The sequence below is a fragment of the Chitinophaga varians genome, assembly GCF_012641275.1.
Classification (GTDB): Bacteria; Bacteroidota; Bacteroidia; order Chitinophagales; family Chitinophagaceae; genus Chitinophaga; species Chitinophaga varians_A.
The window spans coordinates 1,787,812-2,018,497 of sequence record NZ_JABAIA010000001.1 but is presented as its reverse complement, the minus strand read 5'-3'; the positions used below and the strand labels follow the sequence as shown (position 1 = coordinate 2,018,497).

Sequence of the window (230,686 nt, the reverse complement as noted above, 5' to 3'; positions counted from 1 at the left end):
GGACTATGCCTTTGATCAATAAAAACTGCCCGGCCGTATAACAGCCAGGCAGTGATATCATTTTCAAAAGAAACCTCTTAAAAAATCTTACTGGCCATAGAACCGTGTCATTTTCTGTTCGAGTATGGAAAGCGGCACGCAGCCATCTTTCAGCAGTTCGTCATGGAAAGCAGGAAGACTGAATTTATCGCCCAGTGCTTTGGTATATTTCTCCCGCAGTTCTCTTATTTTGAGCTCTCCTATTTTGTAAGACAGTGCCTGGCCGGGGATGACCATGTAACGCTCTACTTCCGCAGTAGCGTCGTGTTCAGACACCGGTTCATTGTCCATCATATATTTAATGGCCTGTTCACGGGTCCAGCCTTTATGATGCATGCCAACGTCTACGACTAAACGAATAGCACGATGGATTTCATCAGTCAGCCGGCCGAAGTACATATACGGATCGGTATACAGTCCCAGTTCCTTACCGAGGCTTTCGCAGTAGAGAGCATATCCTTCGCCGAAGGCACCCACCCAGTTGAAGCGGCGGAACCTGGGCAGGGAATCGTTTTCCTGTTGCAGGGAGGACTGGAAGTGGTGACCAGGAATGGCTTCATGCAGGAAGAGGCTTTCCATGCCGGGGTAAGGGAATTCAGCTGCATTCAGGATAGGAACGTAGAAGATACCGGGACGGGAACCGTCCGGATTGCCGGGCTGGTATTCAGCGGAGGCTGATGCAGCGCGGAAGGCTTCTGTTTGCCTGATCTCGAATTTGGATTTAGGCAGATGACCATACATTTTTCTGACGCCGGGCATGATTTTGTTTTCGATCGCTTTAAAGGAATCGAGGATGGCGCCGGGTGTTTTGAAAATGCGCAGTTTTTTGTCGTTGCGTACTTCCGCGAAGAAAGCCGTCAGATCTCCTTTGAAGCCGGTGCTGTTTTTTACTTCTTCCATTTCCTGGCGGATACGGGCCACTTCGCGTTCGCCGATGGCATAGATTTCATCCGGTGTCTGGTTGGTGGAAGTCCAGTATCTGACGAGGAACCCGTAATATTTCTTTCCGTCAGGAATACCTCCGATACCGCTGGTTTTGCGGGCTTTGGGCAGATATTCTGTTTGCATGAAGGTATACAGCTTTCCGTATGCCGGGAGGATGTATTTTTCGATGGCTGCCGTGTAATCGGCTGTCAACTGCTGTTTAGCGGCAGCATCCAGTGAATCGGGCAGTGTTTTAAGAGGTGTGTAGAAAACGTTGGCCGTATCTTTTTTAGCCAGGTCTTTCAGTTGCGGCAGTGTTTTGATCACCAGTTTTTCCGGTAATACATAACCGGTAGCGATGCCTTGGCGCATATTGGAGATGGCGGTGTCTGCCCACACAGAAAAACCTTCCATCCGATGCATGAAATTTTCGTAGTCTTTTTTTGTTTTGAAAGGTTGGGCGGAGGAGCCGGAGCCTAGCTGAGCGAGCGTGATAGGCAGGCAGGTGAACTGTTGCACCGGCATCAGGTAGTCGTGGTATGTAAGCATTTCCCGGTTGAGCGAAAGCTCCCTTTCCAGCATGTCATAAGTGATGCGGTCGTTGCCGGACAATCCCGTGGTGTCGATATTTTTGAGGGACTGCTGGTAGGCGGCCAGGAAAGAATCGGCATGTTGCCGGAAGGCAGCTCCGATATCTGTCGGCAGCTGGTCGTTGTATTTGTTTTCACCGTTGAAAGTGGCTTGAAGCGGCTGCAGGGCCATATTACCATCGTAATAGCGCTCCACCAGCTGGTGCAGGGAGTCCCGCGAGGCTTGTTGGCCGTTGTGGGAACTTTTCTGCTGGCAGGAGGTGGCGGCCAGCACACTGCCCACTAACAATAAAGAGGCGTATTTCATGTTGAGTATGGATTAAGTAAACAATTTAATCAAATCCCAACAACAAAAAAGCATTCCGAAGAATCGGAATGCTTATTTAGAACAGTGAACAATGAAAAAAAAGATAAAAAATATTTTATTTCAATACTTTAATTCGAATGCTTTTGAAAGACACCTCGTTACCATGGTCTTGTAACAGAATGTGTCCTACCGGCCATAACCCAAAATTCTTCCAGTTTTTGTATTTGCTGATCGCCACCAGGTCTTTGAAGGCTTGGGAGCCCCGTTCATATTCCAATACTTTAAAACCGTTCAGCCAGTGCTCTACGTGGTTATTTGGATACACAATAATACGACCTTTGTTCCAATCTCCAATAGGTAGCAGGGCACGTTTTTCCTGTTTTCTTGTCATGAGATCGTAAAGTGACGCCAGGGTACGGTTTCCGTCGCGTCCCAGCTTGGCGTCCGGGTGTTTTTCATCATCCAGTACCTGGTACTCCAGCCCAATGGCAGATTTTCCACCGGTTTCATATGATTCATTTACGAAATATTTCACCCCGCTGTTGGCTCCTGGCGTGAGTTTGAACATAAACTCCATTTCAAAGGCGCCGTATTCTTTTTCTGTGACGATGTCGCCGCCGCTGCCTTCTTCATCCCCGTTGGAATGCATAATGGTCAGCATGCCGTCCTGGATATGCCAGCCGGAAGTGGGGAAATCCTTTCTGTAAGCGCCTCTCCAGCCTTTGGAGGTCTTACCGTCCCACAGCAGCTGGTATCCGTTCTTTTTCTGCTGACCGGAAATAGTGTTGTCCACATTATTCACCACATAGATATTATCATAGGGAGAATACTGGGAAGCTGCCGGTTTGTCTATGATCCGGATATTTTTCCAGTAAATATGTTTGTTTTCGTCAGCGGCATTTTTGCCGATGCCATGCACCTGCAATGCGATAAAACCTTTAGGCAGCGCGGTATCCACCAGATGTGCGGTAGGAACGCCGTTCACCCAGGTACGGATTTCATTGCCCCTGCATTCAATACGGTATTTATTCCAGTCGGTAGGTTTGAATGCATTTTGCCCCGCAGGATTCAACTCCATAGGGTATTGCCAGCCTCTCCGGCCTTCTTCGTACACACCACCGCTCCACTTGCGGTCAGACGGGTCTATCTCCATCTGGTAGCCAAATACACGGCCATTCTGATAGTCGTCGCGGCTCTGGCTGCGAAATTGTATACCGGAGTTAAAAGGAGCGCCCAGTTTAAATTCCAGCTCCAGGATGAAATCTCCGTAGTCCTTATCGGTGGCCAGGAAGGAGTTGGGGGTGCCGGTCACTGTTGTACCGACTATCTGTCCGTCCTCTACATTATATACCGCCTTGCCTCCCAGCTGTTTCCAGCCTTTCAGGTCTTTGCCATTAAAAAGCGTTTGCCACTGGCCCTTTTGGGCAAACAGGCTGCCGTACATAAAAAGCAGGCTGCCGCATAGTAAAATCGTCTTTTTCATAACTTGTTATACTGGAATGAAGGTGTCAAATTAGGCAATGAAAATGATTTTTACAACCGATTGCAAAGAAAAAAACTTTTCAAGACGGAAAATAATAGGGCTGGGTTGACCAAGGTAGATGCCAGCCAACCATAAACGCTTACTTTTTAGTTGCCGATCTACTGAAGATATTACAGTCTCTTACCTGAATTTCTTTTGGGAAATCTCGCTGAATGCCCTGCTTACAAAGATGATAATTTCCCATTAACGATAGTATAGTTAACCATATTGCCGAAAAACGCTACCAGTCAACCAGCTCAATTCAACTTCAGAAAAATGTTCTCCGGAAAAATAACCTGATCATCTCCCGGAAATCTTCTTAAAAAAACTTCTGTATAAAAGCCTCATCCAAAAGATGTTAAAAAATATTGTCAAAATTGCCCAGTCCCCAAAACCGCGATAATCCCTTTGCTGCCCCCACTTTTACCTCCTGGCCCGCAAAAAAATTGCATTCCTAAAATTGCAATCGTTTGCATCTCTGCAAATTATTATTATTTTGGGCTGGATAAGTTAGTACCCAATTCCATTTTTTGAAAAACTGATAACGTTATGAATAGGATTTCACGCTTATGTTTTGCAGCGTTATGCCTGCTGCTATGCCATCAGCTTGCTCAAGCACAATCCAAACAGGTGGAGGGAAATGTTGTAGCAAAAGATAAGACTCCCCTGGTAGGCGTTACGGTAGCTGTTAAAGGCGGTACTTCCGGCACGCAGACCGACGCTAATGGACACTTTAAATTACAGGTTGCCAATTCCTCCAATGCTGTACTGGTTTTTTCCTTCATCGGCTACACCCGGCATGAAGAACCCGTCTCCGGACGCGGCGTCATCAGCATCACCCTGGAGGAAGACCAGAAAAAACTGGAAGAAATTGTTGTTGTTGGCTATGGTCAACAAAAGAAAAAAGATGTGACCGGCTCCATCGCTTCTGTCAGCAGTAAAGCCATCCAGGAAGTACCGGTGACCAACGCGCAACAGGCGCTGCAAGGCCGTACGCCTGGTGTGGACGTCATCAGCAACAGCGCCAAACCCGGCGACGAGCCCACGGTCCGCATCCGCGGTACCCGCTCCCTCTCCGCCGGCAACGATCCGCTTTATGTAATTGACGGTATCCCGTACTCCGGCAGTTTGAATGATATCGGTCCGGGCACCATCCAGTCCATGGAGATCCTGAAAGATGCCTCTGCAACGGCTATCTACGGTTCCCGCGGCGCCAACGGCGTAGTGCTGATCACCACTACCCGCGGTAAAACCAGTCGCCCGATTGTGACCTATTCCGGCTCCTATGGCATGGTGAAAAACCTCGGACAAACAGACCTGATGAACGGCGCCCAGTTCGCCGAAATGCGCCGCGAAGCCTACCGCACCATCGGTAAGTACAATGACAACAACCGCGACTCCTCCGACAGAGCCATCTTTGTTCCGCAGGAATATGCAGGCATTCAGAAAGGCACCAACACCGACTGGCAAAAACTGCTCCTGTCTACCGGATACCAAACCAACCACTCCCTCGGCGTAAACGGCGGCACGGAAAAAACAAAATATGCGGTCGGCCTCGGCTACTTCAAAGACCAGGGCGTGTTGAAACTGCAAAGCTATGAACGCTATAATATCAATATCAGCCTCGATCAGATGATCGGTTCCCGCGTAAAAGTAGGCGCCACCATGCTCGCTTCCTATAGCAACCGCAAAGGCGAAACTTACAATGGCATCAACAACGCCATCCGTATGCTGCCCATCTCATCTCCCTATGATGATAACGGCAACCTGATCACCTTCCCGAACAATGACAGTAACCTGCCCAACCCGTTGCTGGACTACGTGCCGGGCGCCCGCACGGAGAACCGCAAACGTTTCCGTCTTTTTACCAGTCTTTATGGCGAAGTGGAAATAATCGACGGCCTTAAGTACAGGCTGAACGTTGGACCGGATATCTCGCAATACAACTACGGCCTGTTCCAGGGTAAGAACACGTTCGATCTCCTGATCGGCGGCGGCGATGCCACCGCTTCCAAAACCAGCGGAGAAACGATTGCATACACCGTGGAAAACGTAGTCACCTACAATAAAACTTTCAACAAAAAACATAATATCGGCTTCACCGGTCTGTACAGCGTACAAAGACAAAGAGGCGACAGCACCACGGCCAACGTACGCGGCGTGCTCGTGGAAGCTCAGGAATACTACAACCTCGGTCAGGCAATGAACGTTACCGGCGTTGGCAGCAGCCTCGGTACCTGGACCATCCTGTCTTATATGGGACGCCTCAACTACGGATATGATGACCGTTATCTCGTGACGCTGACAATGCGCGCTGACGGCTCCTCCCGCTTCGCTCCCGGTCATAAGTGGGGCTATTTCCCCTCCGTGGCCGCCGCCTGGAATATGAGCAACGAACAGTTCCTCAAAAACAGCCGTAACATCAGCCATATGAAACTGCGCGCCAGCTTCGGCCGTATAGGCAATACCGGTATAGATCCATATGCTACACAGGGTTTGCTGGCACGTATTCCCTACTCGTTCGGCGGAAAAGGCGTGCTCGGTTATACGCCGCAAATGCTGCGTAACCCCAATCTTACCTGGGAAACCACCACTTCCTTCGATGCCGGCCTTGACTTCGGCTTCTTTAAAGACCGCCTGACCGGTACGGTCGATTTCTATAAACAGAAAACCACAGACCTGCTCATGCCTTTCCTGCTGCCTTACAGCAACGGCTTCAACAGCGTCCTGCAAAACGTAGGCGCCACCAGCAATACCGGCTGGGAAGTAGCACTGTCCGGCATCATCATCGACAATCCGAAAGGATTTAACTGGAGCATGGACGTGAACTTCTCCCGCAACCGGTCTAAAATCCTGGAACTGATGGGTGGTAAGACAGAAGATATCGGCAACGGCTGGTTTGTAGGTCAGCCTACATACGTGTACTACGACTACAACAAAATCGGTATCTGGCAAACCAACGATAAAACCGATGGGCTGCTCTATAAACCCAAACCAGGTGAAATCAAAGTGGAAGACACCAATGGCGATAAAAAAATCGATGCCAGCGATCGTAAAATACTCGGTACACCGCAGCCCGACTGGACTGCCGGTATGACCCAACGGCTTTCCTATAAAAACTTTGAATTGTCTGTAGTAGCCTTTGCCCGTGTAGGCGGTATGATCAAAAGCGATTTCTATCAAAATACCAACACATTGTTCGGCCGTTTCAATAACCTGAACATCAACTACTGGACACCTACTAATCCGACCAACGATTTCCCACGGCCCAATGCCAACCAGGAGCGTCCGGTCAATTACCAGTCCCTCAGCTATTTTGATGGTTCTTTCTTTAAAATCAGGAACATCTCCCTCTCTTATGCGTTGCCGGAAGCTACCGTGAAACGTATGCAGATGCAGGACCTGCGCTTTAATGTGAGTGTAAAACAACCACTCATCCTGGCGCCTTACAGACAGAAATACAAGGGAGTAGATCCTGAAGACGTGAACGTAATTGGTATTGACGCACCCGCCACCTGGATGTTGCAGTTTGGTGTGAATGCACGGTTCTAATTTTTTTCAATCAAAAACATTCCAACATGAAAAATATTTTGTGGGCAATAGCATTAACAGCACTCGCCGGTACAGGGTGTAACAAAATGCTGGACGAAGATGTAGTCACCAATACAACCGATGATTTCTATAATACGCGGAATGGTTTCACCACCGCTGTCAACGCAGGTTACGCCGGCATGCGCATCTTTTATAGCACAGAAAGGGGCATGACCCTCACCGTTGCAGGAACAGATACCTACACCAACGGCTCTGACGGAAACTTTAAATTTGCCAACCAGTACACTTCCCAGCTGGACGCCCGCTACGATCACGTGAGGGAATTGTGGAATGGCCTGTACCAGTCCATCAACAACTGTAACGTGGTGGTAGACCGCGCAGATAAGGTAAGCGGCCTCGATTCTGCCGCTAAGTTCAAAGGGGTGGGTGAAGCCTTGTTTTGCCGGGCACATTATCACTTCCTGCTGATGCAGACTTTTGGTAACATACCCTTACGGCTACACGAAAATAAAGAGATCAATACAGCCGCTACCCGCGACAGTACCGCTAAAGTATACGATGCCATCATTGACGATCTGACGAAGGCCGCGCAATACCTGCCGCCAACGCAGAGCGACTGGGGCCGCGCTACCAAACCGGCGGCAGAACACCTGCTGGCCAGGGTGTATCTCACCCGCGCCACTTCGCCTGATGCGAAGCCGGACGATTATGCCAATGCAGATAAATACGCAGAAGGCGTCATCAAAAATTATGGCCTGAAGTTATTGGACGATCCCGGAAAAGTATGGGCACAGGGCAACGAAAACAATACAGAAACCATCTTCGCGGCACAGTACACCACTGACCCGCTGTATGCGTCGCCCGACAACAATGCCTGCCGCTTTTTCCTCATGCAGTACGATGTGCTGAACGGTATGCAGCGTGACCTGCCTAACGGTACGCCGTGGAAACGTTTCCGTCCTACCGCCTACCTGATCGATACGCTTTACAAGGAGCGGGTGTATGATACCCGTTATCAGAAATGGTTCACTACCGTTTGGTTTGTGAACAAACCTGTTACCACTCCCTGGGTGATGAATCTGGGTGACACGGCCGTATATATGCCAGGCCGCCCGGTTACGCCGGCGGAAGTGGCCAGCAAACACTATCTGCTGGTGGGTTCTGATAAGTATACCGAAAAGCTGTATCCGTCCCTGAACAAATTCGCAGACGCCCTGCGCCCCGATAACCAGGCTTCCGGTGTAAGGCCCTTTATTGCCTTCCGGTTGGCTGAGACCTACCTGATTGCTGCCGAAGCGCTCTATAAACTGGGGAATGCACAAGGTGCCGCTGATATGGTGAACGTAGTGCGGGTCAGAGCTGCCCGTCAGGGTACTACACCAGCTGAAACGCAGGCGAACCAGGAGGCGATGAAAATCAAAGCCGGCGATATCAATATCGACTTCCTGCTGGACGAAAGAGGCAGGGAGCTGGTTGGAGAGCAGCTGGCCTGGTTTGACCTGAAACGGACCGGTAAGCTCCTGGAGAGAGTACGTAAGCACAATCCGGAAGCATCGGCCAATATAGACCCCCATCATCTGCTGCGGCCTATCCCGCAGGAGCAGATCGACAGGTCGTCTACGCCGTTCCCGCAGAATCCGGGTTACTGATCGCCTTACCACTTCATGATTTCTTAACAGACGCTCCGGGCAAAACGTCCGGAGCGTCTGCGTTTATCCCGTTATTTTGTGTATATTGAAGGACTTAAAAAACATCACTATATGGCACAGAAGAAGATTTTATTGCTGACAGGAGATTTTGCGGAAGACTATGAAACCATGGTACCTTTTCAGATGCTGCAAATGATTGGGCACGAGGTGCATGCGGTATGTCCCGACAAGGCTGCCGGCGACAAGATAAAAACAGCCATCCACGATTTTGAAGGCGACCAGACCTATTCAGAAAAACCCGGTCATGGTTTTGTGCTCAATGCCTCCTTTGCTGATGTGTCGGGGGCAGACTATGACGCGCTGGTGATTGCCGGCGGCAGGGCGCCTGAGTACCTGCGGCTTAATAAAAACGTGCTGGAGCTGGTGCGGCATTTCTTTACAGAAGATAAACCGGTAGCTGCTGTTTGTCATGCTATCCAGATCCTGACCGCTGCAGATGTGGTACGGGGTAAAAAACTGACCGCTTACCCTGCTGTAGCGCCCGAAGTAACTGCGTCCGGCGGCACTTATGTGTCTGTTAATGTTACAGAAGCAGTCGTTGACGGTAAACTGGTGACGGCACCGGCATGGCCGGCCCACCCGCAATGGATCGCTGCGTTTCTCCAGGTACTGGGCACCACGATCACGTTATAATTTTATTATTTAATTATTTTAGTATTTATATAAGGTTGATAGTTAGCATTTAAAAGAAAGGTCTAATTATCTTCCCGATGGATTTTCAAATTATACCTTCATTGCTTACCTTTGCAGCCAAATTCAGGAAATCAACTGCCTGGATGCATGATCGTCAAAGTAATTTGTCATTCCGTAATTGATTAAAATATATGTCCGGACAGCTTAAAGAAGTTCGTAACCGAATCAAATCTATTCAATCTGGTCAGCAGATCACAAAAGCCATGAAAATGGTGAGTGCTGCGAAATTAAGACGTGCACAGGATGCTATTTTACTGATGCGTCCTTACGCCTTGAAACTCCAGGAGATGCTGCAGAATATTGTTTCCAACAGCGAAGGCAATATCGCCACTCCCCTGGCTGCACAACGTGAGGTTGAAAAAGTACTGATTGTGGTGATCACTTCAGACAGAGGTCTGTGCGGCGCCTTCAACTCCAACCTGATCAAAACTGCCAAACGTGTTATCCGCGAGAAATACCAGGAACAGTTTGAGCAGGGCAGAGTGGAAATACTGCCTATCGGCAAAAAAGGATACGAGCACTTCGCCCAGAATGGTTATAAAGTAATCGACAAGTACTGGCAGCTGTTCGGCAGCCTCACTTTCGAAAACGTGAAAGAAGCGGCTTCTGTAGCACTGAATGGTTTTATCGACGGTACTTACGACGCGGTGGAAATCATCTACAGCGAATTCAAAAACGCTGCTACCCAGGTATATGTTTCTGAACAGTTCCTGCCTATCGCGAAAGTGGAAAGCAAAGAAGACAACAACCTGAAAGCGGATTTCATCTTTGAACCACAGAAAGAAGTACTGATCGCTGAACTGATGCCGAAAATCCTGAACACCCAGTTCTTCAAAGCGGTACTGGACTCTCACGCTTCTGAGCATGGCGCTCGTATGACCGCTATGGACAAAGCCACTGAAAACGCCCAGGAACTGCTGCGTACACTGAAGATCTCTTACAACCGCGCCCGTCAGGCCGCCATCACCACCGAGCTGACTGAGATCGTGAGCGGTGCCGCTGCACTGGCAGGTTGATAACACTACGTCAATACTGAATATCGAAATATTTTCAGATTAGGGTCAAAGACTGTATTTTTAGTCTTTGACCTTTTTTTGTAATTCACACCTCTGATAGCAACATGGAAATATCACAGCTCATCCCACATGTGGAAGCACTAATTTTTGCAGCCGATCGGCCATTACCCCTGCTGGAAATAGTGGAGTTGCTCAATAACGCGCTGGCATTCCTGGAAGACCGCGCCACGCTGGAGCAGGTAGAAGCAGCCATGGAAGCCATCAGGGAGAAGTACAGCTCTGAGTTCTACGCCTTTGAAATCAGAAGCAGTGGCGGCGGGTACCAATTCATGACCAAAAAGGAATATTATCAGACCGTGGCACAGCTCAACGGTGATAAATTCCTGAAACGCCTGTCAACAGCTGCCCTCGAAACACTGGCTATCATCGCTTACCGCCAGCCTATCTCCAAAGGAGAAATTGAATACATCCGCGGCGTAAGTACGGACTATTCTATCCAGAAACTGCTGGAAAAAGAACTGATCGTTATCTCCGGCCGCAGTGAAGACCTGCCCGGTAAGCCGCTGCTATACACCGTTTCCCGTTCTTTTATGGACTATTTCGGTATCAATTCCGCTGCCGATCTGCCCAAACTGAAAGAACTTTTTGAGGAAGAACTCGTACAGCCTACGCTGATCAATGAAGATACAGCCACTATCGGTCGCGGTGATAACGCCCAGACACCCGAAAATTCACACTCCATGATGGTCTCCGAAGACGGGGAACTGCTGGACCCCGATCATGAACTTGACCGGCTGGAAACTCCCGAGGTGCCCGCCGCAGAAGATGAAGAGGCCGAGCCGGACGATGAAATCGTCGCCTTCAATACCTATCTCGCAGAAGAAGATACCACCGAAGAAGCTCCCGCCCCGGAAGATGCTGTAGCTCCTGAAACGCCCGATGTCCCCGAAGGTACCACCACGCCAGAATCAGCCACGGAAGAAGAGGAGGAAACGCCTGCCATCGAAGACGAAGCCGCCGGCGATCAGGGACCGGCAGAAGACGAGGACAGCGACAAAGACCCCGACAGTATCGTGGAAGAAGCCATGGAACTCCCTTCAGAAGATGATGAACCTGTATCAGAAGAACAGGAGGATGAGGATGAGGATGAGGATGAGGATGAGGATGAGGATGAGGATGAGGATGAGGATGAGGATGAGGATGAGGATGAGGATGAGGATGAGGATGAGGATGAGGATGAGGATGAGGATGAGGATGAGGATGAGGATGAGGATGAGGATGAAAACTCAACCAACGAAGATACAGATAAAAAAGACTAATATAACAGCCTGCTTTTTGCAGGCTTTTTTATGTGCTTCGCGCGATGTTTTGCCATGTTTTACCAAAATGTCTTGAGGCAAGTGGCATGCATGAAAAGTCAAATTTTTCGAAAAAACGTCGTTTTTTGGGCGGTTTTTGACATTTTTGTTCCTGAATTACCTATCTCTGCTGTTTTATGCCCTGGCACTTGTGGTTCTACAATTGGTTTTATGCCCTCTGGCCGGGGAATATCCTGATTCTGCGAGCTTTTAATGCGCTTCGCGCGATATAATTTCCCTGGGCTGTCAGGATGTTTTGCGCTGTGGTGATTGGAAGCCTGTATGGGTCGGCCTTTTTTTCGAAAAAAACGTGTTTTTTTGATGATTTTTGACACTTTCGTTCCTGAATTACTCACCTCTGCTGTTTTATGCCCCTACACTTCCGGTTCTATCAACTGGGTTTTTAATGCTTTCTGGCCGGGGAGCAGCCTGCTTCCTGCGAGTCTTTATGCGCTTCGCGCGATATAATCGCCTTGTGTTATCAGGATGCTTTGCAATGTGGTAATGGGAAGCTGGTATGGGAAGGTTGCTTTTTTCGGAAAAACGGTGTTTTTTGATGATTTTTGACATTTTTGCCCTTAAGTTGACCCTTCGTCCTTGTTTAGTCCGTTGTCGTTATGCCAGCGCCCGCCATATAGTAACGTGGACGGCCCTACGGATTTCCGACTCTCCTGGCAGCCCATATATGCAAGAAGCCATTTCATCTGAACAGCGATTCATCTACGACCACGGTCCATTTGTTATTGACATCAGTTCCCCTTCCGGGAAATAAAATAAAACAAGGGTGGAAAGAAACGTTTGAACCAGAGCAATATCCTTTCTTCCCTGGCAATCAGTACCTGTTTTTTTCGTTTACGCATACCTGTGATAATGCGGCGGGCACATTTGTCCACCGGAATACCATGTGCCTGGCCGGGGTCCATTTTGCCAAAGGGGGAGCCGTCGGCGGTGATGGCGGCATAGGTGATAGGTGTTTGGATACGGCCCGGACAAACAATAGTGGTATGCAACTGAGGAATGGGCTGTTCTGTCTGCAGCGTTTCAAAATAGCCTTGGAGCGCATGTTTGGCGGCATTGTAGCCGGAGCGCCAGGGATAGCCCATCAGACCGGCCATGCTGCTGACAACTACGATCTGGCCGTGTTGCTGCTGCTGAAAATAAGGCAGCAGGGCTTTGGTCAGCATTACAGGACCAAAAAAATTGACTTCCATTAATTGACGGATGGCGGATACCTGTGTATCGATCAGTTTGGAGCGTTGGGTCACGCCGGCATTGTTGATCAGTACATCTATCCGGCCATACAGCTGCCAGGCTTTTTTAGCGCCGGCATCGACCTGTTCGGGTTGGGTGATGTCCATGATCAGGATTTCACAGAAAGACGTGTATTGCAGGCATTCCTGCTGCACGGTGGCAAGCGTATCGGCATGCCTGGCGGCGAGGATGAGCCGCGCTTTTTCCTGCGCCAACAAAAGCGCCAGCTGCCGGCCTATACCGGAGCTGGCGCCTGTAATAAAGATCACCTGGTCTTGGTAGGACATAAGGTTGTATTATCCCTTCAGGGGAACCAGTTTAATATTTTTCCATTTCACCTTGATACCGCCGCCGGAGTGGATTTGCAGGGCGATCTGACCATCGATGGAACCGATTTTTTCGTCTTTCAGGGTGATCATTTCATGGCCATTGAGCCAGGTGGTCACCTGATCGCCGTCAACGCGGATTTTCATGGTGTTCCATTCGCCCATTTTCAGGTATTGTTCCTTATCAGCTTCCGGTTTGATCAGCCATCCGCGGCCATAGGACTCATAGATACCGCCGGTATGCATGTTTGGTGGCGCTACTTCGGCCTGCCAGCCGGCAATTTTGGTGCCTTCCAGGGAGGAGTGGAAGAACACGCCGCTGTTGCCATTGGCCTCCTGTTTGAACTGAACGGTCAGTTCGAAATTTTTATATTTTTTGTCGGTGGCAAGATAACCGTATTCTTTATCCGGGCCGCTTTCGCAGACTAATTCACCTTTTTCCACATACCATTTTTCAGTACCGTGTATTTTCCAGCCATCCAGGTTTTTACCATTGAACAGGGATTGGGCTTTTTGTGCAAAAGCGCTGCTGGTGCCCAGTACGAGGGCGGCACCCAATACGAATTTTAAAAAAGACCGCTTCATATAGATTATTGGATTTTTGAGATAAGTTTTAAACGTGGTTCCGTTGTTCACCGGATAAAAAAAGTCCCCCGGTGTTGGCCGGAGGACTCCAATATAATATCTAAATTCCAGATATCTAAATGAGAATGATTAGCGGGCGATGTTTACCGCACGTTTTTCGCGGATAACCGTCACCTTGATCTGACCAGGATATTGCATTTCGGTCTGGATTTTATTCGCGATTTCGAAGGACAGGCGGTCAGCGTCGTTGTCGGACACTTTATCACTTTCAACGATGATACGCAGTTCCCTGCCGGCCTGGATAGCGTAGGCTTTTTCCACGCCTTCGTGAGCGAGGGCCAGGTTTTCCAGGTCTTTGATACGTTGCAGGTAGCTCTGCATGATTTCGCGGCGGGCGCCGGGACGGGCGCCACTGATGGCGTCGCAGGCCTGTACGATCGGGGAAATCACGTATTGCATTTCCATTTCGTCGTGGTGCGCACCGATAGCGTTTACCACGGCGGCGTGTTCGCCGTATTTTTCAGCCAGTTTGGCGCCGAGGAGGGCGTGGCTCAGTTCAGTTTCTTCGTCCGGTACTTTACCGATATCATGCAGCAGGCCGGCGCGTTTGGCGAGCTTCGGGTTGAGGCCCAGTTCCGCAGCCATCACCGCACAGAGGTTAGCTGTTTCCTTGGAGTGCATCAGCAGGTTCTGACCATAGGAAGAGCGGAAACGCATTTTACCTACCAGTCGCACCAGTTCTTTATGCAGGCCATGGATACCCAGTTCGATTACGGTCCTTTCACCGATGTCCATTACCTGTTCTTCCAGTTGTTTCTTGGTTTTTTCTACCACTTCCTCGATACGGGCGGGGTGGATACGGCCGTCCTGTACCAGTCGCTGGAGGGACAGGCGGGCGATTTCACGGCGCAGCGGGTCGAAGGAAGAGAGTACGATGGCTTCAGGGGTGTCGTCCACGATGAGGTCAACGCCTGTAGCCGCCTCAATAGCGCGGATATTACGTCCTTCACGGCCGATGATCTGGCCTTTGATTTCATCACTTTCCAGGGTGAACACGGTGATGGTGTTCTCAATGGTCTGTTCAGCGGCTGTGCGCTGGATGGACTGTATAATAATTTTCTTGGCTTCTTTGTTGGCTTTCAGCTTGGCGTCCTCAATAATTTCCTGGATATGGGACAGCGCCTGGGAGCGGGCTTCCTCTTTCAGGCTTTCCACCAGCTGATGTTTGGCTTCTTCAGCAGTAAGGCCGGCCACTTTTTCAAGGCGGCGGATATGCTCTTCCTGGTGTTTTTCCAGTTCAGTACGCTTAATGGTCACCAGTTCCATCTGGCGGTTCAGCGTTTCCTTGATCGCTTCGTTTTCGTTGATGTGTTTCTGGAGCTGTTCGTTTTTCTGATTAAGGGACAGCTCTTTCTGTTTGATGCGGTTTTCGGACTCGGCTATTTTCTGGTTGCGCTGCATGACTTCTTTCTCATGCTCACTTTTCAATTGCAGGAACTTCTCTTTTGCTTCGAGTAACCTGTCTTTTTTCAGCGTTTCGGCGCTAAGTTGTGCATCTGCGACGATTTTTTTAGCCTGTTGCTCAGCTTCGTCAATTTTTTGCTGTGTGTTTTTGGCAAATATCACCTTACCTAGCACTATTCCTAAGATCAATGCCACTACTGCAGCTATTGTCGTATAAAGTGTAACATCCATATGAATTATTTATACTTGATTTATGTAGTATCCTCATACCCAAGTCACTGCTAAAACGCGACAGGGGCGAGAACTGACCCGCGAAAATACAAAAAAATAGCAGTAAAGCGCGTTTAATACGTGATAATTAGCGAATTAGCTAAGTCATTGTTTAGCAAGGGGTAAAGTGACCTCAGCCCAATGCCTGGTTGATGATTTCTTCCAGCTTTTCCAGTTTCTCCTGCAGAAAGGGAGCAGTAACGGCCTGTGCCTTGCCGCCGCTGGTGCCCGGGTGGGTAGCGTACATAATGAGGGCCATAGCAATATAGTCCTGCTGGTCTTTACCAGCATAGGCAGTCTTAAAATCAACGATTTTCTCATTCACTTCTTTCATAATACGGCGTACCTCTTCCTCCTCTTCCGGACGTATTTTGATCCGGTAAGAGCGGTCAGATACCACAATATTGATAGGAATGAGCTGTTCCATATGTTGAAATTATTTTATGTCAGCCGTTTAGCAAGGCGATACACCGGTCGATCTCTTTGATATACTCATTGATTTTGTTCCGGATTTCCTTTTTAAAGGCTGCGTCTTCTGTTGCTGTGGCGCCTCCCTGGGCGGTGGCTGCGATCTTTGACAGATGCAGTTTGTCCTCCATTGCCTGTATGGTCAGCTGTTGTTGTTGCAGTGCCTGTTGTTGGTGGTTGACTTCTTCTTTTAGCGATGCATTCTCCGACTGCACCTGGTGAAGTCTTTTCACCAGCAGTTGTAGCTTTTCTTCTACCCGTTGAATGTACTGCTCTAATACCATTTTAAACAATTGATATCATTTTCGATTTTTTGATTTACGGATTTCGGAATTTAAACGAATGTGACCAAATCCCTCAAATTCGTAAATCAAAAAATCGAAAATCGAAAATTATCTCCGTATTTCTGCTTGTAACTGTGTCTCGAAAGTTTTTACCAGCTTGTCCATCACCCCGTCAATTTCTTTGTCTGTCAGGGTTTTTTGGGTGTCCAGGAAGGTAAAGCTTACAGCGTACGATTTTTTATTGGCTCCCAGCTTCTCGCTTTCAAATACGTCGAAGAGGTTGATGTCCTTCAGCAGTGCTGATTTTACTGCACGGGCAGCGGCCTCTACGGCTGCAAACCGCACCTGTTTGTCCAGCACCAGCGCCAGGTCTCTCCTTACGGCAGGGAAGCGTGGAATTTCCTTGTAAAAGTTATCACTTTTTTGCAAGAGTCCGAGTATTTTATCCCAATTAAAAGTGGCATACCATACCGGCTGTTTAATATCGAACTGCTTCAGTTTCTGTGTGGTAACGCCTCCGAGGGTCACTACCACCTGATTTTTGACTTTAATGTCCCAGGCTGGCAGCAGACCGGCTTCGGTGCTTTCCACCCATTGGAACTGCTGGTAGCCCAGCTGTTTCAGTACATTTACCACAAAACCTTTCAGGTCGTAGAAATCCACGGGAGTGGATTTATGCATCCAGGTTTCTGCGGTACGTTTGCCGGTGAGGTATAACACGAGGTGATTGTTCTCGGCATATCCTTTCTCCAGTACTTTATAGGTTTTTCCGAATTCGAAGAAGAACAGGTCTTCGTTCTTACGGTTCAGGTTGTGGGAAATGCTTTCCAGGCCTGTTTCCAACATGGAAGGGCGCATTACGTCCAGTTCCACGGTGAGGCTGTTCATCATTTTCACGGTATGCTCCAGCACTTCCGGCGTATAGTATTTGCTGTTGGTGATGGAGTTGGTGAAAATTTCATGGAAACCGTTGCCGGCCAGGTAGTTGGCCACTTTTTCACGGATGCCTTCTTCATCCGGCTGTGAGGCCATGGAAGGGGCAATGGTGATGTGGGACGGGATTTCAATATTATCGAGACCGTCTATCCGCATAATTTCCTCTACGAGGTCCGCAGGAAGGCTGATGTCCGGTTTGCTGAAAGGTACGGCCACCCGCAGTTTTTCCGGGGTTTGCGCCATCACGTCCACTGTTTCGGAAATGAGTTCAAAACCAAGGCTGGTCAGAATGTTTTTGATTTTTTCCGGTGCATACCTGCTGCCACTGAGTTTGTGGATATAGGCGTAGGTGGTTTCCACCTGTGTTTTCACTTTAGGCAACGGATATACGTCCACGATATCGGAAGCCGCTTTACCGCCGGCCAGCTCACAAATCAGTGCGGCGGCGCGTTGCAGGGCAAATACCGTATTGGAGATGTCCACCCCTTTTTCAAAGCGGGTGGCGGCATCGGTGCGGAGACCATGCCGGAAGGAAGTGGTACGGATACCACCGGCAGTAAAGAAGGCGCTCTCCAGGAAGATATTTTGAGTGCTGTCGCTTACGCCGGAATGCAGTCCGCCGAAAACACCGGCAATGCACATGCCTTCGCCGGCGCCGTTACAGATCATCAGGTCGGTAGCGTCCAGTTTCCGCTCTTTTTCGTCGAGGGTAACAAATACGGTGTCCTGTGGCAGGTTCTTCACCACTACGGCATTGCCTTTAACGGCTGACGCGTCGAAAGCGTGCAGCGGTTGGCCGGTCTCATGCAGTACAAAGTTGGTGATGTCCACAATATTATTAATAGGGCGCACGCCGATGGCCTGCAGGTGGTTTTTCAGCCATTCCGGAGAAGGCGCCACGGTCACGCCGGTGATGCTGATGCCGCTGTAACGCGGGCAGGCATCGGTATTGTCGATGGTCACGCTGATCGGAAGAGGGGCCGCTGCGGCAGGCAGGGCTTTTATTTCCGGCAGTTGTACCTGGTATTTGCTGGTATGTTCCAGGTTATTGAGGAAAGCGCACACGTCTTTCGCTACGCCGATATGGCTCATAGCGTCCATACGGTTGGGCGTAAGACCTATCTCGTAGATCCAGTCCTGTACCGGTTTGAATATATCTGCGGCGGGTGTTCCGGGTTGCAGGGAGGCGTCCAGCACCATGATACCGGCGTGGCTGTTGCCCAGGCCAATTTCATCTTCAGCACAGATCATGCCCTGGCTTTCTTCGCCACGGATTTTTGCTTTTTTCATGGTGAGGGGCTCGCCATCCAGCGGATAGATAGTAGTGCCGATGGGGGCTACCACTACTTTCTGGCCCACGGCCACGTTGGGAGCGCCGCAAACAATGTGCAGCGGTTCACCGTTGCCGGTGTTTACAGTGGTCAGTTTCAGTTTGTCAGCATTGGGGTGCTTTTCGGCTGTCAGCACTTCACCCACTACCAAGCCGGCCAGACTGCCCTTTACCGCCTCGAACTTTTCAAGGCTCTCAACTTCCAGGCCTATTCTTGTCAGGATGGTGGACAGTTCCTCCGGTGTAGGTTTGACCGGCAAATACTCACAAAGCCAGTTGTATGAAATCGTCATTTGTCTGCTTGGTTTATAAAGAAGCGTAAAGTTAAAGAATTACAAATTACGAATTGCGAATTAGCGGTTTAGCCGGTGATTACCGGGAAAAATTGTCCCTGAGGAGGGATGGATAGCGGTTTTCCGGCGCCTGTTTTCCCGTATAGGCCTGCCTGGTCAACGTTCCCGGCGGCCTGGTAGCGGCGTTTCACGGCAATGTGAAAATCTTTTTTACACAATGTGTGTGAATAATCAGACCTTTGCATGTGGTTTTTCCGGTTTTTGGTGGATAACTGTTGTTGTCCGGTGGATAACCCGCTCATGGATGGTGGATAACCTGTGCGTGGGGTTTAATAAATTTAGTCGTCAAATAAAAAAGGTTAATTAAAAAAATGCCTTTACCTTAGTTTGTACGGCTCGAGAAAATTTACAATTTCTTAAAGCGGCAAATGTTGCCGGGATACAGGAATAATGCAAATAAATACCGGAAAGGCCCATTGACTGTAACCTTTTATTAACTTTTTTTAATACGCTGACCATAAATGGATCTCAATCTTAAGAAGGACCGCAATGTTCGCAGAAAGCCGGCCATTGAGGTATCATCCTTGGTGTATGGCAAGATACCACCACAGGCTAAAGAATTGGAAGAAGCTGTTTTGGGAGCCATCATGCTGGAAAAAGGTGCTTTTGATATTGTTGTGGAAATATTGAAAGGCGAGTGTTTTTATGTGGAGGCACACCAGCTGATATTCTCTGCCATGACCCGTCTGGCATCAAAATCGATGCCGGTGGACATTCTCACCGTAACAGAAGAGCTGAAGTCTATGGGCTCACTGGAAGCGGTAGGCGGCCCTTTTACCGTGATGAAACTCACCAATGCGGTAGTGTCTTCGGCCAACATCGAAGCGCACGCCCGTATTATCCTGCAGAAATTCATTCAGCGGGAGCTGATCCGCATTTCCGGAGAGATCCTTACCGAATCTTACGAAGATACGGCAGACGTGTTTGACCTGCTTGACAGTGCCGAATCCAAGCTTTTCGAGATCACCAATAATCACCTGCGTAAAAACTACGACTCCATCGACCGCGTTCTGGTAAACACCATGAAACGTATCGAGGACCTGCGTAATAAAGGCGATGATATTACCGGTGTGCCTTCCGGCTTCCCGTCGCTCGACAAAGTGACCTACGGCTGGCAGTCTACCGACCTTATCATCATTGCGGCCCGTCCTTCCGTAGGTAAGACCGCCTTCGCGCTGAACCTCGCCCGTAACGCAGCGCTTCACCCCCGCTTCCCGAAAGGGGCTGCGGTGTTCTCTTTGGAGATGTCCTCCGGCCAGATCGTACAACGTATCCTCTCGGCGGAATCGGAAATCAAACTGGAGAAAATATCCCGTGGTAAACTGGAAGAATATGAGATGAAGAAGCTGATGACCCACGGTATAGAACGCCTGGCAAAAGCACCCATCTTTATCGATGACACCCCGGCACTCAACATCTTTGAGCTAAGGGCCAAATGCCGGCGACTGGTACATAACCACGGCGTAGGCGTAATCATCATCGACTACCTGCAGCTGATGAGCGGCAGCGGCGATGGCAGAGGCTCCAACCGCGAACAGGAGATCAGTAAAATCTCCCGTGACCTGAAAGGCCTCGCGAAAGAGTTGATGGTACCGGTGATCGCCCTCTCCCAGTTGAGCCGTGATGTGGAAAAACGTAAAGACGGTAATAAAATGCCGCAGTTGAGTGACCTCCGTGAATCTGGTGCGATCGAACAGGATGCCGACATGGTAATGTTCCTGTACCGCCCTGAATACTATGAGATCAACGCCAACGAAATGGGTGAGTCCAATAAAGGTGAAACCCACGTTCGTATCGCGAAACACCGTAACGGTCAGCTGGATACCATCAAATTAAGGGCAGTACTGGAGTTCCAGCGCTTTGAAGATGATGGCAGCCTGGAAAACCCCGGTGGCGGCGGCAACCCTTTCACCGGCATCTCCCGTCCACAGGGTGGCGGCAATGATGAGGCGAAGCTGTACATACAGAAGGGCTCCAAAATGAATGACATGAACTTTGACGAAGGTTTTGAAGATGCACCGTTTTAGCACCTGTAACGATATTTGCTTTAAGGCCGGCATCACCAGATCGCCGGCCTTTTTGTTGGCACCGGATAAATTTATCACTATCAGAATAATTTACCCTGCTTAAATTTTACATTAATCAGATGAATCAATGAAACAGCTCTATTTAAAATACAGGCATTATTACAAGGACAATTTCCATTTAGCCTATCCTGTTGTTATTTCCCAGCTAGGGCACACATTGGTGGCGCTGTCAGACAGCATTATCATTGGCCACACCGGGAAAGTGCCGCTGGCAGCGGTATCGCTGGGCAACAGCCTGTTCAGTATTTTTATGGTGACAGGCATCGGCATGTCCTATGGCCTTACGCCGTTGATTGCACAGGAGAACGGCCGTGGCAACAAAAAAGCCATCGGCCACCTGTTGAGCCACAGCCTCATCATCAATATGGTAGTGGGTTTTCTGTTGTCAACAGTTATTTATTTCGGCAGCAGCCATCTTGAATTACTGAAACAGGAAGCCGATGTGGCGGCTCAGGCCCGCCCTTTCCTGCGTTACCTGGGTTTTTCCTTTATCCCGCTGATGTTGTTTTTGTCATTCAAACAGTTTGCGGAAGGACTGGGCTTTACCCGTCAGGCCATGAACATCAGTATTATCGGTAACGTCATCAATATCATCATCGGTATCACGCTGGTATACGGTCTCTTTGGTATGCCACGTATGGGCGTAGTGGGTGTGGGTATCGCCACTTTCACCGACCGCCTGATCATGGGCATTACCATGTCTTTTTATGTATTGAAGTCGCCCCGTTTCAAACCTTACCTGCAATCCTTCGGTTTCCGGCACCTGGAATGGACATCTGTCAAAAAAATCCTGGGCATCGGTACACCAGTGGCCCTGCAATATATTTTCGAGATCAGCGCTTTCAGCGGCGCTGCCGTGATCGTAGGCTGGATGGGCGCTGCCGAGCTGGCGGCGCACCAGATTGCGCTCAGCCTGGCAGCCATGACCTACATGATGGCCAGCGGCATCTCCGCGGCGGCCGGTATCAAGAGCGGCAACAACTTCGGAAAGAAAGATTATCACGCCCTGCGCCATTCCGCCATCGCCAGTTACCATATGGTGCTGGTGCTGATGGGCACCACCGCGCTGATGTTCATGTTATTTAAAAACCTGTTGCCTGCCATGTATATCAACGACCCGCAGGTGATAACCATTGCTGCCGGGTTGTTGGTGATTGCTGCTTTCTTCCAGTTATTTGACGGCACGCAGGTAGTGGGACTGGGCATTCTCCGTGGCCTCGGCGATGTGAAGATGCCTACGTTCATTACGTTGCTGGCTTACTGGGGTATTGGTATCCCATTGGGTTACGTACTGGGCATAAAAATGGGCTACGGCGTAGAAGGTGTATGGTGGGCGTTGTTACTGGGCCTGCTGACCGCTTCTGTATTGTTGTTTTTCCGTTTCCATATCAAAAGCCGCAAGCTCGTAGCGACCAGTTAGGATTTTAAAATCCCAAATGGTTTTATCTTTGCGCCCATGGACAAGCCTATCTTTTATGCGCCGGATATTGCTGCAGACGCGGCAGCTTATACAATGAATGAAGACACTTCCAAGTATTGTATACAGGTGCTCCGGCATGAAAACGGCGATGAGGTATTGTTGGCTGATGGCCGTGGGCACCGTTTTCATGCTGTGATCACGGATGACAACCGTAAGCGTTGCGGGGTACGGATCACCGGGTGTGATACGTTGCCGGCGCCGTCACCGGTACTTCGTATAGCCATTTCGTTTACTAAAAATACATCCCGGATCGAATGGTTTCTGGAAAAGGCCGCTGAAATAGGTATTCAGACGATCATTCCGCTGGTGAGCCACCGTACGGAGAAAGAGAAGATCAAAGCGGAGAGGCTGCAAAACATCCTGGTATCGGCCATGTTGCAATCGCAGCAGTTTTACCTGCCGGAGCTGCTGGAGCCGCAGCCGTTTGAGAAGGTGGTAACCACCAATACTGACCCGCAGCGGCTGATCGCTCACTGTTTGCCCGGACAAAAAAGGGAGCTGGTACATCATTTTCAACCCGGAAAAGATACCATTATCCTGATCGGGCCGGAGGGCGACTTTACGCCGGAAGAGATACAACTGGCGCTGGACAAGGGTTTTGAGCCGGTGTCGCTGGGGAGGAACCGGCTGCGGACAGAGACTGCGGGAATGGTATCTGTAACGATGATGAATATGCTGAATACCGGTTCTCCGGAATAACAAATCAGCTATACTGATAAAAAAGGAAAGCCCGGAACATTGTTCCGGGCTTTCCTTTTTTATCAGGCAGATGTTTGATTAGTGTTGTTTGTCCCCCGGTTTGAGGGTAGGCTCTTTTAGTTCCACCGGATGGCCGTGTCCTTTCCGTACGCGCATATTCAGCATTTCCACGCCAAAGGAGAAAGCCATGGCAAAGTAGACATAGTTCTTCAGGTGCAGGTCGTGTGCTTTCTCTGCGTCCCAGCCTTCTACAATAAGGATGGCGCCTACCATCACGAGGAAGGAAAGGGCCAGCATTTTAAGGGTGGGATGTTTGTGGATAAAGTCACTGATGCGGGGTGCGAACAGGAACATGACGATCATGGCGATCACCACCGCGATGATCATGATGGGCACTTGTTTGGCCAGGCCTACCGCGGTGATGATACTGTCGAAGGAGAACACCGTATCGATGACAATGATCTGGCCTACCACGTTGAGCATGGAGACGGCGGGTTTGTTGCCGTTGACGGCTGGTCCGGTGGTTTCTTCCTCGCCTTCCAGTTTGTGGTGGATTTCGAGGGTGGTTTTGATGAGCAGGAAAAGGCCGCCACCGAGCATGATGAGGTCGCGCAGGCTGAAACCGTGGCTGCCGATGTGGAACAGCGGGTTTACGGCCCTGACGATGTAGCCGATGCAAAGGAGGAGGATAATGCGTACAGCGATGCCGGTGAGCATCCAGATGCGGCGGGCCGCAGGACGTTTTTCTGCTGGCAGACGGTTCATGACAATGGAAACGAAGATCACATTGTCGATGCCCAATACCACTTCCATGAGCACCAGCGTCAAAAGGCTGATGATCGATTCAGCCGTCAGAAATTGTTCCATATAGGTTGTATTTGAGATGCTGCCTTATCTGCGCAGGCCGGCACATATTTTCTTCACGATGGTAGGGCCTTCGTAGATGAAGCCGGTATACACTTGTACCAGGGACGCGCCGGCGTCCAGTTTCTCCTGTGCATCCGCCGCGGTGAATATACCGCCGGCCGCGATGATGGGAATAGTGCCGTGGCTGCGCTGGTGTATATATTTAATAACGGCGGTAGCTTTCTCCCTTACCGGAAGCCCGCTAAGTCCGCCTGCCCCCATTTCCGCGATGGTGGCCGCCGGAGTGGCCAGTCCTTCCCGGCTGATAGTGGTATTGGTAGCCACAATGCCTGCCAGTTTGGTTTCCTGTACAATCTCGATAATATCGTCCAGTTGTTCGTTGGTAAGGTCCGGTGCTATTTTTAACAGGATGGGTTTCGGTTTCAGCTTTTGCGCGTTAAGCAGTTGCAGATGGTGCAGCAGCTGTTTCAGTGGTTCTTTCTCCTGTAATGCCCGCAGGTTAGGGGTATTGGGAGAGCTGACGTTGACCACGAAGTAGTCGGCCACGTCATAAAGCGCATGGAAACATTTTTCGTAGTCGCTTACCGCTTCTTCGTTAGGGGTGTTTTTATTTTTACCGATGTTGCCACCGACAATAATATTTGATTTTTTGTGGCGCAGTCTTTTTGCAGCAGCTGCGGCGCCTTCGTTATTAAAGCCCATACGGTTGATCAGGGCCTGGTCTGCCGGAAGACGGAACAGTCGTGGCTGGTCGTTGCCTGGTTGTGCCAGCGGGGTCACCGTACCGATTTCTACAAAGCCGAACCCGAGGCAGGCCAGTTCATCGATATATTTGGCGTCTTTGTCAAATCCGGCGGCCAGTCCTACCGGATTGGAAAAGTGAAGGCCAAACAGTTCCCTTTCCAGCCCTTTTGTTTTAACGTCACAAAAGGCGCGCAGTACATTTTTGCCAAAAGGGAGCGCATAAATTATTTTCATTCCACGCATCACAGTGTGGTGGATCTTTTCCGGCTGAGCGCGGAAGAGGATTTTTTTGATTAGCTGATACATTGCGGGATCAAAGATAATTAGGATTTACATGATTTCTACTGATTTGCCAGGTGCATGTATGGTATTTATCTTTAAAAGATCGTTTTAAAAAATATAACAAAAAATTGGCATAATAAATCTTTCACTCGTCGGATTAGTCGACAGAAATCATTTAAATCCTGTTTATATTTGTGCCTCATCATGTTGGAACTCCAGTCATTCGAATCATTGTTCCGGGAAAATCATGCGCAATGCGTCGCCTTTGCCACACACTACATGGGAGATTCCCATGCGGCGGAGGAAGTCGTACAGCAAGTGTTTTTAAGGCTCTGGGAAAAGCGGGATAGTATCACTATTACCGGACCGGTGAAAGCGTACTTGTTTTCCGCCATCCGGAATACGGCGATCAGCCAGTGGCGCAAGGAAACTGTGAGGGTGGACCGGGAAACGCATTACAGCACGATACGGGACTCCGCCACCGAGGCCACTGACCAGGCCCGTGAGCTGGAGCGGCTGTACCAGCAGGCGTTGGACAGGCTGCCGGACAGGTGCAGGGAAGTATTTGTTCTGAGCCGCCAGCAACAGATGAAATATGCCGAAATTGCGGCGACGCTTGATATTTCAGTAAAGACAGTCGAGAACCATATGGGTAAGGCCCTTCGTATCCTGCACCAGGAGCTGAAGGAATACCTGCCTTTGTTAACTGGATTTTTATTTTAAAAATTATAGGGGGACGCATAGGGGAAACATAATTTTCCATGCGTCTACTTTTATGGACATCCGCGATAGCGGGACATGATAAAAAAACGTACAACTGCGCATGACATCAACCTATTTTGACGAGGCACTGTATACCTTGCTCTGCAAGTATCTGCTGAATGAAGCGGATACGGAGGAGCGTGCCTGGGTAGAGGCCTGGTTGCAGGAAGATACCGGTAACGCCAGGCTATTGGCGTCGCTGGGCAAAGTGTTGCAGACGGCCGCCGATCAGGCGGTAGCGGTGCCGGTGGAGACAGACCGCTCCTGGCAGCAGTTGTATGCGAAAATGAATGTGACGCCGGCAGCGGCGCCGTCCGCGAAGGAGCCGGTTAAGCCGGTGCGTAAATCCGGTTATATTTATACCCTGCTGAAAGTGGCGGCGGTATTATTAATAGCCCTGGGCGCCGGATGGTGGTTTCTGACCACCAAAAAGCCGGCCGCTGTGTACGCAGGGCCTGCCACCGCCCAGCTGCCCGATGGCAGCAGCGTTCAGCTGATGGAGGATTCCAGGCTGGAACTGGCGAAAGATTATAACAACAGCAACCGGACCGTCAGCCTGCAGGGCGTGGCCACCTTCGATGTGGCCGGTAATGCAGGACAGCCGTTTGTGGTAATGCTGGGACATACAGAGGTAAAGGTACTGGGTACCCGCTTTACCATACATTATGTGCCCGGTCAACAAGCAGTTTCTGTACATGTAGCCAGCGGTAAAGTAATGGTGATTGATCATGACAACGCAGACAGCGTAGTGCTTACACAAGGCATGCTGCTGCGGAATGACAGCCTCCGTCCGGCTTTCCGCATCGCCACACATGTCATTGATATAAAGAAAAAATCGCTTGCTTTTCATGATACCCCGCTGGAGGAAGTACTGCAAACCATCACAGAAGTGTATGACGTAAAAGTGGAACTGGAAAATACTTCCCTGTTGAAACTGACCGTCAGCACCAACTTTAATGGCGAAAGTATCGAAGATGTGATGAACGCATTGGCCATGACGCTCAATGCATCGTGGGAGAAAACAGGTGACAGACATTATAAATTGAAGTAGGCACCACCTATGGTTTTTAGCGAACTTGCCGGGAGACTTTCTGTAGCAGACCTCCCTGTGGGTTCGCTATTCAGCATTGTTAGCGGTGTGCTCCAATATCCCGATAACAAAGTCATTCATTAAAATTATGTCGTTAGCCGGCAAACTGCTGACGGGAATCATTTGTTTGTTTTTATGTTTTCCGTTAAAAGTTTCAGGGTGGGATTGGCAAACAAGAGTCACAGTGGTAGTAAAGGACCAGCCGCTGAGGGTGGTCTGTGAGATACTGGAGAAAGGATATGGCATCCATTTTTCATATAGCAGGGAACTTGTAGACTTGTCCCGTAAAGTTACGGTCACAGCATATCAACAGCGGCTTAAAAGCCTGCTGGAGGATCTTTTTGCGCCTGATGATATCCGTTTTACCCGCGTTGGCGACCAGCTGGTGCTGCAACAGGTGAAACGTACCACCCGCACCATCAGCGGATATGTGCAAGACGCCGTCAGCGGTGAAAAACTCCCCGGCGCCACCATCTATGCCCCCACGCTCAAACAGGGCACCACTACCAATCAATATGGTTTTTTCAGCCTGACGACCGTCAAGGACACCAACAGCCTGATTGTTTCTTACGTAGGTTATGAGCCGGCCCTGCTGCCGGTTGACGGGCAGGCCAACAGGATATTGCTGGTACCGCTGCAGCCATTGGCCAGTTTACAGGAAGTGGTGGTCAGCGGAACGGATAAGACCAAAATACAGGACCAGACCCAGATGAGCAAGGTACACCTGCCACTGGCCGCGGTACAGTCCATGCCCAAATTACTCGGAGAAGCAGACGTGATGCGCACCCTGCAATCCATGCCCGGCGTGGGCGGTGGTATGGACGGCGCCGGCGGCCTGCATGTAAGAGGCGGCAGCCCCGACCAGAACCTCATCCTGATGGACGGTACGCCCGTATTCAACTTCTCGCATTTCTTCGGGGTATATTCCCTGCTCAATGCGGAAGTGGTGAAGTCGGCGGACCTTTATAAAGGCGCTTTCCCTGCGCGTTTCGGCGGACGGCTGTCGTCTGTGGTGGATATCTCCCTGAAAGACGGGGATATGCGCCATTACCATGGAGATGTAGCGATCGGAATGATCTCCGCCAAGTTTAATGTGGAAGGGCCTATCGTCAAAGACAAAACTTCGTTTATTGTTTCTGCCCGTCGCTCTTACCCCGACCTGTTATACAATGCTACGCTCAGGACTGATGGAGAACTCGGCAGCGGGGGTGCTTTCTACGCATATTTCTATGACGTGAATGCTAAAATCAATCATATTTTTTCCCCGAAAGACAGGATCTACCTAAGCCTGTATAAGGGAGAAGATAACCTGTTGATCAAATCGGTGCCGGACAGCATTGTGCCGGATGCCGCCGGCCGGATGGCGGAGAGCAGCCGTTTCCAGCTGGGATGGGGCAATACCATCGGAGGGCTGCGCTGGAACCATATTTACAATACCCGCCTTTTTTCCAACGTCAGCCTCAATTACTCCCAATATGCCTTCCGGACGGAGTATCAGTTTAAATATCAGATGCCGGCCACCGGACAGGCTTCTGACCTGTACGGAAAATATTTTTCGCGGATGGAGAATATCGGGCTGAAAGCTGATTTTGATTTCCGCCCGAGACCCAGTCACGCTATCCGCTTCGGTGGCGCTCTCATCGCGCATTATTTCCGGCCAGGCCTGATGAATCTTTCCGATAAAGGCGCCACTGCCGTAACACCATTGGATACCGCTAAAAACTGGTTGAATATACGCGGCACTGAAATGTTGTTATACCTGGAAGACGACTGGCGGCTGGGCGAGAACCTGTATGCCAACCTGGGGGTACATGCGTCGGGGTTTGTGGTGGAAGGCCGCTTTTATCAGTCCCTACAGCCAAGACTGGGGCTGCGGTATATGTTACCGCGTAACTGGGCGGTAAAGGCCTCCTATACCCATATGAACCAGTATATCCATTTGTTGTCCAGTACAGGAACTTCGCTGCCAACGGATATCTGGGTACCCTCCACACAACGGGTGGCGCCTATGCTTTCGCGGCAGGTGGCGGCAGGCATCGCAAAAACCAGTATGAACAACGCCTTTGAATTCACCCTGGAGGGATATTACAAGACCATGTACAACATGATCGAATATTCAGACAACAGTACTGCGATTGCTCAACCCCTGGAACGGTGGGATGAGAACGTGGTAATAGGGAAAGGCTGGAGCTACGGCGGAGAGGCGATGATAAAAAAACAAAAGGGTTCCACCACCGGCTGGGTGGGCTACACCCTGGCGTGGAGCACACGGCAGTTCCCCGATATCAACAAGGGCCGCATTTTCCCTTATAAATACGATCACCGGCATGATGTGGAAATAGTCCTGACGCAACAAATCGGCAAACACTGGGAAGCATCGGCATCGTGGCACTATACCACCGGTGCGCCGCTTACACTGCCGGTGGCCAGCTACCATGGAGTAGGCACAGCGTCCCCCTGGGACCCCGGCAGCGGTGTGGACATCGGGATCGACCGGTACGACGGCCGCTATAATTACCGTGCTGCCGATGTACACCGGTTAGATGTAGGGATCACTTATACCAAGCAGAAAAAACGCTGGCGTAAAAGCTGGAACCTCAGCGTATATAATGTATATAATCAGAAGAACCCGTTCCTGTATTACATGAAACGGGACGAAGAAGAAAAACAGCGTTACCTGTCGAAGGTAACGGTGATGCCTATCCTGCCCAGCATTACCTATTCGATCAAATTTTAAAACCCAAGGCATGAGATCTTTTTTCGTATATGGTGTACTGTTCGTGACATTGCTGAGCGCCTGTGAAGAGCGGGTGAATATCCAGCTGAAATATGAAGGTGACAAGATTGTGATTAACAGTCTGCTGCAGCCGGACAGCGTGGCTTATGTCCGTATTACCCGCAGCGTGCCGGCCAATGTGTATGATGAAAGCGGTTTTACAGAAATTGGCAACGCACAGGTCACCCTGCTGCAGAACGGCATTGCTATGAGCGCACTGCAGCAACAAAGCATTAAAGGACGTACTTATTTTGTGTCCAAAGAAAAGATAGCTAACGGTAACAACTATACGATAAACGTATCCGCTGCGGGACTGACACCTGTCACTGCGCAGGACACCGTTCCTCCCGCCCCGGTGGTGTCTGACGGTACGGCGCGGCGCGGCAGCACGCGGATCGTCTTCACGCTAAAGGACCGGCCTGGCGCCGCAGACTATTACCGGCTGCGCGTATTTACGTATGGTACGGACAATCTGCCGGACACTACACGCAATTTCCGCCTGGACCCTGCCTTTAACAATAACCTGATTGACGTGATCGCCAATACGCACTATTCCAGCCTGGTCATGGATGATACACGCTTTGACGGCAAGACGGTCAACTTCGTGCTGGAAACAGAACAACCCATTAACGCCACTCGCCTGATGGTAGAAGTCAGCTCGCTTACCTGTAGCGGTTTTAAATATTTCAGGACACTAGATATGCAGACCCGGAACGGCGGCGTACTGATTACAGAACCTTTCGCGGTATACACCAATGTACATAACGGTTATGGCATCGTTGCCGGTATTAATTCCCAAAGACTGGTGTTCAGTACGGAATAAGATGTATCACTGATAATATGCTGCACCGTAAAGTGATAATAGGTTGCACTGCGAACTATTTTTTTCAGATCATTATAATTTTTCCTGATCCGATAAAGGCATTGTTTTTTTATGATGTAGGTTTGCTCATCAATAACTGATATTGTTGCACCCTATGAAACCCCTGCGCCCGCTGTGTTTACAGCGGGCGCTTTTTTGTGTAGATGCTAAAAGAATGTTAAGGAAACTTTCCTTTTTGCGTAAATCGTTTTCCTGATCCGTCAATATCAGTTGTATGCTCCGGTGTATTTTTGATTTACTAAAATGCTTCGGCGTATTTGCTATATACATTATAAAGAAAGGTGTCTGTTGTTTGTAACCTCATTTCAGTAAAGAGTGATGAATAAGTCCCTCCAGCGGCCGGTTCTCCGGCCGCTGGAGGCACTAACCGCAAAATAGCTTATGTGTAATTATCAGACTTTATATCATAGCAGCCATGGATATGTGATCCGTTGCCCCCATTGCAAAGGTATTCAGATGGCCTTTGGCACCAGCGTTGTTAACCTGGCCCCGGAAGAGTTTTTTTGTTTCGCTGATATGGTGGTCCGCCTTTCAGATAATATTGACCCGCTTTATCAGGAACATGAGAAAAGTGTTTGTCTGCCTTTGCCCGCAGACCATGTGATGATGTTGTTAACGCCCGCAGAAGTAAATGCGCTGGCCCGCATGGTCATGGAAGTGCAGGCGTTATTAGAGGCGTATGCTATTTTGGATGGCGCTTCCCAGTCCCAGGGCTGAAGCCCTGGGTGACGTTGAGGTTCGTTTTATTTGAAAATGGGCCGGTGGATGATGCAGCGTGATATCATCTCCCCAAATTCTTGTTGGTTATCTCCCAGAAATAACCGTCCTGTTTGAACTTTATTCGCTTCAGGGTGTTCTGATAGCTGCGCAGATCAGCTGTCCGGGCTGATATAGGTACTGCCAAACCAAAATCCTTTATCATGCCTTTACAAGAAATCCTGAAATATTCCATCACAAAAAGATCACTGTTTTTGCTGGCGGGCCTAATGTTTTATTGGGGCCACAGCGGTGCGCAGAAAAAAACTTCGCCTACGGAAAAGCGTATCCGCGAAGTGATGCAGCAGGCTTATAACCAGTTTAAGAGCAGCAGTGGCGGCGCCAATGCCAGCTACATTCCCTATCTGGCGAATATAGATCCAGAGCTGTTTGGGATTGCCATTTGTACGGCCGACGGGAAAGTGCTGGAGTTGGGCGATACCAAATATGAGTTCGGGATAGAATCTATTTCCAAAGTGTTTGTGCTGGCGCTGGCCATGCAGCAGCGGGGCGCCAAAGCCGTGGAAGACAGCATCGGGGTCAACGCCACTGGTATGCCTTTTAACTCGGTGATGGCCGTAGAGCTGGACCCGCATCGGGCAGTGAATCCGCTCGTGAATGCCGGCGCGATGGCCACCAACAGCTTTATCCGGGCGCCGAACAGTGCCGCCAAATGGGCCATGATAGACGATATGATGGCAAAGTTTGCCTCCCGGCGGTTGTCGGTCATCCAACAGTTATATGCCTCTGAAACCGCTACCAACCTTCATAACAGGGCTATTGCCTGGCTGCTGTATTCCTATGGCCGCTTTTATGGCGATGTCAGTGAATCGGTGGACTTATACACCCGTGCATGTTCTTATGGCTCCAGTACCCGTGACCTGGCCATTATGGCCGGCACCCTGGCCAATAACGGCGTTAACCCGGTCAGCCGTGAGAAAGTGATCGACGCGGTTTTGTGCCCGCGGATATTGGCCACGATGATCACAGAAGGCCTTTATGACAATACCGGTTCATGGGTGTATCATACAGGTCTGCCTGCCAAAAGCGGCGTGGGCGGCGGTATTATCGCCGTAGCGCCGGGTAAGATGGCCATTGCGGTATTTGCGCCGCCGCTGGACAAATCGGGGAATAGCGTGAAAGCGCAGAAGGCGCTGCAATATATTATTGATGAACTTAAACTGAATTTGTTCTCCCAGGGCTAAAGCCCTGGGCTACGTTGAGTTGCTGTTTATATGAACCGTGAATTATGTGCCGTGATATTGCTGTTCCTGCAATATGGACGTATACCGTATCGCGATCTGATCCCTAATCGTAGCCCAGGGCTTCAGCCCTGGGACGCCTGAGCAGCAAACGTCGTATTGCCGTTCCCGTGGCAGCTATGCCGGCAGCCACAGCGTGGAGTGCGACCGGCGTAAAGAATCGCTTTTTCCCTATAAAATGCCACTTTTTTCCGGTATATTTCTTGTGACCATTTTAAACTCCTGAACAAGTTTCAATCATCACATGTTGTATACTTATGGATGTAAAAGATTACTACAAGATACTTGGTGTAGAGAAGACAGCAACGGCGGAACAGATCAAAAAGGCATACCGGAAACTGGCGGTAAAATATCATCCTGACAAGAACCAGGGAGATAAGGCCGCTGAAGATAAATTCAAGGAGATAAACGAAGCGTATGAAGTCTTAAGTGACGAGGAGAAACGCAAAAAATACGATCAGTTCGGGGAAAACTACAAGTATTACGAGCAACACGGCGGCCGGCCGGAGGATTTTGATTGGTCGCAGTATGGCGGCGGCGGCAGACAAGGCGGTTACACCTATTCCGGCAATATGGAAGACATGTTTGGCGGAGAGGGTGGTTTTTCCGATTTTTTTGAACAGCTGTTTGGCAGCCGGTTTTCTGGAGGCGGCCGGCGGCAGCAACAAGGTCCGGGCCGTGGCCGTGATGTACAGGCCACCATGGAGGTGTCGCTGGAAGATGCCTATAATGGCGCCACCCGGCAGGTGGAGGTGAATGGCAGCCGGCTAAATATCAAGTTGAAGCCGGGGCTGCAGGAAGGACAGGTGATCCGTCTTAAGGGAAAGGGCTCACCGGGACGGCAGGGTGGCCAGCCGGGAGACCTGCTGATCACTATCCAGCTGAGCGCTCATCCACAATACGAACTCAAAGGACAGGATATTCATACCGAAGTGCCGTTACCCCTGTATACGGCCATCCTGGGTGGTAAACTGACCGTGCCTACCCCCGCCACTACCCTGAGCATGAATATCCCCGCCGGCACAGATAGCGGCAGGATATTCCGGTTAAAAGGCAAAGGCATGCCGGCATATGACCATAAAGGCACCGCCGGCGATCTGTACATTAAAGCGGTCGTGCATATTCCGAAAAACCTTTCCGACAAGGAAAAAGAACTGTTTCAGCAACTTTCACAACTAAATGAGAATGGTCATGCTTAAACTTTTTGATTACCTGGAAGAAGTGATTGCCACTGAGAGAATTTCACAACTGAGAAACCCGCCCCTGCTGTATACCGCCAGCGAGATCATGCAGGAGCTGGGATATAAAGACCCTGCTATGATACAGGAACCGCTTGACAGGGCCATGCATGCCTGTGCCTCTTTGCAGATACCTGTCAACTATAACTTTCACAAAATATTTTGCTTTAAGGACGGTGGTGAAATGGAAACAGACTGGCAACTGTCAGAGCTGGCCACCTATCTGCTGATGATCAACTGCAACCCGCTCAACCCGCTGGTGGCCAAAGCCCAGCTTATCTTTATGATGAAAGACCGCGTATGAGAGATGTCAACAGGACCGGTATTCTGATAGTGATCATCATGGGTACCACCATGGCGGGGATAGATTCGAGCATTGTCAATATATCCCTGCCCGTTATGAGTAAACAATTCAATTGTACGCTGAGCGAAATTGAATGGGTGATCACCGTCTACATGCTGAGTTTTTCTGTGCTTATGCCGCTCACCAACTGGTTAAAGAACAGAATCGGTTTTTTCAATCTTTATATCGGCGCTATTTCCCTCTTTACTTTGGGTTCGTTGTTATGTGCTTTGTCCACCACGTTGCCATCATTACTGGTAGGCCGTGTGGTACAGGCTTTAGGCGGCGGCGCCATGGCGCCCACTTCCATGGCCATCATCTCCTATGTGTTTCCGGCGAGGGTGCGGGGCGCTGTTTTAGGCTGGTGGGGCCTGGGCAACCTGGTGGGGCCGGCTATCGGACCTACGCTGGGTGGTATCCTGACAGAACAGTTCGGATGGCCTTCCATCTTCTACATCAACCTGCCCATAGGTGTTATCACCGTGATACTGTCTTTCAAATACCTGGACGTACTGCGCAGCCAGCCCAAATTAAAACTCCCTTTCGATCTGATGGGTTTTACTTTGCTGACTGTTTTCCTGGTGTGCCTGCAATATGGCGTGGCCCGTGCCGAGGTGCTGGGCATCAGTTCTCCCGAAATCCTTATTACGCTGGGCGTGGCGCTGGTGGCATTGATATGTTTTGTTTTGCTGGACCGCCGGCAGAAGGCGCCGATCATTGATCTGCAACTGTTCAGCAACTATTCATTTGTCAGTTGTATACTGGTCACTATTTCGCGTGCTGCTGCCTTGTTTGGCGGTTTGTTTCTCATGCCTTTTCTGTTGCAGGAGCAGATGGGTTTTTCAGAAGGCGTATCAGGGCTGCTGATATTGCCTAACTCGGCCTTTATGGCCGCCCTGATGCCATTTGCCGGTAAATGGTCCGATAAACACGGCTCCCGTGAAATATCCATGTTGGGTATAATGCTGCTGGCTGTTTCCATGTACCTGTTCTCTATACTGGACCGTGGCAGCGATATCTGGTCCGTTATTACAGCCATGACGGTGAGGGGCCTTGGCATGGGCCTGCTGCTGGCCCCGCTGAATGCTGCCACCCTCAGTTCGGTGAGGCCTGCTGAAGTCACGATGGCATCTTCTGTGAGCACACTGATGCAACAGGTGGGCGGTGCCATAGGTATTGCTGTGCTTGCTATTATTACCCAGACAACTTACAATAACCATGTGCTGGCCGGCGCCACCTCCATGCGGGCGCATCATCTGGCATTGCGCGAAGGGTTTAACATCTCCCTGATCATCCTGCTGGTGACCCTTGTACCTGCCTGGTTTCTGCCCCGCAGAAACGTAGTACTGAAAGATGTTGATGCACATATCGATACCTGATGTATATTGGCACATATTTATGAAGGAATAAAATGGAACCATACCATTACCTATGGCTATAAACAGCAAGAAACACATTTTAATGATCGATGATGACGAGGATGATTTTTTCCTGGTAAACGCATTGCTACAGGACATTTCGCCCGACGAATATGTTTTGCAGTGGGTGTCTTCCTACAGCGAAGCGCTGGGTATTATCGAAACCCGGTCGCACGATTTATATCTGGTGGACTATCGTTTGGGGGCGCATACGGGCATTGATGTGTTGCATCATTTCCGCAACCTGGGTTATAAAGCCCCGGTTATTCTTTTTACCGGTAAAGGAGATTACCATATCGATAAGGAAGCTATGCAGGCCGGCGCCGCGGACTATCTCGTGAAAAGCGAGATCACCGCTGTGGGACTGGAACGCGCTATCCGTTACACACTGGATAAATTCACCCACCTTAAAGCGATCGAAAAAAGCGAAAAACGCTACTTCAGTATTTTTGAAAAATCCAACGACGCCATTCTGCTGGCCGATTGCGAGCATCGTATTGTAGCCGCTAATCCGGCCGCCATCCGGTTGTTGCGTTATGAAGAGATCTCATTGTACAACAGTTACCTGGGCGCGCTGTTTGCCAATGAAAGCCAGATCAAGGCGTTTGTAGACCAGTTGTGCAGTGAAGACGGCGTGGTGCGGCAGGAGTTTGTGTTCCGCACGCATCAGGGGCAGCAGCTCGATGTAGTAGTGAATGCATCACTGCTTGATGAAAAAAAACAATTGTATCTCTGTATTATCCAGGATATCACGGAACGTAAAAGAAAAGAACAGGAAAAGCAGCAACAGGAGAAGTTTGCGATCACGGGGAGGATAGCCCGCCTGATTGCCCACGAGGTGCGTAATCCGCTGACTAATATTCTGCTGGCCGTATCTGAATTAAAAACGTCTGAGCTGCCTGAAACAGCTGATTCCCTGTTGTATCTCGATATTATGGAACGCAACTGTCACCGTATTAACCAGCTGGTGACAGAGCTGCTGGAATCTACCCGTATGTCGGAACTGAATATGTTGCCACAAGGCCTTAATGTGTTGCTGGAGAAAACCATACACCTGGCGGCAGACCGCCTGCAGCTCAATGATATCAAGATTGTCAGGAAATTACGCGAGCCCGATCGGCAAGTAATGGCTGATGAAGATAAGCTGATTATTGCGCTGCTGAACATCATCATCAATGGTGTGGAAGCGATGAAAGCGGGAGATGGCATACTCGAAGTGGAAACGTGGCATGAATCTGACCGGGTGTTTGTTCGTATAAGCGATACCGGTAGTGGCATCCCGCCGGAAAATCTGGCGAAGATGTTTGAGCCGTTTTTCACCAGTAAAACCAAAGGTACCGGCCTTGGGCTGACGGCTACCCAGAATATCATTCTTAATCATAAAGGAACGATACATGTGGACAGCCGTCCGGGTGAAGGCACGCAGTTTCTGATCAGTTTCCCGGTCGTGAAAGCTGCTATTGATCAGGATCAGCTTCTTTGATACCTGTTTGCGTGAAGATGATTTTTCGTTGTTTATAGAGATTTCCGATCGTCATCTTAAACGTTTTTTTGCTCATGCCGAAGAACTCCTGTATTTCTTCAGGGGTGGATTTATCATGATAGGGCAGATAACCGTTGTTTTCCTGTAGCAGGCGGAGTATCTTTTCCCCTTCATCTTCCACGCGTTTGTAACCGGCCTGGCCAAGCACCACATCGATTTTGTCTTCCCGGATGCCGCGGATAAAGCCTTTGAGCTTGTCTCCCACTTCCACGCTGCGGAACAGTTCGTTGTGGTGCAGGATACCGGTGTGCCGGTTGTTGATGATCACTACATAACCGATATCAGTACGGCGGTACACCACCAGGTCGACGGGGTCCATCTCCTTTACTGTCAGGTTTTCATTGCTGAGGAAACGGTCTATTTTTTCAGTCGCGGCAAGGCGGCCGGTCAGTTCATCGATATATATTCTCACGAGGTATTCCTGTCCGGGCACCATGCGGGTCAGTTGCTGGGACTGTGGCACGAACAGGTCTTTCATGAGGCCCCAATCCAGGAAAGCGCCCTGTTTGGTAACGCTGACCGCTTTCAGGTTCACGATATCCCCGGCGATGCCGTAGGGTTTCTGCGTAGTGGCGATCAGCCTGTTTTCCGAATCGTGGTACAGGAATACTTCCAGTTCATCGCCTATTTTGGTGCCTTTAGGCACAAACCGTGATGGCAGCAGTATTTCCTGGTCCACACCTTCCAGATATACGCCGAAATCAGCTTCTTTTTTAACCCTTAACAGGTTATACTCACCCACCTTTATCATATTGAGAAATTAAGTATGTGGCTGCAAGTTACTTATAGATTACGGATTGTGGGAATCATATTCTGCTTACTTTTGTATCATTGGCCGTGAAAGGCTGTTTTTATTGCCTGTAATTGTCGATCTAAACCAACCAACCATCTTATGACGATTTTATTATTTACATTGATCCTGCTCGCCGGGGCCTTTCTGGCGGGGCTATTGGGGTCACTTACCGGGCTGGGGGGCGGTGTGGTCATTATTCCGCTGCTGACGCTTGGTTTCCACGTTGACATCCGCTATGCGATTGGCACTGCCCTGATCGCGTCTATTGCCACCTCTTCCGGTTCTGCTTCTGCTTATGTAAAAGAAGGGATTACCAACATCCGGCTGGGCATGTTCCTGGAAATAGCCACTACCACAGGCGCTGTGGTGGGCGCGCTGATAGCGGTATTTATCCCTACCAATGTGGTGGCCGTTATCTTTGGCTGCGTGCTGATCTTTTCAGCATTGATGTCTTTCCGTAAAAAACCGGAAGCTGTTTCGGATGAAGATGTGAGTAAACTGGCGCGTGACCTGAAACTGAACGGGACCTACCCTTCCGGCGGCGAGATGGTTTCCTACAAAGTGCGCCATGTTCCGGGCGGCTATTTTATGATGACGTTTGCCGGCGTGATGTCAGGATTGCTGGGTATCGGCTCCGGCGCACTGAAAGTGCTGGCGATGGACAACATCATGCGTATCCCGTTTAAGGTGTCTACCACTACCTCTAACTTCATGATCGGGGTAACAGCGGCTGCCAGTGCGGTGGTATACCTGCAACGCGGTTATGTCAGTCCCGGCTTGTGTATGCCGGTCGTACTGGGCGTACTGCTGGGTGCCTTCGGCGGCTCACGGTTGCTGGTAAAAGTCAACACCAAATGGTTACGTATAGTCTTTGGCGTAGTGATCACCTTTTTGGCGCTTCAGATGATTTACAATGGTATCAACGGAAAACTGTAGCAGATGAAGCGTTTATTCTCAAAACATTTCTGGGCCGATAAGGACGTGCAGCAACTGATCGGTAAGCAGCTCCGGGTGGGCGTTATTACGTCCAGCATCATCGTGTTTCTCGGAGGAATGGTATATCTGTACCGTCATGGACATGAAGCGCCCGACTATGGCACTTTTGCCGGCGTGCGGCAGGGGCTGGACAATCTGCCGGGCATATTGCAGGGCATTATGCAGGGAAAAGGCATGAATGTGATCCAGCTGGGCATTGTACTGTTGATTGCCACGCCTATTGTCCGCATTGCACTTTCCGTTTTTGCTTTTTTACTGGAGAAGGATTATCTCTATGTGGTCATTACCCTGATTGTATTGGGTGTGATCACCTTCAGTATGGTAGGGGGATTGGAGCGATTGTGAAAAAAAATATTTTCGTATAATGGAAAGGGTTAGTGCGCAGCACTAACCCTTTTTTTGTGAATACAACTTTGATCCTGGTTACCAGCCGGTATTTTGCGGATAAGGCGTGCCGGTGGTAGTGGCATCTATCTGGTCCTGCGGAATAGGGCGCAGCCAGTGTTTAGGGGACTTGAAATTGATTCTGGCGTTATCGTCGCAGTGTTTCAGCAGCCGGGTCTGCAGGGTACCTGTCCTTACGAGGTCCAGCCAGCGCACGTTTTCGCCGGCCAGTTCGCGGGAACGTTCATCGAGGATAAAATCGATGTTCAGGTCTGCTGCGGTGATATCCATTTTCGTTTTATCACCGGTAGGATATGCAGCTCTTTCCCTGACAGCGTTCACATAGGGCACTGCTTCGGCAGTGCGGCCGCTCTGCATCAGCGCTTCAGCGGCTATCAGGTAGGTTTCCGCGAGGCGGTAAGCGATCAGCGGACGGATGGAGGGCGCGTTCATATCGGAGCGTTTGGTATCCACATATTTGGATAAAGCCGGCGACATCTTGATGGAGTATTTATTGGACGGTATCAGCGTGTAAGGCGAGGCGGCTATCTGCGCATCGGTGAATTTGCCCTGCGGCATATAGATACAGGTGTCTCCCAGTTTCATTTTGGGCTTACCGGGGGCAGCGCCTGCCGGAGCGCCCGCCGGCAGCGGGTTAGGCCATACCGGAATGCTGCTGGCATTGTTACAGAACCATACCGTCTGGAAACTTTTGTTGAAGCGCGTATCATTTTTCCTGTCTGCAAAAACAGTGTCTGTCAGCCATTTGGTGGGCACGGTGCGGATGTACGGACGGCCGTCTTTGATATTGCGGGCCATACCATCTATCTTCTCGTATTGTGGCACAAACAGGTGTACCAGCATATTGTCCGGCGTACGGCTGTCCTGGTTGGGAGATCCGTTGTAAGCCAGGCTGGCGGTATGTTGTACGGTCCAGAGTACTTCTGCGTTGGTTTCGTTGCCTTCTGCGAACACACTGCCGAAATCCGGCAGGAGGTTGAGCCCCAATGCCGGCGCGTTGGTCAGCAGGTCAACAGCAGTGGCCGCAGCGTCCTGGTAGTCGGTGGCTTTGGCGGCCTTGCTACCGGCGCGTGTCAGGTAAACTTTAGCCAGCACATGTTTGGCGGCGGCCGCATTAGCGCGACCGGCATCGATGCCTTTAGGGCCGGGCGCCAGGTCAGGAATGGCTTCTTTCAGATCGGTGATAATAGCATCGTATACTTTGGCCAGCGGGTCTCTGTTGGCTGAAGTCACCGGGCCGGAGATGAAGGAAGTGGTAAGGGTCACATCTCCCCAAAGCTGTACGAGCACAAAGTAATAGTTGGCCCGCAGGAACTTCGCTTCTGCAATAGCTTTTTTGCGGATATCATCAGTAATACCGGTTGCTTCGGGCGCATACTGTATGACTGCATTGCAGGTGTTGATGTATGTATAGATGTTGTTCCATTGTGATTTGAACTTGCCATCGCTGGGCAACAGGCCCGGGTCGTAGGTCATGAAGTTCTGGTTACCGTCATTGCCTCTTTTGAATTCATCGGTGCCGGGCGTGGTCATGGAGAAATAATCTTCGCAGCCCCAGATGGTGCGGGTGCCTGCGTAAGAGGCGTCCAGTGCGGCGTTTACGCCTTGTGACGTTTTATAGAAATCCGGTACGAGTACGGACCGGGGTGTTTCGTTCAACATTTTGCTGCAACTTCCCAGGAGAGAAGCGGCGGTGAATATACCGGCAGCGAACCATATCTTTTTCATCACACACAATTTTGAAGGTTTATAAAGTAAGGTTTATACCGAAGAGCATAGACCAGGTGGCCGGCGTGTCTGCATTGATATTGCCGGCAGATTCCGGATCTACGCCATGGTACTTGTTGCGGTATTCGGAGAAGAAGATGAACGGGTCCTGTGCGGTGACGTATACCCGCAGGGACCGTGCTTTCAGCTTCTGCACGAAAGAACCGGGCACGTTGTAGCCCAGGCTCAGCGTTCTGATTTTCAGATAGCTGCCGTCGAAGTATCCCAGTGTGGAGTTGTATTGGGTTTGTGTTCTGGACTGGTTGGGTTTCGGGAAATAGTTTTCGCTGTTGTAAGGGGTCCAGTAAGGCACATTCAGGTTGTTATAGTTGCCCTGGAAGGTATTGGCAAAACCGCCGCCATACAGCTTGCTGTTGAGCGTGCTGCCGATGCGGGCATACATCACCACCGTCAGATCGAAACCTTTATAGCTGAAGCGGTTGGTCATCCCGCCTTCCCATTTGGGCTGCGGTGAGCCTACGATGGTGCGGTCGGCATCACTGAAGGTACTGTCGTTGTTGACATCTTTCACGCGGATAGTGCCGATAACAGAAGAGTTGCCGGTTACTTTCTGACCGTACCGCAGTGCCAGGAGTGAATCCGGTTTGGTATTCTGCCAGATGCCGATGCGCTGGTAATCGTAGATGGCGCCGATAGGCTGACCAACAAACCAGCCATTGGAAATATCCTGCTGGATGCCGTTGTATAGTTCTGTGATTTTACCTCTGTTGATGAAGAAATTGAGGTCTGACGTCCAGGTGAAGTCACCGGCGCCTTTGCCTTGTATGTTCACGGTGGCGACGTGTACATCGATGCCCCTGTTTTGTGTTTTACCGACGTTCACGAGCACATCGCCGGGGATGCCGGAAGTGCCGGGCAGGTGCAGGGGCAGCAGCAGGTTGCTGGTTTGTGCGGAATATATTTCCGCACTACCGGTGATACGGTTGTTGAACAGGCCGAAATCTACCGCGAAGTTGGCCGTGGTGGTGTATTCCCACTGTAAAGCCGCGTTGGGGGCGGTATTGATAAACACACCGGTAACATTGGTAGAACCGTAGTTATAGTTGATGCCTTTCAATGCGCCCAGCGTCTGATAGGGGTTGATGGCGGTATTGCCTGTGCGGCCATAGCTGGCGCGGACTTTCAGGTTGCTGAACACGCGCGATTCCCGCATAAAGTCTTCGTTGCTGATGATCCATCCTGCCGCGGCAGAAGGGAATCCTTTGAACTTATTGCCGGGTGCAAGGCGGGAACTGCCATCGCTACGGGCGGTAAGGGTAAGCAGGTAACGGTCTTTGAAACTGTAGTTGAGGCGTCCCATGTAGGAAACGATGTCCCACTTGCTTTCAGAGCCACTGCCGGCGAGGTTGAGGCCATAGGTGGAGTTGAAGTATTGCAGGTCATCAGACAGCAGGGTGTTGTTATTGTAGTTGTTGGACTGACCGCGGGATTCCTGCAAGCTATACAGGCCGGTGAAATTTACGTGATGTTTACCGAACTGTTTATCATAGGTCAACAGGTTTTCGAGGGTATAGTTCACATCGGAGCCGTATTTGTTTTCGCTGGTATTGAGGCTGCCGAGGTTATTGGTGGTTTTGCTGCCGTAGAAATTGCCGTAGTTATCACTTTTGATTTCCGCGCCGCCATTGAAGCGGTATTTCAGTCCGGGCAGGATGTTCACGTCCAGATAGGCGGTGGTAAAGGTTCCGTTGCGTTTTCTTTTTTCCACGGTGGCGCCGGGGAGGAAATCGGCCAGCGGGTTCCAGATTTGTTTCTGGCTGCCGGAGAGGAAGTCATTGATCACAGCGCCGGTGCTGTCATATGCCGGTGCCATGGGGCTGGCCCTCAGTGCCTGTCCCATGGGGTTGACGCCTTCGCCGGTGGTAGTGGAGAAGTTGTTGAGGGAGCTGACGCCTATTTTAAAGATGCTGTTGATCTGATGGTCCACGCTTACTTTCACAGTGAAGCGTTCAAAGGCCTGGCCGGGGTATACGCCTGTTTCTTTGTAATAGCCGGCAGAGGCGGCGAACTGTGTTTTTTCATTGCCACCGGAGATGCCTACCTGGTGGTTGGTCATGATGCCTGTTTTGTAGATGAGGTCTTGCCAGTCGGTGCTGTTGCCTTTGGCGAGTTGTCTTCTTTCCTCTGCGTCGAAGCCATCGATGAGTATCTGCGGGTCATCGGGGCCGCTGTATTTCAGCGGAGGGTCCTGTGTGCCGTTCCAATAGGCCCATTTTTTCAGATCGGCATACTGTTGGGCGTTCATGAGGTCGTATTTGCCGGAGGGCTTTACGAAACCGGCATAGCCGCTGTAAGTGACAACCGCTTTGCCGCTGCGGCCGCGTTTGGTGGTGACGAGTATCACGCCGTTGGCGCCACGGGAGCCATATATCGCGGTAGAGGAAGCATCTTTAAGTACATCCACCGATGTGATGTCATCGGGGTTCAGGTCGTTGATATCACCGTTATACGGGATACCATCCACTACAAACAGCGGAGAGTTACCTGCTTTGAGCGAGCGGGTGCCACGAATGAGGATGGTGGGTTTAGCGCCTGGTTTGCTGTTGCCGCCGCTCTTCTGGATATCGATGCCGGCGCCTTGTCCTTTCAGGATGGAGGTCAGGTTGGCGGCGGGTATGTCGCGGAGCGACTGTGCGTTGATGGAGGTGATGGAGCCGGTCACGTCGGAACGTTTTTGCGTACCATAACCTACCACCACTACTTCGCTGAGTTCACCTTTATCTACTGCCAGGGAGATGCTGACGTTGTTCATGTCAGTGTTTTCCACTTTCAGTTCACGGGAGATGAATCCGGTGTAGGTAATTTTTATGAAAACGTTTGCAGGCACATTTAACAGAAACGTGCCATCTGCTTTGGTGGTAACGCCGCGGGTAGTGCCTTTTACCACGATGTTGGCTCCGGGCAGCGGTTCCCCGGTTTGGGATATCACGCGGCCTTTTACGCTGACGGTCTTGTCCTGTGCATATATCGGTAACGAATATACGCAGATGAACAATAACCAGCATGCCATGAGTGAAAGCAGGCGCAGGGCATGGGCCTGCCATCCTGAGATCTGGAATTTCATAACGCTTAGTTTTTGTTGATAAAATGGATTATAGGTTAGTTGGTAATGTCCTTGCCATAAAGTCTTAATGCCAGTTGGGCTTCAAAAAGGGATGCAGGGGCGACTGACTGTCCGGGCAGTTCATTGATGCCTGCATTATCCACGGTTACTTTGGAATCGGCCTGAAAGCCTTCCAGTATTGGTGCTGCGATGGTATAGTTCCGGCGGCGTTCCATGTCCCAGAAATTGTAATGCTGGTCTTTGGCGGAGCTATGGCGGAAGTTCCATAGCACCAGTTGTTTGCCATGATGAGGATGACCGGGCTCTGGTCCGCCGAGGTTATAAAACACGCCGCCGCGGATATCATCGAACAGCGTAGCATAGGGCTGTCCGGAGTGGCTGTCGAAATTCTGGTCGGTGCCCAGTGCGCACTGTGTGATGACCGTGCCGGCGGCGCTGTAGCCGGTACCGGGACCATGATGCTGTGCGCCGTTGAAATAACATTGTTTGATCAGCACACCGTAACCCGTACGTGCATGTACTGAGGCATGGCCCTTTTTCCCAATGAACGTTACGTTTTGCACGGTCACCTGGTATCCTGCGCGGATGTTGACACCTTCATTCCAGTCCTGGAATACGCAGTCGCGTATCCAGCTGTTTTTTACGTATTCCATGCCTATCGCTTCCCAGGCGTAATCGTGGATCTCGTTTTTGTGATGCACAAAATCTTCCGGGTAACTTTTCCAGTTACTGGAAAAACGGATGCCGGTGATACCACATTCTTCGATGCTGTTGTACGCCACCAGTTCAAACGGTTTGCCGTCAATGAGGTGGATGTCCAGGTGCAGCGGATTTTTGAAAGTGATGGTATTGCCGTTTATTTTTTCGATGGTATGTATTTCCTGTACCTGCATACCGCCATCGTCGCCAAAGAGACGTGTCCATTGGGCTTTAAGCGGTAGCGGGTCGAAGTACCATTTCGTATAGGCTTCACTGCGATGTTTGATGATAACGTCTTGTCCGGGTTGTAGCTGTGAAGCATCGGCGACTTGTACTGCGAAGGTTTCGCGGGAAGCGTTGGCCGTGATGGTGGTCAGTCGTTGCTGGCGGTTTGCTGCCGGTCGGAAAAGAAACTGCCGGTCGTTGATTCTTTTTTTGTCCTGGTAGATTTCCGTACCGCCTTCCTGGCTGCCGCTGCCTTGCAGAATGATGTTGCTGCTGGTAATGAGGATTTGTTTTTTATTGTCTTCATCAGGTGCCAGCAGGAATTTACCTTTCGGGAAAAAGACAATGCCACCGCCGGGATTGGCTGCCGCTGCGTCTACAGCGCGTTGTATGGCATCATCATCGTACTGGTCATCATTGGGGACCGCGCCAAATTGGGTCACGTCAAATTTCTTCTTGCCGGTCAGTTCCGGTAAAGGGCTCTCAGAAAAATGATAGCCGGCGTAGGAAAAATCTGGTAAAGTCGGTACCGTATTATTTTTCCGGGCGGCCACAAATTCTTTCCACAGGGGCGCGATGGGAGGGGCTGCAGCGACGGTGCCATCCACCGTAATATCACGGGCAACGCCTTCCAGTTGCAGTAGCTGGCCGTTTTCCGGGTGTTTGACCGCTTTCAGTTCCACGGTTTTGGAGTCCGCGATGCGCACCAGCGGTTCTTTGCCGGTATTGCCAGGCAGTGTCCAGTTGAGGAGCTGCACCTGTTCAATATCGCTGGCAATCACCGCTGGCCGCGCTTCGGGCTGATCGCAGGTATAGGTGATATTATGGAAACGAATATTTTTAGCGTGACGGATATACAGGGCATATGCCGGGATCTGTTTACCGAACATTTTTATTTCGGGATAATCGCGTTCCCTTTCTTCCAGTTTTACCCGGGCATCTGCGGCGGTGCCTTCGCCGGGAACATTGATGTGGATATTGTCGAGCGTGATGCCATCGATGTAATGTCCGGGAATACCGCTGATGAGCATGCCGGTCCAGGTGCCGTGTTTAACGGTCACGTTTTTGATGCTGATATGGCTGATACTGCCGACTTCCTGTTGCGCATCACCTTCGCGGAAAGTCTTCAACCGGGAACCCAGGCGGATGATGACAGGCATATTCACTTTGTCCATTTTCACATCGCTGATGTTGATATTGCGTAGCTGGGAACCATCTACGGAAAACAGTTTGATACCTCCTTCACGGGCAAATGCCACATCGATATGGCTGATCTGTATGTTTTCGAAGTTACCCGCCGATTCTGTACCGAATTTAATGGCGCCTTCGCCGGTGTTGATTTTGATGTTGCTGACAGTGACATCGCGGCAGGGATAGGGACTGGTGGTTTTAAAGCAGATGGCGTCGTCACCGCTGTCAATGTCACAATCGCGGATCACGACTTTCTCGCAGCAGTCAATATCGATGCCGTCATTATTGCCCAGTCCGCGGCTTCTGATGGTCACTTTCTCCGTTAATATATTCGTACAATGGAAGAAATGCATGGTCCAGGCGGTGGGGCCCTGGAGGTGAATATCGGACACATTGACCTGACGGCAACGGACAAAACGTACCAGGAAGGGCCGTCTGTCATGGCCGCCGGAGGCCCTTACCAGCTTACCCTGTCCATCGATGGTGCCTTTGCCTGTAATGCCTGTATTGTTGACATCTACCGCTCCGATGAGGGCATAACCCATTTGTTGACCGAGACCGTCTTTAAAGCCGTCTACGATCTGATAGTCTTTGATATCCGGACTGCCGAGCAGGGTGGCATTTTCTTCCACCAAGAGCAGCACGTTGTTTTTGAGCAGCAGGGTACCGGTAAGCCAGGTACCGGCGGGCACGCGTACCCTGCCACCGCCTTTGGCGGCGCAGGCGTCGATGGCCTGTTGTATGGCTGCGGTATTCAGTGTTTTGCCATCGCCCACAGCGCCGTAGCGTGTGATATCGACAACGGTATTTTTGTCCATGGGCACGCCCATGGAAGCTATCGACAGCCAACAGAAGAGCTGAAGTGACAGGAAGTATTTCATAACGCTGTGGAAATAGAGAGACGGGTGGCAACCGAATCTCATCAGTTGCCACCAGTTTTTTATAATGTTCCGGTTGTTTCTACTTTGATGACAGTAGCGATAGCATCGGGGGCCTGGGCGGGCACGCTGATGACGAGTCCTTCATCCGTGGTGGTGGCATTGAGTTTTTTACCGCCGGCCAGCAGTCGGGCGCTGTTGACTTTATTTTTCAGTCCGGGCACTACCAGTTTACCATCAGCCGGCCAGTTGAATACGTGGAGATAGAGGGTGGTGTTGCCGTCTTTTACTTTTTTTGTGCAGCGTCCCCAGGGCAGTGCGTTCAAAGGGCTGCCGTTGGTGGCATAGATAGCTTCACCGTTTACTTTCATCCACTGGCCGATGCCTTTTAGTCCGTCGATACTGGCTTGCGGGAATTGTCCCAGTTCGTCCGGACCTACATTCAGGAGGTAGTTACCGTTTTTAGAGGCGATGTCTACCAGGTTTCTGATCAGTGTTTCCGTGCTTTTCCATTTGTTGTCATAGCTTTTATATCCCCAGGTGCCGTTCATGGTCATACAGGTTTCCCAGTCGCGGCCATCCAGTTCAGCCTGTGTGGGAATTTTCTGTTCCGGTGTTTTATAATCGCCGGGGAAGTTGGGTCTTTTGAGCCTGTCGTTGGTGATGATATTAGGTTGAAGAGACAATACCGCCTGTAATTTCTTCGCGTATTCGTCGGTCATGTTGGTCGGTGTGTCCCACCATAACACTGCCACGTCGCCGTAATTAGAGAGCAGTTCTTTCACCTGTGGCACCGCAACCTTGTCGATGTATTCGCCCATGGTGGCGCTGGTTTGGGCCGGGTCCCAGTGGCCGGTGTTAGCTTGTGTATAGGCGTCAATTTTAGCGGAGTCAGGGTTGGCCCAGCCTTCGGAAGTGGCTTTGCGGGCAGCGGCGCCGCCGGGGTTGTTCCAGTCCTGTGCCTGGGAGTAATAGAAGCCCAGTTTAAGGCCATATTTTTTACAGGCCGCAGCCAGCGGATGGAGCACATCTTTGCCGTAGGGGGTGGCATCAACGATGTTCCATTTGCTGGCAGCTGATTTGAACATCGCGAAGCCGTCGTGGTGTTTCGCTGTGATGACGATATATTTCATGCCTGCGTCTTTCGCTGCTTTCACCCAGGCGTCTGCATCATATTTTACCGGGTTGAAGGATTTGGCCACCTGTTGATAGTCGGCCACCGATATTTTACCGCGGTTCATGATCCATTCGCCGCCGCGGCCTATCTGATGGCCCTGCCAGTTACCGGCCAGCCGGGCATATACGCCCCAGTGGATGAACATACCGAAACGGGCTTCCCGCCACCATTTCATATGCTCATCATGAGCGGTTTGTGCGAAGATGGATTGCGCAGCGCAGCAGCACGCAAGCAAGAAGAGGAATAGTTTTTTCATTACGTGTTGTTAGTTATTATAGGTGGTGAAAATATCGATTTTGGTGAATGGCCTGCCGTTGGTATTAAATGAATAATGGTTGATGTGCAAATGAATTGTCGCCTGGCTTATAGCATCCCTTTTCCCGTTTTTATTGCAATCGTTTGCATACTCTTGGCAAAAAATAAGCGCGAAGCGCTTTGTCTATTTTATAGTGTTTGTTTTACACTTAAATTTTGATGTTCTAAAGATCGGAAATAAATCAGCCGGCTAGTAAGCTGATTTTCACTTTTTGTCATGTTTTTTTCGCAATGTGGGGAGAGCTGGGAAAGAATAGGATCAGGAAGTGTTTCTGAACTTTTTAAATATAGATGAGCGTTCCTTAAGCACAACGGAGACGTAAGATGTTTAGATAGTCATTTCTTCTTTCGCAAAAAACTATTTTGAAATTTGCAATCGTTTGCATAATTTAGAACCACAGCCAGGATCTGAAACGCCAAAATTCACTTTGGAAACCATAGACCATTTGTAGCCTCGTACCTGACAAAATCCCGGAAACTACCTGTAGCCAAGTGTTGTTGAAAACCCGTTTCCACCGTACCCTTTTATTGATTGTTAAAAAACGCCGCTTTATGACATCCTCTTAATGCCATTTTCAACATGAGCAGGACCACGCCCGCCTGTTCCAGGGAAATTATGCTGAAGTGTATAACTGTTACGGATATACGCTAATTGGCAACCTATGTATTTATCACCCTCATTATCCACCTTAAAAGTTTTTTGATGATGAAAAAAAGATACGCTATACTCTTGTTATGGCTGTTATCCGTTACAACTGCCCTGTCGCAATCCCTGCCGGCCAATTTCCAGCGGGTGCAGGTGGTTAACGGTATCAGCAGCCCCACCTCCATGGCTTTCCTGCCCGACGGCCGCATCCTGGTATGTCAGGAAACCGGCCAGCTGCGCGTGGTGAAAAACGGCGCCCTGCTGTCAACACCGGCGATATCACTGTCGGTCAACAGCAGCGGGGAACGTGGCCTCATCGGCGTAGCCGTGGACCCCGCCTTCGCTACCAACCACTACATCTATCTGTATTACACAAACACCTCGGGGCCGCACAACCGCGTCAGCCGTTTCACCATGACCGGCGACGTGGCAGGCGCTGAAACTGCTATCCTGGACCTGCCCACGCTCAGCGCCATCTATCACAACGGCGGCGGCCTGTCTTTCGGCACCGACGGCAAACTGTACGTCTCCGTTGGGGATAACAAAGTAGGCAACAACGCCAGCAACCTCGACAGCTATATGGGCAAACTGCTGCGCATCAATACCGACGGCTCCGTACCCGCAGGCAACCCTTTCAGCGGCGGCGCGCAGCGCAGCCGCGTGTGGGCGTACGGGTTACGCAACCCCTTCACTAACGCCATAGACCCGGTGACAGGCAAAATCTTCATCAACGACGTAGGAGAATCTACCTGGGAAGAAATCAATGACGCTACCACCGGCGGCCGCAACTTCGGATGGCCTACGCAGGAAGGTAACTGCACCAGCGGTTGCACCGGCTTTACCAACCCCATCTACCGCTACAGCACCAACCGCGATGGTTCACCGCCAGACGGCCAGGGATGTGCCATCAACGGCGGTACCTTTTTTAATGGCGCCATCAGTAACTATCCCGCCACCTATAACGGCAAATATTTTTTCCTTGACTACTGCGGCGGCTGGATCAACTATCTCAACCCCGCTTCTCCCTCCCGCACCGCTTTCGCTACAGGCCTCGGTGGCGGCATGGTATACCTGAAACAAGGCCCCGATGGCAACCTGTACTATCTGAGCCGCGATAACAGCGCGTTGTATAAAATTGTGTATACCGGCACACAGGCGCCGGTGATCTCCACACAGCCGCAACCGGTAACGGTACCGCAGGGACAGACAGCTGTGTTCAGCGTGACAGCCGTGGCCAATCCGGCGCCGACCTATCAATGGCGCAAAAACGGCAGCAATATCAGCGGCGCTACGGCGGCCACTTATGCCATCGCCAACGCGCAACCGGCAGACACCGGCCTGTACAGCGTAGTGATCACCAACAGCGCCGGCAGCGTTACCAGCAACAACGCCAAACTGACGGTAACAGCACCTAATACCCTGCCGGTGGCCACTATCACCGCGCCGCTGAATAATGCGAAATTCCGTGCAGGCGACACCGTTAGCTTCGCCGGTACGGGTACTGATGCGGAAGACGGCACCCTGCCTGCCAGCGCCTTCCACTGGTGGGTGGATTTCCATCATGCTAACCACATACACCCCGGCCCGCAAGTGTCCGACAGCGTGAAAAGCGGCAAGTTCGTTATCTCGGCCGAAGGCCACACGGAAACAGATATATGGTACCGTATACTCCTCTCCGTTAGGGACAGCCGGGGCGAACTGGACACCACCTATGTGGAACTGTTCCCCGTGACTTCCAACCTGTCCCTGCAAACGCAGCCCGCGGGCCTGCAAATCAAGCTGAACGACATACCGTTTACCGCCCCGTACACCACCCCTGCTTTATCAGGCATGGTACGGCCTATGGAAGCGCCGTCACCACAGGTGCTCAATGGTGTCACCTATATCTTTGACCATTGGGCGCATGGAGGCAGCCGTGTGCAAAACATCACCATCACTGATAATGACACGACCTATACCGCCGTGTTCAAAGCCGCTCCGGCAGCTACTTTGCTGACACCTGTGCAGGACGCCTATGTGCGCGATGGCACCAACGCCAACACTACCTGGGGTATTTCCGATTCCACCTTCCTCATCACGAAGGTGTCACCGGCAGGACAGCTCAATAATGCACGGGAAGCCTATCTTACCTTCGACCTTACCAATACGGCCGGCAGCGTATCTGCTGTGGTATTGCGGTTGTACGGGCGTGTAGACGGCACCGTGGCCATGAGCGTACCGGTAGGCGTGTATCCGCTGAGCAACACCACCTGGTCTGAAAAAACAATCACGTGGACGAATAAACCGGCGTCCGGCAGCACGCTGTTGGCATCTACCGTGTTAACAAACGACAGTGCGCGGTATTATACCTGGGACGTGACCAGCTACGTACAAAGTGAACTGGCAGCCGGCAGGAAAAAAATCGCTTTCGTTTTGAAGAGCCAGCAGGCCCATGACCCGCGTATATTCCTCAATTCCAAAGAGGCCGCTGCCAATCCGCCGCAGCTCTCCGTGATCGGCGACAGCTCCGGCCCCGGCCCTGTTTGTGTTCCTGCACAAGCCAGCGCAGACGACGGCAACGTGGCGGCCAATGCCATCGACAACGACCTGAACACCCGCTGGTCAGCTTCCGGCGAACAGTCGATCCAGTTCTGCCTCGGTAGCAGCACCACCACCGTGAGTGGAGTAGATATTGCCTTCTACAAAGGCGATACCCGCCGCGCTTCGTTCGATATACAGGTAAGCATTGACGGTACCACCTGGACCAACGCCGCTACCGGTCTGCAAAGCAGTGGCACTTCCACCGCCTTCGAGTCCTTTACGTTTGCAGCGGTAACGGCCAGGCATGTACGAATTCTCGGCCATGGCAACAATGTAAACGCCTGGAACAGTTATTCGGAAGTGAAGTTCAAAACAGGTGCCGCCCTGGCCGCTAAAGAAACCAGCCTGGCGGTGATGAACACCTATCCCAACCCGGCCAGTTCCATGGTGACCGTCACCTTCAGGCTGCCGTCAGACGGACGTACCTCCCTGGGAGTGTATGATCTTGGCGGTAAACTGGTGCAGATGCCAATAAATGGCCAGTTGCAGGAAGGCACACATACGAGGACGCTCTCCGTTACAGGATTGCCGGCAGGTATGTACTTCCTCAAACTGGTACACAATGGAAAAGTGATCGTGAAACGTGTAGTGGTGGGCGTTAGTCAGACAAACAACCAATAAATACATAACGCTTAGAAACGACAAAGCCCCTGCGTTTCCGCAGGGGCTTTTGTATATAAAACAGGTTAAACGCTGATTAATCCTGGCCTACAGCCTGCATGGCTTTCAGTTCCAGTACTTCCGTGGTCCAGGTACGCAGCTCTTCGCACAGTTGCGGATTGTTGAGCAGGGACTGGCCATAGGAAGGGATCATTTTTTTCAGTTTCAGCTGCCATGCTTCTGTTTCCACGTAGTCTTTAAAACAACGTTTCAGCAGGTTGAGCATAATAGACACTGCGGTGGATGCTCCGGGAGAAGCGCCGAGCAGGGCGGCGATAGAACCGTCGGCCGCGCTGACAACTTCAGTACCGAATTCCAGGATGCCGCCATGTTCAGGATCTTTTTTGATCACCTGTACACGCTGACCGGCAATTTCCAGTTTCCAGTCCTCCATGCGGGCTTCCGGATAGTATTCGCGGAGCGCTTCCAGCCTGTCTTCCGGTTTCTGGCGTACCTGTGCGATGAGGTATTTCGTCAACGGAATATTATCAAGGCCGGCAGATACCATCGGGTGGATATTATCCAGACTGATAGATTTAGGCAAATCCAGGAAGGAGCCGTTTTTCAGGAATTTGGTGGAGAATCCGGCGTAGGGGCCGAACAGCAGGGCTCTTTCACCGTCGATCATGCGGGTATCGAGGTGGGGCACTGACATGGGAGGTGCGCCTACAGAGGCCTTACCATATACTTTCGCCTGATGTTGCGCAATGATGTCGGGGTTGGTGCAACGCAGCCACTGGCCGCTTACCGGGAAACCACCGAAGCCTTTGCCTTCAGGGATATCAGATTTTTCGAGGAGGGGGAGCGAACCACCGCCGGCGCCGATGAAAACGAAGTCGGTTTTAATGGTTTTCTTTTCGCGGGTTTCGCGGTTTTTCACCTTGATCTGCCAGCCGCCGTCATCGGCTCTTTTCATATCACGTACGTCGTGATTAAAATAGATGGTAACGCCATCCTGCTGTTCGAGGTGATTGAACAATGCACGGCTCAGGGCGCCGAAGTTCACGTCTGTGCCCATTTCCATGTGCGTGGCCGCCACTTTCTGGTTCGGGTCGCGACCCTCCATCACCAGCGGCATCCATGCCTGCAGTTGTTCTTTATCTTCGGAGTATTCCATCTTTTTAAAGAGATGGCACTGTTGCAAAGCTTTGTAACGCTTCTTCAGGTAGTCCACGTTCTCTTCTCCCCAAACAAAACTCATGTGGGGGATACTCTGGATAAACGCTTGCGGGTTGGAAATAATGTTGTTTTCTACCAGATAAGCCCAGAACTGCCGGGACACTTCAAACTGCTCGGCAATATTCACGGCTTTTTTAATTTCCACAGAGCCATCCTGCTTCTGCGGCGTGTAGTTCAGCTCACAAAAAGCAGAGTGACCGGTACCTGCATTGTTCCATGCATCGGAACTTTCTGCAGCTGCCATATCCAGTCGCTCATAAATTTCGATGGTCAATTCTGGCTGCAGCTCTTTGAGGAGTGTACCCAGGGTGGCGCTCATGATTCCTGCGCCGATTAAAACCACATCCGGACCTGTTTCAGACGTACGCTTGCTTCTAAACATAACCCCATTTTTATTCGAGGTGCAAAGTTACAATCAAAACATTTAGCGAGGGTAAGAAAATGAAGGATTCAGGGTAATATTAACAATCTGATTACAATTCTTTCTGAATAAATTGAAAGTTGCCCGGTGCTCATGGAAAAAATCTGATTGCAATCGATGGATGTTTTTGAATTAATATATTGATAATCAAATATTTATAATATAATATATGAGGAAATGTTACATATGATTATGGCTTTTGAATGATTGATATTATCTTGTATAAGCCTGATATTTTTTTAACGGACAAGGCTATATCACGCATCATTGTACTTTTCAAGGATTGCGTGGGCTCATAGTGAACATGATTTTTATAATGTCCGGCTGTTATTATTGACATTATTTATACATCGGTCACAGATTTTACCATTCTGTTAATATATAAACTGTAGCCATCGATTCCATCGGGGAAAAACTAATTTTAACACATGATGAACAGACGCGAATTCTTCCGCGGCGTATCGGCCGCTATCGTTATCCAGGCCTGCGGCAAGATCGTTACCGCCGCCACCGGCAAGGACTTTAAAAACAAGACCGTATTTCGTTTCGCCATCGGCTCCGACTGGCATTATGGCGAACCGAAAACGGAATGGGAACAATATTATAAGGACCTCGAGAAAGCGTTCCGTACGTACGAAAAAGATAACCCCTGCGCTTTCTTCGTACTGAACGGCGACGTGGTCCACAACGACCCCTCCTTCATGGTGCCCGCCGCGGCCATGTTTAAACAAATTCACCCTAAAGTGTATGCCACCCGCGGCAACCACGACCAGGTTACCCCGGAAGTATGGCAACAGGCATGGGGCTTCCCGCTCAATCATGACGTGGTATTTGGCGACAATGTGATCCTGCTGGGCGATACGGCGGATATCAAAGGGAATTATCTCAGTCCGGACGTGGCCTGGTTCCGTGAAAAACTGGAACAACATAAGAAAGCCGCCAACATCTTCATCTTCGTGCATATCACCCCGGTGAAATGGACCAAACACGGCATCGATGCGCCGGAATTCCAGGCGCTCATCAAACAATATCCCAATGTACGGGCCGTGTTTAACGGTCACGACCACCAGGAAGACAGTGTGAAAATGCTGGATGAAAAAATTCCCTTCCTGTGGGACGGGCACGTAGGCGGCAGCTGGGGCGTGGAATACCATGGCTTCCGGGTAGTGGAACTCAAACAGGACGGCAGCGTACTGTCATTTGTAATGAACCCTTATCAGAAACAGGGAGAGCAATCTTTTAAACGTACAGCAGTGCGTAAATAAGCCGTATCTTTCCATGCCAAAACGATAGCGAAAGATGACGACACTGGAAACAATAGAACAAGAACATCAATTTGAATACCCTGCGCTGTACAAACAACTGGACAGGGACGGTATGTTGTCCTGGGGCAAACTGGGCCCGGGATGGTATGCCACCGAGTTTCCCCGTGTAAAGGACAATCCGCCTTTTTTACTGTTTGCCAACGATTTTGAAATCATTGAACAGGAAGATATTTCCCGGGAAGTAGCAGAGGGTATGTTGTTTGCCGATAAAACCCACCGGTTTGTGCCATTGGGCTACACCGGCGCCGGTGACTGGTATGCCTTTTATTACAACCTGAAAGATGGTGATGATGTGCCCATCGTGTTAGTCTATCACGATTCCAATGAAGCGGTGATCATGGCTAAAAACCTGCAGGACTTCATTTTTGCGCGTTTGCTGGAAACGTTGACCGAACAAGACCCTGAATATCCGGGGCTGATCACGGAGGGAGACCAGGCCGTTAATGCAGGTAATTACCTGCGTACACATAGCCGTTATCTTTCACCGCGCCAGCAGGAGATTGCAGCCGGCATATATGCAAAAGGGGTGATCACGGAAGATGAGCTGCGTGACATCCTGGAAGCAGAGATCGGTTTTGACTGGCTGGACAGCAGCTTCCCCTATCAGACAAATGATTAAAATAACCAATCGCCGGCTTTGCGAAGGCAGGCCGGCGATCTGACTATTCCTTATAAAAATCTATCAGGGAACCGAAATAGGCTTCCTGCCAGCCGGTAGTAATGTCCTCAAAGGCTTCGTCCGGAATGTTGGTATGCCTTAATTCCACATCGGTGCCTTTTTTGCCCTGGTGCAAAATGATGGTGACAATGGAGGGCGCTTCTTCATCTTCCCCAAAATACCATTGTTGCACAATCTTCTTCCCCGGTTCAAATTCCAGGTTCTTACCCACAATGCTTTCCTCCCAGAGGGCAAATTCAGACCCCGGTTCAGTGGACATTTCCGCTACCTCACCTGTCCATAATTGTATGGTGGCCGGATTGGTCAGCGCGGCATACACTTCTTCCGGTTCTGCCGGAATGCTAAAGTATTTCTTGAAATCTTTCATATCAGTTTTCTGCTTGCCCAAAACTAGACCATTTTTGGATTTTGGCATTTTATTATTTGGCTATTCTGATTTAGGGATTTTTTTGATTTACGGATTTGCAGGTTGGAAGATTGAGCCATCTGGTTACGGGGTGGTTGATCTGATGATTTTGGGAATTCGTCGCATTTTCTCTTTCTCTTTAGCAGAATTTTTGAAGTTTTATTTAAAATTATTGGGTAACTTTTTAGACAAAAGTTTTACGATACGCTGTTATCAAATCCCCGAAATTCGTAGATCAGAAAATCCGTAAATCCAATAATCAAATATCCACATGACAAAAAATCCAAATGAGCCTGTATTTTTTGAGACAGGGGCCGCCTTCCGTAAATGGCTGGATAAAAATCATCATAAGGCAGACGAGTTGCTGGTTGGATATTACAAGACCGGTTCGGGAAAAAAATCGATGTCATGGTCGGAGTCAGTGGACGAAGCGATCTGTTACGGCTGGATAGACGGTGTCCGCAAATCCATCGACGCGGAGAGTTACACCATCCGCTTTACGCCCCGCAAGGCTAAAAGCATCTGGAGCGCCATTAATATCAAGAAGGTGGAGGATCTTACCCGCGAAGGCCGTATGATGCCGGCCGGCCTCGCCGCTTTCAACAAACGGGAACTGAAGCGTTCCGCCATTTATACTTATGAGCTGGAAGAGTCGGAGAAGCTCTCGAAGGAATATGAGCAACAGTTCCGCGCCAACGAAAAAGCCTGGGCCTTCTATCAGAGAATGGCGGCTTCCTATCGTAAGCACACCGCCCACTGGGTGATGACAGGCAAACAAGCCGCCACCCGGGAGAAACGGCTGGCCGAGCTGATACGGGACTGCGCAGAGGGAAAGAAAGTGAAAAAATATAACTATTAAGACTATACGAAACAATGGAAAAGTTAAAAGTAGCAACCGCCCAATTTGAGAACAAAAGTGGAGACAAGGCCTATAACCTCCAACAGATAAACGATATGGCCGCCCAGGCAGCCGCTCAGGGCGCCCAGGCCATTGCCTTTCACGAGTGCTCCGTGACCGGCTACACCTTTGCCCGCCATCTTTCCAAAGAGCAGATGCTGGACCTGGCTGAATTTATTCCGGACGGTCCCAGTATCCAACGGCTTACCGCTATTGCCCGTGAACACAATATCGCTGTTCTGGCGGGCCTCTTTGAAAAAGATGCTGCCGATAAACTGTACAAAGCCTACGTATGTGTCGATAAAAACGGACTGGTGGCCAAATACCGTAAGCTGCATCCATTTATCAATCCTCACCTGACGCCGGGCGATGAATATGTGGTGTTTGACCTGCTGGGCTGGAAATGCGGTATCCTGATCTGCTACGATAACAACGTGATCGAAAATGTAAGGGCCACCGCGTTGCTGGGGGCTGATATCATCTTTATGCCCCACGTGACCATGTGTACCCCTTCTTCCCGCCCTGGCGCCGGATTTGTAGACCCTGCCCTGTGGCTGAACCGCGAAGCCGACCCTACTTCCCTGCGGCTGGAATTTGACAGCCTCAAAGGCCGCGGCTGGCTCATGAAATGGTTGCCCGCCCGTGCGTATGACAACGCCGTATACGTAGTTTTCTCCAACCCTATCGGTATGGACGACGATCAGCTGAAAAACGGCTGCTCCATGATACTGGACCCGTTCGGTGATATCCTGGCCGAATGCCGCAAACTGGGCAACGATTTCGCCATCGCCACCCTGACGCCCGAAAAGCTGCAACAGGCCGGCGGCTACCGCTACCGGAAAGCCCGCCGCCCCGATCTCTACCGCAATGTTATTGGCCAGCAACATACTTCCGAACAGAAGGTGGTATGGCTGGACAATAAATAAGTTTTATTATTTTTAAAACTCCGGGTATAATAAGAGGCAGCCGGGTTTGCCAACGATGCATTCAATTCCACATAATGAAACCGAACTACTGAAACGTTTGGCCAACGGGGACGCGGTAGCTTACCGCGAACTGTTCGTGCGTCATTGGGATGCGGTGTATTCTTCCGCCCTGCTGCTCTCCCGTTCTCCCGATATCGCTGAAGATATTGCCCAGGAGATATTTGTGACCCTCTGGGAAAAACGTGCGCAGCTGGCACAGGTGGAGAAGCTGGACGCCTACTTCTTTATCATGGCCCGTAACCTGCTCTACAGCCGGCTGCGCAAATTAGCCTCCCAGGACGCCTACCGGCAGTACCTGCTGAACTACCAACACGAAACCTCTCACTCCGGCACAGAAGCCCGGGCAGAATTCCGGGAACTGGAAAATGCTATTCACGCCGCCATCCACCGCCTGCCTCCCCAGCAACAGAAAGCTTTTCGCATGAGCCGCTTTGAAGGCATGGGGCACGAAGAGATCGCCCGTGCGATGGGCCTCTCCCGCATCACGATAAAAAGTTATATCGTACAGGCACTGGCCACGCTCCGTAAGCTATTGGAGCATTATCCCGGTTTATTCTTCTTCATAATAGCTACCCTCGCCCGGCACTACTGAAAAATATTTTTCCGGCGGCACCTCCCTCTGTTCCGTTGACGCGTCTTTACCATACAACGTCGCATACCGGCTATGGAACAAACACCTTTATCAACCCTGATAACAAGATATCTTAACGAAGAGCTGAGCGAAGAAGAAACCGCACAGCTCTGGGAAACCCTGCGGGAAGGCCATGGGGAGGAGGCCTGGAAAGAAGCCCTGCTGGCCCTGTTGCAGGATAAGGACAAACACGGTCATGCCGATACGGAACGGATGGAACAAATCTATGACTCCATCCGCCCGGCAGATACGCCGGTTGTACCTGTGCGCCGCCGCTGGATATACCCCGCTGCGGCAGCCGTGATACTGGCCGTCCTCGTAGCATCGGCCGCCCTGTGGCGGTCGCGCGGGCCACAACCGCAGCTGGCAGGCCATCCTGCGGCAGCAGTGCACGAGGTGACACCGGGAAGCAATAAAGCCATGCTTACGCTCGCAGACGGCAGCACTATCACGCTCGACAGCGCCGGAAACGGCGCCCTGGCGCAACAAGGCAATGTGCAGGTAGTGCAGGTCAATAATGGCCAGCTGGCCTATCAGGCCAGCGGCAGTCACGCTGCCGGAGCGGTACAATACAATACCCTGGCCATTCCCCGCGGCGGACAGTTCCGCGTGACGCTGCCGGACGGTACCAACGTCTGGATCAACGCGGCTTCCAGCCTGCGTTATCCAACAGCCTTCACCAGCACAGACCGCACAGTGGAGCTTACTGGGGAAGCCTACTTTGAAGTGGCGAAAATGCCGGAAAAACCTTTCCACGTGAAAGTCCGCAATATGGACGTACAGGTGCTGGGAACACACTTTAACGTGATGGCCTATACGGAAGAAACTTCTATGCAGACCACCCTGCTGGAAGGCGCCGTGAAAGTACATACCGCCGGCGCGCAGACAGCCCTGCGGCCCGGTCAGCAGCTACGCATGGAACAGACAGGCCGGCTCTCCGTTGTCGATAATGTAAACACTGATGAAATCATCGCCTGGAAAAACGGCTACTTTCAGTTCAACCACGAAAAACTGCCGGGCGTCATGCGGCAGATAGCCCGCTGGTACGATGTGGACATTGCCTATGAAGGCAATATCCCCGACCGGGAATTCGGTGGTAAAATATCCCGCAACAGCAGCATAGAAGAAGTCCTGAGAATACTCGAGCTAAGCAAGGTCCATTTCAGAATAGAAAAAAAGAAGATCATCGTAATACCATGAAAACAACCGTTATGAAAAAAGATTAATTAACACAGCAGGGGCCCAAAAAAAACCGGAAGTGTTCCAGCACTCCCGGCAGTCGTTTGGGTAACCCATGAAAATCGTTCCACGACTCTCGCCTCCTGGTTTTAAACCGGGACAGGGCTTTTATTACCCAAACAATTCAAAAGTATGCAATTTAGTTCTATTTGCAGGCGACCGGCTTATCAACCACGGTGTATCGCCAAAATGCTTCTGGCCATGAAATTATCAGCCATCATCGTACTGTGTGCCTGTTTACAGGTCAGCGCAAAGGGATATTCCCAAAGCGTTTCCCTGTCCGAAAAAAATGTGCCGCTCGAAAAAGTTTTCCGCGCTATCGAAAAACAAACGGGCTACGTCTTTTTCTTCGATCACCGCCTGCTCGATAACACGCGGCGTGTAACCGTGGAAGTGACAGCTGTGCCGCTGGAAAAAGCGCTGGAGCTATGCCTCCGCCAGCAGTCCCTTTCCTGGAGCATCGTAGGCCGGAATATAGTGATAGAACCGTCGGAGAACGGGAAAAACGCGCCGCCGGCGACACCACCGCAAGAACAGCCGGTCACCGGCCGTGTGACCGCCGCCACAGGGGAGCCGCTGCCAGGCGCCACAGTAGTGGTCAAAGGCAGCAAGACCGGCACCCAGACGGACGCCGATGGGTTTTTTAAACTGACAGCTCCCCGTACAGCCGTTCTCGTTATCTCTTATATCGGCTATACGCCGCAGGAAGTTGCCGCCGCCGGTAAACAGCCGCTGCAGGTACGCCTGGAAGCGGAGGTGAACAAAGCCAACGAAGTAGTAGTGATCGGCTATGGCACCGCCAAAAAAAGTGATCTTACCGGCTCCGTATCACAGATCAAATCCGCAGACATCACCGCACAGCCCAATACCAATATTATGCAGGCATTGACCGGCCGCGCCCCGGGCGTACGCGTGATGCAGAACAACGGCGCCCCGGGAGGCGCTATCAGCGTACGTATCCGCGGTATCAATTCCATCATGGGCGGCAACGACCCGCTATATGTCATCGACGGGTTTCCCTACAACGGCAACCCCACCTTTTTGCAACCTGCCGATATCGCTTCCATGGAAATTCTCAAAGACGCTTCTTCTACGGCCATCTACGGCTCCCGCGGCGCAAACGGCATCGTGATCATCACCACCAAAGCAGGCAGGAAAAAAGAAGCCACCAACGTGGAAGTGAACGCAGGATATACCATTCAGTCCGTTTCAAAAAAGATGAAACTGATGAATGCACAACAATATGCTACCCTGTATAACGAACAGGCAGCCAACGATGGACAGGCAGCCTACTTCACCAAAGCACAGATAGATTCGTTCGGGCTGAACCCCGGCACCGACTGGCAGTCCCTCGTGATGCACAAAGCACCTATCTATAATACCAGCGCCACCGTCAGCGGCGGAACGGACAGGACACGCTTTTCCCTTTCCGGCGGCATGTTCCTGCAGGATGGTATTGTACGCAACAGTAACTACAAACGCTACTCTGTCCGCGGCAGCGTAGAACATGATATCAGTAAAATATTCAGCGTGTCCTATAATGCCACGCTAACGCGCATGGACACACGCAGCCAGAATTCCAGCCTTGGTAACCGCGGCAGTGACCTGATCTCCGCCATGCTGATGGCGCCACCCACGCTCACGCCCTATCTGCCTGATGGCAGCTACCGCCGCCTTACTACCGCCTATCCTTTTATCTCCAATGCCATCATCAACCCGATGGTGCCCATCAATGAGATAGCAGACCGCCTGAAAGGCGACCGCGTGTTTTCCAATGCCGCCCTTACCATCAAGCCATGGAAAGACTTGTCCCTCCGCATTTCCGGCGGTATAGACAACCTGAACGACAGGGCGGACTACTATGCCGATATTGAGCCCTCCACCAATTCCGTGGGTTCCGCAACAGTGAGGACCACGCAGTCCACCAGCCTGCTTAATGAAAACGTGTTGCACTACAACAAAAAGCTGGGCATCCATGGGATCAATGTGACTGCCGGTTTTACCTACCAGGATTATGTGCGCACCACCCTTGACGGCTCCGGGATCGGGTTCCTCAGTGACGTCACCAAAACCGGTTCGCTCGGAAGTGCCGGCACGCCCGGTATTCCGGCCAGCAGCTATGAAAAATGGGTATTGCTTTCTTACCTCGCCAGGGTGAACTATACTTTACTGGACAGGTATCTTTTTACCATAAGTGTGCGCCGGGATGGATCTTCCCGTTATTCCCCGGGCAATAAATGGAGCAACTTTCCTTCCGCCGCCATTGCATGGAGAGCCAGTGACGAACCTTTCCTGAAAGGGTCAAAAGTGGTATCTGACCTGAAAGTACGGGCCAGTTACGGCGCTACCGGCAGCACCGCGGTAAGCCCCTATCAGACGATGAACCAGTTACGGCCTGGTAACACTATCTTCGGCGATGCGCTGTACACCGCCTTTGCCCCCGGTACGGTGCTGCCTGGTAACCTTAAATGGGAAACTACCTACCAGGCAGATTTTGGTATAGATGCCGCTCTCTTTGATGACAGGGTGCGTGTTACGGCAGATTTCTATGATAAACGCACCAGGAACCTGCTGAATACCGTACAGCTGCCCGCTTCCATGGGATACCGCACTACGCTGCAAAACGTGGGGGAAATGGAAAACAAAGGCATGGAGTTCTCCGTGGACGTGGACGTGATGAAACAAGCCGTCACCTGGAACGTAAATGCCAACATATCCTTTAACCGCAACAAAATCGTGAAGCTGTACAATGGACAGGATATCTTCGGAAATACACTGTATACCGGTTCGCTGAACGATTACGTGAACCTGCTGCGCGAAGGGCAACCGTTTGGCATCTTTTACGGCTACGTGGAAACCGGTTACACCGCACAGGGAAATTTGCAGTATGCCGATCTCAATAAAGATGGAAAAATCAGCGCAGATGATAAAACCTACATCGGCAATCCCAATCCTGATTTTACTTACGGCATCAACTCCGTGACCAGCTACAAAGGATTGGAATTGTCCATCTTTATACAAGGCTCCAAAGGCAATGATATTTTTAACCTCAACAAAGCCGCCGCGCTGGACCTGGGGATGGGCCTGAACCTCCCTGCGGAAGTGGCTTACGACCACTGGACGCCTGAAAACACACAGGCGAAATATCCCAAGATCACCCGCACGCTGGCCGGTAATATGTCTACCCGTTTTGTGGAAGACGGTTCCTATCTGCGGTTTAAAAATATACAACTGGCCTATAACATCCCCCTGGAAAAAATGCACGTGAAATGGTTTAAAAAAGCACAGGTATATGTAAGCGGACAAAACCTGATCACGATCACCCGTTACTCGTGGTATGATCCGGAGGTGAATGCGTTTGGATCCCTGCTGGCGCCCGGTGCCATGAGTTCCGTTAACCAGGGAATTGATTACGCTACCTATCCTACCAACAAATCAGTAACGTTCGGTATCAGATGTGGTTTTTGATTTTCCAACATTCAAACTTTTTTATGAAATATAGTATCCTCGCCATATTGTCTGTATTGCTGTTTGCTTCCTGCGAAAAACTGCTGGAGGAAAAACCGCAGTCCATCGCAGCGGAACAGTTCTATAATAATACCGCCGAAGTGCAGGCGGGGCTGAATGCCATTTACACGCCCATCCGTGCAGGAGGCATCATGGGGGCGCTGTACCAGATACAGCAGGAGATTTACACGGAGTATATGTATGGCCGTGGCAGCCACGCTCCGCTGAATGATTATGCCGGGCTGGACAACACCAACATCACCCGCGTGGCCGATATGTGGGCTGCTTTTTATGAAGCCATCCGCAATGCCAATATTGTAATTCAGAAGGTACCGGCCGGTAAAAATATCGGAGATGCCGATAAAAGTAAATTCCTGGGAGAAGCCCGTTTTATGCGGGCCTTGCTATATTTTCACCTGGTGCGCAACTGGGCGGGCGTGCCCATTCGCAAGGAAAACAATATGGACTCCCTGAATGTGCCGAGGAGCAGCAAAGAAGCGGTATATCAGCTGATACTTGAAGACCTTTTGTTTGCCGAAGCCAACCTGCCGGACGCCGCGCGGCTGGTGGGCGCTCCATCCAAATGGGCCGCCAGGACGGTACTGGCGGATGTGTACATGAACCTGAACGACTATCAGAAGGCACGTGACAAGGCACTGGAGGTGATACAGTCCGGTAAGTTTTCACTGGTGAACGTGACCGTATCGGCCGACTTTGATAAGCTGTTTGGCCCGGATATCATCACCACGCCGGAAGAAATTTTTTACCTGAAATTCTCCCGCCAGCCTAACGGCCAGGGTTTCCAGTATCCGATGTACACACATTATCCGGGGGCGGGCTATTATCCTCCCGGCGGATATTATACTTTGTACAGTGATGCGGTAAATAATACTTTTGTGCGGAACTGGGACAAGAACGATCTGCGGTATGATTATAACTGGTATGTACAAACGTTTGGCCTTGGACCCAGTACTATTCTTAACAAGAAATTCAGCGACCGTACCACCACCACCGCAGCGGGAAATGATTATCCGATGTACCGTTATGCCGATTTGTTGTTATTTTACGCAGAATGCGACAGCCGTGTAAATAACGGTCCCACTACAGACGCATTGGAGAAACTGAATATGATACACCGCCGGGCCTACGGCAGGAACCCGCTGGTGGCAGACGCCTCGGTCGATTTCAAAATGACGGATTACGGCAGTTTACAGGCTTTTGTTGACCAGGTAGTGAAAGAGCGCGCCTATGAAGACTGCAGCGAAGGCAAGCACTGGCTGGACCTGAAGCGGCTGGGCATCGCCAAAGAGGTGATCAAAGCCATGAAGGGCATTACCATGGCCGATAAACATTTGCTGTGGCCTGTTCCTACGATAGAATACAACTATAATAAAGCAATTGATCCAATAAAAGACCAAAATCCCGGGTATTAAAATAACAACTATGATCAGACAAATTAAATTGTGGCTGCTGGCCATCTGTTGCCTGTTGACCATACCGGCTGCCTTACAGGCCGGGGCTCCTAAGGAAGTGGACATTTGTATATATGGCGGCACTTCCGCCGGTATTATGGCGGCTTATACCGCCAAAAAGCTGCACAAATCCGTATTGCTGATAGAGCCGGGCAAACACCTCGGCGGACTGACCACCGGCGGTCTTGGTTATACGGATATCGGCAACAAATACGCGATCACCGGACTGGCCCGCGATTTTTACCGTCGTATCGGCACACACTACGGAAAATTTGAGCAGTGGATTTTTGAGCCGCACGTAGCTTCACAGACATTTGACGGGTATATACAAAACGCAAAGCTGGAAATCTGGTCCGATCACCGGCTCACCAGTGTGCGCAAGGAAAACGGCTATATCCGTGAAATCACTGTGGAAGGCGCTTCCCCGGTGGTGGTAAGGGCCCGTATGTTCATCGATTGTTCTTACGAAGGGGACCTGATGGCCAAAGCTGGCGTTTCGTATACCGTTGGCCGTGAGGCCAACAGCCAGTATAATGAGACTTACAACGGGGTGCAGCTCCGCGAAAAGCACCAGTTCCCCGACGGGATAGATCCTTACAAGATACCGGGCAAACCGGAAAGCGGATTGTTATGGGGGATCAGTCCTGCCCCGCTGGCCGCACAAGGGGCAGGCGACAAGTGCGTGCAGGCGTACAATTTCCGTATCTGCCTGACGGACCGTCCGGACAATATGATTCCGATCACGCAGCCGGAAGGATATGATCCTTCCCGTTATGAGCTGCTGTTGCGCGTACTGGAAAAAGCGCCGGCAAAAAACCTGTGGGGTTTTCTGAAGTTTGACCTGATGCCTAACGGTAAGACAGACATCAACAACAACGGTGCGTTTTCCACGGATATGATCGGGATGAATTTCGATTATCCTGAGGCGGATGCTGCCAAACGGAAGGAGATCATCCGGGAGCATGAGCAGTACAACAAAGGACTGTTGTATTTCATTGGCCATGATCCGCGGATGCCGGAGCATTTGCGCAGGGAGATGTTGAAATGGGGATATCCTAAGGATGAATATGTCAGCAACGGGCATTGGTCGCCGCAGCTGTATGTGCGTGAGGTGCGCCGTATGGTGGGTGAATATGTAATGACGCAGGCCAACTGCCAGGGACGTGCCACCGTGACGGATGGCGTAGGCATGGCGGCCTATACGATGGATTCACATAACTGTCAGCGGCTGGTGGTGAATGGCATGGTGAAGAACGAGGGAGATGTGCAGATTGGTGGTTTTGGCCCGTATCCTATTTCTTACCGGGCGCTGGTGCCTAAAACCGGTGAATGTGCCAATCTGCTGGTGCCGGTATGTTTATCCGCCACTCATATCGCCTACGGTTCCATCCGGATGGAGCCGGTATTTATGGTACTGGCGCAATCCGCCGCTACCGCCGCGGCAGTGGCTATCGACAGCAAGGTGCCAGTGCAGCAGGTGGCCGTGAAGAAAGTGCAGCAAATGCTGGCGGCTAATCCGCTGGCCGATAACAGCACGCCGGAAATACTGGTGGACAACGACGATGCCGCCCATGTAACGCTGAAGGGCGACTGGAAAAAAGACTGGAAGGGCGCCTATGGCCCGTCGTTGTACCTGGATGACAGCCATGGGAGTGTGCCGAAATCTGCACGTTTCACCCCCGAAATACAGCAGGAAGCCGAATACCAGGTTTACAGCTATCTGCCTAAGCTGGCCAACCAGGCTACTGTTACCCATGTGCGGGTTTTTGACGGAAAACAGGTAAATCCGGTGAAGATAGAGACCCATGCCATTAAGGTGGAGGGGCAGACTTCCGGTGAATGGGTGCTGCTGGGAAGTTACCGTTTGCCGAAGGGGAAGAAAGCGTATGTGGAGATCAGTAATGAGCAGGCGGATGGCCCGGTGGTGGCGGATGCGCTGTTGTTTATCGCCCGTTGATCATTTGGTTGTTTTTTATTTTGTTATTGCGTTTTAGGGAGATGACCGTCTGGCTTTGCCAGGCGGTCTTTTTTTTGATAGGGTGGTTGGTATCGGGGGCATTTCCCCAAAAAAATATTTTTTTGAAAAATATTACGCGGTAGATCTGCGTTTTATGCAGAAATCTGCAAGAATCTGCATTTTTATATTTGTTTGAATGCGTTTTTTTGCCGAATTTAAAGCAGAATAAACTTCCGATGCTAAAAAAGGAACGCCAGGCATATATCTTACATCAGGTCAACCTACATAACAAGGTATTGTCGTCACATCTGAGCGAACAGATGGGGGTATCGGAGGATACGATCCGCCGGGACCTTGCGGAGCTGGCCAAAGAAGGGAAAATGCTGAAGGTGCATGGTGGCGCGTTGTCCAACTCGTTTCACCAGGGGGCGGTAGCACAAGACGTATATGCCATAGAAGAGAAGCGCATTATTGCCACGAAGGCGGTGGAGCTGATACGCGACGGTATGTTTGTGCTGACCACAGGGGGCACCACTATCCTGCAGCTGGCACGGATATTACCGCCCGAACTGAGGGCTACTTTCGTGACGGTAAGTTTACCGGCAGCTTTTGAATATGCCAATCATCCGAACATAGAAGTGATTGTCATCGGTGACAAGTTATCCAAGAACTCGAAAATAACGGTAGGCGGCGAGGCGATCGCCAAAATCAGGGATATCCGGGCGGACCTGTGTTTTATCGGGGTGAACGCCATTGATGTACAGGCGGGCCTTACCGACAATGACTGGGAGGTGGTGCAGGTAAAGAAGACGATGGTCAGCACTGCCAAAAAAGTAGTGGCCATGTGTATCTCCGAAAAGGTGAACACTGCCGAGCATTTGAAAGTATGTAATGTGGAAGATATCGATATATTGATTACCGAGTTGCAGCCAAAATCGAAGAAGTTGCAACCATACAGTAGTAAAGGAATTAAGATTTTATAACAATCATTTTTATTATTTAACACGTTTATCAACAAATAGCCCTCCCGGGCTGTTTTACAGGACAACCAACGTTTGAAGAGGCGTTGTGAAAAACGAATTTCGGGAATGGCCGGTGAGGCAGTATGATGCCGTTCGGGCCACTAATTTCAGAAGGCACAAAAAGAGGATTCAATAAGGCAATCAACCATTCAACAGTTGTTTTACGACTGTTTTAAGGGCTACGAACAACAGTAACCAACATTTAAAAATCACTTATGATCACGCGTGTATTTATGCGATTGACAGGGAGTGGCCGTGTGCTGCTTTTACTGTTGATGACCTGCCTGGCCGCCACCGTCAGCGCGCAGGTGAAAATATCCGGTAAAGTAACAGACGAAACCGGAACTCCCTTACCTGGAATTACCGTTACGCTCAAAAACACCAAACTAGGCGCCAATACTACGGTGGAAGGGCTTTACAGCTTCATGGCCAACGTACCTGCGGGCAACTATGTACTGGCTGTTACCGGTGTAGGTTTTACCACACAGGAAATACCGGTCACCATTGGCACTTCCAACATCACCAGGGATGTGAAGATGGGTGTTTCCGTATCCAAGCTGGATGAAATTGTGGTGACAGGTACCTCACAAGGTACCACCCGCCGCCAGTTGGGCAGCTACATCAGTTCCGTAAAAGCCGAAGACCTTAACAAAGGCGCCACCGGCAACGTGTTGGCAGCTTTGCAGGGTAAAACGGCCGGCGCCCAGATCACCCAGAACTCCGGCGACCCTTCCGGTGGTATCTCCGTAAAACTGAGAGGTATCAGTACTATCGGCGGTTCTACAGAGCCGTTGTACATCGTGGATGGTGTTATTGTGGACAATTCCACTACCCGCGTTACCAACGCTGATCCTAACTATGCCGGCGCCAACTTCGTTGGTAGCGTTGGCCAGAACCGTATGGCAGATATCAACCCCGACGATATAGAACGGGTGGAAGTGCTGAACGGCGCTGCTGCCGCCGCTATCTACGGTTCCCGCGCCAATTCCGGTGTGGTGCAGATCTTCACTAAGAGAGGCAGTGCCGGTGCTCCGGTGATCAACTTCTCCACAGGCATTTCCATCAATGAGCTGCGTAAGAAACTGGATGTGAACCGTGCTCCCACTAAGTTTGGCGGGAATCCGAACGATTCCACCCAGAATATCCTGACACCGGGCGTTGTCAGCACCTTCCCGGTACAACGCTACGACTACCAGGATTTTATTTTCCGCACAGGCGTAGGCACCGACAACAACGTTTCCATTGCCGGTGGAAAGGACAAAACGAAGTACTATGCCTCCGCCAGCTACTTCTACAATCAGGGTATCATCAAGAATACAGACTTTAACCGCATGAGCTTCCGCGTGAACCTCGATCAGGAGGTAACAAAATGGCTCACCATGAATGCTACCCTCAACTATGTTTACAGTAAGTCAAACGAAAAGCCTGACGGTAACACTTTTTATTCACCTATGAACTCCGTTACCATTTTGGGTAACTACTATAATATACAGCAAAGGGACGCGCTGGGCAACCTGATGAAAGTGGGTAACCTGGGCCGTGTGAACCCGGTATCTATCATTAATGATTTCCGTCAGCAACAGCAGGTTGGCCGTGTGATTGCCGGTTTGGGCTTTAAAGCGAATGCCACCAAAAACCTGACACTGGACTATCACGTGGGTATTGATAACTATTACCAGGACGGTACCACCTTCATTCCGCCATTCGCCTATAACGTAAGCACCGGCTTCTTCGGCGGCGGTACATCACTGGACCCCAGCCTGAACGGCTACGCCAGTGCAGGTACCAACACTTCCTTCCTGATCAACCACGACGCGAACGCCACTTACAACGCACGTATCAATGATAACCTCGAATCCGTGACACAGGTAGGCTACTCCGTGCAATACTCAAAGCAGCACTATTCCCTGCAACAGGGACGAGGCATGCCTCCCTTCGCACAGACAGCGGACAAAGCCACCACCGCCATTCCCGGCAGTGATCAGCGTTCCGAGTATTCTATCTCCGGGGAATTCATCCAGCAGAACTTCAAGTACCGCAATCAGTTGTTCCTGACCGGCGCCCTGCGTGTGGATGGTTCTTCTGTATTTGGTAAAAGTCAACGTAACCTGCTGTACACTAAACTGAGCGGCAGCTACGTATTGTCTGGCACTGATTTCTGGGCTAAATCTTCCGTTGCCAAATGGTGGACATTGTTCAAACTGCGCGCTGCCTATGGGGAATCCGGTAACATGACCGGTCTCACTGCTTATGCGCGTTACAATACTTATGCTCCGAATGCCTTCGTGGGTGCTTCCGGTTTCCAGGGTCCTTTGGTATACACAGACCCCAATGTGAAACCTGAAAAACAGAAAGAACTGGAAATCGGTACTGATCTGTCTTTCCTGGATGACCGCCTCGGCCTGAGTGTGAACTACTACCGTAAAAAAGTTCAGGACCTGCTGATTGACCGCGCAGTAGCCCCAACCACCGGTTATACTTCTATCCGGAGCAATATCGGTTCCCTGCAAAATAACGGTATAGAAGTAGTGTTAAACGCCGTACCGGTGAGGACTAAAAATTTCACCTGGAACCTTACCGCTATTTTCAACCGTAACCGCAATGAAGCCCTCAATATCGGGCAGTCGCTGGTATTGCTGAATACCGTGGGCGGCGCTCCCGTGGCCATTGCCGCAGGTTATCCCATCGGCTTCTTCTATGGTACTTTCTATGCCCGCGATGCCAACGGCAATATCCTGACTACGCCTGCCGGCATCCCGGTGACAGAAAGAGGTGTGCAGAAAGGCCCGTTCGATTACCAGGCACAGCGTGACCCTGCTACAGGGCTGCCGCTGGCTTCCGCTTCGGCACTCAACAAAAAAATCGGTGACCCTAATCCGGATTGGACCGGTACTTTTACCACTGATCTACAATACAAAAAACTAGGGCTGCATATACAACTGGATGCCGTACAGGGAGTGGATGTTTTTAACGCAGACTTCAGGACCCGCCAGGGCGTTGATAATGGTAAGATCGCAGAGCAGGAAGACCTGGGCAAGTTACCAAGAGGGTATATCGCCGGTGTATACAACATCCAGGAATTCAGGATAGACAACGGCAGCTTCGTGAAACTGCGCGAAGTGGCGCTCAGCTATAATTTCGGAAAATTAAACAACACCGTAAAGGACCTGACCGTTAGCGTGGGTGGCCGGAACCTCATTTCATGGGACAACTACAAGGGTTATGACCCGGAAGTGAATGCCGCAGGACAAAGCACTGTTTTACGTGGAATTGACTTCGGGGCCGTACCTGTTCCGCGTACTTATAACCTGAGCGTTCGCGCCAAATTCTAATCCTAAAAAGACAAATCATGAAACGAACTACCTTCTATACATACATGACCATGGCCACGTTCCTGTTGTCTGCGGCGGCCTGTAAAAAAGACTACCAGGACCCTTCCGGGCCTTCCCAGGACCAGGCCTTTAGCTCGCCGCAGGCCATTACAGATGCGGCAGTTGGGCTGCAGGCCAACTATGTCAAAGACAGGACTGGCCTCATTTATACCACTATTACCTCCGGAAGCCTGCTGAGCGGAGAAACGTTTGTCACCAATCCGGGCAACGCCGATGAAGGCCAGCTGGGCACCGGTGGCAATACGGTATTGAACAACAACGTGGTGGTGACCGGTATGTGGGCTTATACCAATAAGATCGTTTTTGATGCAGAGAGAGTACTGAAGGCGACTAACACCGTGATATCTGATAAAGGCTATGCCAGCGGCGTGATTGCCTATACGTCCATTTTTAAAGCGCTGGCGCTGGGCGTGCAAGCCAATTACTGGGAGCAGGTGCCGGACACCATCAGTAGCCCGGATGCGACTACCCGTGTGGGTTTCATCCCCGGGAAACAAGGTTACGCAAGAGCGGTACGTACGATCGACAATGCATTAAATACCATTGCCGCCAACCCGATCAGTTCTGCTATTACACCGTTTCTTCCTAAAGGCATCAATGTGGTCAATACCCTGTATGCCCTCAAGGCCCGTTACGCGTTGAGTGCCGGCGATTATGCCGCTGCGCTGGATGCTGCCAATAAAGTAGACCTTACCAGTGCAGGTATCAGTACTTTCAACTTCAATCCGCAGGTGGCCAATCCGATCTTTACCCTCGTATCTTCCACCAGTAATATTTACCAGGTGGTGGATTCCACGATGGGCCTGCCTGTAGCACTGGCGCCCACGCCAACTGACGCCAGGATACCGTTTTACATGACAAGGCAAGCCACCGGGCTGAAATTTGTGATGAGCGGCTTCTTTAAATCCAATATCCAGTCCATCCCGGTGTTCCTGCCCGGGGAAATTACGCTGATCAAAGCGGAATGTTATGCCCGTAACAACGACCTGGTAAACGGTCTCGCAGAGCTGAACAAGGTAGTGACCAAAAAGCCGTCTGACGATCCGTTTGGCATAGGTGCCAACCTGCCGCCGGTGGTTGTCGCCACCATCCCGGACCTGCTGACGCAGATTTACAAACACCGTCGCATTGAAATGTTCATGTCTGGCCAGGAAATTGAAGACCAGCGCCGATTTGGCCGTCCAACTACCGAAAGGAAAAGGAATTATTTCCCTTATCCTTTTGTGGAAAGGAACGATAACCCAAATACACCCGCCGATCCTACTTTTTAATGTAATAAGTTTTTTATCTTTATAACGGCAGCCGGTAACTATTCCGGCTGCCGTTCACATTTACATCCTGTACCCTAAATGTCCTATAGCCATGACTGAAATCGGCGTTGTTGCCCTGGTGACCGTTATCCTGAACCTCGTGGTGTCTTACAAGGGATTTAAAGACACCGTTTTTTTTGATAAATATGCTTTTATTGTGGATGAAATGCTGGTCCACAAGGAATATTACCGCCTTATTTCTTCCGGCTTTCTGCATGCGGACTGGATGCACCTGCTTTTTAACATGATGTCGCTCTGTTTTTTCAGCGCGGATGTGGAAGCGGTGTTAGGGATTAAAAACTTCATCATCATTTATATGAGCAGCCTGGTGGGTGGCAACCTGTTGTCGCTGTTTATTCACCGGCATCATGGAGATTATAGTGCAGTGGGGGCCTCCGGCGCCGTATGTGGTATTATCTTCGCATGTATCGCTTTGTTCCCTGAAATGGAAATCGGATTCTTCGGTATCCCGTTGTACATACCGGCATGGATATACGGTGTATTGTACATGTTGTTTACTATCTTTCGGATTAAAGACAAAAATGATAACGTAGGACATGAAGCCCACCTGGGCGGCGCTTTTATCGGGCTGGTTTTTGCCGTATGTATGGAGCCGCAGGCCGTCAGACAACATTATCTGCCGGTATTGGCGATACTGCTGCCCTGTATTATTTTCATGTACCTGCTGGTACGTAAGCCACACATGATGCTTACCGGTAATACCCCCGGCCCACAACGTTTCCTGAACCTGGAAGACCGGTATAACCAGCAAAAGGCCATACAGCAGCAGGAGATAGATGCCATACTTGAAAAGATCCACCGGCAGGGCATCAACAGCCTGTCTGCCGAAGAGAAACAGAAGCTGCAGAATTATGCCGACCGATAAATCTGAAACTATAGTGTTGTTAAAATATAACCCGCGAACATGAAATTATCCAGTACTGTACTGTGTCTGGCCATCCTGAGCCTGATGGCCTGCCGCAAAGATGAATCCGGAAACGGGCCGGCATTAAACTACAACGATGTAAACATCACCGCTATCTCTGATATCCCGCCTTTTATTTATGAAGGCGACCGGCTGGTGGCGATGGGCCATGAAAAATTTTCCTATGATGACAAAGGCCGCATTGTTGGCAGCCGTATCGAACACAAAGACACCGTCAATAATATTATTACCGGTTATATCTACAAAACGACTTTCACCTGGGCCAACGGCCTGTGTGCGGGTAGTATTGCCGACTCCCTGTACAGCTACATCAAAAGCATTGACGGCAGTATCAAAGATGAACGGTTTGCCAGCGGTACCATCCTCAGCAGCTATGATTACACCCTGCCCGCCGGCCGCCTGAATGGCATTACCTTTACGCCCGGCAAATGGAACACCGCCCTGTATACTTCCATCAAATTTGAATACGATGGCAAGGGCAACGTTATCCGGGCGGTTACCACGCAGCCTAACCTGTTCGGAAGGCCGGGAGTGCCGGACCTGGTGGTAACGGTCACCTACCAGTATGATAATCATCCCAACCCCTACTATGCCATGTATAAAAAATACGGTCTCATATTACCGGCCCTGCAGCGGTTTGCGGATTGTATTTCTCCCAACAACGTAATTAAAATGCAACTGAAGATTGATAATATGGTAGAGCTGGTGCAACAGTACGTGTATGAGTACAATGCGGCCGGTTATCCGGTAAAAATCACGACCAACGGCGGCAGTGTGACCGGGCAGACCACCTACATTTCTTACCGGTAAAGTCCGTGTTGTCTGCACATTTTGCCGTGTTGTCGCTTCTTTGGGGATAAACCGGTCCGGAGCAGCGTGCTTTGCAGTATATTTATATTGTACATGAAAGCATTCCTGACAGCAAAATATATCAACATAACACTGCATGCGCTTATCTGGGGCATGCTGTTGTTATTGCCTTATATCGTATCATCTCCCGAAAACCAGTACAGTATCGGCCCTATGCCCGGCGTTTTTTTTACTGTTGCCGGTGTGATACACATGGGTATTTTTTATGGTAATGCTTTTTACCTGTGCCCGCGGTTGCTCAACCGCCGCTACTGGTGGATGTATGTTCCCGCTGCCTTGTTGCTGTTGTTTGTTTCTTTCCAGCTGAAGTACCATATCATGGCTACCTGGTTTCCGGGGCTGTTGCACAACAAAGCTGCGTACCGCTTTGTTTTCGGGCCTTCTGTGGCGGTGCTGGTGATCAGCCTGTTGTACCGTAAGATACTGGACCGCATATACGAAGAGCGCCGGCAGAAAGAAAAGCAGGCAGAGCAACTGTCTACCGAATTAAAGTTTCTCCGCTCACAGATCAGTCCGCATTTTTTGTTTAACGTGTTGACCAACATGGTGTCGCTGGCCAGGAAAAAATCTGATCAGCTGGAGCCTTCGCTGATCATGCTGTCGGAGCTGATGCGGTATATGCTGTACAATACCGGTGGCGCCAAGGTGCCACTGCAAAAGGAAGTAGCGTATCTCGACAGTTACATTGCGCTGCAGCAGCTACGTTTTGGCAATGATGTGGACATTCGCAGGGAACTGCCGGCCACAGCGTCATTGAGCAATTATACGATAGAGCCGATGTTGCTGATACCCTTTGTGGAGAATGCTTTCAAACACGGTACCGGCGTAGAGCAGCCGGTTATCCGTATCCACCTGTCTGTTCAGGAAGATGTACTTACCTTTGAAGTGGAAAACCATTTTGATCCGGTACAGGACACCAGCAAAGACGACAGTTCGGGAATAGGCCTGGCCAATGTAAAATCCAGATTGGAACTGCTATATCACCGGCATTATACGCTGGCGGTAAGGAACGATGGCAACCGGTTTCTTGTACACCTAACGTTAACGCTTGTATGATACGTTGCATTGCAGTAGATGATGAGCACCTGGTGCGGGAGTTACTGGAAGACAGTATCCGGCAGGTACCTTTTTTGGAGCTGGTGGCCACCTGCAAAAATGCGATGGAAGCTATGGAAGTGATGCAGCGGGAACAGGTAGACCTGATGTTTCTCGATATACAAATGCCCCGCCTCAACGGTTTGCAGCTTTTACAATCGCTGCAACGCCCGCCGCTCGTTATTCTCGTGACGGCTTATGAAAAATACGCCCTGGAAGGATATAACTTCCAGGTAGTGGATTACCTGTTGAAACCCTTTAGCTTTGAGCGTTTCCTGAAAGCCTGCCAGCGTGCCGGCGACTTGTTCCGGCTGCAACAGCCACCAGCGCCCGCCCGTGCCATCACCGATTTTTTCGTGAACGTGGAATACGTACAGGTGAAAATTGTGGTGGCAGACATTGAATATATCGAAGGATTAAAAGACTATATCAAAATACACCTCTCTTCCGCTGCAAGGCCAATCCTTACCCGTATGACGATGAAAGCCGTCGCGGAGAAATTACCGGCAGAAGAATTTGTCCGCACCCACAAATCCTATCTGGTGGCGGTGAAGAAGATAACCTCCGTAAAACGCGATTTGGTATGTATCGGTGAAAAAGAAATACCTGTCAGCGATTTCTTCAAAGAAAATGTTACCCGCTTAGTGCAAGGACCTCAAAACTGATGTAAACGGACTTGCTCATCTTGTCGTCACACTTTCCTGTGTTGTCTACACCTCAAAATCCCGGTCGTGCTACCCGCTAGTTTTGTGGGTAAATAATACTTCCGGTGATGACCAGATACCTGATATGGATTTTTTTACCTGCCTTGCTGAACACAGCTCACGCGCAACAGCCGCCGGCTGACAGCACCGGGAAAGCCGTGTCCGATACCGTTCCCCGCGGCACACCTAAAAACCTGAAGCAGGTGACGGTGAGCGCCGGTGCTTTTGAGGCCAGCGATAAAGCCAAAGGAGCCTCCCTCACGCCCATGGACGCTGTCACCGTGGCCGGCAGCAACGGCGACCTTTCACAGGCGTTGCGCGCACTGCCGGGGGTACAACAGATCGGGGAAACGGAAGGGCTTTTTGTGAGGGGCGGTACCAGTGATGAGACCAAACAGTTTATTGACGGCACGTTATTCAAATATCCCAACTATCCTTCCGTGCCGGGCATCTCACAGGGCGCCCGTATCAACCCTTTCCTGTTTAAAGGGATACTGTTCAGCTCCGGCGGTTATTCTGCCTTATACGGGCAAGCCATGAGCAGCGCGCTGATACTGGAAAGTGTGGACCTTCCGGAGAAATCGTCCGCTAATTTTTACCTGTTTCCTGCCAATCAGGGCGCGGGGATGCAGCGGTTGGGAAAGGACAACCGCAGCAGCTTCGGACTGGGGCTTAACTACTCCAATCAGACTTTGTACAATGCGCTGGTGCCACATGTGCCCGATTATTTTCAGGGGCCTTCGTATCTGGAGGGTAACGCCAATTTCCGCGTTAAAACAGGCCGCAGCGGTATGCTCAAAGTATATGCCGTGTGGAGTAAAAGCAGCGTGGGCCTGTATAATCAGGACGTAGACAGTGCGGCGTTGCGCTCCGGTTACCTGGTAAAGGGCGGTAACGTCTATACGAATATGAGTTACCGCACCGGGTTGGGGGAAAACTGGAAAGTGGAAACGGGCCTGGCTTACAGCAACAACAGGGACAAACGTGTTGCCAGCCTGGTGGACGCCGCAGAGAAGCCCGCTTCTCTACCGGACGTGCCGCTTAACTTAAAAAGCAACTACAGTAATATCCGCTCTGATTTTGCGCAGGCGAGAGTAGTGTTTACCCGTTTCCTGGGCAGGGACCAGGCAGTGCGCTTTGGTGCGGAACATTTTTATTCCAAAGATGCCGGCATATATCGTGACAGCGCTGTGGCGCAAACAGACCAGCTGTCCGCCCTTTTTGCAGAGAGTGATATTTACCTGACGGGCAGCCTCGCAGCTAAAGCTGGGCTGCGGCTGGAGCATACTTCCCTGCTGGAGAAATGGTCACTGGCGCCGCGGGTAAGCCTGGCATGGCGGCTGAGCGATGAAAGTCAGCTTAACTTCGCCTATGGCCTTTTTTACCAGGAGCCTCAGAACGAGTTCCTGTACCGCAACCGCGACTTATCCCTTTCCCGTGCTGCGCACTATGTCGTGAATTACACCAGAAGGGCACATAACCGTTTTTTCCGTGTGGAAGCCTATTACAAGCAATATAACGATCTGATACGGCTGTTACCGCCGGACGCAAAAAGCATGTCTACCGGTAACGGCTATGCGAAAGGGGTGGAATTATTCTACCGGGATAAAAAGACTTTTAAAAACCTGGACTACTGGATCACCTATACGTACCTGGACACCAAACGGGATTACCTGAACTATCCGATGACGCTGCGCCCGTCATTTGCTGCGCCGCACACGATGACGATCGCCGTAAAGAAATTTTTCCCGGACCTGTCTACCGGCATTAACGTGTCTTATGCGCTGGCAGCGGGAAGGCCGTACTACAATATCCGGTACAGTGATGGCTGGCAGCTGGCAGACGAGGGCACCACAAAGCCATATAATGTCGTGAACCTGCATATTGCTCATCTGATGACATTGTTCCCGCGCTGGAAGCATAAAGACTTCTCCGGTTTTGCGCTGGGAGTAAATAACCTGCTGGGCACTGCCCAGGTGTTTGGTTATAACTACAGTTACAATGGCCAGCATAAGATGGCGGTATCGTTGCCGGCCAACAGAACATTTTTCATCGGCTTCTTTATGAGTCTTGGTATAGATCGTACCGATGATTTTATCAATAACAATTTATAAAACACAAACCCGCTAATTATGAAAAAAACAATCCTCTCCTTATTAGTACTGCTGTCCTGCTCTGTCTTTGCCATGGCGCAGTCACTGGAAGACGCCGTGCATAAGCTCGACGGCGCCGCTTCTGTAAAAGATTACGAAGCGCTGGAAAAAACATTTGTCACGCTGACGGCGCAGCAGCCTGGCTCCTGGCTGCCCTGGTATTATGCTGCCTACTGTAACGCGAAAATCGGTTTCCTCTACCAGGACGATGGGGATAAAATTGAGCCATACAGCGTGAGGGGAGAAGAGCAGATAGGGCGTGCGATGTCTCTGCTGGACAGCACCAAATCCCGGCATGAACTGGCAGAAGCGCTGACGGTGGCCAGTATGGTGAACCGCACCAGGGTATTCATCAATCCGATGACTTACGGCCGTAAATACGGCAGCATATCGGAAAAGTACCTGCAGCAGGCGCTTCAGCTGGCACCGGAAAACCCGAGGGCTTTGTACGTACGTGCATGGGTGAAATATTATACGCCTAAAATGTGGGGCGGTGACAAATCATTGGCGAAAGAATTAGCAGAGAAAAGCCTGGGCCTGTTGGCGAAAGATAAGACAGGAACGACCCCTCACTGGGGCAAGGCGGAAGATGAAGCATTGCTGGGCAAATTCAAATGATTATTCAAGCGTTTAAAAAATCATGTTATGTTATTTCCTTTTCTTATCCTTTTCAGGGTACTGTTTGCAGCGAGTATGGTATTTATTATTGGTTACATCTTTGGTGGTTTTTCAAAAAGACCTGCGCTGGCGCGTATCTCCAAAGTGGCTGCGATACTTGTTATTATACTCTTTATCGGTGTAAATATCCTGTTGATGCGGGCTGCCTTCCACCACGACTGGCATGGAGGATGGCGGGGTTGTGAACAGGTTAAAACAGAAAAGCAGGGCTGACCAACTGGTCAGCCCCTTTTTTTGCTTGTAATTATTGTTTGATGCTTGCCGATAGCAGTGCTAGTGCCGGCCGTGACCTCCGCCACCGAAGTGGCCTCCACCACCACCAAAATGTCCGCCTCCACCACCACCAAAATGTCCGCCGCCGCCACCACCAAAGTGGCCACCGCCGCCGCCGCGGAAGCTACCGCCTCCTGATGGCTGACGCATAAAGTTGCCTTGCGGACGGGACGCTCTGCTCATGGCCATCGGCCTGTTCATACCTGCCTGGTGGTTGCCATTCCAGCTGCTGCGGGAGGCGTTCATATTATTGTTTCTGGCGAAGTTGTCACGGTTGTTGTTTACCGTAGTGTTATTATTCCGCGTGAAGTTCTCCCGGTTATTGTTGATCGTTGTGTTGTTATTATTCCGGGTGAAGTTCTCCCGGTTATTGTTGATCGTTGTGTTGTTATTATTCCGGGTGAAGTTCTCCCGGTTATTGTTAATCGTTGTATTGTTATTATTCCGGGTGAAGTTTTCGCGGTTGTCGTTTACCACATTCCGGGTATAACTGGTACGGTTATTATTGATGTTGTTATTGACCACGCTTCTGTTGATGTAGGTGTTGTGCACCACAGTAGTATTCACTCTGGTGATAGCTGTATTGTAATGGAAGGAGTTGCCCCGCCACATACCGCCGGAGAACCCTGTGCCGAAATACCCGCAGCCATAGTTAATGCCGCCATAGTACCCGATGTGCGGGCCCCAGTAACCGGCATGCCAGCGATATACGCCGCCAATAAAGCCCCAGTAGCCGGGAGTCCACAGGGCGCCTATATAGGGCGCTCTCACCCATATGCCCGGTACCCAATAGTAGTGGGTACTGTATGCCCAGTATCCGGGGACCCACATGTAACCGTCGCCGGGGCAGGGAGGCTGTGTATAGACCGGTATCGCAGGCGGCGCGATGCCTACAGAAACGCCAATGCTGACTTGTGCATATGCCCGTGGTGTGGCAGCAACAGCCAGCAAAGTGCATATTATTATCACGACAAACTTTTTCATGACCTTATGGTTAGGTTCACTTGTTTGACGGTCTGGAAGGGGGTAAGTTTAACGTTGGCAGAGGTCGCTGGGTGAGCAGCCACTGACGCCAGTCTTCCGCTACCTTGTCCCAGTTGAATACATCGTAGTCGGGCTCTCCGTTGGGTTTTAGCGGGAAATAATTATGTTCTGTACCGATGTATTCGCGATAGTTAAAATTTTGTTTATGTCGGCGGACCATGTCTATGCGGAACATGTCCAGGTAAGGGACGCCTGCATCGCGGGTGCCGAAGGTGATGAGCACGGGGATTTTGAGTCGACTGAGATATGCTGCCGGCGGATCGGAGAAGTCGTGGGTCACTTTGTAGGTGTCTCCCGCGGAGAAATCCATGTTCTGCGGGTTTGCTGTTATTTTTTCCCACCGGGAGAAGAGGGCGCCGGTGCCGCTGGTGCTGTCTTTTTCGTGTGCCCGTTCCCGTTCTATCAGGGTGAGCATGCGGCCCTGCGGGTTTCCGCCGGAATATATCAGATGGGTGATTGATTTACTGCGCATGGCCATTTTGGCGCTGATGGTACTCCCTTCGGAATGTCCGGCCACCACCAGCGGGCTGCGGGCAATCCAGGGTTGTTTTTGCAGAAATTTTATCACAGCGAGGTTGCGGTCCACGTAGTAGTCAAGATAGTACCGCTCCAGGTATTTCCGGGGGAACAGGCCGGTACTGTCTTTATAGGCCATATCGGGGCCGAGGTTGCGCTCATCGGCCACCAGCGGGACATACGCTTTGCCAATAATAGCCAGGTGATAATATTGGGCGAGGCTGTCGGGATTAAATACAAATGCCGGAATGACAGCTGTCTGGCCGTTTTGTTCGTACCGGACCAGCAACGGCTGTGGCAGGCTGCCCTGGCAAAAAAGGAAAAGCGGTTTTCTGACCTGTTCCTCTCCTTTTTTGGATTTGATCAGGATGTCTACCGTATCGCCCCTGAAGGTGGTTTGCAGGTGACGGTAACCGTAAACGTCCGGCAGCTGCAACTGAGCATACAGTGAAAAACCTGAAACCTGTATCAGGCAATAAATCAGGATGTATGGGAAATGGCGAAGCATGGGACAGGATAAGTTAGCGGCTGCTTTTACCTGACAATATAATCCAAATATAGGCTATCATAAATGGCCAGCCAGAAATGGCCGGCCTTCTCGTACGAAAATTTATTGCTCGTTGTAAGCAAGGGGATGTGGTGTATCCCCAGAATATGAAGATAAGCCCGGCTTCTGCCAGGTATTTATTGAATTGGGAAAAAAAAGTACGCAATCGGGAAAATCTTAATACTGTCGACAGGTATATATTTTTTTATGGTACAACCGTCGTAAACAGATAAGTCGCCAGGATCACCAGCAGCACAATGCCCTGAAGGATGTTGGTACGGCCGGCGTTAAAGGAAATACTGATGGTGAACAGGGACAATATCAGCAATAACGTGGATTTGGTGTCTATGCCCAGCGTAACGCTGAAACCTGCAAAGACGGTGACGATGGCCACTGCAGGGATGGTAAGCCCTATACTGGCCAGCGCCGAGCCCAGCGCCAGGTTCAGGCTCGTTTGCAGCCTGTTGCGCCGCGCCGCGCGTATGGCCGCCAGCCCCTCCGGCAACAGGATGACCGCCGCAATGATAATACCCACGAGGCTTTTGGGCGCGCCCATGCTGATCACCATCGATTCTATGGTGGGCGACAGTTTTTTCGACAGCATCACGACCAATACCAATGCAATCAGCAGAAACAGCATACTAAGGGTGGTCGTCAGGTTGTTCGGTGGTGCGGAATGTGTATCCCCTTCTTCTTCCGGCAGGAAATAGTCCCTGTGGCGGCCGGTTTGTACGGAGACAAAACCACCATACAATACGAGGGAAATGATCGCCACAAACAGCAGCTGACTGTTGGAATATACCGGTCCTGGCGTGGTGGTGGTATAGTTGGGCAATACCAGTGTCAGTATAGAGATGGCCGTTAGGGTAGTAAGGGCCGCATTGGTGCCTTGTTTGATAAACACCTGTTCTTTGTAGCGATAGCCCCCGAGGAGCAGGCAGAGGCCAATGATACCGGTCAACAGGATCATGATGGCGGCAAATACGGTGTCCCTGGCCAGGGTGGAGCCTTCGGCGCCTTCGCTCAGCATCAGGGACACTATCAGCGATACTTCTATCACCGTGATGGCCAGCGCCAGAATAAGTGTGCCATAAGGTTCTCCCACTCTGTGGGCCACTACTTCGGCATGATGTACGGCAGACAATACGATACTGATCAGGGATACGGCCATCAGCAGCGAGAAAAACGTACTGTGTATGCTGCCGGCCAGCATCAGGATGACAAGCCCTATCAGGGGACTGACGAGGCTCCAGAGAGGTAAGGCGATATTCCAGCGTTTGTATAGAATGTGTGTGTATGGCATATACGTAATTACAAAAAAATATTTAATTAGTTCATAAAAAAATGCTATTCCGTGGCTGACAGATAAAGTTTAACTTACAGCATACACGTTGTTAAATGAGAACGCAACTGATCACACCGCTTCCTGCATTGGCCGGTTATGTAAGCCATATCATGGTACTGGAGAGTGAGCGCCTGGCTTTCGACACTTTCCTGCCTTTGATCGCAAAAGGATATCCCAGCGTTGTTTTCCAGCTGACAGCCAGCCATCTCAAAGTAGATCATCTTGTACTATATGGGCAGAATATCCGCCCTATTCTTTTACCGGTATCCGGACCAACGACGCTGATCGCGTATTTTCTGTATCCACATACACTGAAGGCCCTGTTTGGCTGGAGTGCCCGGGAACTGACAGACCTGAGTGTGGATATCAGTTTGTCTGAACCGGCACGGGACATGCGCGTGCGGGAGCAGCTGTTGAACGCTCCGTCGCTGGAGCAGCGATTGACCTTGATGAATAATTATTTCTTACGGTTGATATCTCCCGGTAAACTGGACATACATCAACCTGTTCTTTTTGCCACCAGGATGATACAGCAACATAGCGGAGCATTGTCTATGCTGAAGGTACAGCAGGAGTTGTATGTGACAGAGCGTACTTTGCAGCGTATGTTCGATATGCATGTAGGCGTGTCGCCTAAAACGTTTGGCCGTATTTGCCAGTTTGATGCCGCGTTGCGGCAGCTGGGCGGTAATGGCTTTACGGACATGGCTGGCGTGGCTTTTCAGCACGGTTATGCAGATCAGAGCCACCTGATCAGGGCATTCCGTGATTTTACCGGTCTCACGCCGCTGGAATACCAGAAAGCGGCCACGGACTTCCCCGCCTGAAGATTGTCGGGTTTGTTCTATACACTGGATTGTTGCCGTCGTTACTTTGTATCAAAAAAAACAACGTATGAGAAAGTTAATCGTTTCTACCTGGATGACACTGGACGGTATTTTTGACGCTGAAAGCATGGGACAGTGGTTTAACCCTTACGACAGCCAGGCGCGTCAGGACATTATACGCGAAGGCATTCTGTCGGCAGATGCTATCCTTTTCGGCCGCAAAACATATGAGATGCTGGCGCCTTACTGGTCTTCCCTGAAAAATAATGAAATGGGCGTCGCTGCCAAATTAAACAGCGTACAGAAGTATGTGGTGTCCACTACCCTGAAAGAAGCCACCTGGGAGCATTCCACCATCATCCGGGATAATATTGAACAGGAGATAGCCCGGCTGAAACAACAACCGGGCAAAGAGATACAGATAGAAGGCAGCGCGGCGCTGGTCCAATCGCTGGCCAAAGCAGGCCTGATTGATGAATACCAGTTCCTCGTACATCCGGTCCTGATGGGCAGTGGCAAACGTTTCTTCGGCGAAGGCATGCAGACCGGTTTACAGCTCACCGGCAGCCGTCAGCTGGATAAAGGCGTGATGCTGCTCTGTTATCAGCCTGCATAACGGTATTGTAACACAACTATACCGGACGGGTACGCAGTGGTGTTGACCAGCGACAGTCCCAATACGCCCTGCACCTTGTCAAAAACGGGCATTCCCCTGCCGATAGCTGCGGGATTGATGATGAGATGATACTCGTCTATCAGTCCCGCTGCAATCAGCGCGGATACAAAGGAAACACCGCCAAATACTATCATATTTTTCCCCTGCTTTTTTTTCAGCGCCTTCACTTCTGCTGTAAGATCGCCTTTGGCCAGCACTGTATTTGGCCAGTTAGATTGGTCCAGCGTATGCGTAAACACAACTTTCCCCGCATCCCGGATATGTCCGGCAAATACGGCCTGTGGATTGTTGACCTGCCCCGCCATTTTTTCCCAGTGGCCGATGAAACCTTCTTCTGCCATCTTTCTGCTTAACAATATCTCGTCTGCGGATGCTATCAGTGCAGTATGATAATCCTGCAGGGCAGGGTCCCAGGTCCAGTTGTCTCCGTAACTCCAAACCATCCAGCTGCCGCTTCCGTCGGCCGCCGCCGCGAAGCCGTCCACAGACAGCTGCATTTGTAAGATCAGTTTTCTCATGATATGTTTATGTTCAGCAAACCTACGCTTGTTTTGGGATAGGGAACAGGGGGAGATGTGACAAATTTGCGGGGCAAAAAAACGCGTGATGAATGATATTTGTTTTATCATTACTGATTACTAAATAAACAATTGTCACCACACATTTAAAATCGATCAATAAAATGGAAAAATTACAACGTGAAGTCCGTTTTTTAAAAGCCTATGCTCTTATTCTCACCACTGTACTGATAGCGTTCTTTTTTATGGCTTTCCGTACGGACTTCGGTAAACAGCGTTTTCAGGAAATAGATGTGGAAAGAATCAACGTAGTGGAGAAAGACGGTACGTTGAAGATGGTCATCTCCAACGCTGAAAGACAGCACCCTGGTCTGGTAGAAGGTAAACCGATAGCCGCCAGGGAAAGATCGGCAGGCCTCATTTTCTTCAACAGCGCCGGTGACGAATGCGGCGGCCTGGTATATGACGCTACCAAAAAAGATGGCGCCGGCATGGTGTATTCCGTAGATCAATACCGCAATGATCAGATTATGCAGCTGCAATACATGCAGGAACTCGAAGGAGACAAAGCCCGTTCCTACGGCCTGAAAATATGGGACCGCCCGGATGACTTTACCAGCGCCCGTTTGACCAGGGTAATAGATTCCCTCAAAGCGCTGAAGAATGAAAAAATATATGAAGAGGCAACGAACCAGCTGGCCTCGGAAGGGAAGTTTGGCACTGAAAGGCTCTTTGTAGGCCGCACCTGGAAAGATGAAGTGGGGCTGTTTATCCGTGACCAGAAAGGAAAAGTGAGGATTAAGATCTATGTAGATAAACAAAATCAAACGAAGATAGAGACCTTTGATGAACAAGGAAAGCCTATCAGTAAATAATCTCAGAGAGCCGCTTTTATAAAGCGGCTCTCTCTTTTTTATACCATTACTGCTGAGATTCCCATGTTGTTCTGGCATGGAAAATGTGCCCCGCTATGCATGGTTGTCTTGCTTAGGCGGCCGTGCTCACCATTAAAACGCAGGTTATGGAATCAGACAGCAAGATCACCCGTCGCCGTATGCTTACCGGTGTGGGAACTTCCCTCGCAATGTTGACAGTACCCGATATGATAGCCAGGGGCAACAGTTTGGCATCGATGTCTTCAATAGCTGGTATAGAAGACCCTATCAGCAAATACCCCAGGCCTCCTTTTAAAGCGCAATCACAGCCGTGGCCCGGACTGGCAGGCCAGATGGACCCACGCCCCGATCACGGAGAAAAAAGCTACAAAGGCTCCGGACGCCTCAAAGGCCGCAAGGCATTGATTACCGGCGGAGATTCCGGCATGGGCCGCGCAGCTGCCATTGCGTATGCCCGTGAGGGTGCCGACGTGGCCATCAATTATTTCCCTACAGAAGAGCCGGACGCAAAGGAAGTAATAGCACTTATTAAGGCGGAAGGCCGTAAGGCCGTGGCACTCCCCGGTGACCTGCGGAATGAGGAGTTCTGCCGGAAGCTGGTGGCGGACGCTGTCAGCGCATTAGGCGGACTGGACATCGTGGTGAACAATGCAGGCAGGCAACAGGCGCATACTTCTATTCTCGACATTTCCACAGAACAGTTTGACTGGACGATGAAGACGAACATCTACGCGCCTTTCTGGATTATTAAAGCAGCCTTGCCTCATCTGCAGCCAGGCGCTGTTATCATCGGTACTACGTCGGAGCAGGCTTATGACCCCTCCGCAGAACTATACGATTACGCACAAACGAAAGCTGCCACGACCAATTACATCAAATCACTGGCTAAACAGCTGGCACCCAAAGGCATCAGGGTAAACGGCGTGGCGCCCGGGCCTATCTGGACGGCTTTGCAGGTGAGTGGCGGTTCTACGCAGGAGAACCTGAAAAATTTCGGCGCTAAAACACCTTTTGGCCGGCCGGGACAACCGGCGGAACTGGCTTCTATTTATGTTCAGCTGGCTGCTGCTGACGCAAGTTACGCTACCGGACAGGTGTATGGTTCCTCCGGAGGCGCCGGCCAACCGTAAGGACTAATCACTTTTCAGCTGGCAGGGACTTGCTTCTATTTTTTGTATACTTGCGGATACAACATTGTTGATTATGACCCGCAGTATGTACTTATTAAATCAGGACTCCATCCCGGCAACGATAGCGCAACACTTCCCTCCTACAGAAGACAGTTATTTTTATAACCCGATGATGCGTTGGGGGAACGGGTTTCCTTTGTTGTTCCATCCGCTGTTTGCCGGCGATATCGCTGTTTCGCCACCATTGGATCATGGTGCGGAAGGTGGCCTGTATACGTTGGCGAAAAATGGCATTATTGCACTGCGTGCATTGTATGATTTTATAGAAGCGCACCAGTCTGCACTGCTGGATGATCCTGCCGCTTTCCTGGCAGCCAGGGAGAAACTTTTTCGGTACCTCGAAGAAAGAGCGGGCTTACGATTTTTTCGTCTGGCGCCGTGGGGAGAATCGATAGATGAGACGCCGCCTGGTGATGGTTATCTGTCGGAAGCGGCAGCATTGAAGGGCAGCATCGAAGAGAACAACGCCGTTATCCATAAGGCCATAGCCGCCAATGATCCTTCACTGTTGGATGAATGTCCCTTTTTAGAAGGAGTTGCTTTCCGGCAACACCTGAATGCAGCAGTCTACGATTATGGCTGGGCGCTGATCAGATCATCCCTTCATCCGTTTAGGCTGGAAGTCTTTACAGAAGAAGGGTTGAAGGGAATGAAGGACGCGCTTGGCGAAATAGTAGTGCCCGCAACATATGATACGATCGGCGATTTTCCCATTACCGAGGGACTGGCCACAGTGTCGAAACGGGACAAATGGGGATATATCAATCGCCGTGGCATAGAAGTGGTGCCCTGTATCTACGACCGGGCCGATGACTTTGAGTATGGTTACGGCGCTGTTGTCATGGATGGCAAATTTGGAGTGGTGGATGAAAACGGACAAACGATTGTCCCGTTGGTTTATGATGATGGGCACCTGCCCGGCCATGATTTGTTTGCCGTGAAAAAGGGGCATGAGTGGGCCTTGATCGGCGCTTCGGGTGAAGTGCTGCTGCCTTTTCAACCTGCCATTTCTATTGTCGCTGTCCGTGACATGGAGGGGCACAGTTATTTTCAACTGGCAAAGGAGAACGGGGAAAAACTGTTTTTTACGCATCGGATGAAACTATTGCCAGTGGGTGCATTGGATGAGATAACCGCTGCCGGGGAATATTATATCGTCACGCGTGGCAAGGCTAATGCGCTGCTGGACGCCACCGGCGAAACGTTGTTGCCTTTCGCGCAGCAGCAGTTTCGCTGGATACATGCACTCCTGGCGTTTGCCGTCACGATAGATAAAAAGACAGGCCTGTATGCGCCGGATAAAGGTTGGTTGACAGATGTCGTTTATGATAGCATAGAACCGTTGTATACGCCCGAAAACGATGAACGGTATGCGATGGTCCGCAACGGGATGAAAGCGGGACTGTTCGCTGTCGGAGAGCAATTTTACCGGGTGCTTCCTGTAGCGTACTACCGTTTCAGTTATCTGAAAAAAGGTTTCTTTGGATATTGCACTTCTGAGGCCAGCTGGGGAATAGTGAGGGCTAATGGCACTATCGTAACAGATACCATCTTCGAATACCTCGATGGAAAAATGGGTAATGTCCCCAACGCAGTAGCCATAGGGCTGAAAGACAACGAAATGGTGACAGTTGCGGAAGACGGCACTGCCACGCCTATGTCCCCACATGACATAGTAGCTGAACTGGACGGTGCCACCAGGAACATGTCATTGCTTAAAGTGCTTCGCGCCGCGAAGAAAGCCATTGCGCAACAACCGGGGCAATAACACAACAACAAAAGTTAATGTTTAGATAATATCGCTGCTGTTTTTTTGCCCTTATGTTTGCGACTGGAAAAATTGGAAGGAATATATGAGCGAAGCTCTACACGACTTATCAGATTATTCACTGTTGGAACAATGCAGGCTCGATAATGTGAAGGCGTTCGAAATATTGTTCGACCGGTATTCCAGAAGGTTGTATAATTATGCGCTGAACTATTTGCAGGACAAGGGCATCGCAGAAGAAACGATGATGGACCTGATGTTGTGGGTTTGGGAGAAAAGACAGCAACTGGACCCGGACGTGCAACTGGCGCCTTATTTATTCCGTGCCATCAAAAATGCTGTTATCAAAGCCATGACCAAAAAGTCATTGGCCATGTTGCCCATTGAGCAGGCATTTGACGATGAAACACTGTTGACCCCCGCGGCAGATAACCAGATGAACTGTCACGAATTAACGCAGGCGTATCTTGATAAATTGGATGAACTCAGTCCGCAACGTCAGCGTGTATTTAAAATGAGCCGCCATGAACATCGCTCCCATGCGGAAATTGCCAAAGAGTTGAACCTGTCGCTGTTTACTGTTAAGAATCATATTAAAGCTTCCCTGAACCATTTCAGGCATCACCTGAAAGACTATACGGACGTAACCATGGTCGTTATATTTTATTGGTGGATGCCCTGATCAACCCGGTCAATGTTATGTAATTGTTACCTGTGATAACCCCATTAGCCCCTCTTCTTTTTTTTCTGCCCTATATAAGTGAACGGACCATCGTTCACTTATCAACATGGCAAATACGATCACGAAAGCATTAATGAACAAATACCTGGATAATCGCTGCACCGCAGAAGAAAAACTGCTGGTGGCCGCTTTTATGCAGCAACCGGAAGGACAACAGTTACTGGATGAAATGTTAACGGAGCGGTTGACAGCAGACATGTTGCTGATGGAGCAGATCAGGGTAGACGACCAACAGGCGGAAGACTGGAAAACAGTGCTGCGACAGCGTATAGCGGTCATAGAGCCGGAGCAGGCACCTGTTGTGCAACGACCGGTGAAGCGACTCTCTTTCCTGCGCCGCGCTGCTATCTGGACCATCCTGGTGTCTGCGCTGGGCACAATCGGTGTACAGCAATACAGGAAGCACGGCAAAGCCACCTCCATGGCGCTGGCCAATCTTGAAAAACAAAACCCCAGAGGTCAGCGGGCCGTGATCACGCTGGCAGACGGATCAGTGATACATCTGGGGGCAGACAGTAAGCTGGAATATCCGGAAGCATTTAACGGCCCTTCCAGGGAAATTACGCTTACCGGTGAAGCTTTCTTTGAGATCAGCGAAGATCCGGCGCATCCTTTTATTGTGCATACCGGCAATGTGCAAACACGGGTGTTGGGAACCTCCTTTAAGATCAACGCTTTCAAGGGAACACCACTGACGGTAGCGGTGGCTACCGGTAAAGTACAGGTAGAACATTCTGATAACGTTAACGGCTATACGCCATCTGTAACGGTGTTAACACCTGGCCAACAGGTCACCTGGGACCCGGTCGCCCAAAAAGCCACCATGGCGGAAATGCCGGTAGCAGATATTGCCGGCTGGAAAAATGCACGCCTGGCGTTTAACAACAGTACATTAAGGGAAGTGGCGGACGTGCTGGAGCGTTGGTATAATGTGAGCATCAGTTTTAAACAAACAACTACCGCGCAAAAGCGGATCACTGTTACACTGTCAGCCAACAGGCCATTGGAGGAAACACTCCGTGTATTGAGCGCCGGCAGCAGATTTACCTACAAGATAAACAACCGGCAGGTCACTATTCATTAACGCGCAAAACAAACATATGCACTAACAGTACACAACTAAAAAAACGTTCCCGGTATCTGACAAATACACGGGAACGTCTCAAAGTGATTTCATGATGCCTGATAAGTTTTGGACGACGAACAGGCATCTGAAAAGAGATACCAGATTTCCCGGAAAACCGGGATTAACCAGTAACATTCAAAAGTATGGAAAAAGGATTAAAAAGAAATCCTTTAAGATTTAGCATGCAACCCACCTTCGCCTGCCAACGGGCCCGCCAGGAACAAAACCAGTCCGGCGCGCCATTGGGTAAAAGGAAAGGACCAAGGCCCTTAATTTATTTCCTGATGAAATGTTCATTTATTGTGCTGGTATTGCAACTCACCGCAGCGGGGTTGCTTTTGGCCGCAAATGTAAATAGCCAGGATCTGACCCGGAAAATAAACCTGCAATTGAACAAGGTAGCCCTGAAGGAAGCTTTGCTCGCTATCGAAAAGCAGAGCGAAGTTAAATTTATGTTACCGGAAGAATTACTGGAGAAAACCCATAAAAAGGTAACCGTCAGCAGTGCTGATATCCGTATCCAGGACGCCTTACATGGCATGCTGGAAGATACAGGCCTGGAATACAAGCTGGTGGAAGGTTACGTGGTGATCACCCAGCAGCCGGCGCCCGTGAAGATCTCCGGGAAAGTGATCGACAGCAAAACCAAAGAAGCCATCCCCGGTGTTTCTGTACGCGTGAAAGGCTCCGCTACCGGCGCTTCCACAGATATGAACGGGGTATTTAATCTCACCGTGGCGCAAAGCGGCGTGACGCTGGTTGTCAGCTATATCGGTTACGAATCAAGAGAAGTGAAGGCAAATGCGGCCGGCGGCACCATGATCATCGCTCTCACCGTTTCCAGCAAACAACTCAGCGAGGTGACCGTCAATGCACGGCGCAAGCTCAATACAGACATCGCGGTGCTGCAGGACCGTAAAAATGCCGCTATCGTTCAGGACGCGATATCTGCCGCGCAGATAGAACGTACTGGCAGTATCACTACCACACAGGCGTTGCAGAAAGTATCCGGCGTAACCATCACCGACGATAAATATGTGGCGATCCGCGGCCTCGGCGACCGTAGCGTGATAGGACAGCTGAACGGCGTGCGCCTGGCCTCTTCCGATCCGGACAGAAGCGCTATCCCGCTGGACCTCGTGCCGGCTTCCCTCCTCGACAATATCACCATCTTCAAAACAGTGACGCCAGACAAGCCCGCCGATGCGGCTGCCGGCATCGTGGAACTAAAAACGAAATCCGTTCCGGACAGTGCTGTGTTCAACATTATCGCGCAAACCGGTTTTAACTCCAATATCGGTCCCGGTGGCAGTGTGAACAGCTTCTATAATAGTGAAATGGGTTTCTTCGGAAGCAAAGTGAATAAAAAAGATCTTTCTTCCGAATTCCTGAGCTTGTCCAAACAGTACCCCGGCGGATTATCACAGATACAACAGCTGATCATCAACAGCCCTAATAACCCGGCTTTACAGCAGGAGGCCTCCCGTATCAATAAACTGATGAACGCTTTCGATCCGGTATTGACCACCAACTATCGCAAGGCGCCCCTGAACCAGCTTTATTCCGCTACTTACGGCAATAGCTACAAAGTATTCCGTAAACATACCCTCGGTATTGTGGCCGGTGGCAACTACTACAGCCGCTCTTCCGACATCTACGGCGGAGACCTGACCCAGTACAGTATTTATCAGGGTGTGATCACCGGTAATAAAGATGTGTACAGTCCGCGTAACATACCCAACTATATTACCCCGAACAACCTGTTCATGGGCAGATATCAGACCTATAAAGAGAACACCGGAACACAAACAATCAACTATGGACTATTGACGGGGTTGACTTACAAGTTCAACCCCCGTCATGAAATCAGTATGCAGTACCTGGGTAGCTGGGGCAGTGAAGCACAGGCTATCAACATGTATGGAAAATACGAGTATACCGGGCTGCCCGGCGATGTTACCAGCACTATTTATTCGCTGAAACAGACTTTCCGCACATTGCATACCTTCAATCTGCAGGGCGAACACAAGTTCCTGAAAGGTGAATACAGTCCCCGGTTGAGCTATAACGTGGCCTCTTCCAACTCTTCCCAGAACGATCCGGATTATCGTTTTGTCACGCTCACCGACTATGCACCCCGTAACGGCGCATTTTATCAAAGACCTGTAGGTGGCGCTGATGCCGGCCAGTACGTGAACACCTATACGGACCACCTGTATGCGCTGAACTCCGGTTATGTGAATGGTTACGGCACCTATGGCATCATCCAGGCAGAACCTAATGGCCGGCGCTGGCGCAGACTGAAAGAAACCAACTACAACTACAAAGCCGACGTAACGCTGCCTTTCCCATTGTTTAATCAAAAGCAGGAATTCAAAACCGGTGTGAACTACCTGAACCGTGACCGTAGTTTCAGGGAGAATATGTTTTTCCTGCCAGGCTCGAACTTCTCTTCCCTGGGAGCTTATCCCCTGTATGTAACAGAAGGTAACCTGAACCGTTTAGTGAGCCCGGAAATGATCGGTATCAAGATGCCCACCGGCAGCACCGGTGAAGGCGCCCATCCTGTTGGCGGTTTCCTGTACAACAGCCAGAAATCGCCTAACAACTATTCCGGTTTTTTTGAAACCAATGCCTTCTATGGCATGGTGGACCTGCGTTTGCCCGCTCATCTACGTTTAACCGGTGGCGTACGTTTTGAGAAAACAAATATTCAATCTGCTGTAGATACTTCTGACGTATACCTGGACCCTTCCCTGACCACGGTGGATAAAGACGGTAACAAAATTCCCGTGGTGCTCATTAATCCGAACACGGCCTACCAGACTGGTTATAAGCCTTTTTATTCCTTTAACCTGACTTATACCCCCGTGGAAACCATGAATTTCAGGGTAGGCTATAACACTACACTGGCAAGGCCGGAGCTTCGGGAGATCACCAACGTATTTGAATTTGACGCCTTCCAGATGGGACTTGTGGTAGGTAACCCTCACCTCGTGAACCAGCATACGGAAAACCTCGATTTCAGGTGGGAATGGTTTCCCAACAGAGGAGAAGTGATCTCCGTGTCACTGTTTGGCAAACGGATACAGAATCAGCTGGTGAAAGTATTCAGCCTGAAAACAGACGGTTTGGCTGCCAAATATCCTGAGTATCCTACCATCCAGTTCCAGAACGATCCCAACGAAGGTAAAGTATGGGGTATGGAGCTGGAAGTTGTCAAAGACCTGGGACGTTTGTTTGCCCTGCTGAAAAATTTCAATCTCGGTTCCAACCTGTTGCTGGCACAAAGCCTCATCAAAAAAACACCGGAAAGATATGCGGCCAATAAATCGCTGGACCGTCACACCCCGGAATACAGTCCGCTGTTTGAACAGGCGCCTTACTCCGTAAACGCCTGGCTGAATTACAAGAACAACAAATCCGGTACTGACCTGACAGCCACTTTCAATATGGTAGGCGAGCGCCTGGTGCAGATCAACCTGACCGGTGAACCGGACCTCTATACCCGGCCGGTACCTGTGCTGGACTTCATCTTCACGCAACAGGTCACCAAACGCCTGCTGTTTAAAGGTTATGCCAAAAATATCCTGAACCCGGCCATAGAAACGGTATACGCCGCACCAGGCACCGGGGGCGTGTGGTATGGCAATAAGTTCGTTAACCGCAGCTTTAAGCGTGGCACCGAGATCATGTTTGGCTTCACTTATAATCTGTTCTAACGGTAACGGTTATCCCGGAATAAAAAAATGAAAATGAAACGAATTTCTATCATAGCAGGTGTGTTGCTGGCTGGCACCAGTGTCATCACATCCTGCAAAAAAGATAAACTGGACCACTTTTATGACAACCGGATCAATAATGACACAAGGACCAATTCCGGTGTCCGGATTGTGAATCTGGCTGGTTTTAATCAGCTGATCGCCAACGGCGATACGCTGACCAACTATGTGGTGCTGCCGGTTAATGAGGATAAATCACGTTACCCGGCCACGAAGTTCTTCCCGGATAAGGGCCGTCTGGGCGGCACCTGGTGGGTGCCCCGGCAATTTATACAGGCAGGAGGAAAAGCCCATATGAAAATAGAAGCTATCTCCCTGAATCCATTTGTGGCGACGACCGAGTTTGATGTGCAGGAAGATTATAACCAGCCCGCTGACTATTATGTGACCCGCAATAACCTGTATACTACCGGCAATATTCCGGAAGTGCTGCGGGTGCCACGTTCTGTGGAAGCGCCTTCCCGTCCGGACCATTTTAAAATCCGTATCCTGAACCTGTCGGGGGATATTAAACGTCCGGAGTCCGGCCAGGAAAAGATATTAGGCCCGCTTTCTCTTGCTTTTGCAGATGGTACGCTGGTGAACGCAAAGTCTTCCCATGTTAACGTAGGCGAATATTCTGAATATGTGGAAGTGCCCTATGGTACCTACCAGTTCAGGGTACTGACGGCCGCAGGTACACAAGTAACGGCAACGGGCGGTCCCCGCGAAGAATTTGTGGACCTGGTAGATCCGGCCACCTCCACCGTCACTAAGACAGTTACCTCTCCCGTACCACGACCGGTATCTGTGAACTTAACGTATGCGCCTATACGTACTTTCCAGCCCGGTGGTATTTATACAATAGTTGTATCGACGCAAGAATTGCCCTATAAATTGAATAACGGGTCTACCGGTGATGAAAGTACCTTCTACCAGAATGCCTTTCAGATCATTGCCGACATTGTTGATCCAACAAATACGACCTATGGCCGTTTACAGGCGGTAAATGCATTGCCCGGCGCCGGTGCGTTGCAGTTGAAGGTGAATGGCATTAAAGTGGGCGACAACATTGCCTATGCTAACGCAGGTGAATATACGAATGTGGTGACCGGCACTACTGCCATCGAAGTGACCGATGCCACGGGTAAAGTATTGGCCACTGCCCAAAAGAGGGTAGATCCCGGTGGTAACTATACCGCCTGGGTATATGGCGATGCCAAAGGAACCCCGCAGATCGTGATAGCCGCCAATAACCTGAGCGGCAGCATCCCGAGGATTGAAAAAGACGGCCAGGACGGCTCCCTTTGGTGGACACAGTACAAATATCCCTTTCAGTTCCGCTTTTATAATTTCTGCCCCGATTTCGCCAATGTGAATTTCACTGGTATCAACGGACAGGCGATAGGCCGTAACGGTGTAAGCTCCAATCTTAAGCCGGGTATTATTCCTGACGATGCAGCCAACGCAGTATTAATGATGGCGGCCGATCCGTATGAGATCATGGTGTTCCAGGCCAATCCGGGCGTATTCCCGGGAACATGGATCACCCGGGTTCCCGTCATAAAAAGCGCAGACCTGATTGCCCGAAAAGAACTATACGTCAGAGGCGGACTGCCTGACCAGGAGCCCGGTTATTATTCCATCGCGTTGATCGGAAAAGACGGCGCCAATACTCCTGAAGGGTCCAAAGCGAAGATGATCATTGTAAAACATAACCGGTAGAAGTATGAAACTCACATTTCCCATCGTCATAGCAGGGCTGCTGGCCGTATTCAGCAGCTGTGCCAAGATAGAACATAAAAAGATCGATGATCCGGCTTACCTGCGTGTGTTCAATAACCTGAACTATACGGTGAGCATCGAGAATAAAGATGAAGAACAACCATTCCTGGCCATGCTGATAGACCCGGAAACAGATACCTCCGGCATGCCTGTCAGCGCCGCCATCGTAGGCGATTTCCTGGACCAGCGGGATGGATATGCGCCACCATACCCTTCACACGTGGGTAGCAGCAACTCTTTCAAAAACCCGGAATATCCCGGTAAAGAAAGCGTGCTCGTAGGACCGGTACTCAACGGTTTCGACCTGTCCAGCTGGGCACAGATACCTTCCGGTAAACACCGCGTGATGTTTATGTTCCGGCCGGTGAACAATACCCCTTTCTTTCAGCTGGAAGAACGCCTGAAAAAGAAGGTGCTGATCGATACTGTTTTACAGCTCGACAGTCACGAAGTATATACACTGCACATCCTGCAAAAAAACTTCAGGACGAAAAAAAATGGTATGGTATTGCGCCAGGAGGTCTTCCACAAAATGCCGCTGTCAGACTCCATGATATACGTGAACTTTTATAACATGAGCGCAGATGGCTTTGCCGACGCGGATATTTCATTGAAAAAAAGAATACCGCAGTCAGGCTTGCTGATGTTCGGGGTGAAAGACGTGATGAATGTCTGGTTTTCGCTTTTTACCAATGACGAGCTGCGCAACCCCGTACCTGGATACAGATTCCGGTATATGACCTCCCTGCGTCAGAACAATACTTCCAACGTAGTACAACCCTATTACAGCTTCCCGCTTTTCGCGGCCAATGGTACGGACGGCATCCGGACTACTGCATGGCAGCGTATTTCCCTGATGGTGCCGGGGATGAACCCGGAAAACAATCCGTACAACGATCAGGCACCTGCGGAAGTACTGGGTAACTATGCGGTGATCAGCTGTTATGGCAACGGTACCAAACCCGGCTTTGAACGCGACATCCTGACCGTGCCGAATATGATCGTTAACATTCACTCCGGTACCAATAACCCGCAGTCATTTGCCACGGTCAATACCATCGAAATCGTGAATGGCAGGGCTTATTTGACTACCATACAACGAAAATACCCTACGCCGATCTATTAAACAATTTGTTATGAGACATTCCATTACCACCTTAATAGCGGCACTCCTCATGGTGTTTACGGCCTGTAAACATGACAAACTGGAGTTTGACCAGGAGTTGAAGAATTACCGTCCTGCTGCTGATTTTCTGAAGAACAACTATGACCTGAGTATTTTTTATGCTGCTGTTGAACGGGCGGGCATGACCGCAGAACTGAACGGCCCCGGCCCATTTACCATACTGGCGCCTACCAACAGGGCCTTTAATGAAATGGGGATCATGAGCGTGAATGACTGGGCTAAAATGCCGGTGGAAAAAGTGAAACTGATGGTCCAGATGCATGTACTGCCACGCAGGCTACAAGAAACCGATCTCGCAGACAATTCAGTGGATGTACGTTTTAAAACACTGGCCGGAAAGGAGATACTGGTGACCATGGCCACCAAAAATTTTCCCAACGACCGGAACGATCTTTATTTCCACGGTTGTTTCACAGAGCTGAAGAATGTCGTGCTGACAAACGGAACGTTGCATGTGTTACAACAGGTAATCAAATATACACCGGGCACCGTGCAGGAAATACTGTCACAGCATGAAGAATACAGCGTGTTTGTTGGCGCCCTGAAACGTTTCGGTTTATGGGACCAGCTGAAGGAAGCGGGGCCCTGGACTATCCTGGCGCCCACCAACGATGCGCTGAAAGCGCAAGGGCTGGATGAACAGTACATCGCCACGCTGGACCCTGAGAAGATTTTTATAGGCCGCCTGTTCGGGTGTTACATCCTGTATAACCAGCATTATTTCTTTTCCGATTTCCGGGCGTTTTATATGATGAACAGCGCCAACTATATACTGTTGAAACTCTATGATGATCCCTATCAACGGGAGATATATGTTAGTGATGGACTGGAAAACGGTGTCCGGAAGACTAGTTACGTGGTTTCCCTGCGGCTTGACAGGAACACGCTTCCCGTTGGTGTCGTGACAGTACAACGCAGAGGTGTTATGGATTACAGCGCGGACAATGGTGTTGTCCATCAGCTGGATGGTTTGTTGGCGAAGCCGGCAGATGCTGTCAGGAAATAAGCAGTGGTAAAACAGTTAATGAAAATCAACATGAAAAATAAAATATACAACATCATAAGCGGGATAGCGATATGCGGGGTGCTACTGGGTACTTCGCTGGTGCAGACCGGTTGCCGGAAAGAAATGTTCATGCCGGAACCGGAAGGCACGGCCGTTCCCTATAAAGACAGCATCAGCAACGATCTTCAGACTTATCTGAAATCATCTCCCTATAAGCTTTTTTACGCTGCCTGGCAACGCAGCAACATGCAAAAAGAACTGGAAGCGATGGGCAGCAAAGCGTCCGTCACCCTGCTGGTGGTAGATGATGCAGCCATGAAGGCTGCGGGGCTGGATGAAACGGAGATCAATAAACGTAGCCCTGAATCACTGCTGGAAGTGGTGAAATACCATATGCTGCGCGACAAAATGGAGCCCATGAGCGTACAACCGGGGCAATTAAGTTATCACCGGACGACGCTGCTCTCCAGAACCGATTTAGTGGAAAGGATTAACCGCGCAGGAAGTGCCGTATCCTTTACGGTACCTTATACTTACCGGCACTACGTAGCCATGGCAAAAGACAGCCAGTTGATCATCGACGGAAAGCTGTGTGGGAACCAGAAACCGGTAGTGGTAAAGAATGGAATCGTTTGGCCGGTGAACCGTTTCCTGCAGAAACCGGAACAGCATGTACTGGACATACTGCAGGGTGATCCCCGGTTTTCTTTACTGGTAGCCATAAATCAGCTGAACAACGATGCCTGGTTTGAGGTGGCCATGGGCTCATTTGAGCGTTGGTCTGGTCTGTTCCTGACGGCGGGTGAATGGGACAACAACGTGATTTTTAACTCCTATTTCGCTCCTACCGATGACGCATTTCATCAGGCAGGCATCTTTACGGTGGAACAGCTCCAGGAAATAAACAGCCGCTTTACACCCGAATTTGTCTTTGATCCCTTCTATGGTATGACAGGCCTGCTTCCTACCGATAGTGTGCTGGATTATCATAACTGGGGAAGACTGTTGGCCCCCAAAACGTCAACGGGAGAATCACCTGTTTTCAAGCCCACCGTATTTTATTCCAATGACCTGGATGAAACGTTGCTCAGCAACTACACCATCAGCGTATCGAAGCCGGACCTGAAGCCTGCACCGATGCCATTAGCGTTTATCCGTGAAGGTAATACCATCAAGGTAAAGGTAAGGGGAGCTAAAACGCCGGCCGCTACAGTTACCACGGCGGATATCAATACCCTGGAAGGACCGTTGCATATCGTTGACCGGCTTTTTATACCGGATGATTTCAAGGTGAAATAAAAAGATTAATGATGACAACAATGAACACAACAATATTATCCGGTAGATATTTTTCCGGCCGTCTGGTGATGATCGGGTTGTCTTTACTTATGGCAGGAGCCTGTAAGAAAGACGACGATAACGGTCCGCAAAAAGGGAACGACCGCCTGATGGAAGTGGTGATGGATAACTTCAACCTCAGCAAGTTCAAGGCAGCGGTAGACCGTAGCAGCATGAACGATGTACTGACCAGCACCGGCCCGTTGACCGTGCTGGCACCGTCTGACGGGGCCTTTACCAACGCTGGTTATCCCAAACCAATTGACGTCGCGTCTGCCAGTCTGCCGTTTATGGTGAAAATGACGGGTTATCATATTCTCAATGGTAACTACGATCTGAATAAAATGCCCTACCTGTTCAACCAGGAAATACGCACCTATAACGGCGGCAGGCTGTATGTTACCCGCTGGATAAAAGACAATGACACCGTACTGACCGTCAACGGCAGCCGAGTGCTGGCCACTGGCATGAAAGCCAGCAACGGCACCCTCCAGGTGATTGACCGGGTATTGGAACCCTATCTGTATGAAACACTGGGAGAAGCTGTCTCCGCTGATCCCAGCCTGAGCCTGTTCACCCATGCCTTACAACGTTCTGGTTTATCCGCTTTGCTGAAAGGCAAAGGTCCCTATACCGTGTACGCTGCCAATAACGCTGCCATGCAAGCCTATGGTTATAGCACGCTGGAACAGATTGAGGCCGCTGATCCGGCGGTGATGGCCGCTTTGGTGCGTTATCACATTGCGGCCGACCGCCGTTTTGTATACGATTACATCCTGAGCACCGGCAAATCTGCTGCCACCACACAAACCATGCTCGATGATAATAACGTGAACATACGATTGGTACCCGATCCGCAGGCCCCTGGACTGTACAGCGGCATCACCCTGCAGGGACCGGGCAACCAGGCTCCTGTACCACTGATTAAACAGAATATTATTACCGGTAACGGTGTAATGCATGTCATCGGTCAGGTATTGAAAATAACACGGTAACCAGTTTACAATCAAAAGTGATGAACACAAAAAATTTACTTATATCGATATATTCTTTCCTGCTGCTCCTGCTGGTATCCGCTACCACCCTGGCACAGGAGACCTCCGGCGGCCTCTCCGGAAAAGTGCAGGACGGACAGGGACAAGCCTTGCCCGGCGCCACTATCATCGCCGTGCATGAGCCTTCCGGCACGCGCTATCCCGCCATCTCCGATCCCGGCGGACGCTATCATCTGTTGGGCATGCGCATCGGCGGTCCCTATACCGTTACTGTTACCATGATGGGCATGTCGCCACAGCAATACCAGAACGTCACCGTACGGCTGGGAGAACCACAGCAACTGAATGTGGTGCTGAACGACGACCGTAAACAACTTTCGGAAGTAGTGGTGAAAGGCGCGAAAACAGGGCCTAAAGCCAACAATTACGGCGCCGGTCAGAACATCAACCGCAGCCAGATCAACAACATGCCTACGGTGAGCCGCAGTATTCAGGATATCACCCGCATGGTGCCACAAGGCAGCAAAGACAACAGCTTCGGCGGTTCCAACTTCCGCTACAATAACGTGACCATCGACGGCGCCATCAACAACGATGCGATAGGCTTCAGTCCGTCCATGGGCGGACAAAGCGGCACTTCCGGCCAGCCTGGCAGCAGCACCCGTACCAACCCCGTTTCCCTGGATGCGATCGAAGACATGCAGGTATATCTTGCTCCCTTCGACGTGAAGATCGGCAACTTCACCGGCGGCAGCGTGAACGCCGTTACCCGCAGCGGTACCAATACCCTCACCGGCTCAGTATATGCCTTTGGTCGTACCGCCGCCATGATCGGCAAAAACAAAATCGGCAACGGGGATAAAATGAACAGTGACTTTAAAGACTATCAGGCAGGTATCCGCCTTGGGTTCCCTATCATCAAAAACAAACTGTTCTTTTTTACCAATGAAGAAATCACCCGCAGAACAGATCCTGCACAGCTTCTGGCCGGTAAGGAAGAAACGGCCCGCATCCTCACTGAGAAAGATGCCGACGATATCCGCCAGGCGACCATCAAACGCTATGGTGATATCTTCGACCCCGGTACCGCGGGATTGTACAATTCCTCTTCCGAGTCAAATAAATTCTTTAACCGCATAGACTGGAACATCAACGACAAACACCAGCTGTCTATCCGCAATAATACCATTACTTCCAGCGCCATCAACATGGACCGCGACCAGCAGGATTTCCGTTTCAGCAGCATGGCCTTTAAACAAACGAACAATCAAAGCAGCACGGTAGCGGAACTGAAAAGCCGGTTCAATAACTCCTGGTCCAACAGCTTCGTGGCCGGTTACAGCACTGTACACGACTACCGTGATCCGCTCAGTGATCCAACGCTGCCACAGGTACAGATCATGGGCCGCACACCGGGTACCACCATCTATCTGGGCACCGACAGGGAAGCGTCTGTCTTCAATATGAAACAACGCACCATCGAGATCACTGATAACCTCACCTGGAGCAAAGGCAAACATACTGTACTGATGGGTACGCACAATGAGCTGTACCATATCGACTATGGCTTTGTAAACTCCTGGAATGGCCGTGTGGACTATCTGAGCATCGATGACTACCTGCGCAATACGCCTTACCGTGTAAGAGGAAGTTATAACTACACCAACAACAACCGTGATTATATCCTGAACAACCCGGGAGCGGTGTTTAATGTAAACCTGTACAGTGTGTACATTCAGGATGCTATCCACGTAACAGACAAACTGACCGTCACGCCCGGTCTGCGGGCTGACTATACCGATCTGCCAACCAAACCTGAACTGAGTGATAAAGTAACCAACGCCATCGCTGATCCTTACTTCGGTACCAGCTACCACTACACGCCACTGAACCGTATACAAAACAGGTATTTCGGAAAAGTGCAGATCTCTCCCCGTTTAGGTTTCCGTTATGACTGGCTGGGTGACCAAAGCCTGATCGTACGTGGCGGCATAGGGATGTTTACCGGCCGTATCCCTTTCGCATGGCTGGCTTACGCCTACTACAACAACGGCGTGAACTACGGTTCCTTCGACCAGAAAGCTGATCAGAAACCGTTTACACCCGGCAGCGACGCCATCAAGCCCGGTAAGAACGGTATCGCTGATTTTATCGAAAAGAATGGCACCGTGATCAACGAGCGCAACGCCGGCAAAACACAGGTCGATCTGATTGATAATGATTTTGTGATGCCGAAGATCCTGCGTGCCAGCATTGCTATTGACCGCACTACCGCCAGCCAGTGGAAGTTTGGCGTGGAAGGCATGGTGACCAAAAGCATCAAAGAGGTGTTTTTTCAACAGGTAAATGTGACCGATAATCCGAAGTATTATCCTTATGATAAAGAACGTCAGCAACCTGTCTATTCCGGTAGCATCGATCCGCATTTTTCCAACGCATATATGTTGAGCAATACCAATAAAGGTTTTCGCTTCAGCATCACCGGCACTGTCAGCAAAACTTTCACCAGCGGGTTGTTCCTGTCTGGCGCTTATACCTACGGACAAAGTAAAGATGCATTCAATGGCATCCGTAACTCCATGGAATCCAACTGGCAGTTGAACCAGGCATTAAGCCCCAACAATGCGCCGCTGGCTTATTCCAACTTCGATATTCGTCACCGTTTTGTGGTGAACAGCAGTTACCGCAAAGCCTGGAATGCTACCTGGGTAAGCACTATCAGCCTTTTCTTCAGCGCGCAGTCTGGTAGTCCGTTTACCTACGGTGTGGTAAATAACAGTGTGCAGGGATTGCCTCAACAGGTAAGCCTGGCTTATATTCCACAGGCAACAGAAGCTGTACAGATCTTTAAGGACTATACCAGCAACGGTCGGCAGGTAACTGCTGCCGAACAGGCGGAAGCCTTTAACCGCTTCATTGACGGTAACAAATACCTGAGCAGCAGAAGAGGCAATTTCACCGAAAGAAACATGGGGCGTACGCCATGGAATGTGCAGGCAGACCTTCACTTCGCACAGGAGTTCCATCTGCGTAAACTGAAAACACACTTCATCACTTTTACTGCGGATGTGGTGAACCTGACCAACCTGCTGAACCGTAACTGGGGTGTGAGCTATTTTTCACCCAATACCTTTAACTCCACTGCCAGCGTTGGTTTAACACCGGCGTTATTCCCTCCGGAACAAAACAAGGGCGGTATGCCGGTGTATACCTTCTCTGATCCGGGTACGCCTTATTCCATTGACTATTTCGGTTCCCGTTACCAGGTACAGCTGGGACTGCGTTACACTTTTTAAACGACAGCATATATGCAAAAGCTTACAACATATTTATTTGCGGGATTACTGTTATGCCTGATGGGCGTTATACAAGCCTGCAAAAAAGACAAGACAGCCATCGTGGTCCCGTTTGAGGTGAAGAGCTATTATCCTAACAGCGGCGCCGCCGGTACGCTGATCACCATTACCGGTACCGGTTTCCTGGATGGGAAAGCCAGTGTGGCTTTCAATGGCACCGAGGCAGAGCTGCTGAGCACTACTGACTCGGTAGTGGTGGTGCGTGCTCCTGAGAAAGGGCAAAGCGGCGCCATCACGCTTTCCAACGGGACCAAATCGCTGACTGTCGGGGAATATACCTATCAGAAATTAAGCGTACAGAAAATATATCCGCCTAACGGTCCCGCAGGTACGCAGATACGTATCATCGGAGCTGGCTTCAGCAGCCTGAAATCACCAGCGGAAGTATTGATCAATGGGAAAAGCGCTACCGTGGTAAGTGCCAGCGATACTACGCTGGTGGCTACTGTACCGGATGGTGTAGGCAGCGGCCCTGTAACGGTGAAAGTGGATGGCATGGTGTCTGTTGGTCAGCCTTTCCAGTTCCAGGCGGTCAGCGGTATTAAACCGGCCTCCGGTGGAAAGGGCACCCGTGTGACCATCAAGGGTGAAGGTTTTGCGGCGCTTGCTGCCAACAATGTGGTGGATTTCAACGGTACGGTGGCAGAAGTGGCCGAGGTAGCAGGTGACAAGCTGGTAGTCATTGTGCCGGAAGGCGTGACCAGTGGCCCGCTGGCAGTGACCATCAACGGACAGAAGATTGTCGGTCCGGCCTTTACGGTGGTGCCGCCTCCTGTTATCCGGCTGGTAAGCCCACTCAGTGGTCCCGCCGGTGCTGAAATGATCATCGATGGTAAGGACTTTAGCACGGTGGCAGATGAGAACGTAGTAACGATCAATAATATACGCGCAGTTGTCAAATCGGCTACGGCGGTCCGTCTTACGGTGATATTACCGCTCGGCATGGGCAAAGGGCCGGTGCTGCTCAGCGTGAATGATCAGCCGGTGAAGGGACCTGAATTTACAGAACAGAGCCTCGGTATCCAGAAGCTAGAGCCGTCCAATGGACTGGCTGGCGTCAAGGTGGTGATCACGGGCACCGGCTTCAGCGTGAACCCGGCGGAAAACGAAGTGACTTTCAATGGCGTAGTGGCGCAGATACTCAGCGCAACGGAAACAACGCTGGAAGTAATGACACCGGCCAACCTGACCACAGGTCCTGTAAAAGTGCGGAGAGCGGCGTTGGTAGCGGAAAGCCCAACTACGTTCAACCGTGCCGGTATGGCCACCGTCAGCAACCAGATGGGTTCCTTTATCGGCGCCCTTGTAGTGGACAATCAGGGAAATGTGTTTGTGTCCAATACCCGTGAAAACTATATATCCAAAGTGACGCCTGCCGGTGATGTGTCTATCTTTGCGGGCGAGCCTAACTCAAACGGCTATGTTAACGGTAAGGGCAGAAATGCCCGCTTTGGATCTATTTACGGTTTGGTACTGGATGAAAATAACAACATATATGTGTCGGAAGTAGGCGCCGGTGGCGGTACGATCCGTAAGATCACGCCGCAGGGCGATGTGACTACCGTGAAAAGTGGTTTGCCCAATGATATTGGTTCGCTGACGAGAGATAAAAAAGGCAATCTCTATTATACGCAGCTCTACAAAGGTGTTTTCCGGTTATATCCTGATAATGTATCGGAGAACGTATTTCCGCGTACAGCGGAGGATATACGGACCGCCATCAGCAGCAATAATGACCTGTTTATTGTAGGAGACAAATATGAGCCTACTTTCTACTGGCGGGAGCTTAACAGCGCGAAGCTGACATGGGTGGGTTCATCCACCGGCTACCAGGACGGGCCGGCATCTTCTGCCCTGTTTGGCGGTACTATCAGCTCATTGCTGATGGACAACGAACAAAACCTGCTGATCGCGGACGCGCACAACTATGCAGTGCGTAAGCTGGAACTGTCTACCGGCCAGGTCAGCACTGCTGTGAAACTGTCGAGAGGTTATGCAGATGGCAGCCTGGACCAGGCAAAGATGGGCCTCATCGCAGATATGGCCATTGATAAAGAAGGAAGTATTTATATCTCTGATCCTAACAACAGGGCTATCAGAAAGATTGTGCTTAAGTGATGATGCTTGCAATTGAAAGGGTGGGGCTGTTCCGGAAGGGGCAGCCCTTTTTTGGCTGATATGACGGACTTTTAAACAAAGCAAATTCGGACGTTTGAACAAAGTCGGTGGGTTCAGGGTGTTCTACTTTTGTTTCAACAAAAACAATAATACATGGAACACACAAATTATCAGGGAACATTGCAAAACCCGCTGGGCTCAGGATTTAACGCGAAATCCACTACCAATGAAGTCATCAGGGGCATCGATCTTAAAGGCAAAATCGCCATTGTGACAGGAGGTAATACCGGTATTGGCCTGGAGACCACCAAAACGCTTGCCGCCGCAGGGGCGACAGTTATTGTGCCTGCCCGGGATACGGAGAAGGCAAGGAAAAATTTACAGGGTATTGCCAATGTGGAAGTGGCTGCCATGGACCTTATCCAGCCAGATACTGTAGACGCTTTTGCTGCCGCATTTCTCGCCTCCGGAAGGCCTTTACACCTGCTGATCAATAATGCAGGCATAATGTGGGTGCCGCTGCGCAGGGACGGTAGAGGTTTTGAGTCCCAGCTGGTGACCAATTACCTGTCACTGTTTCAGCTGACCGCAAGGTTATGGCCGGCATTGCAAAAAGCCGGTGGTGCGAGGGTAGTAAACCTGTCCTCCGGCGGTCACCAGTTTGGCGATTTCGATTTTGATGACCCTAATTTCCTGCACAGGGAATATGAAACACTGCTGGGATATGGGCAGTCCAAGACGGCTGTGAACCTGTTTTCCCTGGAAATGGACAACCGTGCCAAAGCGTCAAAGGTCAGGGTATACGCCGTCAATCCGGGCTCTATCGGTGGTACGGAATTGGGCCGTGAAGCACCGTTGGAACTGTTTCAAAAGATGGGCTTTTGCGATGCGGAAGGAAACCTGCTGCCCGAAGTGGCAGCTTCTTTAAAGACGATACCACAGGGCGCCGCTACTACGGTATGGTGCGCTACCAGTCCGTTGCTAAACAATATTGGCGGTGTGTATTGCGAAGATGGGGACGTGGCGGCATTGGCAAATGTAAAATCGTATTCACTGGATGAAGCCAATGCGAAGCGGTTATGGACATTGAGCGAAGAGATGACAGGTATCACCTTTAACATTCAATAAAAACAAAGATCATGTTTAAAGATAAAACAGTGCTCATAACAGGAGGCAACAGCGGTATTGGATATGCCACTGCAAAGCAAATGCAGGAAAGTGGCGCCAGGGTTATTATTACCGGCAGAAGAAAAGATGCCGTGGCACAGGCTGCATCTGCATTAAATGTGAATGGATTTGTTGCCGATCAATCCAGTCTCCCCGCGATCGAAAAGCTGGTCGCGGAAGTTGCTGCTCAATATGGTAGAATAGATTTATTACTCATCAATGCGGGGATTACCAAACTGGCGTCTATCGAATCAATGACGGAAGAGCTGTTTGATGAAATGATGAATGTGAATTTTAAGGGCGCCTATTTTACACTCAGCAGGTTTGCTCCCATTCTTAATGATGGCGCATCTGTGGTGTTATTATCCTCCACTTCGGCCATCATTTCTCCGCCGGGCGCGTCGGTGTATGCAGCCAGCAAGGCCGCCATTAACGCGGTGGTGAAGATCGCGGCGCTTGAACTGGCATCCCGGAAGATCCGGGTAAATGCGGTCAGTCCGGGCCCTGTTGCTACAGAGATCATGCAGAAAATCGAATTGAACAATGATATGGAAGCCCGGATGGTGAACAGCATTCCTATGGGACGTTTCGGCCAGCCATCCGAAGTAGCGGACCTCATCACCTATTTATTGAGCGATAAGGCCGCTTTTATCACTGGTTCAAATTTCCTGGTTGACGGCGGGCAGGCGATCTAACAGCAACAGAATCAAATTGTTATTTCGAGGTGAAGAAGTTGCGCGATTCTGATTATTTTTACACAGGCGATTTTCTTTTCAGACAATGAAATATACAGCCCAATATATTACCGAAGATATAAAGCTCTCCTGCTATGAGGACAGTTTTTTTAAGTCAGACATTATGTTTGACCAGCATATGCTGGTGTGGTTCATTTCCGGAGAAACGAAGATTGTACAGGCAGAGGCTACCTATATTTTTAAGCAGGGAGATATCTTCTTAATTCCCCGTTATCAACTGGCGACAATTATCAATTACCCTAAAAACGGGCTTCCGCACAAAACGGTGGTGATGCATCTTTCCTCCGCCAGGCTCAGAGAGTATTACGCAAAACTTGATTTAAAACCCCAGGTGCCTGCGGCGCAGAAAATTTTCTGCTACAACAATCATCCTTTACTGGAAAGTTGTTTGGCATCTTTGGTCCCGTATTTTGATATGAAGGAACTGCCCCCTGATATAGCATCATTAAAGATTACAGAAGCTATAAGTATTCTCAGGGCGATTGACAAGGGGATTGACAATATCCTGGCGAATTTCGAAGAACCGGGAAAGATAGAGCTGACCAGTTTTATGGAGAAGAATTTTATGTTCAATCTTCCGCTGGAAAAATTTGGTTATCTCACTGGTCGTAGCCTGACAACATTTAAACGGGATTTTCAGAAGGCATATCAGGTGACACCTCAACGATGGCTGACACAAAAAAGGCTGGAACTGGCACATTATCATTTTGTGGAGAAGCATGCCAGGCCGGTTGATGTTTGCTATGAAGTGGGTTTTGAGAACCTGTCTCATTTTTCTTTTGCTTTTAAAAAGCAGTTTGGCTATACGCCAACGGAACTGTTAAGCAGGCAGTAAGTCTGTAGTATCCTTGAAAGGACCAACCATACCGAAGTTCACGGCCTTCGATATGGTTGTCTTTTTCCTTACAGCGTGCAGTTGTCTACTGTCCGACGGCAGCCGGGACAAGTGGTCTGATCGAAGGAGGTCAGGCAAATAAAGCCTTGTTTCGGAGGCGCAGCATTCAGATCAGCGATTTTTACTTTTGCCAGCTGCAGCTTTTTGGGAAATGTGTTCTTTTTCATAAATGCGGATTTACATTAAATAAATGGTCCTCTCCTGTCTTTAGCCGGGAGGCAATGCCCTGGAGCGGATGTTCAGCATAAGAGGCCGGAATGTGATTGATATGTATAGAAGGAAAATGTGTGCGGGTGGGTTATTGAAAGCATAGATTAATGCATTTTGAGGGAATTGGTTCTTTCTAATTTAGCAGAAATTTTTCCATTGCAGAAACCCTGACGTTTTTTGTTGTTAAAAAATATTTCAGCAGAAATGAAAAAAGGCCGGCTCATTTGAGCCGGCCCTACATGTTTGGATACAGTCAGGGTATCTGTTAAACGCAGAGAATAGTTTCAACGCAGCCACGGCATGTGGTTTCAGCGAATGATGTCATACAGATGAACTCTTTTTGTTTTGCCTGATTGATAGTCAGTTCAGCGATTTTTACTTTCGCCAGGTTCAGCTTTTTAGGAGCGATTTTCTTTTTCATAAAATAGTGAATTCATTAAATACGCATCCGCTCCTGTCTTTAGCTGCGGAGCAATGCCATGGAGCGGTTGTTCAGCATGTGAGACAGAAGATAAGTCAGGTCTGGTCTTATCTGTTACAGGCAAATAATAGTTTCGTAGCAGCCGCGGCAGGTGGTCTCGGCGTACGATGTTTCACAGATGAAATTTTTCTGCTTGGGTTGGATGGCATTGAGATCGGCGATTTTTACTTTTGCCAGCTGCAGTTTTTTGGGAAATGTGTTCTTCTTCATAAAAAAGTGGATTACAGTTATTGTCCTCTCCTGTCTTTAGCCGGAAGGCAGTGCCATGGAGCGGTTGTTCAGCATATAAAATTGGAATACTGGAAATATCTGTGTGAAAGTTATTGGCAATCGGGTTTTGCACAGGTTGAACAATTTGAGGGAACTAAAAAGTAGTTGGACATTATTTCTAATTTAGTGAAAAATTTGCAACGATGCTGTTTTGACGGTTTTTGTTGCTCGAAATGTCGTTTTTGTACTATTTGAGAATATTGATGTTGGCTAGTTTTGTAGCGCTAAATGTTTGTTGATCGACTGTAGCTTTTAGTTACCCTTTTATGAAAAGGGATAATCAAATTACCATGAAACCCGATTGAAAGCCATGCTTCATCCTGAATGGACAACTATTGTGTTTGATGACCTGACCTGCCAAATGTATGGATGTCCGTTGAATGACAGGTCCTTATTTTCACCGTTATTATTTCACCCTCAACCCACTTATTGTTTATGAAAATCAATTTAATGATGCGCATGGGTTTACTAATGATGTTTGTTTTTCTCTCCTGTAAGAAGGACGCAGGCATCAAAGACAGTGAACCTATAGTTAAAGACAGCCCGGTCAAAGTAGTAGACGGTGTACTGCGCTTTTCCAATGATCAGGCCTTTGTCCAGACAATGCTGGCAGTTAATGCTATGTCTCCCGAAGAAAGGACGGATTGGGAGAAGAAAATGGGATTTACTTCCCTGAGATCAATCTATCATCAGTTCAACCAGGAGTTGGACAAAATGGAAGCTGTACAGGATAAGGACGGCTTTTTTGCTGTGAAGAACAAGTACAACAAAGTTGCTGTGTGGAATAATGCTGGTACGTCCTACGAGATTAACTGTAGGGGTATTCTTGAGGCTGGGATCGTAAATGCAGATGGCCTGGTGCAAATAAATGACCAGGTTTTGCAGTATAGCCGTGACCAGGTTACTACTTCCACTGTGTCCGGTGGTAGTGCAGACGCCAGAAAATCCAGCGGTGGCAACGTTATATGGACGAGGGAAAAGAAGGACCTTCTTGCAAGAGATCAGTCCGCATTGATCGCTTATGGTGGACATGGCGTGGTGAATCAGCTAAGAATGGGAGAGGGCGGTATTTTAAGCGGAGGACCTATGGAAGATGGTCCCGAAGCCAAAGCATATGCACAGGTGAAGATTTATAACTTTTTGTTGAATGGGCAAAACAGAGGTTTCTGCACTGTTTATTTCCGGGCAGAACACAGAAACTGGCTGGGTATAATGCGCCAGGTGACCTGCTTTGGCGGCGGTATCCGGGGAGAGCATTATGTTACGCTTAATAATCAGGGAAATCAGATTCTCTTTGCTTCAGGTACCTGGGGAGGAGAGTGGGGCACAAAAGGTCCTAACTGGCGCCAGACATTTGAGAGTAATCATGAAGTGGTGCTAATTGTATCCGCCGAACTTAAAAATAACCCGGTGACAATAGGTTATATCCCACCCTATCTGAATAATCAGTTTGCAAATGCTGACTTTAAAATAATTGAAGATGGATCTTCCAATAATTTTTGGACCAGGTATGTGCCGTTTGGCCAGTTAGAGACTCCACTCGCGATGCGTATCTATAGTATAGGGACTCCTCCGAACGCGAAGTACCATTCTTTTACGCTCGAGTTTAAATAACAATAAATAGATAGTTTAAAAGTTGTATAATGGCAAGGGTTGGACAGAAGTCCAGCCCTTTACAATTTCAACCATATTTCGCTTATCTTAGGACAATAATCCTATGGGATGAAAGAAAGAATTCATAAGTATGTGAATATTGCCATAGCGGCTGTTTGGATAATTAACGGCTTGTATTGTAAAGTTTATAACGGTGTCCCCCGGCATCAACAGATTGTGGCCCGTATCCTTGGTAGTGACTATGCCAGATTGTTAACACTTGCTATCGGGTGGCTGGAAGGGCTGATGGCGGTATGGGTGCTGTTAGCCATAAAATCACGCTGGTGCGCGGTTGTACAGATTTTTCTGGTGCTTACGATGAACATCATAGAATTTTTAGTGGCACCTGATCTGCTGTTGTTTGGAAGAATGAATTTGATTGTAGCCATCTTTTTTTGCTTAATGATTTACTGGGACCAGTTTGGCTTTTATCGTACCAAAACAGTTGCTTAATGTTAACTTTCCTGAAGAACCACCCATTTGCGGTGGAAGCATATTTTGAAAGCTCTTTGGTGCTGACTTACGCTGTTCCTATGTCGATGGTACGACCGATGGTGCCGGCAAAGCTGGACCTGGACCTGTTCGATGATCAATGGGCGTTTGTGGCCGTGGCGGTTGTAAAAACGCGTCGTTTGCGTCCGAAAGGGTTTCCTGGCTTTATGGGGCATGATTTTGTATTAGCAGGTTATCGTGTTTTTGTACGATATACCAATAGCCAGGGAAAAAAATGGCGCGGCTTGTATATTCTAAAATCGGAGACAGATAAAAAGAGGATGGCGTTCATGGGCAACCTGTTTACGCATTACAACTATACCACGACAGATATCGATGTGAAGAGTGAAGAGAACATTCTCCGCGTGAAGTCTGATAAATCCGGTGTCGATATCATAGTGGACCTGGGAACCCCGGAAACAGGACTTCCTGCCGGTTCGCCTTTTAATAACTGGAAAGAGGCGCGCCGGTTCGCTGGTCCGTTGCCGTTTACATTTACCTGTAATGATGTGTCAAATGAAGTGTTGATCATTGAAGGGGTACGGGAAAAATGGACACCAAAACCAGTTGCGGTAGTTAGTGCAAAGGTTGGCTTCATGGACCGGCCGGAGTGGCAGGATGCGGTACTGGCCAACGCCTTTTTGATTCAACATATTCCTTATTACTGGAAAAAAGGTAAAGTCGATATATGGAAGGGATAAAGCGGAAGCCATTTCAGGGTGTTATGAATATTGTCCGGTTCAACTGGCATTTTTATGTGCTATCGATGGGGTTGTTGATAGCAGGTTTGTTTTTCCGTCACCTTGTACCTGTACAGTTGTTATTATGGCTGCTGATCGCCAGCTCCGTACTGTCTTTGGGCGTTTCATGGTATATCTATGATGTTTCCCGGTTATATCAGTTGCGTTGGCTGGATGGGTTAAATGTCCGCACCAACGGGCGGATCGTTAATATCAATGCCGGTTTTGACGAAACAAGTCATCTTCTTGCGCACAAGTATCCGGAAGCGCAGCTCCGCGTTTTTGACTTTTATGATCCGGCAAAGCATACCGAAGTATCTATTGAGCGGGCGAGAAAGATGTATCCTCCTTATCCGGGTACAGAAGTAGTCGGTACCTCGGCGGTCCCGCTGTCCCATGCATCGACAGATATTATCTTTCTGTTTATGGCCGCGCATGAAATCAGAGATGGCCGGGAACGCAAAATATTCTTTGAACAGTTATGTGACGCCTTGCCGGAGGATGGCCGATTGATAGTGCTGGAGCACCTGAGAGATCCGTTCAATTTCATGGCCTATAATATTGGATTCTTTCATTTTTTTTCCGCGCGCACCTGGAAGGAGGTGTTTACTTTGGCGGGATTAAGTGTCGAAGAAGAACGCAAGGTGACTCCTTTCTTATCAGCCTTTATACTTTGTAAAAATGGAACTACATCTTAAAATCACTGGCTATATCCTGTTGCTGCTATCGTTATTGCATGTTTTCTTCCCGAGGTATTTTAACTGGAAGAAAGAGTTTTCGCAGGTGAGCCTGTTAAGCAGGCAGGTGATGTATGTACATACGTTCTTTATCGGATTGATGATATTCCTGATGGGGCTTTGTTGTATCAATGCCGCAGAAGACATATTGCATACCAGGTTAGGGCATTTGCTGGCGTTGGGTTTTTTTGTTTTCTGGTTTTGTCGTTTGTTTTTTCAGTTTTTTGTGTATTCGTCAGCGTTATGGAAGGGAAAACGTTTTGAAACGGCTATGCATATCTTATTTTCGTTCATTTGGGGATATTTCAGTATCGTGTTTTTGCTGGTATGGTGGGGTAATTGATGAAGGCAAGGTATTAAAGGCTGCTTCAGGAAATACTCCTGAGGCAGCCTTCTTTTTTGCGTTTATATCACTGCAATGAATAAAAGAGAATGGGTATACTGGTTTGATCAATATACGCTGATAGCATCCCCGGTCATATTTTCTAGATCTCGTAGGTGATCACCAGTTTCGGACGACCGGCGATATTGGTATTACGAGGACCAGTGAAGATAAGGCTGCGATAGTAAGCTTCTGTCTGCAGTTGCATGCTAAGGCCGTTGTTCTGTCCACTGTTGACGATGTCCTGTACCAGTGAGGTAACGTTAAGGGTTACACTGTAATTCCACTGGGAAGTAGAAGCCGGAATCGCTACCTGATTGGTGGTAGTGGTTGTAGGCTGGTTATTCCAGGTGATGGAAGTTGCAGTCCAGGAGCCGGTTACACGTTTGATCCAGGCAGGGTTGGTGCCGGAAGAATTGTACGGCGAACCGGGATAGTAGGAGTTGCCTTGTGGAGCAGCCGCGCTGGTGGTCACGCCGGTTAACGTCAGTGTGGCAGATACGATCGTCGTGCCTGCAGGAATGGTACTGAGACCATTAAATCTGAAGAACTGCCGCGCGGTACCTGGCGTGCCCTGGAAGGTCCAGGAAAGGGCGAGGAAATCGGTTTCGGAGCTGAAGTTGCGATTAACCCAATCCGGATGGTTGTAAACAGCCGCGTCGTCCTGAGTGCCGGCGCCTTTTGTGAAGTTGTCGCCGATGCTGAGGGTAATAGTTTTCTTTCCGTCTTTAATTTCGGAGTTAAGGACCTGGGCATTTTGCTGTGGATTTGGATCTGTTGCCAGATCTTTACGGCAGCTGCTTGTCATAAATGCTGCTACAAGGGTAAGGGTCACAAGGGCATTAGAGATTTTCATACATTAAAGGTTAAGTGAGTAATAAAAAACGGATAAACGCAAGAAGGTATTAACGCCCTATGCAGGCATCATTGTTAGTGGTGCATGAGAAAGTATGTTAATAATTAAATGGGCTTTTTAACAAAGGTCCGGGTTGATAGTGGTTCAGTTATTTTGAGTTGTTGGGATGGAGGATTTTTAATACCATCTTTACAAAGATAATCATTCAGTTTTCATAAAAATGGAAAATAAAAGCTAGATAGTTTTGGAGGAATGAGGATAATATTTATGGGTGAAATTTTATCGCAGGGGTGTGTGGGCTTCGACTGGAGCCATTTTCCGTGAGTCATATTTTATCCGGTTTAAACGATGTGTCATACATTTCCTAAATTGCAGGGTGGCATGTAATCTGTGTAAAATGTGCGAATAATGTAAATAGTATTTAAATGAAGCCTGAGAACGACATACAGCCTAACGATGCTACAGAATTAAGCAGCGTTAAGCCTGATATATTTTATAAAGTAGATATTGTGGTAATCGGTGCCGGACAGGCAGGATTGTCTGCAGCATATCATCTGAAAAGAGAAGGGGTAACACCCGGGAAGGGGTTTGTGGTTTTAGATGATGAATTCGGGCCCGGAGGAGCCTGGCAACATCGTTGGGATTCTTTGACGCTCAGCAATGTCAATGGTATCAACGATCTGCCCGGAATGACTTTTGCCGATGCCGTCAACACGGAGGATAAAGCATTACAGGCGAATATCGCAATCCCTAAATATTATGAGCAATATGAACGCGCTTTTGAACTTCCCGTAATTCGTCCGATAAGAGTAAGCGAAGTGACGGAGAAGAACGAACGGTTTATCATCCGGACCAATGGCATTCAATTCAGCGCCCGGGGGTTGATTAATGCTACCGGTACCTGGAAAACTCCCAATTGCCCTCGATATCCTGGATGGGAAAAATTTAAAGGCAGGCAGCTTCACACGGCGGAGTACAAAAATGCGCAGGAATTCGTTGGCAAACATGTCATTATTGTAGGCGGCGGGATTTCAGCGGTTCAATTGTTAGGGGAAGTTTCTGCCGTAACACAAACCACGTGGGTGACCCGCCGGCCTCCTGATTTTAGAAAATACGAATTTACGCCCGAATTGGGGCATGAAGCTGTGGCGATGGTGGAAAAAAGAGTACGTGAAGGATTACCCCCCAATTCAGTAGTATCTGTAACCGGATTGCCGATCACGCCTGCTATTGAAGGAATGTTGAAAAAAGGAGTCCTGGACCGAAAGCCCATGTTCGACGAAATTACGGCAACCGGCGTCCGATGGGCGGACGGAACAACACTCGATGCGGATGTTATTTTTTGGAATACCGGTTTTCGTCATTCTTTGGACCACCTTGCTCCCTTAAAGTTGATGAATGATAAAAACGGAATTGAGATGTCCGGAAGATTAGCCACACAGGTGGCGAGAGACCCAAGGATACATTTAGTCGGATATGGCCCGTCTGCGTCCACTATTGGCGCCAACAGGGCCGGCCGGGCGGCCGCAAGGGAGTTGATTGAATTTCTCAAATTATAAATGTAAAGATTTTGCGTGGAGTGAGGGGAGACGAAAAAGCTGAATCCGGGGGGCTTTTCGGCTGATAATTATTGTCAACTTACTCCTTAGTTGGAATGAGCACTCAGGCCAGGAGACTTCGGTGACCTCATGCAATTTCTGGAATTCAGCCGCCTCATGGTTCACAAATAAATAGTTGATGCGGTCAAGCCGTGCTTTGGCCTCCGCTGAGAGCAGTTGGAGATCCGTCGTGTTAGATACATCCGAATGTAGGGCATATGTCATCTATAACTCACTCAACCACTTTATAGCATTTATACCCGGCATAAATAAATACATGCCACCTTTTAGTGTATTAAATGTGGGCATGCCGGTAAAGCGTTTGGGCAGAGGTTCGCCGGGCAAGGTGAATGTACCTTTACCTTCGTTCAGGCCAATAACAGGGTCTTTTTCATTTTTGAGGCTCATAAAGTTTCCACTATTGACCCATTCTCTTTGTAAAAATTCGAGGGTCTCCATAGCTTTTGCACTAAATGCTATGAAATAAAGTCCTCGCTCTTTACCGTCATCTTTAGTGCTGCCATTTGGCAATGCAGGGCCATAACCTACGCCTTTTCGTATAATGCGGTGCAGGTTCACATCCGACATTACAGCCATTTTACTGTTACGCGGGTTCATTCGGCGCATGTGGCTTGAGTAGGGTACCAACTTACCATTTTGGTCATTGCTGAAATCAAAGTCATTATTCTTCGTGGCATCTGCGCCCAATGCTGAATTATCTTTAAAAGGACACATATTGAGTGGCGCTCCGCTGCGCCATCTGCCTATCATCTTTGCAGCAAGCAATTCCTGCTCGTCTTTGTTTTTTGCCTGTTCTTTAAGGTACCTGTTAAAAGCAGCTACATGGCTGTGGTATTTTCTGAAGATGACAAAAGTACCATTCTTTGCAAACTCCATTGGCTGCGGCATAGGATAGTAGTTACCTGCTTCGTTGTTATATCCCATAATAAATTCACCTGCCTTTATGGGGCGTTCTTTTGAATTTAATTGCTCTGCCCCACTACCTTCAATTTCCGGGTTACTGATACCATCACGAAAGCCAAAATGGTTGAAATTGCCTTCTATAGGGGTGTCAAAATCGGCTTGAAAACATAATTTAACACCCTGGTGTTTTTCCAATACCTGAAGGGCAAGTGCTTTTTTGGAATTCAGATCATCCATATTTTTTGCAATGATGGAAACGGCGATATGGTTACCGGCTGTCTTAAAAACGGCATCCCATTTTTCGGGGGCATTCTCATTAATGTCCATTAGTTTTTCGCTGCGGGCAGCCATTCCTTTTTTAAAGGCATCAGGAAAACTCTCAATTGTGGACTGTGGAAGTTCAAGTTTCTTTAGTCCCTCGTAAGTAAAGGCAATTGAAAGCCAGGCATTGTCATTATCCCACCAATTTTGGGCATTGGTGACATAAGGTACTATTTCTTTCAGAAATGCTTTGGCGGAAGCAGTATGTAGAATTTCCAAAAAAACATTTACACCATGATAAGGCAGAGGCCTGTCACGCAATATGATGGCCTGTATGTCGTGCAGCTCTATTTTTTCGGCGGTGCGTTTAAATAATTTTTTTAAGAACATAAGATTATTGAATCTTAGAGAATTTGAAATGTTAATCAAAAAGTTCTTTTACCGTTTGGGGTTCTTTCCGTTCCTTTCCATTAAGCCAATGTCTGGTTTCCGGGGAGGTTTGGTATGTCTCCAAATATGTTGTCCGAAATCTGTCGGTAAGTCTTCGGTTTCCTGAGAAAACAAAATATATTCCCGTTTCATCGAAGAAGTGTTTTAAGTCTCTACAATTCCAAAAGTTTGTTCAGGCCTGCGCCTATTTTTTCCAAACGTGTTGTATCGGCAACTGTAAGGTTTGGATGGCTTACAAACCAGGCGGAGGCGGTTATTTGCTTACTTAAAATAAATTCTTTTACGGTAGGTGATTTAATCCCTGGCCAGCCTTCAATATTTCCAAAAATCAGGTCCATCATCTCCGGTATTTTTGTTGCAAAGTCATTGATATAGGTATCCCAATCACCGTCGTAGCAAGTACAAAAAAGTAGTTTGGTATCGTTTTCTAAAAACACAAAACGCATATCATGGAGGGTACCTACTTTTCTGGCGCCTGTAAGGTTGCCTTTTAACGTTTCAAAAATCAGCCGCAGATTTCGAGCTCCATCGGGTTTCAAATCTGTAATAATAGTCAATTCAGAGAGTTCGCCACTACGCAAGCCGGCATCCCCGGCACTGGTTACTTCGTGTGCTTTGTCCAGCGGTTCACCTAGTGTGGCCAGATACAGCTTCAATTTTAATCCCGCATCCTGTGTGAGTTGTTTAATGTTCATATACATTGAATTTAGAAATGAATAAATTGATTAATAAATAAACAATTCTGGGTGCTTACTGTTCTGCCCAATACATAGTTTTTGAAAAAATGCCTTTATGCGCTATAATTTTCAGCTTTTTTCCCTCCAGGTAAATTTCGCAATTCCCCTTTTGACCGGTTTCGTGGTTTTCTACTGTTCCCTTCCACTCATTTTTTTCAAAGCGTACATTGTAAAGCGTTGGACGACCTTTGGGGTCCATACCGGAGAATTTGCCGCTGTTATTGGAAATGGTGATAATGACACCATCTTCGGTTTTCCATTTTCCTGTAAAATTATCATTGGCGGATTGGGCAAATCCAGTGACTGTTATAAATATCACTACAAGGCAGGACAATACTTTCTTCATGATTTGATAATTTTGATGATTTACACTACAAAGCAAATTCAAAAAATCTGTAGTGATTTTAATATATCTTAAAAATTGCGGGCATTTAAAAAGTAGATATTTTCAATATCAATGTTCAAAAACCGTAACTTATCTAAAATCATTACTTGCAATTCTTCGTTTACAGATAAAAAAAATTCTATTTTAGGTTTTGTGTTGGTATTGATGATCATTTCTATTATTTCTTGCTGCAACGTTCGATTGTAATAGGTAATAAATGCGGTAGGAAAGCGCTTTGTAAGCACTTTTAATTCTCTCCTGAAAACAAAATCAGCACTTTGGGAAATGTATAAAAGTGAAATATGCATGTCGGACGAAGGGTCATATTTCAGCAATTCCACAATTTCAGGGAACCCAATATCGATACCTCCATTATCGGCAACGAATACTCTATGTTTAGAATGACTCAAATCGCTGTTTTGCATCATATAAATTTTATGATGCAAAACTGCTAATCGTTTACGAGATAGCTTTTAAGAATTCTTAAAAAATGATTTTGAGTGGGGAAATGCCAGGATAAAATTGTGATTAAGGCCTATTTAATAAAATGTATGTATCTTATATAAGTATAAAACGCTGAATCCTTTTGATAAAATTTTTCGGGAATGCTTAAAAGTGGTTTTGGGCCGAAGATTTTATTTGGACTTTTTAGCTCTGATAACGCTAAGTGTTTGTTGTGTAATGCCGAGATAAGAAGCGATATGTCCAAGCGGAGCACGTAAAAGAATATCAGGATAGGTTTCAAGCAGTATTCTGTACCTGTCCTGTGCTGTTTGAAGCTGTACCGAACGCAGGCGATCAGCAAGCTTTTTTATTGTTCCGGTCATTATATATCGAACGAACCGTTGGAACTTTACATTTGTATCTAAGAGTTCTTCGATCCTTGAAAAATCCACGGTTCTGACGGTACTGTCTTCCAATAGTTCAAGATAATAAGGATGGTATTCATTCAAAAATACATTTTCGATGGGCGTGTAGATCGATGTCTCATCGAAGAAAAATTGTGTAATATCTTTTCCGTCATTGAGGTAATATATTCGCGCCAGTCCTTTTTCAATATAAAATACTTTTTTTGAATGACTACCCGCGCCCACAAGCTGATGGCCCTTGGGAAAGTGCTGACTATCCCACAAACGGTCAAATGCCTGAATGGTATCGTCAGATAATTGTATTTCCTGTTTCAGGTAGTCTGCTAATTTCATTTCCTTATTCTAGCTTACTATTTATAAAGATACAAATAACAATCTTTTCCAGCTGGTTTAAAGACTAAAGCCCCAAACACCAAAAGAGCCAATATCATAAGTGAGATACGTTCCTCTTCAGACTGGCGAAATTATATACGTAAGCTTAAAATCCCCCGGAAATTTGACCTGATTCTTTTTTGCGGTCATTGGTGGTGGTTCAATAAGGATTAACCATGCCTTAAAAAATCCGAAAAGCCTCGCAGATCATACGATCTGTGAGGCTTTAGCGCAGACTTTCGTCTCTGTGACCCTGTAGGGACTCGAACCCTAGACCCGCTGATTAAGAGTCAGCTGCTCTACCAACTGAGCTACAGAGTCATTAATAACTCACCCAAAATGGGTATCGACAAATTTAACGGTTCTGTCGCACATTTGTGTGCTTAATTTAATTAAATTTGGTTACAAGGTAAAAATGTGGATAAATATCCATCATATTGATAATCTAACCGTTAGCTCATTATAAAATAATTTTTTCATGCAAGAAGCGTATATAGTAGCCGGCTACCGCACAGCGGTAGGTAAGTCCAAAAGGGGAGGATTTCGTTTTTACAGACCCGATGATCTGGCTGTAGATGTGATTACGGGATTGCTGCAATCTGTGCCACAGCTGGACCCTAAAAGGGTTGATGATCTGATTGTGGGTAACGCTGTTCCGGAAGCGGAGCAGGGACTGCAGATCGGCCGCATGATCTCCGTTCGTGCCCTGGGAATTGATGTGCCGGGAATGACGGTCAACCGCTACTGCGCATCCGGATTGGAAACAATCGCTATTGCAACCGCTAAAATACAGACAGGGATGGCCGACTGTATCATCGCCGGTGGTACGGAAAGTATGAGCCTGGTGCCGGTGGCCGGCTGGAAAACCGTGCCCAACTACACCGTGGCCAGCACCACCCCTGACTACTATATCGGTATGGGACTCACCGCTGAAGCAGTGGCCAATGAATTTAAAGTGAGCCGCCAGGACCAGGATGAGTTCTCTTTTAAATCCCACCAGAAAGCATTGAATGCTATTAAGGAAGGGTACTTCAAATCCGGTATACTCCCTATCAACGTAGAAGAAGTATACGTGGATGAAAAAGGTAAAAAACAAAAACGCACCTTCACTGTAGACACCGACGAAGGACCACGTGGAGACACCTCCCTCGAAGCACTGGGCAAACTGAAACCTGTTTTCGCCGCCGGAGGCTCCGTAACAGCTGGCAACTCCTCACAGACTTCCGACGGCGCTGCCTTCGTTATTGTGATGAGCGAAAAAATGGTCAACGAACTGGGACTGAAACCTATCGGCCGATTGGTGGCCTGTGTTTCTGCCGGTGTACATCCGCGCATCATGGGAGTAGGACCGGTAGCCGCTGTGCCCAAGGTGCTGCAAAGAGCCGGTAAAACACTCCAGGACATCGACCTGGTAGAACTGAACGAAGCTTTCGCCTCCCAGTCTATCGCCGTGATCCGTGAATTGGGCATCAACCCGGATATCGTGAACATCAACGGTGGCGCCATCGCTCTCGGGCACCCGCTGGGGTGCACCGGCGCCAAGCTCACCGTACAGATACTCAACGATATGAAAAGACTGAATAAAAAGTACGGTATCGTGACTGCCTGCGTTGGTGGTGGCCAAGGTATCGCCGGCATCATCGAAAATATTGCCTGATTTTTTTCGTAATACATTATAGCTCAAAGCCGCAGGAAGATTTTCCTGCGGCTTTTGTTTTTATATCCCACCGGTTTTATGATAATTTAATCCTGTTGAATTAAATTTTTTATTAATTTGGCGGAATTAAAGGCCATCCCGCTATCTCAACCATATCGCTTTATGGATCGCAGACAATTCCTGACCTTATCGCCTGCCCGCAATACGCGGAACAGCAAAACTGTTGCCCGTACGGCAACCGGGCTTACTCCCTACACTGGTGCCTGGGGCGACCAGCAACTCATCCACCTCCTTAAACGGACTACCTTCGGCGCTTCGCCGGAAAATATCAAAGCCCTGAAAAGCCTTGGTATGCAACAGGTGGTGGACATACTGCTTACTGCACAGGCAGACCCTACACCTCCGGTGAATAACTACGGCACGGACAGTACCGGCGTGGCGCCAGGCGCCACCTGGGTAAGAGCCGCCCAGGGCGATGAAATGCTGGAACGCAAAAGGATCGACTCCTATAAAGCATGGTGGGTAGGGCAGATGCTCAACCAACAGGCAAGCATACACGAGAAAATGGTGCTCTTCTGGCATAATCACTTTGTGACAGAAACAACCATGGTGAATGACAGCCGCTTTATCTACCAGTATAACCTCACCCTACGGCAATACGCACTGGGCAATTTTAAAGCGCTGACCAAAGCAGTGACGCTGGACCCATGCATGCTCGTATATCTCAACGGTTACCTGAACTCCAAAGGCGCCGCTGATGAAAACTACGCCCGCGAACTACATGAGCTCTTTACCGTCGGAAAAGGGCCAGATTCGCACTATACGGAAGATGATGTAAGAGCGACCGCCCGCGTGCTGACGGGCTTCCGGGTAGATCGTACCGCGATCGTCAGTACGTTTAACACAACGCAGCACGATATCACCAATAAACAGTTTTCCGGTTTCTACGGCAACAAGGTCATCTCCGGTCAAACCGGGCCGGATGGCGCTACCGAGGTGGACGCCCTCCTGGATATCATTTTTGCGCAACCGGAAGTCGCTAAGTTCATCTGCCGTAAACTCTATCGCTTTTTTGTATACTATGATATAGACCAGGCTACGGAAGCGAATGTGATCCAGCCACTGGCAGATATTTTCCGCAGCAGCGGTTATGATATCAAAGCAACGCTCAACGCGCTGTTTACCAGCGAGCATTTCTTTGATCCGCTTAATATGGCCTGCCTGATTAAAAGCCCTGTGGATTTCTGTATCGGCATGTGCCGCGAATTTGGCGTGACGTTCCCATCAGACTACACCAACCAGTACCAACGCTGGGGCGACCTGCACAACGCCATGGCCGGTATGTTGCAGAACCTGGGCGATCCGCCGCTGGTAGCAGGCTGGGAAGCCTACTATCAGGAACCCGCCTATCATGAACTGTGGATCAATACTGCCACTCTGCCCCGAAGAAACCAGTTGAGCGATGGTTTGATCACCACCGGCTATAAAAACGTGAAAATCGATCCCCTGGCATTTGCGGACAAACTCTCCAACCCCGGTGATCCGGTAGCACTTGTCAATGATTCGCTGGATATCCTTTATCGTGTAGGCGTGTCCGATAATGTGAAGACGTTCCTGAAAGATACCATCCTGCTGGCCGGACAAAGTACCAACAGCTACTGGACCAGCGCCTGGAACAATTATAAATCCAATCCCGGCGACGCTGCCAATACGAAAGAGGTGACCAATCACCTGCAAGCCCTGTACAAATACATCATGAACCTTTCAGAATATCAATTGTCCTGAAAAACCTTTCTATGAAAAGAAGAGATTTCCTGAAATATACAGCCCCGGCCGCGATATTGCCAACCATTATCAACGGCTTTTCTATCAAGGCTTTTGGAAGCTCGCCCATGCTGGCTGCCTTAAGCGGCGCCGCTGCCGACAATGACCACGTGCTGGTAATGATTCAGCTGACCGGAGGCAATGATGGGCTCAACATGGTCATCCCATTGGATATCTATGGAAAATACCAGTCTGCCAGGACAAACATTGCTATTCCGGAAGGAAAAGTACTGCGGCTCGACAACTACCTTAAATCCGGCCTGCACCCTGCGATGAAAGGCGTGCAGCAGTTATATAACGAAGGCAAAGCCAGCATCATCCAAAGCGTTGGTTATCCTTCCCCCAATTTCTCCCACTTCCGCGCCACGGACATCTGGCTCACCGGATCAGATTCCAATGAAATACTGACCTCCGGTTGGGGTGGCCGTTATCTCGATACCAAATATCCCGGACCACAGGACAGCTACCCGAATGCTGACAACCCGGACCCGCTGGCCATCCAGATCGGTTCCATCGTGTCACCGGCTTTTCAGGGTGCTGATGCCAGCAGGGGAATGGCCATCACCAGTGCGACAGATTTCTATAACCTGATTGACGGCGTGGTAGATCCTGTGCCCAACACCAAAGCGGGTAAAGAACTGGAGTATATCCGCATGATCGCCAAACAGACCAATAGCTATGAGAGGACGATCAAAGCGGCAGCAGCTAAAGTGACTTCTCAGGGGCCATACCCTGCTAATAATAACCTGGCCGATCAGCTGAAGATTGTGGCCCGCCTGGTGGCCGGAGGGCTTAAAACCCGCATGTACATGGTAAGCACAGGGGGCTTCGATACCCACGCCAGTCAGACAGAATCCGGTGACACTACCACCGGCGGCCATGCTAAATTGCTGGGCGGTGTGTCCGATGCTATCAAAGCCTTTATGGACGACCTGAAAGGCCTGAGAGCTTCCCGCAGGGTAGTAGGAATGACGTTTTCCGAATTTGGCCGACGTATCAAATCCAATTTCAGTATGGGTACGGACCACGGCGCCGCTGCACCGATGATCGTTTTCGGCGACTATGTCAATCAGGGCGTACTGGGCAACTCCCCGGCCATACCCGATAATACCAGCGTGGCGGACAACGTGCCAATGCAGTATGATTTCCGCTCTGTCTATGCTTCCATCCTTGAGCAGTGGTTCTGCGTGGATCAGACCGATCTGAACAAAATCCTGCAGAAAGATTACCAGCGGCTGCCCCTGATCAGCGGCGTAGCCTGTGGTGTCATTACCAACCTGCCCGATCTGAACACAGACGATAAAAAACTGATCACTAACAGCCCTAATCCCTTTACCAGCGCCACCACCATCACCTATATCACAGGCAACGGCAATACCATGATACAGATATTCGATACCATGGGACGGCTGGTGAGCGTGCCTGTCAACAAAATACACACTCCCGGCACCTATACCTTCACCTTCGATGCGGAATACCTGCCAAATGGGGTCTACTATGCCCGGTTCCAGAATGGTTCCGTGCAGCAGGTGAGACCAATGCTGAAGGTGAAATAGTGCAATATAAATGCATCGATGTTGCAAATGCGTAAAGTTTATTACCTTTGCCCTGGTGTATAAACATTTTCAAAAAATATTAGCGGTCATCCTGCTGGGCGTATTTACCCTGAATACGGTCCCACGGGAGTTTATACACCTGTTCGCCGGTCACCACGACACCCAGGATGTGCATACGCCTGTGGGCGGGACCGTGTTCTCAGAGCAACACCGCCACTGCGATTTTCTGCAGATAGGAGTGGAACCGTTCGATCAGTACACCACTGATTTTATTTCACCGGTACGTCCGGTAATATGGGTATTTCAACCGCGGCCGTTGCCGGAAACCAGCTATGTTACCTATCGTCATCTCTCTCCCCGGGCGCCACCATCTGAGGTTGCCTGATTTTTCAACTACACATGATATATAGCTGTTATTACCTGAGGGTAGCAGACGGTTATTGGTATTTACTGTTTTCTTATTTCTTATAACTTACGTATGCATTATTTGCGTGTATTTATACTCGGATTAATGGCGACATTGCTGTTGCTGCATCCCACTGCCCAGGCCGGAATTCCTGAAGACGGCACTTTTTCTAACGCACTCACCGGAAAAGTAACGGATAAAGTTACGCATGCCATTATTCCCGGTGCTACTGTTTATCTGCCGGACCTGCATGTCGGCGCCGCTACCGATGCCCAGGGAAATTATACTATCAAAAATCTGCCGAAAGGAAAATATATTGTGGAAGTACACTCCATCGGTTATGCCGCCTATACGGAGACAGTCAGTGTAAACGGTACTACCACCAAAGATTTTGAACTGACCGAAACACTGATCGAAAAAAATGAAGTAGTGATCACCGGTGCCAACCTGGCTACTTCCGTGAAAAAAACACCTACGCCCATCAGTATCATTCGCCGGGATGTCCTCGACCAGAGCATTTCTACCAACATTATTGATGCGATCGCCAAAGTGCCCGGCGTAAGCCAGCTTTCCACTGGTCCGGCAATCTCCAAACCTTTCATCCGTGGCCTTGGCTACAACCGTGTAGTGGTGGTCAGCGACGGTGTTCGCCAGGAAGGCCAGCAGTGGGGCGATGAACACGGTATCGAAGTGGATGATTACAATGTCAGCAAAATAGAAATACTGAAAGGCCCTGCTTCACTGGTGTATGGCTCAGACGCATTGGCAGGCGTGGTAAACATCGTACCTCCCGCCCCGCTGCCACAAGGCAAAATTAAAGGCAACGTGGAAGCCAACTACCAGACCAACAACGGTCTCATGGCCTACCATGCTGATATCGCCGGCAACAACAACGGTTTCAGCTGGGGGGCCTACATCACCCAGAAACAGGCACATGACTATAAGAACAAATACGACGGGTATGTATTCAATTCCCGTTTCAATAACACCAACTACGGCGCCAATATCGGTATCAACAAACAATGGGGCTTCTCCCGCCTAAGCTTTACCTCCTTTAATCAGCATCTTGGCCTGGTAGAAGGAGAGCGCGACAGCGAAGGCCGTTTTATCAAACCAATTAATGATAACGGCACAAAAGAAGAAGTAGCTGTTACCGACAGCGATAATAAGTCCTACAGCATGACGGTGCCCAAACAACAGATCAACCACCAGAAACTGGTATGGGACAACAGCCTGTACCTGCATAATGGTGGCCGTCTTGGCTTAACACTGGGTTATCAGTGGAACAACCGTCGTGAGTTCGGAGATGTCCTGCATCCCGATGAGCCTGGGCTCTGGCTGAAATTGCAGACATTCAACTATGCCGCCAAATATTACCTCCCTGAAATGAACGGTTGGCAGACGACTGTCGGTGTAAACGGTATGCAGCAGAAAAATGAAATCTCTGGCGAGGAATTCCTCATCCCCGCCTATAACCTGTTCGATATCGGCGCTTTTGCGGTGACAAGCAAAACCTTCAACAAGCTCACCCTGAGCGGTGGCGTACGTTTTGACAGTCGTTCCATGCGTTCCAAATCACTCTTCCTCGATGCTGACGGCAAGCCCGCCGCATCCGGCGAAACAAAATTTGAAGCGTTCAACCGTAATTTCTCCAATGTGTCCGGTAGCGTGGGACTTAGCTATGAAGTCAGCGATCGGGTGGTGCTGAAGCTCAATGCTGCCCGCGGCTTCCGCGCTCCAAACATCTCTGAACTAGCTGCCAACGGCGTACATGAAGGCACTATCAAATATGAATACGGCAACCAGGACCTGAAGCCGGAAGTGAGCACGCAGATAGACGGAGGCGTAGAGTTCAATACCCAGCACGTTTCACTGGCTGCCAATGTGTTCTACAATCATATCAACAACTTCATCTTCTCCCGCAAACTGTTTAATGCGGCCGGTACCGATTCTATCCCGGTTGATGACAATGCCGAGGGATTTGCCGCCTTCAAGTATCAACAAGCTAATGCCAATCTCTATGGTGGCGAGCTGATGTTGGATATACACCCGCATCCTATTGACTGGCTGCATTTTGAAAATACCCTCTCCTATGTAAGAGGTACTGCCGTTAACGCTACCGACTCAACTAAAAACCTGCCTAATATCCCCGCCGCCAGATGGTTGTCTGAGTTGAAAGGCAAGTTTAAAAAGGTAGGTGGCCCGCTGCGCAATGCTTACATAGGAATACAGATGGATATGAATTTTGCCCAGAATGATGTGTTCTCTGCTTATCAGACCGAGACAGCCACAGGAAGTTATACGCTGCTGAATGCCGGTCTGGGTTCAGAGTTTGTGAATAAACATAACAAAACCCTGTTCTCGCTGCATTTTGCAGTAAATAACATCGGTGATGTAGCTTACCAGAATCACCTGAGCCGTTTGAAATACGCACCGGTGAACGAAGTAACTGGGCGCTCCGGTGTCTTTAACGTAGGACGTAATTTTAGTGTTAAACTGGCTATTCCTATTGATTTTAAATAGGTTTTGTCCTGATTATTCAGTCATACAAGGCTGGCCCGTTGGGCCGGCCTTTTTTATGCTGTATCACTGCTTCGCTGTGCTATCTTTCGTTTTCGTATAGGTGGCCCTGTTGCCTTTTATTTTAAAACGGAATGCATCCTGCCGGATGTTAAACGTAATAACGGTATCCTTCCCGTTGATCGTCATATACGGCGTCGGCAGGGCCTTCTCAGCTGTATCTGCCGTCCGGATATAGTTGATCAGCCGTTTTTCGTCTTTTTTAATGCTGATGGTTTGCGACGCATCAGCTGTCTGATCAAATGATACAGTTATCCCCGATAAAGCAAAGGATGCACGGCCGCTGTCAGGATGCCCCGACTGTAGCTTAAAAGCCACCGGCTTACCGGCTTTGGAGGAAAAAAAGCCGCCACCGCCTGGTTTGCCAGGCTGCTCCGACTGGTTACAGGCTCCTAAGGATAATACTACTACAGAAAACGATAAAAGGATAATAGCTTTATTCACAATTCACGGTTAAGTTGAATATAAAGCTATTGAATTTTTTTGCTTTCCGGGGTATGTTTTAACAGATAGGTTTTTGTCGTGTCCTCAAGGATAGCACTTGAAATAATGTAGTAGTTGGTGTCTTTTCGGAAGATTTTGAAAAGGGGTTGCTCCTGGCTCCAATATTGCTCTATGCCACGAGCGTCGTAACAAAAGTACCCCAGAAGTGTGTCATTATTGGTTTTGAGGGCACACTTGGCTTCGAAGGCGTACTGTATGCCATCACCGATGAAGAGACAGCTGTCGTCTGTGGTGTTGATTTGGTAGTCAGTACCGACAATCATTCCATTCATGATTTCATTTCTTGAAGTACTAAGATTGTATTTTCTTGGCCAGTTTGATATGATGTTTTCTCCTAGCGAATTTGGAGTTTGATTACCACAACCTAAAAAAGTTAAATTCAAGACTTGAATTAGTAGATTTTTTTTAAATGGATTTAGCATATTGAAGTTCCTTTTGAGGGTTGATAATTTCATTTGTGTTAAGTTCGGTGATGATTTGTAAGGGGTCGATCCGACCATCAAAACCTTTTCCTACAATTTCCTTCGTCCGTATTTCAAAGTGTAGATGCTCTTGTTCTTGTTTCACACTTTTAGCATTTCCTGTTTTCCCTGTAAAGCCAATAATGTCGCCCATTTTCACACTTTGTCCTGTGGTGTATTTTGAAGGCGCTTGTAAGTGCGCATAAAAGAAATAATAATAATCATCATTATATTTTCCATAGAGAACCAAGACATTGCCGTAGGAATCAGAATAATGAGAGGAAGCTATCTCTCCATCAACACATGCATAGACAGGAGTTCCTTCAGGTGCGTAAAAGTCTAACCCCTGATGTTTGCCACTCTTGCGCTCGGTGATAATCCCAAATCTACTTCTTTCAGGAGCCCAGCAGCTATACCATCCCCTCAACTGCATATTGGGTAACGGGTGATACCACCTTTCTTTAGACGGTTGGGTATTTATAAGCATTGGACAATTGAGGCTACAGTTATTTCTATAATTTAGTCCCTCGGTATACTTTTTGAAAATTATTGTACGTACCTCCTTTTTATGTATAACGCCGTCTTTGTCAATATCAAGCCCTTTGTTTTTTTGATACCAACTTCTCTTATTTATTGCATCCTGCTCCATACTAAATACAATATGATCTTCAGTTTTTCCAACCGATTCTGGTTTTAGAATCGTTAAGTAGAAATCTTCTAGTGAGTTAAACTTTCCATTAAAACTGCGCAGATAATGATACACGTAATCTAGCTGTTCTTCGGCTGACATGTGTGCTAATTTCATTTTGGTAGCTTTTAACTTCCATCGGCTATTCATTTGATCAATCGCCGTCTGCGTAAACTGCACCAACCCCACCGCATGCTCCGCCAACACCCCTTCCGTCAATTTCTCTACTGCCGGCGTAGTCCCCGGCTTATACCCATTCAGCAAATGCGGCAGAAAAGACCCGCCTGTTTCAAATGCCATACAAGTCATCAGGTGATTCGGGTCTGCTTGTAACTTGCGTGCAATACTGATGACTTTCTTCCGAAACGCGCAACTTACTTTGCTACCCCATACCAGTGACTGACATTCTGATGGACCTTGTGAAACGGATACCCGTTCTATGACAGCGGTGGAACGTGCTTTTATGGCGGGCGACAGCCGCAGTTGGTTACCAAGGTACACAAATAGCTGTCGCGAGTACACAGCATTATATCCGGGAAGTTGTATCAATGCATAAATCAGGCTGATGGCAGATAACGATGCCAGCGGTACAGGAAGCATTACTGCACCTGTTTTATCGACGGTTACCTGTTGTTTGCTGATAATGACGTCATGCTCCAGTAATGGCAGCAGCTCCGTCGCCGGGTAGGTGTGCAGCGGTTTCAGCAACGGAGGCGAGCTTTTCCGGCGCAGGATTGTCACTTGTAATTGCTGTCCGGCAAGGTTGACAGCGTATATTTTCAGCGCTATCTGCTGATGATGGTCGGTGATAAAATATATGCGTTGGTCCTGTGGATCGGTAAAGTATACGTTTACAATACGCTGCCGGCGATGTAATAGTAATTGCGGGCGATTTTGTTGCTCGATGGGAATATTGTCTGTTGGTTTGATCTGAAAATAGAGCTGCAGTTGTTCGTTGTCCCATCCTGCTGGAAGCTGTTGCCGGAAGCTGCTGATGGATAACGGGTGCGACACTGCGGGCGTTGTGGTGATGGTTATGAAGCAAGTGTACACTAGTCTGCTGTGAAAAGCCTGCCGGGCGTATATTTCCAGCAATACCTTTCTTTTTTCCAGGCCGGTATGTCCAAAGTACAGGCAAACATCCTGATCATGCCCGGCCTGACGGATAACATATCCATTCGGTGTCGTCCAGTGAGCGGTGGTAACAGTAGCATTCTTTACTTCAAAATGTAATGCTGCTTCCTGCTGTATGTTATAAAGATAGGCATACAGCGTATAATGCCCGCAGTGAACAAACAGGTGCCGGAATGTTTGTTCTCCCGCACAGTGCGTGCTTTCGGGGCCTTCCAGCTTCCAGTGGAGTTTAAGCTGCTCCCTTGTGGTTAAATCCGGCAGGCTGGTGGTGACATCGAATGTTACGACGGCGCCGCTGACAGGCTGCCGGTCTGCCTGGATACGTTGGATCTGGTTGTTACAGATGGTAACGGCCTGTTGCCAGGTCTGATCGCCTGTGGTGGCACGCACAGTGTAAAGTCCTGGTTGCTCAAACGTCAGTTGAATTTCCGGGCCGGTGTTTTCTGATGCGCCGCGAAAGCCTTTATCATCTCTCCAATCCCATCGGAAGATATCAGCAGATGTTGCGTCTGCCACGGTGAAGCGGATCGGTTGTCCCGGCCTGGCGGTAGTCTGAGAACAGACGATGCCGGTGGGCGTGACCTGTACCCTCTGTGTCAGCATGGCTTCCGAGTCTTCTCCGCTGAAAACACGCAGCGTGTAATCCCCGTTGTGCAGAAAATGATGACGGAAAATATGGTCGCCATGTAAGGAAACTGCTGCTATGCCTTGTTCATTTTCAAGTACCCAGTGCAACAGGGCAATATCTCCGGAGGAAGGCGGGCGGTCAAAAGTCACCTCCCACGAGGCATTGCTTAGCTGACGTACTTTTGCCGGGCCTTTGATCCGCTGGATATGTGGCGCCTGCTGCGGAAAAGTCATCGACAGTTTGTCGGCCGGAGGCTGATTGTCACCGCTGTACAAACCCGGAGGGTCATTGTCACCGGAGGGAAGTTGCCCATGGGTGAGGATCTTCAGCCGGCCTCCTTTGGTGAGACATTGCGCGGTGGCATTGTCTGGCAGCGGATAAGCGCCGTTGGCCAATGCAATACGTTGTTGACTGGCCGGTATCTGCCATAACAGTTGGGGCGTACAGGGCGCTGGCTGTCCGCCGGCAAGGCAGCTGCTGAAATGCAGGGCGCGCTGATCATTTTCGTGTGTGGTGACTACCGGGCGATCTGTGCCACTGCTGCCGTGAACATAGTACCGGTCGTGTGACACCACCTTTACGGCCGCCGGTGCCACTGCCTTGTCGCAGCTGCAAAGTGCGCCTTCACATACCAGGTGCCTGGCTGAGTTATTGGATGGTATCATATCACGACAGTTTTATTTTTTCCACACTGTTAATAGCAACGGTACCGGCGGCCATCAGTGTCAGGTCTTCCCGGATACTGTTGATCAATATGCTTTCTGCCTGCTCTTCCAGCTTACGCGAAGTGAGGGTAAAACTGTCATTTGCCTGTTGAATGATATGTGTTGCCAACACCGTTGTATGGCTTCCGGCATACAGGCTGATGTTTTCTCCCGCCCCCTGGGTGAGATTGCCGCCGGCATGCATGTCCAGCTGATCGGTAGCTTCGATGCTGATATGGTTGGCTTTCAGATGTAGCTGTCCCGGGGAAGCGATCGTAATGTTTCCGCGATGGGTGTCAAGCTGTATCACGTTGCCGTTGCGGTCATGTATCTGCAGTTGTTCCGCGCCGCTGCTGTCGTCCAGCTCTATGGTATGGCCGCTTCGTGTTTTGATGATCTTCAGGTTATTTCCGGCGTCGCTGAATTTCGTACTGTCTTTACCGTTATATGCGGTGCCCATGGCAAAAGGCAGCTCGGGATTACCGCCTTCAAAGTCCAGCCATACTTCTTCGCCTTTTTCCGGAATAAAATGAAACCCTTTGCCAGCGCCGCCATGAGGAGCTATCAGCCGTATCCAGGGCGAGCTTCCATGCTGCTGCCAGCGGTACCGTATCCGGATGCGCCCCATCCCTTCCGGATCATGATTGTCCGTGACAATAGCGCTTTGCGCTTCGCAGCAGGGTGCAATACCGTTATGGCCGGATGGAATGCAACAATCTGTAGGGGTGCAGGTGAACTGATTGAAATAAGCACCGTCTCCCTGACAATGATGGTCAATACGGGTGACGGTAAACGTCCCTTCAAGGTCAGGTGAAGAGAGGGAAGCGGCTGCTTCAATAATATCACCGATGCGAATGCCGGGGTGCTCACTTTTTCCGGTGAGCTCTACGGACGCGGCCAGCTGCCGTTTTTCGTGAAGCTGTGCCTGTAAGGCAATGCCGGCCATATGTTGTGACACCGTTTTGTCGTAACCTTCTTCCTGGTAAAGCTGCCTGCTGGCAGCTCTTGCCCGTGCGGTGAGCGGCCCGGTGCCCGCCGCTGGCATCGGCGACGGCCCGCTGCTGACGGCAGCTCCGGTCTCATAGTCATAACCGGTAAAGCGCCGGTTGCCGGAAGTCAGTTGCAGCCGTATATCGAAATGTACCAGCTCCCGCGGATGCGACAGGATAATTTTAGCGGGGGCGTAGGCGCCAAAGATCATCTGCTGGCCATTATAGAAGTACCATTCCCCGAAGCGCGCCGCCAGCCGCTGCAGAAAAGCATAATTACTCTCTCGGTACTGCACCAGGTAGGGATGATGGGCCGTATTGCCCGGCGTTATCCGCACATCTGCATGGGCTGACACTGCTTTCAGGCAATGCCGTGCAATATGGGACAGCGTCTGGGTCTCATATACCCGTAACTGTGGCTCCCCGTCCAGCACAATACCCGGGTCGGTTCCTTTCAGCACGCAAAAACCCGCCGTGGCGTCGCCTTTTTTGCCGGTATGAATGGCGGTGACCAGCCCCTTGAAATGCAGGGTGCCCGTCTGCGGCGCTGCGGCGGCGGATATCTCCACCCATACGTCTTTCCCCAGCAGGTCCTGTCCCTTGCCGGATGCGTCCGGCCATAAACTGGCCAGCCATCCCTGGTCAATATGTATTTCAAATGTATGATGTCCGTCGATCCGCTGCCGGATCAGCAACTCCCGGAAATGGGGGAACGTTTTTCCATCTATGGTTATTCGGGTCAATGTGTTTAAAGGCATGACAATTAATTTTTTCGGGTTAACAGTAACGTATATACGAATCAGGAATGCGGCCAGGGGTTCTGATAAACACTCTGGTTCAATGCCAGCTCCCGGGCGGACAGCTTTAACCGCACCTGCATCGGGATGTCGCCACTGGCGTTGAAATGCTCACCATACCGGACGCAATAGGCATCGGTGAAGCGTAACTCTTTCATCCGCGACATCACATCACGCCGCCAGAAAGTAACAGTACCGCTTTTAACGCCGGTATTGGAAATCATCCAGTCGAAAAGCCGGCTGCTGCCGTCTGACTCGATAACAATACGGATAACGCCCCCTCGGGGCCGGTGGGAAGGTTTGCCGGTTTCGTCCGTTGCCTGTGAAAAGGTAAAATGACATTCCAGCACATTCATGGTCGATCCTTCCAACAACAGGGTCGCTTTAAAAGACATATAATTGCTGATTTATTGGTGAATAAACAACAAGTATATAAGATGAAGACTGGTAACGGGCTTGATAGGATTTTCCGAAGGAATTTGGGGCAGCTGCTTCAACAGTTTTGATCGTCACAAAATCAGATCATCGCCGTTATTACTGAAGTTACAAATATTCTGTTTACAGATCATTTTCAGCGACGTTTTTTTTCTGTTCATCGCAGAAGATTTACCATTTATATAAAATTATGGTTTTTATGTTGACGGATTTTGTAGTTTCGCCCTGCTTTGTAAGATTGTGTGATTGGTTGTCCCGCCTTGGAGGCTAAGCAGTTTTCCCTCTGGTTATTTTATTATTGGTTTTTGCTGGTAAAGATTTTCTGACCACCATTGGTTCAGATTTTGGTTGAAAAAGAAAGGGGCTGTTTTCACAGCCCCATATTTTTTTCAATGAATTCATGAATTTTTTTAATGATGATGTTGTTGCCGGTCCGGCGCTTTTAACCCCGCTGTACTATCGTCATAATACACAAAAAAATACAGGTAGATAACACGGGAAATACGCATCAGCCAGGGCTGTATCAATACCAGCAATACACCGTTTACGCCCAGCCAGATAAAAATACTGTTGTCTCTCCAGGTAATACCGAAAAAGAGAGCGTACCAAATCAGGTTAAACACGCTGAACGCCACGGAAAGCGCATAACTCACATAACCTGTCCCAAACCAGAACCCCGTCTCCAACTCATACTTCTGCCCGCATACGGGACAGTTGTCATACATGTTGAAAATTTTAGAGAACTTAAAATGAAAAGGGTTTTTGTCCTTAAACATATCTCCTCTCCGGCATTTGGGACATTTCATCGTTAACAGGCTGACGAAATAGTTCGGGCGTTTGTGTTCCATACTTTTTTACACTGATTCGGTGCAAAAATAAGTTTTTTAATTCACTAGACGGTCTCCAGCTTGCGCTCGCCTATCTGCTGGCGCCACATGGCATAATATAAGCCCTTCTCTTCCAACAGTTCATCATGCCTGCCCGTTTCTACAATATGCCCTTTTTCCAGTACATAAATCCGGTCTGCATGCATAATGGTGCTCAAACGGTGAGCGATCATTACGGTGATATGCTGTTTGCTGGCGGTCACCTGGCGTACCGTTTTGGTGATCTCTTCTTCTGTGATGGAATCCAGTGCGGACGTGGCTTCGTCAAATACCAGTAAACGTGGCTTGCGCAATAATGCCCGGGCAATAGACAAACGTTGTTTTTCTCCTCCGGAGATTTTAATGCCGCCTTCGCCGATTACGGTCTCCAGACCTTTGTCGGCCCTCGCCAGCAACGAATAACAGGCCGCCTTGTTCAGGGCGTCCATGATCTCTGCGTCTGTTGCGCCAGGGTTGACGAACAACAGGTTCTCCCGGATAGTGCCGGCAAACAACTGTGTGTCCTGCGTTACAAAACCCACCTGGTGCCGCAGGTCGTCCATGTCTGCTTCATTGGCGTCTACGCCATTGTAAAGGATATGGCCCTCATTAGGTTTGTACAGTCCTACCAGCAGCTTTACCAGCGTGGTTTTGCCGGAACCGGACGGCCCTACGAAGGCGATGGTTTCACCTACCCGGGCGGAAAAATTCACCTTGTCAAGCGCCTTGGTGGCGGCTGTCAGATGTTTGAAGCTGACCTGCCGGAAAGTGAGATCGTCAATATGATTGATCTTCACCGGATGCGCCGGCGTTTCTTCTACCGGCGTATTCAGGATGCCCTGGAAATTCAGCAGCGATACCTGCGCTTCCCTGTAGTTAAGGATAATATTGCCCAACTCCTGCAATGGCCCGAAGATGAAGAAGGAATACAGCTGAAGCGTCATCAGTTGCCCGATGGACACATAATCCCGGTAGATGTAAAACAACAGCAAAAACAGGATGCTTTGCCGCATCAGGTTAACAAACGTGCCCTGCACAAAGCTGATACTGCGGATGCTCCGTACTTTCTTCAGCTCCAGCATCAGTATCTTGATGGTAGTGCTGTTCAGCCGGCGGATCTCCTGGTGGGTAAGCCCCAGGCTCTTCACCAGCTCTATGTTGCGCAGCGATTCAGTGGTGGAACCGGCCAACGCAGTGGTCTCCTTTACGATCGTCTTCTGGATCACCTTGATCTTACGGCTCAGCACACTCATCAGCACGGCCAGCAGCACACAGCCAATAAGATATACAAACGGCAGGGTCCAGTGTACCATGGCGGCGTAAATCATCACAAACACCACTCCGATCAACGATACAAATAATACGTTCACAAATGCAGTGATGAACTTCTCACAGTCTGTCCGTACTTTTTGCAGGATGGCCAGCGTTTCACCGCTACGCTGGTCTTCAAACTGCTGATAAGGCAGCCGCAGGGAGTGTCTCAGTCCATCGGTATACACCTGGGCGCCAAACTTCTGAACAATCACGTTCACAAAATAATCCTGGAAAGCCTTCGCGATACGCGATACCATGGCTACTCCAACAGCAGCGCCAATCAATAACAACACGCCGGACAAATACTGCCCCTCCGGCCGTAAAATATCACCTCCCTTCAGGGTGGTATGCGGATGGGAGGCAAACCGGTCAATGATCCACCCGAAAATCATCGGGTCCAACAGGGAGAAAAGCTGGTTAATGCTTGCCAGCGCCATAGCCAATACTACCAGCCATTTATATTTCTTCAGATAATGCAGCAATAGTTTCATAATATGTTCTTTACAGGTGCACAAAGTTACTGCATGTTGCAACATATTATGGGTAATCAAAAGGTCATTTTTTGCGCAAAAATCAGTAACTTAATAGTAGTAGCTCTTTGTTTGGCAACGGTGATAATCGATTACCTGATTAAATCTCCACATATGAAAACGTATGATGAAAAACACGTCAAAAACATCGTACTGTTGGGCGCCCCCAAAAGCGGCAAAACCACCCTCTCCGAAACAATGCTGTTTGAAGCCGGTATCATCAGCAAACGCGGGACAGTAGAAGAAAACAATACCATCTCGGATTACCATGAAATAGAACACGAACGCGGTAACTCTGTCTATGCCACCACACTGCACTCAGAATGGAAAGACTACAAAATCAACATCATAGACACCCCTGGCCTGGAAGACTTTATCGGCGAAGTGATCGCCTCCATCCGTGTATGCGATACTGCTGTATTGCTGCTCAATGCGCAGTACGGCGTGGAAGTAGGTACTGAACTGATATGGGACTACGTCGATAAATACCGCAAGCCCACCATCCTGGCGGTCAACCAGCTGGACACTGAACAGGCCAATTTCAACAAAACCGTGGAAGATGCCACCCGTGTCCTCGGCAACGCTGTGACGATCATGCAGTACCCCGTCAACCAGGGCCCCGGTTTCAATGCCATCATCGATCTGCTTAAAATGACCCTCTACCGCTTCCCGGAAACAGGCGGGAAACCAGAAAAACTTCCCATCCCAGACAACGAAAAGGAAAGAGCGGAAGCCCTCCACAACGCACTGGTGGAAAAAGCGGCGGAAAATGATGACACCCTCATGGAACAATACTTTGAAAAAGGCAGCCTCGATGAAGATGAGCTCCGCCAGGGCATCAAAATAGGCATGCTCAAACACCAGATCTTCCCCGTTTTCTGCCTGTCCGCGAAAAATGATATGGGCAGCGGCCGCCTTATGGGCTTTATCGATAATGTGGCCCCCTCGGCAGTGGAAATGCCCGCAGAAATGACGAGCGACGGCAGGGAAGTTCTCTGCGACCCCGCCGGCCCCCCCTGCCTCTTTATCTTCAAAACGCTGCAGGAGCCTCACGTCGGACGATTATCTTTTTTTAAAGTGATGTCCGGCGAAATAAAACCCGGCATGGAACTGTTCAACGAGGAAGCCAATACGTCCGAACGCTTCAGCCAGATATTCGTTACCGATGGCAAAAACCGCAATAACACAGAATCCCTCAAAGCCGGCGATATAGGCTGTACCATCAAACTGAAAAATACCTTCACCAACCAAAGCCTCTCCGATAAAAACAAACCCATTCAGATAGACCCTATACAGTTTCCCACCCCTAAAGTCCGTGTAGCCATCGAAGCCCAGAATAAAGCCGATGATGAAAAACTCAGCGAAGTGCTGGCCGAACTGCACATGGAAGACCCTACGCTGCTGGTGGAATTCAACAGGGAACTGAAACAGGTGATCCTCCACGGCCAGGGCGACCTCCACCTGCTGGTCACCAAATGGCGCCTGGAGAATATTTACAAAATGCAGGTCGCCTACCTGCCAGCTAAAATACCTTACCGCGAAACTATCCGTAAACCGGCCCTGGCCTCTTACCGCCACAAGAAACAATCCGGTGGCGCCGGACAGTTTGGCGAGGTATACCTGAAAATTGAACCCTGGTACGAAGGGATGCCGCCCCTCAAAGAATACCCGGTAAGGGAAACGGAAGAAGTGCCGCTGCAATGGGGTGGCAAACTCGTCTTCAACAACTGCATCGTAGGCGGCGCCATTGACAGCCGCTTCCTGCCCTCCATCCTCAAAGGCGTGATGGAAAAAATGCAGGAAGGGCCGCTCACCGGTTCCTATGTGCGCGACATACGGGTAAGCGTATACGATGGAAAGATGCATCCGGTAGACAGTAACGATATCTCCTTTAAAATAGCCGGTATGATGGCTTTCCGCGATGCCTTCCACCAGGCTGCGCCACAACTGCTGGAACCGGTGTTCGATGTGGAAGCCACCGCGCCCGATACGATGATGGGCGATATTATGAGCGAACTGCAAAGCCGCCGAAGCGTTATAACGGGTATGGATACACTGAATGGTTACCAGGTGATCAAAGCCCGTACACCGCAGGCGGAACTGGATAAACTCTTTGCTGCGCTGCGCAACGTTACACAGGGCAAAGCCAAGGTCCACTCTGAATTTGCAGAATACGCGCCCGTTCCGCCGGAAATACAAAAGAAGCTAAGCGACGAATACCAGAAGGAAGAAGTGGTGTGAATTCGTAATTCGTAATTCGTAATTCGTAATTCGTAATTCGTAATTCGTAATTCGTAATTCGTAATTATAATGGTTACATCCATCCTTCCCTGTCAAGGCTTCTGTACTGAATAGCTTCCGCCATATGCGCCACCGTTATGCTGTGTCCGCCCGCCAGGTCCGCAATGGTACGGCTTACTTTCAATATCCGGTCATACGCCCGGGCAGACAACTTTAATTGCTGAATAGCATTTTTCAGCAGCTGGTTGCAGTCTTCCTCAACAATGCAATATTTTTTCAGTTGCCGGCTGTTCAATTGCGCATTGCAATAAATGCCTGGTAACGTGGCGTAACGCGCTGCCTGCACTTCCCGCGCGGCCATCACACGGTCACGGATACACGTGCTTTTCTCTTCTTCTCTGTTGCCGGTCAGATCACTGAAAGATACGGGCGTCACTTCTACATGAAGGTCTATCCTGTCCAGCAGCGGACCAGATACCCTGTTGAGATATTTCTGCACCATGCCAGGAGAACAGGTACATGCTTTTTCCGGGTGATTGAAATAACCGCAGGGACAAGGGTTCATAGATGCCAGCAACATAAACCCTGCGGGAAAATCAATGGCCGATCGTGCCCGCGAAATCGTTACCCGCCGTTCTTCCAGTGGCTGCCGCATCACTTCCAGCACCTGCCTTTTGAACTCCGGCAGCTCATCAAGAAATAATACGCCATGATGCGCAAGCGATATCTCTCCGGGCTGGGGCTGGCTGCCACCGCCTACCAGCGCGGTATCGCTGATGGTATGATGCGGTGAACGAAAAGGCCGTTTCAATACCAGCGATGCATGTTGTGGTAGTTTACCGGCCACGGAGTGGATCTTGGTGGTCTCCAGCGCTTCCTGCAGTGTAAGCGGCGGCAGGATAGTGGGCAGCCGCTGCGCCAGCATCGTTTTGCCGACGCCGGGCGGTCCTATCAGGATGGCGTTATGCCCGCCGGCAGCGGCTATCTCCAAAGCCCGCTTGATGTTATGCTGCCCTTTTACGTCGCTGAAGTCAAGGTCAAAGGATACCTGCGCCCGCTCTGGTGGCGCCGATGGCAATGGCGTAAGGCTTTCCGGCTGATGGAAAAACTGCATCACTTCAGACAAATGTGATACGCCATATACTTCCAGCTGCGCTACCATGGCGGCCTCCCGCGCGTTGACTGCCGGCAGCACAAATCCCCTGAACCCTTCCTGCTGCGCCTGTATGGCCATGGACAAGGCGCCGCGGATAGGCAGCACGCTGCCGTCCAGCGATAATTCGCCCATCAGCAGGTACCGGTCAAAGGCATCGGCGGGTATCTTGCCGGAAGCGCCTAATATCCCGATGGCAATAGGCAGGTCATACGCCGCACCGGCCTTGCGGATGGCTGCCGGCGCCATATTAACGACCGTTCTGGTGCGCGGCATCCGGAATCCAAGATGGCTGATGGCCGACTCGATCCGGCGCTCACTTTCCTTGACAGCGCTGTCTGGCAGCCCGACCATGTAAAAACGGTTCCCCTGCGGAGATACATTCACTTCTATGGTGATGGTAATGGCATCTACGCCGTAAATGGCGCTGCCGAAGGTTTTAACAATCATATGGCGTTGGGTTAACAGTTACTAATATAACAAAAAGACTTCTACCGGCCTATTCCTGTTGTTTACCGGCATTTTCTGCCGGTTTAACCTTACGGTCGTTGTCCGGCGCTCCCGGAGCGGATACTTTTACAGCATGAAAACAAAGACAGTATTGATATCCGGGGCCAGCGTGGCCGGTCCGGCACTGGCCTTCTGGCTGCATAAATATGGTTTTGAAGTGACCATCGTGGAACAGGCGCCTGCTATCCGGCCCGGTGGTTACGCGGTGGACTTCCGCGGGGCCGTATTGCCTGTTATTGAACAAATGGGACTGATGGATGAAATCCGCAGCTACGAAACAAGATCAGGGAAAATACGGATGGTCGACGAAAACAACCGCACCGTCGCCCGCTTCCCCGATGGCTTTACCAGCGGGGAACTGGAAATCATGCGCGGCGATCTGGTGAAAGTATTGTACGAGGCTACCCGTGATCAGGTCAGTTATATTTTTAATGATTCCGTCACCGCCTTATTGCAGGATGAAACCGGCGTGAACGTCACTTTCCGCAACAGCCGGCCTGCCCGCTACGATCTTGTTATCGGCGCCGATGGCGTACATTCCAAAGTGCGCTCCATAGCATTCGGCGAAGAGCATAAATATCTCTCGCACCTGGGGCTGTACATCGCCGTCTTTACTACGCCTAACTTCATGGATCTTGGTATGGACGGCCTATATTACGGGTCACTCGGAAAACGCGTAGGCGTGTTCGGTGCCTGTGAAGGCAAAGAAGCCCGGGCTTCTTTTTACTTTTCATCAGGTCCTCTGCATTACGACTACCGCGATGTGGAACAGCAAAAATCGATCATCCGTAAAAAATTTGCGGGTGAATCATGGAAAGTGCCGCAACTGTTGGAAATGATGGATACCGCGCCCGATTTTTATTTTGATGCTATTAGTCAAATTAAGATGGACAGTTGGTCCAATGGCCGTGTGGCGCTCGTCGGTGATGCGGCGCATTGTGCGTCGCCAATGGCCGGAATGGGCACCAGTATGGCTTTTATCGGTGCTTATATTCTCGCAGGGGAATTGCATGAAGCTAATGGCGATTATCAAAAAGCCTTCCGCCATTACGAAACAACGATGCGGCCGTTTGTAAAACGTTGTCAGGACATGGCCAAAGGCTCCGACTGGTTTGTGCCCGACACCCGTTTTAAACAGTGGATGAGCAACCAGTTCTGGAAAATACTGCCTTATACGCCCTGGAAAAATATGATGATAGAAATGCCGCTGAAGATCGCCCGTTCAATCACGCCCAAAGTATATGCGTAGCCCGGGGCTTCAGCCTCGTTAACGTAGCCCAGGGCTTCAGCCTCGTTAAACGTAGCCCAGGGCTTCAGCCTCGTTAAACGTAGCCCAGGGCTTCAGCCCTGGGTTTCTATGCGTTGCCGTTAATGTATCTGGTCCAGCAGGTCCAATACTTTCTCTCTTTTAAGGATTAGGTAACCGATTTTCTCTTTGGCGATACCATCTTTCAGGAGATAGGTAAAATGAAGGTCATCCTGGATAACGTCGGATTCAAAATATTTAAACAGAATTTTGCTCTCGTGACGAAGGTCTTCTGCTACTTCATACAAGTGTGTGGAGAGAATGAAAAGGCAGTTGGAACTGCGCAACAGTCCCCGGATAACCGCCAGTGAACAGTTTTTGGCGTCTTCCACATTGGTGCCTTTAAACATTTCATCGATCAGTACCAGCCAGTTTTTACCATCGTTGACCTGCATGATGGTGTTTTTAATACGCAGTACTTCACTGTAGAAATAACTTTCTCCCTTGAAGATATTGTCCTGTACCTGGATATTGCTGACAATGCCATGGAAGAAGCTCAGTTCCATATGTTTGGCAGGCACGCCCATGCCTATGTGTGCCATGAATACGGCGATGCCTACGGCTCTGATGAAAGTGGTTTTACCGGCCATGTTGGCGCCGGTGAGGAACATAAAATGGTTCTTTTCATCCAGTGTTACATCGTAGGCAACGGGTGCCTGCAGGATGATATGATATAATTGCTGCGCTTTAATGGCCGGCCGCGGACTGTCAGTAACAACAGGGAACTGCAGCTGGTAGTGTTTCATCGCTTTGGCCATAGCGTAGTAGGCGTCGAGTTGATGATAAAGGGTCACCAGTTCTTCCACTACTTTTCTGTGTCTTCTCCGGATATAGTTGTCATACCGGAGAATTTCCACATAATTCATTTTACCGGCGGCATCAACTTCCAGTATATCGCTGAAATCTTTTTTGTGTAACAGCTGCTGTGCCCGGTCCAGTAATACCTTCAGCACTTTGGGGGCATGGTCGGAATTGAATACGTCCACGAAGGTCCGGAATCCACGAAGCAGGTTCACCAGCTGTTCAAAGGAAAATTTGATGAAGCCGAAGTCCGGCGCATACAGTGTTTTATTGATGATAGCCTGAAGCCTCAAAGGCAGGCCTTCTGTATTGGAAATGGGTTCTATCTGGGCTTCCATGTAGTTTTCCACTACTACAATGGTGCCGTTGGATATAATGGAAGGCCAGCTGTTTTCCAGTTCGAGTATATATTGCAGGGCTTTCTGCCGTTGCTGGATGGCTGGAATATCCTGTAAGGGTGAGCTGAAAAGCTGGCGCAGATAGTCTCTCCCGCCTGCAGTGGTGGTGAAGTCCAACCGGTGGAACAAAGAAAATTCTTCGTCGCGGTTGAAGATAGATAGGTCGTAATAGGATGTTTTGTCCAGCTGCATGCAATATTATTTTGGTTAATATACAGGGAGATGCAATCATCAGGATTTTCCACACACCAATTTATATATTTTGATATGCAGGCATTTAGATATTTATTCTAAGATAGCAAGGCCACAAAAGATAAGCCAGGCATACTCAGAATAAATATCTAAATATCAAAATAACTAAATTTCAAAATTCAGGCGGTGCCCTTTGGTGGATTCATTGAACTGGCCGTTTGCATAGGCGAGGTGACCGCTCACAAACGTATGTGTGATGGCAGCCGGGAAGGTATGGCCTTCAAACGGGCTCCAGCCGCATTTATAGTAGATATTTTCCTTGGCTACAGGTGTTTTGTCGTGCATGTCCACGATGACACAGTCGGCATAGTATCCTTCTTTCAGGAAGCCTCTTTCTTTGATACGGAAGCAGATAGCAGGAGCATGGCTCATTTTCTCTGCTACTTTTTCAATGCTGAGCGCGCCTTTTTTCACGTATTCCAGCATCAGCAGCAGGCTGTGTTGTACCAGTGGTACGCCTGACGGAGCTTGCAGGTAAGACTGTTGTTTTTCGGCCCAGGTATGTGGAGCGTGGTCGGTGGCGATGATGTCCAGCCGGTCATCGAGGAGGCCCTGCCACAGCGCGGCTTTATTTTCCGGTGCTTTGATGGCGGGATTACATTTGATCAGATTGCTGTACAGTTTATAGTCATCGGAAGTGAAGTGCAGGTGATGTACGCACACTTCGGCCGTGATACGTTTCTGTGCCAGCGGCATCATGTTGGTGAACAATTGCAGTTCCTTGGCGGTGGAGATATGCAGGATATGCAGGCGTGCGTCGTGCTTTTTGGCAAACTGCACGGCTGTCCAGGATGATTCAAAGCAGGCTTCCACGCTGCGGATCAGCGGGTGGTCGGCAGCGGTAAGATGATCGCCTTTTTCCTGTTTGAATGTTTCCATATTGGCGCGGATGATTTTTTCATCTTCGCAGTGGGTGGCGATCAGCAGTTCCGTTTCGGAGAATATTTTTTCCAGTGTCAGGAAATTATCTACCAGCATATTACCGGTGGATGATCCCATGAATATTTTCACGCCGCATACACGGTCTTTTTTGGCGTTGGTCTTCAGTACTTCTTCTGTGTTATCGTTGGATACGCCCATGAAGAAGGAGTAGTTGGCCAGGGAATGTTGCCGGGCAATATCATATTTGTCTTCCAGCAGTTCCTGTGTAAGGGCGGCTGGTTTGGTATTGGGCATTTCCATGAAGCTGGTGGTGCCACCGGCGACGGCCGCACGGGCTTCGGTATAGATGGTGGCTTTTTCGGTGAGCCCTGGTTCACGGAAGTGCACCTGGTCGTCGATCACGCCGGGCAGGAGGTATTTGCCTTCACCGTTGATTTCTTCGTAATGGCCGTTAACAGTGAGGTTGGGGCCCATTTTGGCGATGCGGCTGTCCTTGATCCATACGTCCTGTACGGTGGTCGTTCCTTCATTGACCACAGCGATATTCCTGATGAGATATTGTTGCATGGTTACAAAGATAGTTCACACCGGGCTTATGCAAAGGAAAAATGCTTATCCTTCCAGGTGGATGGAAAATACTATCATCCGGGACTGCAGTTTCTCGATCACGTTGGCGTAACGGAGGTTCGGGTCTTTGACCAGCACATTGCCGAAACCGTTGCTGATCTTGAATTCAGGAGAGAAAATGAAGCTTTCAAAATAAAATTCAAAGCCGGCGCCTACTTCATAACCATAATCGCTTTTCTGGATTTTGATCAGGTTTTCTGCGCGGCGGGCGCGTGCGTTGGAGGCCAGGTCATAATCGTATTTCAGGCCGCCTATGACATATACCCGCATGTTGCCGATACGGTCCGATTTGAATTTCAGCTGTAAGGGGAAGCTCAGCAGGATGGACTCTATCTTTTTATCGGTGCTTTCCGGCTTGGGATAGGTATCACGGTAATACAGGTTTTTGGACGCAAAAAGCAGCTGGGGATTGAAGCGAAGGTCAAAATGCTCCGTCAGGCGGGCATTGGCCAGCAATCCCAGGTTGAACCCCATTGTTTTCAACGGTTCTGCGATCATGGTCGAATCATCGGCCAGGAACGCGGTAGAGTGCTTCAGTTTGAAAAACGACTGGTTGGCGGCCAGCGTGATGCCAAAATAATAGGGTTTTGCATCATGGTCTATCATATTCAGGTTGGTTTGCGCTGCTGCCGGCAACACAAACAGGATCAACAGGGATATCAGCGCGTAGCGCAGTAGATAGAACATATGCCGAAAGTGAGCGTTTTGCATGTAACGGCCGGGAATCCTGTGTTAAGTAATATGGTTCGCATTTCTTCGCCCTGCGGGAACGCTTTCACGGATTCTGGCAGATAACTGTAGGCCGCTTTGCTTTTGGCCACAAATTTCCCGATCAAAGGTACGATAAGACGAAAATACGAATTATATAATTGTTTAATGGGAAAAACTGTCGGGTTCGAGAATTCAAGAATCACCAGTTTTCCGCCTGGTTTCAGCACCCGGCGCATTTCTGCCAACCCTTTTTCGAGGTTTTCAAAATTGCGGACGCCAAAGGCCACTGTTATGGCATCAAACGTCTCATCCGCAAAACTTATTGTCTCACTATCGCCCAACTGCAGGGTGATTTTATGCTCCAGGCCCAGTTTTTTGATCTTTTCCCGTCCATGGGACAGCATGCCTTCGGAGATATCGATGCCGGTAATACTGTCAGGATGCAGCTTTTTTTCTGCCATCACGGCAAAATCCCCGGTACCGGTGGCCACGTCCAGCATTTTTTTGGGCTGCAGGCTTTTCAGGTATTTCAGGGCTTTCCGGCGCCAGATCACATCAATTCCCAGCGACATAAAATGGTTGAGGAAATCATACCGGTAAGCTATATCATTAAACATGGACGCTATCTGCTCCTTCTTGCTTAATTTTGACCCTTCAAAGGGTACGATCTTCTGAACATTTGTATTCGCTGACATGGCCGCAAAGTTAAGTCATCTGAAGGAATGCAAACAGGAAGATGCGGGATTTTTAATGGAACAACGTAATATCATGATTATTAAATCTGCAGAATATCTGATCAGCAGCCCCGACTGGGAGAAATGCCCCACGCCTAATATGCCGGAATATGCTTTCATAGGCCGGTCCAATGTGGGCAAGTCTTCCCTGATCAATGTGCTGGCCAATAATGAAAGGCTGGCCAAAACTTCCGGTACGCCCGGGAAAACGGTGATGATCAACCATTTTCTGGTCAATAAGGAATGGTACCTGGTGGACCTCCCCGGGTACGGTTTCGCTAAAAGAAGCATGTCCCAGCGCAAACAATGGGAAAAAATGATCGAAGACTACCTGCGCAAAAGGACCAACCTGGTCACCATCTTTGTGCTGATCGACAGCCGCCACAGCCCGCAGAAAATCGATATCGATTTTGTAAACCAGCTGGGCGAATGGAACGTGCCTTTCAGCCTCGTGTTTACCAAAGCGGATAAAAGTACGCAGGCGGAAGTAAGCCGCAACGTGAAGTCGTTCCTGAACAAAATGCGGGAAACCTGGGAATTCCTGCCGCCTCACTTCGTCACTTCCACGGTCAAAAAATCCGGTCGCGATGCTATTCTGGGCTATATCGAAGAATTAAACGCACAGTTCAGGGCTATCGCCTGAGTTGCGATATAACAAAACATTCCGGGCCTGACGTTTATCCAATAACGTTAGGCTTTTTTATTGGGCGGACGGATGTAAACAAACGGATAAAACGGCTGGATTAGGGGGAGAAAATCACCCGACGTGCAGTACACGTCAAAATTTGAGGAAGGTACAAACTACTGACAGGGTTGGGGCCTTGCTTAATTTACGATCTTATTGGCGCAGCTGCTGCTGGCGAAGGCCTCCGGCTTGGCTTTAAAGGCGAAGCCCATACCAAGGATATAACCCATGGCTTCCCGCAGTGCCAGATTGCTTTTGAACTGGGGATTAGTATTGATGTCCGCATGTACTTCCATGTCTACGTCATACTCGGTAAACAGGTCGCAGAGCTCATACGCGATCTCAATACTTTTGGCCACTTCCACCAGCATACGCTCTTTGATGGAATAGCAGTCCTTGGTTTTTTCATTGTGGATAAACATAAATCCGCCATGACCTTCCCGCAGGAATACGATCACCGTAGCAAATTCAGTATCCAGTCCTTTTACCTGGGAATCGGTGCCTATGCATACTTTCAGGCGATAGCCCCGGGCAGCTTCCCGGATAATGGCCTGCCGCACTTCTTCCTTGATCGGAAGGTGGATAACCTCTCCATTAAATCTTCTCCATTGCATAAAATATATATTAAAGGGTGAACATGCAATTGTGTCAGATAGGATATTGCCAGCCAAATGAAGTTAATGCCAAGCTATTTGGGTCAACAAGATGGAATCAGTCCATTGGGGGTTAAATGGCTATATATATTTATCGAATATACGAAAAGCTGCCAGTTATTTGCCAACAGCCTTTCATGAAATTTTTTTTCGGGGAGATGTACGCTAACGGATTAATACTGTCCGGTGCTCAGTAATACCAGTGTGCAGGCTTCCTGCGGTACGATGTTGTTTTGCCGCGCCAACTCCTCCAGCTCATCATTTTCGGTACCCGGATTAAAGATAATGCGCCGGGGCCGTAGCTGCAGTATATAGTCGTAATACTCCTTTTGTAGTATCGGGTTCATATATAAAGTCACGGTGTCTACCTGTTCCAGCGGAGGATGGTCTGTAATGACAGGTACTTCTCCGATGGTGGCGGCCCTTTTTCCAATAGCTACGACAGGATGCCCGTGGGCGGTCAACCGGTTAACCGCCAGGTAGCTGTATCGTTCCGGGTTAGGCGATGCGCCCAATACCACGGTGAGTTTTTTATCGTTGGTGGTTTCCATATGCCTAAGGTACGAATTTCAAAACAAGTGGTAAGCGCTTCGGGGCATATGGGCCAGGATGTGGGAGAAGGCGGTATTGATGTCGGGATATTGAAAAACAAAACCTTCCTGCAGTGCCCGGGTGGGCAATACCCACCTGCTTTTCAGCAGTAGTTCCGTTTCTGTGCCGATAAGAGTGGCCCCGATGCGCAACAGGGGCGCGGGCGCTGGCAGGCCAAACAAATGACCGGCTGTTTTACGCAGCTGTTGCATGAAAGTGCGGTTGGGTATTGGGTTGGGGGAGGTGCAGTTGTATACGCCGCTGGCCGTGTCATTTTCATACAGCCAGTCGATCATGCGGCATACATCGGTGATATGTACCCAGGTGAACATCTGCCGGCCGCTGCCCTGATGCCCGCCCAGCCCGAATTTCACGAGGTTCAGATAAGGATGCATGACGCCGCCTGGCTGCCATCCCAAGGTGACGCCTATACGAAGAATAGTCTTACGTGTATGCGGCAGCGTTATCCCGTTAAAGGTGGCCTCCCAGCGCTTGCATACCTGTACGGAGAAGTCATCGGCTATTTCGCCATTGAATTCGTTCATCGGTCGGTCTTCTGCATGCCGGTAGATGGTGGCGCTGCCGGCGTTGACCCACAGGCGGGGCGGCTTTTTCAGCGTTTGGGTTACGGCGCCGAGGATACTGGTGGCATCTGTACGGCTGTTGAAGATAGCCTGACGGTTTTGTTCATTGTAACGGCAGTTCACACTTTTGCCGGTCAGGTTGATCAACAGGTCGGCGCCTTCCAGTGCGGCGGCCCAGTCCCCGCGGGTGCGGCCGTCCCACACTATGTATTGCACCCGGCCCCTGGCCGCTTGCGGACGGCGGGTCAGTATCACGATGTCATTGTCGGTGCCGAAATAGTCGCTGAGGCCATGCCCGATAAATCCACTGCCACCGGCTATGATGATGCGCTTGTTTTTCATGTTTTCTGTTTTCTATAATTCAGAACTTTCAGTAAATATTGAAATATAGCAGCAAAAAAATAAGCTTATTTAATAAGCTTAAGCAGGCTGCTGTAAAACCAGCTCTCCTCCGATTTAATGAAGGCGCTGATAGTCCTGTCGGTTTGCTGGGCAAACTTGTTGATATTGGAAATGGAGTCTTTGAAAGCCTTTAACTCCCTGTCTTTGGGATCGCCTTCGGCCTGTTGCAGCTGCAACAGCACTTTCATGATAGGGTCCAGTTCCCGTTTTTTCCGCTCCCGCGCAATGTAAGTCGCCACTTTCCAGATATCTTTTTCTGCTACGAAAAACTCTTTTCGCTCACCCGGAATCAACACACGTTCTACCAGTCCCCAGTTGATCAGCTCCCGCACGTTCATATTGGTATTACCACGGGAAATATTCAACTCCGCCATAATATCATCGGCGCTCAACGGGTCAGGCATCACCAGCAACAACGCATGGATCTGGGCCATGGTACGGTTAATACCCCATTGTGCCCCCAGAGATCCCCAGGTTTGAATAAACTGCGCTTTTGCATCCACTAAGTTCATGTAGGTCGATTTGTTGAAAATCAAAAATACACCAAGTTTTTGAACTTTCAAAAGTTTATGAAACAAAATCTATAGGTAGATGACACTGGGAGGTATTTTGAAAAGGAAAGAGCGCGCAGCGGCTTCTGTTTTTATATTCCGGGAGATAGGAAAGCCCCGTTAAAGGGCCGGTTGCTTCCTTCAGGAGAATTTTACTATGCAATGCATTTTACCGGAGAAGTGGTTTTACATTTCATGAGACAGGAGAATTCTTTCCAGGACCAGCAGCTTCTTCGGAAGAAGCTGCATTATGCAATGCATTTTACCGGAGGTCTGTTTTATATTCCTGAAGACAGAGAGCCCTTCCCGGGACCAGCAGCTTCTTTCAGCTTATTGAAAATAAGCCGGTGAATTTACTATAGGCTGTTTTGTATTTCTGAAGATAAAAAGCTTGTATGCTGCCAGCCGTTCCTCCTCATACATAACCCAATAAATAAAGAAAAGACTCCGTCTAAAAAGCCGGAAAAACTAATCGTAGCCCAGGGCTTCAGCCCTGGGAACCAGAAAAAAAAGCCCGAAGCCGTAGCTTCGGGCATATTTATTCATAATAAACAAATTCGCGTCAGTGACTACACCAGCATGGTTACCGGATTTTCCAGGTAGGTTTTCAGGGTAGCCAGGAAACGGGCGCCTACGGCTCCATCCACGCTTCTGTGGTCGCAGCTGAGGGTCAGTTTCATGATATTGGCGATTTTCACCTGGCCTTTTTCAACGATAGCGGTTTCTTTGATGCCACCTACAGCGAGGATAGCGGAATCCGGCGGGTTGATGATAGCGGTGAATTCGTCGATGCCGAGCATACCGAGGTTGGAAACAGTGAAGGTGTTACCACTGAAGTCCTGCGGTTGCAGTTTTTTGTTTTTGGCTTTGTCGTACAGGCCTTTGGCTTCACCGGCGATCTGGCTCAGTGATTTCTGGTCTGCAAAACGGATTACCGGTACGATGAGGCCGTCTTCGATGGCTACAGCGGAACCGATATGTACGTGTTGGTTGTGACGGATAAAGTCGCCCATCCAGCTGCTGTTCACGTCCGGATGCTGACGCAGTGCCAGGGCGCAGGCCTTGATCACCATGTCATTGAAGGAGATTTTCACCGGGGACATCTCGTTGATGGCTTTACGGGCGTCCATGGCTTTATCCATGTTCACGTCTATTTTCAGATAGAAGTGAGGAGCGGTGAATTTGCTTTCGCTCAGGCGTTTAGCGATCACTTTACGCATCTGAGAGAGCGGGGTATCGGTATAACCTTCCTGGCCGGCAGGTACGAAGGCCGGTGCAGATGGTGCAGCGGCGCTGGTTTTAGCGGCAGGGGCAGCAGATGGAACGAAGTTGTCCACATCTTTTTTCACGATACGGCCATTGTCACCGGAACCAGCTACCTGGGCGATGTCAATACCTTTCTCAGCAGCCAGTTTACGGGCCAGCGGAGAGGCTTTCACACGACCGTCGGAGGAGGTGGCAGCAGCAGGTGCAGTCGTGGCGGCCGCGCTGGTGGCAGCGGGAGCGGCAGCTTCAGCAGGAGCGGCTTTGGCAGGAGCAGCGTTTTCGCCTGCGAGGATCACGTCCACATTAGTGCCCGGTTTACCTACAATGGCGATGATGCCGTTTACTTTGGCAGCTTCTCCTTCTTTAACGCCAACATACAGCAGTGTTCCGTCCGCATAACCTATCACTTCCATGGTGGCTTTGTCGGTTTCTACTTCTGCCAGTACGTCGTCACTTTTTACTACGTCGCCTACTTTTTTGTTCCAGGCAACTATTTTTCCTTCTGTCATCGTATCGCTCAGCAGCGGCATACGGATAACAGTCGCATTTTTCAGTGCTTCTTTTAATGCAGCATCATCAGCAGCAGGTGCGGCGGCGGCCGGTGCAGCTTGTGGTGCCGGCGCAGCGGCGGCTTGCTGGGCAGGTGCCGCAGCGGTTTCGCCGGAATTACCTTCCAGCAAAGGTTTATAGTCTTCGCCTGGTTTACCTACAATGGCGATAATACCATTCACTTTGGCTGCTTTGCCTTTTTCCACACCAATGTACAGTAATGTGCCCTCTACGTAGCCTATTACTTCCATCGTCGCCTTGTCCGTCTCCACTTCAGCAATAACATCGTCTGCCTTTACTTGATCGCCCACCTTTTTATGCCATTCCGCAATCACCCCTTCCGTCATCGTATCACTCAGGAGGGGCATTCTGATAACTTCTGCCATAGTGTTTATTAAAAATTTTGCTCAAACCTACATGTTTTTGCGCAAAAACGCAAAGAAGGAATGCTAAACGGTTTAAAAATGTCTAATGATCGTTAAGATATAATAAGTGAATCTCAATTAAAAATCGAGCTCCATATTAAGCCTGTCTTTTAACTCTTTTACCAGGGGATATTTTTCCGCCATGTGCTGGAACTGCTCCCTGCTGGAAAGAGGTGCCGGCCCGATGTCCTGTACCTGCTGGCTCTCGTCCAGCTGAAGGGTCAGTACAAGGGTCGGATTATTGAATTTCTGCTTGAAAAACTCGGAAATAGCCATTTTCTCCTCTTCCATGAACCGGTGCTGTACGATGTTACGGCTCACAATACCAATTTCGGTGGCTCCGAGCAACTTCAATACGGCCAGCGCCAGATTGCTCACTACGGTCATTTTATTGGCCTGACGGAACCGGTCAATGAACTCTTCCCAGTAAACTTCGAGCGCACCGGCCGTCAATGGGATGCTCTGCACCTGTGCACTGGTCTGCTGTTTGGCGGCCAGCGCTTCTTTCATGGCGGCCAGACCGGTCAGCTTGCTCGCTGGTGCGGCTGTTTTGGCGCCTGCGGTAGCAGTGGCAGGTTGACTGCCACTTGTGGCATAGCCTGCTGCGGAAGTGCCCTGACTGGCGGCGGATGTGGTATTGGTAGCTCCTGCGCTGGCGACAGGGGCGGTCTGTGCGGGTGCCACCGGCTGATGGACCGGCGTATTCCCTGTGCCTGCATTATTCCCTGCGGGCACAGCTGCCGGACCGGCTGTCTGGCTACCGGGATTGCCTGCTACAGGCTGTGTGGGCACAGCGGTGGCAGGGGCAGGAGTGCTGTCTACGGTCAACCGGGCGGTCTCGGGCGACTGGGCCGCAATGCTGGCTGTAGTCGCCGGTTTGGCAGCGGCGGGTTGCGCACCCGGAGCTCTCAGCCGCTGTGGTGGCGTTCCGTCAGCTACCAGCTTTTTTTTTGACACCTCCCCGTTGTTGTCATCGCTCACCAGGCTAACGGCCTGCTGCAGGTAACACAGCTTGATCAGCGCCATCTCCACATGCAGGCGCTTGTTACGGGCCAACCGGTAGTTGATCTCCGTATCATTGAGCAGGTGGAGGGCGGTAATAAGGTAGGCCGGACTGATTTTGCCGGATAATTGTTTATAACGGTCTTTCAGGTTGCCGGACACTTCTACCAGGTGAAAAGCTTTCTCTTCTTTGCTGAGCAACAGGTTGCGCAGGAATTCGGCCCAGCCGTTCAGGAAGTTGTCCCCTTCAAAACCTTTCTGTAAAATTTCATCAAATATTAACAGGGCAGTGGCCACGTCCTGCTGCAACACGGTGTCCATGATCCGGAAGAAATAATCATAGTCCAGGATGTTCAGGTGCTCCAGCGTATTCTGATAAGTAAGGTGGCCGCTGGTGAAACTTACGATTTTGTCCAGCGTGCTCAGCGAGTCACGCATACAGCCGTCCGTTTTCTGCGCTACCAGGTGAAGCGCGTCAGCGTCTGCCTGGATATGTTCTTTGTCACAGATCTCTTTCAGGTGGTCTACGGTGTCCTGTATGGTGATCCGCTTGAAATCGAATATCTGGCACCGGCTTAGAATAGTCGGTAATATCTTGTGTTTCTCTGTGGTGGCGAGAATAAAGATCGCGTAGGAAGGTGGCTCCTCCAGCGTTTTAAGGAACGCGTTGAAGGCAGATGAGCTCAGCATGTGCACCTCATCTATAATATAGATCTTGTATTTGCCGGCCTGTGGGGAAAAACGTACCTGCTCCACCAGCGTCCGGATATCGTCTACCGAGTTGTTGGAGGCGGCATCCAGCTCGTGAATGTTGAAGGAACTGCCTTCATTGAAGGATTTGCAGGAATGGCATTCGTTACAGGCTTCCCCATCGGGCTGCAGGTTCTCGCAGTTAATGGTTTTAGCCAGAATACGGGCACAGGTGGTCTTCCCTACTCCACGGGGTCCGCAGAACAGAAAAGCGTGCGCCAGCTGGTTATTGCGGATGGCATTCTTGAGCGTGGTGGTGATATGTGCTTGTCCTACAACTGTTGAAAAGTTCTGTGGACGGTATTTACGGGCTGAAACGATAAAATTCTCCATATGACTGCAACGCTTTCGCGAGCGCCGAAAATACGCACAAATTCAGTAAGAGAAAAATGGAAGCCACCGGCGTGGCTTTCGGCTCAGGCTTCCGGCTCCATGGTCAACAAAAATTCCAGGAAAGATTTCCGCAACAGGACATTGCTGTTATTGTACTGCTCCATTACCGAGGAAATGATTTCGTGCAGCTCCTGCAGGGCGGCATAATCAGGCACCTGGTCCTGCATGAAAATACAGTCCTGCATGGTAAACAGCTGTACCCTGTCATACAGCTCCGGCGAAAGGCAGCTGGTATGCCCGGGCGAAGAGGTGACTTCATGCAGCAACCGCCGGAACCGCCAGCATTCAGCTCGCAGCTCTTCCATCCAGGGCATCAGCAGGGCGAGGGTATCGTGACTGGCATTAAAAACCTGGCTGATGGCATGGATGACCCGCACCACCTGGTCGTTCAGCCGGTTGGCAAACTCCTGGTGCATCAGTATCTGCTGGTACCGGGTGGTCAGTAACCGGACGGTATCCGGCCCTTTGGCCAGGGCACGCTGATAATGATAGCCGTAAGCCTGCCGGTCGTGCTGCTGCAGCCAGTCCTGTTCGGCGGCTACATGCCGTGCCAGTTGCCGTGCCAGTTCCCTGGCATCGGAGGCTTTGCGGGATTGTCCGTCAAATTCAAAAGTGCGGGTCTGGAACTGCCCGATGGCAATGGCCTGCAATGTTTCCACATCCTGCTTGTCCCGGTAGTAGCTCCTGATCCGCCATACGATGTCCGGATGATATAACTGTGCCATGCTGGTGGCAACGGCCGCAGAAAGGGCCTGTTCATCCTCCGTATTAATAGCGGTAAACGCCCGGTTATCATAATAATCATGGAAAGCGGCGGGATATTCGTATAACCGGTGCCGGTGGGTCAGCTCTGCTACAAATTCAGCAGGTGAGATTGTTTCGCCGGTAAATCCCGGTGAAAGGACATCGTACACCTGCCGGGTGCTTTGTTCCTGCAACAGCTCGGGATCATCAAATAACTGCCAGGCACTGGTATTGACCTGCTCACAGATAATACCGGCGGCAAGGTAACGCTGTTCCCGGTCTTCCCGGGTAGGATGGGTGGTCCATTGTTCCCGCAGCTGCACCCGGCTCTTCAGGAAAGTATGAAAATAACTGTCGGGGATGACCGGCAGTCCTGCTGCATCCGTGTCCAGCCTGTTCTGCCGGGCATAATAGTCGATCACGGCGCGGTGCGTCTGGAAAATGTTGCTGAACTGCTGCCCGTCGTTTTCCAGTTCAGACAGCTTATGCATACAGTGGTCCAGGCAATAGGTGCCCATCTCCACACGGCGTCCGCCGCTGATAGCCGCCGCTGTGCCCGCCAGTGACACGGCCAGCGCATCGGCATGAAACTCCATCTCCCGGCTAAGCTCAAGGTATTGCCGGTTGATCAGGCGATACAGCTTACGTAGTAAAAATTGTATACTGTTGACCAGCATCAGGGTCACATGAGCGAAAAATCCGGGCAGGCTGCCATGGCTGCTCCACCGTATGGCCAGATCGTTCCAGCTGTCATTCTCGTACAGCATATTGTACAGTACCTTGTTCAGGGCATACACATAACTGCCCAGTTTCATGCTGCGCCTGGAAAAATGTGCAAACTCCTGCGCCAGTATCATCTTAAACTCGCTGATATTAACGCTGTTCACCAATCCCAGCCCTATTTCCAGGTTCATCCGTGCAGGCCATAACAGATTGAAAAAGCTGGCATTGTAAAAAACCGCAACATTCACTTCCGGCACTACAAACACTTTCTCCGGAAAACGGATACGCGTGTCTTTGACCAGCCGGGAGATAAAATCAAATAACCTGGGATGATGATGCGCTTCTATCGGGGCACGATAAGGGTTTACCGGAGGGCGCCGGTAAAAAAGAAACCGCACAAGGAGAAACAACATCAGACCGCCCAGTATTGCCAGTGCAGGACCGGCAATAAACGTGAAGATATTGGGATAATAGCCGGTTAGTGCAATGCCGGCTGTTATGAAAGCCGCACCCAGCGTTATAGCTGTCAGTAAAACAATTGCATACAACAGAAAAAAGAGCAATATAAAGCCGATCACCTTTACTATCTGTAGCCTAAACGCTGTCGTGGGCTGAAAGACCGCGGGATCTTTAATCCCCGGACTTGCAGGATATAAGTTGGTCATAACAAAACATCAGGTTAAATACGATAGCCGTTGCAAAAGGGATTTAAATATAACCAATATTCAGGGATTAATTGCCTGGCCCTGCGGTATCGGATATTGATATGGTATCCTGCAAAGACAATACAGGGGCCATTTGTAACGTGACAGGAACAGATAAAGTTGTCATGCAGGTTTTTCAGAACAAAAAAGCCCGGCTGTCTGAAGAAAGCCGGGCTATGCTGTTTTAACGGATAACAGTTATTTTAAGATCGGATGTCTTTCCACCGGTACGTTAGGATCAAACATACAGCGGTAGGTGGTCAGTATCCTGGAAGGCTCAGCTCCCAGGCTGGTCGCCACATTCAGCATACGAGGGTTGAAATCGCCGATCCATTGCATTTCATACTGATTGTAAGGCATGCTTTTGCGTTGTATTACTTTGGCGCCTTCCAAAATGATATAGGCGTCCACTCCCTTGCCCTGAAACTCAGGCACAATGCCGAAAATAATGCCTACTATCTTGTGGCATTGTTTGGTTAGTTTCATCCACAGAAAGATCAGTTTTCCCCATAAGTTCATTTTCCCGTTCATGTGTTTTATATACTGATTCAGGTCTGGCAGATTAAGCCACATGGCTATAGGTTCATCTTTATAATAGGCAAACCAGGCAACCTTTTCATCCATCAGGGGCTTCATCTGATTGAAAAGGCTCAGTGCCTGCCCTTTGCTCATTTCTTTACCACCGGCATGCTGGGCCCAGGCTTTATTATAGATAATACTGAAGTCTTGTGCGAATTTCTCCAGCTGGTTCTTTCTGATATGCCGCGCGGAATAATCCGGGTCCTGGCTCACGGCAGCGTGGCGGGTGTAGAATTTGTCCGCCAGTTCGCCATAGATATGCATATCGTAGCAGATCTGGTTGAAGAACAGCCGGAAACCGTAAGTTTCAAACAGGCGGACATAATACGGCGGATTAAAATTCATGCCATACAGCGGTTCGTGGTAACCTTCGGTCAGCAACCCCCACCAGTTGTTACGCTCTCCAAAGTTGATAGGGCCGTCCATGGCCTCCATCCCTCTTTCCTGTAACCACTTTTTGGCGGTGTCAAATAAGAGGTTGGCTGCCTCCTGTTGGTCGATACAGTCAAAGAAGCCCATACCGCCTACCTTCACTTTATCCCCTTTATTGGTGTACTTCTTATTTACAAAGGCGGCCACTCTGCCGGTCAGGTTTCCCTGTTTGTCTTTCATGATCCACCGGGCACACTCCCCATGACGGAACGCTTTGTTCTTCTCAGGGTCAAATACAGCTTCAATATCCTTGTCCAGTGGTCTGATCCATCCAGGTACGTCCTTGTTTAGCCTGATGTGTACTGCTAGAAACTCCGCCGCTTTTTGGGCATTGTCAACTAAAATCAATTCCATGGATACTATTTATGAAAATTTGCGCAAAAATAAGAAAAACAGCCGTTGGCATTATTTTTTCTGCTGATATCTTATGAAGCGAAACTATATCCTCCCTCTTATACTCTGTATCTTCACCATTATTCTAGCACTGGGCTACTGCCGGCAGCAGACGGAAGTCCGCCGGGTACTCACGGAAAACCAGCGGTTATGGAATGAAAACCGCGACCTGCGCAAAAGCCTGGAACAAAGCAACAATGTAAGCCGCCAGATAGATGACCGGCAGGCCGTTCAGCAACGTGTGGCCGGCCAGTTTGTAGAGAGACGGGCATATTACCGCCGCAACTGGCAACAGTTCATCACGGTTGCTGCCAGTGATTACCGCACCGGTTTCCTGGGCGGCATCAAAAACCTCAGCATCGTTGTCCGTAACCAAACAGAATACCCGATAGACAATGTAGTGGTAACGGTGCAGTATATGCGCAATAACGACGAGGTATTCAAAACAGAACAATACACCATCAATAATATCCCCGAAAAGAGTGAGCGCAGCGTAGCGGCTTCCAACAGCCGCAAGGGCAGCAAGGTTAGCCTCAAACTGGTAAGTGTGACCAGCCAGGCCATGAACTTCTGCTGGGCTGCGGGCAAACCCGCGCCGGCCAACAATCCTGATCCCTTTGAGTGTGTGCCCTCTCCGCCGAAGAATCCTTAACTTTGGCGCATGATTACTTTACAACAGGTAGATATCCCCGGACAGGCAATAAAAGAGCTGTATGAAGAAGCATTTCCCTACGAAGAAAGAAGGGACTGGCCGGTGGTGTTGTCACTACTGGGCAGTGGTAAGCTGAAGATACTGCAGCTGGAAAAGGACGGGGAATTTGCCGGGTTTGTATGTTACTGGCCTTTGCCGGACTATACTTTTGTAGAGTACCTGGCCATCCATGCGGCTGCCAGAGGCGGTGGCATCGGTACCCATATTATGGAAGAACTGGAAAAACGTTTTGGCAACCTGGTACTCGAAGTAGAGCCTCCGTTAACGGAGCAGGCAAAGCGCCGCGTCGTTTTTTATGAAAGACTGGGATACCAGGCTTTTGAGCAGCCCTATTACCAACCTCCCTATCACGAAGGCTATCCACCTTTGGAACTGCGCTTAATGCAGAAAGGTTCCACCCATGACGGTGAAACCTTTCTCAACATTAAAAATCAGATTTATCGTTTCGTTTACAATCTCAGCTAGCCTCTTCTGACTCTTTCTCCGCCGTCGCCGCCACCACCGGATTCTCCACGGGATGGACGGGATTGTTGTTGCTGCTGTTGCTGTTGTTGCTGTTGTTGCTGTTGTTGCCTTTGCATCTCCTGCTGCTGTTGTTGCTGCTGGCGTTGTATTCTTTCCTGTTGCTGTTGCTGCTGTTGTTGTTGACGCATTTGTTGTTGTTGCTGTTCGCGCTGCATGCGTTGCTGTTGTTCCATTTGTTGTTGCTGTTGCCTCATTTGCTGATCACGCTGCATCCTTTGCTGTTGCTCCTGTTGCTGCTGCTGTTGTTGTTGTTGTTGTTGTTGACGCATCTGTTGTACTTGCTGGTCACGCTGCATGCGTTGCTGTTGTTCTATCTGCTGTTGCTGTTGACGCTGTTGCTGCTGCTGCCATTGCTGGTCGCGTTGCATCTGTTGGTCACGTTGTATCCGTTGTTGCTGTTGTTGTTGCTGCTGCTGCTGCTGCTGCCATTGCTGGTCACGTTGCATCTGCTGCGGATTATTATTGTTGCCTGGTGTCACTCCTCTTGAAGGGCGGTTGTATCCGGGCTGATTGACGCTGTTGTTGTTGTTATTGTTGTTGTTATTATTGTTGAAATTCGGCTCGCGGGATATACGTCCCCCATTGTTGTTATTACCGTTGTTGATGTTGCCGTTATTATTGTTGTTATTATTGTTATTGTTGTTGAAATTCGGTTCGCGGGACACACGGCCGCCATTATTGTTGCCGTTGTTGATATTGCCGTTACCGTTATTGCCGTTATTGTTTAACACACTGCGGGAAGGCCGGCTGGCGTCTCCTCTGTTAAGCGCATTGGCATCCGGACGGAAAATCTGCAACTGGTTGTTTTGTATCCTGCCTGCTCCGGGCCTGTCGGTATTGGCAACTCTTACAGGTCTTACCGTGTTGCCGGTATAACGTTCCACTTCCCGTACGTCCGGCCCTCTGGAAATTCGTCCTCCGCCACCGTAGTTGTCACGGGTACCATTATAATTGTTGTTGATGATAGTGGTATTGTTGATGATCGTTACGTTACGGCTGTTATTGATATAGTAATTGTTGATCTGCCGGCTACCGATATATCTTCTGGGAACGAAAGCCCAGTAGGAAGTCGGCATATTGTAAGCGGAAGGGCCCATTGGCGCCCATCCGTAGTAGTCTCCTCCACTTCTCCAGTCTACCCATGCCGGGCCCCATTCGGTGCCGGGTATCCACATCCATCCATACATGCCGTCGTACATCCAGCGGCCGTAGTGGAAGGCGGCCCATCCCCAGGAATAGTCAGACATCCAGGTCCATCCGTAGTCGGAATAAACCCAGTGCCCGCCGGTGTAGTAAGGGCGAAAATCCGGTCCTGCATTTGGTATCCATACCTGGTTGTAGCCGGGATAGCTTGTCCAGCGGCCATAAGGGCTCAATTCATCATAAAAAGAGATGGAAGCGCCCACCTGTACCTGTGGCCCCGGGCTGTAGGCGGAATAGGTAGTAGCACAACTACCCAAAAAGAAGGATATAAGTAAAAGAGATAATCCTGTGTTTTTAAATAATCTGTTCATACTCCTGTTTTTTAGTCCTGATTGGTTTCGCTGTTATTAGACTTTGCGGAGATTCAATGGCTTGCTTTTGTTTGTTCCGGTTTATACTTCAATGATCTGCTACTTTTAAGGTGTCAATTGGTGTTTCAAACGCGGTCTAAATGCAGTTAGTCATTAAGGCAAAATGTTAAACAAAATTGTTAAAATTTTTATAACGCTTTTCGCTGCAGATAGAGCGTTACGAGTACTATCAGGCAAAAATGATTCCAATTTATTTACCTTGATCTAAGTTATACTGATACAATGTTTTAGGAATTGTGTATTATTGCTTTGTGAATAATTTTCATAATGTGAGATTTGTTTAAATGCCAACAGCCCCTTATCGCATTTTTTGAATACATTTTCCTAACCCAAAAACCTATATGTACAATGCCTGTTTTACCAACGTTGAAGTATAAACGAATATTTACCTGGCTCGTGCTTGTTTTTCTGGCCATGTTCCTGCTGCGCCTGCTATACGGCTATACGCAGTCCCGCAGCAGCGATAGTACGGGTCAGAGCGAAAGTTTCCTGTCACAGGTGCAACAGAAAAACTACGCCTCCGAGAAAAAAATCATGAAGGGGGAGGCAGCTCCAATAGTGTCAGGCCAGAAATATGAGAAAGTGGCTTATGTACAGTCGCGCTCCACGAGCTTTACGGAAGATGAAAAACAGCTGCACGGCACTATTCGCCAGTTTGGAGCGGTTATCCAGTATCAACAGGAGTCGGGCAACAAAGGTAACCGCGACCTGCGGCTGATGATCGGCGTGGCGCCGGAAAAATTCGATTCCTGTTATTATGCCATTCAGAAAATAGGGACCATCAAGTCTACCAGCATCACTAAAGTGGACAAAACCAACGAATACCGGAAACTCAATGCCAGCAAAGTTTCTCTTGAAAAGAACCTGGCATCCCTGAACGCTCTCACTTCTCAACAGGGAAAAATAGACGAACGTATACTGTTACACGAAAAGATAGCAGAGGTAGAGCGGCAGCTGCAGGAACTGGGCGTGGAACTGGGCAACTTCGATGAGGAAAACGAGTTTTGCACGATACAGTTCAGCATGTATGAAGGGGCGGCTGAGAGAGGTATTCCTTTTTATTCCCGTGTCAAAACAGCACTGGAATGGACTGTCAAGTATTACGTATTGCTGATGGCGGGCATTTGTCTGGCTGCGCTGGGCGCCTGGTTGTTACTGAAAGTACTGACGATGGTAAAAGCGGAATAATAACAGCAGATTATTTTTTCAGTTAGCTATTTTTTCATTTAAAGGAGGCCAGGCTTCACTCAAAATGAAAAAATAGCTAAATGAAAAAATAACTAAACCGTATACTCGCCCACTTTAGTCCCGTCGTCGCGCAGCATGGTAAGTGTCAGCTGTTTCTGGTCCGCTTTTATTTTAATGAGCGTACGCTTGCCTTCCTGGGGGCCTCCGCCAATGATCAGCGGGTAATTGTGCTGACCGGCAACAGGCGCATGTACGCCATAGGTATGCGTATGCCCGCATACGAGGATGTCTATCTTGTATTTGTTGAACAGCGGGCCGAAGAGCTGCCGGCAATGGGAGGCACCGTGCCAGTCGCCACCATGATAATGGGGAATGTGCATCAGCACGACTTTATGTTTAGCCTTTTTGTAGGCAGGGCTTTGCAGTTGTTTTTCCAGCCAGCGGGCCTGTTCTTCACGGTAACCGTCAAAATCGGCGATGCCGGCATATACGGGGGCGCTGTCTTCCTTGTCTTCTCCGGTGTCCAGCACAATGGCGTGTACCGGTCCCCAGGTGAAGGCGAAATAGCTGCCATGGTCAGGGTTATCGAAGTACTGATGCCATTCGCGGGCGTATTTGCCGCGGGTTTCGTGGTTGCCTCTTACATACATGAAAGGTTTTTGTGTGGAAAAAGTGTCGCCGCAGGGTGACAGCAGGTGGTCGATGATTTGCTGCTCATTGGATTGATAATCGAACATATCGCCGTTGAGGAACACAAAATCATAGGGATCGTTGCCGTTCAGTCCCATCAGATGAGGGATGGACTTCGGCCTGTCGTGAATATCGTTGAGCATGAGCCAGGACACTTCTCTGGCCTGCGTATCAGGCGCAGTGAAGGTGTATGTGTCGCTGGTGAGCGTATTGCCGTAGGTGAGCTTGTATGGCTGAAAATCAGTGATTTCTTTGGAAAGCACGCGATAGCTGTATTGTTTGCCTGGTTGAAGATGGGCCAGTTCTATGCGGTGGAGGCGGTTGTTGGCGTCTACCAGTCCTTTTGTTACGTGATGGGCTTTCTGGTTGAGCTGGCCGTCTGTGCCGTATTCCACCCAGCTGTAGCAGGGACGGGAGGTGAGCCACATGACCGCGATGGTGTCAGGGGCGGGCATTTGCAGGTAAGGTTTACAAAGGAAGGCGTGTGCGGGCTCATCGGTGGTGGTGGTGGTATTGGTTTTACGTGCGGCACCGGCAGCCAGGGGCGACAGGCCGGTTACGCCCAGCAGCCCCGCTTTGGACAGGTTGCCCAGAAAGGAGCGGCGTGACAGTTCATTGTTCATTTTCTTCATATTATAGTCAGATATATGTGAGGAATCGCTAAAAATAATCAGCGATAAAAGAAAAGCGTATTATTTTTATATGAACGGAGAAAGGATGGAAAGAAGAATGGGACGGTAAGTTATAAATGTTGAAAAATCTATATTTGATAGATTCCGCGTTGACTGTACAGGAATTTAGCTGTTAGCAACTGAAAACATCGCGTCAATTGAGGACTAAAAAGGTTTTTTTTCCTTAATAGCTTTTTGATTTTCCCCCATTAACTATTACCTTTGCGCCAAATTTTAGAAACCGTTGCAGCGCAACAGTTTTTGAGGAAATAACTTTTTAGTATTTTATAAACCTCTTTAAAAATATGCCTAACACAGGTAAGATCAAACAAATTATCGGTCCCGTGGTGGACGTGCACTTTGATGACAAATTGCCCGAAATCTACAACGCATTGGAAATTACCCGCGAAAATGGTCAGAAAGTAGTATTGGAAGTACAACAGCACCTGGGTGAAGACAGTGTACGTTGCGTGGCAATGGACTCTACTGACGGTATGGTTCGCGGAATGGCCGTGGTGGACAAAGGTGCGCCGATCAAAATGCCAATTGGCGACCAGGTGAAAGGACGTTTGTTCAATGTGGTAGGTGAGGCTATCGACGGTCTGGGTGATATCGCAACTGACAATGGTTATCCCATCCACCGCCAGCCGCCTAAATTTGAAGATCTGGCTACTGATACAGAAGTACTGTTCACCGGTATTAAGGTAATCGACCTGATCGAGCCTTATGCAAAAGGTGGTAAAATCGGTCTGTTCGGTGGTGCGGGTGTAGGTAAAACCGTATTGATCCAGGAGCTGATCAACAACATCGCAAAAGGTTATGAAGGTCTGTCCGTGTTTGCCGGTGTGGGTGAACGTACCCGTGAAGGTAATGACCTGATGCGTGAAATGATCGAAGCTAACATCGTAAAATATGGCGACAAGTTCAAAGAATCCATGGAACATGGTGACTGGGACGTAACCGCTGTAGATAAAGAATTACTGAAGCAGTCTCAGGCTACCTTCGTGTTCGGTCAGATGAACGAACCTCCCGGAGCCCGTGCACGTGTGGCCCTGTCCGGTCTGACCCTGGCGGAATACTTCCGTGATGGTGATGGCTCTGCAGGTGGCGGCCGTGATATCCTGTTCTTCGTTGATAACATCTTCCGTTTCACCCAGGCAGGTTCCGAAGTGTCCGCACTGTTAGGCCGTATGCCTTCTGCGGTGGGTTACCAGCCAACCCTGGCCACTGAAATGGGTCTGATGCAGGAACGTATCACCTCTACCAAAAACGGTTCAATTACCTCCGTACAGGCGGTATATGTACCTGCGGATGACTTGACCGACCCTGCTCCGGCTACAACCTTCTCCCACCTGGATGCTACCACCGTATTGGACCGTAAAATCTCCGACCTTGGTATCTATCCTGCGGTGAGCCCGCTGGATTCCACTTCCCGTATCCTCACCCCGGCCATCGTGGGTGAAGCACACTACAACTGTGCTCAACGTGTGAAACAAATCCTGCAGCGCTATAAAGAATTACAGGACATCATCGCCATCCTCGGTCTGGACGAGCTGAGCGACGAAGATAAACTGACCGTTTCCCGCGCCCGTCGTGTGCAACGTTTCCTGTCACAGCCTTTCCACGTGGCAGAACAGTTTACCGGTCTGAAAGGTGTACTGGTACCGATCGAAGAAACTATCCGTGGCTTTAACATGATCATGGACGGTGAAGTGGATGAATATCCTGAAGCAGCCTTCAACCTCGTAGGTAATATCGATCAGGCTATCGAAAAAGGTAAGAAATTACTGGAAGCAGCTAATAACTAATCCGAATGGTCCTCCGGGGCCATTTAATCACCATTCACGATCATAACATGCTATTAGAAGTATTAACACCAGAAAGAAAATTATATGCAGGCGAAGTGTACGGCGTACAGTTGCCAGGCATTGATGGTTCTTTTGAAATACTGGATAAACATGCGCCCTTAATCGCAGCGCTCGGAAATGGTAAAATGAAAGTGCTGAAAGATAAAAACCACAGCGAATTCTATACAATCTCCGGCGGCTTCGTGGAAGTGCTGCGCAACAAGGCTACTGTGCTCGTAGAAGGTGCGGTGGCAGTAGAAAAATAAATACTACCAGTTAGTACATATCATTTAACGGACAGGCCGGGTAAGATTACCCGGCCTTCGTTTTGTCCTAACTATTCCAATCTTAGAAGACCCGTTAGTCGGGTAAGATTACCTCCCCGGGATTTCCGCTATCCCACTTCTGTACAATACATCCCTACAGGGCCCCACATCGCTGTCGGACCGCAGTTATGCACGTACATCCATGAGCAGCCCTTTCACAGGCTGTGTATATTACCTAATGAATAATGCGCTTGTTATGTGTGATCTGTTTCTTCCTATCGTTGTCTCAGGTAAATTCGGGCGTCTTCTCTGAAGGTGCAATGTTTTTCATAGGTAGCCTTCATAGGTGTATTCTATCGGTTGTTCGTTACCTGATCTATAACGGGTTATTTTGTGTTGTTACTTTAGCAAGATATTTAATTTGTTGCAAAAAAAGTCATTCCTTTTTGTTCATTTTTGCACAAATAACCCTCACCAAAGCACATCTGCTTCGCTTTCAGAATATTAGAAAATTTAATTTAAGGAAGGATCAATGGGAAAATTTGCCATCATGGCGAAATTACTGCCAAGATTTCTCAACGCCTGCTGCCATATTTGCTGCTCCCGTGGGTCAAACACCAACGCCGGGGTGCTCTCAGAAGGTATCCACGACTTCTCCCGCAACTCCTCTTCCAGCTGACCGGCCGTCCAGCCGGAATAACCAATGAAAAACTTGATCTTCTGCAGGTCCAGCGCCCCTTTGTTCAATAACTCCACCACATCGTCAAACCGGCCGCCCCAATATACCCCCGGCACCACCTGCATCCCACCCGGGATCTGGTCAGGCATCTGATGTAAAAAATGTATCGTGTCCACCTGCACAGGGCCGCCATAATGCACCGGAATACCCGGATAAATGACGTCAGGGATCAACGCGTCGAGGGTCTGGTCAAATAACCTGTTGATAACGAAGCCAAAACTGCCCTTTTCGTCATTTTCACACACAAAAATCACCGTACGTGCAAAATTGGGATCTTTCAGAAAAGGATCGGCTATAAGCAAAATACCGGGCGCCAGACTAACCATATACATACGTTTTGATCTCTAACCAAATTTAATTAATTGATTACAAAGCAGGAAAGAAATAAGCAGGAAAAAGGAAACGGTTAGGAAGGGTAACAAAACTCATTGAAAAAGAAGGAAATAAAAAAAGGAGGCTAGAAAACCTCCTTACCATTTTATCAACCAAAATCTAAATCGCTTATGGAACGAATCCACGTCGATGTATGTAGAAAGTTTAATTACTTTGTTATAGAATGTTACTAATCAAATTTAGTACCAATTCTGTAAAGCAAAGGTAAGGAAAGTCGCATTAATAAAATCAGACATCCCCCGTTAAAATTACGTTAAAGTAATATTGTATTGATGTTAAGACACCTCGCGACCTTTGTAACTATTTAATTTTGTATCATAGTTGCTATAGCAAATATCTTTTTTAACAATTTTTAATATGTCAGGTTAAGTATATTTAAGGCCTGACCAGATTTGCATGATACCACTAAAGAAAATTTTCCCTGTAATCGTCGTCCTGATCACCTTGTCTCTCCTGGGCATTATCTATATCCAGGTGAGCTGGATCAAAAACGCCATCGCCATCAAAAAGGAACAACTGGTGGAACGGTCCATCAACATGATCACGGACGTACAACGTGATATGCTGAGCACCAGGCAGACCTACATCATGTTCCGCCTCAACAACAAAAAGGACCCGGCCGTCACCAAAGGGTTTTCGCTGGACATGGACCGGCCCGTGGCCTACGTGCCCGCCATGAGCGATATCTACAATCCGCAGCAATTGCGGGAACTCATACAGTCCAAAATGAGGAAAAACCACCTCGATTCTACCCGTTTTGAATTTGCCATCCTCGCGCCTATTGAAGGTATCGGTTCCCAGCTCAAACTGCATTCCGCCAATTTTGAACGGGCCTACCGGGAAAATGAAAAAGACAGTGTCAGCGAACGGAAACGCTATCAGGTGACCTATATGCCGCTGGAAGATATGCTCAACCTCAGCCCGCAAACGGAAAGCCTCATGATCATCATGCCATCGGACGATTCCATTGCCCGGCAACTGGGCCTGATGATCACCGGCAGCATCCTGTTTACCCTCATCATCGTCACCGCCTTTGCCCTGACCGTCCGCACCCTGCTGAACCAGAAAAAACTCTCGGAAATAAAATCGGACTTTATCAATAACATGACGCATGAGCTGAAAACACCGCTGGCCACTATTTCCCTGGCCATCGACGCCATCGGCAATGAAAAAGTGATGAGCAATACCGAAAAAATCCGCTATTTCTCCGGCATCATCAAGGAAGAAAACAAAAGGATGAACAAACAGGTGGAAAGCATCCTGCAATCGGCACTGCTGGAAAAAGATGAAATAGGCCTGAAACTACAGGCCATGGACGTGCACCAGGTGATCCGCAACACCACCGACAACCTGCAGCTGCAGCTGGCCGCCAAAAACGGCGTGGTAGACCTTCAGCTGGACGCCATCAACCCGGTGATCATGGCGGATGACGTACATTTCTCGAACGTGGTGTTCAACCTGCTGGACAATGCCATCAAATATTCAAAAGAGGACCTGGAAGTCAAAATACAGACCTACAATACCCGCAAAAGCCTGTTTATCATCTTCACAGACAACGGTATTGGTATGAGCCGGGATACTATTTCCCGTATCTTTGAAAAATTCTACCGCGCCCACACCGGCAACGTGCACAACGTAAAAGGTTTCGGCCTAGGCCTCACCTATGTAAAGGCGATCGTAGATGCCCACAAAGGAAAAATAAAAGTGGAAAGCACCCTGGGGAAAGGCAGTAAGTTCACCCTGGAGTTTCCACAGGAATAGATAAAAGATCCAGCGTATGACATTAAGTGAAAAAGAACTGCAGCATTTTAAACATCCTATCGCAGTGCCCGGCGTAGGCATCGATATGCAGGAAAAACTGAAAAACGCCCGTGTACTGGTGGTTGGCGCCGGCGGCCTTGGCAGCCCGGTATTGCAGTACCTCAGCGCCAGCGGCGTTGGCGTGATCGGCATTGCGGACTATGGCGTGATCAACGATGAAGATATGCACCGTCAGCCTGTCTACCAGATGCAGGATATCCGCAAACATAAAGCGAAAATGGCCGCCAGCAGGCTCTGGGCGGTCAATCCTTACACCAAACATTACCCGATGCTGGTACAGGCCAAGCCCGAAAATATCGCGCTGCTGCTGCCTGGCTTCGACCTGGTGATCGATTGTTCCCAGCACCTGCCTACACATCTGCTGCTCAACGATGCCTGTGTGAAACATGAACTCCCGCTGGTGATCGGTGAAGTACATAACTGGCAAGCCTGGTACGGCGGTTTTAATATGCCTTTGCCCGATGGCAGCAGGTCCGCCACTTACCGCTGCGCACTGGACCTGACAGAAGAATACCGCAACTTCGACGCGGGCGCACTGGGCGCCACACACGGCGCCACCGGCATGCACATCGTGCTGGAAGTGCTCAAATACCTGATGGACGTGCCTGGAGGCCTCGCCGGTAAGTTATACGGTAAAGATTACCTGCACAACCTCACCACTGTTCACGAGCTGACCGTCAATGCGGAAGTGCTGGAAAACACGCGTGCCGCAGGTATCCTCACGGCAGAAGATTACGGCCTGGAGATCGTTCCGGATGTGGAAGATTAAATAATTGTGATCAAAATAAAAGAAAAAGCACCCGTTGAGGGTGCTTTTTTTATGATCTGTTCTTTATGATAAATCATTTGCAAACCAAAGTGGAGCGCAGTTCCCCTACCTTCAGATCGTGTTTCACGCCCAGCTTCAGGGCATAGTTCTCCGGCTGGTGTCCGCAGGGGAAACCGAAACAAACGGGATAGTCATATTCCTTCACCATATTGTGAATAATTTCATATTCCGTCTGGCCAAAAGGAGTGGTGGTTTCCTTACCATCCGTGAAGGAGCCTACTACCAGCCCGGCGAGCTTGTCGAGCCACCCGGCACGTTTGAGGTTGTACATCATCCTGTCGATATTATAGCGGTATTCTCCGATATCTTCGAGGACGAGGATTTTATCTTTGGTATCGATCTGCGATTTGCTGCCGGAAACATTGGCCAGCAGGGACAGGTTGCCACCTACCAGCAGGCCGGAAGCGCTGCCTTCGCGGTTTAGTGTATGCGAGGGCGTAGTATAGCGGTATGATTTGCCTTTCAGCACAGCGGCGAGGCTGTTTACATATTCATTATCAATTGTTTCAGGCGTAATGCCGCTACACATCATGGAATGAATGGTAGGAATGCCGTAACGTTCATGGATATGGGCATGGAGGGTGGTCACATCGCTGTAGCCACAGAGCCATTTAGGATGCTTGCGGAAGCGGGTGAAATCAAGTTTGTCAAGAATACACACCATGCCATAACCACCGCGTCCGAACACGACCGCTTTAATTTCCGGATCGTCCAGCATGTCCTGCAGCTCTTCCAGCCGAAGTTCGTCCGGTGCGGAAAAATTGTGAAAGCTGGTACCCACGGTAATGCCCAGATGTACCCGGTATCCCCAGGATGACAACACGCCGGCAGCATATTCAGCCGCCTGTAGTTCCATTTTGCTGCTGGGGCACATCACTCCAATCAGATCGCCTTTTTTCAGATATGGCGGAATTTTTACCATTGTACTTTTGTTTACCTTTGCAGATTAGTGAATACTTTTACTATTCGCCTGACTAAGGTGATAAATTGTTTGATGATTCCAAAAACAAAAACGAGAAAAGAAATTTATTTAAGCATTCTTTAAGATAGTATGGGAAATTTTAACAGATATCTAATAACTGCGGCATTACCTTATGCCAATGGCCCCGTCCACATTGGGCACCTGGCCGGCTGCTACCTGCCCGCGGATATTTACGTGCGTTATCTGCGCGCTAAAAAGGCAGACGTGAAATTTATTTGCGGTTCTGATGAACACGGGGTACCTATCACCATCAAAGCGATGAAGGAAAACGTAACCCCGCAGGACGTGGTAGACCGTTACCACAAGATCATCGGCGACAGCTTCGCCGCCATGGGCATCTCTTTCGATATTTTCGCACGCACCAGCGCTCCCATACACCATACCACTGCGTCCGACTTTTTCCTGAAGATGTACAATGACGGCCTCTTTGAAGAAAAAGAATCAGAACAGTACTTCGACCCGGAAAAACAGGTTTTCCTGGCCGACCGCTATATTGTCGGTACCTGCCCCAAATGCGGCAACGACAAAGCCTATGGCGACCAATGTGAACGCTGCGGCACTTCCCTGAGCCCGGATGAACTGATCAACCCGCACTCTGCGCTCAGCAACGCCGTACCGGTCAAAAAAGCCACGAAACACTGGTACATGCCCCTCCAGAACTATGAGCCATGGCTGAAAGAGTGGCTGCTGGAAGGTCATAAGGACTGGAAAAACAACGTGTACGGCCAATGTAAAAGCTGGCTGGACTCCGGTCTGCAAAGCCGCGCCATGACGCGTGACAGCAACTGGGGCATCAAAGTGCCCCTGCCGGACGCTGAAGGCAAAGTGCTGTATGTATGGTTCGATGCGCCGATCGGTTATATCTCCGCCACCAAAGAACTGACGCCTGACTGGGCCAACTACTGGTGCAAGGAAGACACCAAACTGGTGCACTTCATCGGAAAAGATAATATCGTGTTCCACTGTATCATCTTCCCGGCCATGCTGAAAGCCCACGGCGGATTTGTACTGCCGGAAAACGTACCGGCCAACGAATTCCTGAACATCGAAGGGGAAAAAGTGTCCACCTCCCGCAACTGGGCGGTATGGGTACACGATTACATCAAGGATTTCCCTGACCAGCAGGACGTGCTCCGTTATGTGCTGTGCAGCACCGCACCGGAAACAAAAGACAACGACTTTACCTGGAAAGATTTCCAGACCCGCAATAACAGCGAACTGGTAAACAACCTGGGCAATTTCGTGAACCGTACCATGGTGCTCACGCATAAACTGTGTGGTGGCAAAGTGCCGCGTTTCCATGAAGAAGTGGCGGATGATACAGATCGCGAAATGCTCGCCGCTTTCCAGGCTGCCAAAGAAAGCGTGGAAACCAGCCTCGAAGCCTATCGTTTCCGTGAAGCGCTGGGCGCTGTAATGGAATTCTCTACCAAAGGGAATACCTATATGCAGAAGAAAGAGCCGTGGATACTGGCCAAAGCAATGGAAAATATCAAAGCAGGTAAGCCTGCCGGCGATTATACCGAAGCGGATTTGCCTGTGTTACAGATGAAAATAGACAACAGCCTGCATATCTGTCTGCAGCTGATGGCTAACCTGGCCATCTTTACCCATCCGTTTATGCCATTCACTTCCCGGAAGATATGCCATCTCCTGAAAGTGGTGGACCGTATGCTGGAATGGGAAAATGCCGGCAGCGCCAAACTGGTGAGCGTAGGCTATTCCCTGCGGGAACCGGAACTGCTGTTCAAGAAAATTGAAGACGATGTGATCGCTGCACAGGTAGAGAAACTGCACGCAGGCCTCGTTAAACCGGTCGCAGAAGCAGCTGCCGCCCCGGCTGCCGCAGAGAAGCCTGCCGCTCCGGCCAAAGCGGAAATACAGTACGACGATTTCGCGAAGCTCGATCTGCGCGTAGGTACCATCATACAGGCGGAAAAAGTGGAAAAAGCGGATAAACTGCTCAAACTGCTGGTAGACATCGGTACAGAACAACGTACAGTCGTTTCCGGTATAGCCATGCATTTTAATCCGGCTGAGATCATCGGCAAACAGGTGACACTGGTGGCCAACCTGGCTCCCCGGAAAATGCGTGGAATCGAAAGCCAGGGCATGATCCTCATGGCGGAAGACAACGGTAAACTGGTATTTGTGAACCCGGCAGAAACAGTCGCTCCCGGTAGCGGCGTGAGCTGATATCCCGGCACCACAAGTTTTACAGATAAATTAACACGTAAGGGAGCGAAGGTCAACTTCGCTCCTTTGCTTTTAAGATAACTGCCATCCGGGCAGGGCTGCGGGGAAATTTCAGTTTTCCCGGTTTTCGAATTATCTGTAAAAAACTTTATGTCTTTGTATCCCGCAGGTGTCGTTGCGTGAAAAAAAATCCTAAATTCAAGGATCATAAAAGGCTAAAGCTATGCAAAGACACATCAACAAAGTAGCCGTCCTCGGCTCGGGAGTAATGGGATCAAGAATTGCCTGCCACTTTGCAGGTATCGGCGTACAGGTTTTATTGCTGGATATAGCGCCGAAAGAGTTGAATGATGCTGAAAAGAAAAAGAACCTCTCGCCCGAGAGCCCCGCTGTGAAGAACCGGATCGTGAACGATGCGCTGCAAGCTGCCATTAAATCAAACCCTTCACCGGTATATACCAAAGATGTGATCAAACGCATCAAGACCGGCAACTTCACCGATGATATGAAACGCGTGGCAGAAGTGGATTGGATCATCGAAGTAGTGGTGGAAAACCTGGACATCAAAAAAACAGTTTTTGAACAGGTGGAGAAATTCCGCAAACCCGGTACCCTGATCACTTCCAATACGTCCGGCATTCCCATCCACCTGATGACAGAAGGCCGCAGTGAAGATTTTCAGAAACATTTCTGCGGCACCCACTTCTTTAACCCGCCCCGCTATCTCCGGCTGCTCGAAATTATACCCACTCCGCATACAGACCCCGCTGTGATTGATTTCCTCATGCACTACGGTGACCTGTACCTGGGTAAAACCACTGTGCTGTGTAAAGACACGCCGGCATTCATCGCCAACAGGGTGGGGGTGTATTCCATCATGGCCATTTTCCATATCATGCAGGAAATGGGACTGGGCATTGATGAAGTGGATGCGCTGACCGGCCCGGTGATAGGCCGTCCCAAATCCGCTACCTTCCGTACGGCAGACGTGGTAGGTATCGACACACTGGTGAAAGTGGCCAAAGGTGTAAAAGAAAACTGTCCCAATGATGAAGAGGCAGCCATCTTCGATATACCGGCCTTCCTGCAAAAAGTAGTGGAAAACAACTGGTTGGGTGATAAAACAGGGCAGGGCTTCTACAAGAAAACCAAAGGTGAAGGTGGTAAGGAAATTCTTACCCTTAACCTGCAAACGATGGAATACGGGCCTAAACAGAAACCCAAATTCGCCAGCATCGATGCAGCCAAGCCAGTGGAGGACCTGAAACAGCGCCTGCGTATGCTGGCAGCTGCCACAGACAAAGCCGGACAGTTTTATCAGCAGTTCCATGCACGGCTCTTCGCTTATGTGTCTCACCGCATTCCGGAAATAGCCGACGATATCTATAAAGTGGATGACGCCATGAAAGCCGGTTTCGGCTGGGAAATAGGGCCCTTCGAAAGCTGGGACCTGCTCGGGGTGGAAGCATCCGTTAAACTGATTGAGGAAAAAGGCCTCACCGTAGCGCAATGGGTAAAAGATATGCTGGCCAAAGGCATCAGCAGCTTCTACAAAGTTGAAAACGGTAAAAAATTCTATTACGATGTTGCCAGCCAGGCTTACAAAACGGTGCCGGGCGAAGGCGAATTCATTATACTGGAAAACTTCTCCAACAATATCGTCTGGAAAAACAGCGCCTGTAACCTGATAGACATCGGTGACGGCGTGGTATGTTTCGACTGGAAAACCAAGATGAACACCATCGGCGGTGAAGTGCTGGAAGGACTGAACAAAGCGGTGGACCGCGCGGAGAAAGACTTCCGCGGCCTTGTTGTAGGCAACGAAGGCACCAATTTCTCTGCCGGCGCCAATGTAGGCATGATCTTCATGCTGGCAGCGGAACAGGAATACGATGAGCTGGACATGGCCGTACGCCTGTTCCAGCGTTCCACTATGCGTTTACGTTATTCCTCTATTCCGGTAGTGGTGGCGCCGCATGCGCTGACGCTCGGCGGCGGCTGCGAAATGGCGTTGCATGCCGATAAAGTACAGGCTGCTGCGGAAACCTACATCGGTCTCGTGGAGCTGGGCGTAGGCCTGATCCCCGGCGGTGGCGGCACCAAAGAAATGACGCTGCGCGCCAGCCTGGAGTTTAAGGAAGGCCGCATCGAGGAAGAACCACTGAAAGATTACTTCATGGCCGTAGCCACCGCAAAAGTGGCCACCTCCGGTTTTGAAGGCTTCGATATGGGCGTGCTCCGCAAAGGACATGACGAAATCACCATGAATGCGTCCCGCCTTATTGCAGACGCCAAACGCAGCGTGATCGCCCTGGCCGACGAAGGTTATACCCGGCCGGTGGAAAGAACGGACATCAAGGTAATGGGCCGCAGCGCGCTGGGCGCCCTGCTTGCCGGCGTATACGCCATGCGCTTTGGTAATTATATCTCCGACCACGACCAGAAAGTGGCCAACAAACTCGCGTATGTAATGTGTGGCGGTGACCTCACCGAACCATCATTCGTCAGCGAACAATACCTGCTCGACCTGGAAAGGGAAGCATTCCTGAGCCTCTGCGGCGAACGCAAAACGCTGGAACGCCTGCAGAGCGTGATCAAAACAGGTAAACCTGTGCGTAACTAATAATTCTCTTATAAACACAAAGGGAAATACAGGGGAGATTTCGCCATAAGATCTTTCACTGTGTTTCCCTTTACTTTTTCATTCAACTAAAATACCAACGCCAGCTGTGTCTATCCTGTCCATACAAAATATCTCAAAGAAGTTCGGCGCCGTACAGGCTTTGTCCGGTGTGTCTTTCGACGTGCCGCAGGGCGCCGTGTACGGTATCCTTGGTCCGAACGGGAGCGGTAAAACCACCCTGCTGGGCATTGTGACCGATGTCCTGAAAGCCGATACCGGCAGCTTCACGCTGTTCGATCAGGCCGCCTCTGCCCGGCAACGCCGGCAGATAGGGACTTTGCTGGAAACACCCAATTTTTACCACTATCTCAGCGGATACCGTAACCTCGAGATAGCTGCCGCGATCAAACAACGCGATAAAAATGATATCGCCCGCGTGCTGGAGCTGTGCGGCCTCACCGCCAGACAACATGCCACCTTCAAAACCTACTCCCTGGGGATGAAACAGCGACTGGCCATCGCGTCTGTCATGCTGGGCGACCCGGAAGTATTGATACTCGATGAGCCTACGAACGGACTAGATCCCGCCGGTATCGCGGAAGTGAGGGAGCTGGTGCGTAACCTGGCCGGAGCGGGTAAGACCATTATCCTCGCCAGCCACCTGCTGGACGAAGTGGAGAAAGTATGTACCCATGTGGCCATTCTGCGCAACGGAAAACTGCTGCTCTCCGGCAGCGTAGACGTCGTGATCAGCCGGCATGATTACCTGGAACTGGGCGCTGCAGATAATGAAGCGCTTAAATCCGCACTGCTGGCATATCCTGGCTGCACCAGCGTGCAGCTCAACGGCAACGTGGTGGTGGCGGTGTTCAATGCATCGCCGGAACCGGCGCAGGTCAACAACTACCTGGCACAACAGGGCATCTGGCTGCAGCACCTGCAACTCCGCAAAAAGAGCCTCGAAAAAGCATTTCTGGAAATAACCAACGATCCCGCATGAAACAATTACTCTATACCGAATGGCTGAAAGTGAAGAACTACCGCACTTTCTGGATAATGCTGCTGGTCGCGGTGATCATGATACCGGCCGGAAACTACGTGCCGGCGGACATTATGTCGAGCCGCGAACTCAACCAGGCAACAAAAATGCTGGGACAAACACCTTTTGGTTTTCCGACCGTCTGGCAAACCGTTGCCAACATCAGCAGCTACATGACAGCTTTGTTTGGGCTGATGCTGATTATTTTGGTCACGAACGAATATACTTTCCGTACCAGCCGTCAGAACATCATCGACGGATGGGAACGCCGCCAGTTTGTATATGCCAAACTGATATGGGTACTGCTGTTATCTGTATTAGCCCTGGTGGTGGCCATACTGACTGCCGTGGTCCTTGGTTTCGCCTATGGCAGCAACGCCATCAGCCTGGAAGGTTTCAGCTATCTTTGGTACTACTGGTTACAGCTGGTGCTGGCACTGAGCCTGGCGTTGTTGCTGGCCGTGCTGGTAAAAAGGGCGGGGTTCGCCATGGCTATTTTCCTCGGTTATACCATGATGCTGGAACAAACGCTGGTATTGTTGCTCAAACGTTATGTAGGTCCCGTTGGCGGCCTGTTGCCGCTGCAAACCGGCGATGAGCTGCTGCCTTTCCCGTTGGTCGGAAAAATGGTCGCAGCCAGCAGTGACCGGTACGATGACAGCATTTATTTGTTATTCCTGGTAGGGTACATTGCGCTGGTCATCTACCTGGTTTTCAGGAAAGTATTAAAATCGGATTTGTAAAAAAAGCTATATATTTCACATTCTTTTAAAGCGAAATGTTTGTGAGAGAGCTTAAATTTGTTGGGCAAAGTAAAAATGTGAAATATGGAAAAACAGGAGCGCATCATATTAGTGACAAACGACGACGGTATAACGGCGCCGGGTATACGGGCTTTGATTGAAGCAGTGCGGCCGTTGGGAAAAGTAGTGGTAGTGGCACCGGACAGCCCGCAGTCGGGCATGGGGCACGCCATTACGATTGGTGTTCCTTTGCGTTTGAACCAGGTAAATATTTTTGAAGATATAGAAGCGTGGCAATGTTCCGGTACACCGGTAGATTGCGTGAAACTGGCGAGAGATAAAATACTGCATCGTAAACCGGATATCTGCGTAAGCGGTATTAATCACGGTGCTAACCACTCTATCAACGTGATCTATTCCGGCACCATGTCGGCAGCCATGGAAGCAGCTATTGAAGGCATTCCTTCAGCAGGCTTTTCTTTCCTGGAATACAGCTATGACGCCGATTTTTCACTGCCCGCCAAAGTGGCCCGTGAGGTGACAGAACGGATGCTGGCTTCTGAGCTGCCGGCCGGAAGCCTGTTCAATGTGAACATTCCGGTGGTGGAGGAAAAAGATTTCAAAGGACTCCGCCTTTGCCGGCAGGCAGATGCCAAATGGGTAGAGGAATTCGACGAACGCCGCGACCCGCATGGCAAAAAGTACTACTGGCTCACCGGACAGTTCAAAAACAGGGACGTAGGAGAAGATACGGACGTATGGGCGCTGGAAAACAACTACGCGTCTGTGGTGCCGGTACAGTTTGACCTGACCAATTACAAGCTGAAGAAACAGCTGGAAGAATCCTGGAAGGATCTCTAAGAACAACGGCAATATCGCCACTATTATAACCTTATGTTGAAAAAAGACAATCTTTCGTTAGGAATCGTACTGGGGCTGCTGACTCCCCTGGTAGCATTTTTCCTGTATTACTTTTTCCTCATCAGACCCCATAACAATATAGGGCTGGGACAGTTTTTTAATATCCTGAAAGACAACCGGCAAATGATTCCCAAAATAGTGAGCATCTGCCTGTTGGTGAATGGATTAGTCTTTTTTCTGTATACCAGGACCCGGAAAGATATTACCGCAAAGGGCATCTTTCTGATGACAATGCTGTATGCCATTGTCATCTTGTTACTTAAACTGATCAGATAATTTTTAATAAACACCAGATTGAAATATTACATTATAGCAGGAGAGGCATCAGGGGATTTGCATGGCAGTAACCTGGTGAAGCAGATGAAGCAGCTGGACACGGCGGCGGATATACGTGGATGGGGAGGCGATATGATGGAAGCCGCCGGGGTGAATGTGGTGAAACACTACAAGGAACTGGCCTTTATGGGCTTTGTGGAAGTGGTGATGAATCTCCGAACGATCCTGCGTAATATGGAAATGTGTAAAAAAGATATCGCCGCTTTTAAACCGGATGTGCTGGTGCTGGTGGATTATCCTGGCTTTAACATGCGCATTGCCGAATGGGCAAAGCAGCAGGGTATCAAAATAGTATATTATATTTCCCCGCAGGTATGGGCCTGGAAGGAAAACCGTGTGAAAAAGCTTAAGCGCGATGTGGACAAGATGCTGTGCATCCTGCCGTTTGAGCAGGATTTTTACCGTAAATGGAACTACGAAACGGAATATGTAGGTCATCCGCTGGTGGAGGTGATCAAGGCAGCCAAGGAAGAACCGGCCGACACGCCGTTGTCTGACAAGCCTATTGTGGCGGTGCTGCCTGGCAGCCGTAAACAGGAGGTGAGCGTCAAGCTGCCGATCATGCTCACTATGGCCAAACATTTTCCGGAATACCAGTTCGTGGTGGCACAGGCGCCCAGCCTCGACGACCATTTTCTGGAAAGCCTCACCGGACAACATCCCAACGTGTCCATGGTGAAAGGCAAAACCTATAAGCTCCTGCGGCAGGCCAAAGCGGCCCTCGTTACCTCCGGTACCGCCACGCTGGAAACAGCGCTATTCGGCGTGCCTGAAGTGGTCTGCTATAAAGGCAATCCCATCTCTTATTTCTTCGCCAAAAAACTGATTAAAGTAAAATATATCTCCCTGGTCAACCTGATCATGGACCGGCTGGTGGTGAAAGAACTGATCCAGCACGATCTTACAGAAGAAAACCTGCTGAAAGAGCTGACCAGCCTGCTGAAAGATGATAAAGCCCGTCAGCACCTGATGGCCGACTACGCGGAACTATGGCATAAACTCGGCGAAAGAGATGCCAGCAGAAGGGCTGCGGAAGTAATCGTGAACTACGCTAAAAACAAATAGCTAAATAAAAAAATAACTAAATCATAAATGATTTAGTGTCTTCTTATCAGCCTCACAATCATCACAATCAGGGCAATCAGAAAAAGAATGATCGAGATGCGGTTCATGCCGTGCATCATCGCTACATAACGTGTTTTAGGCGCGTTAGGGTCCCCTTTGCCAATATAGAAGTATCTTAATATTTGTTGCCAGAAACGTTTCATGCACCAAAGATCGGAAATCAATATTATTTTTGAAGCTGGCTGAATAATCAAGATATGAAATATATGAGATGGGGTCGATGGCTGGTATCGATCTTTTTTTTGACCTGCGTTACTAAATCGATTTATGCGGCGGGAACTGTTACTGACACACTGGTTTCAGGATGGGAATTCTCACGTGTGGACGAGGGCGTATGGCGCCCTGCCACAGTGCCCGGCACGGTACATACCGATCTGCTGGCCCTGCAGATGATACCCGATCCGTTTGTAGGCTCCAATGAAAAAGCCGTGCAGTGGGTGGATAAGAAAGACTGGCAATACCGGAAAAAATGGAAGCTGTCGGCCGCCGAGCTGCAATACGACGTACTGGAGCTGGATTTCAAAGGACTGGACACCTACGCGTCTGTATATGTGAATGGTCAGCTGGTACTGCAATCTGCCAATATGTTCGTGGAACAGGTAGTCAACATAAAACGCTGGCTGCGCGAAGGAGACAACGAACTACGGGTGCTCTTTGAAAGTCCCGTTAAACACGATATGCCACAGTTCCTGAAAGACCAGGTGATCTATCCCGCCGGTAATGACGCCAGCGATATCCCGCTGAGCATCTATGCCCGTAAAGCGCCCTACCACTACGGCTGGGACTGGGGGCCGCGCCTCGTAACGTCTGGCATCTGGAGACCGGTGCTGCTGAAAAAATGGAATAAAGCAGTGATCCGCGATGTATGGTGGCAGCAACAACAACTGAGCACCGCCAGTGCCACGCTGAACGCGGTGACCACCATAGAAGCGGTCGCCCCCGGCACCTACAACCTCAAACTGACAACTCAACTCGGCAGCTACAGTAAAGTAACCACGACCAAAGTAACGTTGAAACAAGGCCGCAACACGGTGCAGGCGCCGGTGCAGGTCCGTCAGCCGCAGCTGTGGTGGCCCGCCGGACAGGGAAATCCTACCTGTTATGTCATGACAGCCGAACTGCTGGATAACACCGTTTCGTTTGATAAAGACGAGCAAATGGTAGGACTGCGAACAATTGAAGTGGTGAATCAACCGGACAGCCTGGGCGAAAGTTTTTACGTGAAAGTCAATGGCCGCCCGGTTTTCATGAAGGGGGCCAATTATATTCCGCAGGACAATTTCCTGCCACGCGTGTCTGCATCCAAATACAAACAGTTGTTTGATGATATGCGTAACAGTCATTTTAACATGGTGCGCGTATGGGGCGGTGGTATTTATGAAGATGATCTTTTTTATTCACTGGCAGATGTTAACGGTATCCTTGTCTGGCAGGACTTTATGTTTGCCTGCACCCTGTATCCGTCCGATACGGCTTTCCTGAACAACGTGAAAGCGGAAGCAGCAGATAATATCAGAAGATTGCGCAAACACCCGTCACTGGCGTTGTGGTGCGGTAACAATGAAGTGGCCGTAGCGATTAAAAACTGGGGCTGGCAGAGTGGTTATGCCTACACCGATGCACAATGGGCCAGCCTGCAACAGGGATATGATCAGTTGTTTAAAACAGTATTGCCCGCTGTGGTGAAGGAAAATGACCCCGGTCGTTTTTATTTCCATTCTTCCCCTATCAGTAACTGGGGCAAGAAAGAAGATTTTACCAAAGGGGATAACCACTATTGGGGCGTATGGCACGGGATGGAATGGTTTGAAGCGTTTAATACGCACATTCCGCGGTTCATGAGTGAATACGGTTTTCAGTCATTTCCTGAAATGGCCACCATCGATAGCTTTGCTACCAAAGCAGATTATGATATTTACTCCAATGTAATGCAGTCGCATCAAAAAAGTCCTGCCAAAGGCAATACTGCTATCCGTACGTATATGCTGCATTATTACCAGGCGCCGAAAGATTTCCCGTCTTTCGTTTATCTGAGCCAGGTGTTGCAGGCGGAGGGGATGAAAGTGGCTATTGAAGCGCATCGCAGGGCTATGCCTTATTGCATGGGCACCTTGTACTGGCAGTTGAATGATTGCTGGCCGGGCCCGTCCTGGTCGGGCCGTGACTACTACGGCCGCTGGAAAGCGCTGCAGTACTATGTGAAAGAAGCCTTCAATCCCTTGCTGATATCCGGTGTTGTGGAAAACAACCAGCTGAAGGTGTGGGCCGTTTCTGATGAAACCCGTAACCATAAAGCCGCCGTGGAGCTGGTGGCGATGGACCTGGCGGGCAACCCGGTATGGAAACAAACTTTGTCAGGCGTGGATGTTCCTGCCAATACCAGTAAACAAATTTTTACAGTAGATACAGCGGCTATTCTGAAGGGAAGGAATCCTGCTGAGGTAATATGCTATGCACAACTGCGAATTGACGATAAGATTGTCAGCCGTAATATCTTTTATTTTGCCCCGGCGAAGGATATGCAGCTGGAGAAGCCGGCTTTTACAACTACGGTGGAGCATAAGTTGTTCGTAGATCCGCCATCATTATACCGTGACAGGGTATTGCTAACTATTCGGGCAGATAGGTTTGCCCGTAACGTTTATTTACAGTTGAACAATGCAACCCCGGGGGAGCAATTTGATCAGAATTACTTTGACTTATTGCCTGGAGAAAGCAGGACTGTTTGGTTACGATCTACGCGCGATATAGAGAAGATCAAAGCAGCGTTGACAATTACCTCTTTGGTAGATACTTATAAAAATTGACTATGAGAAAATTATGGATGGCATTGGGTTGTGCGTGGCTCGCGGTAAGTGCGGCCAGTGCGCAAACGGAAGAACCGCCGTATGTACCGGAAACAGATCCGGTGGTAGTTCAAAAACTGGACGAGTGGCAGGACTGGAAATTTGGGATGATCATTCACTGGGGGCCATATTCCCAGTGGGGCGTGGTAGAGTCCTGGAGCATTTGCCCGGAAGATGAAGAATGGATTGGGCGTAAATATCCCAAGATGCCGTATTTCGAGTACCTGCAAAAGTACCAGGCGCTGGGCAAAACCTTCAACCCTACCGCTTTTGCGCCCGAGAAATGGGCTAAAGCCGCAAAGGAAGCCGGTATGAAATACCTGGTGTTCACCACCAAACATCATGATGGTTACTGTATGTTCGACACCAAACAGACAGATTACCGCGTAACCGCGCCGGATGTGGCTTTCAGCAAGAATCCGCGGGCTAATATCGCGAAAGAGGTGTTTGAAGCGTTCCGTAAGGAAGGCATTCATGCAGGCGCTTATTTCTCCAAGCCGGACTGGCATTCCGATGCCTACTGGTGGAATTATTTCCCGCCCCGCGACCGTAATGTGAACTACGACGTGAAAAAATATCCTGAAAGATGGAACCAATTCAAGCAGTATACCTATAATCAGATCGAGGAACTGATGACCGGTTACGGCAAGCTGGAGATCCTTTGGCTGGATGGCGGCTGGGTAAGGCCTTTGAAGCAGCAGACCAAAGAATCCCTGTCGTGGAGCAAAACACTGCCGCAGGACCAGGACATAGATATGGGCCGTATTGCCAGGATGGCGCGCAGCCACCAGCCCGGGCTGATCGTGGTGGACCGCAGCGTGCATGGTCCGTACGAAAACTACCGCACCCCTGAACAGCAGATCCCGGAGAAACCGCTGGCTTATCCATGGGAAACCTGTATGACGATGGCTAATTCCTGGTCGTATGTGCCGGATGACAAATACAAACCCGTTGGTAAGCTTATCCACAATCTGGTGGATATTGTGGCCAAGGGCGGCAATTACCTGCTGAATGTAGGCCCCGGCCCTGACGGAGAGTTGCACAAGGAGGCTTATACCACCATGAAAGGTATCGGTGACTGGATGAAAATCAACAGTGCTGCTATCTACGGCACCCGGGCCGTAGCGCCGTATAAGGACGGTAAAGTATGTTTCACCCGGAAAAAAGACGGCAGTGTGTATGCTATCTATCTGCTGGACGAGCAGGAGCAACTGCCTGCCACGATTGTTTTTAAAGGACTGAAACCGGCCAGAGGGGCATCTTTACAGTTGTTGGGCGGTTCCGGTAAACTGGTGTGGAAAACCGAAGGGGACACTGTTACCGTACATATCCCTGAAAAGCTTCGGCAACAGGCCTGGAATCACGCAGTGGCTATTCGTATCAGTGCTGTGGAAAAAGTGTGAAAATGATGTGAATTAGTGTTAATTTGTAGTGAATAATAAAAACAGGCCGCCGATAACCCAAGGCAGCCTGTTTTTTGTTTTATAGGTAGATACGCCCAAAAAGGTTGACTATGAATATGCAAACCCACGTGAATAAGAACCCCCGCATTTTGCTGGCAGAAGACGACAAGGTACTGGGGGAAATCGTCAAAAAAAACCTGGAAAGCATCGGTTATCAGGTAGAGCACTGTATGGACGGTGAAGACGCATGGGAGGAATTCCAGCGTAAACGATATGACATGCTGCTGGTGGACATTGTGATGCCCAGGAAAAACGGCTTTCAGCTCGCGAAGGACGTACGCAGCAAAAACACACTGGTGCCCATCTTCTTCCTTTCTGCCGAAAAAACCATGGACGCCGACAGGCTCGACGGCTTTAAGCTGGGCGCAGACGGCTACATCGTGAAACCTTTCAGTCTCCTCGAGCTGCAAAGGCGGGTGAAAGCCTTCCTCAAATGGACCCGCCCCCCCAAAAGTGAACTGCTGATCGGCCACATAGTAGGCGACCATACGTTCAATTACCGCAAAATGAAAGTATACCCCCGCGACAGCCAGACAGCCTACGTGGCCACGTTTTCCCCCACAGAAGCCAAGCTGCTGCGTTATTTCTTTAATCGCCCCAATGTAATTATCAAAAAAGACGAACTGCTGATGAAACTCTGGGGACGTGACGATGTCACCTCCAGCCGCAGTATGGACGTATTTATCGGAAAGATCCGTAAACAGATAAAGATCGAGCCAAGGCTCAACCTGGAAACGATCTTTAACGTAGGCATGCGCCTCAATGTCCCTAAAGACCTCCTGTTGCAAAAGATCACCATCCCCATTACCAATCAGGCAAAACAATAGCAGCCGCCCTTTTAAGCCCCTGTTTCTTTCAGATTATATTAAATCGTAACTTTAGGCCCAATGGAAACAGCGGCAGTTCAAAAATATAATCTAGACGAAGAGCAGGAAAAAAAAGAAATCGTCCGGCATTACCGCGCCTTGTTAAGGGCGCTCAAACCCCGTCTGAAAAAAGGCGACAGGGAGCTGGTACGTACTGCTTTTGAAATGGCAGCGGATGCTCATAAGGAAATGCGCCGTAAATCAGGCGAACCCTATATCCTGCATCCCCTCGCCGTGGCACAGATATGTGTGGAAGAAATAGGCCTGGGCGTACGCTCAGCTATCTGTGCCTTGTTACACGATACCGTGGAAGATACGGAAGTGACCCTGGAAGATGTGGCCCGTGAATTTGGCAACGAAATCGCCCACATCGTGGACGGCCTCACCAAGATATCCACCGTCATCGATTCCAATACCAGTACCGCACAGGCGGAGAACTTCAAGAAAATACTCCTGACCCTGGCAGATGACCCCAGGGTGATCCTGATCAAACTGGCCGACAGGTTGCATAACATGCGCACCCTCGACAGCATGAGCCGGGAAAAACAGTTGAAAATAGCCTCTGAAACGGTGTTTATCTACGCCCCGCTGGCTCACCGCCTCGGATTGTACAACATCAAGTCCGAGATGGAAGATCTGGCCATGAAATACACGGAGCAGCAAACCTACCGTGAGATAGCCCGGCGCCTGAAGGAAACCAAGCGTGAACGCACCCGCTATATCAACGAGTTTATCAAGCCTATCAAGGAAGTACTGCAGGAGGAAGGATTTACCTTCGAGATCTACGGTCGCCCGAAGTCCATCCATTCCATCCACAACAAGATCAAAACAAAAGGCGTGGCCTTTGAAGAGGTGTACGACCTGTTCGCGATCCGCATCATCCTGGACTCCCCGCTGGACAAGGAAAAGGCCGACTGCTGGAAGGTATATTCCATCATCACCGATTTCTACCACCCCAGCCCGGAACGTACGCGTGACTGGCTCAGCAACCCCAAATCCAACGGCTATGAGGCCCTGCACGTAACAGTAATGGGCCCGCAGGGTAAATGGGTGGAAGTACAGATCCGCTCCAAACGCATGAACGACTACGCCGAAAAAGGAGTAGCCGCCCACTGGCGCTATAAGGAAGGTGCCGCAAACCCGCAACAGGAATCCAAATTCGATCAGTGGTTCACGCAGATACGTGAAATCCTCAGTAACCCGGATTCCAATACGCTCGACTTCCTCGCTGATTTTAAAAGCAATCTCTTTACTGAAGAGATCTATGTGTATACGCCCAAAGGCGACCTGAAAATATTGCCGGTCAACTCTACGGCGCTGGACTTCGCTTATGCGATCCACAGTGCCGTGGGCAACAAGTGTATCGGCGCCAAGGTCAACTATAAACTGGTGCCGCTCAGCCATAAACTGCGCAGCGGTGACCAGGTGGAGATCATCACTTCCAACAAACAGAAGCCTTCCGAAGACTGGCTCAACTTTGTGCTCACCGCCAAAGCCAAATCCAAGATCAAGGACGCCCTCAAGGAAGAAAAAAGAAAAGTGGCCATGGATGGAAAAGCTGCGCTGGAGCGCAAGCTGGACCATATGAAGGTGACCGCCAGCCAGCACAATATCAATGAGCTGGTACAGTTCTATAAACAACCGTCCCCGCTGGACCTGTATTACCAGATCGCGGTAAAAAATATCGACCTTAAAGAGCTGAAACAGTTCAGCCTCCTGGGAGACAAACTGGAGCAGCCTAAGCCGGTCAAACAACCGGAACATGTTCCGGAAGAACATGTGAAACATCAGATCCCGAACAAAAAAGACGCGGAACTGATCATTTTCGGGGAAAGCTCCGATAAGATTGCCTACAAACTGGCCAACTGCTGTCGTCCCATCCCGGGCGACGATGTATTTGGTTTTATCACCGCCAGCGAAGGCCTTAAAATACACCGGACCAACTGTCCCAATGCCGCCCAGCTGCTGGCCAATTATGGCCACCGCGTGGTGAAAACCAAATGGGTTAAAAACAGGGAAATCTCTTTCCTTACCGGCTTACGGATTATCGGCATGGACGATGTGGGCGTTATCCACAAAATCACCAATATTATCTCCGGTGAACTGAAAGTCAATATCTCCGCACTCAGCATTGAATCCAAAGAAGGGCTGTTTGAAGGCCTGATCAAGGTATATGTGCATGATAAGGAGGAGCTGGACGAACTGGTGGACCGCCTCAAGAAGCTGGATGGTATCCAGTCAGTACAACGACTCGAAGAATCACAATTATAGGCGCCCAAGGCATATAAGGGAGCAAAGCCACAAAGTAAACATTATAATTTATTATACTATTTTCTTTGCTGCTTTGCTCCCTTATATATTTTGTGTGAAACAGGGAGCAAAATGCTTGTCATGTGCGGGCCAGGCGCAATGCAGGTCTTTGCGTGCCTGCTAATGTCCGCCCTTCTCTGTGTTCTTTGTGAGAGAAATTTGATTTTGTAGTATTTCAGCGTAATTTTGCCACTTCTTTTAAAAGCAACCTCCGATAATTAATTAAATCATTATGGTAGACGTTTTGTTAGGCCTGCAATGGGGCGACGAAGGCAAAGGTAAAATTGTGGACTATTTTGCCGGCAGGTACGACGTGATTGCCCGTTTCCAGGGTGGACCAAATGCTGGCCATACCCTGTATGTAAACGGTCAGAAAGTAGTATTGCGCACCATTCCTTCCGGTGTGTTTCATGATAAAACCATTAACCTGATTGGTAATGGCGTAGTACTGGACCCTGTAGCTTTCAAAAAAGAAAGTGAAGATATCGCTGCCCTGGGCATCGACCTGACAAAAAACCTGTTTATCGCGGAAAAAACGCATATTATCGTTCCTACGCACCGTGCGCTGGACAAGGCTTCCGAGATCTCTAAAGGTCACGATAAAATCGGTTCTACCCTGAAAGGCATTGGTCCCGCGTACATGGACAAAACAGGCAGAAACGGCCTGCGTGTGGGCGATGTGATCTCTGCCGATTTTGAAACGCTGTACGAAAAGCTGAAGCAGAAACACCTGCAGATGCTGTCCCAATACAACGTGGAAGGCCTGGAAGCTGACATCGAAGCATGGGAAAAAGAGTTCTTTGAGGCAGTGCCTTTCCTGAAAAAAATGAATATCGTCAGCGGTGAATATTTCCTGAATGAAAAACTGAAAGCCGGTAAAAAAGTACTGGCCGAAGGTGCGCAGGGAAGCATGCTGGACGTGGATTTCGGTACGTATCCGTTTGTGACGTCTTCCAATACTATTTCTGCCGGCGTATGTACCGGGCTGGGCATTGCTCCGCAATGGATCAAGGAAGTGATTGGTGTGACCAAAGCTTATTGCACCCGCGTGGGCAGCGGTCCTTTCCCGACCGAACTGCATGATGCCACCGGCGAAAACCTGCGTGCTGCCGGACATGAATTTGGCGCAGTTACCGGCCGTCCCCGCCGTTGCGGCTGGATCGACCTGGTAGCCCTGAACTATACCTGTATGCTGAGCGGCGTTACCCAACTGGTGATGACCAAAAGCGATGTACTCGATGAATTTGATGAGGTACTTGCCTGCACCGCCTACGAAATCAATGGCCGGCAAACCAAACAATTGCCTTTCCAACTCAACGGTCTGGAGGTGAAACCAGTATGGGAAACCTTCAAAGGTTGGAGCGAAAAGACTGCTACCTGCAAGCAGTTCAACGAGTTACCTTCAGAGATGAAAACTTTTGTGGAAGCAGTAGATAACTATCTGGGCGTTCCCGTGAAATACGTTTCCAACGGGCCGGGACGCGATCAGATACTGGAGCGCTAAACCTCAAAAATTAAGGAAAAAAAACGGCAAAAAAAATTTGGCTAATCAAAAAAACTGTTAAAACTTTACGGCAAAGAAATAAGTGAACCTATTATGAAATCAAAATCTGATAAAGAGAAAGAGACGAAAAAAACTACTTCTCCTAAGACTGCAAAAGACGCTCCTAAAGCTGCGGCCAAGCCTAAGAAAGAGGTGGATGAAGATGATGAGGACGACGAGGATGAAGAGGAAACTACATCCAAGAAAACCTCAAAGAAATCAGATAAGTCAGCTTCCAAATCCAAACGTAAAGACGATGACGATGAGGAAGATGACGACGATGATGATATGGACGATGTCGATGACGCGTGGGAAAAGGGCGAGGACGAAGACTACGATCCGGACTTTGAAGAGTTTGACATGCCTAAGTCTAAAGGTAAACGCGGCCGCCCTGCAGGTGGCAAGAAAACTGACGACGACGATGACCTGGGCATCGACGACGAGTTTAAGGACATGGACCTGTTCAATGACCGCTTTGATGACGATGATGATGATTTTTAAGGATTAAAAGCGATTAGTATCAGAATATTTCACACTTTTCCGGTCAACGATCAGAAAGTATTTAAACAACAAATGTTGAATTGGGCCAACCAGTTCAACATTTGTTGTTTATTGGATAATAATAATTATCCATCTGCTTATCATCGTTTTGAAGCGCTGCTGGCCGCTGATGCGGTGCAAACACTGGAAGCCGCTGCCGGTAACGCCTTTTCCGCGCTGGAACAATTCTATGCCACCCATCGCGACTGGCTCTTCGGTCACCTTGCCTACGATCTCAAAAATGAAACGGCCCCCGGCCTGCGTTCTGAAAACCCCGATGGTACCGGATTCCCGGACATGCATTTCTTCCAGCCCCGGGTCATCCTCCTCCTGAAAAACAATCAGGTCCATATCGGCGGCATTCACTTCTCCATAGAAGATGCCCTGGCTGTTTACCGGGACTGCCTTCGTATGCCCGTCACCGTTAATGTGCCCGCGGCGCCCCGGTTAACTGCCTTACGGGCCCATCTGGACCATGACCGCTACATCAGCGCCGTGAAAGGCATACAGGCGCACATCCTCCGCGGCGATTGCTACGAGGTCAACTTCTGCCGGGAAAACTTCATGGAAAATGCCAGCGTTTATCCGCCTGCGTTATTCTCGCAGCTAAATGCCCTGTCACCCGCACCGTTTGCGGCTTACTACCGTTTACATGACCGTTACCTGATCAGCTCCAGCCCTGAAAGATATCTGCAGAAAACAGGTAATACCGTTATCTCTCAACCTATCAAAGGCACCAGCAGAAAGCACGCTGACCCGGTACAGGACAAGGCATTGCAGGAGGCGTTGCGCAACAACCCCAAAGAAAGGGCGGAAAACATTATGGTGGTAGACCTCGTACGCAACGACTTGTCACATACCGCCTTACGGGGTAGTGTACACGTAAAAGAACTGTGCGGTATCTATTCCTTTGCACAGGTGCATCAGATGATTTCTACCGTGGCGGCAGAAACGGCCCCCGGCACACAGTTGACCGACATCCTCAAACATACGTTCCCCATGGGTTCCATGACCGGCGCTCCCAAAATCCGCGTCATGCAGCTGATAGAAGAATATGAGCAAAGCCGCCGTGGGCTCTACTCCGGAGCGGTAGGCTATATCACGCCGGAAGGCGATTTTGACTTCAACGTGGTGATCCGCAGTATCATCTACAATGACACGCGGCAATACCTGTCCTTTCAGACCGGCTCCGCTGTTACCTTTTACAGTGATCCTGAACTGGAATGGGAAGAGTGCCTGCTCAAAGCAGCAGCCATGGTACGGTTATTTGAATAGTTGCGCCATGGCTTCACCAATAGTGGGGTAGGAGAACTGAAAACCGGTATTTTGTATTTTCTGTGAAGATGCTTTCACACTTTTTAATACTTCAATGCTCATTTCGCCCAGCGCCAGTTTCAGGGCAAAGGCCGGCACATAACTGGTAATGAAGCTGTTGCCCTTGGCGGCATGCGCCATGGCCAGTACCAGCTCTTTATGCCGCACAGGTAGCGGTGCTACGGCGTTGTAAGTGCCCTCCAGCTGATCGTTCACGATCGCATTAAAATATAACCTCACCAGGTCCTGTATATGGATCCAGCTGATGTATTGGTCGCCGGAGCCTAATACCGTGGCGAAGCCGAATTTCAGTGGTTTGTAGAATTCTTTCAGGGCGCCGCCTTCCCGGCTCAATGCAATGCCGGTACGAAAAATCACCAGCTTCTTGTCTAGTGCCGCTACCGGTGTAATGCTCTGTTCCCAGGCCAGCGTGGTGCTGCCGAGGAAATCAGTGGCCGGCGGATCTGTCTCCGTAAATGCGCGTTCTTTTGTTTCCCCGTAATATCCGGTGGCGGAAGCGCTGATCACTTTTCTGACTTTGTTGGGATGGATTTGCAGGGATTTAACGATCAGTTCACTGCTTTTGGTGCGGCTCTCCAGTATCTCCTGTTTCCTTGCCGCTGACCACCGTTTCTCTCCTACGTTGGCGCCTGCCAGATGGACGATATAGTCGGCCTCCTGCAGGGCGTTGACATCTATTGTTTGATTGTCCACGTCCCAGGCGGCATAATGTACAGCAGTATTGACGCCCTTCTCCGGTTTTCTGGTGAGAATGATCACTTTATAGCCACGCTCCAATAGCAGCCGGGTTAGTGCCGTTCCTACCAGCCCCGTACCGCCGGTTATCATAACGGTCTCCATCAGGTATATGTCTTTAAAAATATTTTATTAAAAATACACAATAAATCCCGCCTTTTGGTATTTAAGTAAAGACGCGGTTTACATCGTGTAAATTGCCGTATTAATTTCTGATTTTTAATGTAAGTTTGGAAATGGCGCGGTTGTTCGCGTCAGCTACCATTTTCATCATCAGCATTATTGAAACTACACCAGAGTATGCACACGCTATACCGCATCCAACTGTTACTGATGCTGCTCTTCGCCGGCAGCGCAGCAGTAGCGCAGAAAATCTCCTATTCCGAACCAGAAAAAGATGATTACAAAAGTACCGAATTTGAAATCATAGGTAAGGTGGGCGGCAATATACTCGTCTATAAAACCGACCGGGGCGACTATTCCGTGTCTGTTTATGATGCTGATATGCAACTGAAAGACCGGATAAAACTGGACTTCCTGCCCAGAAAGGTGATCAGCATGGACTTTGTGGCCTATCCCGACAAGGTGCTGATGATCTACCAGTTCCAGCGCAAAGACGCCGTGTTCAGCTTCTGCGCCACCATGACGCCCGAAGCCCGGTTCAACGATGCGCCTGTCATGATAGACTCTACCCGCATCGGCATGTACTCCAAGGAAAACAAAGTGTATTCCATGGAGGTGTCTGAAGACAAACGCCGTATCCTCGTTTATAAAATCAACCAGGACAAGGAAGACAACAACGTGTTTTATACTTTCCTGTACGACAGCGCCATGACGCTGGTCAATAACAGTCGCCTGTCATTGCCCATGGCCGGCAGGAAACAGTTCCTCAGCAATTTCAGCCTGACCAATGAAGGCGACCTCGTGTTCAATAAACTGGAACGTACCTCCAACCGGGACTATGTGGTGAGCGGCAACTTTGTGATGAAACGTGCGCTGGTAGACAGCTTTGAGGTATCCCCCCTGTCTTTCAAGGGACAGCTGCTTGATGAGGTAAAAATGAAACTGGACAACAACCGCCATACGGCGCTGATCACCGCTTTCTACTACAAACAGAAGCGGGGCAATGTGGAAGGCATGTACCTGTACAAATACGATTATCAGAACGATAAGCCCCTCTACGAAAAATCAGTCGTGTTCTCCAATGAGCTGAAGATGAATGCCCGCGGGGAGTCCAACACTTCCAGCGCGTTTAATGATTATTTCATCCGTAAGGTCATCAATACCGCCAACGGTGGATTTCTGCTGACAGCGGAATCATTTTCCACCTCTTCCCGCTATCAGCCGTGGAACCGCTGGAACTATATGTACGGCGCCCCTTATGGCGGCATGTATTATTCCCCTTACTATTACTCTCCTTATTCTCCGTGGTATTACAACCCATGGTACTGGAACAATTCACAGGGTGTGCGTTATCATTATGACAACGTGGCCGTGCTGTCTTTCGATGAAGAAGGCAATATGCAGTGGAACAACTTTGTCCGCAAAAGCCAGTACGACGATAATGCGGACCTGTACCTGTCTTACCTGATGGTGAACATCGGCAGTGAGCTGCGTTTCCTGTACAATGAGCTGGACAGGCGCAGTTACCTGCTGACAGACGTAAGCCTGGCCCCGGGTGGAAAAGTAACCCGTATGCCTACCCTGCGCAATCTGGACAAGGGTTTTACCTGGATGCCCCGGTATGGAAAACAAATCAGTGCCCGGACGGTGTTGGTGCCGTGTGTATATAGAAACTATATTTGCTTTGCTAAAATTGACTTTTAATCACACCTTTGCACTGTGATACGATTTTTCCGTTCAGGCAATCCGCTTACGGTATTGCTCCTGCTGATATACACATTACTGGTCAAGTTTTATTATCTGATACATCCTGCCGCACATATGGCGGATGGGTCTGAAGGCCTTTTGTACAGCCTGCTGGTCAAATGGATCCAGGTGCTCACCGGCGGCAGCGCTTTTGTATTTACGGCGCTGGCGGTGATGCTGATCCTGTTGCAGTCCTTACTGCTGACGAAGATCATCAACCATCACCGGTTGTTTCCCAAGCCGACCTATCTGCCGGCGATGTGTTACCTCCTGTTCACCTCCCTGTTACAAAGCTGGAATGTTTTTTCCCCGGCATTGCTGGTGAACGTGATCATGTTGTGGGTGTTTTCCAGTATAACGGAGCTGTACACACGGACTTCGGCGCGCGATGTGGTATTTAACATCGGTTTTGCGCTCGGGATGTGCGGACTGATTTATTTCCCTTCTATTATTTTCTGCCTGTTGCTGCTGGTGAGTATGCTGATTATGCGTGCCTTCCGGCTGGCGGAGTGGATTATTGCCATCCTGGGGCTTATCTGTCCGATATACCTGATGGGCACATACCTGTTTCTGACCAACCAGATGACCCTGCTGCGGCAGATTCCCAACATCGGGCTGTCGCTGCCACTGATCACCGATTATAAAGTTTGGGGGGCGATGATCGCCTGCCTGCTGTTCTTTGTGCTGGGTTGGCTGCTGTTGCAGCGCCCGCTGATGAAGATGCTGATCCAGGGCCGTAAAATATGGGCGGTGTTGATTGTATATGTGGCAGTGGCCATGCTGGTGCCTTTTTTCAATGTACATTTCTCTCCCGCATATTGGGTGCTGGCAGTTTTGCCTATCGCGATGTTTGCCGGCAATGTGTTCTGGTCTGTTACCAACGAAACCTTCGCCAATGTGATCCACTTCATTGTACTGGGGTATATGATCGTCATGCAATATTTTAGCTAAATCGCTTTTTTAACTGATTGGCTGCCAGTAATTTGTTAAATCAGGATGAGCGGCAATGGAAAATTGCGAATGGAGAAGTAATTTTGTCCTTTCCCGGTGGCTTTGATATAAGAGTTTAATATCATGTGAATAAGCGGGGAGGACCGATTAATAAAATATTTTTTACATATAAACACAAAACATTTTCAGATGAAATTTGGCGTTGTCACCTTTCCGGGCTCTAACTGTGATCATGACATGATTGATTCCCTGCGCAACGATCTGGGGCAGGAAGTAATAGAGCTGTGGCACAAGGATAAAGACCTGAGCGCGTTCAGCACAACAGATTGTATTGTATTACCGGGTGGATTTTCCTATGGTGACTACCTGCGTTGCGGCGCTATCGCCAGGTTCAGCCCTATGATGCAGAGCGTGATCGAATTTGCCAACAAAGGCGGTCGTGTGATAGGTGTATGCAACGGTTTCCAGGTACTGTGCGAAGCAGGTCTGTTGCCAGGCGTGTTGCTGCGTAACCAGAACCAGCAGTTCATCTGCAAAAACGTTTTCCTGAAAAGCGAAAACAACGAGGCTTCCCTCACCAAAGACGTGACCGGCCGCCCGCTGATGATCCCGATTGCCCATGGTGAAGGCCGTTACTATGCTGACGACGCCACTTTGGACGAACTGGAAAGAAACAAACAAATCCTCTTCCGCTACTGCGATGAGTTTGGCAATATTATTGACTCAGCTAACCATAACGGTGCCATCCGTAACATCGCTGGCATCTGCAATAAACAGAGAAATGTATTTGGAATGATGCCTCACCCGGAAAGAGCTACCAGCAAAGTGCTTGGTAACACTGACGGAAAGCTGATACTCCAAAGCCTGATCAACAATAATTAATCAATCAACCAACCAACCAATTAAAAAGAAAAACATGAAAAAATTACTCACAGCACTGGCACTGTTCGCCCTGCCTATCCTGGCAAGCGCGCAGATCGAGAATCCGGTTAAATGGAGCTTTACCTCCAAAAAGGTAAATGCCACCACTTACGAAGTTCACGCTACTGCCACCATCGAAAACGGCTGGCACTTATATGCACAGGAAGCAGGCGAAGGCCCGGTCCCTACCAGCTTCAAATTCACTAAAAACCCGCTGGTGGCTACCGACGGTAAAGTGAAAGAAAATGGCAAACTGCACAAATCCTTCGATAAAAACTTTAACTCTGAACTGAAATACTACGAAAACACGGTCAACTTCGTACAAACAGTGACTGTTAAAGGTAAGGCTGCCACTAAAGTGAAAGGCTCCGTAGAGTTCATGGTATGTGACGACCACCAGTGCCTTCCTCCGAAAGAAGTGGAATTCGCGGTAAGTGTGGGAGGAAAATAATTGCACACCATCACCAAAAATATGTCTATACGATGAACGAGTTCCTCCCGGGGGACTCGTTGTCGTTTAACCTACTGTATATTCTTTAAAGCCTATTGACTATATGAAGCATTTGCTTTCATTGCTGATACCGGTCTTCCTGCTATTCACCTTCGGTGCCAACGCACAAGACCAGAGCCCTAAGCCTGTTAAGTGGGAGTTCTCCGCCGAAAAGAAAAACGACCAGGAATACGTACTCCATGCCAGGGCAACGATAGAAAAAGGAGCGCTGTTGTTTTCCACTACCATGGGCAACGATGACCCGAACACCCGCATTGTTCCCGACAGCGCCACCAAACTTACTTTGGGCGCCATTACTGAAAAAGGTCAGATCTTACAGCGTAAAGAACCGCTGTTCGACAACCTCGATATCAAATACTTTGAAAACGAAGTAGAGCTGGTGGCTGAAGTGAAAGGCACGCCTGCTTCCGGTAAAATCAAAGGCAATATCACCTACATGGTGCTGAAAGGGGAAGAAGTGCTCCCCGAAGAAGCTGCTTTTGATGTGGAAGTAGCACCGGCTGCTACCGGCAACGGCAACACCGTGGCTCCTGCTGCCAATGGCACTGCCGCCGGCGACGTGGCGGAAGATGACGCTTCCAACAAATCCCTGATGTGGATATTCCTGGCCAGCTTCGGTGGCGGTTTTATCGCCCTGATCACGCCCTGCGTGTTCTCCATGATCCCTATCACGGTGAGCTTCTTTACCAAACGCAGCGGAACAAGGGCGCAGGGCATTAAAAACGCCTTTGTCTACTCGCTCTCCATCATCGTTATTTATACCCTGCTGGGCTTCCTCATTACCAAAATATTTGGTGCCAGCGCGCTCAATTCCCTCGCCAGCAATGGTATTGCCAACATGATCTTCTTCGTGATCTTCCTGTTGTTTGCCTTCTCGTTCCTGGGGGCATTTGAGATTTCGCTGCCAAGCTCCTGGGCTAACGTGTCTGACTCAAGGGCAGGCATGGGCAGCTTCATGGGCATTTTCTTCATGGCGCTCACCCTTGCCATCGTGTCTTTCTCCTGCACTGGTCCTATCCTGGGCAACCTGCTGGTACTGGCGGCGAAAGGCGGTAACTCCGGTCCGCTGGTAGGTATGTTCGGTTTCTCGCTGGCCCTGGCCATTCCTTTCTCCCTGTTTGCACTGTTCCCCAGCCTGCTGAATAAAATCGGCAAATCCGGCGGATGGCTCAACGCGGTGAAGGTAACCCTCGGCTTCGTGGAACTGGCGCTGGCCCTGAAGTTCCTGTCCAACGTGGACATGGCCTATCACTGGAACCTGCTGGACCGCGAGATATTCCTGGCCCTGTGGATCGCGATCTTTGGCCTGCTGACATTGTACCTGATCGGCAAACTGAAGTTCAGCCACGACAGTGATGTGCCTTTCCTGACCGTGACCCGCCTCTGTTTTGCGATTGTGACCTTTACCTTCGTGATCTATATGGTCCCGGGCATGTGGGGCGCTCCGCTTAAAGGCATCAGCGGCTTTTTGCCGCATGAAGGCTCACAGGACTTCAATCTGAACAAATCACTCGTAGACATACAGGCATCGCTGGAAAGCGGCGGTGGCGGCGGTGGTAACACCGGTGGCAATGCCAATGCCATCAAACCGAAAAAACTGGTGGACATCCTGCATTCTGAAATACCGGGCGTGGAAAACGTGTTCTTTGATTACGAAGAAGCGCTGGCAGCAGCCAAAGCGGCCAACAAACCGCTGATGCTCGACTTTACCGGCCACACCTGCGTGAACTGCCGTAAGTTCGAAAAATCAGTGTTGTCCAATCCGGCAGTGATGAAAATCCTGCGCAACGATTTTATTGTGGCTTCACTTTACACTGATGAAAAGACTGCCCTGCCGGAAGCGGAAAGATATGTTTCCAAATTCGATGGCACCAAAATCAAGGACATCGGCCAGAAAAACCTGGACCTGGAAGCTACCCATTTCAACCGTAATTCCCAGCCTTACTACATTCCTGTTGACCTGACAGGTGCTGCGCTGGTGAATAAAGGCTATGGTTATGATCCGAAAGAGGATGCCAATGCATTTATCGAATACCTGGAAAAAGCGAAAGCGGAATTTGCGAAAAGAAAGCAATAAGCTGACTGACTTCAGATAATAAAAAAGCGGAGATCACTGATCTCCGCTTTTTTTATGTCGATAAATAAATATTAGAAATTGTAATCCGCCAGCTGTTCTGCCTTGATCTTCTCCTGCTGGCCGGTGATGAAGTTCTTCACCGCGATGAGGCCTTCCTGCAGTTCCGCTTCGCCGAGGATGATCACATACGGAATACCTCTTTTATTAGCGTATTTCAGCTGTTTGTCCATTTTGGCGTTCTCGTGGAACAGTTCAGCAGCGATGCCTTTGGCGCGCAGCTGCATCATATAGCTGAAGCATGTGCGGGCGCTTTCATCGCCGAGGTTCAGGAACAGTACTTTGGTGGACTGCTGCGCTTCCTGCGGGAACAGTTGCAGTTCTTCCAGTACGTCGTAGATGCGGTCTACCCCAAAGGAGATGCCCACTCCGGAAATGCCTTTAAGGCCAAAGAGGCCGGTGAGGTCATCATATCTGCCGCCGCCGCCAATGCTGCCCATTTTCACGGTGGGCGGTGCTTTTACTTCCACGATCATGCCGGTGTAGTAGTTGAGGCCACGGGCCAGTGTCACGTCGATTTCCGGCGTGGTGTTGAAGGTGCCGAAGCCTGAGTTGAGCACATAAGACAGTTCCTCGATGCCTTTGAGGGCGGTAGGAGATGACTGGAGCAGGGTTTTGAGCTGTGCCAGTTTCTCTTCACTGGTGCCGCTAATGGCCAGGAAAGTCTCGATGGTGGCGATGTCCGCGTCTGTCAGTCCTCTGGTGGCCAGTTCCTTGCGTACGCCTTCCGCGCCGATCTTATCCAGTTTATCGATGGAGATGGTGATATCGGTGAGCAGTTCCGGTTTACCGATTACTTCGGCCAGGCCGCTCAGTATTTTGCGGTTGTTGATGCGCAGTTCATATCCTTGCAGGCCCAGTTTGGTGAGCACGGTGTCGTAGATGAGGAGCAGTTCCACTTCATTGAGGAGGGAGTTGCTGCCTACCACGTCGGCGTCGCACTGGTAGAATTCGCGGTAGCGGCCACGCTGGGGTTTATCGGCGCGCCATACCGGCTGCATCTGGTAGCGTTTAAAAGGCAGGGCGAGGTCGTTCTGGTTCATCACCACATACCGGGCAAACGGGATGGTGAGGTCGTACCGGAGTGCTTTCTCAGAGAGGGCGGCTACCAGTGATTTGTTATCGGTGGCAGCTTGTGCTTTAGGAAATATATCGCCGTTGTTGAGTATTTTAAACATAAGTTTATCGCCTTCCTCGCCGTATTTGCCGGTGAGGGTGGAGAGGTTCTCCATGGCGGGTGTTTCGAGTGGCTGGAAGCCGAATACTTCAAATGTTTCGCGGATGGTCCGGAAAATATAGTTGCGTTTTCTGACTACAACAGGGCCAAAGTCGCGGGTTCCGTTGGGAATACCGGGTTTTATCATCTTCAAAAAATATTATCGTGATGGTGGTGGTTACAGTTCCTGATCGGTGATGTCTTTACAGGCATTGAAGATCAGTTGATATACAGGGGCAAAGAGGGCGTCGTCGAACCATGGGTCGGGCACGTCCTGGTCATCTGCCAGCAGATGTCTTACTTTGGCCTTGTCCGCTTCGTTACGGGCTTTTTTCAGTACGTCACGATGGTTGTTATGGTCCATGACGTAGATGCGGTCAAACCGGTCAAAATCGGCTGTTTCAAACTGCCGGGCAGCCAGTCCGGAGATGTCCACGCCCTGGCGGCGTGCTTCGCGGATGGCGCGGTGGTCCGGCGAATGCCCCACATGCCAGTTGCCCGTGCCAGCCGAGTCTATTTCCCAGTTCAGCCCCTTTTCTTGTGCAAGCTGCCGCATAATACCTTCCGCCAGGGGTGAGCGGCAAATATTACCAAGGCATACCATCAGTATCTTCATCGTTTCAGAGAATTGCGTATCAGGCCGCAAACCTACAAGTTATTATGGAAATGTTCATCTATTTGCATCTTTTAGTCAACAAAAGCAATCAGGCCGGCTGATTTTGCTTACATACAGGAAATGGATATGTCAACTATAAATACCGGGAAATGATGAAATTTTAAATCAAAAAATTACAACATGTTGAAAAAATGCCTCAAATTGCGCTTCTATGGTCATCCGGTAAGGGTTTTGCAGCTTTTTTTTAACATTCCTCTAAAATTCGAGAATCAAGATTAAAAAATATTTTTTTGTATAATTGTAAATCGCAAGACGGAAATGCAAGACGAACAAACAAACAGGCTGCCGGAAAACCGGTACAGGCCTATGGGTGAACTGATAAGAGGTATCTTCTTTATTCTTTTCGGGCTTTTCGCCATCTTCGCGGAAAAGCTTGGATTGGGTGAATTCCGTATATCCCGGCAATGGATGGTCATATTGGGCATCGCGCTAATGCTGTATGGTATTTTCAGGGTGTATAATGGTATCCGGAAGTTATTTTTTAACAGGAATTAAAGAGACGGAAGATATGTTTTTCAGGATTACTAAAAAGTATGCTGTATATTTAACAGCCTTGACATTACTGCTGGCGGCCTGCGGCCCCAATCCTAATGCGAAAAAAGTGGATACGGCCACAGAAGGGGAGATACGTATCAGCGTGGATGAAACGTATAAACCGTTACTGGATTCGGAAATCAAGGTTTTTGAATCATTGTATCCAAAGGCACATATTATTGCTTCCTACAAACCGGAGGCAGAGTGCTTTAAAGATCTTTTAAATGATAGTGCGCGCCTGATCATTGTCACACGCGATTTCAGTGCTGCTGAACGTGATTATTTCAAGAAGATAAAGATCACGCCTCAAAGCTTAATGCTGGCCTGGGACGCGCTGGCGCTGGTGGTGAACCACGCTAATCCGGATTCCATCCTCACAATGGACCAGGTACGTGGCATCATGGACGGCACTAATAAAGACAGGAAATGGCAACTGGTGTTTGATAATGCCAACTCAAGCACCGTACGTTATATTCAGGATTCCATCAATAAAGGTAAACCTTTGCCGGCCAATACCATGGCAGCCAAGACTAACCCGGAAGTGATAGATTACGTCGCCAAAAACAAGGACGCAATCGGCGTGATAGGTGTGAGCTGGATCTCTGATCCCAGCGATTCACTGGCCCTCGCATTCACCAATAAAGTGTCCGTTGTAAAGCTGAGAGCGGATAATGGTTCGGAATTTGTATTGCCTTATCAGGCTTACATTGGTATCGGGTCCTATCCATTAAAACGTGGCTTCTTCTTTTGTCTGAAAGAGCCTTACCATGGTTTAGGCTCGGGATTTGCTACCTTCCTTGGTAGTTATGAGGGCCAACTCGTGATCAAACAGGCCCGCTTATTCCCCGCGAGATTGAACGTGGTATTCAGGGAAGCCAACCTTAAATAGTCAAAAAACACAACTAAAACTAAAAAACCAGATTGCAAATGAACAGACGGAAAAGTTTACTCGTAGCATTGCTGTGCGCCGCCTCCGGCAGTGTGATGGCTCAATCTGTGCAGGATGGATTGAAAGACCTGTATTATGGTAAAAACCTGTCCGCCAAACAGACGTTTGAAAAAGTAATTGCTGCGAAACCAACTGAAGACAAAGCTTATTATTACATGGGTATAGCACAACTCGCCACGGAAGACGTAGCCGGCGCTACTGCTACCTTCCAGAAGGGTTTGCAGGCCGTTCCGACTTCAGCTTTATTGCAGGCTGGTATGGGCCGTATCGATCTGATAAAAGGTGATGCTGCTGCCGCCAAAGCTAAATTTGAAGCTGCAACAGCTGCTACCCAGGGCCGTGATGGTGACGTAGCCCGCGCCATTGCTGATGCCAACACAGAAGTAAAAGGCGGTGACCGCGCTTATGCCCTCACTGTAATGGACAAGCTCCTGAACAACGAAGGCCGCAAGAAAAAAGAAATGTACACCGCTACCGCGGCTGACTATATCGAACAAGGTGACGCCTACCGCTACCTGGGCGGCGAAAACGGCGGTAAAGCCATCGCTGCTTACGAAAAAGCGCTGGAACTGGACGCCAACAATGCCGAAGCTGTTATGAAACAAGGCCTCGTAAACTACAACGCGAGACTGAAAGCTGAAGCAGTGGCTGACTGGACCAAAGCTACCAATATGGACCCGAACTATGCTCCCGCCTTCAATGAGCTGTTCCTGTTCTATACTACTCCTAAAAAAGATCAGCTGTCATGGGAAAAAGCCGCTGAATACCTGGAGAAATACATGGCCATCGCTGACCCGGCAGATAAAACCAAAAACGAATACCTGGCTGCTTCCGTAGCGTTCTTCAAAAAAGACTACGATGGCGCTATCAATAAAGGTAAAGCCGCTATGGCCGGTGCCAACGAGTTTTATAAAAACAAGTTTAGCCTGCTGGTAGGTGATGCTTACCTGCAGAAAGGCGATTCCCTGAGCGCGAAAAAAGTAATGGATGATTATGTGCAGGCTGCAGGTGAAGGCAAACTGGACTCCAGCGACTACAAACTGCTGAGCACTATCTACCTCCGTCTGAAATCTTCTGATTCTGCTACACAGAACCAGTACACAGACAAAGCACTGGGCTACCTGGAAAAATTCGCTTCTTCCACTACCGCTAAAGATCCTGAGACTTACATCCAGATCGCTGAAGCACTGAAAGCTGCGAGAAAATTCGAACAGGCTGGTGACTGGTATGAAAAAGCCAATGAGCTGCGTCTGGCCAATAAAGAAACACTTGGCGCTATCGACTACTTCAACGTAGGTCTCAACTATTACTATGCCGGTATTGGTTCCAAACCAGTGGATACCGCGCTGATCAACAAAGCAGATGCTGCGTTCCAGAAAGTAATAGAGGCGAAACCAGAACTGGGCACCGGTTATTACTGGAGAGGCCAGGCCAACTTCGCCAAAGATCAGCAGGGCCAGAGCGGTGTTGCTAAGCCTTTCTATGATAAATACATAGAAATCACTGAGCCTAACGGCGCTGACAAAAACAAAAACACCCTGACTTACGCTTATACTTACGAACTGTTGTACTACTACTTCAAGGAAGATAAAGCCAATGTTCAGGTGTATGCTGATAAGCTGTCCGCTATTGATCCAAACAACGTAACCGTTAAACAGATCAAAGAAAACATGAACAGCCGCGAAAAAGCGTCTGCCAAGCCAGCCGCTAAACCAGCTGCCAACAAAAAATAATAAAACTGCTTGTCATATAAAAAGCCCCGGGCCTGTTGGTCCGGGGTTTTTTTATTGGCTGAGAATATCCTCATGCCGAAAATTTAACATAGCCTTTTGCTGCCAGATTGACATTTTTCCTGTTCCGGGAAATGCTTTCCCGGGTAATGGCCTGTTTGCCCGCGGAGAAAGGGTGCCCGGCCGTTGTGGCCATAGGAGCAGGTATGGCAGGGTGTTGCAGCATGACCCGTGGTCGTTGCCGCAGCCGGGCCTTGCTTTGTCAATTCCCCCAACTGTTGACTAATGGTCAAATCTTGACAAAATGACTGATGTACTGCGGTGTGAATAACGTATTTATATTTAGGTAAATTGTTATATCTAACTGTTAATCAGGATACTGCTTCCCCGAACATTGTGTAAAAAACACAAAAAGGCTTTAAATGCTTGATCCCCGCCGATGAACCGGTAATTGCCGGAATGGTTTCCGTAGTTTCCGGTTGGCAAAAAAAGATAATATTTTAACGAGTAAATAGATTTGATATTTGGTTTAGTTACAGTATTTTTGCGAATTCGGACAATGTTTTATCGGGAAGCTTATGTATACAGATACTGTATTTTTGTCAGCAACGACTACTCCTTTTAGCTATTTCCCTATAGTACTGCAATTACTTGCTGCTTTAGGTTTTGTTGGGATCACTATGCTAGCCACTCACTTTCTGGGTCCCAAGCGTAAAACAAGTGATAAGCTTATTAACTTTGAGAGCGGAATTGAGCAGCGCGGCAATGCGAGGCAGCCGGTGGCCATCAAATACTTTCTGACGGCTATTCTCTTTGTCTTATTTGATGTGGAAGTGATCTTTTTCTACCCGTACGCTGTTAATTTCAAGTCGCTGGGTTGGGAAGGATTTGTTGCCGTGTTGATGTTTGTGGGTTTCTTCCTGTGTGGGTTTATCTACATTGTGAAGAAAGGGGCCCTGAAGTGGGAAGACTAATCTTAAACCTTTAAATCTTAATCCAATGGCTCGTCCGGTTCAATATAATACCAATGTGAAGATGGTGGAAATCCCAGAGGGATATTCCGGTGAAGGGTTCTATGCCACCTCATTTGATAAGGCCATCGGTCTGGCGCGTAAAAACTCCATCTGGCCTTTACCGTTCGCTACCTCCTGCTGCGGTATCGAATTTATGGCCACTATGGCCGCTACCTACGATCTGGCCCGTTTCGGTGCGGAACGTATGGCATTCACCCCGCGTCAGTGCGATCTGCTGATGGTGATGGGGACTATTTCCAAAAAGATGGGCCCTATCGTGCGCCAGGTATACCTGCAGATGGCTGAGCCACGCTGGGTAATGGCAGTAGGCGCCTGCGCCTGCAGCGGTGGTATTTTTGATACTTACTCTGTTTTACAAGGAATCGACCAGGTGATCCCGGTAGATGTGTATGTTCCGGGATGTCCTCCCAGACCGGAAGGCATCATCGACGGCTTCATGAAAATACAGCAGTTGGTGGGCAATGAAAGCCTGCGCCGCCGTAACTCCGACCGTTATAAAGAACTGATGGAGTCTTACGGTATCAAATAACGTGTGAATGGTAACTTGTAACTCGTAAATCACTTATTGTTAATGTCTTTAACAAACGAACGCATACAACAACGCCTGACGGAGAAGTTCGGGGATGTACTGACCGGTTTTGAAGAGCCGTTTGGAATGCTCACCTTCACCGCACAGAAAGATTATAACCTGAAAGTAATGCAATTCCTGTTTGACGATGAGGAATTGCGTTTTCGTTTTCTGACAGACATCACAGCGGTACACTATCCCGAACGTAAAGGGGAGGAGCTGTGCGTGGTATATCACCTGCACAACTTCGTGGACAATGTACGGCTGCGCCTTAAAGTTTATACACCGGTGGCAGCACCGAAAGTATTTACCGCTACCAGCCTGTATGAATCTGCCAACTGGATGGAGCGCGAAACCTATGACTTCTTCGGGGTGGATTTTGTAGGGCATCCTAACCTGATCCGTGTCCTCAACGTGGATGAAATGACCTATTTCCCCATGCGCAAGGAGTTCCCGCTGGAAGATCCCATGCGTACCGATAAAGACGACGAAATGTTTGGCAGGGGCGGTCACTTTTAATCAATTAGGCTATGTTAGACCAGAAACAACATATAAAACTGCCGGAAGGCTCCATAGAAAAAAATACGACCACACTGAACCTGGGTCCTACCCACCCGGCCACACACGGCGTATTCCAGAATATCCTGGAAATAGATGGCGAAAGAGTTGTGAGCGCGGTATCCACTGTAGGATACATCCACCGCGCATTTGAGAAGATCGCAGAACGCCGTCCCTATTACCAGATCACCCCGCTTACCGACAGGCTCAACTACTGTTCCGCCCCTATCAACAACATGGGCTGGATCATGACCGTGGAGAAGCTGCTGGGACTGGAAATTCCCAAGCGTGTTGACTACCTGCGGGTGATCATCATGGAGCTGGCCCGTATAGCAGACCACCTGATCTGTAGCGCGGTAATGGGTGTGGACACCGGTGCCCTGACCGGCTTCGTGTACCTCATGACCTACCGTGAACTGATATACGAAATTTACGAAGAGATATGCGGTTCCCGCCTGACGACCAACATCGGTCGTATTGGTGGTTTTGAAAGAAACTTCACCCCGGCTGCTTTCGAGAAAATAGAACGTTTCCTGAAAGAATATCCGGCGGCGCTGACAGAATTTGAAACCCTGCTGACCCGTAACCGTATCTTCATGGAACGTACGCAGGGCGTAGGTGCCATCAGTGCCGAGAGAGCCATGAGCTACGGCTTCACCGGCCCTAACCTGAGAGCTGCCGGCGTGGATTACGATGTGCGCATCGCCAGCCCGTACTCCTCTTACCAGGATTTCGATTTCTCCATACCAGTGGGCACTACCGGCGACTGCTACGACCGTTACCAGGTACGTAACGCGGAAATGTGGGAGAGCATCAGCATCATCCGTCAGGCGATGGACAAGCTGAAAGGTTTACCGGACGACGTATACCATGCAGACGTTCCGGCTTACTACCTGCCTGACAAAAAAGACGTTTATACAAAAATGGAGGCGCTCATCTATCACTTTAAAATCGTGATGGGTGAAACAGAGATACTGCCTGGCGAAGTGTACCACTCTGTAGAAGGAGCTAACGGTGAACTGGGCTTTTACCTGATCAGCGATGGTGGCCGCAGCCCTTACCGGTTGCACTTCCGCCGTCCCTGCTTCATCTACTATCAGGCTTATCCTGAACTGATCAAGGGCTCCATGCTGAGCGATGCGATCGTGTGTATGAGTAGCCTTAACCTGATTGCCGGTGAATTGGATGCATAGTACCTGTTTTGGCGGGTACTATTTGTTTTTATGATAGCGTCTAGAGAATAAAATAAGCTTACTTAAACATAATTTTTTAATGGCTGTGGTTCAATTTTCTGAAGAGAAACTGAATAAAGTAAAAGAGATCATCGCACGCTACCCGGAAGGGAAGCAGAAGAGTGCGCTGATACCTGTGCTGCATCTGGCACAGGAGGAATTTGGCGGTTGGCTGAGTGCAGAAACGATGGACTATGTGGCGGGCATCCTGCAGATAACGCCCATTGAAGTATACGAAGTGGCCACTTTCTACAGCATGTTCAACCTGAAGCCGGTAGGCAAATACCTGTTTGAAGTATGTCAGACAGGCCCCTGCATGGTAAGTGGTTCGGATCAGATCATTGACTATATTAAGAATAAACTGGGTATCGGTGTAGGTGAAACTACGCCTGACGGCATGTTTACCCTTAAAACGGTAGAATGCCTCGGTGCCTGCGGTTATGCGCCCATGATGCAATTGGGTAAACATTTCCGTGAACACCTGACCCCTGCCAAAGTGGATGAGATCATCGCGGAATGCAGGGCAAAAGCTAATTGATGCATCAGCAAAAAAGTATCGTCATGCGTATCGGTTTGTTATTATATCAGCACCGTCAGACCATCATCGAAGCGGCTTTGCTGATGGCGGCACTGGCAGGTCTGTGGCGGGTGAACAACTGGTTCCTCTCCTTTGTCTGCGGCGTGGCCTCCGGATACCTTTTTTTTCGGATGGCGGAACGTATAGCGCAGCACCGGATACGCAAGGCATAAAAGATATATCATACAAATCTGTTGATGGTGCTGGTTTACCTATCACCATTAAACCATAAGGAAGACAATGGGACGCAAATTACTGTTAGACAAAGCACATATAGAAGGTATCCGGTATTACGACACTTACCGGGCTAACGGCGGTTATGCTGCGGCAGAAAAAGCCCTGAAATCCATGGGCCCGGAAGCTGTAGTGGAAGAGGTAAAGAAGAGTGGCCTGAGAGGCCGTGGTGGCGCTGGTTTCCCTACCGGCCTGAAATGGAGCTTCATCGCTAAACCGGAAGGTGTTCCGCGTTACCTCGTTTGCAATGCGGACGAGTCTGAGCCAGGCACTTTCAAAGACCGTTACCTGATGGAGTTCATCCCTCACCTGCTGGTGGAAGGGTTGCTGATCTCCAGCTTCGCCCTGGGCGCTAACAGAGCATACATCTACATCCGTGGCGAATACGCCTGGATCCCGGATATCCTGGAACAGGCGATCGCTGAAGCTAAAAACAAAGGCTGGCTGGGAAAAAACATCCTCGGTACCGGCTACGATCTTGAAATATTTGTACAACGCGGCGCCGGTGCCTATATCTGCGGTGAGGAAACAGCCCTGTTGGAATCCCTGGAAGGCAAACGCGGCAATCCCCGTATCAAACCTCCGTTCCCGGCCGTAAAAGGCCTGTGGGGATGCCCTACAGTGGTAAACAATGTGGAGACCATTGCGGCGGTAGTGCCCATCGTTAACATCGGTGGCGATGAATATATCAAATTCGGTATTGGTAAATCTACCGGTACCAAACTGATCTCTGCCTGTGGGAATATCAACAAGCCCGGCGTATACGAGATCGAAATGAACATCTCTGTAGAGGAATTCATCTACTCTGACGAATATTGCGGAGGCATCAAAGGTGGCAAACGCCTGAAAGCCTGTATCCCCGGCGGTTCTTCCGTACCGGTGCTGCCGGCCAACCTGCTGCTGAAAACAGCTAAAGGCGAAACCCGTATGATGACCTACGAAAGCCTCAACGATGGCGGTTTTGCAACCGGCTCCATGTTGGGTTCCGGTGGTTTCATCGTAATGGACGAAGACCAGTGTATTGTACGCAATACCCTCACCTTCGCCCGTTTCTACCACCACGAAAGCTGCGGCCAATGCAGCCCTTGCCGCGAAGGCACCGGCTGGATGAAAAAAGTGCTGCATAATATCGAATACGGAAAAGGTAAAATGAGTGATATCGACCTGCTGTGGGACATTCAGCGGAAAATAGAAGGCAACACCATCTGCCCGCTCGGCGATGCTGCTGCATGGCCGGTAGCTGCCGCTATCCGTCACTTCCGCGACGAGTTCGAATGGCATGTGAAACACCCGGATGAAGCGCTGACGCGCAACTTCGGCCTGGCTCATTATGCCGATCCGTTGCCTGCACCGGCTCCGGCCGCTGTATAGTCAGCATGAAGATTATCTGAACAAGTCAATACACAAATAATCATTAAAATTTGCTGCCGCTGTAAAGCAGTACTGACAGCAAGAAATATATCAAGATGGCGGAGGAAAAAAAATTATTCAAGGTTAAGATCGATAACATCTCCGTGGAGGTCGAACCTGGTACTACAATACTGAATGCGGCCCGGTCGATAGGTGGAGATGTGGTACCGCCGGCTATGTGCTACTATTCCAAGCTGCAGGGCAGCGGTGGTAAATGCCGTACCTGCCTGGTGAAAGTAACCAAAGGCTCCGAGGCCGACCCGCGCCCGATGCCTAAACTGGTGGCCAGCTGCCGCACTACCGTAATGGATGGTATGGAAGTGGCTAACATCACTTCTCCGGAAGTACAGGAAGCGCGTAAAGGTGTGGTGGAATTCCTGCTGCTCAATCACCCGCTGGACTGCCCCGTATGCGACCAGGCCGGTGAATGTGACCTGCAGAACCTGAGCTATGAACACGGCGCTGAAGCTACCCGCTACGAATTCAAACGCAGAACTTTCGATAAAATCGACATCGGCGACAAGATTCAGCTGCACATGACCCGCTGCATCCTCTGCTACCGCTGCGTATTCACTGCCGACCAGCTCACTGAAAAGCGTGAACACGGCGTGCTCGGCCGTGGTGATGCATCTGAAATCAGCACTTATATCCATCAGTCACTCGACAATAACTTCATCGGCAACGTGATCGACGTTTGCCCGGTAGGCGCCCTCACCGACAAAACTTTCCGTTTCAAAAACCGTGTGTGGTTCCTGAAACCGGTAGATGCCCACCGTCAATGCGAAGACCCGAAATGCTGCGGTAAAACCGTACTGTGGATGCGTGGTGATGAAGTGTTCCGCGTAACTGCCCGTAAAGACAAATACGGCGAAGTGGAAGACTTTATCTGCGATACCTGCCGTTTCGATAAAAAAGAAAAATCAGACTGGATCATCGAAGGCCCCCGTAAAATTGACCGTCACAGCGTTATTTCCCAGGGCCATTACGTGAATACCGTTAAACCGAAAGACCCGCTGGTGGAAGTACTGGACGGAAGACAGCCTAAATTGCTGTTCGATATCCACTCCACAAGTGAGGTGAACCGGCCGGAAATAGATCTCTCTAAGATCGAAGGTCCTGCCCATTCGGACGATTTTAATAAGTAAGCATCGTATTCGTAATTCGTAATTCGTAATTGGAAAATGACGTTATTAAGCATAGACTGGTTTTTTATTCTTGAAAAAATACTGCTGATATCCGCAGTACTGGTGCTGTCACTCGTAGTGGCTATGTACTCTACCTGGGGCGAAAGAAAGGTGGCTGCCTGGATTCAGGACCGTCTCGGCCCTAACCGCGCCGGCCCGATGGGGCTGCTGCAACCGCTGGCCGATGGTGGTAAACTCTTCTTCAAGGAAGAGATCATCCCCACCAACTCCAACCGGTTCCTCTTTATCCTCGGTCCGTCTGTCGCCATGATGGTGGCCTGTATGACCAGCGCCGTTATTCCGTGGGGCGATACCCTGACTATTGCAGGCCATACCGTTTCCCTGCAGGTGGCAGACGTCAACATCGGCATCCTGTTCATCTTTGGTGTGCTGAGCGTGGGCGTATATGGTATCATGATCGGAGGCTGGGCCTCCAACAACAAATATTCGCTGCTGGCCTCTGTAAGGGCGGCTTCCCAGATCATCTCCTATGAGCTGCCGATGGGCCTGGCGCTGATCGCGCTGCTGATGCTGACCGGCACGCTGAGCCTGAAAGAGATCGTAGAACAACAACGCCACGGACTGTGGAACGTAGTATACCAGCCGCTGGGCTTCTTTATCTTCCTGGTGTGCGCCTTCGCAGAATGTAACCGTGCGCCTTTTGACCTGCCGGAAGCAGAGAACGAGCTGAATGGTGGTTACCACCTGGAATATTCTTCCATGAAACTGGGCTTTTATCTCTTTGCGGAATATATCAACATGTTCGTCAGCTCCGCGCTGATGGCCACTATGTACTTCGGTGGATACGCTTTCCCGGGTATGGACAGTCTGGGTGTTAGTCCCAATCTGCTCACCATTCTGGGCTTCCTGGCGCTGTTCGTGAAGATATTGGTGTTTATATTCTTCTTTATGTGGGTACGGTGGACGGTCCCCAGGTTCCGTTATGATCAGCTGATGCGCCTTGGCTGGAGAGTGATGATTCCGCTGGCATTGGCCAATATGCTGATTACCGGTGCAATTGTACTGGCCCGTCAACACTAATATTTATCCGTTAATTTATACACACCGCGGGTGTGGACTAAATAAAGCATTTATGCAAGCATTAACAAACAGGGCAAAACCGGTGGACCGCAGTCCATTAACCTTCCTGGAAAAAATGTATGTTCCTGCCATCGCCAAGGGCATGGGGATCACCTTTAAGCATATCTTCAAACGGAAAGCTACCGTTAGTTTTCCTGAACAGCGCCGTCAGTTCAGCCCGGTGTTCCGTGGATTACACGTATTGAACCGCGATGAAGAAGGCCGTGAAAGATGCACCGCCTGTGGCCTGTGCGCAGTAGCCTGCCCGGCAGAAGCGATCACCATGGAGGCGGCAGAGAGAAAACCGGGAGAAGAGCACCTGTACCGTGAAGAGAAATATGCGGCCCGCTATGAGATCAACATGCTGCGTTGTATTTTCTGCGGATTCTGTGAAGAAGCTTGCCCCAAAGATGCGATCTATATGTCTGAAACCTTTGCGCCGTCCAACTATCAGCGTAAAGGCTTCATTTATGGAAAGCCGGACCTGTTGATCCCTGATCCGAAACAGCAGTCCAAATAATTATTCACAATACGCATAAGCTAAAAAATACATAGTCAAACATAGCAGAGATGGGAATGAGTATACAACAAATAATTTTCATGGTGCTTTCAGTCATCGCCCTGGTTTCGGCGCTGGGCGTAGTATTGAGCAAGAATCCCGTGACGAGCGTATTGTGTCTGATCGTAACCTTCTTTACCATTGCAGGGCATTACATTATGCTGAACGCCCAGTTCCTGGCGGTTGTGCATATCATTGTGTATGCCGGCGCCATCATGGTATTGTTCCTTTATGTGATGATGCTGATGAACCTGAACGCGGAGCTGGAGCCTCAGAAGCGTAACTGGCTGAAATATGCCGGCGCTATCAGCGGCGGTGCTCTCCTGGTGGTACTGGTAGCCGCCCTGCGCGATGCCAGCATGCCGGCTATCAGCACAGAAGCAAATGAAATGGGATTGATCAAAAATCTCGGCCAGATGTTGTTCACACAATATGTGGTGCCGTTTGAGGTGAGCAGCATCCTGTTCCTCAGCGCCATGGTAGGTGCCGTTGTTATTGGTAAAAAAGACTAAGTAAGCGGATACTGAGTTTTCTTCGTAATTCGTAATTCGTAATTCGTAATTCATTTTTATGCCTGTTCAATATTACATATTCCTGAGTATCGCCCTGTTCTGCATTGGTGTGATGGGGGTGCTGATGCGCCGTAATGCCATCATCATTTTTATGTGCATAGAGCTGATGCTGAATGCAGTAAACCTGTTGCTGGTAGCATTTTCCAAAATGTGGGCAGATGCGGGAAGAGTAGATGCGGGATCAGCGCAATTGTTTGTGTTCTTTATTATGGTGGTGGCTGCTGCCGAAGTTGCAGTTGGCCTGGCTATCATTACAATGGTCTACAGAAACACGCACTCGGTAGATATAAACATTCTTAACAGGCTGAAAAATTAATAATTCATCCTCTTTAATTATTAATTGTTTCGACGTCGTAAATAGAATTGATAAATGATTAAACTAGTTTGGCTGGTACCATTTTTACCATTATTAGGTTTCCTGGTGAATGGTTTGGGGCGCAGATTTTTATCCAAGTCCCTGGTAGGGTTTATCGGAAGCGGCACTGTACTGGCTTCCTTTGTGGTGAGCTTATTGGCATTTTTTGAAGTAAAAGCCCCGGGATTTCAGGCACAGGTGGTGCACCTGTTTAATTTCATTTCCGTTGGCAGCCTGCATATTCCTTTCGCATTCCAGGTAGATCAACTGAGTGCATTGTTCCTGCTGATCATCACCGGTGTGGGTACCCTCATCCACATTTACTCCACTTCCTACATGCATGATGAAAGCGATGAGAGCTTTGCGAGATATTTCGCTTACCTCAACCTGTTCGTGTTTTCCATGCTGATACTGGTGCTCGGCGCCAACTATGTGATGATGTTCATCGGATGGGAAGGCGTTGGTCTCTGCTCTTATCTGTTAATCGGATTCTGGTTTAAAAACACCAGCTATAATAACGCTGCCAAGAAAGCATTTGTGATGAACCGTATCGGTGACCTCGGTTTCCTGCTCGGTATCTTCTTCATGATCATGCAGTTTGGCACGGTCACTTTCCCTGACGTATTTGCGAAAGCAGCGCCGCTGGGCATGAACAACCCCACGCTGGCTGCTATCGCCATGCTGCTGTTTGTAGGCGCCATGGGTAAATCCGCACAGATACCGCTGTATACCTGGCTGCCCGATGCGATGGCCGGTCCAACCCCGGTATCCGCCCTTATCCACGCCGCAACGATGGTGACTGCCGGTATCTATATGATTGCCCGCAGCAACGTGATCTATACGCTGGCGCCAGCCATCCAGACCGTGGTGGCAGTGATTGGTATCGCTACCGCGCTGTTTGCCGCTTCTATCGCACTGAAACAAAACGATATTAAGAAAGTACTGGCTTACTCCACCGTGAGCCAGCTGGGATATATGTTCCTCGCACTGGGCGTAGGCGCTTACTCTGCTGCCGTATTCCACGTGATGACGCACGCTTTCTTCAAAGCGCTGTTGTTCCTGGGTTCGGGCTCTGTTATCCACGCTATGGGCGGTGAACAGGATATCCGTAAAATGGGCGGGCTGAAAAAATACATGCCTACCACCAACTGGACATTCCTTGTAGGATGCCTGGCCATCGCCGGTATCCCTGGTTTATCCGGCTTCTTCTCCAAAGATGAAATCCTGGCCAGCGCTTATGCTCACAACCCTGTGTTGTATGCATTGGGACTGATTGGCGCGCTGATGACCGCTTTCTATATGTTCCGCCTGTACTATATCACTTTCTCCGGAAAGTTCCGTGGTACGCACGAACAGGAACATCACCTGCACGAAAGCCCTTCCCCGATCACTATTCCGCTGATCATCCTGGCGATACTGTCTGTGTTCGGCGGTTATGTGGGCCTGCCGGAAGTATTTGGCAAAAACCTGCTGGCAGAATACCTGTCACCGGTGTTTGCCCCTTCTGCTCCTTTTGTGACAGAACATCATCTGTCTCACGGCACCGAATGGATGCTGATGGGCCTGAGCAGTGTACTGGTTATTGTCTTTATCCTGATAGCCCGTCAGAAATTCGCGGCCTACGAAGATACCGGCAAAGAAAATACAGGTGTGGCGAAAGTGCTGGAGAACAAATGGTATATCGATGAGCTGTATGATGCTATCATTGTAAAACCATTACAGGAGCTTTCCCGTTTCTTCCGTGACACTGTTGAAAAAGCAGGTATCGATAAACTGGTAAATGGTGTTGGCCGCAGCGTTCAGTGGGGCAGCCAGCAAATCCGCCGTGTTCAGAGCGGACAGGTAGGTTTCTACATCTTTGCCATGGTAATCGGTATGATCGTATTATTTGTGATCGGATTCTTATTATAAACCAATAGCGGAAGTTACAAGCGCAGATAAATTATGTTGACAGTTTTATTAATACTGATTCCTTTCATAGCGGGCCTGATCGCATTCGGCCTGAAGGGGTCCGGGCCAAAGGTGCTGGGCATGATTGCGTCCCTGGCGTCGGTAGCCACAGCCATCGGAACCGTATGCACGCTGCATGCCGATCCGAAAAAACTTTCTTTTGTTACCGATTGGATACCTCAGCTGGGAAGCCAGTTCAGGGTAGGCCTGGACGGTATGGGCACTATGCTGTGTTTATTGACAGCGATCGCCTTCCTCCTGGTTTTCATCACCATTTATAACCGCGACATCGAAAGGCCCAACAGCTTTTATGGACTGATGTTGCTTTCTCAGGCCGGTCTGGTAGGTGTTTTCACCGCTTTCGACGCTCTGCAGTTTTATGTATTCTGGGAACTGGCATTGATACCGGTATATTTTCTCTGCTCTATGTGGGGCGGCGAAAAACGTATACCCGTTACGTTTAAGTTCTTCGTTTATACCTTCCTTGGTTCCCTGTTAATGCTGGTAGGTATCATCTACCTGTATTTCCAGACACCGGACCATTCCTTTAGCTGGACATCCTTCACCAGCCTGCAGCTGGGCACAGGTGACCAGAAATGGCTGTTCTGGCTGTTCTTTGTGGCATTCGCCATCAAGATGCCGGTGTTCCCGTTCCATACCTGGCAGCCGGACACTTACGAGCAATCACCTACACCGGTGACCATGATCCTCTCCGGGGTGATGGTGAAAATGGGCCTGTTCGGCGTACTGCGCTGGCTGGTGCCGGTATTGCCGGAAGGCGCCGCCATGTGGACAGACGTAGCTATTGTACTGTCTATCATCGGTATTATCTATGCTTCCTGCATCGCCATGGTGCAGAGCGACCTGAAACGACTGATCGCTTACTCTTCCATAGCGCACATTGGTTTGATGAGCGCCGCTATTTTTGCGCATAACGAACAAGGCACCCAGGGCGTGTTGCTCCAGATGTTCAACCACGGTATCAACATTATCGGGTTGTGGATCATCGTGGAAGTGATACAGAACCGTCTTGGTGTAAAGAACATGGACCAGATGGGCGGCATGGCCCGCAAGGCGCCCCGGATGGCTATCTTCCTCGTTATCATCAGCCTGGCGAACATTGGTTTACCGCTTACCAACGGATTTATCGGTGAGTTCCTGATGTTCAGCGGCCTGTTCCAGTACAATCACTGGTTTATGGCATTTGCCGGATTAGGTATCATCCTCGCTGCAGTATATACGTTGAATATGATCCAGAAAGTGATATTCGGTGAAGGCAATACCCTGACAGACACCACTACCGACCTGCAACCCGGCGAAACGGTGGCATTAAGCCTGGTAGTGATCATGATCTTCGTATTGGGTGTATATCCGCAACCGATGCTGGATCTGGTTAGCAAGGTATTTTGAGAAATTTTAAACGGGTTTTGTAACGAAACAATATGAATGCACTAATTTCTACTGCTTTATCGGGCGTTGTTCTGATGTTTGTCGGTTTATTTGTACGCAATAAGCAGCATATTAAATTTTTTGCCATCGCGGCCATCATCATATCATTTATCGCTAACCTGGCACTGTATCCCACTGTGCTGCTGGGGAGCTATATCCAATTTGGTATGATTGAAGTATCAAAGTTCAGTGTGTTGTTTAATGCAGTGGCTTTAGGTGCAACCCTGATATATTTCCTGTTGTCAGGGAAAGAGTTTGAGAAAGTAGGTGAACATGTGGGAGATTACTTCGCCCTGATTTTCTTCATCCTGGCGGGTATTACGCTGGCTTCCTCCTTCAGCAACCTGCTGATGCTGTTCCTGGCCATCGAGATCATGTCTATTCCGCAGTATGTGCTGGCAGGGGCCGACCGTAAAAGCCTGAAAAGCAATGAGGCGTCCCTGAAATACTTCCTGATGGGCGCTTTTTCCACCGGTATCCTGCTGATGGGCATTACCCTGATTTATGGCGCCGCAGGCACCTTTAATATCGCCGAGCTCGGACTGGGAGCAGACCCGGTACATCCGCTGGCTTTGTGCGGTATTATCCTGATGGCTTTTGCCCTCGCTTTCAAAGTGTCCGCAGTGCCGTTCCACTTCTGGACACCTGACGTATATGATGGTTCTCCTACCGTTTTCACTTCTTTCATGGCTACTGTGGTAAAAGCCGGTGGTTTTGTGGCTTTCCTGCGGATGTTCCATGTGGCTTTCGCTGGGGGGGCTGTAAGCCATCACTGGACGCTGATCCTTTCTATCATCACGGCTGCTACCCTTATCCTGGGTAACTTCAGCGCGGTGTTCCAGCAGAGCGTAAAAAGAATGCTGGCTTATTCCAGTATCGCGCAGGCAGGTTTCATGTTGTTTGCCGTTATCGCTATCAATCAGTTCGCCGCACAGGGCATCATCCTGTATGCAGCTGCCTATAGCCTCGCTACTATCGGTGTGTTTGCCGTGCTGATGAAACTGAAGGACTATACTTTCGAAGGATTTAACGGCCTTGCCCGTAAACAGCCACTGTTGGCGCTGGCAACGACCATCTTCCTGTTCTCCCTGGCCGGTATCCCGGTTACAGCGGGTTTCTTCGCCAAATATTTTGTACTGTCTGCTGCTATTCAGCATGGTCATCTGCTGTGGCTGGTGATTGTGGGCGTACTGTGTGCCGCGATCAGCGTATACTACTATTTCCGCGTGATCATGGCCATGTATTTCAAACAGGGTGATCCGGAAGTAGAACCAATTTCTGGCGGCTTCAGGGCTGCGCTGGTGCTAACCATCGTCCTGGTATTGGTGCTGGGCCTGTTCCCCGGTCTGCTGATCGGCTGGCTGTAAAATCGTTACAAGACAAATTCTTTTTATAGGGAAAGGGAGCGGCCAGGCCGTTCCCTTTCTTATTTATAGCCCCTGTGACCGCTCAAACGGCATTGTCCGCGTTCCCTCACTTTTTATTTTGTGCCTGTCTGAACTTCCATTAACTTTATTATATGCGGTTTTTAGATATATTTTCCCTTGCTTATCGTTCCGTGAGTGGCAACAGACTACGCACGGGTCTTACAGTGTCCATCATTGCTGTAGGTATCACAGTACTGGTGGGCATTTTAACGGCCATCGACAGTATGAAAAACAGTATTTACTCCAGCTTTGCCAGCATGGGGGCCAACAGTTTTTCGCTTCGTAACCGCGATATGCAGGTGCATATCGGGAACGATGGGGATAAAGCGTCCAAGGGCAATAAAAACCAGAAAAAGGTCAGAAAATCCATCAGCAATAAACCTATTACGTACCAGGAGGCGCTGGCTTTTAAAGAAAGGTATCATTTCCCTGCCACTGTGAGCCTTAACTTCAGGGCGAGCGGCATTGCCACTGTTTATAAAGATGATAAGAAAACGAACCCCAATGTGACCGTTATCGGCGGAGACGAAAACTATCTCGATATCTCCAACTATACGATCCGTGACGGCCGCAATTTTAACGCACTGGACGTGTCGTCCGGGCGTAATGTGGCCATATTGGGTAAAGATGTGGCGGAGAAACTGTTTGGCCGCAAGCTTAAGAACGTGGTGAATAACACCATCCGTGTGGGCGACGTGCGTTACCGCGTCATCGGCGTACTGGAAAGCAAAGGCAGCAGTAATTTAATGAGTGCGGACAACGTAGTGATTACTACGGTCAACAATACACGAAGAATCTTCAACCGGCCTAACGCCTCTTATCAGATAGGCGTGGCCGTTAAGGACATTAAACAAATGGAGGCTGCACAGGGAGAAGCCATTGGTACCTTCCGTGTAGTCCGCCAGCTGGCCCTGAACGATGAAGATAACTTTACACTGAGCAAGAGCGATAGTATCGCAGAGATGCTGTTCCAGAGCCTTGGCACGGTGAACCTGTTCGCGGTGGCCATCGCGGCGATAACGCTCTTTGGTTCTGCCATCGGGTTGATGAACATTATGCTGGTATCTGTGGCCGAAAGAACGCGCGAAATAGGTGTTACCAAGGCTTTGGGCGCTACCAGCAAGACTATCCGCAAACAATTCCTCTACGAAGCCATTATCATCAGTACCATGGGGGGCCTTTTTGGCGCCCTGGCGGGCATGCTGCTGGGCAATGTCGTGTCCATACTACTGAAATCTTCTTTTGTCATCCCCTGGGCATGGATTTTAGTTGGTATTGCCCTCTGTGCCGCTGTAGGACTGGTTTCCGGCATTTACCCCGCTTATAAGGCCTCTAAACTGGACCCTATTATCGCTTTACGTTACGAATAGAATTCCCGGAATCAATTTGTTATCTTGTTCTTTCCAAAAAAGAAAGAGCATATGCCATTATTGATCGTTATTGCTGCTATTCTCCTGTTAGTGGTACTGGTTACCTGGTGTAAGATAAATACCTTCCTGTCTTTCCTGATTGTTTCCCTGCTGATGGGACTGGCCCTGCGTATGGAAATCGGGCAAATTACCCAGTCCATACAAACGGGTATTGGCAAAACATTGGGCTCGTTGATCGTGGTGATCGTCTGCGGCGGCATGTTGGGCAAACTGGTGGCCGAAAGTGGCGCTGCGCAGCGGATTGCCGGTGGACTGATGCGTTTGCTGGGGCCGCGGTATATCCAGTGGTCGCTGATGCTGACAGGCTTCATTGTAGGCATACCGCTTTTTTACAACATCGGTTTTGTGCTGATGGTACCGCTGATATTTACTGTAGCAGCGCAGACCCGGCTGCCGGCGGTGTACCTGGGCATTCCCATGTTGGCCTCCCTGTCTGTTACCCATGGCTACCTGCCGCCGCATCCTTCTCCTACTGCTTTAGTGCAGCAGTTTCAGGCCAGTATGGGACTGACGCTGCTGTATGGTATTTTGCTGGCGATACCGGCTATTATCCTGGCAGGCCCGGTGTTTTCCCGTTATCTGAAAAAATATACTACAGAGCCGGGAAAGATGTTTGTCGCGCCGCCGCTGCCGGAAGCGGAGCTGCCGGCTATGTTGCCCAGCCTGTTGGCTGCAATGTTGCCGGTGTTATTGCTGGCGGTGACAGCGATGCTGAAACTATGGTTGCCCGTTGGTCAACTGCCATACAAGCTGGTCACCTGGCTGGGAGATCCGCTGATCGTGATGTTGCTGGCGGTGCTGAACGGCTTATACCTGCTGGGTGTTCGCCGCGGTGTGCCTTCAAAAAAACTACTCGGCATGATGGACGACGCCGTAAAAGATATAGCGGTGATCATTCTGATCATCGGTGGTTCGGGCGCGCTCACGCAGCTGTTGCACGACAGCAAGGTGAGCGAATATATCGCGACAACGCTGCGGGACTTGCATATGCATCCGTTAATACTGGCATGGGGCATTGCGGCGATCATACGTGTGTGTATAGGATCGGCTACTGTAGCGGGATTAACAACCGCAGGTATCGTTGCGCCACTGATTGCCACCTCCGGCGTAAATCCTAACCTCATGGTGCTGGCTACCGGCGCCGGCAGCCTGATGTTTTCACATGTTAATGATGCCGGTTTCTGGATGTTCAAGGAATACTTTAACTTGTCTGTGAAAGATACGATCAAAACATGGTCAGTGATGGAAACCATCGTTTCAGTAACGGGACTTATCGGTAGTTTGCTGCTGAGCATGATTGTCTAACGTAAACCAATAAACGAAAATGACGCCCACTGAAAATTTTAAAGCACTGGGTCTTACGCTTCCACCTGCACCTGCACCGCTGGGCGTTTATAAACCGCTGCTGATAGATGGAAAACATGTGTATGTGTCTGGGCATGGTACCGTGCAGGACAACGGCAGCCTGATCATTGGCCGCATAGGAAAAGACATTACTAAGGAGGAAGGCAAACTGGCGGCCAGGCAGGTTGGATTGGCCATCCTCTCCACGCTGGTGGCCAACCTGGGCAGCCTCGATAACATCAAAAGAGTGATCAAGGTACTGGGAATGGTAAACTGCGTACCGGAATTTGAACACCATCCTTATATCATCAACGGCTGCAGCGAACTGTTTGCCGCGGTATGGGGACAGGAGAACGGCGTAGGCGTACGCAGCGCTGTTGGTTTTGGTTCCCTGCCCGATAATATTCCGGTAGAAATAGAAGCACTGTTTGAATTGTATTAATGATATAACCAATGGAATGGTATCAACTTCAGAACCCTGAACAGGTAGACTCACCGGCGCTGCTGGTGTATAAAGACAGGATTAAGCAAAACATCGATCTGTTAAAAACGATGATCGATGATGTACAACGGTTACGCCCACACGTAAAAACAAGCAAGATGGCCGAGGTGGTGCAAATGTTACAGGAAGCCGGAATACAAAAGTATAAATGTGCCACTATCGCGGAAGCGGAAATGCTTGGCATGGTAAAAGCCCGGGACGTGTTACTGGCTTATCAGCCAGTAGGCCCTAAGACAGCGCGTTTGTTGCAACTGGTGCAGCAGTATCCTGATACTGATTTTGCCTGCCTGGTGGATAATAAAGCCGCCGGAGAAGCTATCAGCCGGTTGTTTGCGGCTGCCGGCCGTCAGCTGCGGGTATATATCGATCTTAACGTAGGCATGAACCGCACCGGTGTTAAGCCGGAAGCGGCATTGGAGCTGTACCACTATCTGCATACGTTGCCGGGTATACGCCCCGTAGGCATACATGTGTACGATGGACATCTTCATGACACGGACATGGCTATACGAAAAAAACGTTGCGATGAGGCATATGGACCAGTACCGGTATTACAACATGCTATTGTGGCCAGCGGACTGCCGGAGCCGGTAATTGTTGCGGGAGGCTCGCCTACCTTTCCCATACATGCTGCCAGACCAGTGATTGAATGTAGTCCCGGAACTTTTGTTTTCTGGGATTGGGGCTATGGAAAAAATCTGCCGGAACAACCATTCCTGTGGGCGGCATTGGTATTATCGAGGGTTGTTTCTGTTATTGATGATCAGCTGTTGTGCCTGGATCTGGGACATAAATCTGTAGCGGCGGAAAACCCGCAGCCACGGGTGCATTTTCTGAATGCGCCGGACGCACAGCCGGTATCCCAGAGTGAAGAGCATCTGGTGCTCAAAGTGGCCGACACGGCTGCTTATCCTGTAGGCACAACGTTCTACGGTGTGCCATTGCATATCTGCCCTACGGTGGCATTGTATGAACGCGCTTATGTGGTGGAAGGCAACGTGTGTACAGGCACCTGGAAAGTGATTGCCAGAGACAGGACCATCGTGCACTAAAGATGTTTTTAGAATAATGAAAAAGGCCGTCAATTTTTTATTGACGGCCTTTTTGCTGCTGTTATAATATTAGCGTGTCTGTATCACTTTACGATTGTCTGTTTATCTTTTAAAAGCATTCGACGTGTCACCAATCATCTGTAATGGAAATACGGGTGTTTTTAGTAATACAATTGTGATAAAACATTCGTCTCATCAAATGTTTTAGGTTTCAGGCCCATAAACTCTGTGTACTGGGTAAGTGTGAGCAGGGGCTTCAACCTGTTGTGCAGCCCGTTCTGCATGCTGTTTAGTTTTGTCGTATAGGCTTTCTGGTTAGTTTGCTGTAATGATTGGATATTTATTTTCTGTTGCAGATAAGAGGTGACAATAGTGAGCAGCTTTGGCTTTTGTTGATCGGTGAGGAAGAGGGATTTGTCCAGTTTGGAAACAATAGAATTGGCTGTTCCATCAACGTTCATGGTGGGCGCCTGTGACAGGGAGAAGTTGGCAGCGGCGTTTACGGTGCAGCAAACAACGGCTGCCAACATCAGAAGGAGGAATACTTTTTTCATACGCAGTGGATCGATTTTGGTTACGGTCATTAAATATACTAAATAGGCCGTAACATCGACGCGTTACTGCATTACCAGTTTCACATAACGTTTGTGGTCATTCGCAATGTCTTCATGAGTCTGGTAAACGGCAACCAGTGTTTTATTGTCCACCCACCGAACTTCGTCAATTCCGTATTCAGTCAGTTCCGGTGCACCTACCAGCCGGATGTCTTTGTTATTGATTTCAAACAGTTGAAAGCCATTGGGATTAAAACCGGCTTCTATGTCCATGCTTGGGCAGAGGAAATACTTTTTATCGGGGGAAATAATTGGTGCTGTCCAGGTATACAGCGTATCGCCGTTATCGGGATTGAGCAGCTCAAAGCCATCGGCTTCATAATAGGTGGTGAATATGCCGTGCCGGTGTAAGGCAGGATAGTAGCCCGCATATCTGTAGAGGACATAAGCATCGTCATCCTCTGAATTATTGGTGCGTATTTTCTGCCCGCCGTTTGCCAGGTGAAACTCCAGTTGCTGGCCCACGCGTTTTACGTCGGTGGTTTTGCTGAGGGCATTTGTTTCTGAGGTATCGCCGGAGAGTTGATAGGCCGGGTATTGTTCATAGGTGGCTTTGTCAACAAAGGATACCAGGAATTTTTTGTCGCCTGCCTGTATGGTGTCGATATATTCAGGCTTGTCGCCGATACTGGCTTCCGGCGTGATGTTGTCGTGGGTTATCTGTGTGCTGTCGGGGTTGCCGGTTTGTTTGCCGCTGTTGCACGAATACAGAAAGTGAACAAACACCATCAGGAATAGGACCTTCTTTATCATAGTACGGAATTTAGGAATACAAATGTAAGTAATTATCATAGGGAAAATCATCTGCGGGGCAGGCGCAAACCATCGGCTTCGGTAAGGGTAAAATAGAAGGCGTAACCGGTGAGCATACCGCAGAGAAAACCTGTCAGATGGGCGGCGTTATCGATGTCCTGGGAGAAGCCGGCCACGAGAAGGTTCAGCAGAATAAACAGGCTGATGTAACCGAGGAAGTTGTGGCGGGCAGCAGGTGGAAAAAGACGGGTAGTAAGCAGCGCGAAGAATACGCCATAGATACCGAAGATAGCACCGGAAGCGCCTACGCCCACCATGTTGCGGTGAAACAACACACTGGCATAATCAGCAATTAACCCGGTGAGGAGGTAAGCGATAATAAACCGGAGCGGCCTGACCACCCTTTCCAGAAAAACACCGGCGATAAAAAGTCCCAACATATTGGTCAGCAAATGCCACCAGCCGGCATGTAAGAACATGCTGGTCAGCAGGCGCCAGTATTCACGCTGGCCTACGGTCAGCGGCCAGTAATTGGCGCCCCAGCGCAGCAACTGCTCGCCATTGCCCCACCAGAGGTCCATGCCAGCCATTATTGTCAGGAGATACACCAACACATTGGCAGCTATCAACAGCAGGGTGACGGGCATTTGTCTGAATCGGGTGAGTATATACATCCGTTAAAAGTTACGGATAATTCCCGAATAGGTTTATTGGTAGATATAGTCGAGATTCACCTGTGCATCGGAGCCCAGTTTGGTATATCCTTCCGAATGGAGGTGTACCGTTGCCCGTTGCGGATAACCATCTTTGTAGGCATAAAAAAATTGCACAGTGGTATTGCGATGGTATCGTTGGGAAGTTTTTTTGTAAACGGCTGTTTGTTGCTCGTCCATCTTTATCAGGGTAGGATTATTGGTGCTTACCGGCAGCAGGAAGGCAGCTACGCTGGGCAGCGGTGTTGATGACAGCACCGGGGCCATACCAGGACCTAATACCAGTTGATTGGCCAGCGGCCGGAGCGGATTGATGGTATCGTCCCATTCATACCGGGCGGAGCGCACATAAAAACCGGTATCCTGATGAGGGCCGATAAGGGTGTCGGTACAAATATTTTTCCAGTCAGGGTTGCCGTTGGTATAGTTCCAGCTCATGGCCAGCGAAGAGTCAATGTATTTCAGGCAGGACGGCATTCCCTTTTCCCAGGTAAGACGGGCTAAGCGCAAAGGGGTACTGTCTGCTCCGTAATACTGTACTTCCGTGATATTGCCAGCCTCGTCCCAGGCGCTGACGGTGGCTTTTTGCACAACTGTTTTCAGTTGATGGTTTTCGTCTGCCGATTCCATGCCGGTAAGGCGATTCTTATTGTCGTAGCTAAACGTGGTGACGTTGGTGTCCTGGTCACTATAATGTTTCACCAGTTTAATAAGATGTCCGGCCGAATCGTACTGAAAGGAATATTGCGGGATATTGTCACCATGTATGGTGATGGCAGCCAGGCGTGCCGGCGCCTTTTTAGCCTTGTGGGTGCCGCAGGCTGTAATAAGAATGGGTATCAGCAAACAGTAAAGGTATTTTGTCATACAAATGGCGGAAATAGGTGATGTATTGTATGAAAATACTAATAAGATTTGAGTTTTTCAGCGGTGGTATAGCTGAGGCTGCGAAATGAAGACCTGATAAAATTCTTCATCAAATAACCGGTAAAAAAAATCCCGGACTGTCTCCAGCCCGGGAAATATGGTATTCCGGTTGTCCGGAAAAATACTACTCAGCCACTACTTCAAACTCCATTTCGGTTTCGTTGCCTTTACCGAAATCCAGGCGTGCTTTGTAAGTACCTAATTCTTTTACATCATCCAGGATGTGGATGCGGCGACGGTCAATTTCGTAACCTTTCTGTTCTTTGATCGCGCGGGCAATCTGAACACCGGTAACGCTACCGAAGATTTTACCGGAAGTACCGGTTTTAGCGCCGATTTTAACAGGAGAAGCTTTCAGCACTTCCACCACTTTCGCGATTTCAGCCAGCAGTTTCTCTTCTTTCACTTTCTGCACTTTCAGGCGTTCCTGCAGTTGCTTCATGTTGGAAGGACTTGCTTCTACCGCGAATTTCTGCGGAATCAGGAAGTTCCTGGCGTAACCATTCTTTACGTTAACCAGTTCATTCTTCTGACCCAGGTTATCTACGTCTTGTATTAAGATAATTTGCATAACTTCTTACTTTAAAAGGTCAGTAACATAAGGCAATAAAGCCATTTGACGAGCTTTCTTAATAGCCTGGGCTACTTTACGCTGAAATTTCAGGGAGTTACCTGTGATACGGCGGGGCAACATTTTACCCTGGTCGTTCAAAAATTTCTTCAAAAACTCACCGTCTTTGTAATCTACGTACCTGATGCCCATTTTCTTGAAACGGCAGTATTTCTTCTGACGTTTCTCGGTTTTTACGGCTGTTAAGTACTTAATTTCTTGTTTTTTCGGTTTAACTGCCATAATAATTAAGCTTCAGTGGTTTTAGATTCTGCATTTACACCATGTCTTTTGCGGTTGTTGTACTCAACAGCGTGTTTGTCGAGCGCAGTGATCATGTGGCGTAATACATTTTCATCACGGTTAAGCTGGATTTTCAGCTTCTCATTGAGGTCGGATGGCGCACTGTATTCCAGAACCAGGTACATGCCTGTAGTCTTTTTCCGGATAGGATACGCCAGTGATCTTAATCCCCAGGGATTTTCGTGCGTTACATTTCCGCCGTTCTCTTTAACAAGATCAGCGAATTTTTTCTGAGCCGCTTTGTATTCGTCCTCAGAAAGCACAGGGGTAAAGATCACCATCAATTCGTAGTTCATAATTCCCTGTTTAAATGGTTTTAAATAAAAAAAATTGGAGTGCAAAGATACAGAACTATTGATAATTTCCACGTTCTGTTGACTTTTAATCCCTAAATATCTTGCCTTTTATCCTTCTTAATGTATAAAGTATTGTAAATCAAAATAAAAAACAGTCGCTCCGGTGTAATAGAGCGACTGTTTCTAATAACAAAATATCGAAATACCCAGGTATTACTGGTTCACCACGATCTTCGTCACCTGTACGTCCAGGCCCGACTGTACCCGCAGGAAATAAACACCCGCCGGCAACTGGCTCACATCCAGTGACCTGTTGTTTTTACCCTTGATCAGCGTGGTCTGTTCCTGATGACGGACTCTTCCCTGCATGTCGATCAACTGTATGGCCGCAGGACCATTCTTGCTCCAGTCGATCCAATATTGCAGCTGATGTCCCAGAATACACCACCATAATTGCAACCACAGGTCTTTGCCGGTCAACAGCACCGTTTTTACCGGACTATATTTAATGGTGCCATCGAGTCCCTGGTATTTGATCCGGTACTGGGCAATTCCCGGCCATGGTGATGCGTCATACCAAAGGTATTGATGCGCCTCCCCGGTAGTGCCTTGTGCCGCCACAGTATCCACCGGGGCAAAATGTATCAGGTTACGGGAACGCTCTATCACAAAGGAACCACTATTGATTTCATAAGGCGTGTTCCAGCTCAACTGCACCTTGCCGCCATCTACTTTGGCATCGAAGCTGTTCAGCGGCAACGGGTTCGCTAAAACGCGCAGGTCATAGCGGCTCAATACCGGATAGTGGTCTGTAGTGGTGGTACTGTAACTGCCTACCAGTTGCTGCACCTGCTGCATCACCCTGGCTGAGGCCGGCAGATAGGCCACGCCGGCTTCGTCAGACCCGATCACGTTGTCTATCACTGAAGAGAAACTGGCGGTGGAACGTTCCCCGGCAAGGCTCAGCGGTAAGGTCAACGGCTTGTAATGTAAGGTGTCATTCATGAAATCAATGTAGGATGTTGTGGTGTCGGGCGCTCGTTCTGTGGTAATGGTCCGCGCCAGGTCATCATTGAAGTCTCCCAGCATGATCAGGTTATTATAGGGATACTGCGCGTCCAGCGTATCTTTCAGCTCTTTGGCGCCGTTTTTCCGGCGGTCCCAGGAAACCAGTTTTTCTGCTTTGGTACCGGTATTGGCTTTGGCATGCAGCAATATAAAGTTGATCCGCGCAGAATCATTGTCCAGTTTGGCAGTGGCCTCCATCAGATAAGGGAACCGGCCGGACGACCAGTTATAATAGGCGTTGCTGCTGCCACCCTGACGTAATACGCCATAGGTGCGTATCTTCCGCACCACTGAGGTCTTATATACAAAAGCCAGTTTTTGTGCCAGGGCATAATCCACATCGGAAATGCTGTCTGCATAGGAACCGAAATCAGACATCACATAGCTGTAGCCCGGCAACTGGTTCACGACGGCCCTGAAGCGGGCAGTGTCCACCACTTCTGCCAGCGCATAAATATCGGCGTCCAGGTATTGCAGGATGCGGGTCACATTGGCCTGCTGTAAACTGTCATTGGCAGGGTTTTGTACCGGACTGCCAAACCATTCGATGTTCCAGTTCACCACTTTCAGGGAACGCAGTGAGGTGCCGCTCAGCCGTATATGGTTGTCGCTGAAGCCCGGAGCGCTGAATGCCAGCGTACCGTTGTAGGCCGTGTTGGCGGCGGCGGGCGCAAATCTCACCCATACCTGCTGAGGCCCTGCGTTGAGCGTGGCCAGGGGGATAGTGAGTTGTGAACTGTAGTTAGTACTGTCAACAGACAAGCTGAAACCGGCCGGTGCATTGATTTGCAGGTTGCCGGTGAAGTCGTTGGCCCAGTAGCTGATCAGCTGCGGGGCAGACTGCTGCCCGGATTTCACATAGTCAAAGTCAATGCCTGCAGGGCTGCTGGTAAGAGTGGGGGCCGGTGCGGCAGTGGTGTCTTTCAATCCAAAATCGTCTATGGTCCAGCGTGCGGCCTGCAGCGCCGGAGAGGAAGTGTATACAAAAGCGACATATACATTGGCGCCTTTGTGGCCTGCCAGGCTGATACCCTGGCTGACAGCCCACGCGTCGCTGCCGGTGGCAGGGAAACGGCCATTCAGTGTATGCCAGGTGGCATTGCGGGGATCGCCGCTGCCACTATAGTCTGTGGATACTTTCAGTGCCAGTGCTGGACCGGTAAAGGCAGTGCGGCTGCTGAAATAAAGCAGCGGTATCTGGAAGCCGGTCAGATCAAAGGCCGGCGATATCAGCCAGTCTTCATTGTCCTGGGCGCCGCCACTATAACCGTTGATCTGTATGCCGTTACTGTTATTTTGTCCGAAAGTGGTGCAGGCCCATGTTTGTGCGCCGGCCACACTGTATTGCGTAAAGCCGCCGCTCAGCGTGGTGCTGCCTGTTGGCGTGCAGTTGTTAAAGTCGAAGCTCAGCTGCTGTGCGCCGGTGCTAAAACGCCATTGGCTGCTGTCTGCAATGCCGGCAAAAGCGTTGCCGGAAAGATCCTTCACCAGCGCGCTGTCGGCAGTGATGTAATAACTGCTGTAAGGACGCAGTATTTTGTTCACAGTAAGCAGGTTGTTGTTAATGCTCAGCGCAGGCTGACCAATGGCAAATGTGTCTGTATGGCCGTTGCTGCTGTTATGCAGGTACAGGCTGCCCTGATTGGCCGCAACGTTTTCACTGAAGATAATTTGCAGTGGTGTTGACGGAGAGATATCAGTCGATTGGTTGGCAGGCACCAGGCTGCTGATGACCGGTGGTGTAACATCGCCACCGGCGCCTTCCACGGAGATATTGTCCACCGCGAAAGAAGGGCGGGAGCCGCCACCGCTGATCTGCCGGTTCACCCAGCGCAGCTGTACCACCGGCTGGTTGTTACAGGCAGCCGGTAATGTGATGCTGACATGCTGCAGCTGCTGCGGCAGTGTAATACCAGATCCGGTCTGGGTAACGGTATTATTCTGGTACGCAGTGCCGCTGATATTGATGAAACTACCGGTATCGCCTATACGATATTGCAGTCCCATTTCATTGATACGGGTATTGGTGGTGCCATCGTATGGATTCCTGATTGTCATGGCGTCATAGCTGACGGTGACGTTCACCTGTCCGCCGGTGTTGACGGCAAGTACCAGCGAATTGTCCACGGAGCCGCTGTTCAGAAAACCCAGTTTGCCGCTGTAATTGTACACGCCGTTGGCCGTGCCGGAAGCGCTGCCATTGGGTGTCAATGCCTTGTCGGCCGAAGGGGCGGCAGTATTGAAACTACTGCCGGGAGCACCGCTCAGCGTCCATCCCTGCCATCCGTCAGGATATACGGTGGAAGAGGCTGACAGGGCGTCGAAGTTTTCCTGGTAAGGCAGCTGCCGCGGTTGCGGCTGGCTCTGCGCCAACGCAACATGACCGTAAATAATGCAGGATAAAAGAAAAAGATAACGTAAAGGTCTACTCATAGATTAGATTTAAAATGAAAAAGGGGGTACAGATTCAGATATTTGGTTATCTAAATCTACTAAATTGCCGCTGCCCGAAAATGTTTTTATATGATTTATATGTTAATTTAGGGAGATTTATAATATTATCTTTTTATCGAATGTTGTTATTGTTGTGGTGATTGCTGTTGTATATCAGGTAAAAGTTTATGCGATGATTGACATCTTGTCAGCTTGTCCCCGGCTGGCATATCGTTTGAAAAAGTGAAGAGAAAAAAACCAGAAAATCAATGCAAAAAGGAGCAATACGTGTTCAAACGGAGAACATTTTCCCCATCATCAAAAAATTCCTCTACTCAGACCATGAAATCTTTATCCGCGAACTGGTAAGTAACGCAGTGGATGCGACACAGAAACTGAAAACCCTGGCCAGCGTTGGCGAATTCAAAGGAGAACTGGGCAACATAGACATTGAAGTAAGACTGGACAAAGAAAAAAAGACGATCACCATTGCCGACCACGGCATCGGTATGACTGCTGAAGAAGTAGATAAATACATTAACCAGGTGGCTTTTTCCGGCGCGGAAGAGTTCCTGAAAAAATATAAAGGCCAGGAAAACGGTACCAACATCATTGGTCACTTCGGCCTCGGTTTCTATTCCTCTTTCATGGTGAGCAGTAAAGTGGAAATCTTCTCCAAATCGTGGAAAGACGGCGCTGCAGCGGTCCGCTGGGAATGCGACGGCAGCCCGGAATATGAACTGGAAGAAGTAACCAAGGAAGACAGGGGCACTGAAATCGTGATGTACATCAACGAGGAAAGTGAAGAATTCCTGGACGAAGGCCGCATCCGTGCCATCCTCACCAAGTTCTGTAAATTCCTGCCGGTACCGGTGAAGTTCGAAGGCCAGCAGCTGAATAACACTACACCAGCCTGGACTAAAAAACCAAGTGAACTGACCACGGAAGATTACCAGAACTTCTACAAGGAATTGTATCCCTTTGCGGAAGCACCGCTGTTCTGGATTCACCTCAACGTGGATTATCCGTTCAATCTCACTGGTATCCTCTATTTCCCCAAAATCACCAAGAGCTACGAAATACAGAAAGATAAAATCAACCTGTATTCCAACCAGGTGTATGTGACCGATGAAGTAAAAGACATCGTACCGGAATTCCTGATGCTGCTGCATGGTGTGATAGATAGCCCGGATATCCCGCTGAACGTAAGCCGCAGCTACCTCCAGGGCGATCCGAACGTGAAGAAAA

Annotated in this window: 190 protein-coding genes and 1 tRNA gene (1 of these 191 cut by a window edge); 122 read left to right on the top strand and 69 right to left on the bottom strand. The window is 49.6% G+C overall.

Annotation, left to right across the window (positions count from 1 at the left end; genetic code table 11):
* Positions 1-87: 87 nt before the first annotated feature.
* Both HGH92_RS08130 and HGH92_RS08125 read right to left on the bottom strand, forming a co-directional pair.
* Positions 88-1,860: a DUF885 domain-containing protein gene (locus tag HGH92_RS08130; RefSeq protein WP_168870221.1), complete on the bottom strand. Its 1,773-nt coding sequence runs from the start codon at positions 1,858-1,860 to the stop codon at positions 88-90.
* 115 nt (positions 1,861-1,975) lie between these two features.
* Positions 1,976-3,343, bottom strand: coding sequence for a DUF1080 domain-containing protein (locus tag HGH92_RS08125; RefSeq protein WP_168870220.1), 1,368 nt, complete (start codon positions 3,341-3,343; stop codon positions 1,976-1,978).
* 588 nt (positions 3,344-3,931) lie between these two features.
* Between HGH92_RS08125 and HGH92_RS08120 the strand changes: the two genes are divergently transcribed.
* The 5 genes from HGH92_RS08120 to scpB all read left to right on the top strand — a co-directional run bounded on the left by HGH92_RS08120 (position 3,932) and on the right by scpB (position 11,671).
* Positions 3,932-6,934: a SusC/RagA family TonB-linked outer membrane protein gene (locus HGH92_RS08120; RefSeq protein WP_168870219.1), complete on the top strand. Its 3,003-nt coding sequence runs from the start codon at positions 3,932-3,934 to the stop codon at positions 6,932-6,934.
* Positions 6,935-6,960: 26 nt separating this feature from the next.
* Entirely contained in the window at positions 6,961-8,583 is a 1,623-nt protein-coding gene (locus HGH92_RS08115) for a RagB/SusD family nutrient uptake outer membrane protein (protein WP_168870218.1), read from the top strand.
* A 111-nt stretch (positions 8,584-8,694) separates the two neighbouring features.
* Complete coding sequence (locus tag HGH92_RS08110; RefSeq protein WP_168870217.1) at positions 8,695-9,276, top strand: DJ-1/PfpI family protein; 582 nt, start codon at positions 8,695-8,697, stop codon at positions 9,274-9,276.
* A gap of 191 nt (positions 9,277-9,467) precedes the next feature.
* Entirely contained in the window at positions 9,468-10,352 is an 885-nt protein-coding gene (gene atpG / locus HGH92_RS08105) for an ATP synthase F1 subunit gamma (RefSeq protein ID WP_168870216.1), read from the top strand.
* A gap of 104 nt (positions 10,353-10,456) precedes the next feature.
* Positions 10,457-11,671: an SMC-Scp complex subunit ScpB gene (scpB, locus tag HGH92_RS08100; protein ID WP_168870215.1), complete on the top strand. Its 1,215-nt coding sequence runs from the start codon at positions 10,457-10,459 to the stop codon at positions 11,669-11,671.
* Between the two features lie 98 nt (positions 11,672-11,769).
* On the opposite strand, the gene HGH92_RS08095 is transcribed toward scpB, so the two are convergent.
* The 8 genes from HGH92_RS08095 to HGH92_RS08060 form a co-directional block, all read right to left on the bottom strand.
* On the bottom strand, positions 11,770-12,066 hold the full coding sequence (locus HGH92_RS08095; protein ID WP_168870214.1) for a hypothetical protein: 297 nt from the start codon (positions 12,064-12,066) through the stop codon (positions 11,770-11,772).
* Between the two features lie 393 nt (positions 12,067-12,459).
* On the bottom strand, positions 12,460-13,248 hold the full coding sequence (locus tag HGH92_RS08090; protein WP_168870213.1) for an SDR family oxidoreductase: 789 nt from the start codon (positions 13,246-13,248) through the stop codon (positions 12,460-12,462).
* A 9-nt stretch (positions 13,249-13,257) separates the two neighbouring features.
* Entirely contained in the window at positions 13,258-13,872 is a 615-nt protein-coding gene (locus HGH92_RS08085) for a DUF1080 domain-containing protein (RefSeq protein WP_168870212.1), read from the bottom strand.
* A gap of 129 nt (positions 13,873-14,001) precedes the next feature.
* Complete coding sequence (gene rny, locus HGH92_RS08080; RefSeq protein ID WP_168870211.1) at positions 14,002-15,567, bottom strand: ribonuclease Y; 1,566 nt, start codon at positions 15,565-15,567, stop codon at positions 14,002-14,004.
* Positions 15,568-15,739: 172 nt separating this feature from the next.
* Positions 15,740-16,033 carry a cell division protein ZapA gene (locus HGH92_RS08075; protein ID WP_078669018.1) on the bottom strand — a complete coding sequence of 98 codons (294 nt, stop codon included), beginning with the start codon at positions 16,031-16,033 and terminating at the stop codon, positions 15,740-15,742.
* 19 nt (positions 16,034-16,052) lie between these two features.
* The gene (locus HGH92_RS08070; RefSeq protein WP_168870210.1) at positions 16,053-16,358 is read right to left on the bottom strand and encodes a hypothetical protein; all 306 of its coding nucleotides are present in this window, start codon (positions 16,356-16,358) and stop codon (positions 16,053-16,055) included.
* A gap of 108 nt (positions 16,359-16,466) precedes the next feature.
* On the bottom strand, positions 16,467-18,917 hold the full coding sequence (gene pheT, locus HGH92_RS08065) for a phenylalanine--tRNA ligase subunit beta (RefSeq protein ID WP_168870209.1): 2,451 nt from the start codon (positions 18,915-18,917) through the stop codon (positions 16,467-16,469).
* A 68-nt stretch (positions 18,918-18,985) separates the two neighbouring features.
* Positions 18,986-19,219 carry a hypothetical protein gene (locus HGH92_RS08060; protein WP_168870208.1) on the bottom strand — a complete coding sequence of 78 codons (234 nt, stop codon included), beginning with the start codon at positions 19,217-19,219 and terminating at the stop codon, positions 18,986-18,988.
* Between the two features lie 219 nt (positions 19,220-19,438).
* Here HGH92_RS08060 and dnaB point away from each other — a divergent pair, with 219 nt between their 5' ends.
* From dnaB to HGH92_RS08045, 3 genes are all read left to right on the top strand, one after another.
* On the top strand, positions 19,439-21,004 hold the full coding sequence (dnaB, locus tag HGH92_RS08055) for a replicative DNA helicase (protein WP_168870207.1): 1,566 nt from the start codon (positions 19,439-19,441) through the stop codon (positions 21,002-21,004).
* A gap of 127 nt (positions 21,005-21,131) precedes the next feature.
* Entirely contained in the window at positions 21,132-22,484 is a 1,353-nt protein-coding gene (locus HGH92_RS08050; protein WP_168870206.1) for an MATE family efflux transporter, read from the top strand.
* 36 nt (positions 22,485-22,520) lie between these two features.
* Positions 22,521-23,243: an RsmE family RNA methyltransferase gene (locus HGH92_RS08045; protein ID WP_168870205.1), complete on the top strand. Its 723-nt coding sequence runs from the start codon at positions 22,521-22,523 to the stop codon at positions 23,241-23,243.
* A gap of 78 nt (positions 23,244-23,321) precedes the next feature.
* On the opposite strand, the gene HGH92_RS08040 is transcribed toward HGH92_RS08045, so the two are convergent.
* Positions 23,322-24,110, bottom strand: a complete 789-nt coding sequence (locus HGH92_RS08040; protein WP_168870204.1) for a TerC family protein — start codon at positions 24,108-24,110, stop codon at positions 23,322-23,324.
* A gap of 24 nt (positions 24,111-24,134) precedes the next feature.
* A complete protein-coding gene (locus HGH92_RS08035) occupies positions 24,135-25,160 on the bottom strand; it encodes a quinone-dependent dihydroorotate dehydrogenase (protein WP_168870203.1) in 1,026 nt (341 codons plus the stop codon).
* 180 nt (positions 25,161-25,340) lie between these two features.
* Here HGH92_RS08035 and HGH92_RS08030 point away from each other — a divergent pair, with 180 nt between their 5' ends.
* From HGH92_RS08030 to HGH92_RS07985, 10 genes are all read left to right on the top strand, one after another.
* Positions 25,341-25,859 carry an RNA polymerase sigma-70 factor gene (locus HGH92_RS08030; RefSeq protein ID WP_168870202.1) on the top strand — a complete coding sequence of 173 codons (519 nt, stop codon included), beginning with the start codon at positions 25,341-25,343 and terminating at the stop codon, positions 25,857-25,859.
* Between the two features lie 100 nt (positions 25,860-25,959).
* Entirely contained in the window at positions 25,960-26,949 is a 990-nt protein-coding gene (locus tag HGH92_RS08025) for a FecR domain-containing protein (protein WP_168870201.1), read from the top strand.
* Between the two features lie 223 nt (positions 26,950-27,172).
* On the top strand, positions 27,173-29,725 hold the full coding sequence (locus HGH92_RS08020) for a TonB-dependent receptor (protein WP_168870200.1): 2,553 nt from the start codon (positions 27,173-27,175) through the stop codon (positions 29,723-29,725).
* Between the two features lie 10 nt (positions 29,726-29,735).
* Positions 29,736-30,587, top strand: coding sequence for a DUF4249 domain-containing protein (locus HGH92_RS08015; protein ID WP_168870199.1), 852 nt, complete (start codon positions 29,736-29,738; stop codon positions 30,585-30,587).
* A 441-nt stretch (positions 30,588-31,028) separates the two neighbouring features.
* Positions 31,029-31,364: a DUF6686 family protein gene (locus HGH92_RS08010; RefSeq protein WP_168870198.1), complete on the top strand. Its 336-nt coding sequence runs from the start codon at positions 31,029-31,031 to the stop codon at positions 31,362-31,364.
* A 203-nt stretch (positions 31,365-31,567) separates the two neighbouring features.
* Complete coding sequence (gene glsA, locus HGH92_RS08005; protein WP_211092560.1) at positions 31,568-32,608, top strand: glutaminase A; 1,041 nt, start codon at positions 31,568-31,570, stop codon at positions 32,606-32,608.
* Positions 32,609-32,922: 314 nt separating this feature from the next.
* Positions 32,923-33,864, top strand: a complete 942-nt coding sequence (locus tag HGH92_RS08000; protein WP_168870197.1) for a DnaJ C-terminal domain-containing protein — start codon at positions 32,923-32,925, stop codon at positions 33,862-33,864.
* The gene (locus HGH92_RS07995; RefSeq protein WP_168870196.1) at positions 33,857-34,207 is read left to right on the top strand and encodes a hypothetical protein; all 351 of its coding nucleotides are present in this window, start codon (positions 33,857-33,859) and stop codon (positions 34,205-34,207) included. The genes HGH92_RS08000 and HGH92_RS07995 overlap by 8 nt, the downstream gene beginning before the upstream one ends.
* A complete protein-coding gene (locus tag HGH92_RS07990; RefSeq protein ID WP_168870195.1) occupies positions 34,204-35,625 on the top strand; it encodes a DHA2 family efflux MFS transporter permease subunit in 1,422 nt (473 codons plus the stop codon). Before HGH92_RS07995 ends, HGH92_RS07990 begins: the two co-directional genes overlap by 4 nt.
* A gap of 52 nt (positions 35,626-35,677) precedes the next feature.
* The gene (locus tag HGH92_RS07985) at positions 35,678-37,147 is read left to right on the top strand and encodes a hybrid sensor histidine kinase/response regulator (protein WP_168870194.1); all 1,470 of its coding nucleotides are present in this window, start codon (positions 35,678-35,680) and stop codon (positions 37,145-37,147) included.
* Here the strand turns inward: HGH92_RS07985 and HGH92_RS07980 are convergent.
* Positions 37,122-37,958 carry a S1 RNA-binding domain-containing protein gene (locus HGH92_RS07980; RefSeq protein ID WP_168870193.1) on the bottom strand — a complete coding sequence of 279 codons (837 nt, stop codon included), beginning with the start codon at positions 37,956-37,958 and terminating at the stop codon, positions 37,122-37,124. The two genes, HGH92_RS07985 and HGH92_RS07980, sit on opposite strands and share 26 nt — an antisense overlap.
* Positions 37,959-38,099: 141 nt before the next feature.
* Here HGH92_RS07980 and HGH92_RS07975 point away from each other — a divergent pair, with 141 nt between their 5' ends.
* Together HGH92_RS07975 and HGH92_RS07970 are read left to right on the top strand one after the other, a co-directional pair.
* On the top strand, positions 38,100-38,936 hold the full coding sequence (locus HGH92_RS07975; protein WP_168870192.1) for a sulfite exporter TauE/SafE family protein: 837 nt from the start codon (positions 38,100-38,102) through the stop codon (positions 38,934-38,936).
* Positions 38,937-38,939: 3 nt separating this feature from the next.
* Complete coding sequence (locus tag HGH92_RS07970) at positions 38,940-39,341, top strand: DUF1634 domain-containing protein (protein WP_168870191.1); 402 nt, start codon at positions 38,940-38,942, stop codon at positions 39,339-39,341.
* Between the two features lie 78 nt (positions 39,342-39,419).
* Here HGH92_RS07970 and HGH92_RS07965 read toward each other — a convergent pair whose 3' ends face one another.
* From HGH92_RS07965 to HGH92_RS07950, 4 genes are read right to left on the bottom strand one after another with little or no spacing between them, the layout of a single operon-like run.
* On the bottom strand, positions 39,420-41,129 hold the full coding sequence (locus HGH92_RS07965) for a RagB/SusD family nutrient uptake outer membrane protein (protein ID WP_168870190.1): 1,710 nt from the start codon (positions 41,127-41,129) through the stop codon (positions 39,420-39,422).
* 19 nt (positions 41,130-41,148) lie between these two features.
* Positions 41,149-44,253 (bottom strand): SusC/RagA family TonB-linked outer membrane protein, encoded by a 3,105-nt coding sequence (locus HGH92_RS07960; RefSeq protein ID WP_168870189.1) that lies wholly within the window; start codon positions 44,251-44,253, stop codon positions 41,149-41,151.
* A 35-nt stretch (positions 44,254-44,288) separates the two neighbouring features.
* Positions 44,289-47,291, bottom strand: a complete 3,003-nt coding sequence (locus HGH92_RS07955) for a DUF4955 domain-containing protein (RefSeq protein ID WP_168870188.1) — start codon at positions 47,289-47,291, stop codon at positions 44,289-44,291.
* Between the two features lie 17 nt (positions 47,292-47,308).
* Positions 47,309-48,679: an alpha-L-fucosidase gene (locus tag HGH92_RS07950; protein WP_168870187.1), complete on the bottom strand. Its 1,371-nt coding sequence runs from the start codon at positions 48,677-48,679 to the stop codon at positions 47,309-47,311.
* A gap of 762 nt (positions 48,680-49,441) precedes the next feature.
* Between HGH92_RS07950 and HGH92_RS07945 the strand changes: the two genes are divergently transcribed.
* Positions 49,442-52,585: a PQQ-dependent sugar dehydrogenase gene (locus HGH92_RS07945; RefSeq protein WP_168870186.1), complete on the top strand. Its 3,144-nt coding sequence runs from the start codon at positions 49,442-49,444 to the stop codon at positions 52,583-52,585.
* A gap of 76 nt (positions 52,586-52,661) precedes the next feature.
* Here HGH92_RS07945 and HGH92_RS07940 read toward each other — a convergent pair whose 3' ends face one another.
* Positions 52,662-54,185: a malate:quinone oxidoreductase gene (locus tag HGH92_RS07940; RefSeq protein ID WP_168870185.1), complete on the bottom strand. Its 1,524-nt coding sequence runs from the start codon at positions 54,183-54,185 to the stop codon at positions 52,662-52,664.
* Between the two features lie 467 nt (positions 54,186-54,652).
* Between HGH92_RS07940 and HGH92_RS07935 the strand changes: the two genes are divergently transcribed.
* Positions 54,653-55,489: a metallophosphoesterase family protein gene (locus HGH92_RS07935; RefSeq protein WP_168870184.1), complete on the top strand. Its 837-nt coding sequence runs from the start codon at positions 54,653-54,655 to the stop codon at positions 55,487-55,489.
* Between the two features lie 34 nt (positions 55,490-55,523).
* Entirely contained in the window at positions 55,524-56,168 is a 645-nt protein-coding gene (locus HGH92_RS07930) for an SMI1/KNR4 family protein (protein ID WP_168870183.1), read from the top strand.
* 43 nt (positions 56,169-56,211) lie between these two features.
* Here the strand turns inward: HGH92_RS07930 and HGH92_RS07925 are convergent, their stop codons facing one another.
* Positions 56,212-56,595: an SRPBCC domain-containing protein gene (locus HGH92_RS07925; RefSeq protein WP_168870182.1), complete on the bottom strand. Its 384-nt coding sequence runs from the start codon at positions 56,593-56,595 to the stop codon at positions 56,212-56,214.
* A gap of 34 nt (positions 56,596-56,629) precedes the next feature.
* Here HGH92_RS07925 and HGH92_RS07920 point away from each other — a divergent pair, with 34 nt between their 5' ends.
* The 18 genes from HGH92_RS07920 to HGH92_RS07835 all read left to right on the top strand — a co-directional run bounded on the left by HGH92_RS07920 (position 56,630) and on the right by HGH92_RS07835 (position 79,707).
* Entirely contained in the window at positions 56,630-56,884 is a 255-nt protein-coding gene (locus HGH92_RS07920) for a hypothetical protein (protein WP_168870181.1), read from the top strand.
* Between the two features lie 21 nt (positions 56,885-56,905).
* Positions 56,906-57,493, top strand: coding sequence for a YdeI/OmpD-associated family protein (locus tag HGH92_RS07915; RefSeq protein ID WP_168870180.1), 588 nt, complete (start codon positions 56,906-56,908; stop codon positions 57,491-57,493).
* 14 nt (positions 57,494-57,507) lie between these two features.
* Positions 57,508-58,458 (top strand): nitrilase family protein, encoded by a 951-nt coding sequence (locus tag HGH92_RS07910; protein WP_168870179.1) that lies wholly within the window; start codon positions 57,508-57,510, stop codon positions 58,456-58,458.
* A 55-nt stretch (positions 58,459-58,513) separates the two neighbouring features.
* On the top strand, positions 58,514-59,110 hold the full coding sequence (locus HGH92_RS07905; protein ID WP_168870178.1) for an RNA polymerase sigma factor: 597 nt from the start codon (positions 58,514-58,516) through the stop codon (positions 59,108-59,110).
* A 72-nt stretch (positions 59,111-59,182) separates the two neighbouring features.
* On the top strand, positions 59,183-60,349 hold the full coding sequence (locus HGH92_RS07900; RefSeq protein WP_168870177.1) for a FecR family protein: 1,167 nt from the start codon (positions 59,183-59,185) through the stop codon (positions 60,347-60,349).
* 240 nt (positions 60,350-60,589) lie between these two features.
* Complete coding sequence (locus HGH92_RS07895) at positions 60,590-63,856, top strand: TonB-dependent receptor (RefSeq protein WP_168870176.1); 3,267 nt, start codon at positions 60,590-60,592, stop codon at positions 63,854-63,856.
* Between the two features lie 23 nt (positions 63,857-63,879).
* On the top strand, positions 63,880-65,328 hold the full coding sequence (locus HGH92_RS07890; protein WP_168870175.1) for a RagB/SusD family nutrient uptake outer membrane protein: 1,449 nt from the start codon (positions 63,880-63,882) through the stop codon (positions 65,326-65,328).
* A 10-nt stretch (positions 65,329-65,338) separates the two neighbouring features.
* Entirely contained in the window at positions 65,339-67,324 is a 1,986-nt protein-coding gene (locus tag HGH92_RS07885) for an FAD-dependent oxidoreductase (RefSeq protein WP_168870174.1), read from the top strand.
* A gap of 236 nt (positions 67,325-67,560) precedes the next feature.
* Positions 67,561-68,307 carry a DeoR/GlpR family DNA-binding transcription regulator gene (locus tag HGH92_RS07880; protein ID WP_168870173.1) on the top strand — a complete coding sequence of 249 codons (747 nt, stop codon included), beginning with the start codon at positions 67,561-67,563 and terminating at the stop codon, positions 68,305-68,307.
* A 254-nt stretch (positions 68,308-68,561) separates the two neighbouring features.
* Positions 68,562-71,678 (top strand): SusC/RagA family TonB-linked outer membrane protein, encoded by a 3,117-nt coding sequence (locus tag HGH92_RS07875; protein WP_247654846.1) that lies wholly within the window; start codon positions 68,562-68,564, stop codon positions 71,676-71,678.
* Positions 71,679-71,695: 17 nt separating this feature from the next.
* Positions 71,696-73,009, top strand: coding sequence for a RagB/SusD family nutrient uptake outer membrane protein (locus HGH92_RS07870; protein WP_168870172.1), 1,314 nt, complete (start codon positions 71,696-71,698; stop codon positions 73,007-73,009).
* A 91-nt stretch (positions 73,010-73,100) separates the two neighbouring features.
* Positions 73,101-73,934 carry a rhomboid family protein gene (locus HGH92_RS07865; RefSeq protein WP_168870171.1) on the top strand — a complete coding sequence of 278 codons (834 nt, stop codon included), beginning with the start codon at positions 73,101-73,103 and terminating at the stop codon, positions 73,932-73,934.
* 39 nt (positions 73,935-73,973) lie between these two features.
* Positions 73,974-74,804, top strand: coding sequence for a hypothetical protein (locus HGH92_RS07860; protein ID WP_168870170.1), 831 nt, complete (start codon positions 73,974-73,976; stop codon positions 74,802-74,804).
* A gap of 93 nt (positions 74,805-74,897) precedes the next feature.
* On the top strand, positions 74,898-75,920 hold the full coding sequence (locus HGH92_RS07855) for a sensor histidine kinase (RefSeq protein ID WP_168870169.1): 1,023 nt from the start codon (positions 74,898-74,900) through the stop codon (positions 75,918-75,920).
* Positions 75,917-76,624 carry a LytR/AlgR family response regulator transcription factor gene (locus HGH92_RS07850; RefSeq protein WP_168870168.1) on the top strand — a complete coding sequence of 236 codons (708 nt, stop codon included), beginning with the start codon at positions 75,917-75,919 and terminating at the stop codon, positions 76,622-76,624. The genes HGH92_RS07855 and HGH92_RS07850 overlap by 4 nt, the downstream gene beginning before the upstream one ends.
* A 107-nt stretch (positions 76,625-76,731) precedes the next feature.
* The gene (locus HGH92_RS07845) at positions 76,732-78,777 is read left to right on the top strand and encodes a TonB-dependent receptor plug domain-containing protein (RefSeq protein WP_168870167.1); all 2,046 of its coding nucleotides are present in this window, start codon (positions 76,732-76,734) and stop codon (positions 78,775-78,777) included.
* A gap of 18 nt (positions 78,778-78,795) precedes the next feature.
* Positions 78,796-79,434 (top strand): hypothetical protein, encoded by a 639-nt coding sequence (locus HGH92_RS07840; RefSeq protein ID WP_168870166.1) that lies wholly within the window; start codon positions 78,796-78,798, stop codon positions 79,432-79,434.
* A gap of 27 nt (positions 79,435-79,461) precedes the next feature.
* Complete coding sequence (locus tag HGH92_RS07835) at positions 79,462-79,707, top strand: hypothetical protein (protein ID WP_168870165.1); 246 nt, start codon at positions 79,462-79,464, stop codon at positions 79,705-79,707.
* Positions 79,708-79,767: 60 nt separating this feature from the next.
* On the opposite strand, the gene HGH92_RS33550 is transcribed toward HGH92_RS07835, so the two are convergent.
* The 3 genes from HGH92_RS33550 to HGH92_RS07820 form a co-directional block, all read right to left on the bottom strand.
* Entirely contained in the window at positions 79,768-80,751 is a 984-nt protein-coding gene (locus HGH92_RS33550) for a YXWGXW repeat-containing protein (RefSeq protein WP_211092558.1), read from the bottom strand.
* Positions 80,752-80,767: 16 nt separating this feature from the next.
* Entirely contained in the window at positions 80,768-81,835 is a 1,068-nt protein-coding gene (locus tag HGH92_RS07825; protein ID WP_168870164.1) for a hypothetical protein, read from the bottom strand.
* A gap of 244 nt (positions 81,836-82,079) precedes the next feature.
* The gene (locus tag HGH92_RS07820; RefSeq protein ID WP_168870163.1) at positions 82,080-83,177 is read right to left on the bottom strand and encodes a calcium:proton antiporter; all 1,098 of its coding nucleotides are present in this window, start codon (positions 83,175-83,177) and stop codon (positions 82,080-82,082) included.
* A gap of 95 nt (positions 83,178-83,272) precedes the next feature.
* On the opposite strand from HGH92_RS07820, the gene HGH92_RS07815 reads away from it, so the two are divergent.
* Positions 83,273-84,046 (top strand): AraC family transcriptional regulator, encoded by a 774-nt coding sequence (locus tag HGH92_RS07815; protein ID WP_168870162.1) that lies wholly within the window; start codon positions 83,273-83,275, stop codon positions 84,044-84,046.
* Positions 84,047-84,113: 67 nt separating this feature from the next.
* Positions 84,114-84,662: a dihydrofolate reductase family protein gene (locus tag HGH92_RS07810; RefSeq protein WP_168870161.1), complete on the top strand. Its 549-nt coding sequence runs from the start codon at positions 84,114-84,116 to the stop codon at positions 84,660-84,662.
* Here the strand turns inward: HGH92_RS07810 and HGH92_RS07805 are convergent.
* Positions 84,650-85,240, bottom strand: a complete 591-nt coding sequence (locus HGH92_RS07805; protein ID WP_168870160.1) for a dihydrofolate reductase family protein — start codon at positions 85,238-85,240, stop codon at positions 84,650-84,652. The genes HGH92_RS07810 and HGH92_RS07805 overlap by 13 nt on opposite strands.
* A gap of 164 nt (positions 85,241-85,404) precedes the next feature.
* Here HGH92_RS07805 and HGH92_RS07800 point away from each other — a divergent pair, with 164 nt between their 5' ends.
* The 16 genes from HGH92_RS07800 to HGH92_RS07725 all read left to right on the top strand — a co-directional run bounded on the left by HGH92_RS07800 (position 85,405) and on the right by HGH92_RS07725 (position 109,264).
* Positions 85,405-86,115: a hypothetical protein gene (locus HGH92_RS07800; RefSeq protein ID WP_168870159.1), complete on the top strand. Its 711-nt coding sequence runs from the start codon at positions 85,405-85,407 to the stop codon at positions 86,113-86,115.
* Positions 86,116-86,261: 146 nt separating this feature from the next.
* Positions 86,262-87,266 carry an SDR family oxidoreductase gene (locus HGH92_RS07795; RefSeq protein WP_168870158.1) on the top strand — a complete coding sequence of 335 codons (1,005 nt, stop codon included), beginning with the start codon at positions 86,262-86,264 and terminating at the stop codon, positions 87,264-87,266.
* A gap of 85 nt (positions 87,267-87,351) precedes the next feature.
* The gene (locus HGH92_RS07790) at positions 87,352-89,094 is read left to right on the top strand and encodes a WG repeat-containing protein (protein WP_168870157.1); all 1,743 of its coding nucleotides are present in this window, start codon (positions 87,352-87,354) and stop codon (positions 89,092-89,094) included.
* Positions 89,095-89,179: 85 nt separating this feature from the next.
* Positions 89,180-89,776, top strand: coding sequence for an RNA polymerase sigma-70 factor (locus HGH92_RS07785; RefSeq protein ID WP_168870156.1), 597 nt, complete (start codon positions 89,180-89,182; stop codon positions 89,774-89,776).
* 106 nt (positions 89,777-89,882) lie between these two features.
* Positions 89,883-90,920, top strand: coding sequence for a FecR family protein (locus HGH92_RS07780; protein ID WP_168870155.1), 1,038 nt, complete (start codon positions 89,883-89,885; stop codon positions 90,918-90,920).
* 185 nt (positions 90,921-91,105) lie between these two features.
* Entirely contained in the window at positions 91,106-94,684 is a 3,579-nt protein-coding gene (locus HGH92_RS07775; protein ID WP_211092557.1) for a TonB-dependent receptor, read from the top strand.
* 33 nt (positions 94,685-94,717) lie between these two features.
* Positions 94,718-96,448: a DUF4397 domain-containing protein gene (locus HGH92_RS07770; RefSeq protein ID WP_168870154.1), complete on the top strand. Its 1,731-nt coding sequence runs from the start codon at positions 94,718-94,720 to the stop codon at positions 96,446-96,448.
* 4 nt (positions 96,449-96,452) lie between these two features.
* Positions 96,453-97,634 (top strand): hypothetical protein, encoded by a 1,182-nt coding sequence (locus tag HGH92_RS07765; RefSeq protein WP_168870153.1) that lies wholly within the window; start codon positions 96,453-96,455, stop codon positions 97,632-97,634.
* Between the two features lie 10 nt (positions 97,635-97,644).
* Positions 97,645-98,700, top strand: a complete 1,056-nt coding sequence (locus HGH92_RS07760) for a fasciclin domain-containing protein (RefSeq protein WP_168870152.1) — start codon at positions 97,645-97,647, stop codon at positions 98,698-98,700.
* A gap of 30 nt (positions 98,701-98,730) precedes the next feature.
* Positions 98,731-99,999, top strand: a complete 1,269-nt coding sequence (locus HGH92_RS07755) for a fasciclin domain-containing protein (RefSeq protein WP_168870151.1) — start codon at positions 98,731-98,733, stop codon at positions 99,997-99,999.
* Between the two features lie 20 nt (positions 100,000-100,019).
* Entirely contained in the window at positions 100,020-101,033 is a 1,014-nt protein-coding gene (locus HGH92_RS07750) for a fasciclin domain-containing protein (protein ID WP_168870150.1), read from the top strand.
* A gap of 20 nt (positions 101,034-101,053) precedes the next feature.
* The gene (locus tag HGH92_RS07745) at positions 101,054-104,329 is read left to right on the top strand and encodes a TonB-dependent receptor domain-containing protein (protein WP_168870149.1); all 3,276 of its coding nucleotides are present in this window, start codon (positions 101,054-101,056) and stop codon (positions 104,327-104,329) included.
* 12 nt (positions 104,330-104,341) lie between these two features.
* Complete coding sequence (locus HGH92_RS07740) at positions 104,342-106,507, top strand: IPT/TIG domain-containing protein (RefSeq protein WP_168870148.1); 2,166 nt, start codon at positions 104,342-104,344, stop codon at positions 106,505-106,507.
* 153 nt (positions 106,508-106,660) lie between these two features.
* Complete coding sequence (locus HGH92_RS07735; RefSeq protein WP_168870147.1) at positions 106,661-107,635, top strand: SDR family NAD(P)-dependent oxidoreductase; 975 nt, start codon at positions 106,661-106,663, stop codon at positions 107,633-107,635.
* An 11-nt stretch (positions 107,636-107,646) separates the two neighbouring features.
* A complete protein-coding gene (locus HGH92_RS07730) occupies positions 107,647-108,369 on the top strand; it encodes an SDR family NAD(P)-dependent oxidoreductase (RefSeq protein ID WP_168870146.1) in 723 nt (240 codons plus the stop codon).
* An 85-nt stretch (positions 108,370-108,454) separates the two neighbouring features.
* Positions 108,455-109,264, top strand: a complete 810-nt coding sequence (locus HGH92_RS07725; RefSeq protein ID WP_168870145.1) for a helix-turn-helix domain-containing protein — start codon at positions 108,455-108,457, stop codon at positions 109,262-109,264.
* A 68-nt stretch (positions 109,265-109,332) separates the two neighbouring features.
* Here HGH92_RS07725 and HGH92_RS07720 read toward each other — a convergent pair whose 3' ends face one another.
* The 3 genes from HGH92_RS07720 to HGH92_RS07710 all read right to left on the bottom strand — a co-directional run bounded on the left by HGH92_RS07720 (position 109,333) and on the right by HGH92_RS07710 (position 110,225).
* Entirely contained in the window at positions 109,333-109,491 is a 159-nt protein-coding gene (locus HGH92_RS07720) for a class I lanthipeptide (RefSeq protein ID WP_168870144.1), read from the bottom strand.
* Between the two features lie 308 nt (positions 109,492-109,799).
* Positions 109,800-109,955: a hypothetical protein gene (locus tag HGH92_RS07715; protein WP_168870143.1), complete on the bottom strand. Its 156-nt coding sequence runs from the start codon at positions 109,953-109,955 to the stop codon at positions 109,800-109,802.
* A gap of 114 nt (positions 109,956-110,069) precedes the next feature.
* A complete protein-coding gene (locus HGH92_RS07710; protein ID WP_168870142.1) occupies positions 110,070-110,225 on the bottom strand; it encodes a class I lanthipeptide in 156 nt (51 codons plus the stop codon).
* Positions 110,226-110,720: 495 nt separating this feature from the next.
* Here HGH92_RS07710 and HGH92_RS07705 point away from each other — a divergent pair, with 495 nt between their 5' ends.
* The 5 genes from HGH92_RS07705 to HGH92_RS07685 all read left to right on the top strand — a co-directional run bounded on the left by HGH92_RS07705 (position 110,721) and on the right by HGH92_RS07685 (position 114,250).
* Complete coding sequence (locus tag HGH92_RS07705) at positions 110,721-111,899, top strand: DUF4848 domain-containing protein (protein WP_168870141.1); 1,179 nt, start codon at positions 110,721-110,723, stop codon at positions 111,897-111,899.
* A 108-nt stretch (positions 111,900-112,007) separates the two neighbouring features.
* Entirely contained in the window at positions 112,008-112,391 is a 384-nt protein-coding gene (locus HGH92_RS07700) for a DoxX-like family protein (RefSeq protein WP_168870140.1), read from the top strand.
* Positions 112,391-113,131: a DUF2071 domain-containing protein gene (locus HGH92_RS07695; protein ID WP_168870139.1), complete on the top strand. Its 741-nt coding sequence runs from the start codon at positions 112,391-112,393 to the stop codon at positions 113,129-113,131. Before HGH92_RS07700 ends, HGH92_RS07695 begins: the two co-directional genes overlap by 1 nt.
* Complete coding sequence (locus tag HGH92_RS07690) at positions 113,119-113,868, top strand: methyltransferase (protein ID WP_168870138.1); 750 nt, start codon at positions 113,119-113,121, stop codon at positions 113,866-113,868. Before HGH92_RS07695 ends, HGH92_RS07690 begins: the two co-directional genes overlap by 13 nt.
* Positions 113,852-114,250, top strand: coding sequence for a hypothetical protein (locus HGH92_RS07685; protein ID WP_168870137.1), 399 nt, complete (start codon positions 113,852-113,854; stop codon positions 114,248-114,250). The genes HGH92_RS07690 and HGH92_RS07685 overlap by 17 nt, the downstream gene beginning before the upstream one ends.
* 142 nt (positions 114,251-114,392) lie before the next feature.
* Here the strand turns inward: HGH92_RS07685 and HGH92_RS07680 are convergent, their stop codons facing one another.
* Complete coding sequence (locus HGH92_RS07680) at positions 114,393-115,145, bottom strand: DNRLRE domain-containing protein (protein WP_168870136.1); 753 nt, start codon at positions 115,143-115,145, stop codon at positions 114,393-114,395.
* Between the two features lie 425 nt (positions 115,146-115,570).
* Between HGH92_RS07680 and HGH92_RS07675 the strand changes: the two genes are divergently transcribed.
* Positions 115,571-116,704: an NAD(P)-binding domain-containing protein gene (locus HGH92_RS07675; protein WP_168870135.1), complete on the top strand. Its 1,134-nt coding sequence runs from the start codon at positions 115,571-115,573 to the stop codon at positions 116,702-116,704.
* A 264-nt stretch (positions 116,705-116,968) separates the two neighbouring features.
* On the opposite strand, the gene HGH92_RS07670 is transcribed toward HGH92_RS07675, so the two are convergent.
* From HGH92_RS07670 to HGH92_RS07645, 6 genes are all read right to left on the bottom strand, one after another.
* Positions 116,969-118,318, bottom strand: a complete 1,350-nt coding sequence (locus HGH92_RS07670) for a Dyp-type peroxidase (protein ID WP_168870134.1) — start codon at positions 118,316-118,318, stop codon at positions 116,969-116,971.
* Positions 118,319-118,530: 212 nt separating this feature from the next.
* Positions 118,531-119,073: a hypothetical protein gene (locus HGH92_RS07665; RefSeq protein ID WP_211092556.1), complete on the bottom strand. Its 543-nt coding sequence runs from the start codon at positions 119,071-119,073 to the stop codon at positions 118,531-118,533.
* A 55-nt stretch (positions 119,074-119,128) separates the two neighbouring features.
* On the bottom strand, positions 119,129-119,461 hold the full coding sequence (locus HGH92_RS07660; protein ID WP_168870132.1) for a hypothetical protein: 333 nt from the start codon (positions 119,459-119,461) through the stop codon (positions 119,129-119,131).
* 68 nt (positions 119,462-119,529) lie between these two features.
* On the bottom strand, positions 119,530-119,928 hold the full coding sequence (locus HGH92_RS07655) for a hypothetical protein (protein WP_168870131.1): 399 nt from the start codon (positions 119,926-119,928) through the stop codon (positions 119,530-119,532).
* Positions 119,929-120,135: 207 nt separating this feature from the next.
* Positions 120,136-120,702, bottom strand: coding sequence for a Crp/Fnr family transcriptional regulator (locus tag HGH92_RS07650; RefSeq protein ID WP_168870130.1), 567 nt, complete (start codon positions 120,700-120,702; stop codon positions 120,136-120,138).
* A gap of 287 nt (positions 120,703-120,989) precedes the next feature.
* Positions 120,990-121,062 (bottom strand) — tRNA-Lys (locus HGH92_RS07645).
* A gap of 157 nt (positions 121,063-121,219) precedes the next feature.
* On the opposite strand from HGH92_RS07645, the gene HGH92_RS07640 reads away from it, so the two are divergent.
* From HGH92_RS07640 to HGH92_RS07620, 5 genes are all read left to right on the top strand, one after another.
* A complete protein-coding gene (locus HGH92_RS07640) occupies positions 121,220-122,398 on the top strand; it encodes a thiolase family protein (RefSeq protein WP_168870129.1) in 1,179 nt (392 codons plus the stop codon).
* A gap of 162 nt (positions 122,399-122,560) precedes the next feature.
* Positions 122,561-124,183, top strand: coding sequence for a DUF1800 family protein (locus tag HGH92_RS07635; RefSeq protein ID WP_168870128.1), 1,623 nt, complete (start codon positions 122,561-122,563; stop codon positions 124,181-124,183).
* An 11-nt stretch (positions 124,184-124,194) separates the two neighbouring features.
* Complete coding sequence (locus HGH92_RS07630) at positions 124,195-125,778, top strand: DUF1501 domain-containing protein (protein ID WP_168870127.1); 1,584 nt, start codon at positions 124,195-124,197, stop codon at positions 125,776-125,778.
* Between the two features lie 55 nt (positions 125,779-125,833).
* A complete protein-coding gene (locus HGH92_RS07625; RefSeq protein WP_168870126.1) occupies positions 125,834-126,163 on the top strand; it encodes a hypothetical protein in 330 nt (109 codons plus the stop codon).
* A 126-nt stretch (positions 126,164-126,289) separates the two neighbouring features.
* Positions 126,290-128,707, top strand: a complete 2,418-nt coding sequence (locus HGH92_RS07620; RefSeq protein WP_168870125.1) for a TonB-dependent receptor — start codon at positions 126,290-126,292, stop codon at positions 128,705-128,707.
* A gap of 63 nt (positions 128,708-128,770) precedes the next feature.
* Here the strand turns inward: HGH92_RS07620 and HGH92_RS07615 are convergent, their stop codons facing one another.
* From HGH92_RS07615 to HGH92_RS07585, 7 genes are all read right to left on the bottom strand, one after another.
* Positions 128,771-129,208 carry a hypothetical protein gene (locus HGH92_RS07615; RefSeq protein WP_168870124.1) on the bottom strand — a complete coding sequence of 146 codons (438 nt, stop codon included), beginning with the start codon at positions 129,206-129,208 and terminating at the stop codon, positions 128,771-128,773.
* A 26-nt stretch (positions 129,209-129,234) separates the two neighbouring features.
* Positions 129,235-129,690: a DUF5991 domain-containing protein gene (locus HGH92_RS07610; RefSeq protein WP_168870123.1), complete on the bottom strand. Its 456-nt coding sequence runs from the start codon at positions 129,688-129,690 to the stop codon at positions 129,235-129,237.
* Positions 129,674-132,844 (bottom strand): peptidoglycan DD-metalloendopeptidase family protein, encoded by a 3,171-nt coding sequence (locus tag HGH92_RS07605; protein ID WP_168870122.1) that lies wholly within the window; start codon positions 132,842-132,844, stop codon positions 129,674-129,676. The genes HGH92_RS07610 and HGH92_RS07605 overlap by 17 nt, the downstream gene beginning before the upstream one ends.
* 1 nt (position 132,845) lies before the next feature.
* Positions 132,846-134,630 (bottom strand): type VI secretion system Vgr family protein, encoded by a 1,785-nt coding sequence (locus HGH92_RS07600; RefSeq protein WP_168870121.1) that lies wholly within the window; start codon positions 134,628-134,630, stop codon positions 132,846-132,848.
* 41 nt (positions 134,631-134,671) lie between these two features.
* Complete coding sequence (gene tssD / locus HGH92_RS07595; protein ID WP_168870120.1) at positions 134,672-135,064, bottom strand: type VI secretion system tube protein TssD; 393 nt, start codon at positions 135,062-135,064, stop codon at positions 134,672-134,674.
* 450 nt (positions 135,065-135,514) lie between these two features.
* On the bottom strand, positions 135,515-135,880 hold the full coding sequence (locus HGH92_RS07590) for a DUF983 domain-containing protein (protein WP_262888781.1): 366 nt from the start codon (positions 135,878-135,880) through the stop codon (positions 135,515-135,517).
* Between the two features lie 116 nt (positions 135,881-135,996).
* Positions 135,997-137,775: an ABC transporter ATP-binding protein gene (locus HGH92_RS07585; protein ID WP_168870118.1), complete on the bottom strand. Its 1,779-nt coding sequence runs from the start codon at positions 137,773-137,775 to the stop codon at positions 135,997-135,999.
* Positions 137,776-137,928: 153 nt separating this feature from the next.
* Here HGH92_RS07585 and HGH92_RS07580 point away from each other — a divergent pair, with 153 nt between their 5' ends.
* Positions 137,929-140,055 (top strand): elongation factor G, encoded by a 2,127-nt coding sequence (locus HGH92_RS07580; RefSeq protein WP_168870117.1) that lies wholly within the window; start codon positions 137,929-137,931, stop codon positions 140,053-140,055.
* A 73-nt stretch (positions 140,056-140,128) separates the two neighbouring features.
* Here the strand turns inward: HGH92_RS07580 and HGH92_RS07575 are convergent, their stop codons facing one another.
* Positions 140,129-141,658, bottom strand: a complete 1,530-nt coding sequence (locus tag HGH92_RS07575; RefSeq protein ID WP_168870116.1) for a YifB family Mg chelatase-like AAA ATPase — start codon at positions 141,656-141,658, stop codon at positions 140,129-140,131.
* 133 nt (positions 141,659-141,791) lie between these two features.
* On the opposite strand from HGH92_RS07575, the gene HGH92_RS07570 reads away from it, so the two are divergent.
* Positions 141,792-142,967: an FAD-dependent monooxygenase gene (locus tag HGH92_RS07570; protein WP_168870115.1), complete on the top strand. Its 1,176-nt coding sequence runs from the start codon at positions 141,792-141,794 to the stop codon at positions 142,965-142,967.
* A gap of 119 nt (positions 142,968-143,086) precedes the next feature.
* Here the strand turns inward: HGH92_RS07570 and HGH92_RS07565 are convergent, their stop codons facing one another.
* The 4 genes from HGH92_RS07565 to ubiE all read right to left on the bottom strand — a co-directional run bounded on the left by HGH92_RS07565 (position 143,087) and on the right by ubiE (position 147,390).
* Positions 143,087-144,415, bottom strand: a complete 1,329-nt coding sequence (locus tag HGH92_RS07565; RefSeq protein WP_168870114.1) for a MutS-related protein — start codon at positions 144,413-144,415, stop codon at positions 143,087-143,089.
* Positions 144,416-144,580: 165 nt separating this feature from the next.
* Complete coding sequence (locus HGH92_RS07560) at positions 144,581-145,924, bottom strand: dihydroorotase (protein ID WP_168870113.1); 1,344 nt, start codon at positions 145,922-145,924, stop codon at positions 144,581-144,583.
* A gap of 45 nt (positions 145,925-145,969) precedes the next feature.
* On the bottom strand, positions 145,970-146,671 hold the full coding sequence (locus HGH92_RS07555; RefSeq protein ID WP_168870112.1) for an outer membrane beta-barrel protein: 702 nt from the start codon (positions 146,669-146,671) through the stop codon (positions 145,970-145,972).
* Positions 146,644-147,390 carry a bifunctional demethylmenaquinone methyltransferase/2-methoxy-6-polyprenyl-1,4-benzoquinol methylase UbiE gene (ubiE, locus tag HGH92_RS07550; protein WP_168870111.1) on the bottom strand — a complete coding sequence of 249 codons (747 nt, stop codon included), beginning with the start codon at positions 147,388-147,390 and terminating at the stop codon, positions 146,644-146,646. Before ubiE ends, HGH92_RS07555 begins: the two co-directional genes overlap by 28 nt.
* Before the next feature lie 73 nt (positions 147,391-147,463).
* On the opposite strand from ubiE, the gene yihA reads away from it, so the two are divergent.
* Entirely contained in the window at positions 147,464-148,072 is a 609-nt protein-coding gene (gene yihA, locus HGH92_RS07545; RefSeq protein ID WP_247654844.1) for a ribosome biogenesis GTP-binding protein YihA/YsxC, read from the top strand.
* 182 nt (positions 148,073-148,254) lie between these two features.
* On the opposite strand, the gene HGH92_RS07540 is transcribed toward yihA, so the two are convergent.
* The 8 genes from HGH92_RS07540 to HGH92_RS07505 all read right to left on the bottom strand — a co-directional run bounded on the left by HGH92_RS07540 (position 148,255) and on the right by HGH92_RS07505 (position 158,816).
* Positions 148,255-148,728: a ribonuclease H-like YkuK family protein gene (locus tag HGH92_RS07540; RefSeq protein WP_168870110.1), complete on the bottom strand. Its 474-nt coding sequence runs from the start codon at positions 148,726-148,728 to the stop codon at positions 148,255-148,257.
* Between the two features lie 212 nt (positions 148,729-148,940).
* The gene (locus HGH92_RS07535; protein ID WP_168870109.1) at positions 148,941-149,318 is read right to left on the bottom strand and encodes a CoA-binding protein; all 378 of its coding nucleotides are present in this window, start codon (positions 149,316-149,318) and stop codon (positions 148,941-148,943) included.
* An 18-nt stretch (positions 149,319-149,336) separates the two neighbouring features.
* Complete coding sequence (locus tag HGH92_RS07530) at positions 149,337-150,284, bottom strand: TIGR01777 family oxidoreductase (protein WP_168870108.1); 948 nt, start codon at positions 150,282-150,284, stop codon at positions 149,337-149,339.
* Between the two features lie 65 nt (positions 150,285-150,349).
* Positions 150,350-150,856, bottom strand: a complete 507-nt coding sequence (locus HGH92_RS07525) for a GbsR/MarR family transcriptional regulator (protein ID WP_168870107.1) — start codon at positions 150,854-150,856, stop codon at positions 150,350-150,352.
* Between the two features lie 608 nt (positions 150,857-151,464).
* Complete coding sequence (locus tag HGH92_RS07520; RefSeq protein ID WP_168870106.1) at positions 151,465-153,096, bottom strand: pyruvate dehydrogenase complex dihydrolipoamide acetyltransferase; 1,632 nt, start codon at positions 153,094-153,096, stop codon at positions 151,465-151,467.
* A 117-nt stretch (positions 153,097-153,213) separates the two neighbouring features.
* Complete coding sequence (locus HGH92_RS07515) at positions 153,214-155,220, bottom strand: DNA polymerase III subunit gamma/tau (protein WP_168870105.1); 2,007 nt, start codon at positions 155,218-155,220, stop codon at positions 153,214-153,216.
* 83 nt (positions 155,221-155,303) lie between these two features.
* Positions 155,304-157,412 carry a M48 family metallopeptidase gene (locus HGH92_RS07510; protein ID WP_168870104.1) on the bottom strand — a complete coding sequence of 703 codons (2,109 nt, stop codon included), beginning with the start codon at positions 157,410-157,412 and terminating at the stop codon, positions 155,304-155,306.
* Between the two features lie 237 nt (positions 157,413-157,649).
* Entirely contained in the window at positions 157,650-158,816 is a 1,167-nt protein-coding gene (locus HGH92_RS07505; RefSeq protein ID WP_168870103.1) for a hypothetical protein, read from the bottom strand.
* 73 nt (positions 158,817-158,889) lie between these two features.
* Between HGH92_RS07505 and HGH92_RS07500 the strand changes: the two genes are divergently transcribed.
* Both HGH92_RS07500 and HGH92_RS07495 read left to right on the top strand, forming a co-directional pair.
* Complete coding sequence (locus tag HGH92_RS07500; RefSeq protein WP_168870102.1) at positions 158,890-159,507, top strand: hypothetical protein; 618 nt, start codon at positions 158,890-158,892, stop codon at positions 159,505-159,507.
* A gap of 9 nt (positions 159,508-159,516) precedes the next feature.
* Complete coding sequence (locus HGH92_RS07495) at positions 159,517-160,032, top strand: GNAT family N-acetyltransferase (RefSeq protein WP_168870101.1); 516 nt, start codon at positions 159,517-159,519, stop codon at positions 160,030-160,032.
* Here HGH92_RS07495 and HGH92_RS07490 read toward each other — a convergent pair.
* Entirely contained in the window at positions 160,029-161,606 is a 1,578-nt protein-coding gene (locus HGH92_RS07490; RefSeq protein ID WP_168870100.1) for a DUF6600 domain-containing protein, read from the bottom strand. The genes HGH92_RS07495 and HGH92_RS07490 overlap by 4 nt on opposite strands.
* Positions 161,607-162,014: 408 nt before the next feature.
* On the opposite strand from HGH92_RS07490, the gene HGH92_RS07485 reads away from it, so the two are divergent.
* A complete protein-coding gene (locus tag HGH92_RS07485) occupies positions 162,015-162,854 on the top strand; it encodes a DUF4349 domain-containing protein (RefSeq protein WP_168870099.1) in 840 nt (279 codons plus the stop codon).
* Between the two features lie 92 nt (positions 162,855-162,946).
* Here HGH92_RS07485 and HGH92_RS07480 read toward each other — a convergent pair whose 3' ends face one another.
* Positions 162,947-164,176 (bottom strand): purple acid phosphatase family protein, encoded by a 1,230-nt coding sequence (locus HGH92_RS07480; RefSeq protein ID WP_211092555.1) that lies wholly within the window; start codon positions 164,174-164,176, stop codon positions 162,947-162,949.
* Between the two features lie 344 nt (positions 164,177-164,520).
* Here HGH92_RS07480 and atpD point away from each other — a divergent pair, with 344 nt between their 5' ends.
* Together atpD and atpC are read left to right on the top strand one after the other, a co-directional pair.
* On the top strand, positions 164,521-166,023 hold the full coding sequence (atpD, locus tag HGH92_RS07475) for a F0F1 ATP synthase subunit beta (RefSeq protein WP_168870098.1): 1,503 nt from the start codon (positions 164,521-164,523) through the stop codon (positions 166,021-166,023).
* A gap of 47 nt (positions 166,024-166,070) precedes the next feature.
* Positions 166,071-166,328: an ATP synthase F1 subunit epsilon gene (atpC, locus tag HGH92_RS07470; protein ID WP_168870097.1), complete on the top strand. Its 258-nt coding sequence runs from the start codon at positions 166,071-166,073 to the stop codon at positions 166,326-166,328.
* 513 nt (positions 166,329-166,841) lie between these two features.
* On the opposite strand, the gene HGH92_RS07465 is transcribed toward atpC, so the two are convergent.
* Positions 166,842-167,393 carry a YqgE/AlgH family protein gene (locus tag HGH92_RS07465; protein WP_168870096.1) on the bottom strand — a complete coding sequence of 184 codons (552 nt, stop codon included), beginning with the start codon at positions 167,391-167,393 and terminating at the stop codon, positions 166,842-166,844.
* Between the two features lie 463 nt (positions 167,394-167,856).
* Here HGH92_RS07465 and HGH92_RS07460 point away from each other — a divergent pair, with 463 nt between their 5' ends.
* Together HGH92_RS07460 and HGH92_RS07455 are read left to right on the top strand one after the other, a co-directional pair.
* Entirely contained in the window at positions 167,857-169,221 is a 1,365-nt protein-coding gene (locus HGH92_RS07460) for a sensor histidine kinase (RefSeq protein WP_168870095.1), read from the top strand.
* 16 nt (positions 169,222-169,237) lie between these two features.
* Positions 169,238-170,050: a HesA/MoeB/ThiF family protein gene (locus HGH92_RS07455; protein WP_168870094.1), complete on the top strand. Its 813-nt coding sequence runs from the start codon at positions 169,238-169,240 to the stop codon at positions 170,048-170,050.
* Positions 170,051-170,123: 73 nt separating this feature from the next.
* Here the strand turns inward: HGH92_RS07455 and HGH92_RS07450 are convergent, their stop codons facing one another.
* Complete coding sequence (locus HGH92_RS07450; RefSeq protein WP_168870093.1) at positions 170,124-171,032, bottom strand: LD-carboxypeptidase; 909 nt, start codon at positions 171,030-171,032, stop codon at positions 170,124-170,126.
* A 129-nt stretch (positions 171,033-171,161) separates the two neighbouring features.
* Here HGH92_RS07450 and metG point away from each other — a divergent pair, with 129 nt between their 5' ends.
* The 7 genes from metG (at position 171,162) to lpxB (ending at position 180,015) form a co-directional block, all read left to right on the top strand.
* Positions 171,162-173,288: a methionine--tRNA ligase gene (gene metG, locus HGH92_RS07445; RefSeq protein ID WP_168870092.1), complete on the top strand. Its 2,127-nt coding sequence runs from the start codon at positions 171,162-171,164 to the stop codon at positions 173,286-173,288.
* Between the two features lie 223 nt (positions 173,289-173,511).
* Entirely contained in the window at positions 173,512-175,911 is a 2,400-nt protein-coding gene (locus tag HGH92_RS07440) for a 3-hydroxyacyl-CoA dehydrogenase/enoyl-CoA hydratase family protein (protein WP_168870091.1), read from the top strand.
* Between the two features lie 106 nt (positions 175,912-176,017).
* Positions 176,018-176,911 carry an ABC transporter ATP-binding protein gene (locus tag HGH92_RS07435; protein WP_168870090.1) on the top strand — a complete coding sequence of 298 codons (894 nt, stop codon included), beginning with the start codon at positions 176,018-176,020 and terminating at the stop codon, positions 176,909-176,911.
* Positions 176,908-177,693, top strand: a complete 786-nt coding sequence (locus HGH92_RS07430) for an ABC transporter permease (protein WP_168870089.1) — start codon at positions 176,908-176,910, stop codon at positions 177,691-177,693. Before HGH92_RS07435 ends, HGH92_RS07430 begins: the two co-directional genes overlap by 4 nt.
* Positions 177,694-177,777: 84 nt before the next feature.
* Positions 177,778-178,554, top strand: coding sequence for a 5'/3'-nucleotidase SurE (surE, locus tag HGH92_RS07425; RefSeq protein WP_168870088.1), 777 nt, complete (start codon positions 177,778-177,780; stop codon positions 178,552-178,554).
* 33 nt (positions 178,555-178,587) lie between these two features.
* The gene (locus HGH92_RS07420; protein WP_168870087.1) at positions 178,588-178,890 is read left to right on the top strand and encodes a hypothetical protein; all 303 of its coding nucleotides are present in this window, start codon (positions 178,588-178,590) and stop codon (positions 178,888-178,890) included.
* 18 nt (positions 178,891-178,908) lie between these two features.
* On the top strand, positions 178,909-180,015 hold the full coding sequence (gene lpxB / locus HGH92_RS07415; protein WP_168870086.1) for a lipid-A-disaccharide synthase: 1,107 nt from the start codon (positions 178,909-178,911) through the stop codon (positions 180,013-180,015).
* A 32-nt stretch (positions 180,016-180,047) separates the two neighbouring features.
* Here the strand turns inward: lpxB and HGH92_RS07410 are convergent, their stop codons facing one another.
* Positions 180,048-180,218 (bottom strand): DUF6728 family protein, encoded by a 171-nt coding sequence (locus HGH92_RS07410; RefSeq protein WP_168870085.1) that lies wholly within the window; start codon positions 180,216-180,218, stop codon positions 180,048-180,050.
* 54 nt (positions 180,219-180,272) lie between these two features.
* On the opposite strand from HGH92_RS07410, the gene HGH92_RS07405 reads away from it, so the two are divergent.
* The 7 genes from HGH92_RS07405 to HGH92_RS07375 all read left to right on the top strand — a co-directional run bounded on the left by HGH92_RS07405 (position 180,273) and on the right by HGH92_RS07375 (position 190,918).
* Complete coding sequence (locus tag HGH92_RS07405) at positions 180,273-182,882, top strand: beta-mannosidase (protein WP_247654843.1); 2,610 nt, start codon at positions 180,273-180,275, stop codon at positions 182,880-182,882.
* A 2-nt stretch (positions 182,883-182,884) separates the two neighbouring features.
* Positions 182,885-184,324, top strand: coding sequence for an alpha-L-fucosidase (locus tag HGH92_RS07400; RefSeq protein ID WP_168870084.1), 1,440 nt, complete (start codon positions 182,885-182,887; stop codon positions 184,322-184,324).
* 110 nt (positions 184,325-184,434) lie between these two features.
* Positions 184,435-185,211, top strand: a complete 777-nt coding sequence (locus HGH92_RS07395) for a response regulator transcription factor (RefSeq protein ID WP_168870083.1) — start codon at positions 184,435-184,437, stop codon at positions 185,209-185,211.
* Positions 185,212-185,271: 60 nt separating this feature from the next.
* Positions 185,272-187,521: a RelA/SpoT family protein gene (locus tag HGH92_RS07390; RefSeq protein ID WP_168870082.1), complete on the top strand. Its 2,250-nt coding sequence runs from the start codon at positions 185,272-185,274 to the stop codon at positions 187,519-187,521.
* 271 nt (positions 187,522-187,792) lie between these two features.
* Positions 187,793-189,064, top strand: a complete 1,272-nt coding sequence (locus HGH92_RS07385; protein WP_168870081.1) for an adenylosuccinate synthase — start codon at positions 187,793-187,795, stop codon at positions 189,062-189,064.
* 93 nt (positions 189,065-189,157) lie between these two features.
* The gene (locus HGH92_RS07380; protein ID WP_168870080.1) at positions 189,158-189,604 is read left to right on the top strand and encodes a hypothetical protein; all 447 of its coding nucleotides are present in this window, start codon (positions 189,158-189,160) and stop codon (positions 189,602-189,604) included.
* Between the two features lie 111 nt (positions 189,605-189,715).
* Entirely contained in the window at positions 189,716-190,918 is a 1,203-nt protein-coding gene (locus HGH92_RS07375) for an anthranilate synthase component I family protein (RefSeq protein WP_247654842.1), read from the top strand.
* On the opposite strand, the gene HGH92_RS07370 is transcribed toward HGH92_RS07375, so the two are convergent.
* Positions 190,907-191,818: a TIGR01777 family oxidoreductase gene (locus HGH92_RS07370; RefSeq protein WP_168870078.1), complete on the bottom strand. Its 912-nt coding sequence runs from the start codon at positions 191,816-191,818 to the stop codon at positions 190,907-190,909. The genes HGH92_RS07375 and HGH92_RS07370 overlap by 12 nt on opposite strands.
* Before the next feature lie 195 nt (positions 191,819-192,013).
* Between HGH92_RS07370 and HGH92_RS07365 the strand changes: the two genes are divergently transcribed.
* From HGH92_RS07365 to HGH92_RS07345, 5 genes are all read left to right on the top strand, one after another.
* Entirely contained in the window at positions 192,014-193,540 is a 1,527-nt protein-coding gene (locus HGH92_RS07365) for a hypothetical protein (protein WP_168870077.1), read from the top strand.
* Positions 193,541-193,555: 15 nt separating this feature from the next.
* Complete coding sequence (locus HGH92_RS07360) at positions 193,556-194,533, top strand: hypothetical protein (protein ID WP_168870076.1); 978 nt, start codon at positions 193,556-193,558, stop codon at positions 194,531-194,533.
* Positions 194,534-194,722: 189 nt separating this feature from the next.
* Positions 194,723-195,415 (top strand): phosphoribosylformylglycinamidine synthase subunit PurQ, encoded by a 693-nt coding sequence (gene purQ, locus HGH92_RS07355; RefSeq protein WP_168870075.1) that lies wholly within the window; start codon positions 194,723-194,725, stop codon positions 195,413-195,415.
* 34 nt (positions 195,416-195,449) lie between these two features.
* On the top strand, positions 195,450-195,905 hold the full coding sequence (locus HGH92_RS07350; RefSeq protein ID WP_168870074.1) for a protein-disulfide reductase DsbD domain-containing protein: 456 nt from the start codon (positions 195,450-195,452) through the stop codon (positions 195,903-195,905).
* Between the two features lie 103 nt (positions 195,906-196,008).
* Complete coding sequence (locus HGH92_RS07345) at positions 196,009-198,042, top strand: protein-disulfide reductase DsbD family protein (protein WP_168870073.1); 2,034 nt, start codon at positions 196,009-196,011, stop codon at positions 198,040-198,042.
* Positions 198,043-198,113: 71 nt separating this feature from the next.
* Here the strand turns inward: HGH92_RS07345 and hisS are convergent, their stop codons facing one another.
* Positions 198,114-199,463: a histidine--tRNA ligase gene (gene hisS / locus HGH92_RS07340; RefSeq protein ID WP_168870072.1), complete on the bottom strand. Its 1,350-nt coding sequence runs from the start codon at positions 199,461-199,463 to the stop codon at positions 198,114-198,116.
* A 30-nt stretch (positions 199,464-199,493) separates the two neighbouring features.
* Complete coding sequence (locus tag HGH92_RS07335) at positions 199,494-199,931, bottom strand: low molecular weight protein-tyrosine-phosphatase (RefSeq protein ID WP_168870071.1); 438 nt, start codon at positions 199,929-199,931, stop codon at positions 199,494-199,496.
* Positions 199,932-200,249: 318 nt separating this feature from the next.
* Here HGH92_RS07335 and HGH92_RS07330 point away from each other — a divergent pair, with 318 nt between their 5' ends.
* The 22 genes from HGH92_RS07330 (at position 200,250) to HGH92_RS07225 (ending at position 221,721) form a co-directional block, all read left to right on the top strand.
* Positions 200,250-200,486, top strand: a complete 237-nt coding sequence (locus tag HGH92_RS07330; protein ID WP_168870070.1) for a hypothetical protein — start codon at positions 200,250-200,252, stop codon at positions 200,484-200,486.
* Positions 200,487-200,544: 58 nt separating this feature from the next.
* Positions 200,545-201,414 carry a substrate-binding domain-containing protein gene (locus HGH92_RS07325; RefSeq protein WP_168870069.1) on the top strand — a complete coding sequence of 290 codons (870 nt, stop codon included), beginning with the start codon at positions 200,545-200,547 and terminating at the stop codon, positions 201,412-201,414.
* 38 nt (positions 201,415-201,452) lie between these two features.
* Entirely contained in the window at positions 201,453-203,207 is a 1,755-nt protein-coding gene (locus HGH92_RS07320) for a tetratricopeptide repeat protein (RefSeq protein ID WP_168870068.1), read from the top strand.
* 575 nt (positions 203,208-203,782) lie between these two features.
* Positions 203,783-204,178 carry an NADH-quinone oxidoreductase subunit A gene (locus tag HGH92_RS07315; protein WP_168870067.1) on the top strand — a complete coding sequence of 132 codons (396 nt, stop codon included), beginning with the start codon at positions 203,783-203,785 and terminating at the stop codon, positions 204,176-204,178.
* A 25-nt stretch (positions 204,179-204,203) separates the two neighbouring features.
* Positions 204,204-204,767: an NADH-quinone oxidoreductase subunit B gene (locus tag HGH92_RS07310; protein WP_078668889.1), complete on the top strand. Its 564-nt coding sequence runs from the start codon at positions 204,204-204,206 to the stop codon at positions 204,765-204,767.
* A gap of 42 nt (positions 204,768-204,809) precedes the next feature.
* The gene (locus HGH92_RS07305; RefSeq protein WP_168870066.1) at positions 204,810-205,325 is read left to right on the top strand and encodes an NADH-quinone oxidoreductase subunit C; all 516 of its coding nucleotides are present in this window, start codon (positions 204,810-204,812) and stop codon (positions 205,323-205,325) included.
* 11 nt (positions 205,326-205,336) lie between these two features.
* Positions 205,337-206,557 (top strand): NADH-quinone oxidoreductase subunit D, encoded by a 1,221-nt coding sequence (locus HGH92_RS07300; RefSeq protein ID WP_168870065.1) that lies wholly within the window; start codon positions 205,337-205,339, stop codon positions 206,555-206,557.
* Between the two features lie 79 nt (positions 206,558-206,636).
* The gene (gene nuoE / locus HGH92_RS07295; RefSeq protein WP_168870064.1) at positions 206,637-207,134 is read left to right on the top strand and encodes an NADH-quinone oxidoreductase subunit NuoE; all 498 of its coding nucleotides are present in this window, start codon (positions 206,637-206,639) and stop codon (positions 207,132-207,134) included.
* On the top strand, positions 207,134-207,346 hold the full coding sequence (locus HGH92_RS07290; protein ID WP_168870063.1) for a hypothetical protein: 213 nt from the start codon (positions 207,134-207,136) through the stop codon (positions 207,344-207,346). Before nuoE ends, HGH92_RS07290 begins: the two co-directional genes overlap by 1 nt.
* 67 nt (positions 207,347-207,413) lie before the next feature.
* The gene (gene nuoF, locus HGH92_RS07285; protein ID WP_168870062.1) at positions 207,414-208,778 is read left to right on the top strand and encodes an NADH-quinone oxidoreductase subunit NuoF; all 1,365 of its coding nucleotides are present in this window, start codon (positions 207,414-207,416) and stop codon (positions 208,776-208,778) included.
* A gap of 95 nt (positions 208,779-208,873) precedes the next feature.
* Entirely contained in the window at positions 208,874-209,962 is a 1,089-nt protein-coding gene (locus HGH92_RS07280; RefSeq protein WP_168870061.1) for a 2Fe-2S iron-sulfur cluster-binding protein, read from the top strand.
* Positions 209,963-209,998: 36 nt separating this feature from the next.
* Positions 209,999-211,042 (top strand): NADH-quinone oxidoreductase subunit NuoH, encoded by a 1,044-nt coding sequence (gene nuoH, locus HGH92_RS07275; RefSeq protein WP_211092554.1) that lies wholly within the window; start codon positions 209,999-210,001, stop codon positions 211,040-211,042.
* Positions 211,043-211,094: 52 nt separating this feature from the next.
* Positions 211,095-211,601, top strand: coding sequence for an NADH-quinone oxidoreductase subunit NuoI (gene nuoI / locus HGH92_RS07270; protein ID WP_168870060.1), 507 nt, complete (start codon positions 211,095-211,097; stop codon positions 211,599-211,601).
* A gap of 56 nt (positions 211,602-211,657) precedes the next feature.
* Entirely contained in the window at positions 211,658-212,152 is a 495-nt protein-coding gene (locus HGH92_RS07265) for an NADH-quinone oxidoreductase subunit J (RefSeq protein ID WP_168870059.1), read from the top strand.
* 58 nt (positions 212,153-212,210) lie between these two features.
* A complete protein-coding gene (nuoK, locus tag HGH92_RS07260; RefSeq protein WP_168870058.1) occupies positions 212,211-212,528 on the top strand; it encodes an NADH-quinone oxidoreductase subunit NuoK in 318 nt (105 codons plus the stop codon).
* Positions 212,529-212,582: 54 nt separating this feature from the next.
* Positions 212,583-214,478 carry an NADH-quinone oxidoreductase subunit L gene (gene nuoL / locus HGH92_RS07255; protein WP_168870057.1) on the top strand — a complete coding sequence of 632 codons (1,896 nt, stop codon included), beginning with the start codon at positions 212,583-212,585 and terminating at the stop codon, positions 214,476-214,478.
* A gap of 33 nt (positions 214,479-214,511) precedes the next feature.
* Positions 214,512-215,927, top strand: a complete 1,416-nt coding sequence (locus tag HGH92_RS07250) for a NuoM family protein (protein ID WP_168870056.1) — start codon at positions 214,512-214,514, stop codon at positions 215,925-215,927.
* A gap of 32 nt (positions 215,928-215,959) precedes the next feature.
* Complete coding sequence (locus HGH92_RS07245; protein ID WP_168870055.1) at positions 215,960-217,333, top strand: NADH-quinone oxidoreductase subunit N; 1,374 nt, start codon at positions 215,960-215,962, stop codon at positions 217,331-217,333.
* 152 nt (positions 217,334-217,485) lie between these two features.
* Positions 217,486-218,763, top strand: a complete 1,278-nt coding sequence (locus HGH92_RS07240) for an ABC transporter permease (protein ID WP_168870054.1) — start codon at positions 217,486-217,488, stop codon at positions 218,761-218,763.
* Between the two features lie 51 nt (positions 218,764-218,814).
* Positions 218,815-220,128, top strand: a complete 1,314-nt coding sequence (locus tag HGH92_RS07235) for a gluconate:H+ symporter (RefSeq protein WP_168870053.1) — start codon at positions 218,815-218,817, stop codon at positions 220,126-220,128.
* Positions 220,129-220,147: 19 nt separating this feature from the next.
* Entirely contained in the window at positions 220,148-220,609 is a 462-nt protein-coding gene (locus tag HGH92_RS07230) for a RidA family protein (protein WP_168870052.1), read from the top strand.
* An 11-nt stretch (positions 220,610-220,620) separates the two neighbouring features.
* On the top strand, positions 220,621-221,721 hold the full coding sequence (locus tag HGH92_RS07225) for a D-TA family PLP-dependent enzyme (protein WP_168870051.1): 1,101 nt from the start codon (positions 220,621-220,623) through the stop codon (positions 221,719-221,721).
* A gap of 161 nt (positions 221,722-221,882) precedes the next feature.
* Here the strand turns inward: HGH92_RS07225 and HGH92_RS07220 are convergent, their stop codons facing one another.
* The 8 genes from HGH92_RS07220 to HGH92_RS07185 all read right to left on the bottom strand — a co-directional run bounded on the left by HGH92_RS07220 (position 221,883) and on the right by HGH92_RS07185 (position 229,438).
* Positions 221,883-222,275, bottom strand: a complete 393-nt coding sequence (locus tag HGH92_RS07220) for a hypothetical protein (protein WP_168870050.1) — start codon at positions 222,273-222,275, stop codon at positions 221,883-221,885.
* Positions 222,276-222,338: 63 nt separating this feature from the next.
* The gene (locus HGH92_RS07215; protein ID WP_168870049.1) at positions 222,339-223,088 is read right to left on the bottom strand and encodes a hypothetical protein; all 750 of its coding nucleotides are present in this window, start codon (positions 223,086-223,088) and stop codon (positions 222,339-222,341) included.
* 47 nt (positions 223,089-223,135) lie between these two features.
* Positions 223,136-223,762 (bottom strand): rhomboid family intramembrane serine protease, encoded by a 627-nt coding sequence (locus HGH92_RS07210; RefSeq protein WP_168870048.1) that lies wholly within the window; start codon positions 223,760-223,762, stop codon positions 223,136-223,138.
* A gap of 33 nt (positions 223,763-223,795) precedes the next feature.
* Complete coding sequence (locus HGH92_RS07205; protein WP_168870047.1) at positions 223,796-224,668, bottom strand: RHS repeat domain-containing protein; 873 nt, start codon at positions 224,666-224,668, stop codon at positions 223,796-223,798.
* Between the two features lie 184 nt (positions 224,669-224,852).
* Positions 224,853-225,299 (bottom strand): 50S ribosomal protein L9, encoded by a 447-nt coding sequence (rplI, locus tag HGH92_RS07200; RefSeq protein ID WP_078668864.1) that lies wholly within the window; start codon positions 225,297-225,299, stop codon positions 224,853-224,855.
* Between the two features lie 6 nt (positions 225,300-225,305).
* Positions 225,306-225,581: a 30S ribosomal protein S18 gene (gene rpsR / locus HGH92_RS07195; protein ID WP_078668863.1), complete on the bottom strand. Its 276-nt coding sequence runs from the start codon at positions 225,579-225,581 to the stop codon at positions 225,306-225,308.
* 5 nt (positions 225,582-225,586) lie between these two features.
* Positions 225,587-225,937 (bottom strand): 30S ribosomal protein S6, encoded by a 351-nt coding sequence (rpsF, locus tag HGH92_RS07190; protein WP_211092553.1) that lies wholly within the window; start codon positions 225,935-225,937, stop codon positions 225,587-225,589.
* Positions 225,938-226,150: 213 nt separating this feature from the next.
* On the bottom strand, positions 226,151-229,438 hold the full coding sequence (locus HGH92_RS07185) for an Ig-like domain-containing protein (protein ID WP_168870046.1): 3,288 nt from the start codon (positions 229,436-229,438) through the stop codon (positions 226,151-226,153).
* 269 nt (positions 229,439-229,707) lie between these two features.
* Here HGH92_RS07185 and htpG point away from each other — a divergent pair, with 269 nt between their 5' ends.
* Positions 229,708-230,686, top strand: partial view of a molecular chaperone HtpG gene (htpG, locus tag HGH92_RS07180; RefSeq protein WP_168870045.1) — the 5' portion only. It continues 854 nt past the right edge of the window; only the first 979 of its 1,833 coding nucleotides appear in the window; the start codon lies at positions 229,708-229,710; its stop codon lies beyond the right edge, outside the window.

Coding starts and splice junctions, on each gene's coding strand:
- nuoF (WP_168870062.1), top strand. CDS start 207,414: ATGGGACGCAAATTACTGTTAGACAAAGCACATATAGAAGGTATCCGG.
- ubiE (WP_168870111.1), bottom strand. CDS start 147,390: ATGTCAGCGAATACAAATGTTCAGAAGATCGTACCCTTTGAAGGGTCA.
- glsA (WP_211092560.1), top strand. CDS start 31,568: ATGCCTTTACAAGAAATCCTGAAATATTCCATCACAAAAAGATCACTG.
- HGH92_RS07845 (WP_168870167.1), top strand. CDS start 76,732: ATGACCAGATACCTGATATGGATTTTTTTACCTGCCTTGCTGAACACA.
- HGH92_RS07720 (WP_168870144.1), bottom strand. CDS start 109,491: ATGAAAAAGAACACATTTCCCAAAAAGCTGCAGCTGGCAAAAGTAAAA.
- nuoK (WP_168870058.1), top strand. CDS start 212,211: ATGCCTGTTCAATATTACATATTCCTGAGTATCGCCCTGTTCTGCATT.
- HGH92_RS07825 (WP_168870164.1), bottom strand. CDS start 81,835: ATGCTTCGCCATTTCCCATACATCCTGATTTATTGCCTGATACAGGTT.
- HGH92_RS07585 (WP_168870118.1), bottom strand. CDS start 137,775: ATGAAACTATTGCTGCATTATCTGAAGAAATATAAATGGCTGGTAGTA.
- HGH92_RS07220 (WP_168870050.1), bottom strand. CDS start 222,275: ATGAAAAAAGTATTCCTCCTTCTGATGTTGGCAGCCGTTGTTTGCTGC.
- hisS (WP_168870072.1), bottom strand. CDS start 199,463: ATGATAAAACCCGGTATTCCCAACGGAACCCGCGACTTTGGCCCTGTT.
- HGH92_RS07440 (WP_168870091.1), top strand. CDS start 173,512: ATGCAAAGACACATCAACAAAGTAGCCGTCCTCGGCTCGGGAGTAATG.
- HGH92_RS07620 (WP_168870125.1), top strand. CDS start 126,290: ATGGCGACATTGCTGTTGCTGCATCCCACTGCCCAGGCCGGAATTCCT.
- HGH92_RS07600 (WP_168870121.1), bottom strand. CDS start 134,630: ATGCCTTTAAACACATTGACCCGAATAACCATAGATGGAAAAACGTTC.
- HGH92_RS07910 (WP_168870179.1), top strand. CDS start 57,508: ATGGAAAAGTTAAAAGTAGCAACCGCCCAATTTGAGAACAAAAGTGGA.
- HGH92_RS07735 (WP_168870147.1), top strand. CDS start 106,661: ATGGAACACACAAATTATCAGGGAACATTGCAAAACCCGCTGGGCTCA.
- HGH92_RS07675 (WP_168870135.1), top strand. CDS start 115,571: ATGAAGCCTGAGAACGACATACAGCCTAACGATGCTACAGAATTAAGC.
- HGH92_RS08130 (WP_168870221.1), bottom strand. CDS start 1,860: ATGAAATACGCCTCTTTATTGTTAGTGGGCAGTGTGCTGGCCGCCACC.
- HGH92_RS08030 (WP_168870202.1), top strand. CDS start 25,341: ATGTTGGAACTCCAGTCATTCGAATCATTGTTCCGGGAAAATCATGCG.
- atpC (WP_168870097.1), top strand. CDS start 166,071: ATGCTATTAGAAGTATTAACACCAGAAAGAAAATTATATGCAGGCGAA.
- HGH92_RS07300 (WP_168870065.1), top strand. CDS start 205,337: ATGTTAGACCAGAAACAACATATAAAACTGCCGGAAGGCTCCATAGAA.
- HGH92_RS07350 (WP_168870074.1), top strand. CDS start 195,450: ATGAAAAAATTACTCACAGCACTGGCACTGTTCGCCCTGCCTATCCTG.
- nuoI (WP_168870060.1), top strand. CDS start 211,095: ATGCAAGCATTAACAAACAGGGCAAAACCGGTGGACCGCAGTCCATTA.
- nuoH (WP_211092554.1), top strand. CDS start 209,999: ATGACGTTATTAAGCATAGACTGGTTTTTTATTCTTGAAAAAATACTG.
- HGH92_RS33550 (WP_211092558.1), bottom strand. CDS start 80,751: ATGAAAAAGTTTGTCGTGATAATAATATGCACTTTGCTGGCTGTTGCT.
- HGH92_RS07840 (WP_168870166.1), top strand. CDS start 78,796: ATGAAAAAAACAATCCTCTCCTTATTAGTACTGCTGTCCTGCTCTGTC.
- scpB (WP_168870215.1), top strand. CDS start 10,457: ATGGAAATATCACAGCTCATCCCACATGTGGAAGCACTAATTTTTGCA.
- HGH92_RS07985 (WP_168870194.1), top strand. CDS start 35,678: ATGGCTATAAACAGCAAGAAACACATTTTAATGATCGATGATGACGAG.
- purQ (WP_168870075.1), top strand. CDS start 194,723: ATGAAATTTGGCGTTGTCACCTTTCCGGGCTCTAACTGTGATCATGAC.
- HGH92_RS07370 (WP_168870078.1), bottom strand. CDS start 191,818: ATGGAGACCGTTATGATAACCGGCGGTACGGGGCTGGTAGGAACGGCA.
- HGH92_RS07755 (WP_168870151.1), top strand. CDS start 98,731: ATGAAAAATAAAATATACAACATCATAAGCGGGATAGCGATATGCGGG.
- HGH92_RS07215 (WP_168870049.1), bottom strand. CDS start 223,088: ATGATAAAGAAGGTCCTATTCCTGATGGTGTTTGTTCACTTTCTGTAT.
- HGH92_RS07905 (WP_168870178.1), top strand. CDS start 58,514: ATGCATTCAATTCCACATAATGAAACCGAACTACTGAAACGTTTGGCC.
- HGH92_RS07690 (WP_168870138.1), top strand. CDS start 113,119: ATGGAAGGGATAAAGCGGAAGCCATTTCAGGGTGTTATGAATATTGTC.
- HGH92_RS07460 (WP_168870095.1), top strand. CDS start 167,857: ATGATACCACTAAAGAAAATTTTCCCTGTAATCGTCGTCCTGATCACC.
- HGH92_RS07505 (WP_168870103.1), bottom strand. CDS start 158,816: ATGGAATTGATTTTAGTTGACAATGCCCAAAAAGCGGCGGAGTTTCTA.
- HGH92_RS07730 (WP_168870146.1), top strand. CDS start 107,647: ATGTTTAAAGATAAAACAGTGCTCATAACAGGAGGCAACAGCGGTATT.
- HGH92_RS07420 (WP_168870087.1), top strand. CDS start 178,588: ATGTTGAAAAAAGACAATCTTTCGTTAGGAATCGTACTGGGGCTGCTG.
- HGH92_RS07850 (WP_168870168.1), top strand. CDS start 75,917: ATGATACGTTGCATTGCAGTAGATGATGAGCACCTGGTGCGGGAGTTA.
- HGH92_RS07930 (WP_168870183.1), top strand. CDS start 55,524: ATGACGACACTGGAAACAATAGAACAAGAACATCAATTTGAATACCCT.
- HGH92_RS08035 (WP_168870203.1), bottom strand. CDS start 25,160: ATGTATCAGCTAATCAAAAAAATCCTCTTCCGCGCTCAGCCGGAAAAG.
- HGH92_RS07820 (WP_168870163.1), bottom strand. CDS start 83,177: ATGCCATACACACACATTCTATACAAACGCTGGAATATCGCCTTACCT.
- HGH92_RS07895 (WP_168870176.1), top strand. CDS start 60,590: ATGAAATTATCAGCCATCATCGTACTGTGTGCCTGTTTACAGGTCAGC.
- HGH92_RS07855 (WP_168870169.1), top strand. CDS start 74,898: ATGAAAGCATTCCTGACAGCAAAATATATCAACATAACACTGCATGCG.
- HGH92_RS07740 (WP_168870148.1), top strand. CDS start 104,342: ATGCAAAAGCTTACAACATATTTATTTGCGGGATTACTGTTATGCCTG.
- HGH92_RS07510 (WP_168870104.1), bottom strand. CDS start 157,412: ATGACCAACTTATATCCTGCAAGTCCGGGGATTAAAGATCCCGCGGTC.
- HGH92_RS07750 (WP_168870150.1), top strand. CDS start 100,020: ATGAACACAACAATATTATCCGGTAGATATTTTTCCGGCCGTCTGGTG.
- HGH92_RS07660 (WP_168870132.1), bottom strand. CDS start 119,461: ATGAAGAAAGTATTGTCCTGCCTTGTAGTGATATTTATAACAGTCACT.
- HGH92_RS07770 (WP_168870154.1), top strand. CDS start 94,718: ATGAAACGAATTTCTATCATAGCAGGTGTGTTGCTGGCTGGCACCAGT.
- HGH92_RS07795 (WP_168870158.1), top strand. CDS start 86,262: ATGGAATCAGACAGCAAGATCACCCGTCGCCGTATGCTTACCGGTGTG.
- HGH92_RS07700 (WP_168870140.1), top strand. CDS start 112,008: ATGAAAGAAAGAATTCATAAGTATGTGAATATTGCCATAGCGGCTGTT.
- HGH92_RS07345 (WP_168870073.1), top strand. CDS start 196,009: ATGAAGCATTTGCTTTCATTGCTGATACCGGTCTTCCTGCTATTCACC.
- HGH92_RS07940 (WP_168870185.1), bottom strand. CDS start 54,185: ATGTTTAGAAGCAAGCGTACGTCTGAAACAGGTCCGGATGTGGTTTTA.
- HGH92_RS07465 (WP_168870096.1), bottom strand. CDS start 167,393: ATGGTTAGTCTGGCGCCCGGTATTTTGCTTATAGCCGATCCTTTTCTG.
- HGH92_RS07875 (WP_247654846.1), top strand. CDS start 68,562: ATGATCACGCGTGTATTTATGCGATTGACAGGGAGTGGCCGTGTGCTG.
- HGH92_RS07490 (WP_168870100.1), bottom strand. CDS start 161,606: ATGAACAGATTATTTAAAAACACAGGATTATCTCTTTTACTTATATCC.
- HGH92_RS07835 (WP_168870165.1), top strand. CDS start 79,462: ATGTTATTTCCTTTTCTTATCCTTTTCAGGGTACTGTTTGCAGCGAGT.
- HGH92_RS07230 (WP_168870052.1), top strand. CDS start 220,148: ATGACGCCCACTGAAAATTTTAAAGCACTGGGTCTTACGCTTCCACCT.
- HGH92_RS07975 (WP_168870192.1), top strand. CDS start 38,100: ATGACGATTTTATTATTTACATTGATCCTGCTCGCCGGGGCCTTTCTG.
- HGH92_RS07935 (WP_168870184.1), top strand. CDS start 54,653: ATGATGAACAGACGCGAATTCTTCCGCGGCGTATCGGCCGCTATCGTT.
- HGH92_RS07210 (WP_168870048.1), bottom strand. CDS start 223,762: ATGTATATACTCACCCGATTCAGACAAATGCCCGTCACCCTGCTGTTG.
- HGH92_RS07810 (WP_168870161.1), top strand. CDS start 84,114: ATGAGAAAGTTAATCGTTTCTACCTGGATGACACTGGACGGTATTTTT.
- HGH92_RS07540 (WP_168870110.1), bottom strand. CDS start 148,728: ATGCAATGGAGAAGATTTAATGGAGAGGTTATCCACCTTCCGATCAAG.
- HGH92_RS08120 (WP_168870219.1), top strand. CDS start 3,932: ATGAATAGGATTTCACGCTTATGTTTTGCAGCGTTATGCCTGCTGCTA.
- HGH92_RS07990 (WP_168870195.1), top strand. CDS start 34,204: ATGAGAGATGTCAACAGGACCGGTATTCTGATAGTGATCATCATGGGT.
- HGH92_RS07705 (WP_168870141.1), top strand. CDS start 110,721: ATGAAAATCAATTTAATGATGCGCATGGGTTTACTAATGATGTTTGTT.
- HGH92_RS07320 (WP_168870068.1), top strand. CDS start 201,453: ATGAACAGACGGAAAAGTTTACTCGTAGCATTGCTGTGCGCCGCCTCC.
- HGH92_RS07790 (WP_168870157.1), top strand. CDS start 87,352: ATGTACTTATTAAATCAGGACTCCATCCCGGCAACGATAGCGCAACAC.
- HGH92_RS07480 (WP_211092555.1), bottom strand. CDS start 164,176: ATGAAGAAAATGAACAATGAACTGTCACGCCGCTCCTTTCTGGGCAAC.
- HGH92_RS07670 (WP_168870134.1), bottom strand. CDS start 118,318: ATGTTCTTAAAAAAATTATTTAAACGCACCGCCGAAAAAATAGAGCTG.
- HGH92_RS07400 (WP_168870084.1), top strand. CDS start 182,885: ATGAGAAAATTATGGATGGCATTGGGTTGTGCGTGGCTCGCGGTAAGT.
- HGH92_RS07185 (WP_168870046.1), bottom strand. CDS start 229,438: ATGAGTAGACCTTTACGTTATCTTTTTCTTTTATCCTGCATTATTTAC.
- atpG (WP_168870216.1), top strand. CDS start 9,468: ATGTCCGGACAGCTTAAAGAAGTTCGTAACCGAATCAAATCTATTCAA.
- HGH92_RS07745 (WP_168870149.1), top strand. CDS start 101,054: ATGAACACAAAAAATTTACTTATATCGATATATTCTTTCCTGCTGCTC.
- metG (WP_168870092.1), top strand. CDS start 171,162: ATGGGAAATTTTAACAGATATCTAATAACTGCGGCATTACCTTATGCC.
- HGH92_RS07385 (WP_168870081.1), top strand. CDS start 187,793: ATGGTAGACGTTTTGTTAGGCCTGCAATGGGGCGACGAAGGCAAAGGT.
- HGH92_RS07590 (WP_262888781.1), bottom strand. CDS start 135,880: ATGTTTAAGGACAAAAACCCTTTTCATTTTAAGTTCTCTAAAATTTTC.
- nuoL (WP_168870057.1), top strand. CDS start 212,583: ATGATTAAACTAGTTTGGCTGGTACCATTTTTACCATTATTAGGTTTC.
- HGH92_RS07995 (WP_168870196.1), top strand. CDS start 33,857: ATGCTTAAACTTTTTGATTACCTGGAAGAAGTGATTGCCACTGAGAGA.
- HGH92_RS07380 (WP_168870080.1), top strand. CDS start 189,158: ATGAAATCAAAATCTGATAAAGAGAAAGAGACGAAAAAAACTACTTCT.
- HGH92_RS08115 (WP_168870218.1), top strand. CDS start 6,961: ATGAAAAATATTTTGTGGGCAATAGCATTAACAGCACTCGCCGGTACA.
- HGH92_RS07885 (WP_168870174.1), top strand. CDS start 65,339: ATGATCAGACAAATTAAATTGTGGCTGCTGGCCATCTGTTGCCTGTTG.
- HGH92_RS07665 (WP_211092556.1), bottom strand. CDS start 119,073: ATGAACATTAAACAACTCACACAGGATGCGGGATTAAAATTGAAGCTG.
- HGH92_RS08110 (WP_168870217.1), top strand. CDS start 8,695: ATGGCACAGAAGAAGATTTTATTGCTGACAGGAGATTTTGCGGAAGAC.
- HGH92_RS07765 (WP_168870153.1), top strand. CDS start 96,453: ATGAAACTCACATTTCCCATCGTCATAGCAGGGCTGCTGGCCGTATTC.
- HGH92_RS07865 (WP_168870171.1), top strand. CDS start 73,101: ATGACTGAAATCGGCGTTGTTGCCCTGGTGACCGTTATCCTGAACCTC.
- HGH92_RS07860 (WP_168870170.1), top strand. CDS start 73,974: ATGAAATTATCCAGTACTGTACTGTGTCTGGCCATCCTGAGCCTGATG.
- HGH92_RS07330 (WP_168870070.1), top strand. CDS start 200,250: ATGCAAGACGAACAAACAAACAGGCTGCCGGAAAACCGGTACAGGCCT.
- HGH92_RS08085 (WP_168870212.1), bottom strand. CDS start 13,872: ATGAAGCGGTCTTTTTTAAAATTCGTATTGGGTGCCGCCCTCGTACTG.
- HGH92_RS07640 (WP_168870129.1), top strand. CDS start 121,220: ATGCAAGAAGCGTATATAGTAGCCGGCTACCGCACAGCGGTAGGTAAG.
- HGH92_RS07725 (WP_168870145.1), top strand. CDS start 108,455: ATGAAATATACAGCCCAATATATTACCGAAGATATAAAGCTCTCCTGC.
- HGH92_RS07925 (WP_168870182.1), bottom strand. CDS start 56,595: ATGAAAGATTTCAAGAAATACTTTAGCATTCCGGCAGAACCGGAAGAA.
- HGH92_RS07315 (WP_168870067.1), top strand. CDS start 203,783: ATGTATACAGATACTGTATTTTTGTCAGCAACGACTACTCCTTTTAGC.
- dnaB (WP_168870207.1), top strand. CDS start 19,439: ATGGATCTCAATCTTAAGAAGGACCGCAATGTTCGCAGAAAGCCGGCC.
- HGH92_RS07555 (WP_168870112.1), bottom strand. CDS start 146,671: ATGTTCTATCTACTGCGCTACGCGCTGATATCCCTGTTGATCCTGTTT.
- HGH92_RS07630 (WP_168870127.1), top strand. CDS start 124,195: ATGAAAAGAAGAGATTTCCTGAAATATACAGCCCCGGCCGCGATATTG.
- HGH92_RS07305 (WP_168870066.1), top strand. CDS start 204,810: ATGTCTTTAACAAACGAACGCATACAACAACGCCTGACGGAGAAGTTC.
- HGH92_RS08050 (WP_168870206.1), top strand. CDS start 21,132: ATGAAACAGCTCTATTTAAAATACAGGCATTATTACAAGGACAATTTC.
- atpD (WP_168870098.1), top strand. CDS start 164,521: ATGCCTAACACAGGTAAGATCAAACAAATTATCGGTCCCGTGGTGGAC.
- HGH92_RS07430 (WP_168870089.1), top strand. CDS start 176,908: ATGAAACAATTACTCTATACCGAATGGCTGAAAGTGAAGAACTACCGC.
- pheT (WP_168870209.1), bottom strand. CDS start 18,917: ATGACGATTTCATACAACTGGCTTTGTGAGTATTTGCCGGTCAAACCT.
- rny (WP_168870211.1), bottom strand. CDS start 15,567: ATGGATGTTACACTTTATACGACAATAGCTGCAGTAGTGGCATTGATC.
- HGH92_RS07280 (WP_168870061.1), top strand. CDS start 208,874: ATGGCGGAGGAAAAAAAATTATTCAAGGTTAAGATCGATAACATCTCC.
- rpsR (WP_078668863.1), bottom strand. CDS start 225,581: ATGGCAGTTAAACCGAAAAAACAAGAAATTAAGTACTTAACAGCCGTA.
- HGH92_RS07235 (WP_168870053.1), top strand. CDS start 218,815: ATGCCATTATTGATCGTTATTGCTGCTATTCTCCTGTTAGTGGTACTG.
- HGH92_RS07500 (WP_168870102.1), top strand. CDS start 158,890: ATGAAGCGAAACTATATCCTCCCTCTTATACTCTGTATCTTCACCATT.
- HGH92_RS07880 (WP_168870173.1), top strand. CDS start 67,561: ATGCTAAAAAAGGAACGCCAGGCATATATCTTACATCAGGTCAACCTA.
- HGH92_RS07950 (WP_168870187.1), bottom strand. CDS start 48,679: ATGAAAAAACTATTCCTCTTCTTGCTTGCGTGCTGCTGCGCTGCGCAA.
- HGH92_RS07815 (WP_168870162.1), top strand. CDS start 83,273: ATGAGAACGCAACTGATCACACCGCTTCCTGCATTGGCCGGTTATGTA.
- HGH92_RS07450 (WP_168870093.1), bottom strand. CDS start 171,032: ATGGTAAAAATTCCGCCATATCTGAAAAAAGGCGATCTGATTGGAGTG.
- HGH92_RS07775 (WP_211092557.1), top strand. CDS start 91,106: ATGGAAAAAGGATTAAAAAGAAATCCTTTAAGATTTAGCATGCAACCC.
- HGH92_RS08125 (WP_168870220.1), bottom strand. CDS start 3,343: ATGAAAAAGACGATTTTACTATGCGGCAGCCTGCTTTTTATGTACGGC.
- HGH92_RS07395 (WP_168870083.1), top strand. CDS start 184,435: ATGAATATGCAAACCCACGTGAATAAGAACCCCCGCATTTTGCTGGCA.
- HGH92_RS07225 (WP_168870051.1), top strand. CDS start 220,621: ATGGAATGGTATCAACTTCAGAACCCTGAACAGGTAGACTCACCGGCG.
- HGH92_RS07265 (WP_168870059.1), top strand. CDS start 211,658: ATGAGTATACAACAAATAATTTTCATGGTGCTTTCAGTCATCGCCCTG.
- HGH92_RS07685 (WP_168870137.1), top strand. CDS start 113,852: ATGGAACTACATCTTAAAATCACTGGCTATATCCTGTTGCTGCTATCG.
- HGH92_RS07960 (WP_168870189.1), bottom strand. CDS start 44,253: ATGAAATTCCAGATCTCAGGATGGCAGGCCCATGCCCTGCGCCTGCTT.
- HGH92_RS07965 (WP_168870190.1), bottom strand. CDS start 41,129: ATGAAAAAGATATGGTTCGCTGCCGGTATATTCACCGCCGCTTCTCTC.
- HGH92_RS07335 (WP_168870071.1), bottom strand. CDS start 199,931: ATGAAGATACTGATGGTATGCCTTGGTAATATTTGCCGCTCACCCCTG.
- HGH92_RS07715 (WP_168870143.1), bottom strand. CDS start 109,955: ATGAAAAAGAAAATCGCTCCTAAAAAGCTGAACCTGGCGAAAGTAAAA.
- HGH92_RS07710 (WP_168870142.1), bottom strand. CDS start 110,225: ATGAAGAAGAACACATTTCCCAAAAAACTGCAGCTGGCAAAAGTAAAA.
- HGH92_RS08015 (WP_168870199.1), top strand. CDS start 29,736: ATGAGATCTTTTTTCGTATATGGTGTACTGTTCGTGACATTGCTGAGC.
- HGH92_RS08000 (WP_168870197.1), top strand. CDS start 32,923: ATGGATGTAAAAGATTACTACAAGATACTTGGTGTAGAGAAGACAGCA.
- HGH92_RS07390 (WP_168870082.1), top strand. CDS start 185,272: ATGGAAACAGCGGCAGTTCAAAAATATAATCTAGACGAAGAGCAGGAA.
- HGH92_RS07610 (WP_168870123.1), bottom strand. CDS start 129,690: ATGCTAAATCCATTTAAAAAAAATCTACTAATTCAAGTCTTGAATTTA.
- HGH92_RS07635 (WP_168870128.1), top strand. CDS start 122,561: ATGGATCGCAGACAATTCCTGACCTTATCGCCTGCCCGCAATACGCGG.
- rplI (WP_078668864.1), bottom strand. CDS start 225,299: ATGCAAATTATCTTAATACAAGACGTAGATAACCTGGGTCAGAAGAAT.
- rpsF (WP_211092553.1), bottom strand. CDS start 225,937: ATGAACTACGAATTGATGGTGATCTTTACCCCTGTGCTTTCTGAGGAC.
- HGH92_RS07575 (WP_168870116.1), bottom strand. CDS start 141,658: ATGATTGTTAAAACCTTCGGCAGCGCCATTTACGGCGTAGATGCCATT.
- HGH92_RS07565 (WP_168870114.1), bottom strand. CDS start 144,415: ATGCAGCTGGACAAAACATCCTATTACGACCTATCTATCTTCAACCGC.
- nuoE (WP_168870064.1), top strand. CDS start 206,637: ATGGCTGTGGTTCAATTTTCTGAAGAGAAACTGAATAAAGTAAAAGAG.
- HGH92_RS07900 (WP_168870177.1), top strand. CDS start 59,183: ATGGAACAAACACCTTTATCAACCCTGATAACAAGATATCTTAACGAA.
- HGH92_RS08045 (WP_168870205.1), top strand. CDS start 22,521: ATGGACAAGCCTATCTTTTATGCGCCGGATATTGCTGCAGACGCGGCA.
- HGH92_RS07485 (WP_168870099.1), top strand. CDS start 162,015: ATGCCTGTTTTACCAACGTTGAAGTATAAACGAATATTTACCTGGCTC.
- HGH92_RS07800 (WP_168870159.1), top strand. CDS start 85,405: ATGGAAAAATTACAACGTGAAGTCCGTTTTTTAAAAGCCTATGCTCTT.
- HGH92_RS07245 (WP_168870055.1), top strand. CDS start 215,960: ATGAATGCACTAATTTCTACTGCTTTATCGGGCGTTGTTCTGATGTTT.
- HGH92_RS08060 (WP_168870208.1), bottom strand. CDS start 19,219: ATGAGCGGGTTATCCACCGGACAACAACAGTTATCCACCAAAAACCGG.
- HGH92_RS07290 (WP_168870063.1), top strand. CDS start 207,134: ATGCATCAGCAAAAAAGTATCGTCATGCGTATCGGTTTGTTATTATAT.
- HGH92_RS07890 (WP_168870175.1), top strand. CDS start 63,880: ATGAAATATAGTATCCTCGCCATATTGTCTGTATTGCTGTTTGCTTCC.
- HGH92_RS07955 (WP_168870188.1), bottom strand. CDS start 47,291: ATGAGATTCGGTTGCCACCCGTCTCTCTATTTCCACAGCGTTATGAAA.
- HGH92_RS07760 (WP_168870152.1), top strand. CDS start 97,645: ATGAGACATTCCATTACCACCTTAATAGCGGCACTCCTCATGGTGTTT.
- HGH92_RS07580 (WP_168870117.1), top strand. CDS start 137,929: ATGAAAACGTATGATGAAAAACACGTCAAAAACATCGTACTGTTGGGC.
- HGH92_RS07605 (WP_168870122.1), bottom strand. CDS start 132,844: ATGATACCATCCAATAACTCAGCCAGGCACCTGGTATGTGAAGGCGCA.
- HGH92_RS07570 (WP_168870115.1), top strand. CDS start 141,792: ATGAAAACAAAGACAGTATTGATATCCGGGGCCAGCGTGGCCGGTCCG.
- HGH92_RS07495 (WP_168870101.1), top strand. CDS start 159,517: ATGATTACTTTACAACAGGTAGATATCCCCGGACAGGCAATAAAAGAG.
- HGH92_RS07970 (WP_168870191.1), top strand. CDS start 38,940: ATGAAGCGTTTATTCTCAAAACATTTCTGGGCCGATAAGGACGTGCAG.
- HGH92_RS08090 (WP_168870213.1), bottom strand. CDS start 13,248: ATGTCCTACCAAGACCAGGTGATCTTTATTACAGGCGCCAGCTCCGGT.
- HGH92_RS07695 (WP_168870139.1), top strand. CDS start 112,391: ATGTTAACTTTCCTGAAGAACCACCCATTTGCGGTGGAAGCATATTTT.
- HGH92_RS07525 (WP_168870107.1), bottom strand. CDS start 150,856: ATGAACTTAGTGGATGCAAAAGCGCAGTTTATTCAAACCTGGGGATCT.
- HGH92_RS07205 (WP_168870047.1), bottom strand. CDS start 224,668: ATGACAAAATACCTTTACTGTTTGCTGATACCCATTCTTATTACAGCC.
- HGH92_RS07945 (WP_168870186.1), top strand. CDS start 49,442: ATGATGAAAAAAAGATACGCTATACTCTTGTTATGGCTGTTATCCGTT.
- HGH92_RS07535 (WP_168870109.1), bottom strand. CDS start 149,318: ATGGAAACCACCAACGATAAAAAACTCACCGTGGTATTGGGCGCATCG.
- HGH92_RS08070 (WP_168870210.1), bottom strand. CDS start 16,358: ATGGTATTAGAGCAGTACATTCAACGGGTAGAAGAAAAGCTACAACTG.
- HGH92_RS07240 (WP_168870054.1), top strand. CDS start 217,486: ATGCGGTTTTTAGATATATTTTCCCTTGCTTATCGTTCCGTGAGTGGC.
- HGH92_RS07310 (WP_078668889.1), top strand. CDS start 204,204: ATGGCTCGTCCGGTTCAATATAATACCAATGTGAAGATGGTGGAAATC.
- HGH92_RS08040 (WP_168870204.1), bottom strand. CDS start 24,110: ATGGAACAATTTCTGACGGCTGAATCGATCATCAGCCTTTTGACGCTG.
- surE (WP_168870088.1), top strand. CDS start 177,778: ATGGAAAAACAGGAGCGCATCATATTAGTGACAAACGACGACGGTATA.
- HGH92_RS07410 (WP_168870085.1), bottom strand. CDS start 180,218: ATGAAACGTTTCTGGCAACAAATATTAAGATACTTCTATATTGGCAAA.
- HGH92_RS07680 (WP_168870136.1), bottom strand. CDS start 115,145: ATGAAAATCTCTAATGCCCTTGTGACCCTTACCCTTGTAGCAGCATTT.
- HGH92_RS07805 (WP_168870160.1), bottom strand. CDS start 85,240: ATGAGAAAACTGATCTTACAAATGCAGCTGTCTGTGGACGGCTTCGCG.
- HGH92_RS07560 (WP_168870113.1), bottom strand. CDS start 145,924: ATGCAACAATATCTCATCAGGAATATCGCTGTGGTCAATGAAGGAACG.
- HGH92_RS07980 (WP_168870193.1), bottom strand. CDS start 37,958: ATGATAAAGGTGGGTGAGTATAACCTGTTAAGGGTTAAAAAAGAAGCT.
- HGH92_RS08010 (WP_168870198.1), top strand. CDS start 31,029: ATGTGTAATTATCAGACTTTATATCATAGCAGCCATGGATATGTGATC.
- HGH92_RS08075 (WP_078669018.1), bottom strand. CDS start 16,033: ATGGAACAGCTCATTCCTATCAATATTGTGGTATCTGACCGCTCTTAC.
- HGH92_RS07650 (WP_168870130.1), bottom strand. CDS start 120,702: ATGAAATTAGCAGACTACCTGAAACAGGAAATACAATTATCTGACGAT.
- HGH92_RS07520 (WP_168870106.1), bottom strand. CDS start 153,096: ATGGCAGAAGTTATCAGAATGCCCCTCCTGAGTGATACGATGACGGAA.
- HGH92_RS07780 (WP_168870155.1), top strand. CDS start 89,883: ATGGCAAATACGATCACGAAAGCATTAATGAACAAATACCTGGATAAT.
- HGH92_RS07530 (WP_168870108.1), bottom strand. CDS start 150,284: ATGAAAAACAAGCGCATCATCATAGCCGGTGGCAGTGGATTTATCGGG.
- HGH92_RS07655 (WP_168870131.1), bottom strand. CDS start 119,928: ATGATGCAAAACAGCGATTTGAGTCATTCTAAACATAGAGTATTCGTT.
- HGH92_RS07250 (WP_168870056.1), top strand. CDS start 214,512: ATGTTGACAGTTTTATTAATACTGATTCCTTTCATAGCGGGCCTGATC.
- HGH92_RS08025 (WP_168870201.1), top strand. CDS start 25,960: ATGACATCAACCTATTTTGACGAGGCACTGTATACCTTGCTCTGCAAG.
- HGH92_RS07455 (WP_168870094.1), top strand. CDS start 169,238: ATGACATTAAGTGAAAAAGAACTGCAGCATTTTAAACATCCTATCGCA.
- yihA (WP_247654844.1), top strand. CDS start 147,464: ATGATTATTAAATCTGCAGAATATCTGATCAGCAGCCCCGACTGGGAG.
- HGH92_RS07915 (WP_168870180.1), top strand. CDS start 56,906: ATGACAAAAAATCCAAATGAGCCTGTATTTTTTGAGACAGGGGCCGCC.
- HGH92_RS07870 (WP_168870172.1), top strand. CDS start 71,696: ATGAAACGAACTACCTTCTATACATACATGACCATGGCCACGTTCCTG.
- HGH92_RS07365 (WP_168870077.1), top strand. CDS start 192,014: ATGCACACGCTATACCGCATCCAACTGTTACTGATGCTGCTCTTCGCC.
- HGH92_RS07515 (WP_168870105.1), bottom strand. CDS start 155,220: ATGGAGAATTTTATCGTTTCAGCCCGTAAATACCGTCCACAGAACTTT.
- HGH92_RS07405 (WP_247654843.1), top strand. CDS start 180,273: ATGAAATATATGAGATGGGGTCGATGGCTGGTATCGATCTTTTTTTTG.
- tssD (WP_168870120.1), bottom strand. CDS start 135,064: ATGTCTTTTAAAGCGACCCTGTTGTTGGAAGGATCGACCATGAATGTG.
- HGH92_RS07785 (WP_168870156.1), top strand. CDS start 89,180: ATGAGCGAAGCTCTACACGACTTATCAGATTATTCACTGTTGGAACAA.